Source organism: Ruegeria sp. AB6, from assembly GCF_056542685.1.
Window position 1 is genome coordinate 1 of record NZ_JBQGAD010000006.1, and the last position, 224,165, is coordinate 224,165.

A 224,165-nucleotide genomic window follows, 5' to 3' on the forward strand; every position below is an offset into this window, starting at 1 on the left:
CGAAGCCGAAGCCGAAGCCGAAGCCGAAGCCGAAGCCGAAGCCGAAGCCGAAGCCGAAGCCGAAGCCGAAGCCGAAGCCGAAGCCGAAGCCGAAGCCAACCTTGAACGCTTCAAGGAAAAGATGGCTGGTCGTAAGGCGGAAAAACAGAGCGGCTTTATGCCCGCTGTGATCGGTGGGGCCGTCGCCGCAGCGATTGGTTTTGCGGCGGGAAGCGCGGGTATGTTCGGTAGCGGTGACACCGATGCTGTAGCCACGCTCGAGGCCAAGCTGGCCGATCAGGCCAACCAGATCGAAGCTTTGACCAAATCTCTGGCAGATGCGCCGGATGTATCGGCAAAGATCGACGCGTTGACTGGGCAGATTGCGCCTATCACGGCGGATCTTGATGGGGTGAAATCCAGCCTTGATGGCCTGGCCGGGCAGATCGACCCGTTGACCAAACGGCTGACCGATTTGGAAAGCGGGGCCCTGACCCAAGGCGCTACGCCCGAGGCTACGGCAGCATTTGAGGCCGAGTTGAAAAAGCTGCAAGACTCGCTGGCTGCGCAACGGGCTGAGGTTGAAAAGATGGTTTCGGACGCGCAGGCGCTTGAAATGAAAGCCTCGGCGGAGGCACTGGCAGCGGCCAATGCCGCGATCTTGTCAAAACTGCACGGTCAGTTGAATGCGGGCCAACCCTATGGCGATTTGTTGTCCGAACTGTCGGCCGGAGGGGTTGATATTCCCGATGCTTTGTCGGCGTCGGCAGATAAAGGCGTGCCGGCAGTTGCAACCCTGAATGAAACCTTTGCACCTGCGGCGCGCGCTGCTTTGGCTGATGCGCGTGACGCGGATAAGGGAACGGGGATTGTCGCTTTCCTCCAACGTCAGACTGGAGCGCGCTCTGTGACGCCGCAGGATGGTGACGATCCCGATGCGATCCTGTCGCGCGCGCAGGCGGCGCTTTCAGATGGTGACGTCGCAGGGGCGTTGAGCGAAATTCAATCCCTGCCTGATGCGGCCCGTGCCGCGTTGGCCGAATGGGAACAGGCGGCGCAGGCACGGGTTTCTGCCGTGGATGCCGCAGATGCGCTTTCCTCTGGCGCGAACTCGAACTGAAGGACCTGCCATGCTGTGGTCACTGTTAAAAATCCTAGTTTTTGTTGCCATTGTCGGCCTGCTGGCCGTTGGGGCCGGGTTCCTGATGGAAAGCAGCGGTGGTATTCAGATCACCGCTGGCGGCACGGAATACACGTTGGGGCCGTTGCAATCGGTCATTGCTCTGGGTGTGCTGGTCCTTGCGATCTGGCTTTTCTTCAAATTGCTGACCCTTCTGGTCGCCACGCTGAAATTTCTCAACGGTGATGAAACGGCCCTGTCGCGTTATTTCGACCGCAGCCGCGAGCAGCGTGGCTATCAGGCGTTGGCCGATGGGCTTATGGCGCTGGCCTCGGGCGAGGGGCGGATTGCCATGTCCAAAGCCGCCAAGGCCGAAAAACTGCTGAACAAGCCTGAACTAACCAATCTGCTGGTGGCACAGGCGGCCGAGATGAATGGTGACACCAAGAAAGCCTCGGATACCTATAAGAAACTGGTGACGAACAACGCCACCCGGTTTGTGGGCGTGCGTGGTATCTTGAAGCAGAAACTGGCCGAGGGTGATGACGATACCGCCCGGAAGCTGGCCGAAAAGGCGCTGGCGATCAAACCGCGCCACGCCGAAACGCAAGACATCCTGTTGGGGCTGCAAACCAAGTCGCAGGATTGGGCAGGCGCGCGTTCGACTCTAACGGCCAAGCTCAAGGCTGGTCATCTGCCGCGTGACGTGTTCAAACGCCGTGATGCAGTGCTGGCTCTGTCCGAAGCCAAGGGCATTCTGGACGAAGGCGCCACGGTCGAACAGCAAGAACACGCGATCGAGGCCAACCGCTTGTCGCCTGATCTGGTTCCTGCCGCTGCGATGGCCGCGCGGGCCTATATCGAAAAGGGCAAGCCGCGCGCCGCGACCAAGATCCTGAAAAAAGCGTGGGAGGTGCAGCCGCATCCCGATCTGGCCCATGCCTTTGCGGAAATCGCGCCGGATGAAACGCCGGATGCGCGGATCAAGCGGTTCACCGCCCTGACCCGTATCCACCCGGAAAACCCTGAAACGCGCCTGATCCTGGCCGAGTTGAACATCGTGGCCGAGGATTTCCCCGAAGCTCGCCGTGCGCTGGGCGATGTGGTCGAAAAACAAGCCGATGCTCGTGCCTATACGCTGATGGCGGCGATTGAACGGGGCGAGGGCGCCTCGGACGCGGTGGTGCAGGGATGGCTGGCCAAGGCGCTGAACGCGCCGCGCGGGCCGCAATGGGTCTGCGACAACTGCCATGATATCCAGCCCGAATGGGCGCCGGTCTGTCAGAACTGCCACAGCTTTGACACGCTGAGCTGGCAAACTCCGCAAACGCCCGAGATCGCCTCGGCGACCGGTGTTCACATGCTGCCCCTGATCGTTGGCGCGCTTGAAGACAAGGTCGAGCCGGAGGTTGAAGAGCCGGAAGAAGAAGTTGCGCCCGACGTGATCGAAATGGAGGCCGAACCCGTGCGCCCTGATGTCGAGCCTGCGATCGAAGAAAAGGTCTGAGGACTCGGATCAACGGAAACTTTAGAACCTTGATGCCACTTACGTGTCGCTGGGCAAATACGTCCAGCGATACTTTGGCGGGGTCGGTCCCTTGTTTCGGCCACCTTGCTGAGATTGTTCCCACGCGTGTGCAAGAATGCCGACAGAACGGGACAGGCAAAACAGGCCGCGTGCCAGCGGCGCGTCAAAACCAAGCTCGGCATAGATCACCGCTGTGGCTCCGTCGATATTCATCGGAACGGGTTTGCCTTTGCGCTGCGCCAATTCGCCTTCGATGTCGATCGCGACAGATTTGTAGCGCCCATCACAGGCACCTGCCTCAATCGCTTCGTCCACAAGGCTCATTAAACGCGGTGCGCGTGGATCCGTTGGGGTGTGAAAGCGGTGGCCGAACCCGGGCAGAATTTTCCCTTTCGCGGCAATCCAGTCATCCAGCGCCGGGCCAACGGCGGATGGGTGAGCGTTGACGAACTGATACAGGGTCACCGCTTGCTCGCCAGCACCGCCGTGGATGTCCCCCAGCATGTTCACCGCGCTTGCTATGGCATTGTTGAGAGGCAGTCCGCACGTCACTGCCATGCGTGCCGTAGCGATCGAAGGGGCTTGTGGCCCGTGATCCACGGCAGCAACCAAGGCGGCCTCGAACAATTTCAACTGTGCGGCGGATGGCCTGTCTCCGCGCACCATGAACCAGATCATTTCCGCGAAACCAAGGTTGCCGATAAGGTCCTGAATAGGTGTGCCCCGCAGGTCTATTCGTCCGGGTTCCATGTCGATGATGGATGTTGACCACCAGTCAGCGACATCGCTCATATGATCCCCTCCTTCGTCAACGCATTTATTTCATCGTGGCTCAGACCAAGCTCAGACCAGATCACAGCATTATCTGCCCCCAAGTCCGGCGGGGCGGTCCGGGGCATTCTGCGTTGACCATCCATCACAACAGGGCTGCCGGTCAGTTTCAGCTCCTCGCTGTGGGACGGCAAAGATCCAATCAATCCGCGGCCTGTAAGCTGTTCGTCGGCCAACGCTTCGGGCACGGTCATCACCTGCCCGGTCGGAACGCCAATCGCGTTCAACTCGCGAACCCATTCCCGGGAGGGTCGGGTGCGTAGCGTGGCTTCAAGATCGTCCCTTAGGGTATGGCGGTTCCTCTTGCGATCTTCACGCGAGGCATAGTCAGGGTTGTCCAGCAAATCTTCCCGTCCAAGGTGTCGAGCAAGCGCCTGCCATTGTTCGTCACGATTGGCCGCGATGTTGATCGGGTTATCCGCAGAGGCAAAGGTTCCTGACGGAGCGGATGTGGTGTTTTCGTTGCCATGCGCTGCCGGTGTGACGTCCCCGATCAGGTAGTTCGACACCACCCAGCCCATGGTGGAGATCACCGCCTCGGACATTGCGATATCCAGAAACGTGCCGCGTGGTCTGGCGTTCAGGGCCGCACTGATCGCAAAAGCGGCTGTTAGCCCTCCGACGGTATCGGCCAGCGGGTAGCCGACGCGATAGGGCGCTGTATCGGCTGCTCCGGTGATCGACATGACACCGCTGATACCCTGAACGATTTGGTCGTAGGCCGGGTCTTTTTTGCGAGGACCGTCCTGCCCAAAACCGCTGATTGCGCAATAGACCAGGTTGGCATTTTCAGCGCGCAGAACGTCATAGCCAAGGCCAAGCCGGTCCATTACACCGGGCCGGAAATTTTCGACCAGCACGTCGGCGGTTTGAACCAGCTTCTTCAGCAAGTCTTTGCCCTTTGCGGGCTTCATATCCAGCGTGACGGATTTCTTATCCGCGTTCTGGGCGAGAAAACTGATGCCCATCCCGGCCTTGTTGCGGTCTGGGTCTGCGCCCAACACCCGAGCAAGGTCGCCGCCCTCAGGCCGTTCGACCTTGATCACCTCGGCCCCCATCAGGGCAAGCTGATAGCAACAATACGGGCCCGCTAGAACGTTCGTCAGGTCAAGAACCCGTATTCCTGCCAGAGGCTCAGTCGCCATCGGCGATACCGGCAGCCCGTGCCCGTGCGCGACGCGCGCGATAGCTGGGCAGCAACACCAACAGCGCGGCGATAACCAGCAGGCCCAGCGTCATGGGGCGTTCCCAGATAAACCCGATCCCGTCATAGAGCTGCATGGACCTTGCAAAGTTGTCTTCCATCATTCCGCCAAGGATGAACCCGATCAGAAGCGGGGCCAGCGGATAATCAGCAAATTTCAAAGCCGTGGCACAGACGCCGAACCCAACAAGGATCAACAGCTCCGTTGCATTGTTCTGTCCGATGTAAGCGCCCATCAACGTAAAGAACAGAATGAACGGTATCAGGTAGTTGCGCGGAACGGATAGTACCTTTGCGATGTAGGGGATCAGCGGCAGGTTCAGGATCAACAGGACAAGGTTTCCGATAAACATGGACATGATCACAGCCCAGAAGATCTGAGGCTCATCCAGCATTAGACGCGGACCGGGTGTCACGTTCAGAGCGATTAGCGCGCCCAGCAGGATCGCCGTGGTGCCGGAACCTGGAATGCCCAAAGTCAGCAGTGGAACGAATGATCCGGTGCAGGCCGCGTTGTTAGCTGTTTCCGGGGCTGCCAGACCCTTGATCGAGCCTTTGCCAAATTCTTCTTGTTCCTCTTTCGGAGCGATGTTGCGTTCAACGGCGTAGCCGAGGAAACTGGCGATCGTCGCACCGGCGCCAGGAAGAACGCCGATGAAGAAACCTTGTACGGACTGCCGTCCCACAACTGGTGCAATTGCCTTGGCTTCTTCCTTGGTGATGCGCAGGTCCTTGATCTCGCCATCATCACCTTTCAGATCTTTTGGCTTCAGGACCAGAAACAGCGCTTCGGGCAAGGCAAACATGGCCATGGCCAGTGTGATGAAGCCGAAGCCCGATTGCAGGTCCATGATTCCCATGGTGAACCGAGGCAGGTTGAACAACGCGCCCTCACCAACGGTAGCCATGATCAGCCCTAGTACCGTCATGATGACAGCTTTGGCGACTTGACCGCTTCCGGCGAAGGCAGCGATGGCTGAAAGACCAACGACCATAAGGGCGAAATACTCGGCCGAGTGGAACAGCAGCGCAACAGAAGACAAAGCCGGTGCAAACACCATAAGCAGGACGGCACCCAGCGTACCGCCTGCGAAACTGGCGATTGCGGCGATTGTCAGTGCTTTCCCAGCCTTGCCTTGGCGGGCCATCGGATAGCCATCAAAACTTGAGGCCACCGTACCGGCGACGCCCGGCGCGTTCAGCAAGATGGATGACGTGGAACCGCCAAAGATCGCTCCGTAATACACCCCAGCCAAAAGGATCAGTGCGGCGGATGGGTCGCCCATCGAGATTGCAACCGGGATCATGATGGCGATGATCGACATTGGTCCAAGACCGGGCAACATCCCGATGAATGTGCCGATCAGACACCCAGCGATGACCATCAGTAGGTTTTGGATTGAGAATGCCGTTTGCAGGCCGATCAGAAGTCCTTCAAGCATGTCAGCCTCCGAAAATGCCCGGCAGCGGGCGCATGTAAATGCCAAGAACTTCCTGAACCAGATACCAGACGGCCCCCGTTGCGATGAATGCAACAGGCAGCATGATATGCCACTTGCGCTCACCCAGAATGAAAGAGCCAAGTATCAGGAATGCCGACGTCGAAATCAGAAAGCCCACGGGTCGCAGGCAAAGGGCATAAATGACCATCAAAGCCAGCAGCATCAGCGCCTGATCCAGATGGTAGTCACCCAGCCGGCGATAATCGATGTCGGCTTCCTTGATCTCGGACTTTTCAAAGCCCAGCAGGATAATTGTCGTCGTGATGATACCCAGAATGGACAGCACTTTGGGGAAGGTGCTTGGCCAGATGGGATTTCTTTGCATGAAGGGGGGGAGGCTACCGTCCATCGTGAACCAGGCGGCGTAGCCATATGTTAAACAAACACCCAGCAGAACGAGCGCGATCCAGCGATCCAACGCCATGATACCCCCTCCTTTTTTGTTGTCTTTGGGGAAGGCAGAGCGGCGGTCCGCTCTGCCGATTTTTGGTTAGAGGAAGCCCAGCTTCTTCATCAGATCACCGATCTGCTGTTCCTGCTGCTCAAGGAACGTCTGGAAGTCAGCGCCCGAGTTGTGGATGTTGACCCAACCGTTGCGTGCCCGAACCTCTTCCCATTCAGGAGTGTCGTACATCTTGGCGATCGCGTCTTGATATGCCGCCAGCTTGTCTTCCGGCAGGCCGGGTGCTGCGAAGAAACCGCGCCAGTTGACGAAGGTGGTATCAATACCCTGTTCCTTCATGGTCATCGCATCAGGAGCGGCGTCAACGCGTTCTTCCGATGTGACACCGATGATTTTGACTTCGCCCGCGTTCGACAGGTCAACAGCTTCCGAGAAACCGGTCGACAGGGCCGCGATTTCACCGGACAGAAGCGCCGCCATGGCTTTGCCGCCTGCGTCATACGGAATGTACTTCACGCCCAGAGCGTCTTTGCCAGCGGCTTCCATGACCATGGCTGCAACCAAGTGATCCATACCACCCGGTACCGAACCACCACCAATTGCTGTGGCCGAAGGATCAGCGTCAAAAGCTGCCAACAGATCGTCCATCGAGTTGATCGGGCTGTCTTTGCCTACGACGATCGCCGCATAGTCACCGATAGTGCCTGAAACCAGAGTCAGGTCGCGGAAGTTATGCGGGAAAACACCAGTCAGCGAACGGATAACGATGGGAGTTGAGTTCACCATCAATGTACCATGATTGCTGTCAGCGTTTTCAATCAGAAAGCCGATGGCCTTACCGCCGCCACCACCTGACATGTTCTCATAGGATGCAGTGCCAACAAGACCCGCATTCGTAAGGGCTTCACCCGTGCCGCGGGCAGTTCCGTCCCAACCGCCACCGGCACCACCGGGGATCAGAAAGTGGATGCTGTCCACGACTTGATCTTCGGCCAACGTCGGGCCGGTCAGGCCGATTGCGGCCACAGCTGCGATTAGGGCGCGACGACCCAGTTTAATCGTTGTCATGATTTCCTCCCGTTTGACAACCGGCCGCATGGCGGCTCAGATTGGATGGAACAAAAACACACCAACCTGACATCAACCTGTCACGCGGCAAAATACTGAAAAAGCCTGATGAAATTTCTACTTGTCGAAGACAACCTGGACCTCGCGAACGCGGTCAGTTCGCGCATGCGACTGGACGGTCATGTCATTGATCACGCAGCGAATTTGGAGGACGCAACCGCCTTTGTCGAAACCGAAGAATATGACCTGATCCTGCTGGATATCATGCTTCCTGATGGGGACGGGCGAGACTTTTTGAAACGGCACCGGGCAAGTCGACTGGATACACCCGTGATCGTTTTAACCGCGCGCAGTCAGGTTTCGGATCGAATCGGTTCACTTGATCTGGGGGCGGATGACTACGTGACCAAACCGTTTGATCATGCCGAGCTTGAGGCCCGTTGTCGCGCGGTTCTGCGGCGTAAATCCGGCAGCGCGAAATCCACGATCGAGATCGGTGGTGTCGTGTTTGATCCGGTGGCCGGACATTTGACCGTGGCCGGAGAAACCCTTTCGCTGCGAAATCGGGAACTGCGCATGATGGAGTTATTCATCAGCGCGCCTGGTCATGTATTCTCGAAACAGAAGCTGGCCGACCGGTTGTTCTCTTACGACGACAGCGTTTCGGACAACGCGATCGAGGTCTATGTGGGGCGGCTCCGCAAACATCTTGAAAAGTCGGACTTAAAGATAACGACCTTGCGCGGTCTGGGATACAGGCTGGATCATGACCGCTAATCCAACTGTTTCCGGGTCACTGCGCAACAGGCTAGTGCTGGCCTTGATTGGTGGCGCGGCGGTTCTGGCAGTCTTGTTGTTCCTTGCAGTCAGGAACTATGCGGCTCAGGTAGCGCAGCAGGGACAGGACAACATCCTCGAAGCATCCGTTACATCAATTCTTGATGCCGCCGCGCTGAGGGACGGGGTGCTTGAAGTGGATATTCCCTACGCGGCCTTTTCGATGTTGACCACCCCGTCAGATGACCGGGTGTTTTATGCCATTTATCAGGACGGTGCGTTTTTATCGGGATACGAAGATCTTCTTTTGGCAGGGGCGTCCGGACAAAGTGATTGGTTATTCACGTCGGGCGAACTGCGTGGGGAACGCATTCGCCAGGTCAGCGCAAGTCGAACGCTTGTCGGGTTAGGGAGGCAGACGGAAATTGCAATCGTACTAGGTCAGACGCAGGATGCGCTTTCGCAGACTTTGGACCAGATTTCGCGCAATGCTGCATTTCTGGGTCTTGGCTTCTTTCTTTTGACTGCGGCGCTTTCTTTCTGGATCACATCGACCACTATCGGCCAACTAAACAGACTGACAACCTCAGTCACAAGAAGGGGGCCGCAGGATTTGAGTCCCTTCAAGAAGCCGGTGCCCCGGGAAATGGCGCCGCTGGTCTTGTCCCTGAACTCACTGATGGGGCGCTTGGATCAATCGCTCAGCCAGTCAGAGGATTTTATTGCCGAAGCGGCCCACCGTGTCCGCACGCCGTTGGCGACTGTACGGTCCTATGCCGAGGCAACTCTGCATAGAGTTGAAAAGAAAGAAAACCGAGAGGCGCTCCGTGCGATGGTTCGGGCGATAGATGAAAGTTCGCGCGCTGCGGGACAGTTATTGGATCATGCCATGATCACCTTCCGCGCCGATCATCTCGAGAGGGAAGATGTCGATTTAGTTGAACTGATCCGGGAACTTGTACAGCGTTTGACGCCGATTGCGGAAATGAAGGAACTTTCGCTTTCTCTGAGAGGCGATACTAAGGTTCTCTATTCCGGCGACCCCATTCTGATTCAGAATGCAATCCGCAACATGATCGACAATGCACTAAAATACGCGCCTGCTGACAGCGTGGTCGAGATCGAAGTTACCGCCACACCTGAAGTTGCAGTCAAAGTGAGCGACTCGGGCCCGGGCTTTCCAGCAGAAGAGATTGAACAGCTGACGCGCAGGTTCGAACGCGGCAAGAATGCAGCTGGGACGATTGGATCAGGTTTGGGTTTGACCATCGCCCAGGATGTGGCGACGGCCCATGGCGGAACCTTGGTTTTGAATAATAAGCCTACGGGGGGAGCATGCGTAGTCTTGTCACTTTAGTTTTTCTTGCGTTCCCCTGTTTTCTTTGGGCGCAGGATTGGGAAGACCAGTTGGTTTTCAATGATGGCGCAGAAGGCGCGCACCTACGTATCATCTCGAGCACTGACACAGTTCTCTTCGCGCCATTGATAGAAGGCTTTGTTGCGCGCAATCCCTCAATAAGTGTCGAATACTTCGTTTCGGGCACGGCGGATATCGACCGACGCGTTCGCGCGTCGCCGGACGCTTTCGACATTGTGGTATCCAGCGCAATGGATCTGCAACTGAAGTTGGCGAATGATGGCTTTGCGCTGGCGCTTAAGGATATCGAGGCTCCGCACTGGACGCAGTGGCACCACAGCTTGTTTGCATTCACGACCGAACCTGCTGCTATCGTCATCAATCGCGAAGCGTTTGAAGGTCAGGACATTCCGCACACCCGGCAGAGTTTGATCGAGGCGCTGCGCGAGCGACCGGAGGAATTTCGCGGCAAGGTTGGCACATACGATGTACGTGAATCCGGGTTGGGTTATCTTTTCGCTACGCAAGATGCGCGCGCCTCGGAAACCTATTGGCGGCTAATGGAGGTCATGGGTGGTCTGGATGTGCGACTGTATTGCTGTTCGGGAGAAATGATAAACGATCTGGCAGATGGAAAAATTCTGGTAGCCTATAATGTCCTTGGAAGTTACGCAGCTATCCGCGCCGAGCGCAAGGATGCGCTTGAAGTGATTTTTCCGACAGATTTTCAAACAACGATGATGCGGACAGCGTTAGTGTCTGAAGAAACGCAGGAGCCGGACGCAGCCGAAGCGTTTATCAACTACTTGATTACTGAAAAGCCAGTAGCACAGGACAGCCCGTCTTCGCTTCCTCCACTGGTGTTGCAGAACGGCGCAACAGACCGAGAAACAATAGGATTAAACCCGTCACTGTTGACATTTTTGGATGACCTAAAGCGAAAAAAGTTCCTGTCAGCGTGGGAAAACGCGGTCATTCAATAGCAAAAGGACCACTAGCTTTACGTCGGTAGCGATTGGTTCAGTGTCGGGGCGGTCAGCGAAACCCAACCTATATGGAGATGGCCACAATAGTGGGCCAGTAAACTGATATTCGCCGTCTACAGCCAATTGTCCCAATCAAATCCGTTTGCTAACGTCGCCCTCGCGTCGGGGAGGGCGTGCAGACCAAGATGCTGGACTATTCGCATAACGCCTGGCTTGTGGCGGCCTCACTGGCCGTGGCGCTGATGGCAGGCTTTACCGGCCTTTACCTGACCCATGGCGCGTCCAAGCTGGACGACCAGAAGCGCAAGATCATAGTGGCGCTGGCAGCGGTGGTTCTGGGCGGCGGCATCTGGTCGATGCATTTCGTGGCCATGCTGGGCCTGCAACTGCCAATCCTGTTCTACTATGACGCGCTGATCACGCTGATCTCGGCCCTTGTGGCGATCCTGATGGTCGGGCTGGCGCTGCTGTTGTTGCATTTCCGGCCACGTTCGGTGCAGACGATCATTGGCGCAGGCGTGATCGTCGGGCTGGGCATCGTGGTGATGCACTATATCGGAATGGCTGGGATGGAACTGTGTCGCCCGGTCTACAACGCGTGGGACGTGCTGTTGTCGACGCTGGCCTCGGTCGTGCTGTCGGTCGTGGCGATCTGGGTGGCCTATGACAACCGCACGCAGCGTAACATCTTGCTGGGAACGGCCTGTTTCGGTCTGGCCGTATTTACCATGCATTTTGTGGCCACCGGCCTGACGGATTTCACGGCCAGCGACAGCGCGGGGGGGGCCGGTCCGGCGCTTAACAATCAGGTGCTGGCGATGGGTGTGACGGTGGCCGTGTTCTTGATCTGCGGTGCATTCCTGTTGACCGGCGTTAGCTTTCTTGAACCTGCCGCAGTTGCGGCGCCTGCTCCACTCAGCCCCGAACCCGCGACTTTGCGGGCGGGCATCCCGTTTGAGCGCGAGGGCCAGACCTTTTTCGCCGCCCCGACCGAGATCGCCGCAATCCGGGCCGAGGGGCATTATACCGTTCTTTATATCGGGGCCGAGAAATTGTTTTGCCCCTGGTCCATAACCGAGGCCGAAACCCGCCTGACCCCCGATGGCTTTTTGCGTGCCCATCGCAGCTATCTGGTGAACCCCAAACATGTCTCGGGGTTCGAACGTCACAAGGACAATGGCACGTGTTATTTCGACGGTGTGGATGCGTTGACCAAGGTGCCGGTCAGCCGGTCGCGCCTGTCCGACATTCGCGACGCGCTGGGTCTCTGATCGCAACTCGTGCAGCCTATTCGCGTTTCGTGAAACAAGCTGCGCGCCCCGTTCCCCTTGGCTGGAAGCCCTGATGTGACCGTTCTTTTCTGAGTGGAGGTACCCCAAGGCATATTGCTTCGGACCCAGGGAGGAAAACTATGATACCAGCCGGTTTTGAGTATCACCGGCCAGGCGACATCGCCTCGGCCATCGGCATTCTACAAGAACACGGAGACGAGGCGCGCGTGATCGCGGGCGGGCACAGCCTGATCCCGATGATGAAGCTGCGCATGGCCGAGATGGGCCATCTGGTCGATCTTCAGGCCATTGAAGAACTCAAGGGCATTGAGGTCGGGTCCGATACCGTCACCTTGGGTGCGATGGTCACGCAGCACGAGTTGATCACTCATGACGGCCTGGCCGCTGCCATTCCGCTGATCCGCGAGGCCGCATTGCAGATCGCTGATCCGCAGGTGCGCTATGTGGGCACTGTGGGTGGAAATGTGGCCAATGGTGATCCGGGCAATGACATGCCGGGGTTGATGCAATGTCTGAATGCCACGTTTGATCTGTCTGGCCCTGATGGGTCGCGCAGCGTTGCCGCGCGTGAGTTTTACGAGGCCGCGTATTTCACCGCCCGCGAGGATGAGGAAATCCTGACCCGGATCTCGATCCCGGTTCCGGGCGCCGGTGTCGGTCACGCGTATGAAAAGCAAAAGCGCAAGATTGGCGACTATGCCACGGCTGCTGCTGCTGTGATGGTGGGCAATGGAACGGCCTCGGTCGCGATGACCAATCTGGCTGACACGCCTGTGTGGTCCGAAAGCGCAAGTGCTGCACTGGCCGATGGCGATGTGAATGGCTGCGTTGCCGCGATGCTGGATGCGATCGAGCCCGTGGCCGACAATCGCGGCCCCGTCGAATTCAAGAAACATGTGGCAGGCGTCATGCTGCGCCGCGCCATCGACCGCGCCCAAAACCGCGCGGGTTGAGGGGAGGAGAACCCATGTCAAAAATGCACGTCAAACTCACCGTGAACGGCAAAGAGGTCGAAGGTCTGGCCGAGCCACGCACGCTATTGATCCATTTCCTGCGGGAAGATCTGAAAATCACCGGCCCTCACATCGGGTGCGAAACCAGCCACTGCGGCGCTTGCACCGTTGATATCGATGGCAAGTCTGTCAAGTCCTGCACCACCTTCGTGGCGCAGGTGAACGGCGCCGATATCACCACAGTCGAAGGCCTCACCAATGATGACGGCAGTCTTGGTGTATTGCAGGAGATGTTCCGCGAACATCATGGCCTGCAATGCGGTTTCTGCACGCCGGGCATGATCACCCGCGCCCATCGCCTGCTGCAGGAAAACCCGAACCCGACCGAGGAAGAAATCCGCTTTGGTATGGCTGGGAACCTCTGCCGTTGCACCGGATACCAGAACATCGTGAAGGCGATCTCGGCCTCAGCTGACATGCTAAACGCTCAGAAGGAGGCCGCGGAATGAACGACCAGACACTGACCCCCGAAGAACGCGCCGCCAACCTCAAAGGGATGGGCAGCTCGCGCAAACGCGTCGAGGATGTGCGCTTTACCCAAGGCAAGGGCAATTATGTCGATGACATCAAGCTGGACGGGATGCTGTTCGGCGACTTTGTGCGCTCCCCCTACGCACATGCCCGCGTTGTCAGCGTGAACAAAGAGGCCGCGCTGGCGCTGCCCGGCGTGATCGCTGTTCTGACTGCCGAAGACTTGTCGCCGCTGGGCCTACATTGGATGCCGACACTGGCGGGTGACAAGCAGATGGTGCTGGCCGATGGCAAAGTGCTGTTCCAAGGTCAGGAGGTCGCTTTCGTCGTGGCCGAGGATCGCTATATCGCGGCGGATGCTGCGGAACTGGTTGAGGTCGAATACGAAGAAATGCCCGTTCTGACCGACCCATTCGAGGCGCTGAAGTCCGATGTGGTCCTGCGCGAAGACCTTGAGGGTCAGACCGAAGGTGCGCACGGGCCGCGCAAGCATCACAACCACATCTTCACCTGGGAACAGGGCGACAAAGACGCGACCGAGGCTATTCTGGCCGAGGCCGATGTGGTGGCTGAAGAGATGGTCTATTACCACCGTACCCATCCTTGCCCGCTGGAGACCTGCGGGTCTGTAGCCAGCATGGACAAGGCGACTGGGAAACTGACGCTTTACGGTACGTTTCAGGCTCCGCACGCGATCCGCACGGTTGTCTCGCTGATCTCTGGCATTGCCGAGCACAATATCCGCGTCATCAGCCCCGACATCGGTGGTGGCTTTGGCAACAAGGTTGGAGCCTATGCGGGCTATGTCTGCTCGGTCGTGGCCTCGATTGTCACAGGAAAGCCGGTGAAATGGGTCGAGGACCGGATGGAGAACCTGATGTCCACCGCCTTTGCCCGCGACTACTGGATGCAGGGCAAAATCGCGGCAACGAAGGACGGTAAGATCACCGGTCTGTGGTGTCACACGACGGCGGATCACGGCGGGTTTGACGCCTGTGCCGATCCAACCAAGTTCCCGGCGGGGTTCATGAACATCTGTACCGGGTCCTATGACATACCGACCGCTTATCTGGCCGTGGATGGGGTTTATACCAACAAGGCTCCGGGCGGGGTAGCCTATCGCTGTTCCTTCCGTGTGACCGAGGCGGCCTATTTCATCGAACGGATGATCGAGGTTCTGGCCATCAAGCTGAACATGGACGCGGCCGAGCTGCGCCGGATCAACTTCATCAAGGCCGATCAGTTCCCCTATCAGTCCGCGCTGGGCTGGGAATATGACTCGGGCGACTATCACACCGCTTGGGACAAGGCGCTGAAAGCGGTGGATTACGAAGGTCTGCGGGCCGAACAGGCGCAGCGGGTTGAGGAGTTCAAAGCCGGTAAGACTCGCAAACTGCTGGGCATTGGTCTGACGCATTTCACGGAAATCGTTGGGGCCGGACCGGTGAAGAACTGCGATATCCTCGGGCTTGGCATGTTCGACAGTTGCGAAATCCGCATCCACCCGACCGGGTCCGCTATTGCTCGGCTGGGGACAATCTCTCAGGGTCAGGGTCACGCGACGACCTTTGCGCAGATCATTGCCAGTGAGATCGGGTTGCCTGCCGATGACATCACGCTGGAGGAAGGCGATACCGACACCGCTCCGTATGGTCTGGGAACTTACGGGTCTCGGTCGACGCCTGTTGCGGGTGCGGCAACGGCAATGGCCGCGCGCAAAATCCGTGCCAAGGCGCAGATGATCGCAGCTTATCTGCTGGAGGTCCACGACGACGATGTTGAATGGGATGTGGACCGGTTTGCAGTCAAAGGTGCGCCCGAGCGGTTCAAGACCATGAAGGAAATCGCCTTTGCTGCCTATAATCAGGCGATCCCTGGCTTGGAGCCTGGTCTTGAGGCGGTCAGCTACTATGACCCGCCGAACATGACCTATCCGTTCGGGGCCTATATCTGCGTCATGGAGATCGACGTGGATACCGGCGAGTGGGACGTTCGGAAGTTCTATGCGCTGGACGATTGCGGCACCCGGATCAACCCGATGATCATCGACGGACAGGTCCATGGCGGCGTGACCGAGGCGTTGGCCATCGCGATGGGTCAAGAGATTGCCTATGACGAGATGGGTAACGTTAAGACCGGCACGCTGATGGATTTCTTCCTGCCGACCGCGTGGGAGACGCCGAACTATATCACCGACTATACGGTGACGCCGTCTCCGCACCATCCAATCGGTGCGAAGGGTGTGGGTGAGAGCCCGAATGTTGGGGGCGTGCCTTGTTTCTCAAACGCGGTGCATGATGCGTTCCGGCCTTTTGGGTTGGTGCAGAGCCACATGCCGCATGACCATTGGCGGATCTGGAAGATCGCCAATGGGTTGGGGATGCATGGGTGAATGGGTTCGGACCGGCCTGAGCCGATCCGACTAAGCAAGGGGGCTCTGCCCCCTTGGACCCCCGGGATATTTTTAGCCAGATGAAGAATGGATCCTGGTTTTGACTTTGAGTGATGTGCAGAACGGATTGGCCGCGCAAGGCTATGTTGCTGATGATCGGTTGGCGATGGCACTGCATCTGGCGCAGGCTTTGGGGCGGCCCTTGTTGTTGGAAGGCCCTGCCGGGGTGGGTAAGACCGAGGTGGCCAAAGCGATGGCGGCTTGGCGGGATGCCAAATTGATCCGCTTGCAGTGCTATGAAGGGCTGGATGCCAGTCACGCGATTTATGAGTGGAATTATCAGCGGCAACTGTTGGCGATCCGGGCGTCAGAGGCGCAGGGAGGGGTTGGCGAGGCGCAGTTGTTTTCCGATGCGTATTTGCTGAGACGGCCTTTGTTAGAGGCTATTTCTCAGGATGTTCCTCCGGTTTTGTTGATTGATGAGATTGATCGGGCGGATGAGGAATTCGAAGCATATTTGCTGGAAATACTGTCCGACTTTCAGATCACCATCCCTGAGCTTGGGACGGTCGAGGCAAAGACTCGGCCCATTGTGATCCTGACCGCCAATGGGACGCGTGATTTGTCGGATGCTCTGCGGCGGCGGTGTCTATATAGCTTTCTCGATTACCCCTCGAAAGAGGTTGAAATGGCGATCCTTCGGGCGCGCATGCCCGAGGTCGAAGGCGTGCTGGCGCGGCAGATCATTGAGGTCGTACAGGCGTTGCGCAAGGAAGATTTGGAAAAGACGCCGGGCATTGCAGAGATGTTGGATTGGGCTGCGGCGCTGTCAGGTTTGGGCGTCAACGACATGGCGCAATCGCGCGACGCTGTGCAGGCAACGCTTGTGTGCTTGTTGAAAACCGCCGCCGACTATGACGCCGCCCCGCCCGAGGTGATGGACCGGTTGATCGGGAAGGTGGCGTGATGCAGGTCACGCGGTTTCCTTCTCGGGCCGATGGGTTGGCAGATCGGATGTCTGACTTCATTACGCATTTGCGATCGAACGGATTGCGGGTTGGTCCGGCTGAGACAGGCGATGCATTGGCCGCCTTGACCGCGGTACGCGCGACGGATGCGCGGCAGGCAAGGCAGGCTCTGTGCGTTTTGTTGACGGGGGATGCTGAGGATTGGCGTCGGTTCGACGATCTGTTTGATGCCTATTGGTTCAACACCGGCAAACAGCGGGGCGGTGTGGCGGAAACCAGCCATGTGCGGGTGCAGTCGGCAAAACCGATGATCTGGCAGCAGGAAACGCAAACGGAAACCGAGGCCGGAAATGGCTCGGATCAGGATGGGTCGCCGGATTCGGGTGACGGTGAAGCAGAAGGCAAAGACGGCCAGCTCGTCGCAACGCGCACCACCAATCTGTCGCGCAGGGATTTGCGGGAGCTGATGGATGAACAGGCTCTGATGGAGGCCGAAAAGGCTGCAATGACTTTGGCACGCGCCATTCGGGATCGACGCTCGCGTCGGCGGAAACGGGCATTGCGCGGGCCAGCACTGGACATGCGACGGATCCAGCGCTCCAGTCTGGCGCGCGGGGGTGAGCCGATGGACCTGTACCGGCGGGCGAAACCGCCACGTCCTATGCGGATCGTGGCGCTGTGTGATGTCAGCGGGTCGATGACTGTGTATTCGCGGGTGTTTCTGGCCTTTCTCAAAGGTCTGATCGGCAGTGGGACCGAAGCGGATGCCTATCTGTTCCACACGCGCCTGATGCGGGTGACGGACGCCCTGCGTGATCACGACTCGATCCGTGCGGCTGGGCGGTTGTCCTTGATGGCCGAGGGGTTTGGCGGTGGCACCGACATCTCGGGTAGCTTGGAGAGCTTTCTGAACGGCTATGGCGCGCGTGCTTTGAACGGGCGGACCATCGTGCTGATCCTGTCAGACGGCTATTGCAGTTCTGACCCGCAAGCGCTGGGCGCAGTCCTGGCGCGCATCCGGCGCAAGTCACGGCGCATTGTCTGGTTGAACCCGTTGAAGGGATGGAAAGACTACCAACCCATCGCAGCGGCGATGAAGGCGGCCGAACCCCATCTGGATGCGCATCTGCCTGCCAACACGCTCGAGGCGCTGGCCGCGCTTGAGCCGCAGTTTCGCAAGTTGTGAAAGGAGTCTGATATGGCAAATTTCGACATATTCGACACGATCGAAACCCTGCGCCAAACCGGTGAGCCGTTCTGTGTCGCCACGGTGTTGCGGACAGCGGATGCGACCTCGGCCAAGGCGGGGGGCAAGGCGGCCATCACCCGCGACGGGCGGATATTGGGGCATCTGGGCGGTGCCTGTGTGCAGCGCGCGGTGCGCAGTTCGGCGACACAGGCGCTGACCAGCGGTGCGCCTCAGATGATCCGCGTGAAACCCTCGGACAAGGTGGTCGATATGACGGACCCGGATGGCGTGCAAACCTTCAAAAGCGGCTGCCCCTCGGGTGGGACGGTGGATTTGCTGGTTGAACCCTATCAGCACGCCCCCCGGTTGGTGATCTTTGGCACCTCGTTGATCGCCAAGGCGCTCGCCGAACACGCAACGCTGGCTGGGTTTCGGGTGACGAACAGTACGCCAGAGACGGTCCGAGATCTGGATATCGAGGCGCGCGACTTTGTCGTCGTCGCCTCACAAGGACAGGGGGATGGTGTCGCCCTTGGGGCCGCGCTGAACACGCAAGCTGCGCGGGTGTCGATGGTGGCCAGCCGCCGCAAAGCTGAAACACTCACGGAAAAGCTGATTGGACAGGGTTTGGACCCAGCCCGCGCGGCGCGTCTGAAATCCCCAGCCGGGCTGGACATTCATGCCATTGATCCGCACGAAATTGCCCTGTCGATCCTGGCCGAGATCGTGATGTGGCGGAACACGGATAAATCGACGGAGGTTTCTAAGGATGAAAAACTTGCTTAAGCGCCTATGGCCTGCGCGCCCGAAACAAACACTGGAACAGGCGACGGAAACCGCCCTTCTGGTTTTTCCGAAATGCTGTTGAACAAAGGAAACATGAATGGAACTGAGTGACGAAATCCGCATCGCCGCCCCGCGCGACGTGGTCTACAAGGCGCTGAATACGCACGATATTTTGCAGGAGTGCATTCCTGGTTGTGAAGAGCTGATCCAGAACTCGCCCGAGGATCTTGAGGCCAAGGTGGTTCTGAAAATCGGTCCGGTCAAAGCCAAGTTTGCCGGCCAAGTAACGCTGGATAATTCCAACGCGCCCGGCGGGTTTTCCCTGACCGGTGAAGGCAAAGGTGGTGCAGCCGGGTTCGCCAAGGGCGGTGCCGAGGTCACGCTGACCGAGGATGGGGCCGAGACAATCCTGGCCTACACCGCCAAGGTCGATGTCGGCGGCAAGATCGCTCAGCTGGGCAGCCGTCTGATTGCCGGAACGGCCAAAAAGCTGTCGGGCAAGTTCTTCACCCGCTTTGGTGAGATCGTGGCTGAACAGGCTGTGTCCTGATCATTTTTTCGGGTCGGTTTCCGGACTGGTCCGAATTTTACTGTGCGAATTGATCTCGCGCAAAAAGCTTTGTTCTTTGCGCACATGGTGCAAGTCGCTAAGTTAGCTTGATGTTTTATGTGCAAAGTTAAGCAATTTGGCGGCGAAAATGATTGATGAAAATGACCGTTCGGGGCGGGATTCCCATGTCTGGATTTCTACGACTTGGAACAACAAGTCCGGCGTAACTCCGATGACGCGGAGGGAATATGAGCGGCATTGGCGCGCAGGTCAGCCCAAAGAAATCGGTGAAAAATACAGCGAATTACTCCAGCGAACTTATGCGAAAGTTCCTAAGGGCGAGGTGCTGACGGAAGAAGAAATTGGCGATGTCTGGTACTATGGTTCGCAGGACGGCAATCCTGCACCGAGTTTCATGAACGGAGGCGGTCTGCCGGTGCTGTCGGACTCGGCCAAAGCGGTTCTGGAACAGTTCGATCTGGGCGAGACCTATTTCCACTTGATCAGATTGCAGGCTCCGGCGGGCCATGCAACCACGGACGAGCCGTATTACATACTGAATGTGTGCAATAAACGGTCGATGGGGAACTACGAGGCGTTGGGGCCGTTAGGAGACAGAACAGCTCCTCTAAGTAACCGTTCCGGAGTAGTTTTCCGTCCTCGAATTGGACGGGAACATGAGCTTGTAGTTGCTCCAGAAGCTTTGGGTGGTCCCGACATCTGGATCGATGCGAAAGTTCCCGAATTCCTGTTCCTCTCTGAACGTCTCGTTTCAGCCTTGACGGCAGCCGGAGTTGATGACGGTTGGGGTTTAGTCCGCTGCCCTGTTGGGGTTCTGTGACGCAAACGGTGCGTCGAAACAAAAAAACCCCGCTGCGTCGACAGCGGGGTTTCTCTGTGACTGTAGACTGACCTCAGCCTTTTTTCAAAACCTCACGGCCCAGCAGCTCAGCAATCTGTACTGCGTTCAACGCCGCACCTTTGCGCAGGTTGTCGGACACACACCACAGGTTGATGCCGTTCTCGATGGTCGAATCCTGACGAATGCGGCTGATGAAGGTGGCGAAATCGCCCGCACATTCGATGGGCGAGACGTAGCCACCGGGTTCGCGCTTGTCGATCACCATGATGCCCGGTGCCTCGCGCAGGATGTCGCGGGCTTCGTCTTCGTCCAAGAATTCCTCGAATTCGATATTCACGGCCTCGGAGTGGCCGACGAATACGGGAACGCGGACGCAGGTGGCTGTGACCTTGATCGACGGATCGACGATCTTTTTGGTCTCGACCACCATCTTCCATTCTTCCTTGGTCGAGCCGTCTTCCATGAAGACGTCGATCTGCGGGATGACGTTGAAGGCGATCTGCTTCTGGAACTTCTTGGGTTCAACCTCGGTTGTGGGGTTATAGACCGCTTTGGTCTGATCCCACAGCTCATCCATGCCCTCTTTGCCCGCGCCCGAGACCGACTGATAGGTCGAGACGACAACGCGCTTGATCTTGGCGCGGTCATGCAGCGGCTTCAGAGCGACAACCATTTGCGCGGTCGAGCAGTTGGGGTTGGCGATGATGTTCTTGTTTTTATAGTCGTGAATCGCCTGCGGGTTACATTCCGGCACGATCAGCGGAATGTCGGGGTCGTAGCGATAGAGCGACGAGTTGTCGATCACCACACAACCAGCCGCAGCCGCCTTGGGCGCGTAGACTTTGGTTGCGTCCGAGCCGATGGCGAACAGCGCCATGTCCCAGCCGGTGAAGTCGAAGGTGTCGATGTCCTGGGTGGTTAGTGTCTTGTCGCCAAAGCTAACTTCTGCACCCAACGAACGACGGCTTGCCAACACGGCAAGTTCATCGACCGGGAACTGGCGTTCTGCCAGGATGTTCAGCATTTCGCGGCCCACGTTACCCGTGGCGCCGGCGACAACGACGCGATAGCCCATTTCATGTCTCCAAAGTTAAGGACGCGCGTTCATAGCTGCGTTGCGGCAAAGAAAAAAGGGTTTTCGGGTCAGATTCCGCCCGATGACACCGATTTGACGCGGCGCATCGCCTCAGGTGTCGGTCAAAAGCCGTTCGTAAAGGGCGACAAGGGTCTTTGCTTCGCGATGGATGTCGAAATTCTGCTCGACATGGGTACGGGCGGCGCGGCCGGATTGCGCAAGGGAATCGCGGTTTTCCAGCATCCGGGCGGCGGCATTGGCGAGTGCGGGGATATTGCCGGGCTCCACCACATGGCCCAATGAGGGGTCGGTGACGATCTCAGAGAACGCACCGACATCGGTGGCTACGACGGGTACGCCGCAGGCCATCGCCTCCAACGGGGTCAGGCCGAAGCCTTCCCACCGCTGGGGTGCGATGAAGAGGTCCAGAACCTGATACCATTCGGCGATCTGGTCGACTGTGACCTCGGGCATGAAGAGGATGCGGTCGGACAGGCCCGCCACCGCGACCTTGTCTTTCAATTCGGACAGAAAGGTGGTGTGTTGTTCCGTAGCGCGGCCCATGACGATGCCATGCACATCGTCAAAGCGGCCACACAGATCGATCATTGCATCCACAAAGGCGTCAGTGCCCTTCTGGTGGCGGATGCGGCCATAGCAGCCCAGCAGCAGGCCATCAGGCAGGCCCAGACGGGCGCGCACGGCTGGTTTATCCTCGGGCGGGGTAAAATCCTGTAGATTGATGCCATGCATGATCACCTGTGCATCCCGATCCAGATACCCTGCGGTTTTGCGCGAGGTGGCGACCACGGCGTCCATCTTGTCGATCAGCCATTTGGTATAGCCCGTATGCGCCCGTTGCGACGCGCTGGTGAACAGCAGTTTCAGCCGCAGCCGCAGGATATTGCGCAGAAACAGGCCCAACAGCATCTCGGTATTGCGACGCGCGTGCCAAACGCGCAGCGTTTTACGCGACAGAAAGGGCAGGCGGCCGAGCGGGATATGCGGGATGTCATCCGGTAGGCCCGGACCGGTGGCTGCAATGTCGATCCATTGCACTTGCAACGGCACCAACCGCGCAATCGTCGCCGTCACGCCCGAAAGCCTGCGTTTGAGATTAGGGGCAATGACGCGCGGGTCGGACATGAGGTCTCCTGTCGGGGTCAGCTTCAGTCGACGCTGTCCCGGCTGAATAGATAGATCACGCAGCCAATGGCAAGCGAGATGGCAAAAAAGCCGAATATCGCTGTGTAGGGCGCAGAGGGGCTGATGTCCACCGTGGCCGCATGGACGCGGCCGGTGACAAATTGGGCAAGGCCGACGCCTCCGATCCCGAACAGGTTCAGCAGGGTCACGCCTCGGCCCACTAGGTGTGGAGGAACAAAGGCGCGGCCATGGGCCATGATGACCGGAAAGCTGGCCCCGGTGAACCCGATGACCGAGATCAGTACCACCGATAGCCAGACCGCATTGTCGATCCACAGACACAACAGGGTCAGGGCGACCACGCCCAGCGCGTTGCCGCCAAAGATCACCCATTTCCGCGTCCCCAATATCCGGTCAAGCGGCCCATAAGCGAAGGTGCCCGCAATCATCGACGCGCCCATGATCAGAGTGGCGGTTCCGATCTGTGTGGTGCTGAGGGCGAAGATATCACTCAGATATGGTCCGGCCCAAAGGCCGCGGGTCGCAGCCGACGGTGCATAGGCCACCAACATCAGGGGCAAGATGGCCCAGAGTGCGGGCTGCTTCAGCAGATCCAGAACCGATCCCTTGTGGTCGGTTTCAACGCGTTTGGGATCATGAACTGTGAACAGGATGCCGATGGCGATCACGCCCGAAAACAGGGCCAAAGTGACCATCGTAGCGCGCCAACCCATCAGCTCAACGGCCAGCGCAGTGGGGTAGGAGGCGACCAAATTGCCAACCGACCCAACACCCAGCATCAGGGCGGCCAGCGTGGCAAAACGGGCCGGAGGGTATTCACGGGCGAAGATAAAGTACGAGGCCATCAGGATCGGCGAGCATCCCACTCCGATCAGCCCCATGGCCACGGCAACATGAAAGGGCGTGCTGGCCACGGCAAAGATCAGCGCGCCGCCCGCGCCACCGACCAGCAACAAAACGGTCGAGGTCAGGCGCGGCCCGACCCGATCCAGCGCCCAGCCAACCGGCAGTTGCATGGCGGCAAAGACCAGAAACCAAAGGCCTGAGGCAAAAGCGAGGTCCTCTGGCGTGGCACCGATATCGCGACCCAGATCGACGCTTAGAACAGCCAGAAAAGCACGGAAAAACTGGCTGAGCACGTAGCCCAGACACAACACGACCAAACCTGCCTTCATGAAACGCCCCTTTTGCCATCGGCTGACCGGACATGCTTGGCACGGGACACCGCTGCGCACAAGCACGTGTGTCCTGACGATTTCGCGGGACTTGGGCCGCATTCGGGCTATGTTAAATCATGATTTGAGACCGAGGTATTCATGAAAGACGCCCAGGCCGCCTTCTATGACAGCCTACCCCTTTTGCGCGATTTTTCACGGCTGACCGATCCCGCGCAGTTCTCGGCGCTGCCTGATGATTGGGTTGTGGGGGTTGCGGACATTGTCGACTCGACGGCTGAAATCGCCAAAGGCCGCTATAAGACGGTGAATATGGTTGGCGCGGCTGTGATTTCGGCCATGATCAACGCCATGAAAGGCGCTGAGTTCCCTTATGTGTTTGGCGGCGACGGGGCCGGATTCGCCGTGCCCGCAAGTGCGATGGATGATGCGCGGCAAGCACTGGCAGACCTGCGCCGCTGGGCCGAGGATGAGTTTGGGATCAAGTTGCGCGCCGCATTGACGACGGTCGCCGAAATCCGGCAGGCGGGGAAAGAGTTGCGAGTCGCCCGCTATGCCCCGTCCAGCGGGGTGAATTACGCCATGTTCTCGGGCGGCGGGCTGGCCTGGGCCGAGACGCAGATGAAATCCGGGTCCTCTTCCATCGATCCGTCCGGGCCGGGCGCGCTGCCGGACTTGAACGGCTTGTCCTGCCGATGGTCGAATGTACGGTCGCAGAACGGGCAGATCGTGTCTTTGGTGGTCGAACCCACGGCGCAGGCTACCGAGAGCGATTTTGCCGATCTGGCGCAATCGGTGCTGCGTGCCTCGGAAGAGTTGGAACGGGCGGGCCATCCCGTCCCGGCCGGGGGACCGCCAATGCGCTGGCCACCTCCGGGTTTGGATCTGGACGCGCATGTTTCACGGGCTGGGCGAAATGTAGCTGTGCAAAAGCTGCTTCTGTTGGTCCAAAACCTGCTGATCGCGCTTTTGTTCCGGCGCGGCAAGCCGCTGGGAAATTTCGAGCCTGTCCACTATCGCAACATGGTCAGCAGCAACGCGGATTTCCGCAAGTTTGATGACGGGCTGAAAATGACGCTGGATTGCGACCCGGCCACGCTGGCGCAAATTCGCACGATGCTGGAGCAGGCGCGCGGGCAGGGAAAGATCAAATACGGCCTGCATGCGCAGGATGAGGCGATGATGACCTGTTTTGTACCTTCGGCCACCCGCGACGACCACGTGCATTTCGTGGATGGTGCTTCGGGTGGCTATGCACAGGCGGCGGCTGCGATGCAGGGCTGAAGGGTTACTTCGCTTTCCACTTGGCTGAAAGCGCCCGCGCGGCTTGCGTCAGTAGCATCACGTCTATGCCAACCGCCTGAAACTGTGCACCCATGTCCAGAAACGCCTGAGACGACTCGTCCGTAACTCCCAGAATCCCCGGGGCTTTGCCTGCTGCACGCGTTCGCGCAATCGCATCCGCAATCGCCGCCCGCACCTCGGGCGCGGCACTGTTGCCCTGATAGCCCATGTCGGTGGACAGATCGGCTGGGCCAATAAAGACCCCATCAATACCGTCGACCTTCAGAATATCGTCCAAGGCGGCCAGACCCGCGCGGTTTTCAACCTGAACCAGCAGGCAGATCTGGGCATCTGCGGTGGGAATGTAGTCCGGGATCGTCCCATACATCGTCGCGCGCGAGGCCATGGCACCGACGCCGCGCACGCCCTCGGGTGGATAGCGGCAGGCGCGTACCAGGTCCCGTGCCTGTTCGGCGCTTTCGACCATCGGAACCAGCATTGTTTGCGCCCCCGCATCCAGCACCATTTTGATTAAGGCGGCATCCCCAACCGGAACACGAACCACAGGATGGGTCGGGCTGGCGGACAGGGCCATCAACTGATCCCGGATAGACCGGATATCGTTGGGCGCGTGCTCGCCATCGATGACCAGCCAGTCGAACCCGGCGCTTCCCATGATCTCGGCGGTGACGGCCTCGGCAAAACTGGTCCAGCAGCCGATCAACCTTTCGCCGTTAATGAGAGCCTGTTTGAACGAATTTAACGGTGCGGGCATGATCAATCCTTTAGGTCAGAGAGCGGGCGATTTCGGTGATGACATCGTAAGCCACGCGTACATCATCTTCGGTCGTTTCAAACTGTCCGGCTTGGAACCGGATGGTCAGGTTGCCGTCCACTCGGGTTTGGGTCAGGTAAATACGACCGTCGTCATTGATGGCGTTTACAAGCCGCAGGTTCAGATCGTCCAAATCAACCGCACCGTCCGGGGCATAACGAAAGGTCCATAGCGACCACATCGGTTTCGTGGTGATTTCGAAATCCGGCTCGGTGGCCAGACGGTCATGCAAGTCCACAGACCAGTTTACATGATTGCGCAGTCGGGTGCGCAACCCCTCAAGCCCATAGGCGCGGATCACGAACCAAAGCTTCAGCGCCCGGAATCGCCGCCCCAAAGGCACCGACCATTCCGAATAGTTGATAATCCCGTCCTTGCCGTGGGTTTTCAGAAATTCTGGGCTGATCGCCAAGGTCTGCACCAGATCTTCAGGGTTTTTCAGAAAATGCGCGCAGCAGTCGAATTGGACGCCCAGCCATTTATGCGGGTTGAACACGATGCTATCGGCGCGCTCGACCCCCTGCCAATAGTGGCGGTATTCCGGGCAGATCATCGCCGACCCCGCCCACGCCGCATCTACGTGGGTGTAGAGCCCGTATTTGGCGGCGACCTTCAGGCATTCTTCGACCGGGTCGGTACCGCCGACACTGGTGCCGCCAACCGACAGAATGACCCCCGCCGGATGCAAACCGGAGTCTAAATCAGATTGAATCGCCTGTTCCAACGCCACAGGATCCATGCCGCGCCAGTCACCTTTGGTCAGGACGCGCACCAAATTCTGCTGCCCGATCCCTGCGACCCAGATCGCCCGGTCAATCGAGGTATGCACCTCGGCCGAGCAATAGACGCGCAAGGGTTTCTGTGCAAACAGCCCCTGTTGATTGCCCTGCCACGACAGGGCCTTTTCGCGCATGGTCAGCACCGCAGCCAGCGTCGCGGATGAGGCGGAGTCCTGGATCACGCCGGCGAACCCTGTGGGCAGGTCCAGCGCGTGACGCAGCCATTCCATCATCCGCGTTTCCATCTCGGTCGCCGCGGGTGAAGTCTGCCACAGCATGCATTGCGCTGCGATCGCGCTGGTCAGAAACTCGGCCAGCACCGAGGGCGGAGAAGTGTTTGCGTTGAAATATGCGAAAAACCGGGGATGTTGCCAATGTGTGATGCCCGGCATGACGATCTGTTCGAAGTCCTGAAAGATGTCCTCGATAGGCTGCGCTTGCTCGGGCGGAAGTTCTGGCAAGGCATTCAGGATGTCGCCTGGCTCGGTCTGCGCGCGTACTGGCTTATCTTTGACGGTTTGGTGATAGTCCTGCGCCCATCTGGCGGCTTTCTCGCCCCACTCTGCAAAGGAATCCCAATCCATGTCCTGCCCCATGTGATGTACCATCTTCGGGTTTTCGTCGGAAAACCCGCGATGCCAGTGGTGGCTATCGGGCGAAAAAGGTCAATCCAAATCGCCGAAAAAAGGGTTGCGAACTTTTCGTCTAGAGAGGAGTTTGCAAATAAATTCAATCATCTTAATTATTGAGTTTGGTTGCAGTTTTTGGGAATTTCGTTCAAGATTTCATATGTCCAGAGATTTGCCACTGACTTCCCGCTCTTTGCCGATTGCGCTGCTTCGGGCGCGTGAAAGGGTCATGGGGCCGATCCGTCGCATGTTGGCGGATGTCGGCGTGACCGAGCAACAATGGCGTGTGTTGCGTGTTCTCAAGGAAGATGGCCCGCAAGAACCAACCCATATCGCCGAGCGAGCCTGTCTTCTTCTGCCCAGCCTGACCCGCATCCTGCAGAAGCTTGAGGCCAAAGGGCTGATCCGTCGACACGTGCACCCTGTCGACAAACGCCGCCAGATTGTAGAGATCACGGCAGCTGGGGATAAGATCATCCAGGACAATATCAACCTCATCCTGCAAGAGGCCGAAGGCATTCGCATCCAACTTGGCCCCGAGCGCCATGAGGCTTTGCTGGACTTGTTGAACGACCTGCACGATCTGAAATCCTGACCTCAAAAAACGCAGTCCCGCCAGAGGTATGGGGGGCGCCCTCTGGCGGGGTTGGCCAGACCAAGACTGGACTGCGTGTCTGGCCCACAAGCAGATGCCCCGGGACGATCCGGGCGATCGGCTTGTGTTTCGGATAACCTGCCAACCTAGAATAAGGTGTACGTACGGTCCTGAGACCCTTGGGTGAGTAGCCTCTGACCGAGGCGATCCGAAACTAGTCTACCGCAAATGTGTTAGTGCGGTGATCTTGTGTTGCGCGAGACCCGCCCATCCCATAGCGCGGCGCTCAGGCACATCGTATTGATGTCATGCGTTTATACGCATAATCTAGCCTATCTCGGCGGATTTCCAAGATGTGAAACCGGATTGTGAACCAGGTTGAGTTGACGGCAGTCATCTGCTTGCCCTGCGCGTGGGGTCGCCTAATATGCCCGAAACCAAGCAGACCCGAGACTCATATGGCCGATACTTTGTTTTCCCTGCCCAAGCCGGTTGTTATACCGGTTCAGGGGCTTTCCACCCCCTATCCTGTTGGCCGGATATTCTGCGTTGGACGCAATTATGCCGCCCATGCCGCAGAGATGGGCCATGAAGTGGATCGTGAGGCACCGTTCTATTTCACCAAATCCGCGGCAAACGCGATCCTGACCGGCGCAACCGTGCCATATCCACCGGGAACTGAGAATTTCCATCATGAGATGGAATTGGCGGTCGCCATTGGCGCGCCCGTGTTTCAAGCGTCGAAATCCCAAGCGACCGAGGCGGTCTATGCCTATGGATGCGCGCTGGATATGACGCGGCGTGACCTGCAAATCCGGGAGCGGAACAAGCAGCGCCCTTGGGATTTGGGCAAGGACCTAGAAAACGGCTCGGTGTTTGCCCCTCTGACCCGCGCCACGGACTGGTCGCCCAGCGATGACAAGCGGATCCATCTGAACGTCAACGGCGAAACCCGTCAGGATGCCACACTGCATGAGCTGATCTGGAAGATCGACGAGATCATCAGCCATCTTTCTGGTTACTACCATCTGCGCCCAGGTGACTTGATCATGACCGGAACACCGGCAGGGGTAGGACCAGTTCAGGCAGGCGACGTGCTGGAGGGCGGCATTGACGGGCTGCATCCAATCCGCCTAACGCTAACTGAGGCAGAATAGATCCTAAACAGGGTCTTTCAGCCATTTACCGACAAACTCGATCCGCGTCAGACCGGTAAATCTGCGCACTCTGTCCAACTCGGCCTCAAGGCGTCGGGTGCGCGCATCCGTCCAACGCACGCCACGTTCCGGCCACAGCGCGGTGACGCGCAGGACATCCTGATCCCGATGAGCTTTCATATCGATCCGACCCACCATCCTGTCCCCTTCAAGCAAGGGAAAGACGTAATAGCCATATTTGCGTTTGGGGGCAGGCACGAAAACCTCGATCCGATAGTGAAAATCAAACAGTCGCTCAGCCCTGTTGCGATCCCGCAACATTGGATCAAACGGGCTGAGAACCCGCATCCGACCAGGGGCCGAGGGCAGGTTTGTTGGATCGGGCCATTCTGGCCGTGTTATCACTTTCCGCGCGCGCCCGTCGGCGCAAGTGACTTCGATTTCCTCGGCATGGCCTTTGATTAGAGCGTGTTTGACCCATTCCCGAGCCTCAGACGCGCTGACCGTATCCCAGAATGCAGCCAGTTCCCCGGATGTTGCAAAGCCCAATCGGTCCAGCGCAGCGTTGCACAACCAGTCGACGGTCTGCTCTACGTCACAAGGCAGGTTGCCAGGGCAAAGATGGGTTTCGATCACCCGCTCAGTCAGATCATAGCGCTTCTGAAACCCCTGACGGCCCACAACGGCCAGTGCGCCGGACCGCCACAGGAATTCCAGCGCCGTTTTCGAGGGGTGCCAGTCCCACCATCCGCCCGAGCCTTTTTTCTCGTCCTTGCCGACATCCGAGGACGAAACTGGCCCGTGGTCGCGGATATGGGTCAGCACCGATTCAAACTGTTGCTCGAACCCATCCCGCCGCCAGTTCTTCCAGCGCGATTTCAACAGGGCTGCGTCGCGCTGAAACCGCAGGTGCCAATGGGGGTAGAACGCCATCGGAATTACGGCGGCGTCATGGGTCCAGTGTTCAAATAGGACACGATCTTGTTCATACAGCCGACTGAGGTTGCGCGCCCGATAGCTGGGCCTGCGCGAGAACAGGATCATGTCATGGGCCCGTGCGACGGTGTTGATGCTGTCCAGTTGCACAAAGCCCAGACGCTGGATCAACTCCAATAGGTCCGCACCCTTGGCATTGCCCGAGGGCCGTTCCAGCAACGCGTGCCGATCCATGAACAGCGCCCGCGCTGCGCGGTTGTCCAGCCGTCGCAACGCCATGGTGTTAGCGCCGCTTCAGAGTGTCGCCAAAGCTGATTTTGGGGGTCAGGGTCACGCGGTTTTCGATCTCGGCTTCCGGGTCGGCCAGTTGCGTCGCTATGATTTCGGCAGCCTTGCGCCCGATCTCAAGCCGGCAGGCGTCCATTGTAGCTAGCTTGCGCGGCAGGCCCTGCAACAGCTCGACATTGTTGAACCCAGCCAGCCCGATCTGTCCTGGCACGTCGATGCCCTGATCCAGCAGGTATAGCAACCCGCCCGCGCCGATCATGTCGTTGGAATAGTACAGAAAATCCAGCTCGGGTGAGCGTTCCAGCATCGCTTGTGTCATCTCGCGGCCCTTGGCCAGAGCCGAACCACCTGAATAGAACTCGCGGTCTTCAATCTCGATTCCGTTCTTGCCCAGCACTTCAGTGAAGCCTTCGAACCGTTTGCGGGCGCGGTGGTCCAGCGGCATCTTGGTGCCCATAAAGCCGATATGTTCATACCCCGCCTTCAGGATCGCCTGCGCCATCTCGCGCCCTGCACGCCGATGGGAAATACCCACCATCGCATCTACGGGCTTACCGTCGGTATCCATGATTTCAACAACCGGAATCCCCGCAGAATCCAACATCGCGCGGGCCGCCTCGGTATGTTCCAGCCCTGCAATGATCACGCCCGAAGGTCGCCACGAGAGCATCTCGTACAGTACTTTTTCCTCTTTTTCAGGCAAATAATCCGTGACGCCGACAACAGGCTGCAACTCGGTATCTTCCAGCACCTGGTTGATCCCGGTCAGCACCTCGGGGAAGACCATGTTCGACAGCGAGGGGATGATGACTGCTACCAGATTCACCCGGCTCGACGCCAGCGCGCCCGCGATCTTGTTGGGCACGTACCCCAGCTCTTTCGCCGCAGCCAAAACGCGGGTGCGGGTGGCATCGGACACATCGCCCCGGTTGCGCAGAACCCGGCTGACCGTCATCTCGGACACCCCCGACGCTTCTGAGACATCACGAAGGGTAAGCGGGCGTTTTGTTTCTGTTGTCACGAGGGCACCTGCGTCGTTGTTTTGAGGAATGGTAGCGTGAACAGGGCGCAATTTACAACTGCCCATCAAAGCCCATGACAACCCCGAAAAACCAAGCTAGAGAGAGGCTTGCGCGGCCCCGTGGCTCAACTGGATAGAGCAGCCCCCTCCTAAGGGGCAGGTTGCAGGTTCGAATCCTGCCGGGGTCGCCAAAACCACCTGAAAAATATGGCTTATTTACAGGGCTTTGTGCGGAAGCCTGCGAAAAGTCCCGTTGGCTTTCGCGGCGAAATCGGCTGAAACGGCCGATTTCTCGTACAAAACCTGTACAAAATTCGCACGTTTGTGCGTATTTCGGGGGCCGAACATGAGCCGCCATAGCTTTGATCCCGAAATTGCCGGACGTGTTGGCCTGAACGCGGCGGTGATTTTCCAGAACATCACCTTCTGGATCGAGAAGAACCGAGCCAACCGCCGCAACCTGCGCGACGGGCGGTATTGGACCTACAATTCAATTTCGGCCTTTGGTGAGTTGTTCCCCTATTTGAGCGAAAAGCAGATCCGCACAGCGCTCGAAAAACTGGTCAGCGCAGATCTGATCATCAAGGGCAATTTCAGCGATGATCGCTATGACCGGACCTGTTGGTATGCCTTGGGCAACTCCATTTGCCCAAATGGGCAAATCGATCGGACCGAAAGGGAAAATGATGCATTTGCCTCTGAGGGCAAACCATCTGCCCCAGAGGGCAAATCCTATAAGAACAGATATAAACCATATCAAAAACCAAATCCTTCGCACGCGAAGGCGGCGGTGGAGGATGATGTTTCTGAGAAGATTTTGTCCGCCTATCCGGAGGATCGCATTCGCGGGAAAGCGATTTGCCTCTCACAGATCCGCCAAGCATTGGCCGACGGCGTGGATGCCAAAGACCTCGAGGACGCCGTGCGGGCCTATGCGAGTGAGAGCGAAGGTTTCACACGATCCAAGGTGTGCTTCTCCGACAATTGGTTCTCCTCTGGCCGCTGGCTGAAATACCTTCAGGACGCCGAGGAGGCGCGAGAAGCTGGCAAAGCCAAAGAGGCCGAACTGCTGAAAGGCTTGGCCGACTGGGTCACAGATCGTCACCCGCTGTGCCGCCACATAACGCCCGGCCAAGTGACGGCTTTGCTGGCGGCAAACCTGGTCAGCCCCGCTGAAATCGAGGCGGCGGGGCTCAGAGCATGAGTGCGACCGATCCCCACGAAGAGCAGAGAGCAAGGTTACCCACCGATTACATCGGCGGGACTTGTGAGGGGCGGCAAGCCTCCCCTTCAAACCCCAACCAGACGCGCGCAAGCGGCGTCAAAGAGGGCCTTTCCGAGAGCGTGATCTTTCGATGCACCCCGTCGGAAAAGGCAGCGCTTGTGGCCAAGGCGCACGCCGCCGGCTTGCCCAATGCCACGCTGATGCGCGAGGCCTTGGGGCTTGTCGAGGCACGTCGACGCAAGCCCGTCCCCCGAGTTGACCCGAAACTGACCTTTGCGATTGCCCGCGTCGGCGGCAACCTCAATCAGCTCTCCCGCTGGATCAACGGCGCGGTCAAATCCGGTCGTGCGAGCCAGATCGATGCGCTTCAGGTCACGGCTCAGCTGGTGGTCATCGAACGGCAGATGGCGCAGATCGTAGCGGCGCACACAGGCGGTGGCGCATGATCATTTCGTTTTTCTCCACTGGCACCGGTGGCGGTGCGGCCCCCATTGACTATCTGACAGCGCGTGAAGTTCTGGCCTATGACGAGAACCGCAACCTCATCCGCGACGTCACCGGTGAACCGCAAACCAAGATTCGCGACCTGCTGCCCGAGGTGCTGCACGGCAATCCCGATCAGACCCGCGACCTGATCAATGCGAGCCCCAACAAGTGGAGCTACACGGCAGGTGTGATCAGCTTTGCCGACAGCGACGATCCCAGTCCCGCCGCCCAGCAAGAGGCCATCGAGCTATTTGAGGCTCTGGCCTTTGCTGGGCTGGACAGGGATCAATACGACTGCCTTTGGGTGCGCCACTCGCATGAGGGCAACGTCGAGCTCCACTTCTGCACGCCACGCCTTGAACTCAGCACCGGCAAAGCGCTGAACATCGCGCCGCCAGGCCATGAGACCGCCTTTTCCAGCCTGCGCGATCTGTTGAACAAGACGCACGGTTGGGCAGACCCTTTGGATCCAGTCCGCGCCCGAGAAGTGAGGGCGACGATTGAAGCGCCAACGCGCGCACAGGGGCGTGAGGCGCTGCACGATTGGATCCTCGATCAGATCAGCGTCGGCACCATTACTGACCGTGCCAGTATGATCGATGCTTTGGCCGATGCGGGCTTCGAGATCCCCCGTGCCAGCAAAAATTACATCACCGCCAAAGACCCGGACACCGGCGAGCGCTGGCGCTTGAAAGGAGAGATTTTCCATGACGACTGGCAAGCCGAACCGCCTCGCCGAGAAATTGAACGCGGACCTGGAGACGATCCGCAGCGAACACGCCGCCTTGATGGCATCTCAGCTGGAGAGCTTCAGGAGCGGTTTCAGCAACATTGCGACCAGCGCGCTGCATACAATCGAGACCGATATCAGGTTCTTTCTGAGCGACAGCAAGAGCGAGTTGGAGAGGCGGAGCGAGACGATCAGGCGTTGGCTGACGATCTCACCCTGGGTGATCGTGGGGATGGTCTCAGCCTGGATCGCGGCAGTACTGATCGCGAGTTGGTTTTGGACGGGCTTGATCACGTGCTCGGAGATGACGCGGCTTGGCCTGACACGGATCGAACAGTCCGGGCAGACATGGGTGACGCTGGACCCGAACCGGACCGAACTGAAGACCTGCACGATGGCGGGGACGCCCATCATCTGCATCGAGATCAAGGAGCCTTAGATGACGCAGCCCCTGACAGCATTGGAGCGCGAATTGCTCGCATCCGTCGAACGGTTGGTGACGGCCTGCGAGAGCTCAGCCACGGAATTGCACGCCTTAGAGAAACGCTCGACCAGCAGGATCGAGAAGGAGCTAACTGGTTTGAAAGGCTGCGCGACCTTGCTAATTCGTTCACAAGCCGCATCCATGAGGGCCTTGCAGGGATTGCTGAACGACGAAACGAACTACAAGACGCTGGACGAGAACTTGGCGCAAAGCTTGAACTTAGCGAAAGCCGCCGCCGAGAGATTGAGGGACAGTTAGACAGCCAGAAGCCGCATGGGGAGCGGGGGTTGCGACACTAAGCAATGCCTGAGTTGAGTGACCTCAAAAATCCGACGGAGTTTCCGTCGCAACCTCTGAAAAGGAGTAGCGCAGGCCGTCAACGCGCCTGACATAAGACTGGTCCTCATCAAATTCGAATTTGGCCGCGTCAAAAACACATATATTTCGGCCAGCCCCAACCGAGCTACCAAATGCTATACCGTCAAAGCCTCGACGAATTAAGCAATCAGACAAGAGTTGCGTTACAGCATAACGATGCCGTTCTTCTGGAACGACGGGCGTGCGAAGAAGGGCGTCAACGTGATGGACGATGGAAAAATCGTCAAGTCGCCGATCACATGAGGCAAACCTTGATATCGGTTGATCAAAACTGGCGATCCGCAAACGTTCGGTTGAACGAAAGCCGCCAACAGAGATCAAATGCCCAGGATGTGGTCGGATTTCAGATAGAGCGGTATCGACATCACTCGCCAGATACAGCACCGAAACACCTTGGCGATTTGCCCGTCCTGCGTTTGCAGAAGGGGGTGGGAGAGCTCCAATTTCGTTACGTTTGAATGGCACGGCTATATGCGTAACTTGGCCCAGACCGACGTGATAAGATTCTTCACTGACTCCTGTTCTTGAGCGAAACCAAAGGCTTCCTTCTTCAATCCAATAGTCAAGATCATTCTCGACACGGGACAGCAGAGCGTCCATTTCCGGTTCAATCAAATGAAAATTCTTGTACGTCAGACCCTGCTCTATGTCCCGCAATGGCCTACAGATGGTTTCTTGAAGAGAAAATTGAAGCCCCCGTATCCCATCTTCATCGCTGCCTGCATATAGACAAATTCCTTTATCATAATCGGGATAGACCCCGCCTTCCTCCTCAATTCGTATGGTAAAAGCATCCGCGTATTCATCCGAGGTGGCATTGCTCACCAGTGGATTTTCCTCAGACAACAGAAGGCTTTGGACCGAAGTTCCTCCCCAGTGGTGGTTGTATCGATCTTCATTATAGTGAAACCTGATCAACGCCCTAAAAAGATTCACCATTTGCTGAAAATTCTTAGGATTGAAGACCTTTTCGGAAGCGGACGCGCAAATGCCACAAACGCCTTCCGCCAAGTCACTCTCGATCAGCGCTATGATCTCAGGGTGCTTTGCGCAATTTGCGCAAAGACTAACGCTGTCATCATCCCAAGTGTTTTCTTGTTCAATCATTCAGTAATCCTCCACCTTAGAAAGGTCCGGTGTTGTAAAGTTCATCAAACCAAATGCAGTATTTCACAAATTTGTGCGGCTGATATTCACTAGGCAGCGGCGAATTGCTTGATGCTAGCCAAGTCGACTATATCGTCGCCCGTGCCGTGTCATAGTTCCTCTGCAAGTTTGTCCAACAGGCCAGAGACGTGCTTATCACGCGAGCCAATCGCAGCGCCGTGTTAGGCGTGATGCCGATTACACCTTTGACCAACCGCTCAGTCCGCGTCCGAGGCACGCCGCCCAGATGCTATGGCTCCCATTTCCAGAGGATCGAGGTAAAGCTCTTTAATGACTGCACCCGGGTGTATTGGGCCTTCAAGTAAGCTCATCGGCGTCCCCTCTCAATCTGGCAGACATGGCTCTAGGCAGGGAGCTCTTGACGTGACTTCGCCGACAGTCAAGGACCCAGCAACCTCCAAATCAATTCTATATCGGACTTGGTCCACGTGCATTGGGGCAGAGCGGATAGCCGGAATATCTTCAATATCATACCAGCTTAGTTTTGTGAGCGCATGTGCTTCATCGAATTTCGGTTCGCCCGACCGAGGAAGCCCCATCACTGCAAAAAGGGTGCGTTGGACTTTCATGACAAGTTCTGCGTCTGCTTTTACTAACACTTGAACCCGCTCTGCCAGTTCTCGAACGCTTGTACCGTTCGAGGTTTCATGGACGAGTGTGGAAGCAACAAAGGCCTTCGTACCTGGGTCTGGAACACACTGCTCCATCGAAAAACGATGGCGGCGTTCTCTTGTTCCTGAAGCTTTGATTTCTATGCGCGCCGCACCTAGCGCCAAATCAAACCTGTCTGACGCGCCCACCCTCCATGCCCTTACTGCTACAATTGGGTCGTTGGCCAACGAAAGAACCAGGAGTTCAGCGAACAATCCGATCGCTCCCTCGCGGCTTGGTTCACCAGGCCTCTCGAGAAGTTCAATGAGTTCCTCTAAGATTGAGACAACGTCTGCTTGTGCAGCAGACTTGAGGCGTTGCAGCACGATCTCGCCTACTGACACGAAGGCCTCTTGAAGGGAGGCATCATCTGACTCGCAAGCGACCAACGAAACGTTGAGTTGTTCTTCTTTCCCGTTCCAGTCCACATGGCAAGAAGCTTGATGCTGCAAGCGGAGCCCTCGCCTGACTACTTCTCGTGATCTTGCATCGTTCGCTTCAACCAATAGCGCAGGCCGACCAAGATGATCCAAAGCGGCGTACACGACGGGATTTTTATTCAACAGTGTAATGCTAAATGTTGCAGATTTTGGAGGATTAAGCGTTTTCAAGCTTCTTAGGAGCGTAGCCATATATAGACTCAAACCTTTGATTGAACGAGTGTTCCAACCTTGTACTTCTGGGGAACCCAGAGAGCGAAAGCTGGTATTCGAAGCAAAGTGCCGTCCTTCGACTGCAACATGTGTATTTGTAGTGTTGGTTCGTCGCGAACCATTATTTCACGGTCGCCTGGGTAAATCGGCATTCCTGACCGAGGGTTTCGCCCTTGATACAATTGAGCGATTTTTCCGTTGGCTATCGTCCGGACGCGAGGGCTGCCTTTCCCCATCAAGACCACTCGACCAGTTCGTCCTGGTTCACCGCTGAAAGCGTCGAGCTGTAACATTGCTCCATAAAGTAGGTCGCGTTGATCAAGGTCAGCAACCCTGGCATCTGCCAAGATACCGAGGAGCTCAGAAACGGGCATTGGGGAAGAAATCAAGTGCCGTTGCTCAGGGGTACGCTCACGGTGCCCATGATCCTCGTCCAATTCCAAGGAAGATTTTAGAAACCCTACAAGTCTACGGTTCTCTTCCAAATCGGCCCCAGTCAACGCGGGCCGGTCCAAAGTCAACCAATCGTCCGCAAGTTGTCTCTGCTTAACGCCACGGGCAAGTACATTTCTGCGAGTTGCCTTCAAGCCTGGATCAAGAAGGAACTCCCTTCGCCAGTCTCTCAAAGGGCGTCCAGCCTCTGCAATCGGCTTCAATCGCGAGCGTAGGTCTTGTTCATGTTTGGCGTATTCCTTGAATACATCGCGCGTATCATCATCGATCCAAATTCTTACTCTGCCGAGGTATCCTCTTTTGTAGCCGAAGAAACGCGCGCGCTGCTGAATGGAGTCAGCTAACTTTTGGCCGAGGCTTCTAGCGAGATGAGTCGTGGTCAATCCTTCAACAGTGAAGCCACGTTCAATTGCTTGGCCTCCAATCAGAATGAATGAGAAATGGCGACTCCATGGAACAGGCGGCGCACCCTTGTTGAGCTCAAGGATTTCCGTTCTAACAAGTGCACGGCGCAAGAATGGAACGAGTTTTGAAAGTGCAGGTAGACAAGCGTCTGTTCTTACTAAATCCTTGTGTGCTTTGCCCAGAAGTTCAAACAGAGCATTCCGTTCCTCCGGTGCAGATATCTCGGCGTTTTCATGCAACAGATCGGACCAATCAGACTTCATGCGTTCCATCCATTCGCGAAGCCTGGAGTGGTCTCCGGTGAGTCTGGACGGATGGACCAGCATCGATCGATTTGCTTTGGGTTCTTTCGAGAATCCAGAAAAGTAGTCGGCAGCGATACCAACTAAGAACGAAGCGAGCGCATCCCGCAAACTGTTCGGCGGCCCCTCTTGCATTTCTAGCGCCCTGTCGACTTCGCCGTTAGGAATTCTCTTTATGTGGGCATCCTCTTTTTCCAGAAATAGTTCTCTCCCACCAACATAAGCATTACCCGGCTCGAGAACCTGCACAAAACTGGGCGAAAGAGCATCGCTTATCTCAATCAGGAGGTTCGCTTGGGGCGTGGCAGTGTACTGCAAGAACGTATGATTTGCTCCACCTAGTTTCACTCCATCTCGAAGTTCCGAAATTGCAGCGTAGGTTTTTGTAACCGTAGGTTTCTTTGGTGAACCAGCATTGCCATCCAGGCTTGCTTGATCAGCCTCATCATCGATTATGAGTACTGGTGCTGAAGGTATTCTCAGACGTTCGATCATTTTTGCGAGCGTACTCAGGTTGCCTGCGTGCTTCATAACGGTGACGATCACAGTGCGACACTCATCAGCATCGAAGTCATCATCTTCCCATTCATCAAGGGCCGATTGAATTGTTTGAACATCTGCGTTGCGTTGCGCTTCACTGATGCCGGAGCGCGGACCGCGCACGTGCAACCATGTTCGCTTTTCTTCCAGGGCGAGATCGTTTGTTAGTCGCCCTTCCGTTTGCCCTAGCAGGTACAAGGAGGTGCCACCAATCAGGATAACCATCGCGTAGCCGTTGTCCTTGGCTAGCGCAGCCACTGTTGTGAACGACAACGTCTTGCCGCTTTGGACATATCCTACAGCAAGACCAGCTTCACTTACGTTGCATGCGCTAGAAGCTGGGTCAGCGCAGCGTGCTAGTATGGCTCGTGATGCTTCAGCAAGACTTCGACGAGCGGCAGGATCATCAGGAAATGTTCTGTCAAGCAAGTCTCCTACTTCCGGACCTTCTATAGGACTCCACGAGCAGCCTTTTGGTGGTTGGATGTTAATCGTTGCTGTCCCAGATATCGCGCTCATTCACCCATACCTCTCAACGCCTTGTTTACGCCCCTTACCGTCGCGGATGCGCCGAGCGCAGCTTCTTTACTGCCGAGCTTCGCTAACAATTGGCCAATCGCAATGGACGCTGCAGTCCGAAGCATTACCTGCCAAGCACGTTCATCATCGTCGATAAACCTAACGCTAAAGGGATGATGAGCTGAAACGCGGATGAGGACTTTCCGGGTTCCATCTTCGAGTTGTGAATCTACAATTCTCAGCCAATCTCGCTCGGAGTCGTCAACGGTCGGTTGGACGTGGACCTCCCATTTTTGACCGTCAATGGTCGCCTCGAAGTGTTCGTCTGCCAGCGCTCGCGCATGGTCTTCAGGTTCTTTTTCCGAAACTAGCGTTGCCACATCACGGTCGGTAGACGCGGATACAAGTCCTTTTTCCGCGTCATGAGCCGTTTCTGCGGCAGCCTTTTGCGCGACAACAACAAGATCGTTCTTCGCTTTCCGTGCACGGAAATCATCAGCTTGCTTCAGGAGTGGAACGGGTTCTTCTCCAAGTCTCTCTTTGAGGAGTTCTAAGAATGCTTCTTGTTCGCTTTCGTCCCACTGGAAGCCATCTTTTGTATGTGACACCTCAAAACCTTCGAGCTCCAACTCACCAAACAATCGCTGACGTCTAAAGCTGTTCGCACTTCCAAAAATTGCTGGAGGCTTGAAACCCTCATCGGCACTACCTTGAATGAGCCGCCCTCTCCGAAACAATGCGAAGCCAGCCCGTCTGGTGCTAGCGGTTGCGAATAATGCCGCGAAACCCTTGGCGCTTTTGCCCTGGCCAAAATCGAAGTCGATCTCTTTGTACCAGGTAATAGGTTCAGCCTCCTTGTTCCATTCTGGAGGCTGATTGAGGATTGAAGGCTCTTCGTAGGTCAAAGCCTCCCCTTTAATCTCGAGTTGAAGCCAACCTTCTCGAATAAACTGACGATATATGTCGCTCAAATGTTCGCGGATTTTTCCAAGTGTTTTTGTGCGTGGTAGGCGGGCGACATCGCGTAGTTCAACTACGGTATAGTGGGTTTGCTCCGCCGCTGGTCGCTCGTCTGCGTCCAACTCGTCGATTGACTGGTCGACGATTGAGGAAATGTCGAACTCTACAGTGCGTTCCACAGCCTCGCCTAGAGCCTTCGTACGAACGGACCAACGAGGTGCAAACCAACATGCAGCAGACTTCATGCCCATGCCGAACTCAGACAAGCCACTGGCGTCCGTAGGTGCGTGTGCGGGACGAAAAGCGCGCGGAAATTCTGAGAGTGGTATGCCTGCAGCGTTGTCTTCAATCCGAATGATTCCATCCTCGGAAATCAGGATCTGGACACGCAGGTATTTCGATCCCGCAGCAGCTAGAGCTTTTCTGTTGGCTCGAAAACTCTGAACCGAGTTGTCAACGAACTCTGCAATCGCAAACCACTCTTTGTAGTTCAGGTGCTTCAAAACACCCAGAACGCTTACACCGGGGTTAATCGGAACTTTTCGGATCGTCATAGAAAAAGCCTTAATGTAAAGTGGATGAATGACTATCTTGTCCCAAAAGGCGAGCTGCAACGGACTGGACTACCTCGACATTCACTGCATTGCCTAGTGCTTTGTAAGCTGCTTGTCTGGTTGCCGGCATGTATTCAAAGCTGCCCATACTCTGAAGTCGGGCGCACTCGCGAACAGTCATATACCTTTGCTCCCATCCGATGACGGGCACTTGGCTCGTGGTCAATGCTACAAGCGAAGGGGCAACGGTTGGTCGTTTCACCCGAATTCCTGACGCACGAAATTGGATAATTCCACTTCGGATATCGCGCGGCCCGCCTTTCCAGTTCCACTCAAGTTTTTGAAAGCTAGGGGCAAACGGTCTTATCGACGGCAACCATGCATCAAAGGCTTCTGGAGCAAAACCGTAGAGTTCTCGATTTTGAGAGATAAAGCGTTCTTTCCATGAAGCAAAGCGGGGTTTGGTCTCGCGCGCATATGGCGGTAGCGCAGCAAAGTCAGATGCCCGGTCGCCAGACAGTAGCTCGCCATAGGCTCCTCTCAGCCCTGCTAAAGCCTGTTCAATTAATGAGTGAGGCGTGTGGCCAACATAAGGGTAACTAGCACCGAACTCCATTGCCCATATTGGAAACGAAGGAAGAGGAACGTCTTCGGGGTAGATATCCAAGAACCGCTGCCAAGCGTCGAGATAAGAAATAAAGCTCTTAGGAAGGTATTTCGCGTCATTTGGCCGGTCATCCAAGACATCTCGAATGTCTAGTTCGTCTTTAGCTCTTTTCCTTCCAGGCCAGGTGAAATCGGCGAGAGAGTTTTTACCCTGCTTTGCAACGATAATCGCGCGTTCTCGAACCTGGGGAACTCCGAACATATGAGGAGAAAGAAGAGTAGATTTCACGTCGTACCCTATGCGCTCCAATTGAGCCTCCATGCCAGTCCAAGTTTGCCCGCCATTGTGGCGCAAGAGATTGGGAACGTTCTCCAAAATTACGTGACCGGGGCGGCGTTTGCGTAGAATTCGCAACACATCATCGAAAAGGGTTCCCGACCCAGGGTAATCCCTACCAAGTTGAGCACCCGCTTTTGAAAATGGTTGGCAGGGAAAGCCGGCGCACAAAATATCGTGGGCTGGTACCTCTTCGTCAGGGACTTTTGTTATGTCACCAGAAGGGCGAATACCGTGATTTTTCTCGTATAGAACAGCCAACTGCTCATCGAGTTCCGATGCGAATACGCAATCGTGCCCAAGATTATGGAGAGCTCTGTGAAACCCGCCTAGACCGGCAAAAAGATCAATAAATTTCATGGTCATTTTGTCATCACTCTAACAATAGTCCAGCAATCGAAGCTCATCATAACTCGCAATTTTCACCCTCGTTTCGAGGCCACGAACGAAATTCCAAAAAACTTTCCAATGTGCAGGTTTCTAGAAAGGTACTGTTTTCTTGAAGGGGCCTGCAAATGTTTGCTTCCGAGACTGCCATGACACCTAAAATCATCATGCCAATTGCAATGCTTATCATCGCATATATCGTGAAGACAGACCCTGTGAATACAAAATGCAGCATAGGTGCAACGACAAATGGCATGGAGACGAGGCCCGCACGCCGAAGAGCCTTCAGTTTTTTTTCTGTAGTTTTGGCCATTTCCTCGTGAGCTGCTTGAAGGTCTTCTGCCCATTCTAAGAATTCATCCTCAAGCTGACCGAGCAAGTAATGTCCGCACCGGCAATGGGTTCTCGTTAAATACTCTGCTTGGCCGCAGTCGTTGCACTTAATGGCGTTGATCCCCGGTGTTTTGGGGCGTGTCGGATCGCGACGCGTAGGCGCGTCTCCGGGTGCCAGGCAATTCTTGTCAAGAAACTCGTCAAGGCGATCTGAGAGAGACATCGTGCGTGGTTTCATCACATGAACATTCGATGAAAATGAACCCTTTGCCATTACGCCACCAGTCCTAAAACTCGGTCGATTCGTGGAGTGTCCGGCGCATTTTCTGTCGTGTTCAAAGGGTCATCTTTGAGGAACTCAGCGAAGAGGAAATCAACAGCATCCCACTTCTTCTCAGCCGGAATGGATAATCCCCGCTCGTTGATACGGCTTTCTACAGCCATGCCGATCTTGCGGTAGGCCTGCGTCATTTCGCGTTCGCGCCTACTCATCCCAGGTTCAATTTCGCCTTCCAAAACCCAGAGGGGATCCACTTCGAACTCTTGAAACACTTTTAAGAGCAGCGATCCCGGTAAGTCTCGCTCGCCCCTTTCATAGTATTGATAGGCGCTACGGCTAACTTGTAGGCGTTCAGCCATCTCTTCTTGAGACAATTTCTCGTGGCGTCTCACCGCCGACAAGCGGTGCCCTAGGCCTTCAACTGTCATGTACAACCCTAAAATTAGTTGCAATGACCACGATTATGGTCAATCATGTTGAAGGTGACCATAAATCGAGGCTATGCGCATGTTTCTCTCTTGTGGAGCGTACTTTTGTTTCATCCTGAAGGCAAAACAGAATTTCCTGCTTCGTTTTGTGGTCGAGATAGCTAGAGGTGCCGAATGATGAAACTCCTTGAAACGCCGAAAGAACTTGCTGAGCGCGTCGGCATACCCGTGACCAACGTTCGCTACCTGATCCGCGAAGACATGTTGGATCACATCTACACCGCGCCAGGAAAACGGAACCCCAAAATCCCCAGAGGGGCTTGGGAGAAGTACGTAGCTCAATTCACAGTCAAAGCAGAACCCAAAAGCGCAACTTCGAGCATGGATGGCTAATCATGATGGGTCAGGAAACAGCAAACGGTTCTCAGATCCTGGGGCTTGGGAAGACGCCCGCCCAATGGGTCGAAGTTATGGCCGGGATGGGGATCGACATCTCTGAACGCACTTTGCGCGAACGGGCAAATGAGACGGGCGCTTTTTATCGCCTTGGGCGGACCATGCTCATCACGCCCGCGCAGATTGATACGATTTTTGAAGGAGGCCAGTCATGCCGCTCCAAATTTACAAGAGGGGCCGTGTCTATTGGGCCAAGGGGTGGATCGAATACAACGGCAGGCCAATCGCCGGCCCATACCGGCGAAGCACTAAGGCATCTACAGAAGAGGGCGCACGGGACTGGATAAACTATGAGACCGATCGTCAGATTCGTCGCTATGTCGTGGGCGACGAGCCGAGCAAGACGTTCTCTGATGCAATCATGCTCTACAACGCGTCCCCAAAAGCAGCGAAGCAGTTGATCCCGATTGTCGAAGCAATCGGCGACCTGTCGCTGAGTGCGATTTCTGGCGCGCTATTGAAGAGCCTTGGACCAAAGCTGAAACCCAAGGCGTCGACCGATACCTGGTGGCGTGAAATCGTGACGCCCGCGAGTGCGGTGATCAACAACGCGCACGAGCTGGAAGGCACGCCGCTCATCCGTGTGAAGCCTTACGATAAGTTTGAACGGATCGCGCAGGACAAGCGACGCGGGAAGCTCAGCCGCGTCGAGCGCACGCCAGCTGATAAGGAATGGATCGAGGCATTTTGCCGTGCTGCTGATCCGTACAATGCTGCGTTGGTCCGCTTCATGTTCGAGACGGCTGCACGGATTGATCAGGCTGTATCACTGGAGCCGGATGACCTTCGACCGCACGAAAACAAAGTCCGTGTAAAAGCGCAAAAGGGCCATCCGGAGAGCTGGATCACCGTATCGCCTATGATGATGGACGAATTACTCGCGTTGCCCCCCAAACGCCCCAAGAACCGCAAGACCGGCGAGCTCATGAAGGCGCGTGTTTTTGGCTATGGCAGTTCCACCGGTTACAACACGCGTTGGAAGACAATCTGCAAGTGCGCGGGCATCCCGTACCTTTCTGCCCACCCCGCAGGACGGCACGGCTTCTTCACGGAGCTTGTTGTTCGTCAGGGCGTCGATCCCGTCACGGCGGCTAAAGCTGGCCGCTGGTCAGACCCCAATTTGCCCATGCGGATCTATGCTCACGCAGAGACCGATGAGGCCGACATCAGGGCCCGTTTTCGTACAAACCACGTACAGGATGAGGCTGTACAAACACCCAACAGTAAGAAATCACAAAAGGAATAGCGCTATGAACGCATCCCTCCTAAGGGGCAGGTTGCAGGTTCGAATCCTGCCGGGGTCGCCAGCCAGTCTTATGAACGAACATACCTCTCGCTTTGGATGATTTCGCGTGATGAGCGAGCATTAAAAAACCTTCGGAGACTGCAGTGTAACCGGACTTAGCGGCCGAGATTGTCAGGCATGATTTGGAGGCCAGCTGCTTTTTTGGCGAGCCAATTCATGCGTCTTTCGATCAAGATGGCTCCACACCAGAAATTGTCGCCCAACTAGGCTAAAGGCCGGTCTTTTTGCCAACAATTGAACCGAACTGCCAAATTGGACCTGATCAGAAATCGACAGCACTGAATGGTTACAAAGCGTTTAGACAAAATCGCGATAACTTGTCCGCAAAAGGCACATTTACGCCCCAGGCCACACGTCAAGACGACGATGTCCCTCCTTAGCACTGTTCCCAACTACGAACGGGAATGGAGTGCGGCTAATGCAATTTCTGAGTTTGAGGCTCTGCAAATGGAAGAGACGGTTTGCAGGTTATGTGATGGGGCTTTCTGTCCTGTCATGCGTGCTTGCAGTGCCTGGCGCCGGATACTCGGAACAACCTTTGGTGGTTGGCAGTGATCGAGGCGGTTTCTTGCATGATCGTTTGGTCGAATTGGAGAACCTTCAAAGAAATGGCATACGTGTCGAGCTGCGCGGGCGGATCTGTTATTCGACCTGTACGATGTTTCTTGGCCTGCCAGGGACATGTGTAACACCGGACACAATATTTGGATTTCATGGTCCGTCGCGTCATGGCCGGCCGCTCAGTGCCTCAGATTTTCAGTATTTCAGCGAAGTGATGGCGGAGTTCTACCCCGAGCCCATCAAGACTTGGTTCATGGAAACAGGACGAAACCGAATTCGCGGCGTACACAAAATCAAGGGTGCAGAGCTTATTCGATTGGGTGTTCTTGCTTGCCGCACGGCGTAGCGTCGCGCTTGTCTTCAAACCTCTAGATAGGTATGAGTGTATTGTGTGAGCACAATCATAGCGTGTGCTTTGACGGGTAGCCTTGCATAGGAAATTAGTCTGGTTGATTTCGGGACTCCTTCATCGAATTCATGGGGGCAAAGCGCGCAGAGCTCCTGCGCCGACAAAGCCGATCTGCGTCATAGGGGATGTCCATGGCTGCATCGGGCTTTTGGAAAAGCTCTTGTCCCAAGTACCGCATGACGCCCAGATCATTCTGGTTGGAGATTACATTGACCGAGGCGAACACAGCTCGGAGGTTTTGCGGATGATGCAAGCCTGCCCCGAATTTATGTGTTTGATGGGAAATCATGAGCAAATGCTACTGCGTTTCCTGGCCGATCCGAAGAAACAAGGTCGTCAGTGGCTACGACATGGGGGCTTGCAGACACTGGCGTCGTTTCGCATCCCAGCCGCTCGGCCAGAAATGACCTCCGAGGAACTGACCAAGTGTCGGGATAGTTTGCGGCGCGCTATGGGTGATGAACTTGTTGGCTGGATCGCAGATTTGAAGACCAGTTTCCATAGTGGGAATATCTTTGTCTCGCATGCTGGGGCAGACCCCACATGTCGGCTTGACCAGCAATCTGAGCACGACCTGCTTTGGGGCAACAAACATTTTCAGACCAAAGACAGGAAAGACGGTCAGTGGGTTGTCCATGGCCATACAATCGTGAGTCGCGCTGCGGTTCGGGGCGGCCGAATTGCTGTCGACACGGGCGCGTTCGCGACCGGCGTGCTCAGCGCAGTCTATCTGGACGGTTCTGAGCCAGAGTTTCTGACGGCGCTTGGTTAGTATTGGTTGTTTTTGCAACACTGAAAGAAACAATCTAAGGCAGAATTAGTCGAAATATTGTTTCGCATAAAGAGATTGAATTAAACCTGAGATAACTAGGTATTTCGAGCGATTCATGTGCACCCTTTGGATCCCATTTTACGGCGTTCCGCAAACTGGACGTCGGCTGCACCCTTCAGGAGATGACTTGGGCCTCATGGCATTGCGGGGTGGTGGCAACACGGGCTTACAAATCAGGCCCGCGGTGACAGCGGAGTGTTGGGCAGATTGAAAGTTGCCATCGTACATTATTGGCTAGTGGGAATGCGCGGCGGTGAAAAAGTCTTGGAGGCGCTGCTGGATCTATTTCCGGGCGCAGTGATTGTGACTCATGTCTATGACCGCGAAAAGGTCAGCGCCAAGGTCAGAAAACACGAGGTGCGAGAGACCTTTATCGGGCGCTTGCCCGGTGCGCGAAAGCATTATCAGAAATACCTGCCCCTTATGCCCCTGGCGCTTGAACAGATGGACATGCAGGAATTTGATCTGATTCTGTCCAGCGAATCCGGTCCGGCAAAGGGGATCGTGCCGCGCCCCGATGCGTTGCATGTCTGCTATTGTCATTCACCGATGCGCTATATTTGGGATCACTATCACAGCTATCGGCAACAGGCGGGGGGTGTTGCGCGGATGGCGATGCCCTTCCTAGCGCATAGGCTGCGCGTTTGGGATGTCACGACTGCTGCTCGCGTGGATCGTTTCGTGGCCAATTCGTCCTTCATTCGTGACCGAATCCAAACCTATTATCGGCGCGAAGCAGAGGTTATTTTTCCTCCGGTCGAGACGCAGGCGTTTCAGATATCGAACCATGTTGAAAACCACTACCTGCTTGCAGGTGAGATGGTTTCTTACAAACGGGCCGATCTGGCGATTGATGCGTTCAACGCCTCTGGCCGTAAACTGGTGGTTGTTGGTGATGGTGAGATGCGCGGCGTGTTGGAAAAGAAATCCTGCCCCAATATCACTTTTCTTGGCCGGGTTGATAATGCCGAGCTAAAGCGTCAATTCGCCACCTGTCGCGCGTTGATTTTCCCCGGTGAGGAGGACTTTGGCATAGTTCCGGTCGAAGTGATGGCCAGCGGACGACCGGTGATCGCATATGGGCGCGGTGGGGCATTGGACACCGTCATCGAGGGTGTCAGCGGTGTTTTGTTTCATGAACAGACCGCCGAAGCCCTAAACCTGGCCATCGACCGGTTCGAGAAGAACCCGGATTTGGTGAAGGATCCAGCGACGATCAGGGCGTTGGCGGATACATTCGATGTTGAGGTCTTCAAGCAAAAGATATGGGCACTAATCGCTGACGCGCGGGCAAACGCCTGACGCGGACGCAACGCACGCAGGACTTGTAGGTCATTAAGCGGTTTTTCCTAACGTGCCGCTGATTGACACACAGACAGCGAGTCCTGACCCATGACCACCAATCCTTTCCTAAACCGAGTATCCAGCCTGTCCGGTCCTGCCCGAGATATTGCACCCGTGACGCCTTCGGATACTGCGGACCTGCCCGATGTGGCGATCGGGCTATACGTTGAATCGGGCGGGACGATTGTGTTGACGACTGTTCGCGGGGAAATCCGCACGGTGCAGGTTCTGGACTTTTCGATCCTGCCAGTGGGCGTCGGCCGTGTGCATGCCACGGGCACAACGGCCAGTGGAATCCATGCAATGGTGCTGGCATGAAGCTGACCCGCGACCTTTCTGTTACGTCGCACCCTGCGCGCCGGGTATCTGGCCCAGCCCTGTCACTTGATTTCGAGCGGCAGGAGTACCGGCGGTTCGGGCGCCCCATCGCGTTGAGCGAGGCGATGACCTTCGCGCGTGCCTCTTCGGCCCGGCAGGCCGGGGCCTCGGGCATGATCGAGACGGTGGGCAATGGCGTATTGCGGCGAGATCATGTGGTCGGAACCGGAGCGTTCCGGGGGGCCTTGTTCGAAGGTCAGGCCACCAATCTGCTGCACTATTCAGATGACTTTACCCAATCCTACTGGAACGGATATGCGCGTAAGCCCAGTTTCGTCGGGGGGCAGCTTGCGCCGGACGGGACGGCTTCGGCCCTGACATGGAATTGCGCGGATACCACGGGCGGCCCGGACCTGAACCGAGGTGGGGTACTTATCCCCTACCCTGGGGCGTCGGGCATGGCGACGGTCAGTATCTGGTTGCGTGCCAGCGTACCTTTGACCATGCGGTTCGGGCAGTCGGACAAGACATCAAAAACGATTAACGTCACGACCCAATGGCAACGGTTCAGTCACACGGATCTGTTGCCCAACAATCAGAACCGGATCTTTGTCCTGTATGAGGCCATCAACAGCGATATTGACCTCTTTATCTGGGGCGCGCAGGCAGAAACCGGCAACACACTGACAAGCAATATCGCCACAAACGGGGCCGAGGTCACGCGCGCAGCCGATCAAGCTGGGTTGACCGGTTTGACCGGAGCGTTTGAGGTCACTGTCACATACGAGGATGACAGTCAGGACGTGATGACCAATCAGACCGTCACCGACGGCTGGTGGCCCGTGCTGTCGCAGCCCAGAGTCAAGTCCATCGTGCTGAGCTGATGGGGCCTGCATCCACCTGAAATGCCGTGGATCTGTGTTTGGTCTACGGCATTTCGGCATTCAAAAAACAACTTAAGATTGTTTCTCGCCAAGCGAGCGGATAGGTTTGCATATGGTCTTTCGGGTTCGGCAATAGGGCGGTCCTCCTGCGATGTTCTTTCTGGCTTGGATGCTGATATGCGCTGTGCTGGGGCTGTTCTTTTGGGTGGCCCTGTCGTTGCGGTCAGCTCCGATTGTGCTGAGCCTGATGTTCTTCGCCCTGATCTATTGCATCCGTCCCGCAATGATCATGCTTGGGGCAAATCTGGTGAATCCTGCGCTGTTCAATGACACAGCCGAGCTGGGTGCATTCGCGTTGATCTACGCGGTCTTGTATCTGTCTGCGGCGCTGGTCACGGTTGTGATCTTGAGTGCCGTGCGTCCCGGATTAGGTGCCGGTCTGTTCCCCGAAATGTCGTCACGCGTCGATACCGTTTCGGCGCTTGTGGCCATTCTCCTGACCATCGTTGCAATGGGAATCGGCGTACAGCTTTTTCTGAAATTCGGGTCGCTGCAGGCAATCCTTTTTGCCGCGAAGATCACCAAGGATCTGGCGGGCACTTTTGGGCTCAGGTCCCTTGTAGGGCTGGGAGCATTCTTTTCTTCGGTCGCCTTGTTGATCAGTTTGCGCGACAGGCGTATCGGCAAAACGGTCTTATTCAGCCTCTGTTTTGGTATCAATCTGTTTGTCTTTTCCCTGTGGGGCACCCGGCTGGAAGCGTTCGTACTGCTGTCAGGTGCATTGCTGGTCCTGACTTCGCGCACGGGGCAGATCGACCTGTGGGGTATCGTGAAATTCTCGGTCTGGGGGTTTTGCCTGCTATTGGGTGCGACGGTCTTGTACATCTATCGCCTTGCGCAATTGTCCGGCAGTTGGGAGGTCGCCTTTTCCCGCGATTTGACCACGACGACCGCGGTGTCCATGCATATGACGCGGTTCGATTCCCTGATGCTGGTGGTGCAGGATTTTACTTCGGGGCTTCACACGCGGGTCGGAGAAGACTTCTACAACGGTCTGATCATGGTCATCCCGCGCGCTCTGTGGCCAGACAAGCCTTCGCAACTGTTGATCGGCCAGTGGTTCCGGCAATGGTATGAGCCGAACGCGGTCAACGGTTGGACGGTCGGGGGACCGGGCGAGTATCTGGTGAACTTCGGGTTGGCGGGTGTCATTCTAGGCGGGATCGTGTTTGGCGTGATGCTGACGGTGATCCATTTGGGCTATCGCAAGATGGGTGCGGATCAGCCCTTGTCGGTCATGGTGTCGGTTGTGTTGGTGCTGATCGTGGTGCCCGAAGGCTCGCCCATTCAACTACTGCCAAGGGTTGTACTGTGGTGTATACCGATTTGGCTGGTTGTTTGGGCGGCAAGAATGCGGCTCAGAGCTCCGGTTGCAAGCGTTCCAAAAGTGCCGTTTCCCGGTCGCTGATGGCTTGGGCCAGAGCTGCGAGCAGTTCAACCTCGCGGGCGCTTTGGCCGGGCTTGTGCGAGGTTGTGTTGAGCTTTCGGTACACTCGGCGCGCTGTCTCATACAGAGCGCCTTTGGGCAGTTTGCCCCGGATCGCCGTGTTCAAAGATTGCAGCAACCGGTTACGGACAAAATAGGTTTCGTTCGACCCGTCAAAGAACAGCGGCACATTCGTTTCAAGCCCCAACCGCCCAAACAACACAGCCACAGTATTTGCAGGGTCGGACAACATATTGCGCATCTCAAGATGGATGACGCGTTCCGGCCCCAGATCCCGCCGCCACAAGGCCAACCAATAGCCGAACGCGGCCCAGTCCAGAGCGTTGCGCAGGTGATCCTGAGGAAAATGGCTGGATGCACGCCCGTCCAAAACCATCTCGAAAAATAACTCGATCGAAATTGAGGCGTCGATATAGCTCTTGTTGTTCGAGAAGTAGTGATAGGTCGAGGTGATCTGATCCACCGGGTCACGTGTGATGAAGATGACCGGCGGCCGGTGTGCCATCGCGGCGATGGCTTTACGGGCGGTTTCGTGATGCGCATAGGCAGGTGTTGAATCCAGCCACAACGCATTGTCGGGCGCATCGGGAAACAGCGCAGCATATCCCGCAAGACCCTGGGTCAAAACGCTGTGTTCGGGTCGAAAAAAGTGGCTGTCGCGATCGTAGAGGAACTCCAGCTCTTTGCGCACACCGCCCGAGATTTGCGGATGCTGAACCAACCAGTCATGCAGCGAACTGGTGGCGCATTTGGTGAAGCCGCAGATGAACAGATCGGGCAGGCGGTGGGGGCGCTCAGTCATCGCGGGTCTCCTTCGGCAGACCGGTGGCGCGATACAGCAGGTCCTCGTAGGCGTCGATCATCCGCGTCGTGCGAAACGGGGCAAGATTGGGTTCAGGGTCTTGCATGCGTGTCGCGCGCACCCGGTCGGGATTTTGGGCAAGGTCGTTGAAAATCGCTGAGAGCGTCGGGGCGTCGATTTGTTCGGGGATCAGGCCGCGATGGGGTGGGATCAGTTCCGGTATGCCGCCATTTGGGCTGCCGACCACGAACAAGCCGCGCGCCATGGCCTCGATCACGGTGCGCCCAAAAGGTTCGGCCCAAAGCGCAGGCAGAAAAAGCACGTCGAGCCTGTCGAGAAATGCGATGGCCTCCTGTCGACCGGTCAGACAGATCCCGGCGGCAGCGGGGTCATCCGGCAGGGCGATGCCCTGATTGTCCCCGGCCAGAAGCAATCGGTGCCCGTTCTGCGCGAGGTCAGTGTTTTGCCATGCGGTGATCAGCTCGGCCACGCCTTTGCTGGGGTGAAGGCGGCCCAGATAACCAAAGGTCAGGGGCGTGCCCGCATCCGGCGCAGGTGCGCGCGGTGCTTGCAGAAATCTGTCCGGCACCGCATTGTAGATGACGGTTGGTGCATATCCCAGCATGGTTTCGTAAATCCGCGCCACGTGATTGGAAATCGCCACGACGTGTTTTTGTCGTCGCAGGATCAACCGGCGCAGGCCAGTGGTGTAGAAACACGGGCTGAGGGCGGAATTGCAGGCTGCGCCGCCATGCTCCATCGTGCCAAAGGCGCAAAACCAGCCGTAGTCGCGGATGACCGGGACACAGGCGGTGCGGGTCAGCAGACAAGCCAGCATGAAAGCCGACCCATGTCCGGCAGGGTTATTCATCAGCACCACATCTGGACAGTTGCGCCGCAGCCATTGCAAAGAGCGCAGGAACAGGACGGGGTCTATTTCGCCGCGCAAGATCCAGGCCATGCGGGTGGCAAAGTGGCGCGCGCCATGCAGGGGGCTTTTGCCGATCGGCAGGCCCTGAACGACGTCAATGGGGATGTTATCGACATGATCCGGATATGGGCGCGACCCGTCCGAGACCACAACCCGCACGTCATGCCCGCGTGCCTTTAAGCTGCGCGCGATGTCCCGTGCTGATCGCTCGGACCCGCCCAGCTCGTTGGGGGCATAGTTAAAACACTGAATGGCGATCTTCATGAGAGCTGCCCTTCACGCATGAGACCCAGAACCGAAGGGTCAATGCCCATCTCGCGCCGGGTGTATCTTACGGCCTCAAGGTTCCAGCCAGCGACGGACAGAGCCAGACACAGCGCGGCCCCTACCGGGCCGAAGGCCCAGATCATTGGGATCATCGCCGCCATTGCTATCAAGTTCATCCGCGCCAGCAGCCGAAAGGCCGCTCGGTCGTGGCCCGTAAGCTCAAGCAGGACCGAGGTCGGTCCGGTCAGAGCATTCACCGCATAGGCACCGGCCACGATCAGCAGGACGCCATAAGCGGACTCGAACCCGGTTCCGAATAAAGACAACAGCCAGTCACCAAACAGGATTAGCCCGAGGAATATCAGCAATGCCGATCCCCCAGCGATGGCGGCGACGGTAGCGCATGTGCGTTGCAACGCACGGGATTTGCCGTCGTGATGCAGGCGCGAGATTGTGGGTGAGACGACCATATTGGCGGCCAGCAGTACAAGGTTCATCAACAACGCTATCCGCAGCGCGGCAAAGGTTGGTCCGGTGCCCGCCGCGCTCAGCATCAATCCCAGCAAAACCACGACAAGGTTCGGGGCGGCGATTTGCAGGACAGATACACCCCAAAGACCCCACATACGCGGTCGCCATGTGGCCCGGTCATAGGCAGCTGGGGCCAGAAAAAGAGCCTTGGGTCGGGTCGCCGGATGCAGATGGACCTGAACCAGAATCGTCGCCACAAGCAGCGCGGTCAGCAACCAGGTGATTTGCGCAGCACTGCTCTGCCCCGGCCAGAACAGGATCAGGGGGACCGCCGACAGTATCACCATCCCACGCCAGATCACGTCCCGCGGCGCCAGGGCCAAGCTCATCCGGTCATAGGCACGCAGGACAAAGGCAAAATATTCCGCCCAGGCCATGGCCAGTGCGAGTACCCCCGTGGCCGCAATGAAAGGCCATCCAAGCTCGGGTCGCATCCAAATAAAGGCTGGGGCCGACAGGACCGCCAAAGCCACGGTGCCTAGCGTGATGATCCAGAACCCATCGCGAATCCGACCCGTTGCAAGCCTGTTCTGACCTTGCGTTGCGTAGATCGAGACATAGCGCAGGCTCAGCATCCGTTGTCCGAAACTGCCCGCCACCGCCAGCAATACCGCCAGCGAAAATCCAAAACCGAAGGTGCCATAAGTCGAGGCACTCAACGCCTGTGCCAAGACTAGAAACATGGCAAATTGCAGGCCTGCGGCCCCAACCTTGATGACAAGGGCGGCAAGCCCGCCTTTCATTAGACGCTGTCTTATGGGGTTGGACTTGTTTGGCATCGGCAGATTAATGTGAGCCCCTAGCTTCCCACCGCCACAATCGGCGCGGTGATCAGAGACGGAGTGATCTGGTCGATCGTGCGGCCCCAACGCGTAACCGGGTTTTCGGCGATGAAGATGATATCGTTGCGGCGCAGTTCAAACCGGGCCGCCAGCGTCAGGTGCGCGGCATTGCGGATGTCCAGATGCCAGGCCGTCACCGCGCCGAATTCGCGGATATCTTCGGACGCGCGCAGCACATAAACCTCGGACGCGTCGCCGGTTTTCTTGGCGATCCCGCCGCCCGTGTCAAACAGCGCGTCCGCCAGTGTGGCCGTGCGCTCGAAGGGCAGGGCATAGCGGCCCTGATTGCGGACCTCGCCGCTGAGATAGACATAGTCCCGGTCCACCGCGTCCAACTCCATGGTTTGCAGGAATGTCTCGCGCCGCTCGTTCAACTCGTCCCGGCGTAGGGTAACAGCGGTCGACAGTTCCTGCAGGGCGGTCTGGCGACCCTCCAGCACCGTTTCGCGCAGCTGGATTTGCTGCGCAAAATACCGCTCGGCCCGGTCCAGATCGTAATCTGTATCCACAAAGACCGAGTCATCAGCGATCAGGGTCAGGTTCTGCAAATCCGGGCGCGCATAAAGGTCCTCAAGCGGGATCTGGTACATCTGCCCGTTGCGGTAAACGCGGACCGAGCTGTTGTCGATATCGCTGACCTTGACCGACCCGGCGGCAGAGAGCGCCTCGCCCAGCGTTAGTTGCGTCAGGGTGATGGGCTGCACGCCGGGCTGTCCGACCGCCCCCCCGACCGAGACGCGGCGGGCGTTGAACTCGGCAATTTCCAGGCTGAACGTGGGGTCGATCTGGTTTTCGACAAGGCGCTGGAACAGCACGGCTTCGGCCTCGTCCACGGTCAGACCTTCAAGGCGCACGCGCCCGACATCCGGGATGTTGATCGCTCCGTCATCCTGCACCGTATAGCCGTTGCGGCTGTTTTGGGCGGCCAGCAGGCCAGATAGTTCTCCGGCTGTGCCCTGGGTCGAGGGGGTCGACAGCACCAGCACATCCCCGGTGCCGATCGTATAGGGCCCCGGCGTGACATCGGGCGGTGGGTCCAGCCGCAACCCGCTGCGCGACCCATCTTGAGTTGAGGGGGCATCGGGCAGCGGACCCAGTCCCCGCTGGCTGGTGCCCGCGCCGGACCCCGCCGAAGTTCGAAACACCGATGGCAGGGTTTTGGGCGCATAAGGTGCGCGATTGGCGACCATCACGGTTTCCGGTGTCACCGGCACCACCCGCACCTTGCCGCTGTCGGACACACCCGCCGTAACCGAGGGGCTGCGATAGATCGTCGAACAGCCCGAGATCAGGCCGCCCACGGCCAGCGCAAGGACGAAAAGTGGAATTCGGCGCATGGTTAGCCCCCTGCCATGTATAATTCTACCTCGCATCCGGCACCGCCTTCATGAACAGGTTGCCGAGGAAATCGCCGGTCCATTGCGAGGACTGGACGATGGTTTGGCTGCCATTACGCAGCCAATATGTATTGGAGAAACTCTGCGCGGTGCCAAAGCACTGTTCTTGCCACTTGAGCGTGGCCACAGGATTACCTTGCTGCACGATGGTATCCGGCCCAAGCGCTGTGATCCGGCAGTCATAGGCATGCAGCTCGATCTCATCATTGCCGTTGAGAAAGCTGTGAAACCGCTCGGCGCGCCCTTCCTGACCGCTCAGGATCAACCCGGCGCTGTGCCGGATGTCCGACCCTGCCATGCCAGAGCCGAACCCTTTGGTCGAGGTCAGAAAACCCTGTTCCAGCGTGATGGTCGCCCCATCTGCCGTCAACCAGGTTTGCACGTCGTCCCGTATCACCTCCAACAGCATCACACCGCTCAGGTCGCGCGACGGAAAGGCGACCTCAAGCCGGGGTGGGATCGGGCGTTGTGCGGCCAGCGCATCGGCGCGGGGGTGAAAGCGGGGCGCATCGGGACGCAGCGCGCCGCGCAACAGGTCGAACTCATCCCGCGCCTCGCCACAGGCGGCCAGCGAGAGGGCAAGGCAGAGGAGCGCGAAAACTCTCATCGCCAGAACCTACCCCAGCCGCGCGACAATTCCTGCGCTCGCGCCTCGCGGGTGACGCCATATAGCCGGTTGCGCACATTCAGCCGCGCGCCACCGTCGCGCAGGACGGGGCGGATGGTTTGTCTGATCTTGTTGCGCGACGGGCGACCCGTCAGCCATGAGATCGGGATCTCAAGCCGAATGCCCTTGTCGAATGAGCCTTCGCCGAACTCCTCGAACCCTACGGTGGTCAGGGTAAAGAACGCGCCAACCGTGAACCCGTTGGTAAATTCCCGATCCAACGAGAACGTCGCGCCATAGTCCCCTGCCAGATACCGGCCCGCGTCGATCTGGGCATGATAGTCCCCCGGCAAGTCGTAGTAGGCCGAGACATGGCCTGTGGCGACGGAATAATCCTGAAAGCCGAACAGCACGTCAAAATCGCGCTGCGCCACGTAATTCGCTTCGACCCCCAGAGCGAGGCGGCTGTTGGTCGGGTACCACAGAAGCTCGGCCGACGCCCCGCCAAACATGGTCTCCAGATAACCCAGCGTTGTGCGGGCGTAGAAATCGGTGCGCGGTCGCCACAGGTATTCGGCGGTCATATGCTCAACCCGCAGGTTGGATTCACGGGCATAGATCGCCCAGTCCGACCGAACACGTTGCAGGGTGGAATCCGAGACGCGCGTGCTGTCATCAAGCGTGCTCAGAACAGGTTGGCGCAGCCCGGTGGACAGGGTCAGGCCCGGCCTCAGCGTATAATCCAACCCCAAGGCGGCACCGATTTCATACCGCAATGGGTCGTCGGGATCGAAGAAGGAAAAGTTCAGGTAAGGCCCGAACCGATAGGAAAAATGCGGATAGGCGTCGCGCAGTACGCCGCCTTGTAAGATCGGGATCGTGTCCGAAATCTCGACCCGCGCGAGGCTGCGCCATGCGTTGTCCGGGTCATGCTCCAATTCGTACAGATCGTTGCGGTCCACCTGCACAGCACCCAGTGGAACACCGTTGGACATCAACGCAATGTTGAAGGTCTTCGTCCGCGGCGGCTTGGTATTGGCCAGAACACGAGCGGTGCGGCCCAAGGCCTGCGCCGCTTGTCCATAGGTTTCGTTCTCGACCCCGACCGTGACAGCATCGCGGTCCTGCGACAGGTAGACCAGCCGCAGCCCTTCACGGTCCAACGCGGTTCGAATGTCCCCTTGGCTGTCACGGGGCGCACGCAAGGGCGGGGGCGAAGCCCCCTGACCCCCCGGCGCAGGCGTCTGCCGCGGGTCGATGAAATAGCTATAGGTCAGCCCCAGCGTGGTTCCGTACAGCACCGAGGTGGTCAGTTGCGATCCATTCCGAAACCGGTACTGCGCGCCGATGTTGAACGGAGCGCGGATGTCGAACCCGATCCGGTCGCGCTCCTCATCGTACAGGTCGGGGGAGTATTCGGCCAAAAAGGTCAGCCGGTCGTTATATTGCCAACTGGCCCCGGCGAACAAGGCGGCGTCGCCCTGAAACCAGTTGCCGAAATCCAGACGTCCGGTCTCTGAAATGTCACCCGCGCGGGGGTCGCTGCGCTCGTCAAAGCGGCTGCTGATCAGGCCCAAGGGGTTGGCAAAGCTGCCACGTCCAGCCAGTCGCCCCCAGCCGATGCCTCCGGTCAGCTTGAACCGGTCGCGGATCGTTTTGGTCGCAACGATATATTCCGAGGCATAAAGCCCGGTCCCGCCGAAATCCCGCAATCCCAGCACGATGGCGGGCGTCTGACGGCTTTCTTCGCGCAGGCGGAAATGGATGTCGAAGCTGCGGTCATAGCGATCACCGCGCGCGCCATCAAAGCCTTTCAGGACGGCGTAGCGGAAGCTGCCATGAACCCAGGGCAGCATCTGAAATGTCATGGTTGCACGCGCAGTGTCCCGAAAAGCGGATGCGGTAAAGACCAGCGCACCATCATCGAACATCTCGGCTGTGGGCAACTCGATCAGGCCCGGCGTTCCGTATGTGGACACGGTCTGCGCCTGTACCATGCCTGCCAGAGTTGCGCCGATCACAGCCATCGCAGTTGTCCAGCCTCGTATTCCCGTTTGGTTCGTCACGTCACCATGTCACTTCAAACTTTCCGAGCGATCCCGACACAGGAATGTGGATTGTAGTCAGCACCAAGTAATACTCACCCTATAGGAGAAATACAGTTTTGAATTCCCGGTAGCTGAATTTCCTTTGGGATGAAAGGTCGGTAATTAGGTCGAAAATTCTGGGGCGTATTTTATTTGCCACTGAAAGTCATTCAATTTATTGAAATACAAGTTGATTTTTTTAATACACTGTTCACCATTGACGCTGTAAAGACAGTGTAATTTCTCAGGTGTGGTATCGGCGGCACAGGTTTCGCTTCAGGAGCTTTCGGATGTTCAGAACTTCAGCATTGGTTCTTTTTCTATCAACCACAGGTGTAGTTGCTCAACAGGCAGAAAACACCGACGCCTCGGAAGACGTCGAGGATACAGTCACAGCCGCCGAAGCCGCTGAAGAGGCGGGTGTAACGGGCTTTGTCCCTCTGGTCGCCCCTGCGCTGGGTGCTGCTGCTGCCGCTGTGGGTTTGGCGGCTGCCGGGGGTGGGTCGTCGACCACAACGACCAGCACGGTCAGCACCAACTGATCCTTGACCCCGCCAAAAATGGGGCGCCTAGTTGCTATAGTAGGATGCGCCGTAGCGGCCATAGGCATAGCCATATTGCTTGGCGCTGCGCATATTGATCTGCCCCATGACGATCCCCGTTAGGCGTTGATTGTCCATGTGGAACAGCCGAATGGCCTCGGTCACATCCTGTTCGGCTGTGGCATTCCACTTAATAGTCAGCAAAACGGCGTCGGCATTGCGCGCGATCAGTCGGGCATCTGACACCAGCAGCGTGGGCGGCGTGTCGATCAGGATGACATCATAGAATTTGCGCATATCTTCCAGAAACTGTCGGAAGCGATCCGAGGCGAACAGATCCGCCGCATTGGTCGCTGTTTTCTGACCTGCCAGGATATCGCACCCGATCAGCGGGTCTTGAAAGATTGCATCCGTGGCCGCAACATCTCCGGCCAGAACCGAAACGATCCCGGTATTCGGCACATCGCGCAATTGGTCGGTCATGGTTAGGCGGCGGATATCTCCCTCGACCAACAGGACTTTTTTACCAATCCCGACAAAGTTCTGCGCCAATGCCATGGTGTTGGTGGTTTTGCCTTCGCCAGGCAGCGATGACGTCATGACAATAACCTGCGGCGGGCGATCCACGTTGGACAACATCAGAGAGGTTCGCAGATTGCGCACCGCCTCAGCCGTTGCGGAGGCGGGCTTGGCGGCGAGAAAGTCCAAAACCTTGCGCCGTTCGCGGGCTGGAAAGGTCGGGATTTGACCCAGAACGCTGTAGCCGGTCTTGCGCTCAACCTCGGGCGCTGAACGATACCCTTTTCTCCGCGCCTCCAGCACAAAGACAATGGCGGTACCCAGGATCAGACCAAGGATTGCGGCCAAAACCAGCATCAGCGGTTTTCTCGGGCGCGACGGGTCCGTCGGAATAACGGCGCGCGAGATTTGGCGACTGTCAGCCTTCTGTATCCCCTCCTGCGCCGAGGTCTCCTTAAGACGGGTCAGGAAATACTCGTACAGCAGACGAACAGCCTCGGCCTCTCGGGTGAGTTGCTGTAATGCGATGAGGTCCACATTCTGCTGCGTGATCTGTTCGGACAGGTCTTGCGCAGATTGGGTCAAAGCCTGCGCCTGTTGCGCGGCGCGCCGGGCCTCAAGCGCGGTGCGGGCCAAAAGACTTTCGAAGGCTGTGTCGAACTCAGTCGTTTGGCCACCCGCCAATTGCGCAAACAACCGGTCCAGTTGCGGATCACCCGCCTCCTGCGCCTGTTCCGCGCGGGTGGTCGCGGCGGTCAGGCGATCAAACCTTGCTTGCGCCGCGATTTGCGCAGCCGCAGCGGTTTCGCCCCGGTCACGCAAATCCTTGAGCTGGACTTCCTGAAGCTGCAACGCCTCGGCAGATACCAAAGCGGTTGACGTGTCAAAGGCACTCAACTTGGCCTCTGACGCTTCCAATTCCTGCTGCAACTCAGCCACTCGGTCGGTCAGCCAGGCGGTGGCCAGCTCGGTCGCTGCGAATTTTACTTCGATCTGGTCGCGCACATAAAGGTTAACGATCGTATCCGCGATCAGGGCTGATTTGCGGGCCGATTCAGTCTCGACCGTCACGCGGAACACAAGGCTTTGGGGCAGGTTTCGGATCGAAGTTTTCTGCAACAGCGCGGTGATCACGCTATCGCGGGTGACTTGGGCGCTGATTTCATCCGGCAAAGGCGCGGGCTGCGGTGACAGGCCTAAACCATCCTTGATTTTGTCCCTCAGCGTTTTAGGCAGCAGCGCAGCGTTGAATTCCGGATCGGAAGTCAGGTCCAGCCTGTCGACGACCTTGCCAATCAGTCCACGGGATCTGAGAACCTCAAGCTCGGAATTCACCTCGGTCGACTCGCCGGACAAACCGCCGACAACAGACTGGAGGTCGACAATGCTCTGCTGCTGCGTCTCAAGCATCACAACGGCGCTGGACCGGTACATCGGCACCGCCGCGAAGATCAGGTAGGCGAGCGTTGCCATCACAGTCAGCGCTGTGGCGGCGGCGATCACCCATTTCCCGCACCAAAGGGTTGCGAAAAGGGCCCTCAGGTCAACGATCTCGCCATCAAATGGGTCAGCGCCCGTGGGCCGCGGAGCGGTCAGGGGCGGGTTTGGAACAGTGAATTGCTTCATCAGAGTTTGGTCGTCTGCTCGAAATGCATTCTATGCGCGTTTTAGGAACCATATAGACACGTAAGGGTAGAATAAACCCTGACAGTGCGTTTATCGTCCCGTTCGCATGACCACGGCTGAGACTGTTCGGAAAAGGATGCTGATATCTTTTCGAAAACTGCGCTGAGCCAGATAGGCCACGTCCATCGCGATCCGTGCGTCATAGCTGACATCATTGCGCCCCGAAACTTGCCACAGCCCTGTAATGCCCGGTTTCTGCGCCACATAGGCCGAAGCGGCGGCGCCGTACTTCACCAACTCGACGGTGACGACGGGGCGTGGGCCGACAAAGCTCATCTCGCCTTTCAGGACGTTCCAGATTTGCGGCAACTCATCCAGACTGGTCCGGCGTAGAAGATGACCCAGCCGGTTGATGCGTGGATCATGGGTGAGTTTGCGGTCTCTTTCCCATTCAATCGCAGCCTGCGGGTTGGCCTGAAGATAAGCACGTAGCTGTGCCTCGGCATCGACGCACATGGTTCGGATCTTCCAGCATTTGAACAACGTTCCGTTCTTGCCAACGCGTTTTTGCCCAAAGAAACCTGGACCGCCCTCGCAGCGCATCAAGGCCCAAAGAACCAGAACGACCGGCGTTACAACTGGCAGCAGTAGCAGCGCAAGGCAGATATCAAAAGCGCGTTTGCCCAACCCGGAATAGATCCCCGATGGTGTATCAGGCGGGACAGATGAGGGGGCCGCGGCATCCTCGGCAACTGTTGCTGCGCCAAAATCCAGCATTCAAAAAAAATCCCGGTTCCCAAATGTTGAAATACAACTTTTAGGTGTAGAAAACGAAAATTAGTTAATGAAAGGTTGATAAGAGCTGAGTGCAGCAAATTTTTGTTGACCAACTTGCAGAAAACTCGATGGCGCAGGCGTATACGCAAAGCAGCCTGATCAAACGTGGGTTCTTAGCATGGAGGAAGACACGAGACCGAGATGTCAGGCCTTGGGCAGTGGCAGACAGCCCGGCAGGCCCGCAGGGAGCACCAGGCGAGCGCCCATATTATATAGGGATTTTACAAATCCCTCGCTTTCTGACGCGACGGTCAGGCTGAAGGGCGAGGCCGCAAGGACCGAGACGTCGCCGGGCAGCGCCTCAAGCATCTGCGTTTTGGGCAGGACAACCACATAGGCCGGGGCGTCGTCTGTCAGCAAAGCCACAACAACAAGCGTGGACAGCCACCCCAGAAACATCAGCGGCAGGGCAATCAGAACCGCCCTAATAGTCATGGATATGTTCCAGTGCCAGGCCTGACCCCGGAAGTTGGCGCAGACGTTCGGCCAGATCGGACACTTTGACGACGATCAGATGTCGGTGGTCGCCGAACCCTTGCCGCGGCGCACTGTAGATCGCGTCTGCCCGCGTGAGCTGATCCGAAGTTGCGGTGAACAGGATGTCGTCATTGCCTGCGATCTCGACCACGTTCACACCGTCACTGGCCATCTGCACCAGCAGATTGGTCAGGGCGCGGTAGCGTGGAGTCTCGATCTCAATCCCTTCGGGACGCTGGGCGATGACTTGCACGTCGGGATAGACGGGCAATTCGCCTTCCGGGGCGACGATCATGCGTAGGGTCAACTCATCCTGACCGACCTGCTCAACGGCCTGTTCAATCACCCCGGCATAGCCACCCTTGGCGGTGTATTCCAGACCCAGGGCAATAGCGCGTTCGGTGTCGCGGATCGAGCCGCTGGACTGGTCAATCAAGCTTTGGGCATCGTCGTCGAAGCGCCACTTGTACCATGGCACCTGTTGCAGGAATTCAGCGTAATCTGATGCCTGCTGCGCCGACAGTTCATCCAGCGGAGCCCGTTCCGGGCCGCGCAGGGCGGTAAACAGGCGACCGACTGTCTCTTCATACAGTGCCTTCAACGCCAGTTCCGCCGTGAAACTGGCCCCGATCACATAGATCGTCTGCTTGGTCTCACCGTCAATCTCGCCATGGGCAGCGGCTGCTTCGGTCAGCGCGCAGAGCGAGCTCCAGAACCCCGTGATCCCCTGCCAGAAGCCGTAGTCATGCGGGTCGCCTTGGCGCAGAACCTCGGCATAATCCTCATAAGCGTGGACAATGTGCCACTCAGGATAGGTCATCAGGCTGCGGGTTTCGGGGCGGTGATGCTCGGCCGGTAGCAGGGCGTCGTAGGGTTGCGCCTGCGCGGTACCCTTGCAGCTTGTTTCGACATAGATGATCGGTGCGGCCAAGCCGATCCCGACCAGCACCAACAGCAGAACCAGCCTGCGCAGCCATCTCAGCAGAAATCTCATGTCGTCCTCCGTGCGTCACGCAGACCGGCCCAGGCGGCCACCCCTCCCAGCGCCAGATGCGGCAGGTTTGCCAGCACGCGCCCGAGGGACAGGTCCATCCCGGCAGAGTCGTTCGTGAAGATCCCCAGATCCAGATAGCCATAGCCAGTGAAGAACCCGAAAACTCCGTCGCCCAGATAGGCCAGCCCGAACAGGATCAGAAAGGTGCGCGCCGCGCGATGGGACCAAAGCCCGGCAATCAGCGCCCAGAAGGCCGACGCCACATGCAGCGCGTCGTCATAGATATCCAGGGCAAAGATGCCAAAAGCCAGACCGTTTTCATCCGTCAGACCGGGTATGTAATTCAGCGACGCGGCAATCATCAGTGCCACAAAATACCCCATACAGAGTTTTTGAAGATTGGTCATAGCTGCCCCAAATAGCTGTCCCAAAGGTTGTTTCTTAACACCAGTTGCGGATCTAACGCGCGTTTGGCCTGCGCAAATTCCCGCGCGCGCGGATAGGCGGCGTTCAGTTGATCCAGCCGTGCGTGCGGGCGATACGGCAGGTAATAAGCCCCGCCGATCGCGGTGATCCGGTCGATCAGCTCTTGCGTCATGCGGGCCATGTCGGCCTCGGCGCGGGCGGTCATCTCCTGACTGAAAGACATAACGGCGGCGATGCGTGGTTCCGAGGCGAAGGACAGAACGGCCTGATCGTCCTGCGCCACATAGCGCAGGGTCACGTTCAGAAATTCCTGATACGAGGCCGGGATCACCTCGCGGCAGGCGGTCAGGAAATCGTCAAAGGCGTCGAAGCCCACGAAATATTCGTGCAGGATATCGGTGCGGTCCGGGTTGCGGTCGTCCAGCGTGACAACCGGTTCGTTGATCAGGGAATTCCGCGTTGCTTCGCCCCCGCCCAAGGCCGGACCCAAGGTGGTTTCGTTCCACCAGCGAAAGGACTTGAACGCCTCGTTGCCTAGCTGCGCGCGGTAGAGACGACTGGCGGCATGCGACATCCATCCCGAGCCGGATGCAGGCGGCAGGTCCGATTGATCCTCGGTCTCGCGGTAGGTGATCAGCAAGGCTTGTTCAAAGAAGGACGCCCGTTCGACATTGAGCCTGCCATAGGCCATCGTCACAGCCGGGTCAGCCACGGCCTGGCGGAAAGCGTTGGCAAAGGCGCTGGCTTCCATCACTTTGAAAGTAGGTGATAGCCGTGTATTAGAGACCATTTCGACTTCTAGATCGACGATGATGCCGATCAGCCCATAGCCTCCCATGCCCAGATTGAACAGGTCGGCGTTTTCCGTGGGCGAGCATGTCACAAGCTCTCCGTCCGGCAGGATCATGCGCAGGGATCGCAAGGTTGCGCCCATCGGTCCGAACGGAACCGGCCAGCCATGGGCGTTGACGGAATAGGTCGCGGCGACGCCGAAATCGTGGTTCGATTGCATCACCTTGGGCGACCATCCCGCAGGGTCCAACGCCGCAATGACCTGAGACCAGCGTGCCCCGGCATGGGCGCGGTATGTCTGCGCTGCGCTGTCAATCTCGACCGAGCCGTTGTCAAAGGTGATCGCTGTGCCATCGCGCGGGATGGCTTGCGCCCCCATCGAATGGCGCGCGGCGCCCACATTCACCGGGCGGCCCCCGGACTGCGCCTGCGCCAGTTCCTGACGGATGGCGGTGATCAGGGCGTCATCGGCATTCTCGGTCATCACCAGATGCTTGTGCACCGGCGTCGGTGACAATCCGCTGGCGTCATTCAGGATCGTGGCATCCGACACGGCAGGTGTGTGGCGGGTGCCGTCATAAACGGGCAGGTTGGGCCCCAACCAACGAGACAAGCCCCAGCCCGCCACCCCACCGGCGGTGAAAAGCGCGGCGCGTCTGGTGAAATTCCTCATGCGTCATCCTTTGATAGCGTCGGCCCGGACATGGCGTTCAGCACGTCAATCAATTCAGTTTGAAATTGGTCCGGGTCCTCGATTTGCGGGATGTGACCTACATTGGGCAAAACAATCAGGGGCGCGTCAGGCAACAGCGCCTTGAGAGCTTGGGCTTGCGCGACCGGGGTCACGGTATCTTCCGCGCCCCAGATCAATGCGACCGGCAGGTCGAGCGTACGCCAGCTTTCTGCCCGTGTGCTGCGCGCGTTCTGTGGCGGCGCAAGCAGGTGCGGCAACCAGTCCGCAACGGCCTTGGTATATCCTTCGCGGGCCATCGGTTTGCGCAATATCGAGACGATTTCAGGCGTTGCAGCCAGTTTCACATGCAAAAACGCGCGAAGGAGATGGCGCGTTAGCAGTGGATTAGAGACTGTTGTGGCGGCTATACCCTGTCGCAGCAGCCCATTTCGCAGGTAAATGGGCACAGAAGTTGGAGATTCATGCGCCTCAAGCGCAATCGCCCCACAAACTACGACCAACCCGGACACCAAATCGGGGCGCAGCATAACAGCCTCGGCCACGGGACCTGCGCCGATGGAATGCGCGACGGCGATCGGAGGGCTGTCCAGCTCTTCGAGAAGGGCGACAATGCGTTCGGCCTGACGCGTCCGACTGTAGTCCTCATCCTGTGCTGGTTCCGACCAGCCGAAAGGCGGCATGTCAAAGGCTATCGCGCGAAACCCGGCGTCGGACATGTGGGAAAGCGTGGGTCGCCACAAACCCGACCACGCCGCTGTTCCATGCGCAAACAGAACCGGCGGTGCCGAAGGGTCGCCGACGTCCAAAGCAAAGATCGCACCCACAGAGGTTTCGATCATCCGGCCTGTGTCATCAGGCAAGTGGCCCACCGGAACAGTCTCACGGTTGCTGGCTGTCACCCAAAACCCGGTCAGCACAACAGTGACAAGCAACAGAGCTGAAAAAATGAACCTGAAAAATACCTTCATTGCCCGGATAGTTGTGCGCGCCAGACGGAAATGCAACCGCCGGAAATCCTTACCGGGCAAGGGTGCTGCAATTCGGACGCACAGCAGAATCCGGGTGATGACACTGCATTCAGCGCTCTAAACTTGACCAAGCGGTCAACTAATTTCTATATAAAACAGTCTCTAATCAATGGGAAAACCAAGAGTCGAGATAAACATTTCAGTCGGCTCACAATCTAGTGTTGCAACTGTGAAAATGATCTGGATGATCAGGACCACCAAGGCCGCGACAACGGCCTGCCGTCTGGGATGGCGGCGCTAACAATAAACGGGGAGATTATAATGATCCTAAGAAATCTGATGATTGCCGCCAGTGCGACCGCAATGATGGCGGCAGGTGCATCTGCTGAAACTCTGCGCTGGGCGCGCGCGGGTGACGCGCTGACGTTGGACCCGCATTCGCAAAACGAAGGTCCGTCGCACACCATTCGCCACCAGATGTACGAGCCGCTGATCATCCGCGACGTGACCGGCGCGTTTGAACCCGCGCTAGCGACCGAGTGGGGACCAAAGGCCGATGATCCGAACGTCTGGGTCTTCAAACTGCGCGAAGGTGTGAAATTCCACGATGGCGCGGATTTCAACGCAGAAGACGTTGTATTCAGCTTTGAGCGCGCCAAGCAGCCGAATTCCGACATGAAAGAGCTGATCGGCTCGATCACCGAAGTGCGCGCGGTCGATGACTATACGATCGAGATGGTCACAGATGGTCCGAACCCGATCCTGCCGTCGAACCTGACCAACCTGTTCATTCTGGACAAAGGCTGGGCCGAGGCCAATGACACCGTCAATGTGCAGGATTTTGAGGGTGGCGAGATCACCTATGCCACCACCAACGCCAACGGCACCGGGCCATATAAGCTGCAAAGCCGCGAGCCTGACGTGAAAACCGTGATGGTGCGCAACGATGACTATTGGGGCATCGACCAGTTCCCGATGGAAGTGACCGAGATCATCTATACCCCGATCCAGAACGCTGCAACGCGTGTGGCCGCGATGCTGTCGGGTGAAGTGAACTTCCTTCAGGATATGCCGGTGCAGGATATTGAGCGCGTCAACAGTGCCGATGGCCTGATGGTCAAGCAGGCGCCGCAGAACCGTGTGATCTTCTTTGGTATGAACCAGGGCGCAGATGACATCGAAGCGGATAACGTGGACGGCAAGAACCCATTGGCCGATGTGCGTGTGCGTCAGGCCATGTCGATGGCGATCAACCGCGATGCGATCAAGCAGGTCGTGATGCGCGGCCAGTCGCAGCCTGCGGGCATGATCGCACCGCCCTTTGTCAACGGTTGGACTGCTGATATGGACGGCGAATCCTCGACCGACCTGGAAAAAGCCAAGGCCCTGATGGCCGAGGCAGGCTATGGCGACGGTTTCTCGCTGCGGCTGGACTGCCCGAATGACCGCTACATCAACGATGAGGCGATCTGTCAGGCGGCTGTCGGTATGCTGGGTCAGATCGGCGTGACTGTGAATCTGGACGCCAAGCCCAAGGCACAGCATTTCCCGCTGATCACCGACAGCAAGACCGACTTCTACATGCTGGGTTGGGGTGTGCCGACATATGACTCGGAATACATCTTCAACTTCCTGGTCCATGGTCGCGAGGACGATATCGGAACGTGGAACGGCACCGGCTATCAGGACGATGCGCTGGATGCGAAGATCAAGTCGCTGGCCTCGAACACCGATCTTGATGCACGGAACGCTGACATCGCCGACATCTGGCGCGTGGTGCAGGACGAAGCGCTGTACATCCCGATCCACCACCAGGTTCTGAACTGGGGTATGGCTGATGGCGTGGGCATCGAAGTGGATGCGGAAGACCAGCCGAAAGTCAAATACTTCACCATGAACTAAATCGGTTCGATTGCGAACAAGGCAGGGCGCGGATTTCGCGCCCTGTTTTTTGTTTCGCCCTGAGATTTCCTTGCGTGCAAGCGAAAAACCAAGAAAACTCAGGCGCAGAGAACAGGGAGAGATAAAAATGATCCTTAGAAACAGTGCCATTGGCCTGGCCCTGCTGGCTGCGACCAGTGTTCAGGCGGCCGAGTTCAAATGGGCCTCGACCACCGATCCGCAGACCATGGACCCGCACGCCGTCAACTCGGCCCCGGTTCTGGGTTTTCTCAACAATGTCTACGAAGGGCTGGTGCGCCGCGGCAAAGACATGACGGTCGAACCCGCGCTGGCCGTAAGCTGGGAGCCGATCGGAGAGGGTGAAGGCTGGCGATTCAAGCTGCGTGAGGACGTGACCTTTCACGACGGCAGCACCTTCGATGCGCAAGACGTGCTGTTCAGCTATCAGCGGGCCTCAGGCGAGGCGGCGGATACGCGCAGCTGGTTTGCGCCGGTCAGTGAGGTGATCATAGTCGATGACTATACGGTCGATATCATGACCTCGGCGCCGAACCCGCTGTTCCCGTCCTCGATCGCCAACTGGATGATCATGGATCAAGGCTGGACCGAGGCGAATGACGCCGTGGTGCCTGACAAGGAAACCGGCAACTACGCCACGATCAATGCCAATGGCACCGGTGCATTCAAGGTGACGGCCCGCGAACCGGGGCTAAAGACCGTGTTAGAGCCGCATGGCGGTTGGTGGGGTGAGGTTGAACACAACATTACCCGCGCCGAGTTCAACCCGATCCAGAACTCAGCGACTGCTGTTGCAGCGCTGCTATCGGGTGATGTGGACATGATCAATCCTGTCCCGATCCAAGACGTTGCACGCCTGAAGGAAAACGCCGACGTGGACGTCATTCAGGGGATCGAGGCGCGCGTGATCATGCTGGGTTTCGATCATGAAGCCGAGACGCTGAAATACACAGATGACGCGGGCAAACCGAACCCGTTCCGTGATGTGCGGGTCCGTCAGGCAGTTGCGCAGGCGATCAATGTGGATGCAATTCTGGCCACGATCATGCGCGGCAATGCCGAAGCCGCCTCGCAACTGGTAAGCCCGGCTATGAGCGGCTATTCCGCCGCCAATACAGATCGCCCCGCCTTTGATGTCGAAGGCGCCAAGGCGCTTCTGGCCGAGGCGGGCTACGGCGATGGGTTCTCGTTCGGGCTGAAGTGCCCCAATGACCGCTATCTGAATGACGAACCGGTCTGTCAGGCCGTCGTCACCATGCTGGCGCAGATTGGGATCACGGCGGAACTGGATGCCATGCCCGTCCGCAACTACTGGCCAGAGCTGCGCGAGGATAACTACGACATGTATATGCTGGGCTGGAGCCCCGGCACATTCGACGCCGAACATCCCGTTCGCTTTCTGGTAGCCACGCCCAACGAGGAAAAGAAGCTGGGCAGCTGGAATTTCGGCGGATACTCGAACGAACGGGTGGATGAACTTTTGCCTATGATCCAATCCGAGCTGGACGCGACGAAGCGTCAGGCCATGCTGGATGAGGTGACGGCCATCTATCAGGACGATCATGTCTATGTGCCGATGTATGTTCAGCCCCTGGTTTGGGGGACCGGCAGCAATATCGACCTGACACAACGCCCGGATAACTTCTTCATCCTGCGCTGGGTTACGGTGAACTGACCGCATGGGCGTTATGATTGCGGGGGTCTACCATGTGGACGACCCCGCCCCCGACACATCGCTTGACGGCGCATACCGTCGTCAAGCGTCGACCATCCGCAACGCTCTGCCAAACGGTCCTTATGAGCCGGGGCGGTTCCACCTGTATGCCGCGTGGAATTGCCCTTGGGCGCATCGGGTCCTGCTGACGCGCGCCGTTAAGGGATTGGAGGAGTTGATCACCGTCGCCTATGCCCGCCCGCGCCGCACGCCGGACGGTTGGGTGTACGACACCGATGGTGACTATGCCGATCCTCTGTTCGGTGTCACCGCGTTGCATCAAGCCTATGCAAAGGTTGATCCTGCTTATACTGGGCGCATCACCGTGCCTTTGTTGTGGGATCGCGCCGAAAACCTCGCGGTGTCGAATGAATCCGCGGATCTCGTGCGCATGCTTGGCACGTTGGAAGGCTATGGCCCCAATCTGGCCCCGCCAGAAAAGCTGGATCAGATCAACGTCTGGAACGATAAAATCTATCCGCGCCTGAACAATGGCGTCTATCGCGCCGGGTTTGCCCGCACGCAAGAGGCGTACGAGGCCGGATTCCACGATGTCTTCACCATGCTGGACGAGATCGAGACCCATCTGGCTACCAACCGGTACCTGTGCGGCGACGAGCTGACCGAGGCCGACCTGCGCCTGTTCGCGACACTGGCGCGGTTCGATGTGGCCTATCACTATGCCTTCCGCTGCAATTTGCGGCGTCTGGTGGACTATCCGCATCTGTGGGGCTATGCGCGGGATTTGTATTCTCGACCGGAGATTGCCCGGACAGTGAAGCCCGATATCTACAAGGCCGGGTATTTCTCACCCTCCGAGCTGCGAAACCCGCTGGGGATCGTGCCATTGGGGCCACATATAAACTGGGCTGAGCCACAGGATCGGGTCAGCTTGTCCTCTGCGACATCTTGACCATTTGGACAGGGCGTGCGTAGAGAGGCAGATCAACGGGGAAACTAAATGTTCGCATATATCGTTCGAAGGATGTTCCAATCCGTGATCGTGCTTTTGGTCGTGGGTCTGGTCGCTTTTTCCATGTTCCGATTTGTCGGCGATCCGATCGACAACATGCTGGGGCAAGAGCGCACCCAGGCCGATATCGACCGGCTTAGGGGCGAGCTTGGGTTGGATAAGCCCTTCCCGGTCCAGTATTTCAAGTTCCTGCAAGGGGCCGTTCAGGGCAATTTTGGCGTCTCTTACCGCCAGGGTCGTCCGGTTTCGACCATCATCGCAGAACGTGCACCCGCGACGCTGGAACTGGCCTTTGTGTCAGGTTTCCTGGCCATTACGATGGGCATTGCTCTGGGCGTGTTCACAGCGATCCGACGACAAGGGATCGCGGCGAATGTGATTATGACCGTCAGTTTGATCGGGGTTTCGTTGCCGACCTTCCTGATCGGGATTTTGCTGATCTATATCTTCTCGGTCGAACTTGACCTTCTTCCCAGCTTCGGGAGGGGCGAAACCGTTATGATTGGGAACTGGTCTACGGGCTTTTTGACGTCGTCGGGCCTTAAGGCGTTGATCCTTCCCGCGATTACGCTGGGCCTGTATCAGATGACACTGATCATGCGGCTGGTCCGATCCGAGATGCTGGAAGTTTTGCGCGCCGACTACGTTCGTTTTGCCCGTGCCCGCGGATTGTCGGACCGGGTGATCAACTTCCGTCACGCGCTGAAGAACACACTGGTGCCGGTGATCACCATTACCGGCTTGCAACTAGGCTCGATCATTGCGTTCGCCATCATCACCGAGACGGTGTTCCAATGGCCGGGCGTCGGTCTGCTGTTCATCAACGCGATCCAGTTCGTCGATATCCCCGTCATGGCCGCCTATCTGATGCTGATTTCGGTCATGTTCGTGACGATCAACCTGATTGTCGATCTTCTTTACTATGCTATTGACCCGCGCCTGCGTGTCGACGCGAGGGCCACATGACCGATATTCTCGATACCCCCAAGGCGCCGGAAAAGTCGCGGTTCGCCAAGTTCTGGGACGGCGACTTCGCATGGTCCTTTCGGCATTCACCTGTGGCTATTGTCGCGACTCTGGTTGTCGCCATACTTGTGCTTTCGGCGATCTTTGCGCCGCTGATCGCGCCCTATAATCCGTTCGACCCATCCTCACTGAACCTGATGAACGGGTTTACGCCGCCCGGAACACCCAACGCCTTTACGCAGGAAACCTTTCTGCTGGGCACCGACGATCAGGGGCGCGACGTATTCTCGACCATCCTGTACGGGATGCGCGTTTCCCTGTTCGTGGGCGCATCTGCCGTGCTGTTGGCCTTGATCATCGGTATCGTTCTTGGGCTGGTCGCGGCTTATTTCGGCGGCTGGATTGAAACCCTGATCATGCGGGTCGCCGATGTGCAGCTGACTTTCCCGGCCATTCTGGTTGCCATGTTGATCTTTGGTATCGCCAAAGGCGTCACCCCGCCGGAATACCGCGATGAGATGGCGATCTACGTCCTGATCGTCGCCATTGCGCTGTCTGACTGGGTCCAGTTCGCCCGTGTGGTGCGTGGTGCGGCGTTGGTCGAGAAAAACAAGGAATACGTCCAGGCCGCCCGTCTGATCGGGCGCGGATCCTTTCCGATCATGTTCCGCCATATCCTGCCCAATGTTCTCAGCCCGGTTTTGGTGATTGCCACCATCTCGCTTGCTCTGGCGATCATCGCCGAGGCGACGCTGAGTTTCCTTGGCGTCGGCGCCCCACCGACCCAGCCCTCGTTGGGGACATTGATCCGCATCGGACAGGGCTTCCTGTTCTCGGGTGAGTGGTGGATTCTGTTCTTCCCGGCCTGCACCCTTCTGGCGTTGGCCTTGTCTGTGAACCTGCTGGGCGACTGGCTGCGCGATGCGCTGAACCCCAAGCTGCGGTGATTTCATGAGCCTTCTGACGATCAATGACCTGACGGTCGAATTCCCGACCCGCCGCAAACTGTTCACCGCCGTGGATCACGTGGACCTGTCGGTGGAACCCGGAGAAATCCACGGGCTTGTGGGTGAATCCGGGGCCGGTAAATCCACCATCGGAGCCGCCATCATGGGCCTGCTCGACCGCCCTGGCCGTATCGCCAGCGGTACCATCAAGCTGAGCGGCGACCAGATCAGCGGTATCGATGCCGAGGCGATGCGTGGACTGCGCGGCAAAAAGATCTCGATGATCTTTCAGGACCCGCTGACCTCGCTGAACCCGCTGTTCACCGTGCGCGAGCAACTGGTCGAGACCATTCAGGCGCATCTAGGTGGTTCAGATAATGAGGCCAACAAACGCGCCCGCGATCTGATTGACCGTGTAGGTATCCCTGACCCCGATACACGGCTGGACCAGTACCCGCACCAGTTCTCGGGCGGGATGCGGCAGCGTGTGGTGATTGCTTTGGCGTTGTGTACCGAGCCCGACGTGATCATCGCGGATGAACCGACGACAGCCTTGGATGTATCCGTTCAAGCGCAGATTCTGGACCTGATCAAAGAGCTGGCGACCGAGCGGCAGGTAGGGGTTATCCTAATTACCCACGACATGGGCGTGATTGCCGACACCACCGACAAGGTGACGGTGATGTATGCGGGTAAAGTGGTCGAAAGCGGCCCTACGTCTCAGGTCATGGGCCAGCCGACCCACGAATACACCAAGTCCCTGATCGCCGCCGTACCGCGCCCAACACTCAAACTGCATCGCTTTCCGCAAATCAGCTATGGCGGGCGCGAGACCCGCTTTGCGATCGAAGACATGGCCCGCCACTGGCCCAAAGTGGACAATGACACCAGCAAACCGGTGTTTGAAATCCGCAACCTGACCAAGAAGTTCCTGCAAAAGCGAGGGCTTCTGCCGTGGGACCGCACCTATTTCACCGCTGTGGACGATGTCAGCTTTGACATCCGCGCCGGTGAGGTCTTTGGCGTCGTGGGTGAATCCGGCTCGGGCAAGTCCACCGTCGCGCGGATGATTGCGGGGCTCTACCCTGTTGATGGTGGCACGATCACATTCGAAGGGCAGACAGTCAGCGATCTGACCAACAAGGCTGCGCTGGATGCGTATCGCAAAAATATCCAGATGATCTTTCAGGACCCCTATTCCTCTCTCAACCCCCGGATGCGGGTGGATGAGATCGTGGCAGAGCCCATCCGCCATCACAAACTGATGGACGGGGCCGATATCAAGCGCCGCGTGGATGAGTTGCTGGATCAGGTTGGACTGGGTCATGAGGCCGGGCTGAAATATCCGCATGAATTTTCGGGCGGTCAGCGTCAGCGGATTTCCATTGCCCGCGCGCTTGCTACGCAGCCGCGCTTTTTGATCTGTGACGAACCGACCAGCGCGCTGGACGTGTCTATTCAGGCCCAAATCCTGAACATCCTGAAGGATTTGCAGGAGCATCTGGGTCTGACCTTGCTGTTCATCAGTCACGATTTGCCAGTTGTGCGCCAGATGTGCGACCGGGTGGCCGTGATGAAACAGGGCAAGGTGGTCGAGCTGCAAGAGACCAACGACCTGTTCGCCAATCCACAGACCGAATATGCGAGCGAGCTGTTGCGGTTGATGCCCAAACTGGACGATCTGTCCACGGAAGGGTTGAACGCCGAAACCTAACTCTCGCAATCCGTGCAAATATGCGAAAATAAACATTAAATTCGTTAACCATTGCAGACTCGGGCGGGCCTGCCGTGCTAGTCTCACCTTTGGAGTTGGGGGCTTCAGAGGGGCGACATGTCTCAGGACCTTAGGGACTGGCTGAGCGCGCTTGGATTGTCTGACTATGCGCAAGCCTTTTTGGATAACAAAATTGATTTCGCTATTTTGCCCGATCTGACGGGCGAAGACTTGATCGAAATCGGAGTGACCGCAGTCGGTGATCGCCGGCGGCTTTTGCGTGCGATTTCGGAACTGGACGTGACCGAAATGGTCTCGGCCTACACGCCGCAGACCCCGCTCGAGCCTGCCAAGCGGCAAGTTACCGTCATGTTCGCGGACCTGACCGGATTCACGCGCCTGTCCAGCGAGCTGGATGCAGAAGACATGCACGCGCTGCTGAACGAGTTCTTTCAAAAGGTCGATCACGTGGTCGAGAAATACGGTGGGCGGATCGACAAACACATCGGCGACGCGGTCATGGCCGTATTTGGCGCGCCGATCTCGCACACCAATGACACAGAACGGGCGGCGCGGGCAGCGTTGGAAATTCACGCGGTCCTGCCCAGCCTGACGCGGCCTTTGACTTGCCATATCGGCATCGCCTCGGGGCAGGTGATCGCCAGCACGACCGGCAGCGAAGCGCATACGGAATACACGGTGACGGGAGATGGGGTGAACCTGGCCTCGCGCGTGACAGATATGGCGGGGGTTGGCGAGACGCTGGTGTCCCACGACATTCAGCGCGCGCTGGGGCCCTTGTTCGTGGGCGAGTCGATGGGCGAGAAGGCGATCAAGGGTCTGAATGACCCGGTCGAGCTGTGGCGGCTGGAGCGCCTGGCGCAAAACATCCGGTCGCGCCGTCACCGCTTTGTCGGGCGCGAGCGCGAGATGTCCATCTTCGAGGCCACATTCGACCGGTGCAAGCGCCACGGCAAGGGCGAGGTGCATATCATTCTGGGCGAACCCGGTATCGGCAAAACACATTTGTCGGAACAGGTGGCCGAGCTGGCCAGTGGGCTGTCTTATTCCACGCATACAGGCGTCGTGATGGATTTCGGCGCGCGCGAGGGGCATTCCGCCATTCAATCCGTCGCGCGCAGCATTCTGGGATTAGAGCCTAACGCCGATGCCGCCACCAGCGCCGACGCTGCCAAGCGGGCAGTTGCGAAAGGGTGGGTGTCGCCCTCCAATGCCGCGCATCTGAATGCCTTGCTTGAGCTGGAACAGGACCCCGGTCTGGCGGAAGTTTATGCCGTGATGGACAACGCCACGCGCCTGCGCGGGCGGCGTAGTGTGATCGATGAGTTGATCGCCGGGCGCAGCCAGGACAACCCGCTATTGATCCAGATAGAGGATATCCACTGGGCCGCGCCAGATATCCTGACCGCTTGCGCGCATATGGCGGCGGCGACGCGTGACTTGCCCTGTGTACTATTGATGACAAGCCGCGTTGAAGGCGACCCGATCGACCGGGAATGGCAGATGGGCACGGAGGGTGCCTTGATCTCCAAGCTGGAACTGGCGCCGATGGGAGATGATCAGGCGCGGCAATTGGTCGAGGAATTCACCGGAATAGACCCTGAATTGCTGGAGGCCTGCGTAGAACGGGCCGGTGGCAACCCGCTGTTTCTTGAGCAGCTTCTGCGCAATATCGACGTGCTGAAACGCGAATCCGTACCCGGCAGCATACAGGGCATCGTTCAATCGCGGCTGGATTCACTGGACCGCAAGAACCGGGCGGCAATTCAGGCGGCCTCGGTCCTGGGGCAGCGGTTCTTGCCCGAGGTGCTGAATTTCTTGCTGGGTGAGGGGCATCTGGATGTGTCCACCCTGATCCGATCAGCCCTGATCCGCGAGGCGGGGCAGGATCTGATGTTTGCCCATGCTCTGATCCGCGACGGGTCTTACGCCACGCTGGTGAAATCCGAACGTGCGCGGCTGCATCGGCAGGCAGCAAAATGGTTCGAGGATCGCGACGCCACCCTACGCGCGCAACATCTGGACCGCGCCGGGGCAAATAACGCTGCGCAAGCCTATCTTGAGGCTGCGGACAAGCTGATCCAGGCCTTCCAGTTCGACGATGCCAGCCCGCTGATTGAACGGGCACTGGAACTGCCTGCACCGGCCGGAGTGCGGTTTGATCTGCTTTGCGCGCGGGGGGAGACGCACCGCCTGCAGGGCTTGTCTGACGAGGCCCTGCGCGAGTTCCACGAGGCCGCATCGCTGGCCGATACCGACGAACAGACCTGCCGTGCCCATATCGGGTTGGCGCAGGCCGCGCGTCAGGCCAGCCGGTATACCGAGGCTTTGGAAAGTCTGGCGACAGCTGAGGCCGCCGCCGAGCGCTGTGGCTCGGATCGGGACATCGCCCAGATCAATTATGTGCGCGGCAATGTCTATTTCCCGCTGGGGCAGGTCGACAAGGCGCTGGCCAGCAATGAAACGGCTCTAACACTGGCGCGCAAGCTGGATTCGGTGCGACTTGAGGTTGGTGCGCTCAGCGGTTTTGGCGATGCCAATTTCATGAGCGCCACGATGCAGACGGCGGTCGGGTTCTATACGCAGGCAGTAGAGCGGGCGCGTGAGAAGGGCCTTGTTCGGGATCTTGCGGCGAACCTGCACAACCTCAGCGTTGCGCGCAGCTATTCCGGCGATGTGGCGCAGGGCAAGATGGACGCGCAAGAAGCCATCGAGGTGTCGCAAAAGTATTTTGCCTTTGTGCCGGAATGCGTGGCTCAAACCTGTCTTGGCGTGGCGCATACCTTTCTGGGTGAGCTGGATCAGGCGTCCGAGGCCTTTTCGGTTTCCGCCGAGATTGCCAACCGGGTCGGGGCCAAACGGCTTGAGGCGCAGGCGCTAGAGCATCTGGCCCGCACACAGGTTTATGCCGGGCAACTGGATCAGGCCCGGAAGACGGGCCAGCATGCGGTCGAGATCGCGCTGGAACTCGGTCGAAACTTTGTGGGCCCCAAGGCGCTTTCGGCGCTGGCCATGGCCGAGCCGGACCCCGAGGTGCAGGATCGTCATCTGAAACTGGGGGCCGAGATCATCGCCGAGGGCTGCGTCGGCCACAGCCACCTGCATTTCTACACCGATGCCAGCGCGGTGATGTTGAACCGGCAGGAATGGGACCGGGCCACGGCCTATGCCGATGCCCTGGCCGCCTTTACTGCGAAAGAGCCGCTGCCCATGGTGGACCTGTCCATTCAGCAAACCAAAACGCTGGCGGAATGCGGTGCGTGGGGCATTCCGCTAACCGCACATGAAGGGCTGGAGGCCCTGCGCGCCGGGTTCCGCGACATGGGCATCACGCAGACGCTGGTCGGGCGGCTGGACGATTAGGTAAGGGGTTGAATGAGTATCGAACGCAAAGTCTGGCGCATCTCAGGTGTATTGACGGTTCTGTTGTCCGTTTTGCTGATCGTACTTTGGAACGCGCTGAACCATTTCGAAGGCGATCCGACGCAATTGCCCGATCAGGCTTCGGTCGAGGATTATCTGAAAGACCTTGAGACCGTGCCCGAATATCGCGTTAAAACCGGGATATTCATCAAGTCCTTTGTCTTTATCGGTGCCAGCGACGTTCATGTGACCGGCTATGTTTGGCAGCACTACAAGGATGGCGTGCATGATGCGATCAAACCGGCCAAGGACGATGTCGGGTTTGTTTTGCCCGATGCCTCGGACGCGGCCAGCGGGACGATTGAAGAGGCGTATCGCATTGATCAGGGCGACGAAGAGCTGATCGGCTGGTATTTTGAACAGACCCTAAGACAGCGTTTCGACTACACCAGCTATCCGTTCGACCACAAAACCGTCTGGGTGCGGTTCTGGCCTGCCAGTTTCGACACTGCCGTGGCGCTGATCCCGGATTTCGACGCCTATCCCGCCACAGGGCCCAAGGATATTTTCGGCATCGACAAGCGCATCGTCATGGGCACGTGGGAGCGTGAGAACACCTATTTCGACTATCGCCTGTCCGATCTGGGCACCACGATGGGCCTGAGGGATATCGACTTTCAGACCAACCTGCCCGAGCTGCACTACAACTTTGTCATCAAGCGCAATTTCGGCAACGCGTTCATCGTGCATATGATCCCTCTGATCGTGGTGACGATGCTGCTGTTTGGCGCGGTGATGACCGTGACCCGTCGCCCCGAATTGGTCGAGCGGCATGATTTCAGCACCTCCAGCGTGATCGGTACCTGCTCGGTTCTGTTCTTCGTGATCCTGCTGGCCCATGTGCAACTGCGCGAAGGTTTTGCCGGTTCGCCGGTGATCTACATGGAGTCGTTCTTTTTCCTGATGTATTTCCTGTTGTTGGCCGTGTCGGTGAACACCTATCTGTTTGCGTCCGAGGCCGTGCCATCCCTGCGGTTCATTCACTACAAGGACAACCTGATCCCCAAGGCCGCGTTCTGGCCCTTTGTTCTGCTGTGCATGGTGGCGATCACGGCCTACAACCTCAGCCTCAAGGCGGACCCCGAGGATGAGGCCGTGATCGAGATGCTTAACTAGGGGGCGTAAAACCCGGCTTTGGCGTGCCGGTCGCCATATCCAGCGTGTATTCCGCCACCACCCCGGCAGACCCATCGGCCCATTGGTCCAGATATTTGGTCGGATGCGCGATCACATAGACATAGGCGGGTTTCTTCACCCCATCCAGCAGTACATTGATCCGCTTGCGGACATAGACATTCTCGGGCGAGCCGGGACCGTGATAGCCTTCGAGCTTGTCCAGATCCTTCAACCCCGAGGATGACACGCGATAAACCTCGCCCTGGATCGGCTCGCCTCGTCCTTTCTGGTCAACCAGTGTGGCCATCCGGTGCAGGTAGCCGCAATTGGGATTGTCGCAATGCGGTTCGTGCGGAACGATCAGCGGCATCCGTTGCCGCGTCACCGCCTGCCCGACGAAATCATCCAGCACTTCGGCATGGGCGTCATGGTTGGGGAAGCCTTTTTTCAGCGACCCGTAGGTAAAGTACAGATAGGTCCGTTCGCGGTCGTCGATCAGATCGTCTTCGTCTACCTCTTCGGGCGCGATGACCGTGTGTGCATTGGCCCAATCGTCCAGCATCGCCGCAATCTCGGGCTTTACCTTCCGCACGTCCCTTGCGTTCTTGGGATCGCGCAGGAAATTGATGCAAGAACTGGCGTCGATCCCCGGCGCGCTCAGCAGCACCTTCACCATCTTGGCCGAGTTGTTCATCACCGCCACATGCAGGCTGGTAAAGCCGTGGTCATTGGTGGCGTTGACGTCGATCCCCCGATCAATCAGCTCTTGCGCGGCCTCAAGGTCGGGCTTGCCAAGGTCTTGCCCGTTCTCGTGCAACTCGCCCTCACCACCGGCCGCATAGTGCAGCAGCGTGTCGCCATTGCTGTCATCGACGATGTCTATCCCAGCCATGCCTCGGTCGATGGCATCAAAGACGCGTCCCCATTGGGCGAACTCGTCCGAGGCTGCGGCCTCCTGCGCCCATTTGCAGATATTGTGCTCCTGATCGGCCAGTTCTTCGAAGGCTTCGTCCAGAACCTCCATGATCTGATCCGGGGTGGCCATCATGCCGATCCCCATCATGCCGTTCGACAGCCGTCCCCGGCGCGGGCCGACGATATCGACCCCCAGATCCCGCAGCTTTTCGACATTGTTCTGGGTTGTGACGTTGTTCCACATATTCGTGTTGCATGCAGGGCAAAGGATCACCGGCTTGTTCCGGTACTGCCACGCCACAAAGACCGAGGTCAGCAGATTGTCAGCAATACCATTAGCGATCTTGCCCATCGTGTTGCACGTCACCGGCGCCACGATCACGCAATCTGCCCAGTCGCACAGCGCCAGATGCGAGGCCCGCAGGGGCATTCCGAACTCGGTATAGCGGAAATTCCACTCATCATCGTCGCGGTAGTAATCATGATGCGAGATGTAATCCTCGATCGTTTTGGGGCGCATGGTTCTGGGGCCGTCTGTTTCGTCCTCGACTTCGATATCGCGAAAGAATTTCTCGGCCGAGACGGATGGGATCAGCTTGACGTTATGGCCCGCATCCTTGATCCGTTTGACCAGATCCGGCACCTTATCCGCCGCCGAGGACCCGCAGGCACACAGCAGTACATTGCGCTTTTCGCTGGGCGCATCGGTCAGCCCGCCTTTGGGATAGCCGAAGATATTCTTGTCGAGGCTGGGGGATTCATGGCGCAGCAACACCGGCAGCCCGGCATCTTTGACGCTTTGCTGAAAACTGCCATCCAGAACAACATCGACGATATCCTTGCGCCGCCCCAGACATTCGCCCTGAAAGAACAGGTAGGGCGCGGTTTCCTTGCCGGTCATCATCGTCAATTGTCGCCGCATCTTCATCACGTTGGCTCCGTGGCCTTCAATGTCGATCAGACGGGCAGTGGTGATGCCGATATTGGCCAGCATACTGCGCAGCATATAGGACCACGGGTCCTCATCCGCGTAGAACAGCACGATCGGGTTCTCGCGCACGATCCGTTCCACGTCAGTGGGGTCCTCGGGCGGCTCGTGTTCCTCGATCACCAGCATCGCAGGGTTTGACAGGTCACGTAGGCCGCGGAACAGATGCCCGCGCGGCGCTTGCCAGACTTGCGAGGTCGCGGGGCTCATATCCACCACGGTCACCAGATCGGTTGCCTCATCATAGGCGATGCACAGGCACCAGAATTCTTCCAGCAGCGCGGTCTCGCGATACACATTCGCAGGGGGGCGGATCACTTCGAACCCCAGCACGCGGTTGAAGTCGATATTGATCATCAAATGCCGGTCTTTTTCGATGTTCAGACTATGCAATTGAGCGCGAAACCACTCTTCCGGCGTTGGATTCCCCTTTCCGGGGTGTTCGGTATAGCTGCGGAAAGTGCTGCCCAAATGCACATCGGGGGATTGTCCCAGATAGCGTTGCGCCAGCAAGTGCATTTCCTTGGCCGTGGACACCCGGTTGAGCTTGTCGGTCAGATTGGTCTGCGTGGCGATAAGCAGCTTGTCTTCATCCACCTGTTCATCCCCGAGGATGTTGAGGCTTTCCGCCAGCACACCCAGCGAGTTCATGTTCGGGCTGGCCCGGCGGAACAGGTTGCGGCGTTTCTTGGGGTCTTTCGCCAGATATTCGGTGCTGTCCACATAGTTGCAATCCTGTTGCAGCGTTTGCAGCGTCGTCTTCACAGCCTCGAGCGCCGAGAACCGCAAAATCCCCCGTGACCGCATCGAGGTTCCGTCACGGTCGGACATGCCCGCCCATAGTCGGTCAATCGTCGTGACCCAAAGCTTGCCGTATTTCTCGGGGTGGACATCCATCATATGCACCAGACCGGTGCTGGGGTTGCATTTGGCGATGATCGCAAAATGCCCGCCCGGCATGTTCTGCTTGCCATGGGCCACGCCGACCTGAAAATTGGCCACCAGAATGTCGTTGTCGCCGCCCACCCGGTTGGATTCATCAATCGCCTGCAACAGCAACTCGACCGAGGTTGTGGCCTCATCCATGAAATAGGCCTGAACCTGTATCTTCTCACGCAGGTCCTGCGTGTTGATGAATGTGCAAGCGACGTCGTAAAGCTCGCCCAGCGAAATCCCGTCATTGACCACAAAGGATGTGGGCAAGGCGCATTCGCGGAAGATGTCGTTGACCTCGTAGCTGAACCCCAGCGCCGACATGCTCAGCGCTGCGGCTGTCACGCTGCAACAGTTGATGGGTTGCTGAAAGTTGTGCAGATGCACACTGACCAGATCCCCGAATAGGGTGTCGTAACAGTGTTTGCGGATATCAAGCGGGATTTCCAGCCATTGGCTGCTGGACAGATAGGCCAGCTTGGTCCCCGCCGTGGCCAGCGCCTGAAGGCTGACGGGGATATCGAAAATCTCAAGATGTTCTTCATAGAAATAGTCACCGGCGTCAGCGGTGGCCAAAACCACCTCATCCTGCTGCAACTGGACCAGACCGGACAGGACCACATACATGCCTTCGGGTGGCAGGATGGTGTCGGCTTCAACCTCGAAGCACTCGAAATGCGGTTTGATGGGTTTGTCTTCCGATGCGGAAAGGATCGCATAGATCACTGACCAGTCGGACTCGGATGGATTGAATGTACGGAAATTCTCAATCGGATCTTTAGGCACGCCTGTTCCCCCCTGAACGTTGGCTTCAATGCATTTCAGGACCGATGTCGGGATCAACCAGAACAGGCGCATTGGTCCGGTAATTGGGCGCAATGCGTTTCCCGACAGGGTCAGGGCCACGCGTGACGCGGAATTGGCGCGGACAAAATGGCCCAATAACCTGCACCTTACCTTAGGTTAGGCGGAAAATCACGGAAGTATTTGGATAGTTGCATATCTACTCGATTTTCGTGCGAACCGTCTAAAAGACGAAAAACCCGACAATATGACGGACCAATTGGCTATTTCGTCAAGATTGCCCCTGCGGATCGAACAACCGCGCCTTCATACTTTTCCAAAACGTTTGAGGAGGCGCGTTATGAGCTGGAATATCTGTGTTATCGGAGCAGGCAAGATCGGTCAGATGATCGCCGCCCTGCTGAAATCGTCATCCAACTATTCGGTCACCGTGGCCGACCGCGACCTGTCGGCCCTGTCGGTGCTGAACCGGCAAGGTATCTCGACCCGGCAGATCGACGTCGGTGATGAAACGCAATTGGCGCAGGGGTTGGCGGGGTTTGATGCCGTGATCTCGGCCGCGCCGTTTTTCTTGACTCCGCAGATCGCCAAGGCGGCAAAAGTGGCAGGGGCGCATTACTTTGACTTGACCGAGGATGTGGCGGCCACCAATGCCGTGCGCGAACTGGCCGAGGACAGCGAAACCGCCTTCATGCCGCAATGTGGTTTGGCGCCCGGTTTTGTCGGCGTCGCTGGGGCTGCACTGGCGGCGCAATTCGACACGCTGGACAGCTTGCATATGCGGGTGGGGGCCTTGCCTATGTTCCCTACGAATGCGCTGAAATACAACCTGACATGGTCCACCGACGGGCTGATCAACGAATACTGTAATCCCTGCGATGCCATCGTGAACGGCGTACGGGTCAAGACTGCGCCGCTGGAGGATTACGAGCGCATCGGCCATGACGGCGTGGAATATGAGTGTTTCAACACCTCGGGCGGCTTGGGCACTTTGCCCGAAACGCTGGAGGGCAATGCGCGCGCGGTGTCCTATCGCTCGATCCGGTATCCCGGCCATTGCGATATTCTGAAACTGCTGCTCAAGGATCTGGGGCTGGAACGTCGCCGCGATCTGCTCAAGGATATTTTCGAGACCGCCCTTCCGCGCACGGATCAAGACATAGTGTTGATCTATTGCACAGCCAAAGGCGTGATCGAAGGAAGCTTGCGCGAGAAATCCCTGATCAACAAAAGCTATGCCCGCAAGATCAACGGGCAGGTCTGGAGCGCCATTCAAGTCACCACCGCCGCCGGTGTTCTGGGCGTGGTCGATTTGATGCGCACCGGGACGCTGCCTGCCAAAGGCTTTGTCCGGCAGGAACAGGTGGCCCTGTCCGAATTCCTGAACACCGAATTTGGCCAGCTTTACCGCGCTGGCGATGCAACCCAACAAAACAAGGCGGCCTGAGATATGAAAGACATCGTGATGACTGCGCAAACCACCCTTGCCAATCTGGACCTGACAGCGGCTGAACTGACCGGCGGCTCGCTGACCGTGCGCTCGCCCATCGACGGCAGCCTGCTGGCCGAGGTGCATGAAACCCCGGCGGGCGACATGGAGACTGTGTTTGCCAATGCCAAGACTGCATTCAAAGCCTGGCGCACCGTACCCGCTCCGCGCCGGGGTGAATTGATCCGTCTGCTGGGCGAGGAACTACGCGCCGCCAAGGACGATCTGGGCGCGCTGGTCAGTTGGGAGGCGGGCAAGATCACCTCCGAAGGGCTGGGCGAAGTACAAGAGATGATCGACATCTGCGACTTTGCTGTGGGCCTGTCGCGGCAACTATACGGCCTGACCATCGCATCCGAGCGCCCCGGCCACCGGATGATGGAGACATGGCACCCGGCGGGGCCAGTCGGCGTGATCTCGGCCTTTAACTTCCCGGTTGCGGTTTGGTCGTGGAACGCGGCGATCGCGCTGGTTTGTGGCGATACGGTGATCTGGAAACCATCCGAAAAGACACCTCTGACCGCGATGGCTTGCCAGAAGATTTTCGAACGTGCACTGGCCCGGTTCGGTGATGCGCCGGATCACCTGCTGCAAACCCTGGTCGGCGGTGCCGCGCTGGGCGAGGCGTTGGTGGCCAGCGAAGATGTGCCGGTGATCTCGGCGACCGGTTCCACCCGCATGGGTCGCGCAGTGGCTCCTGTGGTGGCATCCCGCTTTGGCAAGTGTATTCTGGAACTGGGCGGCAACAACGCGATGATCGTTGGCCCCTCGGCCGATCTGGAAATGGCGGTGCGCGCTATTGTCTTCTCAGCCGTGGGAACTGCCGGTCAACGCTGCACCACGCTGCGCCGCCTGATCGTGCATAACTCGATCCGTGAGGAATTGGTGGGTCGCTTGAAAAAGGCCTATGCCGGTCTGCCCATCGGCAACCCGCTGACCGAGGGCACGCTGATTGGCCCGCTGGTCGATGAGGCCTCGGGCGCCGCCATGACCGCAGCGTTGGACGCGGCCAAGGCCGAAGGGGGCACCGTGTTCGGCGGTCAGCGCGTCACCGAGGGCGTGCCGGATGGCGTCTATATGCAGCCCGCCATTGTCGAAATGCCCGGCCAGACGGCCACCGTAAAGACCGAGACCTTTGCGCCGATCCTCTATGTCATGGGCTATGATGAATTCGATGAGGCCATCGAGATCCAGAATGACGTGCCACAAGGTCTGTCGTCCTGCGTATTTACCCTGAACATGCGCGAGGCCGAGCAGTTCCTGACCGCAGCCGGATCAGATTGCGGTATTGCCAACGTCAATATCGGTCCGTCTGGGGCCGAGATTGGCGGAGCCTTTGGCGGAGAAAAAGAAACCGGCGGCGGGCGCGAAAGCGGATCGGACGCGTGGAAGGCCTATATGCGACGCCAGACCAATACGGTGAATTACTCGGCCGAACTGCCGCTGGCGCAGGGTGTGAAATTCGACATCTGATCGTTGTCCCGGCGGCCTTTTTGGAGTGTCGCCGGGATTAATCTGCAAACAGGTAGTCCAGACGCAGAATGCGTTCCGCAATGTCCGTCGGGGCGTTCAAAAACCCTGCAACAGCCACCGCATTCTCGTCCTTTGTATTGGTTTCACGAATGCGAAAATAATCGTCCGAGGCAGCCGCGCGGATCATTTCGGATTCGTAGGCCAGCGAATGGCGCAGAGTGGGGATCAGGGGCGCGACCGTCTGTTCGGGGCTTTGCGCGCCTGCCAAACCGACCCGACGGGCGTGCCCGATCAAGTAATCGTCGGAATATTCACACTCGACCTCGAGCACATTGGTACGCGCTTGATCGGCGCAGAAGTCCTGAACGATGTCCAGATTGGCTGGGTCAACACACAGAACCAGCTTGTCGGTGTTGAAACTGTCGAACAGCATACCCACAATCGCCCGCCTGTGGCGTGAGCGTTTCAGCAAAGTGGTCTCGATCCCGCCCAGATCAGGTAACGCAGTGTCTTGTTCGTTGAACAGATATTCGACGCAGGCCATGTCAGTTTCCGAGACGATCTGATCAATCAACCGCTTGGCCACGTGCCACTTTTTGCACACCACCAGGTACAGGTCACGATCCGGGCCCAGCGTATTGGCGGCCTCCCAGAACCTTTGGCCGTGGCGACGTCCGACCCGGCCACGCCCGGTCAGGAAGCCGTAGAGATTGCGCCCCTCATCCGAGATCTGAAACTCCACCCCCTCAGCCGCGTAGAGCGCGCCAAGCCGGTCCTTCAGCTCATGCGCCTCGGGGCTGATTTTGCGGGCAAACAGGTAATCCTGCCCCAGCAACATGTCATAGTGGTCGTTGTAGAACGTGACCGGCATCCCGTAGTCCGAAAACATCAGGAAAGTAGGCGTTCTATTCTCGATCTCGTCGCGGGGAACCAGGTGGCGGACAAGGGTCTGAAAGAAGGTCTCATCCGGAATCCATGTGGTCGAGAAGAACCGTTTCACGTCCGGCCGCTGGCGCAGGAATTCCAGGATCATCTCAATCGTGCGGCGGCGCAGGCACCACCATTGACTGCCGATCATCACTTGGATGTCTGCCGGAACATCGCGGGTCAGGCCAAAGCGTTTCTGCAATTCGTATGAGGTGTAGAACGGCCAGCTTTGGGTGCGTTCGTTGAAGAAATGGCGATAGATCAGTCGGTCTTCTTTCATCCCGGTCTTGATCCAGTTGCTGTCAAAGAAATCGTGGCTTTCGACAAAGTCGTGGTCGCGTTCGTCCAGAAAGTTGTGCGTGTACTCGGCCGTCTTGATCGCCATGCAATCGCCCGAGACCATGTAGAAATGCGTGGCGCGTGAAAAGGCTGTAACGGCGGCTTCGATCGCATTGAGGGTGGCCTGAACCAACGACCATTCCCCCCAGCCGCATTTGATGCGCTTTTTGGCAAAGGTGACGTTCGGGTTGCCCTTTAACGCGTCTTGAATGCGCTGAAAGGCCTCCTTGCTGGCGCGCGCGTCGAAATGGATCGCCATGCAATCGCCTGCGGCCGTCAGTTGTTCAGCCTGCGCGATGATCGCATCAGGGTCTTTGTGGCACAGCAAAATATAGGCAATCTTTGCCATTTGTTTCACAATTTCCGTTTCTGCCCGTTTGCAACCGTGATACTGAGGATGAGCGATTGAATAAACAGAATATTTTTGGTTCTCTGATTTGAAAATGCGGACAAGATTTCAAGGTTCTGATCCGCGCAGGAGGCATAGCAGATGGGTTTTCCCGGTACATGGATGACCGAGAGTGAAAGCATGGTGTACCGTGTGGTGCCGAAATGCGCGTGCTCGACCATTGGTCAGATCATGTATTACTCGGATCATGGCCGCTTCTTTGAAGGTGATATCCATGATGCCAAAGATGGGATGCACAAATGGGCCTTTGATGGAAGTCAGGGGCCGATCTCGGACAATGTCCAGTCCCATGCATCTTACGCGTTCACATGCGTTCGCAATCCTTATACGCGGATTCTCAGTTCGTTTTTTGACAAGATCTGCGGGATTCAGCGCAACGGCAAGCGCTATCGCGGCAATCTGGTGCCGACGCTGATCTATAATTACGGGATTGAGGTTGGCGGCGATGACGGCAAGGGTGAGTTCGACCAGATCGCCAGCTTCCGCCGGTTCTTGCTTTTTGCGCGTGACACGATCCGCTGGCGCAGGCCGATGGACCCCGATATTCACTGGTCGGCCATGTCAGGCCATGTGTCGACCTTCATCGTCAATGGCGGGCGATATGACCGCATTTTCTGGACCGAAGCGTTCAACGACGGGATGCAGGATGTCCTGAACCATCTGGACACACCGCACGGTGTGGACTTGTCCCAGATCCCGCGCTTCAACGAATCCGAGGGCCACGGCCCCAAGCGCGCCCATCCGGTCGAGGATTACTTCGATGATCTGTCGATGCATCTGGTCTACGAAATCTACAAACAAGATTTCGAGCTGTTCAAATACGATTTCGAGAACCCGGCCAACAAGATGCCAATCGGCGAGATTGATCTGGATGAGGTCCATGCCAAACTGGGCGACTAAGCTGAAGTAGGTGCCTCGCGCAGTAATGCGCCTGCCTAGCGTATGATTTGTATTTGAGTGCCTGCATTGAGCCCAGAGCAGAAGCTGCGAAAGATGTGTTTTTCGACCAGTTGATTGGCTCTGGCGACAAACAAACTGATTGACCCAAGTCAAAGAGACACTTTGCGCGGCTCAATAACTTAATCAGGAAATGTCTGGGTAAGTCTTTCCCTAGAGTCTTAGATTTCAACACTATCTAGGAGCAGATGTATGCGTTTTCTGAGAAGTGGTGCCATCGCGGTCTTTGTCCTGGCATTCGTATGCGCGACGGCCTCTTATACACAAGCAGACACAGTGGTTAGTCACATCAAAACTATGCGGGATTATGACCTGGTGGAAATCGATGGAAAGCCGCCAATACGCCCCCTCAGGTTCTACATTGGCGAGAACTCCGCATTCGCAATTTGTGGTCATTGTCTTTGTGCTACAGGCGTTATGAAAGGTCGCTATCCCAAGTTAAGGATCAAACCAACTTCTGCTTCGCCAGCATGCGCGTGGGGTTCTCCTGGAATTGATGCGGATTCACCCATGGTGCAAAAGTTTCTCAGTATGAAACAGGTTAGTTCGGAAGAAAGCAGCTTGGTATTCGTTGACGGTAAAGGTGGCGAAATGCGCTTTGAACTGGGAGGAGCGAACCTGAGCCCGCCATAACATGCTGAATGGCCGATTTGTCCGCACAACAGAACAAAAACGGCCTACCGGATAAGTAGGCCATTTATGTTGAGCGGCGTCTAACTCAGACCTGACGCACAGCCCCTTTGGCCGCGCTTGTGGTCAGCTTGGCGTAGGCTTTCAGCGCCGTGGAGACTTTGCGTTTGCGCGGGGCGGCAGGTTCCCAGCCTTTTTCATCCTGCTCAGCGCGGCGGGTGGCCAGTTCTTCGTCCGAGACCGCCAGATGGATCGAGCGTTTGGGGATGTCGATCTCGATCTTGTCACCCTGGCGCACCAGACCGATAACGCCGCCCTCGGCCGCTTCGGGCGAGACATGGCCGATCGACAGGCCCGACGTGCCGCCCGAGAACCGCCCGTCGGTCAGCAGCGCGCAGGCTTTGCCCAGACCTTTGGATTTCAGGTATGAGGTCGGGTAGAGCATTTCCTGCATCCCCGGCCCACCGCGCGGACCTTCGTAGCGGATGACGACCACGTCGCCCTCTTTCACCTTGCCGGTCAGGATGTCGTTCACCGCCTGATCCTGGCTTTCGCAAACATAGGCCGAGCCGGTAAAGGTCAGGCTGGCCGGGTCCACACCGGCGGTTTTCACAATACAGCCGTCGCGCGCGATATTGCCGAACAGAACGGCCAGACCGCCATCTTGGCTAAACGCGTGTTCCTTGGACCGGATCACGCCGCCCTCGCGGTCGGTGTCCAGCTCTTTGTACCGGTTCGACTGGCTGAAGGCCTGCGTGGTGCGCACGCCGCCCGGCGCGGCTTTGAACAGGTCTTGCGCCTTGGGGTTGTTGGCGACCTTGATGTCCCAGTTGGCAATCGCCTCGCCCATGGTGCCGGAATGTACGGTGCTGCACCCCTCGTGCAGCAGACCGGCGCGGCTGAGTTCGCCGAGGATTGAGAATATGCCACCGGCGCGGTGGACGTCCTCCATATGCACGTTCTCAGTATTGGGCGCGACCTTGCACAGGCACGGCACTTTACGGCTGAGCCGATCCATGTCGGACATATCGAAATCCACGCCGCCCTCATGCGCGATGGCCAGCAGGTGCAGCACGGTGTTGGTCGAGCCACCCATGGCGATGTCCAGCGACATGGCGTTCTCGAACGCGTCAAACGTGGCGATTTCGCGGGGCAGGAAGCCCTTTTCGTCCAGATCATAGTGGCGCTTGGTGATCTCGACGATGCGGCGGCCTGCTTCAAGGAACAGCTCTTTGCGATCCGAATGGGTGGCTAGCGTCGAGCCATTGCCCGGCAGAGCCAGACCCAGAGCCTCTGCCAGACAGTTCATCGAGTTCGCGGTGAACATGCCCGAGCATGACCCGCAGGTGGGGCAGGCGTTTTCCTCGATATGCTGAACTTGTTCGTCGGTGAACTTGTCATCAGCGGCAGCAACCATTGCATCCACAAGGTCGATCTTTTTGGCGTCCAGATCGGCGATGTCGATCTTGCCCGCCTCCATCGGCCCGCCCGAAACAAAGATCGCAGGGATGTTTAGGCGCATGGCGGCCATCAGCATACCGGGCGTGATCTTGTCACAGTTCGAGATGCAGACCATCGCATCGGCGCAGTGCGCGTTGACCATGTATTCCACCGAATCCGCGATAACCTCGCGCGAGGGCAGCGAATACAGCATCCCGTCATGGCCCATGGCGATGCCGTCATCCACAGCGATCGTGTTGAACTCTTTGGCGACGCCACCGGCCTTTTCAACCTCGCGCGCGACCATCTGGCCAAGGTCTTTCAGGTGAACGTGACCGGGCACAAATTGCGTGAACGAGTTGACGATGGCGATGATCGGTTTGCCGAAATCGTCATCCCCCATACCTGTTGCGCGCCACAGGCCGCGGGCTCCGGCCATGTTACGGCCATGGGTAGAGGTTCTGGATCGGTAGAGTGGCATGACGCTGTTTCCCTATTGCCTCGGGTTGCATGTCTTGGGGTTCGTACGTTATAGCGCACGTATCACATGTGCGCTATAACGCACAAGAGGATTCGAAAGACGAACGACATGGCACCGGATGAAATAACGCTGAAATTGCGGGATGTGCGCGCGGCCTCGGGGCTGAGCCTGTCGAAGGTGGCCGAGATGACAGGCGTCAGCAAAGCCATGCTGGGCCAGATCGAGCGTGGTGAGTCCAGCCCGACCATCGCGACCCTATGGAAGATCGCCAAAGGGTTTCAGCTGCCGCTCAGCGCGTTGATCGGATCGTCCGTTCTGCGTGACCCGGCGGATGCCAGTCTGTTCCGAACCGTGACTTTCCCCGGCAGCATCGAGGTCAAGATTGTCTTTCCTTATGACCCCGCCCTGGGAGCCGAGACCTTTCACGTTGATCTTGCCCCAAACCAAAGCCACGAATCCGCCGCCCACGCCGCAGGGGTGACCGAAGAGGTATTCGTTCTGAATGGATCGCTTGAAATTCTGCGCGATGGCGAATGGGTGCCTTTGCGGGCCGGGCAGGGGCTGCGTTTTGCCGCCGACTTGCCGCATGGCTATCGCGCCGGGCCCGAGGGGGCCGCGTTTTTGAATATGCATCACTACGCGCGGGTCGCATCCGTCTGAAGGTCTTAGAAAAGGGGCTCTAGTGGCAGATTTCATCACCTCACTCACGCTGGCGGATGCCATCGGGTCTTTCGGGGCGCTTGTCGTTGTGGCCGCGTATTTTGCCACTCAGATGCGGATGATGAATTCAGACGATCTGGCCTTCCCAATCCTGAATCTGGCCGGGTCCATCCTGATCGTCTATTCCTTGTTCGAGAATTTCAACCTCGCCTCGATGCTGATCGAGACATTCTGGATCTTGATCAGCCTGATCGGTATTGTGCAGTTTTTCCGCCTGCGCCGCACAAGGTAGCTGTTCTGCCGGCCATCCAGCCTTGAACCCGCATCCGCGCGCGTATAGGGAAAACGCAAGCGCGCGCAGCGGAGGCCCAGATGCAGGACGATCCGAAAACCCTCGTTTCCACCGAATGGCTTGCAGCCCATATGAAAGACCCCGATCTGCGGGTTTTGGACGGGTCGTGGTACCTGCCGCAACAGCAGCGCGACGCTAAGGCTGAATATGATGCGGCCCATATCCCCGGTGCGCGGTTCTTTGATATCGACGAGATTTCGGATGCGCGGTCCGACCTGCCGCACATGGCTCCTCCGGTCGAGAAATTCATGTCGCGGATGCGGGCGATGGGTGTCGGCGACGGGCATCAGGTCGTGGTCTATGACGGCGCAGGCCTGATGTCGGCGGCACGGGTCTGGTGGCTGTTCCGCCTGATGGGGCAAGAGAACGTCGCCGTTCTGGATGGCGGCTTTCCCAAATGGCAGGCTGAGGGCCGCGAGACCGAGGATTTGCCCCCTGTGATCCGCGACCGTCACATGACAGTGCGCGTGCAGAACCATCTGGTGCGGGATGTGACGCAGGTCTCGGCCGCAGCCAAGCTGAACGATCACGAAATCATCGACGCCCGCGCGGCCGCCCGCTTTGCAGGCACCGCGCCCGAGCCGCGCGAAGGGCTGCGTTCGGGCCATATTCCGGGGTCGCGCAACGTGCCTTTTGGCGAATTGCTGAACAAAAACGGCACGATGAAATCGCCCGAGGAGTGCCGCACCGTGTTCGAGGGCGCTGGCCTTGACCTGACCAAACCCGCGATCACCTCATGCGGGTCGGGCGTGACCGCCGCGATCCTGAGCCTTGCGTTGGAACGCATGGGCAAGAAAGACCATTCGCTTTATGACGGATCCTGGGCTGAATGGGGTGCCTTCCCGACCCTGCCCGTCGCAACCGGAGAGAACTGATGTTCGAGAACCTCAAACCGCAGCCTGCCGATAAGATCCTGGCGCTGATGCAGATGTACCGCGACGACCCGCGCGATCATAAGATCGACTTGGGCGTGGGCGTCTACAAGAATGCCGAAGGCGTGACCCCGGTGATGCGTGCCGTCAAGTCCGCCGAAAAGCGCATTCTGGAAGAGCAAGAGAGCAAAGCCTATACCGGTCTGGCTGGTGATCCGGCCTATGCGGATGCGATGATCGGCCTGATCCTTGGCGATGCCGTGCCGCGCGGCAATATCGCTGCTGTGGCGACCCCCGGCGGCACCGGTGCCTGTCGTCAGGCGTTCGAGATGATCCGCATGGCCAACCCTTCGGCGCGCGTCTTTGTGTCGAACCCAACATGGCCCAACCACCTGTCGATCCTGAACTATCTGGGCGTCGAAACCGTCCCGTACCGCTACTTCGACGGCGAGACGCGCGGCGTCGATTTCGACGGCATGATCGCCGATCTGAAAACGGCCAAGGCGGGCGACGTGGTGCTGCTGCATGGCTGCTGCCACAACCCCACCGGTGCAAACCTGAACATGGTGCAGTGGCAAGAGGTCGTGGACTTGATCAATGCGCAAGGCCTCGTGGCGATGATCGACATCGCATATCAAGGCTTTGGCGATGGTCTGGAAGAGGACGCGCAGGCGACTCGTCTAGTGGCCTCGTCGGTCAAGCGTTGCCTGATCGCGGCCTCCTGTTCCAAGAACTTCGGCGTCTACCGCGAACGGACTGGCCTGCTGATGGCAATCAGTGATGACGCAGCGCAAACGTCGCTGAACCAGTCGACGCTGGCCTTCCTGAACCGTCAGAACTATTCCTTCCCGCCCGACCACGGCGCGCGGGTTGTGACCACAATCCTGACCGACGACGCCCTGCGCGCCGACTGGGCGGCAGAACTGGAAGAGGTGCGCCTGTCGATGCTGGGTCTGCGCCAGCAACTGGCGGACGAGCTGCAACGCCTGACCGGTTCTGACCGCTTTGGTTTTGTTGCTCAGCACCGAGGCATGTTTTCGCGCCTGGGCGCCGCGCCGGAACTGGTCGAGCAACTGCGGGTCGACCACGGCATCTATATGGTGGGCGACAGCCGGTTGAACATCGCCGGTCTGAACGCAACGACGGTGCCGATTTTGGCCAAGGCGATTGTTGACGTCGGCGTCTGAGGCCCTTTCAAAATCAAGCAAAGCCGCGCTTTCCTGCGCGGCTTTCTTTTTGGGAAAACAAAAAAACCGGGCGCGAACGCCCGGTTTTGATTTGAATACTCTCGGGTCTTAGCCCTTCGAGAACTCGGGGTAGGCTTCCATACCCAGCTCTGCCATGTCGAGGCCGTTGATCTCATCCTCTTCGCTGACGCGGATGCCAACGGTGGCTTTCAGGATACCCCAGAGAACCAGTGCACCGACAAAGGTGAACACACCGTAGGCCGCGATACCCAGCAGCTGTGTGCCCAGCGAGGCTTCACCATAGAAGATCACGGCGATGGTACCCCAGATGCCTGCGAACAGGTGAACCGGGATGGCACCGACAACGTCGTCGATCTTGAATTTGTCCAGCATCGGAACCGCGAATACTACGATGATGCCGCCAACCGCACCGATCCACAGCGCGCCGAACAGGGTCGGGGCCAGGGGTTCAGCGGTGATCGAGACCAGACCGGCCAGCGCGCCGTTCAGCACCATGGTCAGGTCAGGTTTCTTGTACAGAACCTGCGTCAGGATCAGGGCTGCTACAGCACCCGAGGCTGCGGCCATGTTGGTGTTGGCAAAGATGCGCGACACGTCCGATACGTCACCCACGGTGCCCATCGCCAGTTGCGAACCGCCGTTGAAGCCGAACCAACCCAGCCACAGGATGAACGTCCCCAAAGTGGCCAGCGCCAGGTTCGAACCGGGCATCGGGTGCACTTTGCCGTCCTTGTACTTGCCGATACGCGGGCCGAGGATGATTGCACCGGCCAGTGCCGCCCAGCCACCGACCGAGTGTACTACGGTCGAGCCTGCGAAATCCGAGAAGCCAGCCTCAGACAACCAGCCGCCGCCCCACTGCCACGAGCCCGAGATCGGGTACAGGATACCGGTCAGAACAACGACGAAGATCAGGAAGGGCCACAGCTTGATCCGCTCGGCGACGGCACCTGACACGATCGAGGCGGTTGCCGCGACGAATACAAGCTGGAAGAAGAAATCCGAGCCGATCGAGGCATAGTCAAGCGCCGCTGCATCGGAACCAATGCCCACTGGATCAAGCACGGTCGGACCACCAATGGCAAAGAAACCATTGAAGTCGCCGGGATACATCGTGTTGAAGCCGACCAACCAATACATGATCGCCGCTATGGAAAAGAGCGCGATGTTTTTGATCATCTGCATCGCAACGTTCTTGGAACGCACAAGGCCGCCTTCCAACATGGCAAACCCGGCCGCCATGAAGAAGACCAGGAAACCGGCCATCAGGAACAGCAGAGTGGTGAAGATATAGCCCACGTCCTCCATCGAAGAAGGCGGGTCATTCGCGAATGCAGCCGCCGGAAAGGCGACCAGCACAGCGGCTGTGGCGAGAATTCGGTTTAGTTTCATCTGATATCTGTCCTTTTACGGATGGGCGCGGATTACAGCGCTTCCTCGTTGGTTTCCCCGGTCCGCACGCGCAGGGCCTGCTCGACATCGAGGACGAAAATCTTGCCGTCGCCGATCTTGCCGGTCTTGGCGGTTTTGGTGATGGTTTCGACGATCTGATCGGCCATCGTGGCGGGCACCACGATCTCCAGCTTGATCTTGGGTACGAAGTTCACGGCATATTCTGCGCCGCGATAGATTTCTGTGTGACCCGATTGCGAGCCGAAGCCCTTGATTTCGGTCACCATCATGCCGCGCACGCCTGCTTCGGTCAGTGCCTCGCGCACCTCCTCGAGCTTGAACGGCTTGATTGTCGCAATGATCAGTTTCACGTTGATCCCCTCTGCTTCCCCGGTCTGTCCGGCTTGTTTGCACTTGCAGCAAAAAAGCGTGCTCGGGTGCTGTAGGAAACGTCCCGGGTCTGCGAAGAGGGGGAAAATTGTGGCAAGGTGCACAATTTTTGCACAAATAATGCAAAACGATTAAAAATTATGCATTCAAGAGAGGGAATTTACCAGTAATTCTGACCTCAACTTCATCGGTACGGCAGGGTATGGTGCGTCAAAACGATAATCGGGCAGAGTTCGGAAATGACTGAGTCCAGGCGCCGCAAGACCCCTCTGGTCGCGGAAAAAAGATACCCGTCCAAGGGCCGCAAGCCCAAGACGACCAAGCGCGCGGCCAAGCCAGCGGGCAAGAAATCTGTTGCGCGCAAAACCACCTCGCGCAAGGCCACGCGTAAGAAAACACGAAAGAAATCCGGTGGCGAGGGTGGCGGAATCTTCCGCCGGATTTTCCGCTGGCTGTGGCGTCTGGTCTGGGGCGTGACCTGGCGCGTTGGGGCTGTGTGTGCGTTGCTATTGGCGCTGGCGATCGGCGTTGTCTACTCAACGCTGCCCAATGTCGATTCGCTTTTGGACGGTCGTGCGCGCGGTTCGGTCACGATGCTGGACCGCGATGGTAAGGTTTATGCGTGGCGCGGGGATCAGTTTGGTGGGGTCATCACCGCCGATACCGTGTCGCCACATCTAAAACACGCGGTCATCGCGACCGAGGACAAACGCTTCTATCGCCATTTCGGCGTCAGTCCCCGCGGCGTTGCCAGTGCCGTGCGCATCAACCTCAGCGAAGGGCGAGGGCCGTTGTCGGGCCATGGCGGATCGACCATTACCCAGCAGACGGCCAAGCTGTTGTGCCTTGGCGTGCCCTACGATCCCGCCGAGTGGGAGTCCGAGGCCGCCTATGAGGCGGATTGCCGTCAGGGTTCGCTCTGGCGCAAGGCAAAAGAGGCCGTCTATGCGATGGCGATGGAGGTCAAGTATTCCAAAGACGAGATTCTGACCATCTACCTGAACCGCGCTTTCCTAGGGGCCGGTGCCCGTGGGTTCGAGGCCGCCAGCCAGCGTTATTTCGGGATTTCGGCGGCCGAGGTTTCGCCGTCCGAGGCGGCAATGTTGGCAGGGTTGCTGGTCGCGCCCACACGCTATGCGCCGACGAACAACCTGCAACGCTCGCAGGATCGGGCGCGGCTGGTGGTCGGGCTGATGGAGGACCAAGGATACCTGTCCACCGCGCAGGCTAGCGAAGCCCGAGCGCGCCCGGCGGTTTTGTCGGATGCAGCCGCTGCCCGCGCAGGGGGGTATTTCGCCGATTGGGTCATGGCCAGCGGACCTGAATTCTTTACCCGCAATACGACCGAGGATGTGGTGATCCGCACCACGCTGGATCAGCGCATCCAGACATCAGCGGAAGAGGCGCTGCAATACATCTTTCAGGAAAAGGTGCGCGAAGGGTCCAAGGCGCAGGCCGCCATTGTGGTGATGTCGGCCGATGGGGCGGTGCGCGCCATGGTTGGCGGGCGCAAGACCCGCGTGTCGGGGGCGTTCAACCGCGCCACGCAGGCGCTGCGACAGACCGGGTCATCGTTCAAGCCGTTCGTCTATGCCACGGCGCTGGAACTGGGCTATTCGCCGCTGGATACGGTGATGGACGAGCCTTACTGCATCGATATCCCCGGCTCGGGCCAGTGGTGTCCCAAGAATTACACCAACAAGTTCTATGGTCGGGTGACACTGGCGGATGCCCTGAAGAACTCGCTGAACATCCCGGCGGTGAAAGTGGCCGAGATTTCAGGGCTAGAGAATGTGCGCACCGTTGCCAGCGAATTCGGTATCGCCAGCGATCTGGCCGAAGGTCCGGCACTGGCATTGGGCGCGTCTGAGAGCACGCTGATCGAGATGACGGGCGCCTATGCGGGTATTTTGAACGGAGGCTCTGCGGTTGAACCTTATGGCCTGACCGAGCTGAAGCTGTTGGGTGACGATACCCCTGTCATGGTGACGACAACCGGTATTGGTGAGCGTGTCATAAATGACAAGGCGGCCAAGCAACTGACCTGGATGATGGAGCGTGTGGTGTCCGAGGGCACCGGTGGGCGCGCCAAGCTGCCGGGGTGGCAGGTGGCAGGCAAGACCGGCACCACGCAGGCGGCGCGGGATGCTTGGTTCATTGGCTTCACGGCGGATTATGTGACCGGTGTCTGGATGGGGTATGACGACAACACACCGCTGTCTGGCGTCACAGGCGGCGGCCTGCCCGCCGAGATCTGGAAAGAGACGATGGTGCGCGTGACCGAAGGGATGACACCCACACCGCTGCCCATGCTGGCTCCGGACCCGCCGGTGCGAACCGAACAGCCGCGGCAGCAGCGCCGCAGGCAGAACAACGGGTTTGAGAAGGCCATCAACAACCTGCTGAACAATATATTCGGCAACTAAGTCACAAAAAAAAGGCGGTGCGCTGGGCACCGCCTTTTCTTCACGTGGTGAGGCGAAATCAGACGCTTTCGTTCAGTGCGGCCAGAATGGCGTCGCCCATTTCTGTGGTCGAGACCGGCTCAACGCCCTCTTCGGCCAGCAAGTCGGCGGTGCGGACACCATCGGCCAGAACCTTCTCGATCGCGGCTTCCAGGCGATCGGCCTCATCCCCTTGGTCAAAGCTGTAGCGCAGCGCCATGGCAAAGCTCAGGATACAAGCAATCGGGTTGGCCTTGCCCTGACCCGCGATATCGGGGGCCGAGCCGTGGACGGGTTCGTACATCGCCTTGGGACGACCATTGGCCATCGGCGCACCCAACGAAGCGGATGGCAGCATACCCAGCGAACCGGTCAGCATCGCTGCACAATCCGACAGGATATCGCCGAACAGGTTGTCAGTGACGATCACGTCAAACTGTTTGGGTGCGCGCACCAGCTGCATCGCGCCGTTATCGGCATACATATGGGACAGCTCGACCTCGGGGTAGTCCGCTGCGACACGGTCCACGACCTCGCGCCACAGGATACCCGATTCCATCACGTTGGCTTTCTCCATCGAGCACAGCTTCTTGTTCCGGCGCATCGCCAGTTCAAAGGCCGAGCGCGCGGCGCGTTCGATCTCGGACTCGGTATAGCGCTGGGTGTTGATGCCTACACGCTCATTACCTTCGTTGAAGATGCCGCGCGGCTCGCCGAAATAGACACCCGATGTCAGTTCGCGCACGATCATGATGTCCAGACCGGCGACGATGTCTTTCTTCAGCGACGAGAAATCCGCGAGTGCGTCAAAGCACTGGGCCGGGCGCAGGTTGGAAAACAGGTCCATTTCCTTGCGCAGGCGCAGCAGGCCGCGCTCGGGCTTTACGCTGAAATCCAGATCGTCGTATTTAGGGCCGCCTACGGCACCCAGCAGAACCGCGTCCACCTCTTGCGCCTTGGCCATGGTTTCGTCCGTCAAAGGCGTGCCATGCGCGTCATAGGCGGCACCGCCGACCAGATCCTCGCTCACGTCAAAGTGAAGGCCGCGTTTTTCGCCGAACCAGCCGATGATTCTGCGCACTTCGGCCATAACTTCCGGGCCAATTCCGTCTCCGGGCAGGATGAGGAGCGAGGGGTTGGACATGAAAGGTCTCCTTGCGTTTCGTCGCACAGGCCCTAGCGTCTGCATCGCATCGGGTCAATGAGACGATCCCGCCAAACCACGAGGAAAACACATGCTGACACCCGGAAACCCGGTTCCCGCACTGAAAATTGAAACCGTCGCCGGTGGGGACTTCGATCTTGAGCGCGACAAGGGCGAAAACGGCACGTTGGTGATTCAGTATCGCGGGTTGCATTGCCCGATCTGCATTCGTCAGATGGGCGAGGTCGAAGCGGCGCTGGATGACTTTGCCGAACTGGGGATCGAGGTGGTAATGATCACCACGGACACCGCCGAGCGCGCTGCTGAAACGGTTGAAAAAGCGCGCGTGTCGCGCCTGCGTGTGGGTCACAGTCTGCCTATGGCCGAGGCGCGGGAAGACTGGGGGCTGAACATCTCGGAAGGACGTGAAGGGACTGCAGAGGCCGCGTTCTTCGCCGAGCCGGGACATTTCTACATCTCGCCCGACCGCAACCTGTGTTTCGCCTGGCAGCAGACCATTCCCTTTGCCCGCCCCGCTATTGCCGATATTGCCGGAGGCATCAAATTTGCGCTGAACAACGGCTATCCCCCGCGCGGCACCTATACCGGTGCCCTGTAGGTGGCGGTAGATGGGCCTTCTGGATCAGCCAGAGGGCCCAAATGCGTCCGAAAAGGCGGCGCGCAGCCATTCGACCGTGACCTGAACCCGTTTGTATCCGACTGTGTCGGGGTTGAGATAGAGGTTCAGGCTTCGGTTAAATTCGGGCCGGCCTGTGCCCACACGCACCAGATCGTCGCGCCCTTTGGCCAGACACATCGGCAACAGACCCTTGCCGACCCCTGCGGCGACGGCTGAAACCAGAACGCTGGCATCGGTGGCGGTGACGCGCATGGTTTCGGTACTTTTGCTCAGCCGCTCGACAGCCCGGCTGATGATCGGGCGACTTGCTTCTTCGTCAAAAAAGGCGACCCAATTGGCAGGGGGTGTGTCCAGATGCGCCGCGCGGTATACGGCATATGGCACCTGACCAAGCGTGACGGTGTATTCCGCAGCTTCGGGTGGAACCTCAAACCACATCTGGATCGATGCTTCACCCGAGACACGCGCAGACGGTGCGCGGGTCATCAGTCGCAGATCCAGCCCCGGATTGGTGGCCAGAAAGCGATCCATGCCGGTCATTGCCAGCCGTTGCATCGTCCATGAATTTCCGACCAGCCGCATCACGCCCACTGCACTGGCCTGCGATTGCGAAATCTGGTCGGTCATCTGGTGATAATGTGCCTCGATCTGTTCGGCCTGCCGGATCGCGATGACGCCCGCCTCGGTCGGGACAAAGCCGGATTTAGAGCGCACGAACAGGATAACTCCCAGCTCTTTTTCAAGCGCAGTCAGACGCCGCCCCATCGTCGTCGCGTCGACGTCAAGCGCGTGCGCCGCGCCGGTCAGTGAACCGGCCCGACCTATGGCCAGAAGCACTTTCAGATTGTCCCAATTCATGTCAGTTACCTGCAAAATTGCATGATCTTGATGCAGTTTAGTGCCTTTTTGTCAGCAGAAATCAAATCTAAATTCAGGCAATCCAGAAGAGGCGCTGCACTTTCCAAAGTTCACAGTGGGTTATGAGTTTTCTTTTTGGGGTGTTGGGGTCTGTTCTGGATCCCGTGATAAAGGACAAGTGAATGCAAGTTTTTTCGAAAGTTTGGACTACGGCGGTCTGCCTGACATTTGTGGCGGCGTGCAGTCAAACCGAGGCTCCGCAGCCCATTCAGGCTGAGCCGATTTTCAACAAGTATGGTGACGTTATCGGATGCTCGGACGGTTCATCACCCGCAGGTACGGCAACCGAGCCCTGTGTGCCGCCGCCGCCTCCTCCACCGGAAGGCTGTGATGATTCCTCGGTTGCTGGAACGGCGTCTGTTCCTTGCACCCCTCCGGGGGAAGAGCGTGACCCAAGCGACAGTTCGACATCCGGCGGTGGGCGTGACCCTGACGGAGGGCGCGATCCAAGCGACAGCACCTCGACCGGAGATGGGCGTGACCCAACGGGGGGTTCGTCCGCACCCGGCACGCCGCGCACGTAAGTTTTTCGAATTTTAAGACTGTATAGTAACGAGTCTGTCCGGGTAATTGACAATCCTCGACCTGAAATTGGGCCACCGCTTGGTGGCCCTTTTTTCTTCAGTCCATGTCTATGTCGACCCAGACCAGCCGGTGGCGGCTGGCTTTTTCGGCCGCGTCCCGCTCTGGCGTGCCCGGTTTGGGCCAGTACACGCCCGCGCGCTGTACGGTCCAGTGGGCCGAGGGCAGAACATAGTCGACCCTCAGATCCCCGACCGCTTTCCATGTGACCGTAGTCAATGCACCGGTTGGATCCAACGGACGCGGGTCGGTCAGGCGCGGGTCGGTCAGCAGGCTGCGGATCGCCTGTTTGAGGCCTTCACCCTGCGTCGGATCCTGGTTTGCATCCCCGGCGATGATGAAAGGGCCATTAGGGGCCTGTCCCAGATCGCCATCCAGAACTGCGCGCCACAGCATGATCTCATCATGATTGCGCAGACCATTGCGGTCCTCTGGCCCATCAAACACCGGAGGGGCAGCATGGAAGGTCATCAAAGTTAGCGGCCCTTGTGGGGTTTCTATTGGGACCGCCCAATGGGCCACGGACGAAAGTCGCTGGATGTCCTGCGCGTTGGTGGAGGGGAAGGGTCGCCCATCGACCAGCGGCAACTTGGCATTCGGCAGGTCGCGCCAGCGCAGCGCGGTAAATTCCTGCACCTGATCCGTGGTGATGGGATAGCGCGACAACACTGCCATCCCCGCTTGACCGGTGAACCGGCCCCAGCCCTGGGCATCACCGGGCCCTGATGTGCGGCCATCGCCATCCATATCCAGCCCGGTTTCCAGGCCAGAGTTCGGCTGGGCGGCATAGATATGCGGATAGCTCAGCCCCTGTGATGACACTTGCGTGGTCAGCGCCCGGATCGTCTGACCGTTCAGGTCCCAGTCGATCCCCTGCAACGCGACGATATCGGCCTGAACCGCCAACAGGACCTCTACCACCGCTTGAACCTGTGCATCGCCGCGCTGGATATCGCGCAGCAACAGTCCGGGCCCGTCGCGGCTGAGTTCGGTGTTGAAGGTAGCCACGCGTAAAGGTTCTGCCTGCGCCATGATCGGCAGCAGCAGAAGGATCAGGGCACGGATCATGCGGCCTGAGTGGACTCGGTTGTGGAATAGGCGCGGCGTTTTTCGACGATCAGGTTGGCAATCCGCAAAGTCGCCATCCCGCGCATGATCATGCTAGCGGGCAGGAAGGCCCATGCGCTCATCGTCCAGATCAGGGTTTGCGGGTTATTAAGCGAGATGGGATCGGCGTATTCCGTCAGTATCTTGATCAACGCCGGGATCAGGAAGGGCAACAGCACCCCGATCGAGATGTTCAGCCGTCCGTCCCGTTGCAGCCGGGTGACGACGTCGCCGCCCTTGGTCGGGTCGAATAGCGGTAGATTTGTCCAGACATTGAATGCACCGTTGCCGGTTGGCCAACCACGCAGCTTCACCGCATAAGCAAAAGCCGCGATGGTCGCCAAGGCGGCGACATAGGCGACGCTGGCGGAAATACGCACTAGCTCGGTCAGTGGCGCACTTGCCCCTGACGGCAGGATCAGGACGATCAGGCGGACCGGAGAATAGGGGAAGTCCACGATATTCGCGATACCCAGGCCGACCGAATAGAAAACCTCGGTCAGGCCGGTGGGCATATAGGCGTTCTTGCAGATCAGCGTCAGGAAGGTGACCATTGTAACTAACCCGACAAAGCGCAACCGGTTCACCGGCGGCGCATCGCGGAATTCGATAAAGCTGGGAAAGGCCGAGTTATATTCGGCAAAGGTCAGAAAAAATGCGAGAATGGCGAGAAAGACGACGATCTCGGTCCCATTCGTTGACGATACGGGCAGATACAACGCGGGGGTCAGCACCACAAGTGCAACAAGAATGCCCCGAATTGCCGCCCCTGTTGTGCGCGCAATCACTTTCCGAACCCTTTCAAACTGGACGGGCCGATCTTTGCCGACTTCATTCCAACTTGTGCCCGTCATTGATTATTTTGACGGATGCCTCATTAGCGCCAACATTGACCCCCCAAGGCAATTCGCTCAAGCCAAGGTGCAGAAAACACTCCATTTGGGGCAAAAAGATGGCAAAACTGGTGCTGGTTTGCATCATTCCTGACGCAAAACCGTCGTCTAGTTTAAGGTCACCGCAACATGTTGTGTTTGCTGAATTTCAGACCCCAAGAATGCGAAAGGGACCGCCGAAGCGACCCCTTTAAGTTGCATTTCATACGATGTCTAAAAGAATCACACCCACGGACGCGCCAGAGAGGCGTGCTCTTCGAATTTGTCGATATGATGTTCTTTTTCCATCGACAGGCCGATATCGTCCAAACCGTTCAGCAGGCAGTGCTTGCGGTGAGGGTCGATGTCAAATTCGATCTCGACGCCGTCCGAGGTCGTGATCTTCTGATCTTCCAGATGCACAGTCATGCGGGCGTTCTCGCCCTTGTGCGCGTCGTCCATCAGGATCGCATGATGCTCTTCTTCGACGACGATGGGCAGGATGCCGTTCTTGAAGCAGTTGTTGAAGAAGATGTCCGCGAAGCTGGTCGAGATCACGACCTTGATGCCGAAATCCTTGATCGCCCAGGGCGCGTGTTCCCGCGACGAGCCGCAGCCGAAATTGTCGCCTGCCACCAGAATCTCGGTGTTGCGATAGGCAGGTTTGTTCAGAACGAATTCTTCATTCTCGCCGCCATGGTCGTGATAGCGCATCTCGTCGAACAGCACGACGCCAAGGCCAGACCGTTTGATGGTTTTCAGGTGCACTTTGGGAATGATCATATCGGTGTCGATATTGATCAGTGGCATTGGGGCGGCCACCCCGTGGACTTTGTCAAACTTTTCCATGTTCACACTCCTGCGGGAGAGGGCCGCGCCCGTGCCCCGCGTTTAAGCTTCTTTCGCTTCTGTTGTTTCGTCTTTGGGTGCGTCTTTGACGTAGAACGCCATAAAGACCAGGCCGAGCCCGTTAAAGATCATCTCGATGCCCAGTAGAATGCCCAGCAATTGCAGCATGATCGCAGGCTCGACTGTGGCAAAGCGCCAGATAAGCATCGCCAGGACAATCGACATGATGCCAGAGATCAGCGTGGCCCAGAAATATTGAGTGCCACGCATCTGGAACGACAGGATAACTCGGGCGATACCGCCTGCCAGAAACAGGATCAGACAAACGGTGGCCAGCGTCAGCGTGCCCTGCAACGGGTGACCCAGAAAGGACCAGCCCAGAAACAGCATCACCACACCCATGATGAGTGACAGGATTTTGTTACCCGTGCCTTCGACGGTAAAGCCGCCGACAACCTGCAACACGCCCGAGATCAGCAGCAACACACCCGTCACCACCGTTACGGCAATCGACGCCACCGCCGGCGCGCCCAGCACAAAGATGCCAAACACGATGGACAGAAGTCCAAGCAGCAGCCATTTGATCCAGTCACTCATTTGTTCAATCCCTCAAATATCTAGATATGAGGGTACCTTACATCAAGTCGCGGACGTCTGTCAGCCGTCCTGTTAGGGCCGCTGCGGCAGCCATTGCCGGGCTCAGCAGGTGGGTGCGTCCTCCGCGGCCCTGACGACCCTCAAAGTTACGGTTCGAGGTCGCGGCACAGCGCTCGCCCGGTTGCAACTGGTCGGGGTTCATCGCCAGACACATCGAACATCCTGCCAGACGCCATTCGAAACCGGCCTCTTTGAAGATGTCGGCCAGACCTTCTTCCTCGGCCTGCAATCGGACCAGACCCGAACCGGGCACGACCATTGCGCGCATCCCGTCCTTGATCTTCTTGCCCTTCAGGATTTCGGCCGCAGCGCGCAGGTCCTCGATCCGGCCGTTGGTGCAGGAGCCGATAAAGACGGTGTCGATTTCCACGTCGCTCAGCTTCTGACCGGCTTCCAGTCCCATGTATTCGATCGAGCGGCGGGCCGCGTCAACTTTGCCGCCTTCGAAATCTTCGGGGTTCGGCACGGTTGCAGTGATCGGCAACACGTCTTCGGGGCTGGTGCCCCATGTCACCACGGGCGCGATATCTTCGCCGCGCAGGGTCACGACCTTGTCGAAATGCGCGCCTTCATCGGTGTAAAGCGTTTTCCACCACTCCATTGCGGCTTCCCACTGGGCGCCTTTCGGGGCGTGGGGGCGGCCTTTGACGTATTCGAACGTGGTCTCATCGGGGGCGATCAGACCCGCGCGGGCACCGCCTTCGATCGCCATGTTACAGACGGTCATGCGGCCTTCCATCGACAGATCGCGGATCGCTTCGCCGCAATATTCGATGACATAGCCGGTGCCGCCTGCTGTGCCGGTCTCACCGATCACGGCCAGAGTGATATCCTTGGCGGTCACGCCCGGCTGCAGTTTGCCGGTGATTTCCACCTTCATGTTCTTGGATTTCTTCTGGATCAGAGTCTGCGTGGCCAGAACGTGCTCAACCTCGGACGTGCCGATGCCATGGGCCAGCGCGCCAAACGCGCCGTGGGTGGCCGTGTGGCTGTCACCGCAGACAACGGTCATGCCGGGCAGGGTCCAACCCTGTTCAGGGCCGACGATGTGAACGATGCCCTGACGGACGTCATGCACCGGGTAGTAGTGAATGCCGAAATCCTTGGCATTCTTGTCCAGCGCCTCGACCTGAATGCGTGATTCCGGGTTTTCGATCCCGTTCACGCGGTCCGGCGTGGTGGGCACGTTGTGATCCGGCACGGCGATGGTTTTTTCCGGCGCACGCACCTTGCGGCCCGCCATGCGCAGGCCTTCGAAGGCCTGAGGGCTGGTCACTTCGTGTACCAGATGGCGGTCGATATACAGCAGGCAGGTGCCATCGTCGGCTTCATGCGCGACATGGGCATCCCAGATCTTGTCATAGAGTGTTTTGGGGGACATCGGTCCTCTCCCGTATGTAATGAGAATTGGCTGGCGAGGTGGCTTAGGCCGCCGATAGGCGGGCCAGAACCGTGCGGGCAGCCCCATAGAACCGTTCGCGCAGACGGGCGCGATCTTCAAGGTTCTGAATCTGGGCTACGGTGAGTCTCATGGCGTCCAGATATATTGCCCATAGCCGTCAATCAAGGTTCAAAACCGCGTCAGGCTTGCATCATGGGGCTGTGCTGTCCAAGCTGTAGGTATGAATCAAGACCTGATCCCCAGCTCGCTGTCGGACCTTTATGACAACATGGTCGCGGGCTTTTCTGTGCAATTCGAAAACCTTCTTGAACTGGTGGTCACGCCGGGCTGGCGTCAGCACCAGCTGGTGATCATTCTATTGCTATGGGCTTTGGCATTTGGCCTTAAGCTTTTCACGCAAGGCCGGTGGGATTCTTGGGCGCGGGCGCGCACTGGGTGGCCCAAATGGCGTTTGCGCGTTTTAGTACAGCTGATGCAGCGCTTGACGCTGGTCTATTTCGTAGTGCTGTCCTGGGCACTGTATCTGGTCATGCAGCAGATCACATGGCCGTCCCGCAGCTATATCATTGGCGTTATCGCGACTTTGGCGACGGCGTGGTTGGCCATAGCGCTGGTGGCGCGACTGGTGCGCAACCGGACGCTGCGGCGGATCTTCAAATGGGCCATGTGGGTCTATGCAACGCTTGTCGCCCTGAATCTGACTGATGACGTGGCCGAGTTTTTGGACGGAGTCGCGATTTCTATTGGAGATCTGCATATCTCGGTGCTGGGGATCATCAAAGCGGCGCTGTTGATCGGTGTTCTGCTGACGTTGGCCCGTGTGGGAACGCGCGCAGCCGAACGTGGTTTGAAAAGCAATGATGACATCACGCCTTCCATGCAGGTGCTATTGGCCAAAGGCATTCAGGTGGTTCTGTATGGGGCCGTCTTCATGGCTGCGATCCGGACGCTAGGGTTTGACCTGACCGGAATCGCGCTGCTGTCTGGTGCGATCGGTGTGGGCATCGGGTTTGGGCTGCAAAAGGTGGTGTCTAACCTGATCTCGGGAATCATCATCTTGATGGATCGCTCGATCAAGCCGGGCGACGTGATCTCGCTGGGGGATACGTTTGGGTGGATCAACGCGCTGGGCGCGCGTTATGTCTCGGTCGTGACACGGGACGGGCGGGAATACCTGATCCCGAACGAAGATTTGATTACCAGTCAGGTCGTGAACTGGTCGCATTCCGACAAGTTCGTGCGGCTGGATCTGGAGTTTGGTACCAGCTATGGCGACGATCCCCACAAGGTGCGCGCCACCGCTATCCGTTCAGTGAAGTCCGTGGCCCGCGTGCTGAGTGGCGGTCTACATGAACCGGTCTGCCATATCACTGGATTCGGGGACAGCAGCGTCGACTACGTGCTGCGGTTCTGGATCAGCGACCCAACCAAGGGACTGACCAATATACGCGGCAATGTCTACCTAGCGCTCTGGGATGCGTTTCAGGCCGAGGGTATCTCGCTGCCCTTCCCGCAGCGCGAGGTGCGCCTGCTGCCCGACGCAGACCCGCAACAGATCGTAGAGGATTGACGCTGCGTTGATGGCGCGTTCATTGAAATGTTGCATTCCCCTTGTTACCTTATTAGTACCCCGGCGCCGGGATTTGATGGCGCGCAGCAAAGGAGGACTATGTCCTGTCTCTACATACCCAGGCGGGGTTGCCCGCCGATGACGGGGCCAGCGTGATGGCCCACTCTCAGTCAATCAGCGACAAGCTGCTTGAGCGTATCCTTTCCTCACTTTCCGATGACAAGGCCGAAGACGTCGTGCAGATCAACCTGCAAGGTAAGTCTTCTGTTGCGGATCACATGGTGATCGCCTCGGGTCGGTCGACCCGTCAGGTCTCGGCCATGGCGGAAAAGCTGACGGATCGCATCAAGCAGGAATTCGGTTTCACCTCGAAGGTCGAAGGCAAGGATGCCGGCGACTGGGTGCTGATCGATACGGGCGACGTTATCGTCCATATCTTCCGCCCCGAAGTGCGTGAATTCTATCAGCTGGAAAAGATGTGGCTGCCTCAGGGCGGCAGCGCCTCGGCGAACTGAGGCGCTATCCCGGCCTGTATTGAAAGGCCGGAGGCGAGAGAGATATGCGGATTAGCATAGTTGCGGTCGGGCGATTGCGCGCCGGACCCGAGAAGACCCTGCTTGACGATTACCTGACACGCTTTGACCGGACCGGACGGGCTTTGGGCCTTGGTCCTGCGCGGGTGATCGAGGTTGAAGACAAGAAAAACGCTGGAATGGGCGCCGAGGCGACGCTGCTTCGCAAGGCGCTGCCCAAAGGCGCGGTCATCTGTACTCTGGACGAACGGGGCCGTGTGATGTCCTCGCCGGAATTTGCCAAAAAGCTGGGCGGCTGGCGCGATGCCGGGCGGCAAGATTTGGCGCTGATCATCGGCGGGGCAGACGGAATAGACCCTAATCTGCGTGCCGAGGCGGATTTTTCGATCTCATTTGGTTCGATGGTATGGCCCCATATGCTGGTCCGTGTGATGCTGGCCGAGCAACTCTATCGGGCCGCAACCATTTTGTCGGGCGGCCCCTATCACCGGGTCTGATATGGCGCAGCTTTTGATCATTTACCATTCGCGCACCGGCGGGGCCCGGCAAATGGCCGAAGCTGCAGCCAAGGCTGCAGGGGATGAGGCGGATGTGGTTCTGAAACCCGCCGATCAGGCCGGACCCGAAGATTTGTTGCAAGCCGACGGCTATATCTTCTGCGCGCCCGAGAATCTGGCCGCGATTTCGGGTCTGATGAAAGAGTTTTTCGACCGCAGCTATTATCCGGTGCTGGGTCGGATCGAAGGCCGCCCCTATGCGCAGATGATCTGCGCCGGGTCTGATGGCGAAAACGCCGCGCGACAAACCGCCCGCATCGCAACCGGTTGGCGGTTGAAAGAGGTGCAGCCGCCGCTGATCATCTGCACCCATGCGCAAACACCCGAGGCGATTCTGGCCGAGAAAACCATCCCCGACGACCAGCTTGAAAATTGCCGCGAGCTGGGTCTTGCCATGGCCGCCGGTTTGCAGATGGGCGTGTTCTGACTTCAGTTCAGGTCGACCACAAAGGTATTTTTGGCCCAGCCATCGGTATTGGTGCGGGCCTGTACCTGCACTTGCGACGTGCCCGCCGGGATCGCCACACCGCTTAGTGAGCGCGTAAAGGGCTGTTCATTCTCATGCGGGTGATGCAGCACGCGTAGTCCCAGCTCTTTCCCCTCCATATCCAGCACACGCCAGCCATCTGCATAGTCATCCCATCCGGTTTCAGGATGTGAGACGGTCACATCGAATCGCCATGTGCCACCGTTTGATTTCGCGGTGACGGCTTCGATCACGGGGTCATCTGCAAGGGCCGGAGTGGCCAGAAGGGTGCTCAGAACAAGATATCTCATGATATGAACTTAACCTTTTGTGGTGAGCTGAGGGATCACGATCCGGTGTTGAGGAGAATTGTGCGGGAATGCGATGCGAATTCACGCCGATAGAGCATGGCCAGCGTGATCACCGTGCCCGCAATCAGCGCATAGGGGCCCAAGATCCATGCAACAGAAGCCAGCGCAAAATAGGTCGCCCGCAGACCACGATTGAAACTACGCGCGGCGGTGACGCAAATCTCGGCCGCTTGGGCGGCGCGCGGATAGGCGGCGGGCTCTTCAGGGTCATTTGGCACAGCCGCCATCAATACGGCGCAATAGCCAAACAACCGGTGTGCCCAGACATATTTTAGAAAAGCATTCGCCAAAAACAGCAGGATCACAAGAATTTTGACCTCCCACACCAGCGCGGGCGCGGTTCCCAGTGCCAGATCCTGCGCCAGCCCGGCCAGGCGCTCTGTGTTGCCCAGCAGAGCTAGTCCACCCCCGATGGCAATCATCGTGGTTGAGGCAAAGAACGTGCTGCCCTGCCGCATCGTGCCGACGACCTGCGCGTCAAACATGCGCGGCTGACGGGTCACCATTTCTTTCATCCAGTCTCGGCGGTAGTCGTCCATGATCATTCCGACCGAGGGCTTGTTCGGTGACGGGTTTTCGATCCGCCAGCCGATCCCCAGCCACGCGCCGATCAGCAGGGCGATACCGACGAAATCCAACGGTGCGAAGGGCATTGATTGATAAATCCAGGACATGCATTGGACCCTACGTTTTACGGGAAAAACTTGCCAGATCGGAAAATTGGTAATATTATTTTACCAAACTGGAGGATCAGCCATGGAAATGCCGACGCCTAACCCTGACGTTCTGCGCCGAAAGGATGCGGTGTTGCGCCGTTTGCTGCAAGTGCTGCCTGAAGACGCCGTTATTCACGACCCGGCCGAGACGCGCGCTTATGAATGCGACGCGCTGACAGCTTATCGTTGCCCTCCGATGCTGGCGGTGCTGCCGTCCACGACCGGCGAAGTTTCGGACGTGCTGCGCATCTGCAATGAAGAGGGGGTTCCGGTGGTGCCGCGCGGCTCGGGTACCTCGCTGGCGGGTGGGGCGTTGCCCACGGCTGACAGTGTTATTCTGGGCATTGCCCGGATGAACGATGTGTTGGAGACCGACTATGACAACCGCATCATCCGCGTGCAGACCGGCCGCACCAACCTGAGCGTGACCGGCGCGGTGGAGGCGGAAGACTTCTTCTATGCTCCTGATCCTTCATCGCAGCTGGCTTGTGCGATAGCGGGCAATATTGGAATGAATTCGGGCGGGGCGCATTGTTTGAAATATGGCGTGACCACAAATAATCTGTTGGGCGTCAAAATGGTGATGATGGACGGCAGCGTGGTCGAGATCGGCGGCGCGCATCTGGACGCGGGCGGGTTGGACCTGCTGGGCGTGATCTGTGGTTCGGAAGGGCAGTTAGGCGTTGTGACCGAGGCAACGTTGCGAATTCTGCGAAAGCCCGAGGGTGCCCGGCCCGTGCTGATGGGGTTCGATGATAACGAAGTCGCCGGGCAATGTGTCTCTGACATCATCAAATCGGGCATTCTGCCGGTGGCGATCGAATTCATGGATACACTGTGCATCAAGGCGTGTGAGAATTTTGCGCAGGCGGGCTATCCCGATTGCCATGCTTTGCTGATTGTCGAGGTCGAAGGATCAGAGGCCGAGATCGACTATCAGCTGTCCAAAATCATAGAGATTGCCAAGCGTCACAATCCGGTCGAGCTGCGCGAAAGTCAGTCGGCTGAGGAAAGCGCGAAAATCTGGTTGGGCCGAAAATCCGCCTTTGGCGCGATGGGGCAGATGAACGATTACATGTGCCTCGATGGGACAATCCCAGTTTCTGCCTTGCCGCAGGTACTGCGCCGTATCGGAGAGCTGAGCGAGGAATATGGCCTTCCGGTGGGCAACGTATTCCACGCGGGCGACGGCAATATGCACCCGCTGATTCTGTTTGATGCCAACAAGCCCGGTGATCTTGAGAAATGCGAGGCGTTCGGGGCGGATATCCTGAAGCTGTGCGTGGATGTGGGTGGCTGCCTGACCGGCGAGCATGGTGTGGGCATCGAAAAGCGGGATCTGATGTCGCATCAATACGCGCCAGCGGACCTTGAAGCGCAGATGGCCGTCAAGGATGTGTTTGATCCGAACTGGTTGCTGAACCCGGCCAAGGTGTTCCCGCTGGATGTGTCTGAGGCGCGCCGGATTGCAGCCGAGTAAGGGGGCGCTGCCCCCATCGCGGCAAGCCGCGATTCCCCCGAGGTATTTTTGAACAGAAGAAGTGTCATGAGACCTGAAACAGAGGCCGAACTGGCCGAAATAGTGGCCGGGCTGCAGGGCCCCGTGCGAATTGCCGGTGGTGGATCCCGCGGGATCGGCGGGCCAGAGATGACCATCGAAACCGGCGGACTGAGTGGTATTTCCCTGTATGAGCCGGGTGCGCTGACGATTGTGGCGCAGGCCGGTACTCCGGTGGCCGAGATCGAGGCCGCGTTGGAGGCCGAAGGGCAGCAATTGGCGTTCGAGCCGATGGATCATCGCGGTCTGTTGGGCACGAATGGTGCGCCGACCATTGGCGGTGTCGTGTCCGCTAATATCTCAGGCCCGCGCCGCATTCAGGCCGGGGCTTGCCGTGATTTCCTGTTGGGCGTGCGATATGTCGATGGCAAGGGCCATGTGGTCAAGAATGGCGGGCGGGTGATGAAAAACGTCACCGGCTATGATCTTGTCAAACTGATGGGCGGGTCATGGGGCACGTTGGGTGTTCTGACCGAAGTGTCGCTGAAAGTGCTGCCCAAGCCAGAGGCGGTGGCGACATTGGCCTTGCGCGCTGATGATGTCAGCGCGGCTGTTGCGGTGATGTCAGCGGCGTTGAAATCCCCGTTCGAAGTGTCGGGTGCGGCCTATGACCCGCAAGAGATGCGGGTTCTTCTGAGGGTCGAAGGGTTCACGGACTCTGTCGCCTATCGCGTTGAGCAGTTGAAATCGACATTGGCCGGTTTCGGAGAGATTGCTGAGATCGATGGTTCGGTCGAGCGGTGGCAGGCCATTCGGGACGTATCTGCGTTTCATGGTGTGGATGGGGATGTGTGGCGGATTTCGGTCAAACCTTCGGATGCGACCGGGATTGCGCAGCGGATTGGAGCGGATCGAACCCTCTATGACTGGGGCGGCGGGCTGATCTGGGCGCTGGTGCCCAAAGGCACGGACTTGCGCGCACGTCTCGGCGCTTTTGAAGGTCACGCGACCCTGGTCAGGGCCGATGCCGAAACGGTTGAGGCCCTGGGGCGGTTTCAGCCGGAAAACGCCGGAATTCAGGCTCTGACACAGGGTATTCGACAGCGTTTCGACCCGCGCGGGTTTTTCAACCCGGGTCTGATGGGGTAAACAGATGCAGACAACATTCACTGAAAAACAACTGCAAGACCCGGCGATTCAGCGCTCGAACGAGATCCTGCGCAACTGCGTCCATTGCGGGTTTTGCACCGCCACATGCCCCACCTATCAGGTGCTGGGCGATGAGCTGGACAGCCCGCGCGGGCGGATTTACCTGATCAAGGACATGCTGGAAAACGAGCGTGTGCCGGATGAGAAAACGGTCAAACATATCGACCGCTGCCTGTCCTGTCTGGCCTGCATGACCACGTGCCCGTCCGGTGTGCATTACATGCATCTGGTCGATCACGCGCGTGAATATATCGAACAGAATTACAAACGGCCCTTCACCGACCGCGCCCTGCGCTGGGTGCTGGCGCAGATCCTGCCTTATCCGATGCGGTTCCGATGGGCTTTGATCGGGGCTAAGCTGGGCCGTCCGTTCAAATTCCTGATGCCAGATGCGCGGTTGCGGGCGATGCTGGATATGGCGCCAAAACATATCCCTCCGGTCAGTCGCAACGACGACCCGCAAAGCTTTGCCCCCAAGGGTGCGCACAAAAAGCGTGTGGCGCTTATGACGGGGTGCGCGCAAAAGGCGCTGAACACTGATATCAACGATGCCACTATCCGTTTGCTGACCCGGCTGGGGTGTGAGGTTGTCGTGGCCGAAGGTGCGGGCTGTTGTGGAGCGCTGACGCATCACATGGGCAAGTCCGATGACAGCCACAAAGCGGCCGCTGCCAATATCCGCGCTTGGGTGGCCGAGATGGACGGGGACGGGTTGGATGCCATCGTCATCAACACTTCGGGCTGTGGAACGACCGTGAAGGACTACGGGCATATGTTCCGCAATGACGCGTTGGCCAAAGATGCGGCGCGGGTGTCGGAGATTGCCATGGATATCAGCGAGCTACTGATGCAGCTGGATATGCCCGAAGGTGGCGAAAAGGGTCTGACTGTGGCCTATCACGCAGCCTGTTCGTTGCAGCATGGTCAGAAAATCAAAACCTATCCCAAGGACCTTTTGAAACGTGCAGGGTTTACTGTGATCGAACCTGCTGACAGCCATCTGTGCTGTGGCAGCGCCGGAACCTACAACCTGATGCAGCCCGAGATTTCCGGGAAACTCAAACAACGCAAGGTCAGGACGCTGGAGGCTGGTAACCCTGATGTGATTGCCGCAGGCAACATCGGATGTATGATGCAGATCGGATCGGCTACCGAGGTTCCGATTCTGCACACGGTCGAGTTGTTGGACTGGACGACCGGAGGGCCCCTGCCAAGGGCCATGCAGCAGGACCACAGGCCGGACCGCGAGGTGCCGATCTTAAGGTAGGTATCTGTTCCGGCGACGCACTGGTCGCGTTCAGAACCCGGCTGTCAAGCGAGCGCCCTAATTTCGCCTTACGCACTGCGTAGGAGGATAAGTCGAAGCTACGCCGGAGAACCGCTTGCGAAACTGGATCAAGGTCTTAGCACTGGCGCTGATGCCCATGGCCGCAATGGCTCAGGATTCAAGGTTGAAAAGCCTGGAAACCACCGATGCCGGGCGCGAGTGGATGGCTGTTGGGCGGCTGGATATCGGCGGTGCCGGGTTTTGCACAGGCACCCTGATTTCGCCGACTATTGTACTGACCGCCGCGCATTGTTTGTTTGACAAGGTTACTGGCCAACGCGTGGACTTGTCAGATGTCGAGTTTCTAGCCGCATGGCGCTTGGGTCGAGCGTCGGCCTATCGGGCGGCGCGGCGAGCTGTCATTCATCCCGAATACCAGTTTGGCGAGGACTCCACTGCCCGGATTGGCAGCGATATCGCGCTGGTCGAGCTGTGGCAACCGATCCGCAACACCACCGTCATCCCGTTTGAAACCGGCGCACGCCCGGCGCGAGGGGAAGAGGTTGGCGTGGTCTCATACGCGCAGGACAGGGCTGAAGCGCCATCGTTGCAAGAGGTCTGCTCGGTCATGACCCGACGTTCGGACGTTTTGGTGATGTCCTGTGATGTGGAATTCGGCGCGTCCGGGGCGCCTGTGTTTTCGTTCGAAGGCGACCGCCCGCGCATCGTCTCGGTCGTGGCTGCCAAGGCCGAATTCAATGGCCAACGTGTGGCCGTGGGCACAACGGTCGAGGATTCACTGGATGTTCTGCACCGTGAATTATCCGCCGGGCGCGGGTTCATCGCCGACACGCCGCCAGGAGCGGCCCGCAACAATGTGGGTGCGAGGTTTGTCAAACCGTGACGCGTATTCTTGCGACCCTATTGTGTCTGCTGGTGATGGCGACAACCGCAAGCGCCCAAAGTGCCAAGCGCAAGCTGACCGACCGGGAAGACCTCTATGGTTGGGAAGCGGTCGGGCGTCTGGATATCGGAACCCAAGGCTTTTGCACTGGCACCCTGATCGCGCAGGACATTGTACTGACCGCCGCGCATTGTGCGCTGGATAGGGCAACGGGCCGACCCTATGCGCCGGGGCAGGTGACGTTCCGCGCGGGTCTAAGTCAGGGGCAATCGCTGGCAGACCGAAAGGTTGTACAGATCGCAGTTCATCCCGATTATGCCAAGCATCCATCGCTTTCGAATGCTGGCGTTCGGGCCGACGTTGCCCTGATGAAGCTGGAACAACCGATCCCTCTTTCCATTGCGGACCCTTTTGCCTTGCACAGCGGGCGTGTGACGGGGGGTGAGGTCAGCCTGGCCTCGTACGGGCGGGGTCGATCCGAGGCGATTACCCGCGAACGGTCCTGCGATATTCTGCAAAGAGTGCAGGGGCTAATCCTGTTTAACTGCGATATCACCTTTGGGTCTTCGGGCTCGGCCCTGTTGGCGCGCAAAGGGTCGCGCTGGCAGATTCTGTCGGTGGTTTCGGCGGTTGGCGCAGTTAATGGCCGCAAGGTTGGGTTTGGCATGGAACTGGCCGGAATTGTCTCGGATCTGAAGGCCGATCTGCGCCGCGACGCACCGCAGCCCAAAGCCTCGATCAATCGTCTACAGGTCGGGTCGGGCAAGTCCAATTCCGGTGCGAAATTCATCAGCCCCGGCGGGGGTTGAACTCGGCCAAATCGTTACCCATGTGAACTGTATCGGGTCGCCACGAACGGGGCCTGATACAGCAAACCGCCCGTCCGAACCGGAGGGCATATCGTAGATCGCTCAGACTTGAGGATATGACACATGCGTACTTTTGATTTTGCTCCGCTGCACCGCGCAACCATTGGCTTTGACCAGATCGCCGACATGATGGATCGCGTTCTGACCAATGACGTGGCTCAGCCCAGCTATCCGCCTTATAACATCGAAAAAACCGACGCTGACGCCTATCGGATTTCCGTCGCTGTCGCCGGTTTCGCCGAGGCCGATCTGTCGGTCGAGGTGAAGGAAAACGCCCTGATCGTGGCCGGCAAGAAAGCCGCCGAGGACAAGGACCGTTCCTACCTGCACCGTGGCATCGCCACCCGCGCGTTCGAGCGCCGCTTTGCACTGGCTGACCACGTCCGCGTGACCGGTGCGAGCCATGAGAACGGCATGCTGAACATCGACCTCAAGCGCGAGGTGCCCGAAGCGCTCAAACCGCGCCGGATTCAGATTTCGTCTGGTCAGGCCATCGAAAAGGACGTGGTTGACGCCAAAGCCGTGAACTAAGGCCGTCCGACCACCGCGATAGTCCTGCCTCTCGGGGCTATCGCAGACTGCACGCCCCGCGTACCTCCAGACGCGGGGCGTTGTTCCCCAAACCAATATCGATCCTGCGCGATAGTGCAGAGGTTGAATGTTCAACGAGCTACTTGAACCCAGCCGTCTTGATCTGGGTCAGTTCCGTGGTGGGTAGGGGTTCGTTGGGTCTTACATGACCAAAAGTAAGGACAATTGAGTGCGAGTGAATGGAAGGAATCTGAAATGAAGAAAGTAACTGTATCTTGCTTGCTTGTGGGCACGCTTGCGTTAGCGGCGTGCGGGGCGCCAACGACACCAACACAGGCCCAGGTCCAGCACGATGCGCGTTGCGCAGCAGGTATTTTGGGTGGCGCGGCTCTTGGTGGCGTTGTCGGCAATCGCTTTGGCGGCGGGTCAGGTCAAACACTGGCGACTGCGGCAGGTGCCGGACTTGGAATGTATGCAGGTCAGTCGGCTTGCAACTGACGAAAAGTTACATGCTTAACAGTTTAGCGCCGCACAGGTTATGCGCGGCGCTTTTAATTTAGGAATATGTGCTTCAGTTCCCAGCCGTCACCTGTCCGATCGACCAGAACATCGTCTCGCCTGAGGCATCGTCGACGCCGTCATTGTCGGTCATCACAAACGCCTCGCCCGAGGGCAGGATGGCCAGACCTTCGATCTTGTCCAGAACGTACCCGCCGGTTGAGGTCAGGTCAGGTAGCAGGTCGCGAACCTCTTCTTTGCTGACCACGGGCAGGGGGTCGCCCAGCGGGGCCGGGGTCATTTCCGACAGTGGGATGCGATAGACCTTTTTGGTCACGGCACGGTGGTCATGCTGGTTGTCGCGCTCGATCACATAGACATGGTCGCCGAAGGCCACGATTTCCGACAGACCGACCCATCCAGTGTCCGGGTCTGCCTTGGGATAGTGGACTGCGCCCCATTCCTGTGTCTCAAGGTTGTAAGCCACCAGTTTTACGTGGTTTTCCGGATCGTCCTTCCATTCACGCTGAACAGCCATCCACAGAGTGTCACCGACGCGGGTGATGCCTTCGAAGCCGAAACGTTTCTCGACTGCCATCAGTTCGGCAGGCAGGCCGATCTCACCCTTGCGGTCCTTGATCAGACCATCTGCGCTGACGTGATAGATCGCGTGCGGGATAACACGGTCGGTGCGGCCTTCGGAGGCCACGTAGAACCCCCCGTTGCCGTCCAGCGTGATACCTTCAAGGTCCAGTTTCTGTGCCGGATTGCCGTCCTGACGGTGGATGCGGATGACGTCAACGATGCGGGCGGGCTGCTGGCTGGGGTCGATCTTGAAGATCGAGGGCTGGAAGCCGTAAAAGCTGTCATTGACCGCATAGATCATGCCGTCCTCGTCTGCGACCAGACCGGACAGAGCACCCCATCCGATCAACTCATCCGCGCCTGCGGAGGTCAGATGCGGGTAGGCGGCGGGGGCCTCTTGATATTCGAAGATCGACACATGCGCACGCGGCCCGCCATCTTCGATCAGGTCTTTTTCATTGGCCGAGACCAGCAGATTCCGCTCGGGGATCGCCACATAGCCTTCCGGTCCAACGCCTGATGGCAACAGTTGTTTCAGAACCGGGTTCGCGGGGTCAGTGGCGTCATAGACACCCACGACGGAGGCGCGCTCCGCCCCGACAAAGATCATCGACGTGCCGCCAAAGGTGGCTGCGGTCACGCTTTCAGGCTCAACGCCTTTGCTGTCCGAGCGCTTGTCGGGGTAGTGGCCGATCTGGATGATCGCTTTCTCAAACTCGGTGCCGTTCTCGTAAACAACGGTGCCGTCCTTGTGGAAGATCGTCCAGCCACGCGAGCCGCCCTCATAGTCGCCTTCATTGGCGGTGGCGAAGTGGTTGTCGTTGATCCATTTCACCGCGTCGGGTTCACGCAGGCGGCCCGGCTGGCTTTCGGTGAAGATCAGCGCGCCACGTTCATCAGTGGCATCGATGCCTTCCAGATCCACGCTGCCGGCTGAGAAATGGCTGATCACGGTGCCATCTTTGGCAATAACCGCGATGTGGTTGTTTTCTTGCAGAGTGACGACGGTTTCACCCAGGCCGTTTATGTCCACGAACTCGGGCTCGGGGTCGGTGGGCGCAACCTCAGCCAGACCGGTCAACGAGGCCATTTTCATACCCGCGCAATCCAGCACGCCATCTTTGAGCGGCACCAGCGCCAGCTCACCAGCGGGTAGCTGCGGGATGATGCCATCGTTGAGGTCTTCGTCGCGTTCATTCTCGATCGCCACAGCGACAAAGCTGGCATCGGGGGCGATGGCGACGCTGTCGGGCTGACCGCCCAGATCACAGGCACCGGACTGCGCTTGGCCCGCGATATCGACCGAGATCAGCTTGCCCGAGGGTGCGGTGTAGCTGTCCGACGTGTTCACGCCGACAAAAGCCGTCGCGCCAACGATCCCAACCGAGGTCGGCTCACCACCCACCTCCATCGCACCCAAAGGCGCGGGGTTCGCGGGGTCGGTGATGTCGACCATGCCGATCACGCCCAGCGGGCTGTCGGTATAGACCAGCGTCATGCCATCTGAAGTCGCCGCGATAATCTCAGGCGAGGTTTCGCGGTTCATATCCGCACCCTCAGCCATGTTCTTCACAACTGGAAATGACGCAATTCGGTTGAAATTCATCTCTGCCACGGCCTGACCGGCGGTCAGGGCCAAGGCAGATGTCAGACAGACACAGCGCAATGACATCGATTGGTATCCTCTCTTGCTTAGTTGCAAGGGGGGATGGACGTGGTTCATTACGCTGGCGTGACGGTTTTGTTTCAAATTGGTGACAAGATGGGCTGCCTTCTTGCTGCGGCGATGCGTTTGTTCGTTTCAGGTCGCGCCCAGATTGCAGGGTCTATCTTTTGCCATGTATTTTTGCCAGTCTTTGCAGGAATTTTCCGCCCAAGGGGATGTAAATAGGCGTAACATTGCCTATCTTATTGGGGATTTTAACAAAAAAAGGGATAGCAGATGTCGAACCATCAATTTGACGCCTTGATCGAAGAAACGCAGACGAAAGTGCGTGAAAGCCAGTCGCAGATCGAAAGCCTGACCTCGCGGATTGACGCGGCGCGGGCCAAGATTGGCACGGCCGAGGCAGATATCGACATCGAAAACGCCACGCTTGAAGACGTACATGCCCATACCGAGGTGATGAACGCCAATATTGCTGAGCTGATTATGGGGCTGGATGACGTCACCAACGCGTTCTCCAAGGATTTCGACGAGATGCGCTCGAAAACTGGATGGGAGAGCTTTGTGGGCATTTTCGCCAAAGCCAAGTCCGAGTCGATGCGGCAGGAACGGATGCGCACCGCCAATATCGACGACAAGCTGCAGGACCTGATCGCCAAATCCGACGTGATCGTGAAACTGCTGGAAGGGCAACTATCTGTGCTGGAAGACCAGCGCGTCAAGGTTGAAGACAACCTGACCGGCACGCTGGACGACCGTGAGGCCACCGTGGCCGAACTGGAGGCGTTGCGCGCAGAAATTCAGGGCATGGACCCGACCATTATTACTCTGGAAAACAAGATCAGCGTCGAACAGGACGCCGCCGCGCGGACCCAGTTAGAGACTGAATTGGCCGAGCTGAACAAGCAATACAACGCCAAGGTTCAGGAGGAACAGGTCAAGCTGGCCAAATCCCAAACGCTGGAGCGTTATATCGAAAAGGGCAAGACCTGGGTCGATTCACTGCAGAACCAGGCGGCGACGCAGATGGTGCTGATCAACAAGCTGCAGACAGACACGCAACAGCGCGTGGTGCTGTATGACGCGCTGACCAAATCGCTGAAAACCGCGCAGCAGCAGGACGTGGCCCACCGCATCAACGAGATCGGCGTGCAGACCGACCAAGAGGCGCAAACCGCCATGGCCGCCATCGGCACCGCGACCAACCAGAAAATGGCCGACATGTTAGAGGCGCATGAGGACCACATGGTCTTTGCCCGCGACGTGCTGGAGAAGAAGGCCAAGGCGGATGAACGCTTTGCCCGCCGGTTCGCCTCGATTGTCGAGAAGCATGATAAGAACTTGTATGGCGGATGACTGATTTCGAGAAGAGAACCCTAAAGCTGTTTGTCATTGCTTCAGCTTTTGTCGCGGCCATCGCCTTGGCATTTGGCATTTCTTTCGAGAATGGAACTGCAATCGCGATTGGGTCACTGGTGGCAGCCGTGGGTGTGCTAGTTGCGTTCCTCTGGCTTGCAAAATTCTGTTCCGAAAAACTCAGAGATTATGGTTTGGGTGAAGGCACCGAACAACTGTTCGGCAAAGCCCATGCAAAGCGCGTGTTTGGCCAGAACTACAAAAAGCCACAGAATGACTAACCCCACCCAAGACCATGTCGGCCTGACCGACGCCTTCGCCTCGCGTCGGTATTTCCGCAAATTCGAGGTGATCACCGTCCACCTTCTGCGCGTGGCCGCGACGATGGAGGCGGAGGGCGCGATCAGCAAGCAAGAGGTGCGGATCGTCTCGCGCTACCTCTCGGGGCTGCTCTACACCTTTCGGGCGCTGAGTATGAAATACCTGCTGGTCGGGCGCGATACCGGGCGGTTCTTTGGCAGCCTGGCCATGGACAAACGCGACAGCGGGTTTCCGGTGGCGGCGGAATTGCTGACCATGGCCAATGACGCGCAACAGGCGCAGGTGCATCTGGCGAATATGCCGTCAGAAGATGACCTGAAAACCGACATGGTGCGGACTATCATTGGCGACCGCGAAATTCCGACCAAGCTGCAATTTGCGCTGTCTCAAAGGCTCTATTACGAGGAATTGCTGAAAGGTCAGTTGTTCTGGTCCCGCAACGATCCCGAGTGCCACTGGATTGGAAATGAGGGTGAGCGGCGCAAGTTCCTGATCCATTGGGCGGTCTATGACAGCCAGATCAACCTGCCGGTCATCTACATGATGCAGGTGGAGGACAGTGGCAGGACCGCCCTGCCTAAAGACCAACGCCGCTGGCCTGAAGTGCAGGCGCATCTGATGGCGCAATCCTTGGGCGGGTTGAAGCTGGTGACGATTGCCAAAGGGTTCGATCAGGATTTTGACGATCTGCACCCCAAGCACCTGCGCCGCATCCATGTGGGGCCGATGTATTCCTCGGCCTATACCGAGCAATCCGGCCCCTTGCGGCAAGTGCTGGAGGACGCTCAGGCCCCCGAGGGTCAGGATTGGGCGCTGGCCTGGACCACCGAGGAACTGGAGAGCGAGGACGTTTTCGAGGAACGCGCCGGGTGGTTCTCGACCGTTGAGCGCGAAATTTTTGCTTTGGATCCGTTTGGCGCGCAAGGGGCCGAGACTGGGGCCACGCGCACGCAGCGGTCGATCATCCTGCCTCAGCGCCCGTTTCAGGTTCTGGCAGAGCGCGACCCGCCGGGCTTTGGTGACGTGCGCAAATTCGTTGTCAGCAAGACGGGGCAAGTGTTGCGCTATTAGATTTTTTGCCTCCGGCGGAGGTATTTTTGAACAGAAGAAGCAAGGGCAGTTTTTGAGATGAGTTTGACGTCAGATCAGATGGAATTGCGCGAAGACGATATTCGTAAGCATTACCCGGCAGCGACCGCCTTGCTGAGCGGGTTCAAGCACGCTCCACGTATTGCCAAACCGGTTGAGGCGGCGGTCGAGCGGTCCTCGGGCGTGTCGACGGGGCGGCGGTTTCGATCCACCACACCGGGGTTGGTGACACGGCGCACGGTGCGCGCGGATGGGGTGCATCTGGTCGAGCGGATCGAGGCGGCGGATGATGGCGATGCGTTGGTTTCTCCGCAACAGGCCACGACGCAGCAGGCTGTGCGCCGCGCGATTGCCATCGCCCTGGCCGTGGCCGAGGCTTATGCGGAGCAAACCGCTCTGGCCGATCTGAAGCGCGCCAATCTGGCGGGGGATTTGCCCGCTGCGCGCAAGAGCGAGTTTTCGGAATTGCTGACGGCTGAGGCTTTGATCACGTCCCATACCTTCGGGAATGCGTTGGCCTATCTGATGTCTTCGCATCTGGGCGAGACCTCCGTCGACCTCGGCGAGATCGAGGAGGTCCTGACCGACAATGGTCAGCTTGCGCTGCATGGTGCCCTGTGGGAGCTGGATCAGGTGTTGGCAAAACACGCACCCGATGATGCGCATCTGATCGCGGCCACGAGCGCCTATGCCGAACAACTGATGGACAAGGCCGCCTTGCGCGCGCAGTCCGCGGGCCATATGGCCCCGTTTCAGAACGCCGCCTGGCATATCGAGGTGGATGACTTGACGATCCGGGGGTTCGAACCCGCGTCCAAAGCCAAATCCACCACCCTGACAATGACGTTCAAGAAACCGAACGAGGTGGTGGGCAACCATATCGCCAAGTATCAGGCGATGAAACTGGCCAAGATGCTGATGGCCTACGACTTCGACCGCCGCCTGAACCCGTTTGCGGAACTCGGTGGGTTCATCTTTACCTTCATGGGCGACGGCAAACCGGGCACCGGCAAGACCACCCTGATCCAGATGATGGCCGGGTTGATCAACGACTATTGCCAGAACGCGGGCTATCCGTTCCGCTATCAAAACCTGAGCACCGACAATATAGACAGCTATCAGGGCAAATCCGGTCAGAACGCCAAGGCGTTTATCAACACGATCATCGACCCCTCGGTTATCGGCTTTGGCACCATCGATGATATCGACCAACTGGCAGGCAAACGCGGCGACCGGCAGTCCAGCGCGGGCCAACTGGAAATCACCGCCGTGCTGATGGAAAGCTTTGCGGGCGCCAACACTGTTGTGCGCGGCAACTGCACTTTTGGCATGTTCTCGAACTACCCCGAGAACGTGGACGACGCCCTGCGTCAGCGGGCGGGCGCGCGATTCCTGGTGGACGGGCCGCAAACGCGCGAGGATTACATCGACATCCTGCACCTGCTGATGGGCCGCAACCACGACATCCCGCTGGGGGAACACGACGCCTATGCCGCGCAGGAGATCAAGAAGGCCGTCGCTGCCAGTTTCGAAAGCCACGCACGCCCGCAAGAGGACGCGTTGATGCAGGTCTACGACCGGGTGTCGGGTGAGATCGGCCAGATGGACACAATCGCCAAGCTGGGCACCTACCTCAAGGCGATCCAGCAGGCGGATGAGCGGTTCACCGGCCGCGCCATCAAGAACATCACCGACGCGGTCAAAGTCCGAGCGATGGATTTCGAACTGCCGGATGAGTGGATGGAGAACCCCGACCTATTCCTGTTCCGCGACTACGACACCAAGAAGGGCATGATCGAGGAGCTGCGCCAGCCGATCACGGTCGAGATGGTGATGCAGGAAATCAACCGCTACGCCGACAGCGAGTTCCGCTATGCCGACAAGAGCGATGAGATCGCGATTGAGGACGCCGTGCGAGAGATGGGCCGAATGGAAGAGGCCAAGCGGCGATATCTGGAGGGGAAAGGGTGACGGCTACTTTGATCAAGCAATCAAACTGTCCAGATCAGTTGGCTGAAATGCCTTCACGTTTTCTTGGTCGGCCGTTGTTACCTCATGTGATCGCGCAGACTTTGAGCGTCAGAGCGCGCACTGATGCGCTCTGTCAGTCAAAGGAGAAAGAGACATGACGTTGACAGTCGCAATCACCGGTTTGGCCCTTGTTCTGGGCCTGATTTTGCCTTTGCGCTGGGGTGTGATCGGTTTTTTGGCTGCCGTAGCGGTACTGTTCCTGACCCAATTCGGCGTGAACGCGGGTGGCGGGTTCGAGGGCACCTCATGGGAAGAGACGCTGATCCTGTTTGAGGGCAGCGTGGTGTCTTACATCGGGTTCAACCTGCAAATCACCGCGCGGGCGTTTGCGTTGCCGTTGTTGGTGTTGGCGGTTGTTTTGGTACGCCGTGCGACAGCGAGTGCAGATTAGTCGATATTCATTCAACAAAAAGGAAAGGATAGGGCCATTTGAAATCCAAAGGACTGAAAAGGATCATCTACATTCTAGCGCTGCCTTTGTCGGGCGCGTGGCTTATAGTCTTCGCCGAGTTCGGAGAGTTAGGGCCGTTTTCCAACATTCCAGTCGAGTTGGACGGTCAAACGCCTTGGAGCGCATTTAGGAAGAGCTTTTTTGGGTTGGCCGTCGTCGTTTTCGTGATTGTAGACTTACCTAACATTCTGGGATGGAACGACCGTGCGAAGCGACTGGGCTCCCATTCAAACGAAGATACGACCAATGCTTGATGTACGAAACGTTGTCTGTGAACTCCCAGCGCGAATTCTACTCTTGGAGGCCTTCCAATGATCCGCCTCATCGAAAAAGGCCTGATGTTCGGCAATCTCGTCCACATCTCCAGCCCGGCTTTGGTCGAGCGGTATAACCGCGCGTTGCAGCATCTGGCGGGCAAGGCCACTCAGCTGACGGATTTCCACGTGGATATCTCGGGCAATTCCCCAGAGATCGGGCAGGAATTGGACGACCCGCTCTACCTCAATCCAAACGGGGTGAACCGGCAGTTCATCCTGCTGACGACCGAGCAGAAACGCGCGCCCCTGCTGAACGTCAAATTCTCGACCTCGCGTGATATCCTGCGCGAATTCATCGAGATGAACGAGGCGCAGCTGTTTGCTCTGACCGCCACCGATGCAGTCGCCGGAGAGCTGGTGAACTCGGTCTTCAAACTCAGCACGCCCAATGATCTGCTGAACCTGCGCAAGATCGAGATCGAGGCCGACACGGTCGGCGGCACCTTGCGCAAGGCTGAACAGCTTGCGGGTATGGTCGAACGGTTCAAGACCGAACAGGACGCCTGGTTCGATGATGTTCTGATTGCCGAGATGATCGATACCGCCAAGGACACCGGTGACGTCACCCGCAACCCGGTTCGGCTGCGCCACACAGCCTTTGAGCAGCCGAATTTCTGGACCGCGCATTATGGCGGGCTTTACCTTTTTCCGGACCTCGACCATCCGGCGGCGATCTGTATGGGTGATACGCCTGACGATCTGTCGATGAAGTATGTGTTCCACAAATCGCAGCGCAATCAGATCGCCAAGTTTCTGGGCTACAACAATCTTGTCGAAACGGTCATCGAGGCGCGCGGCGTGGATTCCGCCGCCATTCTGCAACAAAAGATGGATTTTCTGACCGTGGCGGCGGCTGCGGGTTCAGGGGTTGATCTGACAGGGTTGGAGCGCCGCGACATGCGTCGTCTGGCCCGAAACCACGCCGACCACCTGCCCGAGGCCTATCACGGGTTGGCGCAATTGCTGCGCTGGGCGACCGATGGCGGGCCGTGGCCGCGAATCACTTCGGACCATCCGGCCTATTTCTACACCCTACGCGCAAAGGACACCCCGCATCGGGATCTGGTGAATATGCTGCTGGCCGAATTGGCCCCGTTGGACCCGCGCCAGTTGTTCATCTGCCACAAGGAATTGTTCTACAGCACCTACAAAACCTGGCCTGAGAACAAGAAAACCTATGTTGCCGACTTTCTCGCGCGCGAGTATCAGGTGGACAAGGCTGGGGCTCGCGCCGCCTTGTTTGGGCATGAGCCCGACATGAGCGGCCAGGACCGGGTCAGTGAGGCGGTGATTGCGCGGGTCGGCCCCTGGGGCGCATTGGAGAGAGGGTGAATGTTCGTCGCGTTACGATTTCTGATCCCCCTGTTGATTGTCCTGACCGTGATCTATGTTGGGCTGTCGATCTATTCCCGTCTGGTGCGTCGCCGCAAGCTGATTGCCCATTGGGAAAAGAAAGGGTTGCGCGGTGATCGTGACGCATTTCTTGAACGTGGGATGCGGCAGTATGACAACTCGTTTCGCAAGAAACTGTTGTTGGGTGTCTATGTCATCCCGCTTGGGGCGATTGCCCTGTTGATCTATATAACAAATTTCATGTGAGGACCGGATAGATGGTCTATGTCAAATGGGCGTTCATCATTGTGTTCTGGGGGCTGATTGCCTCGGTTTTGGAATACACTCTGCCACAACAGGATGTGGTGCGTATCGTGAAGACCGAGGTGCGGCGCGTCGATTTCGGTGAGAATTCGATCTTTTGGGCGCAGCAGGACACCGGGCAAGAAGGTGCGCAGACCGTCAACCGCGACGTGCGCTTTGTCGAAACTTTCCGCCCAAACGGTAAGCCGCGCGTCTATCGCAACGAAGATACTGGTTGGGGCTGGCCACCATATTTCAAGTTGGATAGTTCCAACTTGCAGGCTGAGTTGACCAATCTGGTGTCGACAGCTGACAATCCGCAATGGGTGGTCTTGCGCCACTATGGCTGGCGCAATCAGCTGATGTCGATCTTTCCCAACGCTGTTTCCGTACGCCCCGTCGACAGCCCGGATGTGCGCCTGATCCCCTGGTTCAACATCATTTTTCTGACGGTGCTCGCAGCGCTGATCTGGGCCATTTGGGTGCGTTGGCGACGCTTCCGCGCGGCGCGGGTCGATCCGGTGATCGAGAATGTTGAGGATGGGCTCTACGCTGCCGGCGACGCGATCGGCGAACAAAGCAGCCGTTTCAAAAAGTGGCTGAATACCTGGAAATCGAAGTAACGTATTCCAGATACCGGGTCTGCTGCCATTCTTTGCCGAAGCAGACCCTTGTACATCTAGCGAACGACAAATTCCGCATGGAGCGCCCCAGCGGCTTTGATTGTCTTGAGGATGTCGATCATGTCACGCGGCGACACACCAAGCGCGTTCAGGCCGGCGACAACCTCGGACAAGGTTGTCGCCTCGGGAATTTCGGCCAATCCCGTGCCTTCTTCCTCTTCGATCCCGGCGATCGTGCGGGGCACCACAACAGTTTCGCCCCGCGCGAATGGGTTGGGTTGTATCGCAATTGGGGCTTCCTCGACCGTCAGGGTCAGGTTTCCTTGCGAGACTGCAACGCGCGAAATGCGCACCTCTTGCCCCATGACGATCGTGCCTGACCGTTGATCGACAACCACGCGGGCCTTTGTTTCGGGCTCGACCAGGATGTTCTCGATCCGACCGATCGCGTGCGCTGTTGATATGGCCTGAGTGGCGGCGATGTTCAGCTCAACTGTGCCCGAATCCCGCATGATGGCAACAGGTCGGTTGAATTCGGTATTGATCGCGGTTTCGATCCGACCTGCTGTTGTGAAGTCCGGTTCGCGCAGTGCCAGCCGCATCTGAGTCAGCGTGGAGAGATCAAAGTCGATTTCCCGCTCAACCCGAGCGCCCGACGGGATCACGCCCGAGGTCGGCACGCCTTGCACCACGGTTGCGGCCTGACCTTCAGCCGAGGCGCCGCCCGCAAGAACTGTACCCTGCGCGACCGCATAGATCTGCCCATCGGCGGCGTTCAGAGGGGTCATGATCAACGTCCCACCCAACAGGCTGCTGGAATCCCCTATGGCAGAGACTGTCACGTCAATCTGCCCGCCAACCCGCGCAAATGGCGGCAGGCTTGCCGTCACCAGCACAGCCGCTACGTTTTTGGGACGAAAATCTTCGCCGGTGACGTTCACGCCCAGCCGTTCCAGAATGTTCGACATGATCTCTTCGGTGAACGGCGAGTTGCGCAACCCATCCCCGGTTCCGTTCAGCCCGACCACAAGACCATAACCGACCAGATCGTTGCCGCGCACTCCGTCGAAATCCACCAGGTCTTTCAGGCGGATTGCCCCGGCAGATGCCAGGCTGGGCAGCAACATTAAAAGGAAAACAAGAACTCTCATCTCAGGAAATTTACCAGTGACAGATTTGCATTGCGGACGGTGACGGAATACAGGCTTTCCAACTGGAACTGGACTGTTTGCAGCTGTGCCGCCGTTTCATAGGGGTCTGCGGCGATCAGTTTGTTGCGGCTGTATTCCAGACTGGTCCGGGCGGCATTGTTGCGCGTGGCGGCTTGTTCAATCCGCGCCTCGGCCACACCGACCCTGGCCCGTAGATTGACGGTTTCGTTCTGGGTATTGGCCAGATCAACCCCGAGTTGCTTGAAGAGATCTGTTCGTTGATCCCGTGGAATTACCAAGGCAGGGTCGGCGACAGCCGCCGCAACAGCGATATCGCGCAAGGCCGCCTTGAGCGCAGGATCGGTTGCCGTCACCGGGACTCTGACGCTTTCTGATTCCGATATTTGCATTGGGGACAGCGTCGTTGCAGAGCCCTGATAGATCACCGCATCAAAACCTGCCGGATCGTTGAACCAATCCTCGGCGCGTTGACGGATATCGGCCACTGTAACCGCCCCGGTTAGCTTGGTCTTGAGCGCGGCCAGCAGGGTTTGCGCCGGCGGCAAAGGAGAGACATCGGTCGCCGTTCCGGAAAACAGGCTGCGCCCGCCCGCCCGCGTGTTCAGCGCAGAAATAACCGTGTCCAACTCATTCTGCGCCTGAACCGAGGCGTTTTCGTGGGTTACGGCCTGGTTGGATGTTCCGAAAGACAGCAGAGATGCAGTGATTTCCGAGACGGAATCGTCAACGGTTGTCAGGCTCAGCTGCATGGCATCGGTGAACAACCCGGCCTCGGACGTGGCGACCTGAAAGGCATCAAGTCGGGCAAGGCTGCGATCCAGATCCAAGAGATGCGAATAATCTCCGTCCAAACGGCCCGATACATCCTGCACTTTGCCGGTGGCCATTTCGTAGGACAGTGTTTCGATCTGGTTTTTGATGTCGGTCGCGCGAGTTTTCAACGTCAAACCCCGCGCCAGATCTCCGATAGACGTCAGACTCATTCTTACAACCTCAACAGGGTTTCCATCAGTTCATCCACTACCGAGATCAGCCGCGCATTGGCGGCGTAGGTCTGCTCGATCTGGATGAGGCGCTGTAATTCCTGATCCGTGTCGACGCCCTGCTCGGCTTCGATCCGGGTCATCTCTTCTTGCGTGCTGTTGGCGAAAACCAGACGCTGATTGGCCGTATGCGCGTCGGCCCCGGTTTTGGACATCAGCGCTTCGGTCAAGTCCGAGGCGCGCATATCTCCGGTGCCGAAAACCGGGTTTGCAACCGGCCGGGCCGCACCGAGGATGGCGCTGAACGCATGCAATTGCGAGGCATCCCCCGGATCACCCGGAGCCGCCGCCCCAAGCCCCGCGCGCAGCCGCCAGCTTTGGCCACCCGCATCAGGATCGACGATTTGGTTCAGACTGATCCGCGACGCAAGTCCAGCCGCAGCAGCCGGGTCAAACCGATTGCTTGCATCCGTAAACACCCCTGCGTCAGTGGGGAGGGCGGTCGGGTCCAGCCCCGGTGTTTCGAACCGTTCGATCAGGTCTTGGGCCACCGTGTCCAGATTGGACTGAACCTCAACTGCAAGCGCGTCGCGGATATGGAACTGCGCGGCCAGTGCGCCGCCTCGGATCTGCGCGTTGTCGCCTAATGTTCGAACCGAGTTACCGTTTAGTGTCAGACCCGAAAGCAGCCCGTTGTCGACGGTCATATGGGGCTTGGTGTCACCGGTCGTGGTGTAAGAGAACTCGGCCGCGCTGCCCTCTAAGAGGATCAAGCCGCCGTCAGAATAGATCGATACCTGATCATTCGCGCGCGGCACGACGTTGACGGGTAAGATCTGGTTCACCTGATCAATCAGTACTTGGCGCTGATCCAGAAGCGCGCCGATGTCGCCCCCCGCATATTTCACGGCGGGGATTTTGGCGTTGATCTCTTCCAGATCTTTGAGTGTCTGGTTCAGGCTGCCCACCTGTTTGCCGATTGCGCGATCGGCGTCCGATCGCATCTGACGCAACCCTTCCGAGGTCGCGTTCAATTTGTCTGCAAGATCGCGCCCCGTACGCGCCACCTGATCCAACCGTTCGGACGAATCGGGTAGGCTGGCGGCGGTAATCAGACTGCCGTCGAAATCGGCAAGCCTAGCCGCAAGCGAGGTCGAATCGTCGGGTCCGCCCACCAGACGTTCGAGTTGAGTGTGAAACCCCGAAACAGCCGTTTGAAGGGAAAGATCCGCGTCCGCGCTTCGCCTATTGGCCGTCAGGACCGGGTCCTGGTGCCGAACCACGCCGACACTCCGAACGCCGTGGCTGGAAATCGTGTTGGTCGTCAGCTCCAGCGACCTGCGCGCGTATCCCGGTGTCAGCGCATTGGCGATGTTGCCGGAGACAACTGCGGCGCCGCGGCTGGCGGCAGTCAGGCCGCCGATGGCGTTGTTCAAGGCTGTCGACATGTTCATGAGACAGATCCCCCTGGGTTATCGTTTGATATTGGTGGTTTCCTGAAGCATCTCATCCACCGTCTGGATCACCTTGGCACTTGAGGAATAAGCCCTTTGCGTCTGGATCATCGAGGTTAGTTCGGTCGCCACATCGGTCGTGGATTCCTCGCGCGCGAATGAGACCAGATCGCCGGTGGGACCCTCGCCCGCGTTCCACAGGAAAAAGGTCCCGCTTTCGCGTGAGGGCGCGTAGGTCTGGCTGTCTAGTGCCGTCAGCCCGTTCGGGTTGGGCACATCCGCCAGCGGGATCTGGAACATGCGGCGACTGACGCCCGTGTCATAAAACGCGTAGACATATCCGTTCTCGTCGACCTGAACGCTGGTCATCGTTCCAACCGCCGAACCATCTCGGGTGATCGAGACCGGAGCAAACGTATCCGACAACTGCGTGATGCCATCGGCGTCGCCAATCTGACCGATATTGATCTCCATCGGGCCGCCCGCCACGTTCACCATCAGGCTTCCCGTTGCCGGGTCATAAGCACCACCGGAAACCGCTGTCACGCTGGCCAGTGTTCCGCCCGCGGTGCGACTGTCGGAGAAAGTCAGGGTATATTCCCCGACGATTGCCCCACCCGACGCGGAGTCGCGCAGGATCATAGTCCACTCATTACTACTGCCTGTGGCGGGAACCGTTGGGACCAGTTCAATATCCACGCTTTCCGATTTGCCCAAATTGTCGAAGTATTCAACCGACAGGGGCTGTGTGTCGCCCGGTGCCCCGGCATCGGTGGCCGTGGCGGGCAGGTTCATACGCAGGTTCATCTGTGTGGTTGGCGCACCGGACAGTTGGTTGACGCTCAGCTGGATTGGTTCCAGCGCGGCAGGTGTGTCGCGCGGTACAGCCGGGATTGTCCCGTCCGGATTGGCGCGCCAGCCCAGCAGCACCAGCCCGGATTCTGTAACCAGATACCCTTCTTCATTTGTGCGAAACGAGCCAGTAGTGGTCAGCAGCATCTCATTCGAACCACCTGCTATCTGAGAGCTGGACCGCACCGGCAACATCCCACGCCCGCGCACGGCCAGATCGGTCGAGTTGTTGGTGGTCACAAGCGAGCCGCGTTGGTCGATAAGGCGCTGGCTGGTGGTGCGAACCCCGCCTGCCGAATAGCTGCCGCCTTGACCGGACGTGACCATGGAATGAAAATCCGTCTCGACCCGTTTGTATCCGAAAGTCGATGAGTTCGCGATGTTGTCGGAAATGGTCGCCAGCCGGTTGGCATTGGCTTTCAATGCGGCCACACCGGCATTCAGCGAAGAAGAAATAGTCATTGGCACGCCCTTCTGTTGCGTCAATTCTTGATGCAACAGCTAACGCGCTGGGCCTTAACAGCGCGCTAACAGGTAAAATGCGTCCTACCTTTTGCGGTCAAGGATTGCGTAGAAAGATGACCTCAACCCTGTTATTGCGCACGGCCATCGGGTTTTTGGCCGTCAATTCTCGGTCAGCATGTCCCGTGACGCGATCCAGTCGAGACGGCGTAACCCCTTTATCTTGAAGCATTTGCCGCACTTTCTGAGCGCGCGCGGTTGATACGTCCCAGGCCGGGTTCTGCGCCAGAACCACGGGCGAGGCGCGCACATGCCCTTCGACGGCCACCGCATTTGTCACCAAGTCCGAGGACCGCGCCACCAAAAGTGCCAGCGCCCGCATCATCGCCGTTGGTGTGTCACTATCCGATTCGAACAGGGGCTGGTCTTCGGTATCGAACAGCTCGACCACAAGACCTTCGTCGGTGACGCGCGTGACGATGTGCTGCAAGACCTTGTTCGAGACCATGCTTTCGCCTGTCCGCCCCATCAGTTCGGCCTCAAGCGTGGTGAAATCCTGAACCTCGCGCTCGCCGCCATCTGCACTGACCCCGATGGAACCCTGCGCCTGCCTTGCTTCGGTCGGTCTGCGTTGACTGGCGCCAGAACCGCTCATGACCAGGGTCTTCTCCGAGAACATATTGTCGCCACCAAAGGCCCCGTCGCCCCCACCCGAAACCGGGTTCACCGGAATCGTTGGCGAAAAATAGTCCGCCAGCCCTTTGCGTTGTTTTTCCGTCGTTGCATTCAGCAGCCACATCAACATGAAGAACGCCATCATGGCCGTGACAAAGTCGGCATATGCGACCTTCCACGCGCCACCGTGGTGACCATCGCCACCTGACACACGTTTCTTCTTGATGATGATTGGCGCCGCATTGGATTGCGCACCCATCTCCACCACCTTTTCTATCACCCGACTACAGGGGTAACGGGGCAGGTCTTAAGGTGGGCTTAACACTTAAAACTGTCTTGATTTCCCTATCGCGGCAGGTTGGACCCGACCCGCCGCAAGATCAGGTTCAACCGGTTGAAACTGCCTTCGATCCCATCCGGTTCAGCCTTGGCAAAGAAGGCATCCAGTTCCTCATGTACCCGCACGGCCTGATCCAGCAGCGGGTCCGCGCCCTCGGAATACAGCCCCGCCTTGATCATCACCTCGGATTGCTCATAGCTGCCGACCAGCTTGCGGGCCTCGGCGATCACGCGGTTTTCGTCTTCGGTCGCCGCGCCGGGCAGGCTGCGCGAGACTGAGCGGCTGAGGTCGATGGCCGGGAAACGCCCGCGCTCGGCAATTTCGCGACTCAGGACAATGTGGCCGTCCAGAACGCCGCGCAGAATGTCGGCCACGGGTTCATCCATATCCGATCCGGCCACCAGAACACTGAACACGGCGGTGATATCGCCCTGATCCGCCGTCCCAGGTCCGGCGCGTTCGCACAGACCGGCGATCAGCGGCGTGACCGACGGAGGGAAACCGCGAAGGGATGGGGATTCGCCCATGGCGACGGCGATTTCGCGATGCGCCTCGGCAAAGCGAGTGACCGAATCGGCCAGAAACAGCACGTTCAGCCCCTGATCGCGCAGATATTCAGCCACCGACATCGCCGACCAGGCGCAGCGTCGGCGGGCCAGCGCGGACTGATCCGAGGTCGCGGCCACCACAACCGACCGTTTCATCCCCTCGGCCCCCAGCGCGTGTTCGACGAATTCATTCACCTCGCGCCCGCGTTCACCAACCAATGCGACGACAACGGCATCCGCCTGCATCGACTTGGCCAGCCTGGCCAACAGCGTCGACTTGCCCACGCCCGAACCCGCGAACAACCCCACGCGCTGCCCCTGTACCACCGGCAGCATGGTGTTGAGCATGGCCAGCCCGGTCTCCATCCGCGTGCCCAGCGGTTTGCGGGCGACGGCAGCGGGCGGGGCCTGCATGATGTCGCGATCCTGTGTGCCGGGCAGCAGAGGCTTGCCATCCAGTGGTTTCCCGAACGGATCAACCACCCGTCCAAGCCAATGCATCCCCGGCGCAAACTCAGGCGTCTGCTCTAGAATCACCCGGTCGCCCAGACAAACACCATCGGGCGCGGCCGCGGGCATCACATGAATCAAATCTGATTCGACATGCAGCACCTCCCCGCCCAGATCCGGACCGCTGCGTCGCCGAAGGGTCAGGTGGTCGCCGATCCGTGCCTGCCCTTCAAGCCCTTGAATTTCAACAACTCCACGCGCCACGCTGGACACGCGCCCCATATGACGAACGGCGGAAAGACGGTCGAATTCGCATTTCAGCGAGCTTGGGTCGAGATCGGACATCGGGGGTTCTCCAACGGGTTTCTGAAAACGGTTTCTAAAGGAATCGGGGTTAAGCCTTGATTGAAATTGATCGAGGGAGAAGCCCCGATGTTCTATGACCTGAACGTCTTTAAGACAGCGCACGCAATGGCAACCCATGCCGGGCAACGGCAGGCGGTAATTGCGCGCAACATGGCCAATGCGGATACGCCGGGCTACCGGCCCCGCGATCTTGAGGCTTTTCAAAAAGCATTTGAAATGATCGGGCGCGAGGGGGCGATGACCGCCACGCGCGCCGGGCATCTGAACGGCAACAACGCGTCGCCGCCTTGGGCCGAATATGACGTCGCGCCCTCGGGCGATCCCAACGGCAACGGTGTCTCCGTCGAGGAAGAGATGTTCAAGGCGGTCGAGGTCAAGCGCCAGCATGACCGCGCGCTGACCATCTACAAATCCTCGATGAACATCCTGCGCACTAGCCTCGGTCGGTCATAAGGAGGCAACCAGATGAGTGATTTTTCCCATTCCCTTGCCGCCTCGACCAGCGCCCTGCGCGCGCAATCGGCGCGTCTGCGACATGTGTCTGAGAATATTTCGAACGCTGATACGCCGGGCTATCGCCGCAAGACCGTGCCGTTTGAAAACGTGCAGAAAGACGGGCGCGAGGTGGTACAGGCCGGGCGGGTCAAGCTGGACCGCCGCGACGCGTCGCGCGTTTACGACCCCGGTCATCCGATGGCGGATGAGACCGGCCATTATCGCGGCTCGAATGTCGATCTGATGATCGAGATCGCCGACGCCCGCGAGGCACAGCGCAGTTACGAAGCCAATCTCAAGATGTTCGACCAGACACGTCAGATGTCGTCGAGCCTGATGGAACTCCTCAGAAAATAAAGGACACCAGAATGGATATCCGAGCCCTCAATGCTGCCCAGAACTATATTGGCGCGCGCCCTGCAACGCAGGCCGATCCCGATCACGCCGGAATGGCGCAAGGATTGCGCAGTACGTTTCAGGATTTCGCCGCGACGCTGAAACAGTCCGAGGCCATCTCGCGGACCGCGATGACCGGCCAGGCTGATCCGCACGCGCTGGTGCAGGCGCTGGCGCAGACCGAACTGGCGGTCGAGACGGCCGTGGTCGTGCGCAACAAAGTGGTCGAGGCCTATCAGGAAATCCTGCGGATGCCGGTCTGACGCGATGCTCAGCGAAGGTCTGTTCTATGACATCGTGCGTCAGGCGCTGTGGGTCGCGGTGATCACCTCGGTCCCGATCCTGGCTGTGGCGCTGGTTTCGGGCCTGATCGTGGGCCTGTTCCAGGCGCTGACCTCGGTGCAGGAGATGACGCTGACCTTCGTGCCCAAGCTGATCGCCATCGTCATCGTGTTCTGGATTTCCATGGGGTTCATGACCCAGACGCTGGTGACGTTCTTCACCACAACCCTTGTACCGCTGATCGCCGGAGGTCGCTGATGGATACCGCCTATACCACCTTGTCCCGCCAGTCGGGGCTGATGAACGAAATGCGGCTGGTGGCGAACAATATCGCCAATGCCAACACCACCGGATACCGCGCGCAAGGCTTGGTGTTTTCCGAATTCGTGCGCGACATGCCCGGCAATCCGTCCTTGTCAATGGCGCGGGCCGAGGTGCGCAACACGTCATTGCAGCAAGGGGTTCTGACTGAGACTGGGGGCGATTTTGATTTCGCCATCGAAGGCGATGGATTCTTCATGGTCGAAACTCCGGCCGGCAATCGATTGACACGGGCAGGGGCGTTCTCGCCAAGCGCCGAGGGAGATTTGGTCACGATGGATGGCCACCGTGTGCTGGATAGCAACGGCGCGCCGGTTTTTGTACCCCCCGACGCGGCCTCGATCGACGTCGGCAGCGACGGCACACTCAGTATTGAGGGGCAGTTGCTGGGACAGCTTGGTGTCTACCGGGTCGAAGATCCCAAGTCCCTGGTGCGCGAAGGCAGCACTCAGTTCCGTAGCGAAGGCGACGTAGTGCCGATCGAAAAGCCGGTGATCGTTCATCGCTTTCTCGAAGGGTCCAACGTCAACGCGATCGAACAAGTGACACGGCTGGTCGAAATCCAGCGCGCCTATGAGCTGGGCCAGAGCTTTCTTGAAACCGAAGACGAACGGGTGCGGGGCGCGCTCAAAGCGCTGATGCGCTGACTTTAGAACGGAGGATCTGACATGCGAGCATTGAAAATCGCAGCGACGGGCATGACCGCGCAGCAAATGCGGGTCGAGACGATCTCGAACAACCTCGCGAATATGAACACCACCGGCTACAACGCGCGGCGGGCTGAATTTGCCGATCTGCACTATCAGCAGATGGCACGGGCCGGGTCGGTGAACGCCAATGATGGCACGGTTTTGCCGACAGGTATTCAGTTGGGGCTTGGCGTCCGCCCCGCTGCGGTGACGGTGCAGCTTGCGCAAGGTGCGTTGTCGGCAACCGGCAGCGATCTGGATGTGGCGATCGAAGGGCGTGGGTATCTGGAGGTGACGTTGCCCAACGGTCAGTCCGCCTTTACCCGCGACGGTAGCCTTAAGCGGTCAGCCGAAGGTCTGATTGTCACCTCGGACGGGTTCGCCGTTGCGCCCGAGATTACAATCCCCGACGACGCGCGCTCAATCTCGATCAACGCAGCGGGCGAGGTCTACGCCTATTTCGACGATGCCGCCGAAGGGCAGCTGCTGGGTGAATTCACCTTGGCAAGTTTTCCAAATGCCAAAGGCTTAGAGGCCATCGGCAGTAACCTGTTCAAAGAGACCGAAGCTTCGGGCGCACCAATTGTCGGATCTCCGGGCGAGGATGGCCTGGGCACGCTGCGACAGGGCTATCTTGAGGACAGTTCCGTCGACGCCGTGCGCGAGGTCACCGAACTGATCGAAGCCCAGCGGGGATACGAGATGAACGCCAAGGTGATCTCGGCCGTCGATCAGATGATGGGCGCAACCACACAGGTGCGCTGATGCGGGTACTGCTTTTTATTCTTGTGATGGCCGGACCCTACGCGGCGATGGCCGATATTGTTGTCCCGACCCGTACGATCCGCGCGAAAGAGATCATCGCGGCCGCCGATCTGGCCACCAAGGAACAGGACATACCCGGGGCGATTTCCAGCCAGGACGTGTTGATCGGGCAGGAGGCGCGCGTGGCGCTCTATCCCGGCCGTCCCATTCGCGCGGGCGATTTCGGACCGCCCGCAATCGTCGACCGCAATGATCTGGTGGTTCTGATTTTTGATCGCCAACCGCTGTCGATAACTGCAGAAGGGCGCGCGTTGGGTCGCGGGGCAGTCGGCGATCGCATTCGGGTGATGAACCTGTCGTCGCGAACCACTGTGACCGGCTTTATCCGAACCGACGGACAAATCGAGGTAAAATGATGTCAGTATATACCAAATCACTCCTACTGGGCGCGTTGGTTCTGACCGCCTGTGGCCGCGTCGATCACCTGGGTAAACCCCCCAGCTTCACACCCAATGAGGATTCGCCCGAACATGTCGCCATGCTTTGGCCCGGCCTGCCACTGCATACGCAGCCCCAACGCGCGGTCGATCAATCGTCGCTGTGGACGGGCGGGCAGCAATCGCTGCTGGGCGATCAGCGGGCGATCAAGAAAGGCGATATCCTGACGGTCGTGATCGAGTTGGATGAAAAAGCCGAGATTTCCAACGACACCAACCGGTCCCGCGCGGGATCCGAAAGCCTTTCGGTGCCCGGTCTGTTCGGGCTGCCGCAAAGAGCGGCAGAGCAACTGCCCGAAGGCGCCTCTTTGGATGAGGCGGTGTCGATTGATTCAGCCTCCAACAGTCGCGGCAAAGGGTCGGTAAAGCGCAAAGAGAAACTGACGCTGCGCGTTGCAGCAACCGTGATTGATGTGCTGCCCAATGGCGTATTGGCGATCTCGGGTTCGCAGGAATTACGGGTGAATTTCGAACTGCGCGAGCTGCTGGTAACCGGCTATGTGCGCCCGCAGGATATCTCGCGCCAGAACGAAATCACGTATGACAAGATTGCCTCTGCGCGGGTGTCCTATGGGGGGCGCGGTCAGATTACCGATGTGCAGCAGCCGCGCTATGGGCAGCAGGTTCTAGACACTCTTCTACCGTTTTGAGGGTTGATTGATGAAAAAACTGATCCCCGTTTTGTTTCTGTTGGCAGGCCTTGGCGTAGGTGTCGGGGCCGGGCTTTTCCTGGCCCCATCCGACGCGCCCGCACAAGAGGGCAAGGAATATGCGTCCGCGGAAAAGGAGCCCAAGGACAAAAAGGCCAAAGATGAGAAACAAAAACCGAAGTTCAAAACGTCGGAGAAAGACGACAAGAGCAGCGATGTGGAATATCTGAAACTGACCAAACAGTTTGTGATACCAGTTGTTGAAGCCGAGCGCATTTCGGCCATGGTAACGATGTCCGTTAGCCTTGAGGCTAAACCGGGCATGACCGACACTTTCTATGCCATAGAGCCGAAATTGCGCGACCGCTTCCTGCAAGTTCTGTTCGATCACGCGAACACAGGTGGGTTTGACGGCAATTTCACCACTTCGGAAAATTTGGACACGCTGCGTAAGTCCTTGTTGGAAGTGGCGCAGAAAGACCTGGGCAAGGAAATCTCGAACGTGATGATCCTGAGCGTGAACCGGCAGGATGCCTGAGCGCATTAAGGTATCTGTTTCTTCTGCAAAGCGCGGCGTCGGTTTTCCGTTTCGATATCGGACAGCCGGGTAACCGCCTGCTGGCGCCCAAACGCGGATCGCAACGCGTCCAGAGCTGCAAGCTTTTGCGATCTCACCCGCGCCAGTTCCATGTTCAACTGACGACGGGTATTGGATTCCCACCCATGCCACAGGATATCTGTTCCGGTGACACGATATCCTTCGGTGTCGTTGGTATCCCGGCGCGTTTGCCGAACTTGACCGTCCAATCGTGCCAGCTGGTTTTGGATGCGGATCTCGGCCTGCAAGATTGGTGCCAGGGCTTGATGCTCTTTCTGGAAAAGTGCGTCTGTGGCTATTTGCAAGTTTGAAAGCTTTTGGCGTTTCATCAAATCTGCCATTTTGCTTTTTTGCGCATTGCCTCGGCAAACCGAATAGCCGCAGCGACGGGTTTATAATGTTCCTCTGCAATCTCCTGCCCGATCTCGACGGTCGCGTGCAGCGCGCGCGCGGTTGGCGGGTCCGAGTGTATTGGAACGCCCGCTGTTCCAGCCGCCGATCGAATGGCGGCTGCGATCTCGTCCACGCCCTTGGCAACACAGACCGGGGCCGAGCCGGCGGCCCGCGACCACTTTAGCGCGACTGCAAAATGGGTTGGGTTGACAACAACCACATCTGCCTTGGGCACGTCCGCCATCATCTGATTTGTCGCGATCTCTTGCGCGCGCTGGCGGCGCTGCTGTTTGACATGCGGATCGCCCTCGGCGTCCTTGGTTTCGTCCTGAATTTCTTTGCGCGACATCCGGTTTTTGCGGATATGCTCGGCATATTGCCAAAGGTAATCCACCGCTCCGATCGCGAGTGCCACGGCGACGACGATAAACAGGAACCGAAACAGCAAATTCATCATCAAAAGCAAAGATGCCTTGGCCGGTGCCGCGCTGGCTGACAAGATCTGGTCCAGATTGGCGCGCAGAAACAGGGCAAGGCAGGTGCCGTAGATCACCAGTTTCACAAAGCTCTTGGCAAATTCGAACAGACCGCCACGCCCGAACTTGTTCTTGGCGTTGGATGGGATCGAAATACGCGAGAGTTTGGGCTTCAGCTTGCTAGGCGCAAAAATCAGGGCCCGCTGGGCAATCAGGCAGAGCAATACGGCCGCGGCGGGCAGGGCGAACAGGATGGACATCGCCACCAGAGCGGTTTTTAGTAGCCCGGCGACCGGATTGACGGCTGGACCCTCGATCAACAATTCTGACAAGTCGCTGGCTTGATCGACCAGAACGACGAACAGTGTCCCCATTTGCTGGACGCCATAACTGCCTGCGACCAGCAGAGCCACCAGGAGCCCCGAATAGGCCGCGACAACCGACAGGTCGTTAGACTTGGCAACTTCGCCCTTCTCGCGTACTTTCTGAAGCTTCTGTGGCGTTGGCTCGAATGACTTGTCACTGTCGTCATCACTGCTCATCTGCTGGCTCCGACCGGGTTGACGATGAAGGAAAACAGCGCGTCGGCCCAGACCGACAAGATCAAAGGCGTGCCGGCAAACAACAGGAACAGACCGGCAAAGGTAATCGCGGGGGCGCCGACAAAAGCCACCATAAGCTGTGGCATGGCGCGGTTGATCACGCCCAGCGCGAGGTTATAGATCAATGATGCGATGACGAACGGCATGGCGAGGCTGAAGGCAAGGCTGAAACTGCGCGCGATCCGCTGCACGCCCCATTCCGACAGGTCCGAGGCTGCTGGGGCCACGCCCATCGGAAACAGAATGTAGCTGTGGATCAGGAATTGCGCGACGTGAACATGTAGCCCCAGCAAGACAGCCAGCGTCAGGCCGGCCAGGGTGAGCACGTAGCCCATAGCCGGAACCGGGTCAGCGGCCGCGCCACCCAGGATCTGGGATAGAGAGGTCGCTTGCGCGGCGATAGAGCCGGCGGTTTGCAGGGCCAGCACGAATAGTCGCAGCCCCAGCCCCAGTGCCACGCCGACCAATATCTCGGTCACGATAAGCCGCACCATCGGCAGCAGGCCGGGGGCCGGGATTGGTGCGGGGGTGGCAGGCAGGATGATCAGTGTGAACGCTACCGAGATGCCCAGTTTCACGCGGGTCGGAATGCTGCGCTCGCCAAATGCGGGCAGCAGAGAAACCAGTGCAGAGACACGCAGGAACACGGCAAAGAGGTGCCACAGCCCATCCCCCAATTGAGGTAGAAGCTCGGGTGGCAGGGCGATCACGCGGGCACCGTTCCGACCAGGGCAGGACGTGCTTCCAGCCCGATTTCCTCGAACGAGAGGACCGGGTTCGCGACGCCGCGCGCGTGCATGATCGTGCGCAGCAATCGCCGTCGCCGGGTCGAGGTCACAACCGCTGGATAAAGCCCATGATCGGCCGATTGTGACACCGTGTTGACGACCCCATCGGCCAGTTTGTTGAACAGGTTGGGCGGCAGCGCCACGTCCAGCCCCGCATTTGGCGCGTCGATCTGGTAGGTCGAGAACGTCTCCTCCCATTCCGGGGCCAGCTGGATCAGCGGGATCGAGCCATCCTCGCGCTTCATCTCGGCCACCAGTTGAAAGCCCAAGCGCTGACGGACCAGTTCGCAGATACCTTCGGGCTGTGTTGTGGTCAGGCGCGCCTCGGCCACGCTTTCCAAGATCAGGGCCATGTTGCGGATCGAAACACGCTCATCCAGCAGCAGCCGCAACACCGCATGTAGCGTGTCGATCGGCACTTTGTCGGGGATCAGTTCATCCAGCAGCTTGCGATTGGCCTCGGCCCGGATCGGATCGCTGAGCTTGGTCATCTCGGCCAGCAGCCGGCGCAGAGATTTCAATGTCAGCAGGCGCGAGAAATTTTGTTTGATGATCTCAAGCAGATGCGTGGCCAGAATCTCGGGGGGAGAGACGATCGTGGCCCCGCTCATCGCCGCGGCCTCTTGATCTTTGGGCAGAATCCAGCGGGCAGGGGCGCCATAGACGGGTTCGGTCACGTCGGTGCCGTCGGGCAGCAAATCTCGGTCGTCCTGTACCAGCGCCAGCACCAGATCTGGGTTCAATTCGCCACGCGCCTGTTCAACCCCGTGGACCTTGACCACATATGTGCCCATGGGCAGATCGGCGCGGTCGGTCAGGCGGATGTCTGGCAGGATCAGACCAAAGGTCGAGGCCACATAGGTCCGCATATTGGCGATCCGGGCATCCAACCCGGTGCCGGGGTTCAGCACCATGCTGACCAGATCCGGCGCAAATTCCAGATGCACGTCGTCCAGATCCAGAATGTCTCCAATCGCCTGAGAAACCGGCGTGTCGTCGGTGGTCGCTGGGCTGATGGCGGCGTCGGCCTCGGCCTTTTGTTTGCGGTGCACGCCGTAGGCCGCATAGCCTAGTACACCTGCCCCAAGGATGAAGGGCAGGAAGGGCAGACCCGGCACCAAAGCAAACAGCACCATCAGCATTGCCACCGTCCCCAACGCCGCCGGGTGCTTGCCCAGTTGTGAGAAAATAGCGTTGTCCGTGGCCCCCTGCGTACCGCCACGCGCCAGCAGCAGCGCCGAGGCGATCGAGATGATCACGGCTGGGATTTGCGACACCAACCCGTCGCCCACGGTCAGGATGGCATAGGTTTCAAACGCCGAGGATATCGGCATCCCATGCACGATCACCCCCATGATCAGGCCCATCACAAGGTTCAGCAGGGTGATCAGCAGACCAGCAACCGCATCGCCTTTGACGAATTTCGAAGCACCGTCGAGCGAGCCGAAGAATGTCGTCTCTTGCTGTTCGCGCTCGCGCCGTTCCTTGGCTTGCTGGTGGTCGATGGCTCCGGCGGACATGTCGCTGTCAATGGCCAGCTGTTTGCCCGGCATTCCGTCCAGGGCAAAGCGCGCACCAACCTCGGCCATGCGGGCAGCGCCCTTGGTGATGACCATGAAGTTCACGATCAGCAGTACGCCGAACACCACCAGCCCCAGGAAGATGCTGCCGCCCATGACGAAATTGGCGAATCCCTCGATCACGTCCCCGGCGGCGCTGGGGCCGGTGTGCCCCTGACCGATGATCAGCTTGGTTGACGACACGTTCAGCGACAGCCGCAGCATCAGTGAGGCCAGCAGGATCGTGGGGAAGGATGAGAAATCCAATGGCCGTTCGATGAACAGGGTCAGAGTGAAGATCAGGATCGCAAGCGCGAAAGACGCCGCCAGACCTACATCCAGCACCCAGGCGGGCATCGGCAGGATCATCATCACGATGACCGTCATCAGCGCCAGCGCCAGCAGGACGGTGGGCGAGAACAGGGAACGAGGGTCGATCTTGGGCACGCGACCCTCCTAGTTGAATGGGATGAAGGCGGTGGTGGTTCCGGTCGCAGGAACCAGCGAGCCAAGTGCAGTGCCGCGCGTTTGGTCGGTGTCCTGCGGGATCAGCGGCGCAGCCGCCCCGGTGAACGGGTCTCGCGCCGCCAGAGGCGTGTCGATAACCTGCTCTAACCCGGTCAGAACGCGCCGGAACCGGCCGGAATAGGCCTGTGCCAGATCCGGCGTGCGCGAGTGATAGGCCCCGGCGGCAGCGGTCCATGACCCAAGCTCAGCATGCAGTTTTTTCAGGAACCGGGCGGCGTATTGTGCGTTTTCGAGTGGGTCGAACATCGCGTCGATCGACCGAAAAGCCTTACCGTGCCACCGGTAGTTGATCTGAAAGCAGCCGACATCAAAGCTGCGTTTGCCTGCTTTGAAGATGTTGAAAAGATAGGTTTTCGCCTCGTATTCCGAAGTAAACCAGAACCCCTTGCCCTCAACATTGATGGTCCAAGGCCATGGGGCAAGCTGGCCGTCCACCGCACGGCCTGTTTCGACCCGCGATATGGCGCGCAGCACGTCCAGCGGCACGTCATGCGCCTGTGCCGCGCGTCGGGCGGCATGGTCGCAGATCCCGGCAGTGCGGGCATCTGGCGCGGCGGCTAGCGATTGCGCGACGAAAAGCGCGACAACCAGTCCTGAGATGAAACGATGGGGCATTCTGCCGGTCCGGGATTCTGATCAGTCCCGGCCAAGCTAGTCCCGCTTAGGTTTACAGAGGGTTATCGGCCAATCAGATTCGATCAATCCGCCGCCCGAACACGACGCTGGTATTGGTGCGCAGAACGCCGGGGATTTTGGCCAGCTCATCCACCAGAATGTCCAAATCTTCCAATCTTGGGGCTTCGGCGGATAGCAACAGGTCGAACTCTCCGTTAATGGACAGGCACAGTTTGACCTCGGGGTAGGCCTCGAGCCGCTTGATGATGCGCGTGGTTTCCTTTTGCTGCACCTCCAGCAGGACAACGACCTGTACGCGGGGGCTGTCTTCGGGTGTAGTCAGTACGACGGAGTAACCTGCGATCACGCCGCGCTCTTCCATGCGGTTGATCCGCTCGTGCACGGTGGTGCGGGCTACGCCCAGCTTGGCCGCGATCTTGGTGGTCGACTCGCGGGCATTGTGTTGCAGGGCGGCGATGATGCGGCGGTCCAGTTGATCCATGACGCCAGATGTAGTGCAAGGGCGGGCAGAGGCTCAAGGCTTGTTATGGGGCGCACGGGTCAGGGACCGGGGCCACAGAAAGCCCATAAACCCGATCCCCCAGGCCGCCGCAAAGGTCATCCAGGCAAAGGTTTGGGTTGTGCCCTTGTCTGTCATCAGCCAGCCCGCAAGGGGATAGAGCACCAACCAGCATAGATGCGACAGTGTGAATTGCGCGGCGAAAAGCGCAGGGCGATCCTCAGGCGGGGCCGAGCGGGTCAGCAAGCGGCCTGCCGGGGTCAGCGTTGCCGAATAGCCAAACCCGACGCAGGCCCAGATCAGCGCGAGGCCGGGCAGCGAGATCAGTGACAGCGCCGACATCGCGGCGGCCACGGCCATCGACAACGTGCCAAAGCTCGCGCCGGTCAGCATGACGTCGCGGTCCCGCAGTTTCTCTAACAGGGCGGGCAGGGCAAAAGCGGCCAGCATTGAACCGCCTCCGAACCCGGCCAGAGCCGTTGCCACTGCGCTTTCCGACAGTCCCAGATCGCCGCGCACAATAACCACCGTGTTGACAATAACCGTCGCGCTGAGGGCTGCAGCCGTCCAGTTCAGCGCCAGCAGCCCCCTGAGGCGTGGTGTGGCCAAATAGATGCGCAGGCCGCGGGTGGTGCGGTCAAAGATACCGCGGGGTTGTTTGGGTTTGGGCGAGGGCAGGACGACCGAAACCACCAGCAGGGCCGAGGCGACAAAACCAACCCCAGTGCCCCAGAACAGGCTGTCAAAGCTGACAATCGTCAGCAAAGCAGCGGCAAGCAGTGGGCTTACGACGCTCTCCAGATCATAGGCCAGCCGGGACAGCGATAGAGCCTTTGTATAGTCGTGCTCATCCGTAAGCACATCCGGGATCGTGGCCTGAAACGCGGGCGTGAACCCGGCCGAGGCCGATTGCAGGACGAAAATCAGCACAAAAACCTGCCAGATCTCGGTTACGAAGGGCAAGCAGACAGCCACAGCCGCACGGACCAGATCCAACACCACCAGCATTTTGCGGCGATCCAGCCGCTCGGCCACGGCGGCGGCAATGGGCGCGACCAGCACATAGGCGACCATCTTGATCGTCAGCGCCGTGCCCAGCACCATGCCAGCGGCATTGCCCGCAAGATCAAATGCCAGAAGCCCTAGCGCAACCGTCGCCAAACCGGTGCCTGTCAACGCCACGATCTGGGCGGCCAACAGGTGGCGGTAAACGCGGTTTCGCAAGATGCTCAGCATGGGCCGGGCGGTCCTTTCCAGTGGAAACGGATACTTGGTTGGTTTTCCCAGCCCAGTCTCAGATGGTCAAGAATCGCGTATCTTGATTGCATTCTATGGATGGCGTTGAGTTCACGGGCCAAACCGCCTATCTCGGGGGCGATACCGCACAAAGGAAGACCCCGTGGCGAACCATCTTTATCAAAACGACCTGCCGGACGGGTTGGACCTTGGCCCTGTCGTGGCCATCGACTGCGAAACCATGGGGCTTAACCCGCATCGCGACCGTCTGTGTGTGATCCAGATGTCGGGCGGCGATGGCAACAGCCATATTGTGCAGGTCGCCAAAGGTCAGACCGAGGCCCCAAACCTGTGCGCGATGCTGGAAAACCCCGACGTACTGAAGCTGTTCCATTTCGGTCGCTTCGATATCGCCGCGATGTATCACGCCTTTGGTGCGCTGGCCGCACCTGTCTATTGCACCAAGATCGCCAGCCGTTTGGTGCGCACCTATACCGACCGCCACGGGCTGAAAAACCTGTGCCAGGAACTGATCGGGGTCGATATCTCGAAACAGCAACAGATGAGCGACTGGGGTGCCGAAACGCTGACAGAGGCGCAGCTGGACTATGCGGCCTCGGACGTTTTGTATCTGCACCGTCTGCGCGAGGCGCTGGACGGTCGGCTGGCCCGCGAAGGCCGGACGGAAATGGCCCAGGCCTGTTTTGACTTCTTGCCGATGCGAGCGAAGCTTGACCTCGCCGGTTGGCCCGAAACGGATATTTTTGCGCACTCATGACCGATACAGACGCCTTCCTGAAAACCGCCCGACAGGTGATCACCGACGAAGCCCGCGCGCTGGACGTGCTGGCCGACAGCCTGAACGAAGACTTTGCCGAGGCCGTGCAGCTGATCCTGCAAGCCACAGGCCGCATTATCATCAGCGGCATCGGCAAATCAGGTCATATCGGCCACAAAATCGCGGCAACTTTGGCCAGCACCGGCACGCCCGCCTATTTCGTTCACCCTGCCGAGGCCAGCCATGGCGATCTGGGCATGGTGTCCAAGGGCGACGTTGTTCTGGCTATTTCGAATTCTGGCGAAGCGCCGGAACTGGCAAACTTGCTGGCCTTTACCCGCCGGTTTGGGATTCCGCTGATCGGCCTGTCCAGCAAGCCTGAAAGCACGCTGATGAAACAGGCGGATGTGCACTTGCTGATACCGTCGATGGGCGAGGCATGTGGGTTTGGCATGGTGCCCTCGATCTCGACCACGCTGACATTGGCGATGGGCGACGCGCTGGCGATCGCGCTGATGAAACATCGCGATTTCAAGCCCGAGGATTTCCGTGCTTTCCACCCCGGAGGCAAGCTGGGCGCGCGGCTCAGCACGGTGCGTGACCTGATGCATACGGGCGAGGCCCTGCCCCTGCTGGCATCCGATGTCGCCATGAGCGATGCGCTGATAGAGATCAGCCAGAAAGGGTTCGGCGTCGCGGGCGTGACAGAAAGCGGTGGCCAGCTTTCGGGGATTATCACCGATGGGGACCTGCGCCGTCACATGGATGGTTTGCTGTCCAAAACAGCCGCGCAGGTGATGACCGAGAACCCGACGACAATCGGACCCGATGCATTGGCTGAAGAAGCCGTGGCGATCATGAATGACCGCAAGATCACCTCGTTGTTTGTGGTCGAACCGGATACGGACGGCCCCGCGCTGGGTCTGCTGCACATTCACGATTGCCTGCGCGTCGGGCTGGGATAAGAGGGCGGGGCCGTGGACAGCCACTCTCGGATGGTGCAGTTCTTGAAGGTGGTCCTGCCGCTGGCGGCCATTGTGCTGTTGTCCACCGTGTTCCTGCTGTCGCGCAGCATCGAAACCGACGTGACGGTCCCCTTCACCCAACACGATATCGAGGAACGTCTGGCCGATCAGGTGGTCACCAATCCGAGCTACCGTGGCACCACGCGCAAGGGCGAAGAGGTACTGATCGAAGCCACGCAAGCCACGCAAGGAACCGAGAACTCTGTGCCCACGGCATCCGAGTTTCAGGGCAGGCTGGGGCTTTTGAATGGCGGTATCATCACGCTGGATTCCAATTCGGGCACGATCCGCCCTGACAAGAACACGGCAACCTTCGTGGGAGATGTCGTGATTACCACGACCGACGGTATTCGGGTGACAACCGATCACCTGAACACGGCCTTGGACGAAATTCGGGGTGATACGCCGGGTCAGATTGACGGAACCGGCGCGATCGGCGATTTCTCGGCCGGTCGTATGACATTCGGGGCGGAAAAAAAGGACGGTCCGGTCCATATTCTTTTTACAGATGGCGTGAAGCTGATATACCAGCCGCAACAAGCAGAAAGATAAGCTGTGTTCGATTTTTGTACTGTCCTTCTTACCGTCTCTTTGCTGGCCGGTGCCAACCTGGCTGCGGCGCAGGGAACCCAGGTCGCGTTTGGTGCCGTCAAGGCAGACCCCAGCCTGCCGGTCGAGGTGACATCGGAATCGCTGAACGTGAACCAGGAGGACGGCTCGGCCGAGTTCGTGGGCAACGTGATCGTCATCCAGGGCGAAATGCGGCTGACTGCGGGTCGGGTACTGGTGATCTACAATGAGGACCGCTCGGGTATCGAGCGGATGGAGGCCACGGAAGACGTTGTTCTGGTCAGCCCGCCCGATGCGGCGGAAGGGGATTGGGCGGAATATACCATCGACTCGGGCCAGATCGTCATGCGCGGTAACGTTCTGCTGACCCAGGGCCCCAGCACGATCAGCGGCGATCAGATGAATGCAAACCTGACCTCTGGGTCGGCAACGGTGACGGGCAACGTCAAGACGATCCTTCAGCAGGGGGCCAACTGATGGCGCGACCCAGTCTGAGCGTGACCGAGGGCACATCGGGGCTCAGGATCGAAAAGCTGCGCAAATCCTACCGGAAGAAAACGGTTATCCGCGATGTCTCGATGACATTGGGCCGGTCCGAGGTTGTGGCGCTGTTGGGCCCCAACGGGTCGGGCAAGACCACGACCTTTTATTCCGTGGCTGGGCTGGTTTTTCCCGAGGCTGGAACCGTGACCATCGACGGTCAGGTGGTGACGACCCTGCCCATGTACCGCCGCGCACGGCTTGGTATCGGGTATCTGCCGCAGGAGATGTCGATTTTCCGGGGTATGAGCGTTGAAGACAACATATTAGCCGTGCTGGATATCACCGTAAACCACGCGCATCGCCGCAAAGAACGGCTGGAAGAGCTGTTGTCCGATTTCTCGATCGAACATCTGCGTCGCGCGCCTGCGCTGGCCCTGTCTGGTGGCGAACGGCGCCGGGTCGAGATCGCGCGTTGTCTGGCGGCTGACCCCAAGTATTTGCTGCTGGACGAACCTTTTGCCGGTGTGGACCCGATCAGCGTGGGCGATATCCGTCACCTTGTGGCCGATCTGAAAAAGCGCGGGATCGGTGTTCTGATCACCGATCACAACGTGCGCGAGACGCTCGAGATCGTGGATCGCGCCTATATTCTGCATGATGGTCAGGTACTTATGTCCGGAACGCCGGACGAAGTAGTCGAAAACGAAAACGTGCGCCGCGTCTATCTGGGCGAAAACTTCCGTATTTCATAGGTTTGCGTGGTATTGCGCCGGATGCATGGCGGAAATCTCGTATATACACGCCTGTTTTGATTGACTCTTCCTCCGTCTCTTGCCTCAATTGGGGCATGGCATTTCCTCGGTTCCAGTCTGGATCACGATGCCCCTTCTTCGAAGGGATCAAGTTCCGGCTACCGCGGAACATGTCGATACCCCCCACCCGATAAAAAAAAGCGCGTTGTATTTCACAGCGTCTAAATGGGTGTGAATTGTGAAGGAGATCACATGCGTTACCAAATCAGCGGAAAACAGATCGACATCGGCGAAGCACTTCAGACCCATGTGCAGACCGAACTTGGCGAGGTGGTGGGCAAATACGCCCAGCGACCGACCGACGCCAATGTCGTCTTTTCCCGTTCTGCGCATGAATATGTGTGCGAGACCACCGTACATCTTTCCACCGGCCTGACGGCGCAGGCCAAAGCCCACGCAACCGAGATTTATGCAGCATTCGAGGGGTGCTGTGACAAGATGGAAACACAATTGCGCCGATACAAACGCCGTCTCAAGGACCATCACAAGGATCGGTCCGAGCCGGTTGAACTCTTTGGAGCTTCCTCTTATATCCTCGCCTCTGACGAATCTGAGTCGGCGGATGAGCCTGAAACTTTGCAGCCGATGATCGTGGCTGAGATGGAAACCAAGATCCCATCGCTGAGTGTTGGTGAAGCCGTTATGCAGATGGAACTGGCTGGTGCCCCGGTGCTGGTGTTCCGGAATGAGAACAAGGATGGATTGAATGTCGTGTATCGTCGGGAAGACGGAAACATCGGCTGGATTGATCCGTAACAGGCAAGATTAGAAAGACGTGCCCCTGCGCCAGTGGGGGCATCGTCATGGAGCGTTATCATGGAGCTTTCGAGCATTCTGAAGCCCGAAGCAGTGCGTGTGTTATCCGCCGCATCCAGCAAGAAGCGGTTGTTTCAGGAAATCGGCGATGTTGCGGCTGCGACACTGGGTCTGGACGCGCAGGTCGTTGTGGATGCGCTTCTGGAGCGTGAAAGCCTTGGGCCCACAGGCGTGGGCCATGGCGTTGCTCTGCCTCATGCGCGGCTGACCGAGCTACAGGATGTCTCGGGCGTGTTTGTCATGCTGGAAAAGCCGATTGATTTCGGGTCGGTAGACCGGCAGCCTGTTGACATCGCTTTTGCATTGTTCGCCCCCGAAGAGGCGGGAGTGGATCACCTGAAGGCACTGGCGCTGGTATCTCGGACGCTGCGCGATACCTCGGTTTGCGCCAAGCTGCGGGCCAATCCCGATCCAGTCAAGCTCTATGCGATTTTGACCGAAGCGCAATCCATGCAGGCGGCTTAATCGTTTGATTGAAAAAGAAAAGCCCCCGAATATCGGGGGCTTCTTATGTAAGTGGCTGTGGTCAGCCGCCGGTTCCCATTTCCAGAGTCCACCAGATTTTCCCGCCATTCTCCTGATGCCAGGCAAAGCCCATTTGTGTGGCCTTTGGGTCCAGAATAACCGAGCGTGGCCCCGGTTCCTGCATCCAGGCGGCCAGCGTTTCGGTTTCGGTTTCGAATGTCTCGGAAATTGCCTCGCCCAGAAATGTGCCGAAATATCCCACACGCGCCGCCCGGTCGATTGGCGAAGAGCCGTCGGACCCGAAATGCCATGGCCGGTTCTGACGCGCCATGTCCTTGGAGTGGGTCGCGGCAGCGGCGTTCAGCTGCGCATTCAGTTGAACCGGTTGTAGTCCCGACGCCTGACGCAGCGCGTTGACCGAATCAAGCATGCGGAATTGCAGTTTTTCGGGATTGCCTCGAATCTTGTAGACAGTCGGCAAAGGACGCCCGTCGGCACCGTAAGTCGGCGTGCTGCTAGGGGTACATGCTGCCAGAGCAACGAGGCAAGCAAACAATAAAGAAATAATACGCGTCATGGTGGGCCTGATGTTTCTGTTGTCCTAGGGCATAGCGCGCTCGACGGTGTTGGGCAAACCTGCAATAGCCGATTCTCGCGTGATTTTGCCGGTTTGGTTTGCGAAAGACGCATTCTGGCAATAAAATACGTCAGTTTTTCAGATTTGGTATAGAGAGGGACCGCTCGATATGGTCAAGAAACCTATTCCGGCGACAAGTCGCCGCGTATTTCTGACGACCGCCACAGCGGCGCTGGCGTCACCTGCGATTGCGCAATACATCCCCGGTGATCCGCTCAGGCCGGCCCCAGAGCCCGAACCTCAGGTGCGCCGCAATATTTCTGGCTTCCGCGCTTTGGATTGGAAACCCTATTTCGACAACACTCGAAACGGCGCAATTTTGGTCGATACCATCTCACGGGCGCTACATTATTGGTCAGAAGATCAAAGTGTGTACAAACTGTATCCGTCTTCAGTGCCCTTGACCGAGGAATTGACCCGCCGGGGACGCACCAGCGTGATCCGAAAAGTCGAAGGTCCAAGCTGGGCGCCGACGCCGTCGATGAAGAAACGCAACCCGGAATGGCCGGACTATATTCCACCGGGTCCGGATAACCCGTTGGGAACGCACGCTTTATATCTAAGCTGGAAATACTATCGCATTCATGGAACCCACGATACGCGCAAAATCGGGCGTAGATCATCCAATGGCTGCATCGGTCTTTTCAACGAAGATATTGCCGAGTTGTTTTCGATGGCCAATGTTGGCACGCAAGTGTTGCTAATTTGACGACAAAATCGCGCGTGAACCCGCTTGCGACGCAAGTTCCATTTGCATTCCAGTCGGATAGCTGGTTAGAAAAATATACGAGGTAAGTCTTGGGTGTGCGGTTTCGCTAGTTGGAGCCGTACTTATTCTGGAGGTTAATATGAAGAAACTCGTTCTCGCCGCTGCACTGACCGCTGCTGCATCGACCGCTTTTGCTGGCAACCTGGAAGAGCCGGTTGTTGAAGCACCTGTTGTAGTCGAAGAAACTCAGGGTTCGTCGCAGGGCATCATCCTGCCGCTGGTCCTGCTGGTTGTGGTTGCCGCAGCTGTTGCAGCAAGCTAATTCGACGAGCATAATACACAGAAAAGGCGGTGGAGCATTCCACCGCCTTTTTTTATGCGCTCATGCAGGCGCCGGATCAGGTCGGGTTTAGTCGAGCCAGCCCTTCAGATTGTCTTCGATGACCTTGCCAAGAGCTGCGATATGCGCGTCGTCGTCATTGAGGCAGGGGATGTAGGTAAAGCTCTCGCCGCCGGCTTCTTCAAAGCTTTCCTTGATCTCTTCGTTGATCTCTTCCAGCGTTTCGATGCAATCGGCGGAAAAGGCCGGAGCGATCACGGCGATGTTTTTCTTCCCCTGACGTGCCAGGTCCGCCACGTGATCGACCGTATAGGGTTTCAACCATTCCTCGGGCCCGAATCGCGACTGGAAGGTTGATACAAGCTGATCATCCGCCCAGCCCAACCGTTCTTTCAGCAGGCGAGAGGTTTTTGCACATTGGCAGTGATAGGGATCGCCCTGCTGCAAATAGCGGTCCGGCATCCCGTGATATGAGCAGACCAGAATATCAGGCTTGGTCTCCATCGCGGCGTAAGCCTGTTCCACAGATCCGGCCAGCGCGTCGATATAAGCGGGTTCGTCGAAATAGGCAGGCACGGTGCGTGACGCAGGTTGCCAGGCTTCTTCCATCAACGCGCGGAAGAACTGGTCATTGGCGGTGGCGGTCGTGGCGCCCGCATATTGCGGATAGAGCGGGAAGAACAGGATTCGGTCACAGCCCGCTGCCACCATTTCGCGCACTTTGGATTTGGTCGAGGGATTGCCGTAGCGCATACAGAAATCGACCATCACCCGATCGCCATAGCGCGCTTGCATCGCATCGCGCATCTTGGCGGTTTGATCCTTGGTGATCGTCATCAGCGGGCTTTCGCCTTTTTCGTGATTCCAGATCGATTTGTAGGCCTCGCCCGAACTGAAGGGCCGCTTGCTGAGGATGATCCCCTGCAAGATCGGCTGCCATTTCCATTTCGGATAGTCGATGACGCGCTGGTCCGAAAGAAACTCGTTCAGATATCGGCGCATTGGCCAATAGGTGTAATCGTCCGGAGTGCCCAGATTGGCCAGCAGGATGCCGACGCGGCCCATTTTGACCTTGGGGTGGTCTTCGGGGGCATGAGCGGGTCGAGTGGCGTCAAACATGGGATTGTTTCCTGAATTCGTCGTGTTCCGGGCTGAGATAAACGGAAATGGTCCGCCGTCAATCGGACAGTTTGCCTTCTTTTGTCCCCAATGCATCGGCAAGGCGGGTTTGGGCCGATCCCGGGCGAAGGGGCTTTTGCTGACTGTCATCTGGGGACCAGCCGGTCAGGCAAATCAGTTCATAGGTGGTTTTCAACCGCCCTTGGGGGGTTGCGAAGTGTTCGGCGTATATCTGCTGGGCGCGGTCAAAGACCTGTCGCCGAGTGGGGCGTCTGATGCGGTCGGTTAGGCTGTTGGTCTCGCCCATTACGCGCAGATCCTGCATCAGATGTCGCAGGTCGCGGTATTCGGCCGTCAGTCGCGCCGTGTCGGCCACCGGCAGGGCCAGCCCGGCCCGTTGCAGCAAGCCGCCCATATCACGCAGCTCTCCCATCGGCGCGATGCGTGGGCTGAGCCCGCCCGAGACCTCGATCTCGGCCTGACCCAATGCTGCGCGCAGCTCGTGCAGGGTTTCTCCGCCCAGACAGACCACCAGCAGCAGCCCGTCAGGCTTTAGCGCCCGATGGCATTGGATCAACTGGCCTACGGGGTCGTTGGCCCAGTGCAGCGCCATAGCGTGAATCACCAGATCATGCGCACCGGGGGTCAGGGCCAGCACCTCATCATCGGCCACGATCTGTGCCTCTGGGAACACATCCCGCCAGATATGGGCAAACGGCGTCACCACAGCCGGGGCCGTAAAGGTTTTGTTAACCATGCTGAGTCGATCCTGAACCTCGTCCACGGCGGCGCGGTGCAGGAACAGGGCCTCGTCCCGGGTGCGGGCGCGATGCAGGGTCAGGGCCTTGCGGTCGAACAGAGAGGGTGCGTTGGAAGCAGGCAGTTTCATAGGGCGCAAGTATCGCATCTGGCCGCGGATTCAAACCGCCCTTCAGATGATCTATCCACCGCGTTGCATGGGCTGCGGCGAGTTGACCGAGTCTGACTTTGGCCTTTGCGGCGCGTGCTGGCGTGACACGCCGTTCATCGGCGGGGTCGTCTGCGAAAGCTGCGGGTTACCTCTGCCGGGTGAGGCGGATGGGTACCGGATCGAATGCGATGACTGCATGAAGACGCCCCGGCCATGGCAGGCCGGGCGGTCGGCGCTGTTATATGACCGCAAGGCGCGAGGACTGATTTTGGCGTTCAAACACGGGGACCGGCCCGAACTGGCGCGCCCCGCTGCGCGCTGGATGACCGAGGCAGGTCGGGATTTGTTCCGCAAAGACATGCTTGTGGTGCCGGTGCCCTTGCATTGGTCCCGATTGCTGAAGCGACGCTACAATCAATCCGCACTGTTGGCGCAGCACTTGGGCCAGCAAACCGGGCTGGAGGTCTGCCCCGATCTTCTGACCCGCCGGGTCAAAACGCCGGTTCTGGACGGGAAAACCGCCGCGCAAAGGGCCGAGACGCTGGAAAACGCCATCGCGCCCCATCCCAGGCGCATCAGCCGGATACAGGGTCAGGATGTCCTGCTTGTCGATGACGTGATGACCTCGGGTGCGACGCTGGCGGCCTGTGCCCGTGTCTGCATGGATGCAGGGGCAAATCATATTTTCGTGTTGACCCTAGCGCGCGTTGCCAAGGATGCCTAATTCGCGCAGGATTACGCGAAACCCGAAGGGATGATTTATGAAACCGGTTGAGATCTACACATCGCCTCTGTGCGGCTTCTGCCATGCGGCCAAGCGTCTGCTGAAGCAGAAAGGCGTCGAGTTCAAAGAGGTTGACGTCTTCATGCACCCCAAACGCAAGCCCGAGATGATCAAGCGCGCCGGCGGCAAACGCACCGTGCCGCAAATCTTCATCGGCACCCAGCACGTAGGCGGCTGTGATGATCTGTACGAGCTGGACCGTCAGGGCAAGTTGGATCGCCTGCTGGCGGCATGAAGACTGCGCTGCTGCAGATCACCTCGTCGGATGATCCGTCTGACAATCTGAACATGGTGCGCGCCCTGATGGCCGAGGCGGCCACGCAGGGCGCGCTGTTCATTCTGACGCCCGAGGTGACGAACTGCGTCTCGACCTCGACCACGCGGCAACGCGAGGTGTTGCAGCACGAAGAAGATGACCAGACGCTGGCGGGCTTGCGCGAACAGGCTGCTGCGCTGGGCGTGTGGTTGTTGATCGGCTCGCTTGGGATCAAGACGCACGACGCCGATGGGCGCTTTGCCAACCGGTCGTTTATGATCGATCCGCGAGGGCAGATCGTGGCGCGCTATGACAAGATCCATATGTTCGACGTGCAGGTCTCGGAAACCGAAACCTTCCGCGAGTCGAAGAACTATCGCCCCGGCGACCGGGCCGTGATTGCACAGACCGATTTCGGTAAGGTCGGTATGGCCATTTGCTATGACATCCGTTTTCCGCACCTCTTTGCTGCCTTGGCGCAGGCGGGTGCGCGAATTCTGACCGTTCCGGCGGCGTTTTCTCCGGTCACGGGCAAGGCGCATTGGGAATCGCTGCTGCGCGCGCGGGCGATTGAGACCGGCTGTTGGGTGCTGGCCCCGGCGCAAACGGGTGCGCACCCGAAAACGCGCGGAAAAACACGACATACGCATGGCCACACCATGGCCATTGCCCCGTGGGGAGAGGTCGTCATCGACGCAGGCACCGATCCGGGCATTCACATTTTCGATTTGGATGATAGTTCTGTGTCAGAGGCGCGCCGCCGCGTGCCCTCATTGACGCACCTGCGGCCCTTCGAAGGGCCCTGACCCAAGATCGGACCATGGCAGACGACACCAATGCCCTTGCGGTCACGCTGTTCAGCGAGATCCTGACCGCAGACCAACTATTGCGCAACCGGCTCAGCCGGGTGCTGCCCAAGGGCATGGAGATCTCGCATTTCTCGGTGCTGAACCATCTGGTGTTCGTGGGCGATGAGCGAACGCCCGCGCAACTGGCCAGCACATTCCACGTCACGCGCGGGGCGATGACCAATACCTTGGCTAAGCTGGAATGGGCCGGATACATCCACATCCGCCCCGACTGGGACGATGCCCGCCGCAAGATGGTCGCCATCAGCCCCGCCGGTCGTCGCGCGCGCGATCAGGCGATTTCGTCGATTGCCCCGCTGATCAACCGTGTGGTCGGAGAGCTTGGGCCGGAACGCGTCCGCAGCACGTTGCCGGTTCTGCGGGATTTACGATTGCAGTTGGAGGGGGAGTAGCCTCAGGCAGGCTTCACACTCGCCGTCACATAGTTCACGCTCAAATCCCGGTCCGAGATCGACCAGCTCCACAGGATCGGGTTGAAGACGAACCCCTTGCGGTCCACCGGGTCCAACCCGGCTTGGCGCAGCAGGTCGAACAGCTCATCGGGGGTGATGAACTTGTTCCATTCATGGGTGCCGCGCGGCAGCCAGCGCATGACGACTTCAGCCCCGAAGATGGCCATCGCATAGGATTTCGGGTTGCGGTTGATGGTGGAACATACCTGCAACCCGCCGGGTTTCAGCAATTGCTGCGTGGCGGTGAGATAACCCAGAGGGTCGGCCACATGTTCGACCACCTCCATATTCAACACCACGTCGAATTGCTCGCCCGCGGCGGCCATGTCCTCGGCGGTGGTGTGGCGATAATCGATCTCAAGCCCCGACTGCTCGGCATGAATGCGGGCGACGGGTAGATTGCGCTCGGCGGCGTCTGCGCCCACGACCGTCGCGCCCAGACGCGCCATCGGTTCGCTCAGCAGCCCGCCGCCGCAACCGATATCCAGCAGGCGCAGGCCCTCGAAAGGTTTCGTAGCCGTCAGATCGCGGTCAAATTCACCCGCAATCTGCTGTGTGATATAGTCCAGACGGCACGGATTGAGCATGTGCAAGGGTTTGAATTTCCCATGCGGGTCCCACCATTCTGCGGCCATTGCCTCGAATTTTGCGATCTCGGACGGGTCAACCGTGTTCGGATGCGCTTGCATTCCTGTCTCCGTGTGCTCTTTTACGATTAAAGACTATATAGGGCCCTAATGGATAAGTACCCGGACCAAAAGCGCGCAGTTCAATATCTGTACCCGCCGATCGACCCGTTCGATCAGCGGATGGTCGATGTGGGCGATGGGCACCGTATTTATATGGAGCAATGCGGCAATCCCGAAGGGCTGCCGGTTGTGATCCTGCATGGCGGCCCCGGTGGCGGGTGCAGCCCGGCGATGCGGCGCTATTTCGATCCGCGTGTGTTCCGGGTGATTCTGTTTGATCAACGCGGGTGTGGCCGGTCGCGGCCCCATGCGTCGGTGGTGGATAACACGACGTGGGATCTGGTGGAGGACATCGAGCGGTTGCGGACGCTGCTGGATATCGACGACTGGACGGTGTTTGGCGGCAGCTGGGGGGCGACCTTGGCGCTGATCTATGCGCAGGCGCATCCGGACCGGGTGAACCGGCTGGTGCTGCGCGGTGTGTTTCTGGCCACGCAGGCCGAGCTGGATTGGTTCTATGGCGGTGGTGCGGGCAAGTTCTGGCCCGAGCAATGGGCGAAATTCACCGCTCTGCTGACCGAGGATGAGCTGTCGGACACCATAGGCGCCTATCACAAACGCCTGTTCTCGGGCGATCGGGCGACGGAAATCCTGTATGCGCGGGCCTGGTCGGCGTGGGAGAACGCGCTAGCTTCGATCCACTCGCACGGGTCCACGGGGGAAAGCCCCGGAGAATACGCGCGTGCCTTTGCGCGGCTTGAGAATCATTACTTCACCCATGGCGCGTTTCTTGAGAAGGACGGTCAGATTTTGGATCAGGTGGATCGGATCGCCCATATCCCCTGCCATATCGTGCAGGGGCGCTATGACATGATCTGCCCGCCGCAGGCCGCGTGGTCTTTGGCCGAACGTTGGCCCAATGCTGAGCTGAAGATGGTGCGACAAGCAGGCCATGCCCTGTCCGAACCCGGCATCAGCGCCGAGCTGGTGCGGATCATGGACCGCGTGGCGGAGGGCATCGCATGACCCAGATGGACCGTCGTGCCTTATTTGCCTCGGGTGCTGCGGCGGCTTTGCTGGCGGCCACAGGGACCTCGCTGGCGGATACGCCCAAAAAGGGCGGAACGCTGCGGCTGGCCGTGCCACGTGATGACAGTTTGGAGCAGATTGCGCGTGGGGCTGTCTTTGACACTCTGACCGAGATCGCGCCCGATGGCACCTTGCGCGGCGAATTGGCGACCGGGTGGCACACCGATGCGGATGCGCGAGTCTGGAGCTTTGACCTGCGCGGCGATGTGACCTTCCATGACGGCGGGGCGCTGGATGTGGCGGATGTGGTGTCGGTGCTGCAACAGGTCGGACGGGCTGAGGCGCTGTCGGCAGATTCACTGCGGCTGGAACTGACCGAGGCCAATCCCGGCCTGCCTTTCCTGTTGGCCGATACCCGGTTCGCCATCACGAGGGACGGGCAGGGCGTGACGCCTTTGTGCACCGCCAATGGCACCGGGTGCTACAAGGTCGAACGGGCCGAGGATGATCGGCATTTTCTGGGCCGCCGGGTGGCGGATCACTACAAGGACGGGCAGGCCGGATGGGCCGATGCGCTTGAGGTTATCGTGATCCCTGACGCCCGCGTCCGGGCCGAGGCGTTGCGCGACGGGTACGTGGATGTCGCGGCGCTGCCAGATCGTGATGGGCTGATGGATCAGCGCGGCCTGCGCTATCACCCCAGCCAAGATGACATGGCGCTGGCCGTGGCCGGACAGGTGGGTATGCCACGCCAGATCGGGGGCCGCGCGCTGGACGACGGACGCATCGCTGAACGGTGGTGGCTGGCCTGACCTGATCACGTTTCACGCCGGGGGTTGCAGACTCGGGAAAGCCTGCGTATATGCAGTTGCAACAGCGGCGCGTTGGACTTCTGGTTCAAGGCTCCACCGGAAAATACGACGGGCCGCGCGCCCGTTTTTTTGTGCCCGATTGAAGGGTAGAGATCTGAATGACAAACGACCTGATTGCCAAAGCTGCCATCGACCGGCGACTGGCCGAGATCATCACCCCCGTGATCGAGGATCTGGGGTATGAGCTTGTGCGCATCCGCCTGATGAGCGGCAAGACCACCACGTTGCAGATCATGGCTGACAAGCCCGATGGTGGCATCGAAGTGGATGACTGCGCTGAGATTTCTAACGCCGTCAGCGCCACGTTGGATGTCGAGGATCCGATTTTGGACGCCTATACGCTAGAGGTGTCCAGCCCTGGTATCGACCGCCCTCTGACCCGTCTCAAGGATTTTGAGAATTTCGAAGGGTATGAAGCGAAGATTGAAACCGCGGAACTGATCGACGGCCGCCGCCGCTTTAAGGGTGAGCTGGCCGGGATCGAAGGGGATGAAGTTCTGATCAATATCCCCGAGGGAGATGAGACGATCACCATCGGTCTGCAATTCGACTGGCTGAGCGATGCCAAGCTGGTTTTGACCGATGACCTGATCAAGGAAATGCTGCGCCAGCGCAAAGACGCTGGATCCTTAAACGAAAACGCTTTCGACGAGATTGAGACCGAAGGGTCCGAAGAGGAGACGAACTGATGGCAATCACCTCAGCCAACCAGCTGGAGCTGCTGCAGACCGCCGAGGCCGTGGCCCGCGAAAAGATGATCGACCCCGGTCTGGTTGTCGAAGCGATGGAAGAATCGCTCGCCCGTGCCGCCAAGAGCCGCTACGGCGCCGAGATGGACATCCGTGTCAGCATCGACCGCAAGACAGGTAAGGCGACCTTTACCCGCGTCCGCACCGTGGTTGAGGATGAGGAGCTGGAAAACTATCAGGCCGAGTTCACCGTCGAACAAGCCAAGCAGTACATGGAAAACCCTGAGGTCGGTGACGTCTTCGTCGAAGAAGTTCCTCCGGTTGAAATGGGCCGTATCGCGGCACAATCCGCTAAGCAGGTGATCCTGCAGAAGGTCCGCGAAGCGGAACGTGACCGTCAGTACGAAGAGTTCAAGGATCGCGCAGGCACCATCATCAACGGTGCGGTCAAGCGCGAGGAATTCGGCAATGTCATCGTCGATCTGGGCGGTGCCGAGGCCGTTCTGCGCCGCAATGACAAGATCGGCCGTGAAAGCTATCGCCCGAATGACCGCGTACGCGCCTATATCAAAGAGGTTCGCCGCGAGGTTCGTGGCCACCAGATCTTCCTGTCGCGCACCGCGCCGGAATTCATGGCCGAGCTGTTCAAAATGGAAGTGCCGGAAATCTATGACGGCATCATCGAGGTCAAGGCCGTGGCTCGTGACCCCGGTTCGCGCGCCAAGATCGCCGTGATCTCGTATGACGGCTCGATCGATCCTGTCGGCGCCTGCGTTGGTATGCGCGGCAGCCGCGTGCAGGCCGTTGTGAACGAGCTGCAGGGCGAAAAGATCGACATCATCCCGTGGAACGAAGATCAGCCGACCTTCCTTGTGAACGCTCTGCAACCCGCCGAAGTGTCCAAGGTGGTTCTGGATGAAGAAGCCGGCAAAATCGAAGTTGTGGTGCCTGAGGAGCAGCTCTCGCTGGCAATCGGTCGCCGCGGTCAGAACGTGCGTCTGGCCAGCCAGCTGACCAACCTGGACATCGACATCATGACCGAAGCCGAAGAATCGGCACGTCGTCAGAAGGAATTCGAAGCCCGCACGCAGCTGTTCATGGAGACGCTGGATCTGGACGAATTCTTCGCGCAATTGCTGGTTTCCGAAGGCTTCACCAACCTTGAAGAGGTCGCTTATGTCGAGATCGACGAGCTGCTGGTGATCGACGGCGTCGATGAAGGCACCGCGCAGGAATTGCAGACCCGCGCGCGTGAATTCCTGGAAGCACAGGCCAAGGCGGCTCTGGATGCAGCCCGCGCGCTTGGAGTCGAGGATAGCCTTATTGAATTCGAAGGCCTCACACCCCAGATGGTAGAGGCGCTGGCCAAGGATGACGTGAAGACTCTGGAAGACTTCGCCACCTGCGCCGACTGGGAACTGGCCGGTGGCTGGACCACGGTCGACGGCGAGCGCATCAAGGATGATGGTGTTCTGGAACCTTTCGGCGTGACGCTGGAAGAGGCACAGGACTTGGTCATGACGGCACGCATCATGCTGGGCTGGGTTGATCCGGCCGAGTTGGAGCAAGCCGACGAAGAAGGCGAGATCGAAGAGGAGGCCGAGGCCTGATCTCAGGGCCTCGGGGTGGCGTGAATGGGTCGCGGTGGCGTCCATAAGGATCGGTCGGACGGACCCGAACGCAAGTGCATCGCCACGGGTGAGGTTCAGCCCAAATACGGGCTGATCCGCTTTGTGATGGGGCCGGATGGTCAGGTCTTTCCCGATGTCGCGGCGAAATTGCCGGGGCGCGGGGTCTATGTGGCGGCGGATCGTACCGCGCTGGACAAGGCCGTTGGCAAAAAGCTGTTCTCGCGCGGGTTCAAGACGCAGGCGACTGCGCAAACGGACCTGGCGGATGAGGTCGAAAAGCAAGTCGCGCGGCGGGTGATCGAGCTGATCAGTCTGGCGCGCAAATCCGGTGACGCGGTTGCCGGGTATGAAAAGGTCAAGACGTGGCTGGACCGGGAAGAGGCCCAGGTACTGATTCAGGCCAGCGATGGATCGGGGCGCGGCAAGTCGAAACTCAGCACGCCGCACTTCGGAAAATACATCGGATGGCTGACTGCGGATGAATTAGGGGCGGCATTTGGGCGCCAAACCGTGATTCATGCGGCGCTGGCCTCTGGCGGACTCGCCAAACGTGTTGTAGAGGAAGCGCAGCGCCTGCGTGGCTTGCGCGAAACGGATGACGGCGGCAAGGGCCGCACGGAAGGGTAAGAAGCTTTATGAGCGATAGTGACGGCAAAAAGACATTGGGTCTTCGTGGCGGGGCACGCCCCGGAAATGTGAAACAGAGTTTCAGCCACGGACGCACCAAGAATGTCGTGGTGGAAACCAAACGCAAACGCGTGGTGGTCCCCAAGCCGGGTGCCGGAAAGCCGAGCGGCGGTGCAACGCCTTCGGGTGATCCGTCGCGCCGTCCTGCCGGGATTTCCGACGCCGAAATGGCCCGCCGGATGAAGGCGCTGCAGGCCGCTAAAGCGCGCGAGGTCGAAGAGGCCGCCGCCCGTGAGGCTGCTGAAAAGGCGCGTGAAGAAGAACGCGCCCGTCGCCGCGCGGAACAGGAAGCCAAGGAACGCGAACAGCGTGAGGCTGAAGAAAAGGCACGTGCCAAGGCCGAGGAAGAAGAGCGAAAGCGTCAGGAGGCAGAAGAAGCCGCCAAACGCGCCGCCGCTGCCCCCGCGCCCGAAGAGCCCAAAGCCGCGCGCAGCCCAGCCAGCAAGCCCGCACCTGCGGCTGCTCCGCGCAAGCAGGATCGCGAGCGTGAACAGCGCGGTCGTGGCAAGGGCCGTGATGACAACCGCCGCTCGGGTAAACTGACTCTGGGTCAGGCCACCGGTGGCGAAGGCAACCGCCAACGCTCGATGGCTGCGATGAAGCGCAAGCAGGAACGTGCGCGCCAGAAAGCCATGGGTGGTTCGGTTGAACGCGAAAAGGTGATCCGCGACGTTCAGCTACCCGAGGCGATCATGGTTTCGGAACTGGCCAACCGTATGGCCGAGCGTGTCGCTGATGTTGTCAAATCGCTGATGCAGATGGGCATGATGGTCACGCAAAACCAGACCATCGACGCCGATACCGCGGAACTGATCATCGAAGAGTTTGGCCACAAGGTCACTCGTGTCTCCGATTCGGATGTGGAAGACGTCATCAAAGAGGTCGAGGACAAGGACGAGGACCTGCAGCCGCGTCCGCCGGTCATCACCATCATGGGTCACGTTGACCACGGTAAAACCTCGCTGCTGGATGCGATCCGCGACGCGCGCGTTGTGGCCGGTGAAGCCGGAGGCATCACCCAGCATATCGGCGCCTATCAGGTGAAAACCGATGGCGGCACCACGCTGACCTTCCTGGATACTCCGGGCCACGCGGCCTTTACCTCGATGCGCTCGCGCGGGGCTCAGGTCACGGATATCGTGGTTCTGGTGGTTGCCGCCGACGACGCGGTGATGCCGCAGACCATCGAGGCGATCAACCACGCTAAAGCGGCCGAAGTGCCGATGATCGTGGCGATCAACAAGGTCGACAAGCCGGATGCAAATCCGGACAAGGTGCGCACCGATCTGCTTCAGCATGAAGTGATCGTCGAGAAAATGTCAGGTGAGGTTCAGGACGTCGAAGTCTCCGCCATCACCGGTCAGGGTCTGGACGAATTGCTGGAAGCCATCGCGCTGCAGGCTGAAATTCTGGAACTGAAAGCCAACCCCGACCGCGCCGCCCAAGGTGCTGTGATCGAGGCGCAGCTAGATGTGGGTCGTGGCCCCGTGGCCACCGTTCTGGTTCAGAACGGTACGCTGCGTCAGGGCGATATCTTTGTTGTGGGTGAGCAATACGGTAAGGTCCGTGCGCTGATCAACGACAAGGGCGACCGCGTCAAAGAGGCAGGCCCCTCGGTTCCGGTTGAGGTTCTGGGTCTCAACGGCACGCCCGAAGCCGGTGACGTACTGAACGTGACCGAGACCGAAGCGCAAGCCCGCGAGATTGCTGCCTATCGTGAGCAAGCCGCCAAGGACAAACGCGCCGCCGCCGGTGCCGCGACCACCCTTGAGCAACTGATGCAGAAGGCCAAGGAAGACGAAAATGTCACCGAGCTGCCGATTCTGATGAAGGCGGACGTACAAGGTTCGGCCGAAGCCATCGTTCAAGCGATGGAGAAGATCGGCAACGAAGAAGTGCGCGTGCGCGTTCTGCATTCGGGTGTCGGTGCAATCACCGAGACGGATGTCGGTCTGGCCGAAGCCTCCGGCGCACCGATCTTTGGCTTCAACGTCCGTGCGAACGCCTCGGCGCGGAACACTGCGAACCAGAAGGGTGTGGAAATCCGCTATTACTCGGTGATCTATGACCTCGTGGATGACGTGAAAGCAGCTGCTTCGGGCCTGCTGAGTGCCGAGATCCGCGAGAAGTTCATCGGTTACGCCGAGATCCGCGAAGTCTTCAAGGTCACCGGCGTCGGCAAGGTTGCTGGTTGTCTGGTTACAGAAGGTGTCGCACGTCGTTCCGCAGGTGTCCGCTTGCTGCGCGACAACGTGGTGATCCACGAAGGCACGCTGAAAACGCTGAAGCGATTCAAGGACGAAGTGACCGAGGTTCAGTCGGGTCAGGAATGCGGTATGGCGTTCGAAAATTACGACGACATCCGCGCCGGCGACGTGATCGAGATCTTCGAGCGCGAAGAGGTCACGCGGACGCTGGACTGATCCGATTGCTACAGAAGAAATTGGCAAAAGCGGTCCCATTGGGCCGCTTTTTTTGCTTTTGTTAAGCTCCAACGACTGAACTGCGGGACAAAGCGGAAATCGCAATGCGTATCGACTGGCCTTTGCGGCCACTTACTTGGCAAAGCCGCTGCCGCGGCGCGGCCGTAAAAGCAGCCGTTTGCTGTAGATGCCAGAACCTAATTCAACAAAACACTCGGCCTGCGGGACAGGTGTTACGTCACCGTTCTGTTCAAATGGCGCTGAGCGGTCGGCAGAAATTTGTTCGCACTACATTCTTCGGGAAAACAAACCCTTGGGAGACTGTTTCAAGTAATCTTGTCACTTCATCCGTAGATTGGTGAAAACCTCGTTTGGTATATGGTCGGAAAAAGCTCTAGCTTTTTGATCATTAAACACAGACCAAAGTCATCGCTTTAAGCCGTTAGGCAGCTTCTCGCTCCACTTTCGCAATTCGTCGAGAAACCCAAGTGCCGTGCGGCCAAGGTCAGTGATAGAATACTGCACGGAAACCGGCGCGGTATCCATCACGTGTCGGCTCACCAGCCCCTGATCCTCTAGCTGGCGCAGCCGCTCGGCAATCATCTTTTTGCTGGCCCCGCCCAGCAACCGAGCAAGATCGTTGAAACGCACCGGACGATCCTTCAGGTGCCATAGGATGGACCCGGTCCATTTGCCCCCGATGATACGCATGCCCTGCTCAATTGCGCATGGCTCCTGGCAGGCCTCTGTCACAATTTTGCGCCCTTTTACATCTTCGTCTACCCGCGCCCTCATCGCTATCCATTTCCTTATGCACAAGGTTACAAAAAGTATACTAGTTGATTTTCTTCACCTCAATACTCAAATGCTCTCAACCCCCTCATTCGTCAAGGGGTTCATACAGTGCACATATAGGACATGGACATGAGCAAAATCCTGATCGTGAACGGCACTCAGCCGTATGAGTTCGCCCCCGGACAATTGAACGCTAGCCTGGTCGAACGCGCAGGCAACACGTTGGCCGCAATGGGCCACGAAGTACGTATGACCACCGTTGCGGATGGCTATGACGCAAATTCAGAGGTTGAGGCGCATGTTTGGGCCGATACGGTCATCATGCAGTTCCCGGTAAACTGGATGGGCGTCCCATGGATCTTCAAGAAATATATGGATGAGGTCTACACAGCCGGGATGGATGGCCGCCTATGCGATGGTGACGGTCGCACCACCAACGCACCAAAGGCCAATTACGGCATGGGTGGGTCACTGCACGGCAAGACATACATGCTTTCGGTGACATTTAATGCGCCGAAGGAAGCATTCGACAACCCCACCGAGCCGTTCTTTGCCGGGGCAAGCGTTGACGATCTGCTGCGCCCTATGCATCTGAACGCCAAGTTCTTTGGTATGCAGGCCCTACCGACATTCGCTGCCTTCGATGTTATGAAGAACCCCGAAATCGAGGCTGATTTCGCTCGATTTGACGCGCATCTGAAAACCACTTTTTCCGAGGTCGAACATGCCCCAGCCTGATATTCACCTTTATACTGCAGGCACGATGAACGGCTACAAACCGGTCATTTTTTTGGAGGAGGCAGGTGTTCCCTACGACCTGACTCATATCAATTTTTCCAAACAGGAACAAAAGGCGCCGAACTATCTGGCGCTGAACCCAAATGGAAAGATCCCGACAATCGAGGATCGTTCGGAAGGCCGCGCGATCTTCGAATCCGGTGGGATCCTGTGGCATCTGGCTGAGAAATACGGAAAATTCCTGCCGTCGGACCCGGTCAAGCGGTCCGAGGTTATGCAGTGGATGCTGTTTCAGGTCGGCCACGTGGGACCAATGATGGGACAGGCAATGTATTTCCAGCATATCGCCGCCCCCAATGGCCATGAAGAGCCATTCTCGATCCGTCGCTACGTGGACGAAAGCCGCCGGTTGATGGAGGTGATGAATACACGTTTGGAGGGGCGTGAATGGATCGCAGCGGACGAATACACCATTGCTGACATGATGCTTTACCCGTGGGCGCGTGCCTATGTCTGGGCCCGAGTGGATGTGTCAGACCTTCCGCATTTGAACGCCTGGTTCGACCGGATTGATGCCCGACCCGCTGTGCAGCGAGCGCTGACCATCCCCAAGGCCAACCCACAGTTCTGGGATGCTGACGCAGATGCCAGCGCCTTTGCCAAGGAAAACGCAGCGCGTTTTTCCGGCGACGTGAAAGGAACCTAAGCCATGCCAGTTGCGCCCTCTATCCGTGTCGATGTCGTGTCAGACGTTGTTTGTCCATAGTGTGTGATTGGCTACCACCAGCTCGCCAAGGCCGCCCGCGACACAGGCGTCGAACTTGATATCCACTGGCACCCATTCGAGCTGAACCCTCAGATTACAGAAGGCGGAGAGAACCTGCGCGACCATCTGGTATCGAAATACGGGACCACGTTGGAAGGCTCGAACCAGGCGAGAGCCCGCCTGACCGAGACGGGCGTGGCACTGGGACTCACGTTCAATTGCGCCGATGACACGCGGATGTATAACACCTTCCGCGCGCATCAATTGATTGACTGTGCAGCCGAGCAAGGCAAAGGCCACGAAATGAAGCAGGCCCTCTTTTCGACGTTCTTTACACGTCGCGAAAACGTCTCTGATGTACAGGTTCTGGCCGACGTGGCTGCAGGCATAGGGCTGAACCGAGCGGATGCGCTGGACATGTTGCAAAGCCAAGATCGAGCCAATCTCGTGCGCCAGAAAGAGCAATTCTGGATCAGCCAAGGTGTTCGGGACGTGCCCGCAATGGTGTTCGACCAACGTCACCTTGTGACCGGCGCACAGGGCGCGCAAAACTACGCCCGCATCTTGCTGGATCTACAAGACGACAGGGCCGCGTAAAACCCGTGAATACCGGGCGCTTCCAGCGCAAAAACCCACGATCGGACGGGTGTTGCCCGGCATGCCACCGCTGAGCAACCATAGCGGGGGTTGCATGACGTAAGTCTCCGCGACAACCTTCCTCTTGTAGAAAAAACCTAGTCGGAGTGGCCGCATGTCGGCCACTATAGCCTTTCAATCTTGAAGAGTTCCCAATTTATGGCACTGCATGACCACCCCATGTGGCGAAAGCCCCAACATCACCAGGACCTCGACCACGCACATGATCATGTCCACTGGGCCGAGTTGTTCTACGACCTGATCCATGTCGTGACGATCTTTCTGCTGGGCAACTACTTGTCGCATCATCTTGATCTGCATGGTTTTCTTGTCTTCGCTGGGGTCTTCATCACGCTCTGGTACGCGTGGGGCGAACTCAGCATATTCAACTCGATCTACGTCAGCACTGACTTCTGGCACCGGCTGATTATGGCCGTGATGATCTGCACGGTGATGTTCATGGCAGCAGCGATCCCGGCTATTGAAGGAAAGGGTTGGGTTTTCTTCGCGTTAGGATTTGCAGCGAACCGGGCCATGATCGCGGCGCTGTACTACCGCGCTCGGCGGGCCAATTCATCAGGCGAGTCAATGTCCTCGGCGCAAATCCGCAATTTCTCGGTCTTTGCGGTAATCTTTGCGACTACAGCCTTTTTGCCCACACCTCTTGCTTACTGGGCGTTTGCCGCCGCAATGGTGGCTACACAGGCAATGTACATGATCCCCGGTGTTACAGTCCTGCGTTTCGAGAGGTTTGTCCCGCGCCTTGGTCATATGGCTGAGCGGTTTGCTCTGTTGACATTGATCATATTGGGGGAAGGGTTCTTCAAACTGGTCGTTACCCTGTCCGAAAAAGGAATTTACAAAGTATCGCCGGACGTATTGGTCAACTTCGTCATCGGCGGCGTCTCGATGTTCGTGATGTGTTGGGTCTATTTCGACTTTGTCGGCAATGCCAAACCAAAGGACAAAAAGGTGTCGACGTTGGTCATCTGGTGGCTTGCGCACCTGATCTTGATGCTTTGCGGCGTCATGGTCGGCGTGGCTCTTGCTGCCGAGGTGAAAGTCGGATTTTGGGAACCATACCCAACAGAGTATGCTGCCATTGGCTGTTTCGGACTTGCCGGTTACATCGCCATGCTGTGGGTGCTGCAAAACGTCATAGAACATCGTTTGGCAACGGATTTCGGGCGATGGGATGTGCGTGTATTCGGGATAGTGCTGGCAATCATCTGTTTCTTTATCGTCCCACATGTCCCCTCCTTGGTTGGCAATCTGATCTGGGGGACAGCTTTGCTATCGCAAATCGCGATCCCCCTCACGCGCGCCTGGACGCAGTTTCGACATGAGTGAGGCAGTCACAAGTTCGGGCTATCTAAGAAGGAAAGTATATTGGTGGCTCGAGCGCCCGGACCGGGCGGCCATCGGTCCCTGGTTGCTTGAGATAGCACTGATTGCCCTAATCACGCTGAATGTGGCCGCCGTTATCCTAGAGACGGTCGATTCCATATACACCCGCTGGGGCCTGGCGCTGAACCTCTTTGAGGGTCTTTCTCTGTTCGTATTCGTGGTCGAATACTCGGCAAGGCTGTGGGTCGCCACCGAAAATCCAAAGTACAAATCGCGCGCTGCTTGGGCCGTTTCCCCGATCGCCATCATCGATTTACTAGCGATTTTACCTGCGCTGCTCTACTTGATATTCCCGGTTGATCTGCGTCTACTCCGGACCTTCCGCATGCTGCGACTACTCAAACTTACTCGGTACTCGCCTGCACTCGGCATGCTGCTTGCTGTGTTTGAGGAAGAGGCCGGCGCATTCTTTGCAGGTTTCTTCATCCTGATGGTGATGCTGATCTTTGCGGCCAGTGGTGCTTGGCTGGCAGAGCACGAGGCGCAACCGGAGGCATTCGGCTCGATCCCAGCGGCGATGTGGTGGGCGATGGCAACGCTGACGACCGTTGGTTATGGCGACGTGACGCCCGTGACAGTTGCCGGTAAGGTCTTCGGCGCTGCGATCACGGTGATTGGCATTGGTATGGCTGCGTTGCCTGCAGGGATCATTGCCAGCGGCCTAAACGACCAGTTGCACCGCCGACGGGCCAGTCTGGAACGTGAATTTCGAAGGGCCTTGGAAGATGGCGATATCTGCGAAGCCGATGAGAAGGAAATCGACGCAGTTCGCAAGCAATTGGGTCTCTCGCGCCGCGCTGCAGATCATATCCGAAACCGCGTGCATGCCGAAACGATGCCACAGGTTGATCACTGTCCCACCTGCGGTCAGCCAACGAAGCAAAGTGACAAGCCCTGAACGGTCACTTCCGTTCGGCACGCGTCAGCTTGACCGCCCGAACAAGCTGTCAACCGTGTCTGAGATTTGTTTTGAAAACCGAGCCGTCAATTCACTGGCCTGCGTTTTGCCGTACATCCCACCAATCGCATTCATTGAAATGGCAAAATACTGCACTGCTCCGATCAATTGAAATACCCGGGCGCGCAGTTCGGTTTCACTTGCTTCTTGCCCGACCGGGGTATGACTGGCGATCTCAATCAAACTGTCCAGATAGACCTTCATCGGCCAAACTTTGGCATTCGTCTGAACGTCTAGTAACGCTCGAACAGTCAGCCGCGCGTCATCGGGCAGCGATAAGTTGGACGCCAGAAATCGATCAAAATAGGTCTTTAGGTGCATCACTGGATCGGGCTGTTTCGCCGCTTCGATTTCAGCAAATTGCCTGTTGGCGAGACCGGATAGAACCTCGGAATACAGCTTTTGCTTCGTTCCGAAGAAATGCAACAAGGCCTGTTTTGATACACCTGCTTCGCCGGCCAAAGCGGCAAGGCTTGCGCCATGATATCCGTGGGTTGCAAACTGTTTTGAGGCGACCGTCAAATAGCCTGCCCTGGGATCGTTTTGCCTATTCATGGAACGCTCTCCTTTTGTGACGCTAGGTATCAGATGAATTTTGGCTTACCAAGTGGTAAGAAGCTTACCGATTGGTAAGTGAGGACGGATTGATGGACAGACAAACAGAAATCGAACTGATAAAAGAGATCATCGGACTGGCCGATCAGAAATCGGCTTTCCTGGATGATGCGATCGCGCATTCCCCGATTTCACGCTACTCCAGCTCGGAACGATTCGAGCGTGAGCGGGCTATGATCTTCACGCGGCGCCCTGTTATCGTCGCGCAAAGCTCGGAGCTTGAAGTGCCTCGTGCTTTTCTGACCAAACGGTTTTTAGACTTGCCTGTTTTGCTGACACGCGACGAAAATGGGAATGTTCGTGCTTTCCTTAACGTTTGCCGTCACCGCGGCGCGAAATTGGAACGCGAAGCAAAGGGCTGCAAGCGAGTCTTTACTTGCCCCTACCACGCCTGGAGCTGGACCAACGAAGGTGAATTGCGTGCAGTGCCGCAAGAAGCGCAGGGTTTTCCCGACCTTCCACGTGCTGAGCGCGGCCTGCGTCGATTGCCCTGCGCCGAGAAAAATGGGTTCATTTGGATCGTTGCAGACCCAGATATCGCTGAGATGCCGGATATTGATGGCTGGCTAGCGGGGATCGGTGCGGAGCTGGATTGGATCGGGCTGGATCAGCACCGTATCGCCGCGATCGAAGAGATTGACATTAAGGCAAACTGGAAGTTGTTGATGGAAGGTGGAATGGAAGCTTATCACTTCCGGGTCGCCCACAAGAACACGATAGGTCCCTATTTCCCCGACAATCTGCTGACCTACCAGATGTTCGGTCCGCATATGCGCGCAATTCTGCCTCGGATTTCAATGCCAGATATGCGCGATACGCCCGAAGACAAGTGGGAAATACGACGGGATGCCAATATGGTGTATACCTTGATGTCAAACTCTCAGCTTTTAGTGCAACAGGACCATGTTATGTGGTTCCATTTCGAACCCATTGCCCATGACTTGACCCATGTCCGAATGGCAACGCTGGTTCCACGTGCCTTGCCAGATACGGAGGAGATGCAAGCACATTGGGACAAGAACCAAAAAATCACAGTGACAGCATTGATGGAGGATTTCGAATTGGGCGAAGAAATCCAATCCGGCTTTGCCTCGCGCGGCAACCCAAGCCATCTATTCGGACGTTTCGAAGGCGCGCTACACCGATTTAACGCGAGCGTCGAAGAAATGCTTGCAGGCTAAAAACCATTGACCTTCTTGTTAGCGGCCTGGAAGCTCACAGCTACACGGGCTTTGTGCAGTCGTTCGCTGCGGAATGGCGCAGTTTTGTCAATTGAAGGTCCGCTAAGGGCTCGCACCGGACGCTCCTGGCGTCGCAGAAAATGCCCTTGCCTATTTCGTCGCCGCCCAAAACGTCCCCGGATGCATGATGATATCGAAATGCTGCAAGCCCTTTTGCAGATCGAAATTGACTGAATGCCCACCCTTGCGCAGCAGTTCAGCATAGTCCCGGCTTTGGCGAATGAATTCGGGTGTGTCTCGTTCGCCGACGGTTACTCGATAGCGCGGGCCGGGTGCTGGGAGGTGCAGGATGGGGGACAGGTCGTGCACTTCAACAGGGGTTAGTTGCAGAGGATCGTTGACGGGCGTCAGGCTGATCGGCTCCAGATCGTACACCCCGCTGATCAGGATCACGTCGCGCACGCGCAGCCCCGCGCGGGCCAGTGCGTCGGCTGAGGTGGCCATGACCATCGCTGCCAGATGCGCCCCGGCGCTGTGACCAGACAGAGTGATGCGCGCAGGGTCAAACCCCAGATTACCGGCGTTTGCGGCCAGCCATAGCAGGGCGGTGCGGCATTCTTCGATCATGTCGCCGATCCGCGCATCGGGGGCCAGAGTGTAGTTGAGGGTGGCAAAGGATTGCTCGGCCTCGATCATCGCCGGGGCCACCATGGCGGATTCACGCTGGCTGAGCGCCTGCCAATAGCCGCCGTGGATGAACACATGCAACGGTGCGCCTGTGCCTTTTGCGGGGAAGAAATCCAGCACCTGCGTGGGGCTATCACCGTACGCGAGGTTCTCATGACAGTCCAATTGCGCCCGGTGCTGCGCGCTGAGCGCGGCCCAGCTTTCGACATAGGGCGTTAGGTCGCCGCCAATCATCGAGCGGGGGGAATATTCCTGATCCAGTTCGGCCTGTGTGAAACCTCGGTACAGCATGGGCTACTCCTGATCCGCATACATCAATTCGGTGCGTACATCGTAGAGATCATGAAAGAACCGCAAGTCCAAGGCTTTGCGCAGGAATGAAACGCCGCTGGAACCTCCGGTACCCGGTTGGTTGCCGATTACGCGCTCGACCGCGGTGACGTGGTCAAAGCGCCAGCGCTGGAACAGGGATTCAACGTCCATCAGTTTTTCGGCCAGCGCATAGAGGTCCCAATACTGCGCGGTGTTGCGGAAGACCTGTACCCACAGTTTCACAACGCGCGGATCGCCTGAATAGGGCTGCGCATAGTCTCGGTCCAGCAGGTCCTGGGGCACATCAAATCCCTGCCGGGCCAGCATAAACAGAACCTCATCATAGAGGGAAGGTTTGGTCAGCGCGGCGGTCAGCATCTCCATCACTTCGGGGTCATGGGCGTGCACTTTCAGGGTCGCGGCGTCCTTGTTGCCCAGAATGAACTCGATCTGACGGTAGCCATGGCTTTGGAATCCCGATGAGCTGCCAAGGGCCTGCCGGAAGGTCATGTAATCGGCCGGGGTCATGGTCAGCAGGGTTTCCCACGCGGCGATCAACTGACGCTGGATTGCCTTCACCCGGTCCAGATTCTTCATCGCCGGGCCGAATTCGTCCTGTTGCAGAAAGTGGCGCACCTCGACCAGTTGGTGGTGCATCAATTTCAGCCACAGTTCGCTGACCTGATGGATGATGATGAACAACATCTCATCGGGTTGGGCCGGGTCCTGAAAGGTCTTTTGCAGGTTCAGAAGCGTCTTGAGCTGAAGGAAGTCGCCATAGCTCTTGCGGTGGGTCTGGGTGAAATCGGTTACAAGGGATGGTTCGATCCCACGTTCCAGATATCTGTCGGTCTTGTCGCTCATGACGCCCCCTTGATGCGGTATTTCGCACCTGTCTAAGGCGCCATTTTGCAACTATCCAGTGTGTCAGGTCCAGTCCAGCACCACCTTGCCCGATTGGCCGGACTTCATCGCGGCGAAGCCGTCGGCAAAGTCGTCGACTTTCATCTGGTGCGTGATCACTCGGCTGACATCCAGACCGTTCTGCAACATTGCGATCATCTTGTACCAGGTTTCAAACATCTCACGGCCATAGACGCCCTTGATGGTGATCGCTTTGAACACGATGCGCGACCAGTCGACGGGCGATTTGCCGGGCGGAATCCCCAGCAGGGCGATCTTGCCGCCCATCACCAGCGCCTCGACCATCTGGTCCAGCGCGGCTTGCGAGCCCGACATTTCCAGCCCCACATCGAACCCCTGCGTCATACCAAGATCCGCGATAACATCTTGCAGGTCTTCATTCGAGACATCGACGCTGCGCACGGTTGGCACCACATGTTCGGCCAGTTTCAGGCGGTCGGGGTTGATATCGGTGATCACCACATGGCGCGCACCGGCATGGCGGGCCACGGCTGCCGCCATTATGCCGATGGGGCCAGCGCCGGTGATCAGAACATCCTCGCCCAGCAGATCAAAGCTGAGCGCGGTGTGAACGGCATTGCCCAGCGGATCGAGGATTGCCCCGATCTCATCCGTGATATCGTCTGGCAGCGGCACCACGTTAAAGGCGGGCAGTTTCAGGTATTGGGCAAAGGCACCCTGTTCGTTCACGCCAATTCCGCGCGTGCCTGGGTCCAGATGGAACTTGCCAGCGCGACTTTGGCGACTGTCATTGGTGATCAGATGCCCCTCGCCCGAGCATCTTTGACCGACTGCCAGACCGGTCACGTTGCGCCCCAATTCCACGATCTCACCGGCGAATTCATGGCCAGTGATCATCGGAACCGGCACCGTGGCCGAGGCCCATTCATCCCAGTTCCAGATATGAATGTCGGTGCCGCAGATGCCAGTCTTGTTGATGCGGATCAGAACTTCATCCGGGCCGATCTCAGGCACCGGGGCCTGTACCATCCGCAGACCTTCCTCGGGTTTGGATTTCTCAAGCGCTTTCATGGTGTTGGGTCGCATTGGATTACTCCCACAAATCGGTCGACAGGTATTTCAACCCGCTGTCACACATCACAATCGCAACGCAGCCGCCCTTTTCCGGGCCACGCAGCAGCTGGATCGCGCCGGCAAGGTTGGCACCCGCCGAGTAGCCTGCGAAAATGCCTTCGGTTCGGGCCAGCAACCGCGCCCCATCCCGCGCTGCGTCGCCTGACACGGACAGATGCCCGGCCAATGAGATGCCGTTCAGGTGAACCAGATCATCCATTGCGTATCCGCCACCTTGGATTGGGTGATCGGGGTTTGTGATGGCTTCGCCAGCGATGGCCCGCGCGCCTTCGGGTTCCACGGCATAGCAGCGCACGCCATGCGGCGTCAGATAGGCGGCGGCCCCGGCCAGAGTACCGCCAGAGCCCGCAAAATCACAAAAGGCTGTGACGGTGCCGCCGGATTGCTCCCAGATTTCGGGTCCAGTGCCGGTTGCATGGGATTTGGGATTGCCGGAATGGCCGAATTGATCAGCCCGAAAAGCGTCGCGCTCGGCCGTGATGCGTTGTGCGGTCTCATCCACCAGTGCCAGATCCGCGCCCGATACCTCGCCGGGTTTGCTGCCCTCGGCTTGCGGCACGATCACGACTTCGGCCCCCAAAGCGCGCATCATCCGCGCGCGCTCGACCGAGTTTCCTGCGCTCATCACCGCTACAAAAGGATGCCCCAGAATGCCGCAGACAATCGCCAGCCCGGTGCCCATATTGCCCGAGGTCAGCTCAACGACCGTCTGCCCCGGTGACAGGGTGCCATCTGCGCGGGCCAGTTCGATGATCGACCTCGCGGCGCGGTCTTTTTTCGAGAACCCCGGCAACAGGTAATCCAGTTTGGCCAGAATGCGCCCGTCCAGATCCAAGTGCTGACAAATCCGCGACAGGTCTACAAGCGGGGTATTCCCAATCGCGTCGATTACAGAGGGTAGGATCACGAAATCACTCCTAGTTCTTTGCCGACCTTGCCAAACGCGGCCAAGGCGCGGTCCAACTCGTCGCGGGTCAGCGCCGCGTTCATTTGTGTTCTGATCCGCGCCTGTCCGCGCGGGACGACCGGGAAGAAAAAGCCCGAGACATATACGCCCTCGTCAAACAGCCTGTTGGCCATGTCTTGCGCCAGCGTCGCCTCGCCCAGCATCACCGGGATGATCGGGTGTTCGCCGGGCAGCAGGTCAAAGCCCAGTTTTTCCAGACCTTCCCGCCAGTATTTGGCGTTGCCGAACAGTTGGGCGCGCAGCATGTCGCCTTGTTCGACCAGACGGATCGCTTCAAGCCCGGCGGCGACGATCGAAGGCGGCAGCGAGTTCGAGAACAGATAGGGCCGCGCCCGCTGCCGCAGCAGGTCGATCACTGGCTGCGGCCCGGCGATATAACCGCCGATTGCCCCCCCAAGTGCCTTGCCCAAAGTTCCCGTCAGAATGTCCACATCGACGCCGAAATGATCCGGCGTGCCGGCACCGTTCGGCCCCATGAAGCCGGTGGCGTGGCAGTCATCGACCATGACGATTGCGTCATACATATCGGCCAGTTCACGGATTTTTGGCAAGTTGGCCAGATAACCATCCATGGAAAACACGCCGTCGGTGGCGATCATGATATGCCGCGCCCCATCCGCGCGCGCCTGTTTCAGCCACGCCTCCAGATCGTTCATATCGTTGTTCATGTAGCGATAGCGCTTGGCCTTGCACAGCCGTACCCCGTCGATGATCGAAGCGTGGTTCAGACTATCCGAGATGATGGCGTCCTCAGGACCCAGTAGCGGCTCGAACAGCCCGCCATTCGCATCGAAACAAGCTGCAAACAAGATCGCATCATCCTTGTTCAGGAACTGCGCCAGCTTCTGTTCCAGCTCGCGGTGGATGTCTTGTGTACCGCAGATGAACCGGACCGAGGCCATGCCGAACCCCTTGGGGCCCATCGCACCAACGGCGGCGTCGATCAGCGCAGGGTGATCGGCAAGACCCAGATAGTTATTGGCGCACAAGTTTATGACCTGCTTGTCGCCCACCGTAATCTCACCGCCCTGAGGCGAGGTGATCATGCGTTCGCGTTTATACAGACCCTCGGATTCGATCTGCGAAAGCGTGTCCGTGATGTGTGATAGGAATGCATTTGCCATCTGGGCCTCCATAGCTCCCCGGTGTCTAGCATAGCGGATGCATTTCCGAAATAGAAGAATTGCAATATTACGGAAAATTTTCTTACATTGCGGATTGAAGGAAGCTTTAAGTGATAACTTTTTGCTGAACTCAATGTGATCCACTTTTTTCCACGCCGCGTATTCATCTGCATATCAACTGGGAGGGAAACGATATGACTAAGATCTCAACAGTCGCGGCATTGGCTCTGATGTTCGGTGCAACAGCGGCTTTCGCAGGGCCTGGCAAAGGCAATACCGGTGGTGGTAACAGTGGGCTTGCTCAGTCGATGGCCGGGGCTGTTTCAGGTGGCGCGGCCACGCTCGGTCGGGACTTTGGAAGCAAAGGCAAAGGCACTGCTTCGGCGGTGAGCGGCGGCGGAAATGGCGGCTGGGGCAATATTGGAAGCAGTCTCAGCAGCATTACCGGTACAGACGGTCAGGTGTCCAACCGTGGAGGAACCCGCGGCGCAAACGACCTACCCGACGAGTAATAATTTATCAATCCGGACTGGCCGCCTGTTCAGGCGGCCGGTCGATCCTATAGACCGGTTTTCACAATTAGAAAAACGCGTGCCGGTCCATTATGTGCAATGATCGAGTGCGCAACATCCGCTGCATAACGCCCTGTGTCGCCTTGATGCAGAACCTCAGTTGCGGTGCCTGATTCAATCTCGACCGATCCCATCAAAACAGTCAAATGTTCGCGAGAGCCTTTTGCATGCGGTTGGCTGATCAGTTTTCCGTCCGGCTCGAACCAGATATCGTACACTTCGTGCCCACCGGCATCTTCTGGCGGGGAGAGGATGCCGATCCGACAGCCATACCCCATATTGTCGATACTGGGCACATCCGACTGTTTCAGTACTTCAATTGTGTCGCCCTGAACCTCTTCATCCAAAAGCCCGGCAAAGTCTACATTCAGCGCACGTGTCAGGTTCCACAATGTCGCAATGGTGGGGCTGCTTTCCCCGCGTTCGATCTGGCTGACCATGGAGCGGGACACGCCACTGAGGTTGGCGACGGCCTCAAGCGACAGGCCTTTGGCGCGGCGCGCTTCTTTCAGGCGGGCAGGCAGGCGTGTCAGGATATCGTCTGTGGTTTCCGTCATTACGGAAACTCATGCGCCTTTGGAGGAGCGATGTCAATTCTGCTTGTGACGGTACGTCGTATAGGACAGCTACGCTGCAGGACGTAATAGTGCCGCCAGACCCAAGAGGAGATGAGATATGAAAGACATCGTTATTCTGGATGGTGCCCGCACCGCGGTTGGCACGTTTGGCGGGGCACTGGCCTCGACCGCGCCGATTGATCTGGCGACCGTTGTGACTGAGGCCGCGATGGAGAAGTCGGGCGTCGAAGGTGGTCAGATCGGCAATGTTGTGTTCGGCCATGTGATCAACACAGAACCGCGTGATATGTATCTGTCTCGGGCCGCTGCCAAACAGGCGGGAATTCCGGTCGAAACGCCTGCGATGAACGTGAACCGACTATGCGGTTCGGGTGCGCAGGCGATTGTGTCGGCAGTGCAGTCGCTGATGTTGGGTGATGCAGATTTTGCTGTGGCCGGTGGTGCCGAAAGCATGTCGCGCAGCCCCTATATCCTACAGCAGGCGCGCTGGGGTGCAAAAATGGGCGATATCAAGTCGCTGGACATGATGCTGGGTGCGCTGAATTGTCCGTTTGGCACTGGTCATATGGGTGTCACGGCTGAGAACGTCGCGGATGAGCACCAGGTCACGCGCGAGCAGATGGATGAGTTCGCCTTGACCAGCCAGACCCGTGCTGCTGCCGCGATTGAGGCTGGGTACTTCCAGAGCCAGATCACGCCGGTTCAGGTCAAAGTCAAGCGCGACATGGTCGATTTCGTGGTCGACGAGCATCCCAAGACGACCTCAATCGAGGCGCTGGCGGGTCTGCGCCCGGCGTTCAAGAAGGATGGTCGGGTGACGGCGGGCAATGCGTCGGGCATCAACGACGGTGCGGCGGCGATGGTTCTGGCCACGGCTGACGCGGCTGAGAAGGCGGGTCTGAAGCCGAAAGCGCGTATTCTGGGTTACGGTCACGCTGGTGTGCGCCCTGAGGTGATGGGTATTGGTCCTGTGCCAGCGGTGCAAAACCTGTTGACCCGCACCGGCCTGTCGGTCGAGGATTTCGATGTGATCGAAAGCAACGAGGCCTTTGCCTCGCAGGCGCTGGCGGTGAACAAGGAGCTTGGGCTGGACGCGACCAAGGTGAACCCGAACGGCGGCGCGATTGCGCTGGGCCACCCGGTGGGGGCAACCGGGGCGATCATCACGCTGAAAGCGCTGTATGAGCTGGAACGGATTGGCGGGTCCAAAGGTCTGGTAACCATGTGTATTGGCGGCGGTCAGGGTATCGCCATTGCCTTCGAACTGCTCTGATCTGAGACCGTGTCGGGGGGCTGTCTGCCCCCCTTCGCGCCTTTGGGCGCGAATCCCCCCGAGGATATTTTCAGCCAGATGAAGGGCGGATCGGTTTTAGCTGAGCGCCGAAAGGATCAGCACTATGGCTGCGCCTGCGGCGGCTCCGATCGTTGCAGGAAGTGCCGCGGACCAGAAGCGAGCAGACTTGGGGTCGTCTTTTTGGGTTTGGGCGATCAGCGCGTTTTCGACCAGCGCAGGCAGGCGGGGGCCGAAACGGGCAAGGACCAGTGCCGTTTTGCCGAAATCACGCAGGGCCGCCCGGGGACCGATGGATTTCTTGATGTAGTCCTCGACCACGGGGCGGGCGACTTCCCAGATGTTAACCTGCGGGTCGAGCGAACGGGCCACGCCTTCGACTACAACCATTGTACGTTGAAGCAGGATAAGTTCGGTGCGGGTTTCCATACCGAAACGTTCGGTCACTTCGAACAGGTAATTCAGCAGACGGCCCATCGAGATATGGGTGGCGTCCATGCCGAAGATGGGCTCTCCGACTGCGCGCAGGGCACGGGCAAATTCGTCTACATCTTGATTGGCGGGGACATAGCCCGCTTCGAAATGCACCTCGGCAACCCGTTTATAGTCGCGGCGGATGAAGCCAAAGAGGATTTCCGCGTAAACCCGGCGGGTATATTCGTCGATATGACCCATGATGCCGTAGTCATAGGCGATGATATCGCCATTTGCCGCGACCTTGAGATTGCCTTGATGCATGTCGGCGTGGAAATAGCCGTCACGAAGCGCGTGCAACAGGAAAAGCCGCAGGACGCGTTCGCCCAGATCGCGACGGTTATGATTGGCGGCGTCCAAGGCGTCATTGTCGCCCAACGGGATGCCGTCCGCCCAGCTAAGGGTCATGACCCGGCGGGCAGAGAGCGACCAAACCACCGGAGGCAGCCAGAACCCGGAATCATCCTTGGTGTTGGCCGCGTATTCCGAGGCTGCGGCGCTTTCCAGACGCAGGTCCAGTTCGCCCCGCACGACACCGTCGAAATGTTCGATCACCTCCATTGGGCGCAAGCGGCGTGCACCGGGGGCGAAGAGCTGCACGATGCGGGCGGCGAAATAGAAGGCGTCCACATCCTTGCGGAAGGCGCGTTCGATGCCGGGGCGCAGGACTTTGACGGCGACATTCTCACCGTTACTAGTCAGCTTGGCCTTGTGAACCTGCGCGATGGAAGCCGCGGCGATGGGTTCGCTGAATTCCGAAAACACCTCATCCACGGGTTGGCCCAGTTCTTTGGCGACTTCGGCCATGGCTTCATCGCGGGAAAATGGGGGCAGTTTGTCTTGCAGCACGCGCAAATGGGCGGCCAGTTCATTGCCAACCACGTCGGGGCGGGTCGAAAGCACTTGACCGAATTTGATATAAGCCGGACCCAGCGCCGTCAGGGCGCGGGTGGCGGGGGGCATGTCGGGGTCGCCCTTGTAGCCCAGCCATTGAAAAGGTTTGCCCAGAGCGTGGGCCACAAAGCGAAGCGCAGGCGGAGCCTCGAACGCGTCCAGCACCACGCTCATGGCGCCCGTGCGCTCCAGCGTGGCGCCTGTGCGGATCAGGCGGATGATGTTGTGAGGGCCGCGCATTTAGATCTTCCAGCCGGAATGCAGCGCGGCGATACCCATGCTGAGATTGCGGTATTTGGCGTTTTCGAACCCGGCCGCGCGAACCATGCCCAGAAACGTTTCCTGATCGGGGAATTTGCGGATCGACTCGACCAGATATTGATAGCTGTCGTAGTCATTGGCGATCAGCTTGCCCATGCGCGGGATGACGTTGAAGCTGTAGAGGTCATAGAGCTTTTGCAGCCCGTCATTCGGCAACTGGCTGAACTCCAGTACCATCAGGCGGCCGCCGGGTTTCAGCACACGGTAGGCTTCGTTCAGTGCCTCTTGCGGGCGGGTCACGTTTCTGATGCCGAAGGAAATCGTGTAGACGTCGAAGGTGTTGTCCTCGAAGGGCAGGGACATGGCGTCGCCCACCACCCAGTTCAGGCTGTCGGCCATCTGATCTGCTTCGGCGCGTTGGCGGCCTTCGACCAGCATCGGCTCGGTCAGGTCCAGAACGGTGGCGTGGCCGTGCCCCGCGCGCTTGAGGAAACGAAAGGAAATGTCTCCGGTACCACCCGCGACATCCAGAAGGCGCTGACCGGGGCGCGGAGCCAGCCAGTCCATCATCGCGTCTTTCCAGACCCGATGGATCCCCATCGACATGACATCGTTCATCACGTCATATTTCGAGGCGACCGAGTTGAACACGCCTTGCACACGCCCGGCCTTTTCAGCCTCGCGTACGGTTTCGAACCCGAAATGAGTGGTCTTGTCGCTGTTGTCGGACATAAGCCTTGCCGTTCGTCGAATTTCGCCTCTGTTATAGGGCCATAAGAGGCGGGCACAATGCGGCCCTTTGGAATAGGAGCCATCTAATGCCCGAATTGCCCGAGGTCGAGACAGTAAGACGCGGTTTGACCCCGGCGATGGAGGGGGTGGTGATCGAACGCGCCGATGTGAACCGTCCCGATCTGCGCTGGCCCTTCCCCGACCGTATGGCCGAGCGGCTGACGGGGCAGCGGATAGATCGGTTGCGGCGGCGGTCAAAATACATTCTGGCCGATCTTTCCAGCGGCGAGACCTTGCTGATTCATCTGGGCATGTCGGGGCGGATGACGGTCTCGGGCGATCCGTTGGGTCAGTTCGTGCATGATCATCCTGCGGCGCAAAAACATGACCATGTGGTCTTTCACATGGCTAATGGTGCGCGCGTCACCTTTAACGACCCGCGCCGGTTCGGGGCGATGGACCTGTTGCCCACCGCGAATGCCGAGGCGCATAAGCTGCTCTCGGTTCTGGGGCCGGAACCCTTGGGCAATGACTTTCACGAGCAGCACCTGATTGATGCGTTCATGGGCAAGAACACCCCTGTCAAATCCGCACTGCTGGATCAGGGAATCGTTGCCGGATTGGGGAATATCTATGTCTGCGAGGCGCTTTATCGCGGCAGAGTGTCGCCACGTCGCAAGGCCGGGAAAATTTCGGCGCCGCGTGTTGCAGCGCTGGTCCCTATTATCCGGCAGGTCCTGCAAGATGCCATTCAGGCCGGCGGGTCGTCCCTGCGTGATTTCCGCCAAGCCGATGGAGAACTTGGATATTTTCAGCACAACTTTGATGTCTACGGGCGTGAAGGCGAACCCTGCCGTACCGAAGGCTGCGGTGCGCCGATCAAGAGAATCACCCAGTCCGGTCGCTCATCCTTCTATTGCGCGCAATGCCAAAGATAACTTGATCCAGCTTTTGCGCGTGATAATGAATCGTATCTGAACGGAACAACCGGAAGCTTACACCTCATGGCTTTTGAGACGATCATCGTCGAAATCGAAGACCACGTCGCTCTTATCAAGCTGGACAGACCCGATGCGCTGAACGCGCTGAATTCGCAGCTTATCGGCGAATTGTGCGCGGCATTGGAAGATGCCGATAGCAATGACAAGGTGCGCTGCATCGTCATCACCGGCTCGGACAAGGCATTTGCTGCAGGCGCGGATATCAAGGAAATGTCCACGATGAGCTTTGTCGACGTCTACACTACGAATCTGTTTGCGGATCTGAACGACCGCATGACGGCCATCCGCAAGCCGATCATTGCAGCCGTGGCAGGCTATGCGTTGGGCGGTGGGTGTGAACTGGCGATGCTATGCGATTTCATCATCGCCGCGGACAGCGCCAAGTTCGGCCAGCCCGAGATCAATCTGGGCGTGATCGCAGGTTTGGGCGGCAGCCAGCGACTGACCCGCTTCGTGGGCAAGTCCAAGTCGATGGACATGAACCTGACCGGTCGGTTCATGGACGCGGACGAAGCAGAACGCGCCGGTCTTGTCAGCCGCGTGGTGCCGGCCAAGAAACTTCTAGAAGAGGCGATGGCCGCCGCACAGAAGATCGCAGAGAAATCTCAGCTAAGTGCAATGGCCGCGAAAGAGGCGGTCAACCGCAGCTACGAACTGACGCTGAGCGAGGGGATGCTGTTCGAACGCCGCGTCTTCCATTCGATGTTTGCGACTGAAGATCAAAAAGAGGGCATGGCTGCATTCCTTGAAAAACGGGCCGCGCAATTCCGCGACAAGTAAGCGGGCGGCATATCGGATCAGGCGGGCAGGGCCCGCCTTTTTTCATGTCTGATACGCGGCTACAAGAATCTGCTTGGCAAACCCCGGCAGTTTGGATAGTAACCGCCGCTATACATGCGCGTGCGGCCCGCTTGGCCCGACTCACACTCGTGATTTCTGATCCGGTGCGGATAATTCCGTGGCGCGCAACCCTAGATAACCGTACCGAACAAAGGTCAGAGACACATGGCTAACTCGCCCCAGGCAAAGAAACGCGCACGTCAGAACGAAAAGCGTTTTGCAATCAACAAAGCGCGCCGTTCGCGCATCCGCACCTACCTGCGCAAAGTTGAAGAAGCGATCGCTTCCGGAGACAAAGACGCAGCAACTGCTGCCCTGCGCGCAGCACAACCCGAACTGATGCGCGGCGTCACCAAAGGCGTTTTCCACAAAAACACCGCATCGCGTAAAATGTCGCGGCTGTCGGCCCGCGTCAAAGCGCTGGGCTGAGTCGCACAGTGACCGCTGGTGACCTTAGGTCACGTAAGCAAGACTGATCTATTTAAAGGGCGTCGCACAGTGCGGCGCCCTTTCTGCTGTTGCCAGAATACCGCGTCCGCACGAAACCGAGAGATTCTTTCGCCCCCAGACCCGAGTCAATATCAGAGTTTCGTTGCCCCGAGCGTCACCCTCTTGCTACCACTGTTTTAGCGATTCACTCGCTTGGGGGGACAGGCTGTTTCACCGACCGGACTGACGGGCATCAGGATGGTCAGGGAACGATTGTCGGCAACCGGTTGCACCGGATTGCCGGTCTGCTGTGGGACTTGGCGCACCAAGAACCTAGGCCCTGTCGAAAATTGAGATTGCGAGCCACGACCCGGTTTTCGGGGCGATCCGGTTATGGAACGTCTGCGAAATTGGTCTGTGCAGGCTTTCTGGGACGAAGGCGCCGAACTTTGCGGGTTCGGCGGGTGGGTATCCTTTTTGCGAGTGAGCGTCAGAACCGGGTAACCGGACACATTAATAAGGCCGACAGGCCAATAAAGAATGGGATGCGTGAGGCGCTGAATGACACAAGAGAAATGGGGACTACTGCAAAACAATTTGCTCAAGGCAATCGGCAAGAACAATTACACGACCTGGATTGAACCTCTGCAATTCCAAGAAGTTCAGGATGGCGTTGCGGTGTTCTCGGTGCCGACGAACTTTATGGGCAATTACGTCAGCCAGAATTTTGCCGACCTGATTCTGTATGAGATGAATACATCCGGGGAATCCGTTCAGCGTCTGGCCTTTCGGGTCGCGGCCAATTCGCCTGCGCGCCCTTCGGTCGAAGCAACACCTGCGGTCGAAGTCCCGCAGGATGAGCCTCTGTCGCAGCAGGCCGCCGTCGGAAATGAGGCGCTTGAGTCCCTGCAAGCTGCTCCGCTGGATACCCGTTTTACCTTTGATACGTTTGTTGTCGGCAAACCCAACGAATTGGCCCATGCCGCCGCGCGCCGCGTGTCCGAAGGCGGTCCGGTGACCTTCAACCCGCTGGTTCTGTATGGTGGTGTTGGTCTGGGTAAAACCCACTTGATGCACGCCATTGCGTGGGAGTTGAAGACCAAGCGCCCTGATCTGAACGTGCTGTACCTGTCAGCAGAACAGTTCATGTATCGTTTCGTTCAGGCCCTGCGCGAACGCCGGATGATGGATTTCAAACACCTGTTCCGCTCGGTCGACGTGCTGATGGTTGATGACGTGCAGTTCATCGCAGGCAAGGATTCCACGCAGGAAGAGTTCTTTCACACCTTCAACGCGCTGGTGGATCAGAACAAACAGATCATCATCTCGGCCGACCGTGCGCCGGGTGAGATCAAGGATCTGGAAGACCGTGTCAAATCGCGCCTGCAATGTGGTCTGGTTGTGGATCTGCATCCCACTGACTATGAGCTGCGTCTGGGCATTTTGCAGAACAAGGTACAGCACTATAGCGCCACCTATCCCGACCTGCAGATCGCTGATGGCGTGCTGGAATTTCTGGCCCACCGCATCTCGACCAATGTGCGGGTGCTGGAAGGTGCGCTGACCCGTCTGTTTGCTTTTGCCTCGCTGGTAGGTCGTGAGATCGATATGGAACTGACGCAGGATTGTCTGGCTGACGTGCTGCGTGCCTCAGAGCGCAAGATCACCGTCGAGGAGATTCAGCGCAAAGTGTCCGAATACTACAACATCCGTCTGTCGGATATCATCGGCCCCAAGCGCTTGCGGTCTTATGCTCGCCCGCGTCAGGTGGCGATGTACCTGTGCAAGCAGTTGACCAGCCGCTCGCTGCCCGAGATCGGGCGTCGGTTTGGCGGGCGCGACCACACCACCGTTATGCATGGTGTGAAGCGCATCGAAGAGCTGAAGACCACCGACGGTCAAATCGCCGAAGACGTGGAAATGCTGCGCCGCGCTCTGGAGGCGTAGGACGTATCTTCAGAAAACAGGAAAACGCCCCGGAGCCTCACATCCGGGGCGTTTTCTTGTGCGATAAACTCCACGGTTGATTGGGAACTGTGCCCAAGCGGCCACGTGGCCCTTGACCCTTTGGGCAATCCGACTCAGAAATCCATAAAAAATCCTTGTGCCTCAGGGTGGAACCGCTAACGTGCCAGTCCCGCCCCTATCGGCACGCAAGTCAGAGGAATTGAGGGTATGAAGATCAGCATCGAACGCGGCACCCTTCTCAAGGCCGTTTCGCAGGCCCAATCCGTTGTGGAGCGTCGCAACACCATTCCGATACTGGCCAATGTGCTGATCGAGGCCGAAGGTGACCAGGCAATGTTCCGTGCCACCGATCTGGATATCGAGGTGGTCGATAAGGCCCCAGCGCAGGTAGAACGCGCGGGCGCGACCACAGTGGCCGCCACCACCTTGCATGAAATTGTGCGGAAACTGCCCGATGGCGCGCTGGTTACGCTGACAGCTGACAGCGCCGCAGGGCGTCTGACGGTCGAGGCCGGGCGGTCGAACTTCTCGCTGGCGACGCTGCCGAAAGAGGATTTCCCGGTGATGGCGTCCTCGGAATATCAATCGAACTTTACTGCGTCAGCAGCCTTGCTGCGTCGGCTGTTTGACAAGTCGAAATTTGCAATTTCGACGGAAGAGACGCGCTATTATCTGAACGGCGTTTATATGCATGTGGCCGATGGGTCCGATAGCGGTAAGGTGCTGCGCTGTGTGGCCACCGATGGGCATCGTCTGGCGCGCATCGATGCGGACTTGCCTGATGGGGCGGCAGACATGCCGGGCGTGATCGTACCGCGTAAAACCGTAGGTGAGCTGCGCAAGCTGCTGGACGATGACGAGATGGACATCGCTGTCTCGGTCAGCGAGACGAAAGTGCGTTTTGCTACTCCCGATATCACGCTGACCTCCAAGGTGATCGACGGCACCTTCCCCGACTACACTCGTGTTATTCCGCAAGGCAACACGCGCCAGTTGGAAGTGGATGCCGCCGAGTTCGCTCAGGCTGTGGACCGGGTGGCGACTGTTTCGTCCGAACGCTCGCGCGCGGTGAAGTTGCAGTTGGATGCGGATAAACTGGTTTTGTCGGTCAATGCGCCCGATAGCGGTGCGGCTGAGGAAGAACTGGCCGTGGCATATGGCGATGAGCGGCTGGAGATCGGGTTCAACGCGAAATACCTGCTGGAGATTGCGTCTCAGGTGGATCGTGAAAATGCGGTGTTCCTGTTCAATTCGGCCGGTGATCCAACCCTGATGCGCGAAGGCAATGACCAAAGCGCGGTTTATGTTGTCATGCCGATGCGCGTCTGATCGCGCTGGCGCGCGATGCCTCCGGCGGAGGTATTTTTGAACAGAAGAAGGGAGGGGTCATGGGATTGGCCCTGACCGAGCTTACGGTCTCGCATTTTAGGTCTCATAAGCTGGCGCGTTTGTCTCTGGATGGGCGGCCGGTGGCGATCCATGGGCCGAACGGGGCCGGTAAGACCAATATTCTGGAAGCGGTGTCGTTGTTTTCGCCCGGTCGCGGCATGCGGAGGGCGAGTGCCGCTGAGATGACGCGACGACCCGAAGCGCTGGGGTGGAAGCTGTCAGGCCTGCTGAACGCACAGGGGCAAGGCTATGAGATCGAGACATGGTCCGAAGGGGGCGCTGCGCGGCAGGTTCGGATTGATGACAAGGCGGCCAGTCAGATTGATCTGGGCAAGCTGGCGCGCGTGGTCTGGCTGATCCCGTCGATGGATCGGCTGTGGATCGAAGGGGCTGAGGGGCGACGGCGGTTTCTGGATCGTATCGCGCTGAGTTTCGATCCCACTCATGCCGAGGCCTCGCTGGCCTATGAGAAATCCATGCGCGAACGCAACCGCCTGCTGAAAGAGCAGGTGCGGGATGCCCATTGGTATGCCGCGCTGGAAGGGCAGATGGCCGAGACCGGGCATCGCATCCATACGACGCGTTTGGCGGCCTTGGAGCATTTGCGCGGGGCGCAGGAGCAAGCTGAAACCGCGTTTCCTTCGGCTGATCTGGAATTGGTGCAGTCTGAGGGCGCGATGCCGGGTACGGTTGAGGATCTGCGTGAGGCGCTGAATGAAAGCCGGTTTCGCGATCTGGCGGCGGGGCGGACCTTGGTGGGGCCGCATCGATCGGACCTGTACGGTGTGTTCGCGGCCAAGGGCGTTCCGGCCAAGGATTGCTCGACCGGAGAGCAAAAGGCCCTGCTGGTCTCGCTGATCCTGTCGAATGCGCGGGCGCTGGCGGGGATGGTGGGTGCACCGCCGATTGTGCTGCTGGATGAGGTGGCCGCCCATCTGGATGCCGGACGGCGGGCCGCGCTCTATGACGAGATTTGCGCCTTGGGTGCGCAGGCCTGGATGACGGGCACCGGGCCTGAGCTGTTTGTGGAATTGGGCGACCGGGCCCAGACGCTGGTTGTGACCGAAAGCGACGGGTCCTCGGTTGTCGCTTAGGCAGGTTCGCTGACCTTGCGTTCCCACAGGAAGCCGTGCATCACCTGATCGACCGGGGTTTGCGCCATGTGATTCATGTAGTTCGACATGGTTTTCTGAGCCAGACCCAGCACCACGTCCAGCACCGCGCGGTGCGAGTAACCTGCGTCAAAGAAGGCTTGCAGCTGTTCCTCGCTCGGGTTGCCGCGGCTTTGCATCACCTGCAGGGTGAAGGTGCGCAGTGCCTCAAGCTTGGCGGACGGCAGTGGGGTTTCGTTGCGCAGCGCCTCGGTGATTTCGTCCGAGACCTTCATCATCTTGGCGATGCCGGTATGGGCGGGCACGCAGTAGTGGCATTCGTTTTCCACGTTGATGGTCTGCCATACGACGGTTTTCTCGTCATTGTCGAAATCGGTTTGCAGAAACAGGTGGTGCAGCATCTGGTAAGCTTCCAGGTGCTGGGGGCTTTCGGCCATCACCTTGTGCAGGCCGGGCAGGCGCCCAAATGCGGCCTGCGACTTTTCCAGCAGCGGTTTGGACCCTTCGGGCGCTGTTTCGAGGTCATGAGAGGGGAAGTTTGCCATGTCAAAGCTCCTGTTTCCGGCGAAGTGAATCACATTTAAGCTTTCTTGAGTGATCGCTCAAGTATATATTTGAGCAAACGTTCAAGAATTGGTGACGGCGATGCCAAGAAAACCATCATACGACCGGGATGCGCTGATTGCGCAGGCGCGGGATATATTCTGGCGGCAGGGGTGGGCCGGCACGTCGCTGAAAGATCTAGAACACGCGCTGAACCTGAAACCTGGCAGCTTTTATGCCGCATTCGGGTCGAAGGATGCGCTTTATGCACTGACATTAGAGCGATACGCGCAGGACGGCGTAGCGCGTCTGATGGCGATGGCTGATGAGATGGGTCCGTTGCGGGCACTGAAAGCGCAACCGCATGTGGTGATCGACGCGGGTGCTGTGCCGACGCATGCCTGTATGCTGGCCAAGACCTATGCGGAATTGCAGGCCAAAGGTCATGAGTTGGCGGACAAGGCGAGTGGCCACATGGTCGAGATGAAAGAGTGTTTCGCCACGCTCTTCCGTCGTGCCCAGCAAGCCGGAGAGATCGGGCCGGATCACGACCCGGATCGGCTGGCTGCACGGTATCAGTCGGACATTCTGGGCCTGCGATTGTCCGCCGAACGCAACGATGTGAATGCCGCAGAAATCGCCGCAGATATCGCGTCGGATTTGGACCGGCTTTGATCGGCCGAAAACGGCAGAGAAAACCACAAAATCTTGGGGGAGCGCGTGACATTCCCCACCAGAAAACGTATAAGTTACCAAAATAATATAGGTACTAACGGCATGTCCGACGACGCACAGGCACCACAGGAATACGGCGCTGATTCCATTAAAGTTCTCAAAGGCTTAGAAGCTGTTCGGAAACGTCCAGGTATGTATATCGGGGATACGGATGATGGCTCGGGTCTGCACCATATGGTGTATGAGGTCGTAGACAACGGAATTGATGAGGCGCTGGCCGGTCACGCCGACCATGTAACCGTAAAAATCCACGCCGATTCCAGTGTTTCAGTCAGCGACAATGGGCGCGGGATTCCGGTGGATATTCACCCCGAAGAGGGTGTGTCCGCCGCTGAGGTCATCATGACCCAACTGCACGCGGGCGGTAAGTTCGACAGCAACTCGTACAAGGTGTCGGGCGGTCTGCACGGCGTGGGTGTCTCGGTGGTGAACGCCCTTTCCGATTGGCTAGAGCTGCGCGTCTGGCGCAACGGCAAGGAACATGTGGCGCGCTTTGAAGGTGGCGAGACAGCAGAGCATCTGAAAGTGGTTCAGGAGTGTGGTGAACGGACCGGGACCGAAGTGCGGTTTCTGGCCTCGACCGATACATTCTCGAACCTCGAATATTCGTTCGATACGCTAGAAAAGCGCTTGCGTGAGCTGGCCTTCCTGAACTCGGGCGTGCGGATCATCCTGATCGACGAGCGCCCCGCCGAACGGCTGGAAACCGAGCTGTTCTATGAGGGCGGTGTTAAAGAATTCGTCAAATACCTCGACCGGTCCAAGACACCAGCGATGCCTGAGCCGATCTATATCAAGGGTGAACGCGACGACATCGGCGTGGAAATCGCCATGTGGTGGAATGACAGCTATCACGAGACGGTCCTGCCTTTTACCAACAACATCCCTCAGCGGGACGGCGGCACGCATGTGGCCGGGTTCCGGGGTGCTTTGACCCGGACGATCAACAATTACGCGCAGTCCAGCGGGATCGCGAAGAAGGAAAAGGTCAGCTTCACCGGCGATGACGCGCGCGAAGGTCTGACCTGCGTGTTGTCGGTTAAAGTACCTGATCCGAAATTCTCATCCCAGACCAAGGACAAGCTGGTGTCGTCCGAGGTGCGCCCCGCGGTCGAAGGCTTGATGAACGAAAAGCTGGCCGAGTGGTTCGAAGAGAACCCGAATGAGGCCAAGGGGATCGTCGGCAAGATCATCGAGGCCGCTTTAGCCCGTGAAGCCGCCCGCAAAGCCCGCGAACTGACCCGCCGCAAGACGGCGATGGATGTGAACTATTTGGCCGGTAAGCTGAAGGACTGTTCCGAGAAAGATCCGTCTAAGACTGAAGTTTTCCTCGTCGAGGGTGACTCGGCCGGTGGTTCCGCCCAGACGGGTCGGGACCGTCTCACTCAGGCCGTACTGCCGTTGCGTGGTAAGATCCTGAACGTCGAACGCGCGCGGTTTGACCGGATGTTGTCATCTCAGGAAATTGGCAACCTCGTGATGGCGCTGGGCACCGGCATTGGTCGGGACGAGTTCAACATCGAAAAGCTGCGCTACCACAAGATCGTCATCATGACGGATGCCGATGTGGACGGCGCGCATATTCGGACTCTGCTGTTGACCTTCTTCTACCGGCAAATGCCAGAGCTTATCGAAGGTGGATACCTTTATATCGCACAGCCACCGCTCTATAAGGTTTCGCGTGGTAAATCAGAGGTTTACCTGAAAGATCAGGCGGCTCTGGACGACTACCTGATCAATCAGGGGGTCGAGGGCGCGGTCCTGAAACTGGGCTCGGGCGAGGAAATCATCGGGCAGGATCTGACCCGAGTGGTCGATGAAGCGCGTCAGTTGAAACGTGTTTTGGACGCCTTCCCAACCCACTACCCGCGTCACATTCTGGAACAGGCTGCGGTAGCCGGTGCCTTTGTACCCGGTGCGGTCGATGCCGACCTGCAAGGCGTCGCGGACAAGGTGGCCGCTCGTCTGGACCTGATCGCGCTGGAATATGAACGCGGCTGGCAGGGCCGGATCACACAGGATCACGGCATTCGTCTGGCCCGCATCCTGCGCGGCGTCGAGGAGGTCCGTACACTGGACGGCCCCATGCTGCGGTCTGGTGAGGCACGCAAAACCGGCAGCTTCACGCAAAGCCTGCAAGAGGTCTACAACACCCCCGCCACCCTGATCCGCCGCGACCGGACGCAGGCCATCCACGGCCCGCTGGACCTGTTGCGCGCCATTCTGGAAGAAGGCGAAAAGGGCCTGTCTCTGCAGCGCTACAAGGGTCTGGGCGAAATGAACCCTGATCAGCTGTGGGAAACCACGCTGGACCCGGATGCACGTACACTGTTGCAGGTCCGCGTGGATGACATGGTCGAGGCGGATGACCTGTTCACCAAACTGATGGGCGATGTAGTCGAACCGCGCCGAGAATTCATCCAGCAAAATGCGCTAAGCGTGGAAAATCTGGATTTCTAGGGATGTAGGTTTGCGCATAACACTTCGCGCACCCCAAAAGTTTGCGTAGTTTGCCCATAGTTTTGCGCTGCGCGATTGTCTGCCCTCTCGATGAATTCAATCAGTTTTTGGCGTGGTTGTTACGGTTTTTGTCCTTTGCGGTGCCCAACCCCGCATGGGGCCTCCCAAGGCCCCTTGGGTTCCATGCGGCCTTTTTGCTTGGATTCTCGAGAAGGTCTGTGATGCGCAGTAAGCGGACTTTGCAAAGTTCAAGTCGTTTCACGAGAGCAGACCATCATTCACTTAACGGCATTGGCAAAACTCGTCCCGATCTACAGTTGCCTTGAGAGCTGGATGGAGCGAGTGCATTCGGAATCTCCGAGGTCATACTTCCGAATGCAGCGCCTTCGCCAATTCAAAATGTCAGTCGCGCTCGTAACCCAAGAACTGTCACTGCACCGTCGCTTGAGTTGAATGCAGGATTATCCAAGTACTGTATACTTGGCGTAATTGCGAAGTTCTGAGCGACCTGCCAGCGATAGAATGCTTCGATTGCAACTTGGTCTTCATCTGATTTTGGCGGTCGACCCCAACTAGCTCCAAGTCCCACTTCACTTGCTCGGAAAACGCCCTTCGTAATACCAGCGGCTGCGTATCTTTGGTACGGTGTGCTGGCATCTTCGTTTGCCCATGCAAGTCGTGCAAAAGTTCCAATGCGCGAATTTTCGAAGGTATAGCTGCCTGTTAGGCCGACACCGTAATTGTCATCGTCGGTGTGCCAAAGAGCCACGTGAACGTTGTTGAACAAAAACGAAGCATCGGACACGCTTTGATCGGTCCAACCAAACTCAAGAGCTTTGAAGTAGTCGCCATCACCCAGAGTATCAAAGCTCAAGCTATCGTATTGCCCATTGGCATCCATAACCATGCCCAAAACATAGAAGTTGGTGCGAGGAATGCCGATGTACCCTGAGATTCCAAACGAACCGGCTGACGGATACCCAATAGTAGGGTTTAAGATAATGCTGTTGTTCTGAAACGACGTAAGGTTGTCGGAGTATGGCGTAATGTCGAACTGCGAGAACGCACTCATGTAGCCGACATTGACCTCAATTGGGGCATCGCCAACGTCTAATCGCTGACGCCATTTCAAGACTGTGATCCCCCATTGTTGATTAGACCAATCCGGTGCGCTCGTTCCGACCCAACCAAAGTTGGCTGCCAGCGCTTCTGGCGGCAAAGCCGTACCAATCCGGTGGCGGTTTTCAACTCTGAAGTCCAAAGTACCTTTTCTGGAGGGATCGTGTCGATTTATCAGGTCCCACGAAAGGAAGGCCCGGAAAATCCCACCGGTTGCGTGAGTGTCACCTACAGAATTGTCGGACCACTGAGTGTTGAAGCTGTAGTCAAAACCCAGATTGAAGCCATAACGTTCGGCCAGGCGAGCTTTCCAATCCAACCACGGTTTCAGCGCATTATCGATTGCAGGAAAATCGAATTCAGCCTCTCTGGTTGCTTCAAGTTCCTCCAGCGTTCCCTCTACCGAGGTGGGAGCAGTTGGAATAACCGGTACTGAATCAGTGGTATTTCCGGGGTCCTGCGCTCTCAATTCAACAGGTGAAGCTAACAGAGTAAGTATGAACAGAGTTCGAAGTGTGAAAATGCGCGAGGAAGCCACACTTGCACTTTTCGAAATTGGCGCTGTTGTACGCAATTGTTCGGTCACGATCAGAATCCTGCTTTTGTACCCGACGACCAAATTGATCGCCGGGGTAATTTTTGGATCAGATGACTCCGAGGAAAGGCTTGCGCAACGTACCCTCGTAAACCCACTTAGTAAGTGTCGTATAGTCCCATACGGGCATACGTACTGCGTCTTGAACTTTGTAAGCGGCAGGCGGCAGTTCAGTGCATTCCAAGAGGATACATTTTACTTCCGGGTTACTTGCAACCAGGGCCTTAGCGCCTTCCACAATCTCGTTTTCAAGCGCTAGCATGTTGTAACTACCGGTGAGTTGCAGCACGTTTTGCATTTCAGGACCATTTTCCAGCCCTTGGATAACGAGCCGCTCCGCTTTCTGCTGCGGGGTCACGCCACAGTTTTCAATCGCCGGTGAAGCAGCAAGAGCCTCACCATTGGCAGTCACGATGCCAACTTTCGAACGTGGCGGTAAACTCGCAATCATGGCAGGCAGTTGGAGTAGGCTGGAGGAGAAAAGAGGCGTATCGATTTGCTCGGCGATTGCTTGTTGGTAAGTTCCGTAGAACCCACAGTTTGCCATGATCGCACGAACGCCTTGAAGCTCCAGCCACTTCGCGGCTTTAACCATTTCAGCAGTAAAAGACTCGGTCGGAACGGGGGCAAGAATGTCATAGACATTTGGGGGAACTGCTTCCCGGTACAACATCGGAAAATCGAATGTTGTTGCATTGCCCATGTTGCCCGGCGCCATCGGCAAATACGCTCGTGCCTGAATAAGGCCAATTGTTACACCCCCTACATTCCTGCCGAACCACCAGTCAATATTGGCGTCTTTGCCAGCGGTGAACTCTGGAACATAGTAGTCACTCGTCCGTTCTGCCGGTGGCGACAATTGTTCGGATGGAGTGGTGTACCAGTCGGGTGCTTCCGCCGGGGGGTCATTTGTGTAGAGCGCTTGTGCTTGGGCGTCACGTGTAGCGGCAACAAAACCAGCAGCTAGCGCAGCGGCGCTCCCTGCCTTAAGAATGTCGCGCCGGACCAGCGAACTTGGCGCCCCATCGTCTGGTCGAATATCCGCGTCGGGGGTCTCATTGATTTCTTGGAAGCGCACCTTTTGGTCGCTCGCATTGTTGGGGTTGTCGGTCACAGTGAGTCCTCCATTTTGCGAATAGCACGGTGTCGGAATGGGTTGCTGGCGTTAGCCGCAACGAGACATTTTATGGGGTTCACTCTGACAGTTCTGACCGTGTTCAGTCTGACGATTCCGATCAAGGCGATGCGATTATTGACGGAAATCGTCAGGGCGGCGACAATACATCACATTCCGATGTCATAATGGCTATGTGGATCATGGACCTCGCATATTTCGAGGATCAGGCATGAGCGGCCCAACGCAACCCCTGATCCGGCTCTCAACGGGTAAGCCAGCGCTTTCCGCGCTGGATGCCGTTTATGATCGCTCTGACGAATTACTCACACGGATTGGATTGGCCCGAGAGTCCTTCGATGATCCTGAAATTTTCGTTCATGCAATCGTCATGTACCAGTTCTTTGAGGAGGCAGCTTCCGCAGCTGACGACCCATTCTTTTTGGCAAAGATTGGTAAAATGATAGCGGGATCGAAATGGCCCCCTTTAGTCGAGGCCGCAGACTGCGCTGTTACGTTGGGATCTTTCCTCACCAAACTGGTTGTGGTGGCAACTGATCATTCGAGTTCCACCGAGCATCACTTGGATGTGAGCGGAAAATCAGGCTTCCTGTTTGGTTGCAGATACTACGACACACCGTTCGTACCAGCTCAGATTGATGGGTTCTTTGCAGCGATGTTCGGAGAAATTATTAAGCGATCCATCGGCGAAAAATGGAACCCCGATGACGTGATGGTCACTATAAGCGACCCAAACGCACTTCCGTCCGAATTTCTTGGATGTTCGGTTTTGGCTGGAGATCGACGTGGTCATCGCGTTGCTTTCCCAGCAATCTGGCTAACGGAGCCATTTTCTTCCGACGACTTTTTCAAAGGACCAAGTGAACGATCTGGAACATCGCTACCTCCGAGGCGAGTAATTGTCAGTGTTAGAGAAGCTCTCAAACCACACATTGGTGTACAGCCTCTGAACAATGAAATTGCCGCAGGTATCTGTGGTCTTTCAGAGCAGCAACTGTCACGTAAACTTCGCAAGGAAGGCACAAGCTTGGGCAAGTTGATTGCAGAATTGAAATGTGAACATGCAGAAATGCTTCTTTCTCAGCAGAAGGCCAGCGTAGCAGAAGTCGCAGAGGTGCTAGGGTATTCCGACGCAACCAGTTTCGCTCATGCCTTTCGTGGCTGGACAGGTAAGGCACCGAGTGACCTAAAAAAGCAGCGTGAAAATTAGGTGCCTTCAATCTTAGCAAATTACCGCATAACTCAACTGGAAGAGGCCATTAAGTCTGAAAGGCGAATAGTCGGCTCGGGATATTGAAGGCCTGTACTAAGCTTATTAGTCGTTCAGAACTGTGACGGTTAACAGTTACCTTGCTTTCATTGACGCGAAGCCGTTGAACGGCAGGTTGGTTGCACTATACGAACTGCACTGTCTAGTGCGAATGTCCAGTTTGGGCTGTGAACGGTCTTAGAAGCGAAGAAGGCGAACGGTTACCAAGAGCTGAGAAGGCAAAGTGCCGCGTTGTGACACGCGGCACTTAACTTTGGGTCGTCGCAGATCTTATGCTGCTGAGAACGCGCGGACACTGCCTCGCGGTTCGAAGACGTGTAGGAACGTATCGGGATGAGGGCGAATGCGGTAGTTGTCTGTCTCATCGCCGAAGATCACTATGCCGTCTTTATCCAGTGCAATGACGGTCGCTTTGACGGTATCGACGGGGTAGCCCGGCATACCGGACGGAGCGCCACCGATATCTTCAATACCCAGAGCCTTGGCTGCGGCCAAATCGTTGTCCTGGAAAATCTCGAAATGCGCGGGCAGATTGAGATTTCTGGCCAGTTTCTCCGAGTGCTTGGTGCCTTGGTTGGAGATGAACTTCACTTTTGCGCCTGTCTTCGCCAGTTGATCCGCCTTTGCTTTCACTTCTTTAAGTTGGTTCATGCAGAACGGGCACCAGTTGGCGCGGAAAAATACCAGCAGTGTCTTTTCGCCTGCGAACGACGCGGAAGTCGTGCTGGTCCCGTCCAGACGTTGCAGGGACAATTCAGGCAGAACTTTGCCCTTTACGATGGCTGCGCTTGGCTTGCGGCCATAGTTCGAAAATATGTGAATATACCATTGCATAGTGATCGCGCCAAACAAGGCTAGGCCTATGGCGACGTATTCGCTGGCAGCTGTGAAACCACCGCGAGCGCTGATTTGGTAGACCACCCACGCCACCGCAGCCAGGTTTATGAGTTGGATGATTGGCAGGTTCTTGGAGGTGCGGGAAATGCCCAAAGCATCGGTCAGCACCATCAGAAAGAATGGCAAGGTGAATGTGGCAAAGAATGTCCCGATCCAGATCGGATCGAAGTCCGACAGGTAGAACATGACGACCGAACCGATGCCTGAAAGCATGTTCAGCATGATATAGGGAAGAATAAGTTTGCCTTTCATTTCGAAAATCCTTTCGAGTTCTTGCCGAGATGCCTGAGGTGGCTCATCGGTCACGTAAGTGCAGGGGGGTGAGAGGTTGGATGGTCCGAGCCCCGTCTTGCGAAGCGCGCAACCAGGTTACACAGTGGCTGTTGCCGACAGACTATCGAGAACAGGGAACAGATCCGCTGGTTCAGGACGGCGCGTATAGTCGGGGTTCACTTCGGCATAGGCGATTGTGCCGTCGGTATCGACGACGTAGCGCGCGGGCATCGGCAGGTTCCACTGGCCGTCGCCATGAATGCGCGGCAAGTGGACGCCAAACCCGTCGTGAATCGGAATGACGTAATCTTGCAGCGTCCAGCGGATACCAAGCTTTTCAGCCAGTTCGCCGTTCTTGTCAGTCAAGATCGGAAAGCTCAGTTCATTGTCTTTCTGGGACTTCCGGCTGTCCGCCGCGCCTTGCATCGAGATTGCAACAAGCGTCGCACCACGTGAGCGAATGTCCTCGGCAACGGCTTCAAGCGCTTTCAGCTCGATGTTGCAGTAGGGGCACCAAACACCGCGGTAGAACGTCATAACCACCGGGCCGCTGGCTAACAAGTCTTTCAGCGCGACCGGATTGCGATCCGAATCCGTCAGTTTGAAGTCAGCCACAACGTCACCCGCTTTCAACGCATGCTCGGCCTGACCGCTGTCAATCAGCTCTTGTGTCGAACGGGCAAAGGCTTCGAATGCCCCTTCGGGGGCCATGGTCTTGAATTGGGCCTTGAAGTCATCGAGTTGGTCTTGGAGGGTCATGTCTTTTCCACTTCTCAAATTGCGTTCTCTGGTCGGCTCAGGGATTTTTCGTGCCGCCTGTTCTGATATTTGGCCCGTTGAGAAAATGGTGGTAGCTGACCAATTCGAGTAAGGGTTATTCAAAAAACGAATGATCCAATTTGCGGATCCCAATTGGAACAAACTCAGCCTGAAAAACAAAACAGCGCCGCGCTTTAAGCGCGACGCTCGTTGCCGGACGTCCGTATTTCTGGCGATCCAATGCGGATTTAGTCCCCCGTGGCGAAAAGAACTCGGACTATTCTTCCGATGCAGGGGGTTCCGGATCCCAAGCCATAGGCTCAAATGCCTTGTCGAGCGGCGGGTTCACGATGTGGGTTGTGTAGTTCGACAAAACCTTGAGTGCTGTCCCGGCGATGACCTCAAGAACGGTCTGCTTTGAATATCCGGCCTCGATCAGAGCATCGACCTGCTCAATACTGGCCCATCCCCGCGTTTCGTTGATGGTTTCAGCAAAACTGCGAAGAGCTTCGAGTTTGGCGTCCGCGATTGGTGTACCTGCGCGCAATGCCGTGATCACACTATTATCCACTCCTGCCATCTTCGACACGGCCGTGTGCGCTGCCATGCAGTAGGTGCAGCCGTTCAGACGGTTATTCGTCATCAGTATGATTTCGCGTTCGGTGGGCGTCAGATCCGTTTTCTCGAAAATGCCCATCATGGTCATGTAGCTTTCGACCAGAACAGGGGATTCCGCCATTGTTGCCACCAGGTTCGGCACAAAGCCCATTTTGCCTTTGATCTCTGAGAGGATTGGCTTGGACCCTTCAGGAGCAGTGTCTACCGTGTGCTGTGCGTAGGTTGCCATTTGATGTTCCTTACTAGAATGCGTTTGCGTCGGAGTTTTCAGAGTTCAGCCGGCCAGATGTGTTTGTAGCCTGCCGTTGCGTTCAAATGTTGCTCATAAGTAAATTGGTAGGTAGGTTGCTAAAAAGCCTAACAGTTATTCATAATGTGAATGTCCGACAATTTCTCCACGTTACGCTTGTTCTCGCGGGTCGCACGTACCGGCAGCTTTACCGCTGCGGGAAGAGAAACCGGCAAATCTCAGCCATCGGTGTCCCGGATCATTTCCAACCTTGAGCAAGAGCTGGGTGTTCAACTGTTTGTGCGTTCGACGCATGCCGTTCGGCTGACTGAAGCTGGGGAAGAATATCTGACGCGTATTGAGCCGATCCTCTCCGACATCGAGGAGGCAAACCACTTCGTCAGGGGCACGGGCGAACTGCGCGGTCGTTTGCGGATCGGAGCAGCAGCGAGCTTTGCACAACGAGAGATCATACCCGCCCTGCCGCCGTTTCTGGAACAACACCCAAAATTGAAGGTGGATCTTGTCCTGACGGATTCGATGCAGGACTTGATTGATGAGGCTATCGACGTTGCCATCCGATTTGGACCATTGGAAGATTCAACGATGGTCGCGCGCAAGCTGGGCACGACACCCAGGGTCGTTGTTGCCGCCCCTTCTTATCTGGAAAAAGCTGGCAACCCGAAGCAGCCCTCTGATTTGGTGGATCATCAGGTCATCCTCGGCCCGTCAAGCGTTGGAAAAGCGGGTTGGAGCTTTGAGAAAGACGGAAAGGTCCAGTCCATTCGTGTCGAAAGCCAACTGATGATTTCCGTCAATGAAAGCACAACCACGGCGGCGGTCGCCGGTTTGGGCATTGTCAGCACGTCGTACTGGAGTTGTAGGAACGAGCTGGGCGCAGGTACTCTCGTGCAACTACTGCCTGATTGGACAATCGGAAACGTTGAAGTGAACGCGTTACTGGCGGGTGGTCGTCATACAAAGCCTTCAGCCCGCGCTTTCACAAAGCACTTGCAAGAGGTTTTGGCTAAGTGAGCTAGCTCTGGAATAGCGGCCTATAGCGCACATTTTAGAAAACAGCCGGCACTAGCCCTTCTTAGACCTGCTTTGGGGCGAGTTCTCCCCACTCATCCGCGCTCATGCTTTTCCGCGTTAACCCATCCTCTGAGGCGAATTGAGCTGCTTTGAGTAGGAGAAAGGCCATCGTGATGGCGTCTACCTCGCAGCGTTTCTCGAATTCTTCGGTAGTCTCATAGGGGCCTTCTTCCGACATTCCAATTCCCCTCTGTATCTGACGCTTTCGGGCAATTGGCTAACTTTGCATAATACTTCATCGCTCTAGGAAAGCCAGTTCTCGGGCGTGCGAGCGCTTCTTCAGGAGTGGCTCTAATTCTGCAAACAAGCTCGTCTTCCAGCGCGAGTAGTTTGCGATGGTGCAGAAGGACGGCAGACCGGCCCTGGTACTCTTCATTGTTCGTTTTGTTGGGTGTCATCTGGCGACACATCGTGCTCATTGTCAGACGTTGCTTCAATCTCTCGAACAGCCAACTCTGCGATTTTTCGCACCAGATACCAAACGCTGCTCGAGGCTCTCGGTATCGAAAGTGTGGATTTCGTCTATTCAACAAACCATTCCCAGCTTTATGCGTCTCAAGCTGGAGAGGTGATGACACCTCAAGGTCGCTTTGGGTTGATTGATGATCCTGAAACCTTCGACATCGCGACGTTCAAACCCAAATCGATCTCATTGCATTGGGAGTTCATGTACACTCGGTCGTTTTTTTTGGGACTGGAGATATGAACCGTCAAAGCGAAATCCTGAATCTGGTCGCCGGGATGATAGATGACGGAAAGATCAGATCCACAGCGACCGATACACTTGGTAGGATCAATGCTACAAACTTAAAGAAAGCGCATGCTATCCTTGAAAGCGGGAAGGCCAAAGGAAAGCTCGTGCTTGAGGGTTTTTAGATGAGAATTGAACGGCTGGATCATGTGAACATCGTGACGACTAGGTTGCCTGACATGGTTGCTTGGTATGAAGAGGTCCTGGGTTTGAAACTCGGGACCCGCCCTGATTTTCCGTTCCCCGGAGCTTGGTTGTATGCGGGTGATCACGCAGTGGTTCATCTTGTGGGTCACGAGGGAACGCCAAATGTCGGCTCCGAAGTGAAGCTCAAGCTCGAGCGCACTCGAAGAAAAACTGAGCTCGAATCAGATCAAGTACCGCAAAACTGACGTCCCGGGCGCCCGAATGGTCCAAATCCATGTGGCCGATCCTGATGGAAATCACATTCACATAGACTTTGAAGAAATCGAGTAAGGGACAAACACTCGAAATAGTCGGAACGCAAAACTAAACTCGTAAATTCTTGCCGATTAGTGATCGAGATCATTACTGGGTTGCTTCCAAGAATTACCCGGACCAACATTTTTGGGCGGTACAAGCGTCGAATTGGAGATCAGCATGCTGGAACTCGAAACCAACAAGAAGAATGTCATTGCTTTCTACGAAATGATGTTCAATGAGTGTCGGCCTGCGGAAGCCATAGATATCTTTGTTGGTGATACCTATACGCAGCACAACCCGCATGTTGGCGACGGCAAGCAAGCGTTTATCGAATATTTCGAGCGCATGGCCGCCGAATATCCGGGAAAGCGTGTGGACATCAAACGTGCGTTTGCTGAAGACGACCACGTTGTTCTGCATTGCCACCAAATCTGGCCTGATGGTCTCGAGTACGCAGGTATCGATATTTTTCGCCTGGATGCTGAAGGTAAGGTTGTCGAACACTGGGACGTTCTTCAGGAGGTTCCGGCAAACAGCGAGAATGACAATGGCATGTTTTGACTTAACCGTTCTGACAGCGGTGCATGGAGCTTTGAAAGCTCCTGTCGGCTAAACCACGATAGTCAGAGGGCATAAGTCTGATCCAAGAAACCCGCCGAAGCGTATCTATCAAGAACCCTTTAGCAAGGAGATAAATATGCTCCCGAAGAGTATTCTCGCGGCGACCCTTGGATTATTTGCAGCTACTTCGCTTCAAGCCGGTGTACAAATTCGCTTTATAGAAGGAGCACCCAAGGACCGTTTTGTTCTGACAAACGTTGGAGCTTGCGAAGTAGAAGCCTCGATCCTCAAAATTGACTTGTCGAAATCTGCGGGACGTCTGATTTTCGACGTTACTGAAAAGGGTGCGGGCGTCGAGGTCTTCCAGCCTCTCGAATTCGTTGAGGGTGCGGATGCTCTGCGGCAAATTCCAGCGGTCGTGGACGGGCAAGATACAATAGAACTTGAAATCGCCTCCCTCGCAGCCGGGGACACACTCGCCTTTACCATCGATGTCGATGATACTATCGGGCAACGCGAAATCACTGTTACAGGCTCGGAGATCGAAGGCGCCACGGTGTCCTATACCGTTGCGGAAGAGACCAGTACTGCGACCTTCTCTTCGGACGCGCTTGTAAACGTGACGACCAGGGACTGCTGAAAGCCATCCTACAATGTCGAATTGGTTGATCCGCATAGCATTCCTCGCGCTTATGTTGGGAGGCGGCATTCTGATCGGAACACTGACCGCACCTGGCGAATGGTATGCGCAGCTCTCTAAACCGGCTTTCAATCCACCAAATTGGATTTTTGGGCCGGTTTGGACGGTGCTTTATGTGTTGATCGCCATGGCGGGTTGGCGTCAGTTTGAAGCAGATCGAAGCTCGACCGCCATGAAGCTGTGGTGGGCGCAGATGAGTTTGAACTTTTTGTGGTCGCCAGCCTTTTTCGTAATGCAACTGCCGTGGTTTGCCCTTGTGATCATTGTCGCGTTGTTGGCTGTGATCGTCATGTTCATTGCTCGGGTCAGGAATTCAGATCGGGTTTCCGCACTGGCTTTCCTGCCGTACTTTGCATGGGTCGCATTTGCCACGGCGCTGAACCTCTCCATTGCGATACTGAACTGACAAGGAACAATATGCGTGCAAACTTCATCGGGCTTGTTTCAGGTTTTGTTATCATCGGATGCACAATGGCTCAGGCTGATGAAAAACTGACTGAAGACTTTTCCAAGTCTCCGGAGACGCGTTGGGACTACGTTGCCGACACCGTCATGGGAGGAGTTTCCTCAGGACAGGTGCAGTTTCGTTCGGAAGGTGATGTTGCATTCGCGCGGCTGACCGGAACCGTGAGTACAGAAAACAACGGGGGCTTCATCCAGTTCCGACGCAAGTTGTCTGAGCGACTAGATGAGGCTGTATCAGGCGTCAGGCTATTGGTACGGGGGAACGGCGAGCAATACTTCGTTCACCTCAGAACACGTGGCACGGTGCTTCCGTGGCAATACTACCAGGCCGCGTTCGCAACTTCTGAAGACTGGACCGAAGTCTATTTGCCTCTGTCAGGCTTCAAGGCTTCAGGTGCCATGTTGCGCGCTACTCCTGTTGCAGACGCAATCACCTCAGTCGGGGTTGTAGCTTTCGGGCGCGATCACGAGGCCAGCGTTGATGTCAGCGAGATTGGTTTCCACTGAAGGTCAGGTTCCTAAATTCACCTCTGTTGCCGACCAATGTGAAACTTGAGGTTGTCTTGTCTGAGGGTGATGATTTCGCAAAAAACCTCGACCGTCCAAATAGGGGCTGGCGGTTTTGACGCAACATCATTTCAAACGTACTCTTGCAGCGGCCAAGCGCAAACGAGGACCATGTCTGATCCCGAGAACAGAAGTGACTCCGCCGCGGAACATTCGTCGCGTGCTGTAGCCGATGGTATCGGCGTGGCAACGGAGGAATTCAGAATTTCGATGCCAATAGGGATCGGAGCAGTTTTGGCTGCACTTGCCTCTTTGGCCACATGCTATTCTGGTATTCTGTTGACTTATTTGGTTGGCTATGAAGCGCTTTCAATAAATCCACATGCGCAAGCCGTGCTCATGTGGGTGTTTGCTTTGTTGGCGGTCAGTTTCTTGTGGAGAGACCGGAAACGGCATGCCAAAGAGCTTCCACTCGTCCTTGGTGGAATTGCTGCCACTATACTGATTATCACACTGTATTTTGGCTATGACGAACGCGTAGAAGCGCTCGCCTATGTGCTTTTGGTGATTGCGGCTTTGCTAAACCAAAACTTCATTCTCGACGCGTTAAACCACACGGTTCGTAACCAGACGCGTGAAATAGAGGCTTTGAACGAAAGGCTGACAGAGAAGGTGAAGCGCCAGGAAGGCGAGATTGACAGGCTAGGGCGACTTAAACAATTCCTTGCTCCTCAGGTGGCGGAGCTTGTCGTAGAAGAAAACTCTGACGAGCTTCTTAAGACCCATCGTCAATACATCTCTTGCCTATTCTGCGACATCCGGAATTTCACCGCCGTTTCTGAGGCGATTGAGCCGGAAGAAGCCATTACTCTTCTCCAGCAATTCCACGACGAGGTTGGTCAACTAGTTGCACTACACAAGGGAACAATCGGATACCGAGCCGGAGACGGATTAATGGTCTTTTTCAATGATCCAGTTCCCTGCGATCAACCCGTCCTGCAAGCTGTACGTTTGGCTAAAGCAATAAGCGCAGCTTTTGAAGAAATTCGAGCACCTTGGCAGAAGCTTGGGCATGCAATGGGTCTGGGTATCGGAATCAGCAGCGGTTACGCGACCCTAGGGCTAATCGGGTTTCATGGTCGTGCCGACTACACCGCTATCGGCGGTGTGGTGATCACTGCATCGAGGCTTTGCGATTTTGCCATCGACGGGCAGATCCTTTTGAACCAACGTGCGCTTTTAGACATAGAAGAGTATGTAGAGACAGAAGAACTGGGGGAAAGAAAGATGAAGGGCATCGGTAATCCCGTGCAGATTTTTCGTGTCCTCAGTCTCTCTGATCAGGCTAAGTGATGCGGTTTGCTTTTAGGAGTTCATGCGTTTGTTGGATTGACTCTTCGCGACACCGATCCACCTTTCTGATGCAGGTTTAGGAGCATTCTGAGTGTTTGCAAGGACCATCGCCTTGTTGCTTTGCGCCGCTTCCAATCCCGTCGCGGCATTGCAGTTGCGCGAAACGGGCCGTTACGAGCTGAACCAACCCGCAAGTCTTGACTACGATCCGACTTTTTGTGGCTTGTGGATTGCGAACGAGGGGCCTGAAGCAGTTCTTGTTACACTGCAAGGTGATGAGTTGCGCCGCATATCCAGCGATCTCTTCCGTATTAAAGCAATTGCTATCGAAGGGGATCACTTGTTGCTAGGCGACGGTCTCGGCAGCCTCCAACGTCTAACTAAGGAAGGTGTCACTTTAGCAGCACCCTTTGAGCTTGAAGGTGGTTTTGCGGATACCGAAGGGATCGCAATCAATGCCCAGGGGCAGATCGTGACCGTCGAAGACGATCCCGAACGGTTGTCCTGGTTCACTTCAGAAGGCGTCCTTACGGCAAGGTTGAATACCATGAAGCTCTCTCCTCCCTTGAGTGAGCCGCAGGGCATCGCGATTGACCCGCGCACCGGTCACATGTTGATTGTTGATGACTGGGAAGGGTCAAACAGCTTGTATGAGTTTACGGCAGACGGCAGACTGCTCGCCCAGCAAAGTCTGTTGGAATTCGGCGTTGATCCGGAAGGCATCGCCATTAGGCCGGGATCTAACCAACTGTTCGTGGCATTCGACGGCGGCGCGAAGATTGTGACATTTGACTACACGCCCACCTTGCCAGCAGGATCACCGCCGCTTCCCCCGGGCGGAGACTGCATGATGTTCTAAGAATTTAGCTTTGTATTCTGGCTGAAACTGATTTTTGCCTAGTCTCGTTCGCTGTCTAAAGCTTCCCGAATGAGCGCAAGATAGGGTAGCGAATTGTGAAATGGGCCTGACCCGAGTTCCGATAATACCGGAGCCAGGGACTCGGACATCCGCTCCGTACAAACTCTCATAAACTCCGCGCCTTGCGGCGTTGACCGGGCAATTTTGGAGCGGTTGTCGTTGGGGTTGGTTTCAAGGGTGATCAGCGCATTGTTTTCAAGGCTCGCGAGCATGTGCGTCATCGACGTTTTGGGCACTTGAAACGCGTTCGATAGCTGCAGCGGAGTTTCTCCCTCGGGACGCCGGACCAGATGTCCTAATACTCCAAATTGAGTCGCTGTCATTCTTCCGGGCAAGAACGCTTCGAGCTTGGTCGAGATCAACTGATTGATGATCCCGACCTCGGTGAAGAACCGGTAGACTTCGTTGGTCTCATCTTCAGGCTTCATTCAGAATTCGGTTCTCCAGTGGCCAGCGGGGTGTGGCAATTGGCTCGGGTCCATATCCCAAACGCAGCAACATTTGCACCGTGTGGCCCGGTGACGCAAGAAGCTCATGCGCCAGAGCGTATTCATTGGCCATCTCAGTATACTCCTGAAGGGCCTGACTGACCGGATGAACGCCCAGGCCCATTTCGGTTGTCTTCAGATAAAAACGCATCAACTTACGTCCTGTGTCAAGTTGGTCCCTTCGAGTGTTGGTGGCAGTCGTGAGGGCTGCGTATTGCGGCGTCGCATCTAGCATGGCGAAGTAGCCTCGCATGTGGGACTGAGTGCCTGGGTGGTCAACATTCATAAGGGTCTCATTGTCTAACAGGCCGGAAAGACGCAGCGCTTCCAGCATGGGATCGCGTAATTCAATCCCGTCGGGATTGGCGTTTATTTCTGCTTTCCCGATCCGCATGAGGTCTACGGATTCTTTCAGGGTCTGCGGTGTTCGCATTTCAATTTCGAAAGCGCGTTTCGTGAGGTCTCGAACACTCGCCACCAAATCTTCATCGGTAATCAAAGTTGCATAGTTGCCAAGCGTAGTCACTTGATCGGCAGAGAGGCGCTTTTCAGTGTACGGTTCTTTGTTGGAATGCCGTTTGAGGATTTGATCTGAGAGTGGATCGGGCGCTCCGCCGGGAACAAACACTGCTTCTGCGATAGGTCCGTCATCTCCATTTGGCAGTATCTTGACCTCGGTATCAAATCCCTGTGCACCTGCCGCCAGGACCATCGTCTCAACAAATGCGCCGAGGCCAATATAGAGCTGGCGGTGGAAAGGATCGGTTTCCGGAAGCTCGCGATCTGTATCGCGGTTGATGCGAACCTTGTCTTGCCCAACCAACTCGACGAGCCAAGGTTGCAAGTTGTGTGGGTTGGGGGCGAGAATCGCGTAGGACAAAGCGGCTTTGCGTGGGTCTTCGTACGGTTTTGGCGTCCACGGAGCCAGCGCGTCATGCGGCGTGCGTGTAGCGAGGAACGCAACCGCACCCGTTGCCGCCAGAATTGTGCCTCCGCCTAGAATCTTAAGAAAACGTCTTCGATTTGGCATCTTGACTCTCCAATAGTACGATATCGAACTAAAGTAATACGAAATCGTACTATTGCAACCCCAATCGATGCAGTGGTTGGTTGAGCGACTAGAAAGAAGAAATCAGAGCAGCCGGAGGCAACTGCGGGTTGCCGTGGTAGACAAGCACTCGGAGCGCCTTCAATGCCAAAAACAGGCAGTTACTTTAGCTGACTAAAGACCGGATACGAGTCGGTCAGAGGCTGTTGAGCCGATGTTTTTCGAGTATCCCGCAAAGCATAGCCTGTGCTTGCAGCCTGTGTTCACGGTGACGTTCACGGGCGGCATCTGGACGACCTTCACTGATCGCTTGAAAAACAACCCGGTGATCTTCATTGGATTTGACGGGCAGGGGCCTGATGAACAACGTCGTTGCGCGCGCGCGACGCACCTGATCGCTCATCATGGCGACAATCGCTTCGACACGTTTGTTGCCGCCCAATCGAACAAGCTCCTGATGAAACAACTCGTCGGCCTCGGCCCAGGCTTCAAGGTCTTCGGCTTCGATGGCTTGGTCCATCTTTGCAATTGATCCGGCAAGTACCGCCAGTTCATCTTCCGAATAACCCGCTTCGGCAGCGCGCTGCGCTGCGAGACTCTCGAGTTCCGTTAGGATGTCGTAAATTTCACGCATATCATTTAATGAAACAGGCAATATCCGCACGCCCTTGCGGGGCCGCATCTCAAGCAAGCCCTTACTTTCCAACATCAGCGCAGCTTCCCGTATCGGGGTGCGGGACATGCCAAGTGTCTCTGCGAGTTCCGATTCCAGATGGTCAGTTCCGGCAGCTAGTTCGCCAGACAGGATCATCTGTCGCAAATCCCTAACAGCGCGTTGGGTATTGGAAAGAGTTTTTGCGTCCTGATCCTTCACGGTGTCTCCAGGTTGATTTTTCGTCCTTCCGCAGCTGAGAGATAGATATTCTCTTCAATGCGGATCACATCCAAATAGTCTCGGGCCGTGTTTTCCAAAGGCGTGCCCAGTAGAAGGCCCGAAATGACGTGACTTTGCAAGGCGTGAACGCAGTCTCCTCCAAATCCATCATGATCGCTGGGAGGGAGAATCTGCTGTTTCTCCCGTTTCCCAAAGGCGCGAAGGTCAACTGAACCGTCACCGTTAAGAAACAGTGATCCTTCGCTTCCTTCGATGAGAGCCTCACCCATGGTTTGACGCAGGTTTTCGGCACTGTGGTCAAGGCACCTGTTCCCATCGAACAGGGCTTTCAAGCCGTTAGGGTGATCAAACAGGATGAAACCTGCATCCTCGCCCGAGATAATGGGATTAACTCGGCGCAAGTCCGCATAAACTGCACTGGGCGCATCGAACAAAAATCGGAATGTATCTACCCAGTGAACCGCTGTTTCATGCACCAGAAAACGTGGCATGTCCTGAAAGTACGGCTGCCGGTCAAGGTATGCATGCGGTCCCTGTCCGTCGCCAGGTCGAAGCCGGAAAGTCGCTTGTAGAGGTGTTCCAATTCGACCCTCGGTCATCGCTACCTTGATCGCACGATACCAGGGCTGGAAGCGAAAATTCTCATGCACGACAATGGTTGCGCCTACTGCTTCAGCCTCGGAGACGATCTTCTTAGCTTCTTCTAATGACATGCAGAAAGGTTTTTGGCAGATCAGCCACTTTATTCCAGAGCGCAGTGCCGTTCGGATGGCATCGGCCTGCGCCACAGGTGGAAGGATGATGTCCAAGAGATCTGGTTTTTCCACTTCCAGCATTTTTGACAGATCATCGTAAGCGGCCAGTCCTGTTTCCTTCGCCTTGTTGATATCACGGTTGCAGGATGCAATCGGAGCCGCTCTGGGCATTCGGGACCAACTTTCGTAGTGGAACCTACTGAAATATCCCGCACCCACACACGCGACCCTGATGGCTTGTTGAGTATTCATGCCCGCAATGCTTCCAATACCGATGAGGCTGCGTCCTGCGTTCCGGCGGTGCCACCTAGGTCACGCGTTAGGTTCTGTCCGTTCGCGGTCACCTTTTCCACGGCTTCACGCAATCGTTCGCCGTCGTTGGACAGGCCTGGGTGATCATGGGTCAAACCCAACCATTCAAGCATCATTGCTGCGGACAGGATCATCGCAAAGGGGTTGGCAATACCCTGTCCTGCAATGTCTGGAGCGGAACCATGGCAGGGTTGGAATACAGCGTGATTCAACCCGACATCCGCTGACGGAGCCAGTCCAAGACCGCCCATAAGACCTGCACCAAGGTCGGAGAGGATGTCTCCGAACATGTTCTCAGTGACCAAAACATCGAATTCCCAAGGTTTTTGAACCATCCACAGAGCCGTTGCATCAACATAAGCGTGGTCTGCCTGCAATTCGGGATAATGGTCGGCTTCCGCATCAAACATCGATCTGAAGAACGCAAAGGCGCGGAATACATTGGCTTTGTCGACACATGTAACTCGACCCCGGCCGCGCCCGGTTCTTTTGCGGTTCTTGGCGAGTTCAAACGCGAAACGGAACAGTTTTTCGGACACCTCACGCGTGATCAGCAGAGTTTCACGTGCTTCGTGTTCAGTAACTTCACCAGTGCCTTGGGTAAAGAACAGTCCTTCTGTGCTTTCGCGTATCAAGACAAAGTCGATCTCTTTTCCGGGAGGCAGCGCCAAGGGGGTCATTTGTCCGCTTCTTACTTTCACTGGTCGCACACCAGCGAAAAGTCCCAGTTGCTTTCGCAGATCAATCTGCGGTGAGATCTCGGTTCCGTCTGGGTATCGAACATCCGGCAAGCCCATTGCAGACAGCAGAATCGCGTCAGCATTGCGCGCGGTTTCGAGTGATCCAGCCGGAAACGACTCTCCAGTTTTAGCATAGTGGCCTGCGCCCGCCGAAGCATCTGTAAATACCAGCTCGTAGGTGGAACTGCTGCGTGAAAGCTCACGCAGGATTTCAAGCGTAGGGGCCATAATTTCCGGGCCGATCCCGTCCCCGTGGAACACCGCAACATCGTACGTTTTTTTCATCTTAGCCCGTATCCTTCCCGTTTCGCATTCATAGCGCGATAGCAGCATTTACTACAGCACGTTGACAATGCATTCTTTAATGTATACGCAAATAAATGCAATAATAAACGCAAAGCTGTTTGGGAGGACTTGGAAATGAAACTAAAGCTAGGGCGGTTCGCGGCCGCAGCCGTGATGGCGACCGGTGTTGCAGGCGCAGCTGTTGCGCAGGATTACCCCTATCGTGATATCACCACAGCTGTGGTCTGGGGGGCCGGTGGCGGGACCGATACGATCAACCGTATGATCATGGCCGAGATGGAAAAACACCTTCCGGTCTCGATCAATGTGATCAATCAAACAGGTGGTGTCGCAGGCTCCAACGGGATGGTCTATGTCATGAACCAACCAGACGATGGTTATACATTGGTTGGTCTGTCAGAGTCGAACGTCACCGCTGCTGTGCAAGGTGGTTGGGATAAGAAGTTTGATTTTTGGTATCCGTTCATTGTTGGCGGATCACCTGATCTGATCTCGGTTCCGGCGGACAGCCCTTACAATACTCTGGAAGAACTGGTCGACGCCGCGAAAGCTGCTCCTGGCACTATTCCAGCGGCGGCTTCCGGCGCAGGTTCGATCCACCACTTGAACCTTCTGGCCATCGAAAAAGGGTCCGGTGCAGAATTCAAGTTTGTTCCATACAAAGGCTCAGCGCCAGGGCAGGAAGCAGCGATAGCGGGGGAAGTTGCGTTGGTTGTGACTTCACTGGCTGAACAGGCTCCGTTGATCGAAGGCGGTCAACTTAAACCGCTTGCTATGTTGACGCCCGAGGACGCGCAGATCGCAGGGGCAACAGTACCATCTGCCTTTGGCATTTATGATGGTCTCGATCGGTATTTGCCGCTCAAGCAGGCCATCGGGTTTGCAGTTCACAGTTCAGCCGGGGACGACGTAAAGGCCGCGCTTGGTGATGCCTTCGAGCAAGCGATTGCCTCCGACACTGTCGCTGAATGGGCCTCTGCCAACAATTATGATGTCGGTGGTCAACACGGCGAAGAAGCTCAAGAGCTGTTTGCCAACCTCGAAGCTACCTTTGCCTATACCTTGCAAGATCTGGGCGCTGCTACGGTCGATCCGGCCTCGCTAGGTATCGAGAAGCCATAATCCGATCACTTTTGAAAGGGCGCGCTTGATCGCGCCCTTTCCCTCGGGAGGCAGGCAATGGACAATCCTGGCGAAACACTGGTCATGCGGACGCGCGACTTTTGGGCAGCAATTGTCCTCATAACAGTGTCCGTCTTTTTCCTTTGGAAGACGTTGGACATTCCACTTTGGGGTGAAAACCGCGCGGGTGTAAGTGGATCGGATTGGTACAACTCGGCTGCAATTGTACCGCTGTTCATTTTCGGAGGGTTGCTTGTGTTGTCCTTCGTCTTGCTAGCCATTTCGATCCGTTCAGGTGGAGCTCAAAACGCGCTTAGCGCTATGCGTATCGGATGGGATAAGTCGGAAGCCTATCGAGCTTCAACAATAGGCCTGATCCTTCTTGCATATGTCGCCGGGCTCGTTCCCAGAGTGGACTTCATTCTGTGTTCTGGGTTGCTGATTACAGCTTTGACTTACGGCTACTACGGAGGTCATGCGCGGCGTGCTTTAGTGGCGTGCTTTGCAGTAATTGCTGCAGGACTGTTTGCCTTCATCGGCTTTCCGGCACAGATGGATTGGAATGCGCACGGCGATGATTGGTTCACGCTGATCCTGTGGATCGTATTGACGCTGTTGGTGCTGGCCAAAGCGACTACCGAACGCGTTTTGCGCTACGTTCCATTGGTGGCAATACTTGCCCCGCTCATCCTTGTTTGCGCGATGGCCTTTGTTTTCCGGCAGAACGTGCCCGCGCGCGGAGGGCTGATCTTCAAGCAAATCGAATACCACTACTACGTGACGCTTCGTCCGCTATGGAAAGAATGACCGGATGGACTTTATCCTCTCGCAACTGGCTGGGTTTGGGACCGCATTCTTGGGCTTGGCAGTAGACCCGCTGACCTATCTGTATCTGATCGTTTCCGTGTTCCTGGGCATCACGTTCGGCGCATTGCCCGGCCTTACGGCAACCCTGGCTGTGACGATCCTGACGGGTTTCTTCGGCAACAAAATCCCGCTCGACTATTCGCTCATCGCTTTGCTCGGGGTCTATGTCGGTGCGATTTACGGCGGCTCTTACCCGTCTATTTTGCTGAACATTCCAGGCACAGCAGCCAGCGCGGCGACTGCCATGGATGGCTACCCTCTGGCCAAAGCGGGTCGAGGGGGCGAAGCACTAGGGCTGACCACGACGGCCAGCTTCATTGGCACAGTTATCGGGACCATCACTCTTTTGATTTTCGTGTGGGCTCTGCTTTTGGTTTCAAAGAACATCGCAAGCCCGGAGAAAGCACTGCTGGCCCTGTTCGGCATTTTGCTTTCTGGCACTTTGATGAGCGAAGACCTGGTGATTAAGGGATGGATCGCCGGTCTGATTGGGCTTGCGATGTCCATGGTGGGCCTCGACCCTCTGTTGTCTGAGCCGCGCTATACTTTCGGTTGGTCTTACCTGATGAGCGGGTTTCAGGTTGTGCCAGTTTTGATGGGGGCCTTTGCCATTCCCCAAATCATTGACGGTTTGAGGCACGTTGAGGCCGGGAAAGTTCTGGCCCTGAAAGGCCGCATTCTTCCGAACCTACGCTCCATCCGACGCTACCTGCCCACCATTGGCCGGTCAGGAGTGATTGGAACTGGGGTAGGAGCGCTTCCTGGCGTCGGCGAAGACGTCGCCGGTTGGGTCAGCTACGGTGTTGGCAAGACCGTTTCTGCCGAGGGCGACAAGTTTGGAAAAGGGTCATTGGAAGGTCTGCTGTGCTCTGAAACAGCAAACAACGCCTGCATTGGGGGCGCGCTGATCCCGCTTTTGGTTTTGGGCATTCCCGGTTCACCACCCGCCGCGGCTTTGATGGGGGCTTTCAAGATCAACAACGTGATCCCAGGTCCGACAATAGACCCCGAGATCATTCTGCGCGTGGTTGCAATTTTAGTGCTGGCCTCCCTGACAATGTTCTTAATGGGCCTGTTCACTGCTCGCGTCTTTATTAAAATACTCGCCATCCCGCAGACCATCTTCTTGCCCGTCGTTATGGTTCTGACAACCATTGGGTCTTTCAGCGTTGGTGGTGGCATCAATGATCTCTATCTGATGCTTGGAGTAGGCGCCGTTGCCTATTTCATGAACTTGATGAAATACCCAATCGCACCGTTGGTGATAGGCGTTATTCTGGGCAGCCTGTTTGACGAAACCTTCCGTCGGTCGCTGTTCCTGTCGGATGGGGATCTTTCGGTCTTCTTTTCTCGGCCTGGTGCGGCCATTCTACTGGTGCTCAACATTGGTCTGATCCTCAGCCAACTGCCCTTCGCAAAGCGCGCTTTCTCACGTTTGAAAGGATTTTCTGTCTGATGTTTGTAGTCACTGTCACTTTCACTCTCAAACCCGGTAAGAGAAGCGCTTTCTTGCCGCTGATGGTAGAAAACGCTTCAACTTCTTTGCGTAAAGAACCCGGATGCCAGCAATTTGACGTTTGCCTCGGCGATGATCCCGAGACGGTTTTTCTCTATGAGGTTTATGATGACAGCGCGGCGTTCTCTGCCCACCTAGAAAGCGCGCATTTTCAGTCCTTTGATACGGCAGTGGCTGATATGATCGCCACCAAGGTAGTTCACCAGTATTCCGAGGTCATCCGATGAACGATTGGGAAATCCATGCCGTGAAATACGCGGATCGCAACGCCCGGACGCGAGCTGATAGTTTCATCATCGATGATAATCATGACGCGCCTCATGCGATGGATTACTTCGTTTGGGTGCTCAAACGCGGCGACAAAGTCATACTGGTCGATACTGGCTACGACTCCGATGAGGCCGCTGCTCGTGGTCGTCCCATCGCGATGGACCCTCGCGAAGCTCTGCTGCCTCTAGGCATCGCGCCAGAAGCGGTGACCGAGGTCATCGTGACCCACCTTCATTATGACCACGCAGGGGGGCTGCACATGTTCCCAAACGCGAAGTTGCACATGCAATCGGCTGAAATGGCCTTCGCCACCGGCCCTTGCATGTGCCACGACCACTTACGTGAGCCCTTCACGGCCGTCCATGTTTGCGAGGTCGTAAAGCGTCTCTATTCAGGCAAGGTCGTGTTCTACGACGGAGAAGCTGAGATTGCAGATGGGGTCACGGTGCACTGCATTGGTGGGCATTCGCGCGGGTTGCAATGCGTTCGCGTAAGAACGGCGGCCGGGTGGATGGTACTCGCCTCTGATGCCTCGCATTATTATGAGAATTTCATGGCGCGCAAAGCTTTTCCTATCGTCGTCGATTTGCAGGACATGATGGATGGCTTCAAGACACTCGAGAGGTTGGCCTCGCACCCTCGACTTATCGTGCCCGGCCATGATCCCCTTGTGCGTGAGGTTTTTCCTGTCGGTGCGGCACCGCATATCCATAGGCTGGATCCTGGTCCAACCAGGGACATCAAATTATGAAGATCGGCGTCATAGCGGACGACTTCACCGGTGCGAGCGACATTGCGAACACCTTGGCGAAGGGCGTTGAGCCGGAAGGTGGGTTACGAACAGCTCAATTTCCAGGTATTCCGACGACCCCAGCCAACGAAGAGATCGAAGCGGGCGTCATCTCGCTCAAGAGCCGCACTGCACCGGTCAAGGAAGCCGTTGCAGACAGTTTGAGTGCCTTGAGGTGGCTCGTGGACCAAGGATGCCAGCAGTTCATCTTCAAATATTGCTCGACATTCGATTCCACGATGGAAGGAAATATCGGCCCCGTTGCGGAAGCGTTGGCCAACGAACTGGACGCGCAAAAAGTGATTTTCTGCCCGGCCTTTCCGACTACGGGACGCACGGTCTATCACGGTCATCTTTTTGTGCTTGGCAGGCTGTTGAACGAGTCCGGGATGGAAAATCACCCTCTTACTCCGATGACGGATGCGAACATCAGGCGTTGGTTGCAGCATCAGACCGAAGAAGCGGTTGGGTCGGTGCCAGTTGACACCGTGAAGCAAGGGCCAGAGGCGATTGCTGATGCATTGCGGAACGCGGAAGAACGATTTTTGATTGGCGATGCGATTTCGGACAAAGATCTGTTGGCTTGGGGCGAAGCTCTAAAGGATGCCGAACTCATCTCTGGGGGATCGGGCATAGCATTGGGCTTAGCACGAAACTTCCTGGGAGAGACTTCATCCAAAAGTACTGGCAGCGAGTTCACCGGTTTCGCTGGGCCTGCCGCGATCCTTGCCGGGTCGTGCTCGGGTGCGACCCGAGAGCAGATCAATGTGCATGCGGAATCCAATCCGACGTTCGCCATCGATATTCCGGGTGTTATGTCCGGGGATGTGACCAAACAAACACTTCTGGATTTCTTCGCAGCGCATTCGGGGCAGGCTCCGCTCGCGTACTCGTCGGGAAGTCCTGATGATGTGCGTGCGATCCAAAGTCAATTCGGTCAGGAAGCTGTAGCGGACAGGCTGGACAATCTCTTTGCAGATACCGCGCGAGAGCTTGTTCAGAAGAGCTACAAGCGATTGGTGGTGGCAGGAGGGGAAACCTCGGGAGCTGTTGCCAAGGCCATTTCTGAAGAACTCGGGTCACCTGCCATGTCAATTGGGCCAGAGATCGACCCGGGTGTGCCAGTCCTAAGCGTTGGAAAAATTGAACCTATTGCGCTGGCTTTAAAGTCTGGAAACTTTGGCGCTTCAGACTTCTTTGCAAAAGCGCTCAGAATGATGGAAGCAGGCGAATGAGTTCGGATGAAACGGCGCTGCGGCAGCAGATGTCAGAGCTATGCGCCTCGCTGTTTGCGCGTGGCTTTTCCGTTGGCACAGCGGGCAATGTCTCCGCGCGCCTTGATGACGGAATCCTCATGACACCAACCAATTCGACCTTGGGCGATATCGACCCCGAGCGCATCGCCAAGATTGATTTGGATGGGAACCATGTCTCCGGAGACAAGCCGACCAAGGAGGTATTTCTGCACCAAGCCTTCTATGAGACGCGGCCAGAAGCTGGAGCAGTGGTGCATCTGCACTCGACCTGGGCAACTGCACTGTCGTGTCTGGAAGACACCGATCCCAATGACTGTATTCCACCGCTTACACCATACGTGGTAATGCGAGTAGGCACGGTCAAACTAGTTCCATACATCAAGCCGGGTGATCCGAAGTCCGGTGATCTGATCCGCGAACTGGGTGGCAACTATAGTGCGGTTCTGTTGGCCAATCACGGACCTGTCGTATCGGGAAAGGACCTCTTCTCGGCGGTCTGTGCAGCAGAAGAATTAGAAGAAACAGCCAAGCTGCTCGTGGCTTTGCGGGGCCTGCCAACCCGGATGTTGGATGCAGCACAAGTCGCAGAACTCAAAGAGACTTTCGGAAGGATGTAGTCGAACACCGAGAGGGAGTGTGCAATCTTTTGGTCAAATCGAGCAAACTAATGCGCAAGTACCACGCAAGTTATGGGCGAGAAGACCTAAATTTAATGAATAAAATTAATATTATGAGCGCAGTGTTATGCGCGCCTACAGAAAATGTGGGTTTGCGCACAACACTTCTCGCATCCAATATGTCTGCGTAGTTTGCCCAAGATTTTGCGCTGCGCGATTGTCTGCCTTGGCGATGAATGCAATCAATTTTTGGCGAAATCGTTGCGGCTATGGCCCTTTGCGTTGCTCAATCCCGCAACGGGGCTTCCTAGGGAAACTTAAACTATCACGCAGGGTCTGCGATGCGCACAACCCGGACTTTTCTAAGTATGACGAACGGCTCACAGCCGTCGTTCAGAAGTATCCTGATGAATGACGAATTTGGAGATTTGAGAGCTGCGCCTTCAGGATCGCCTCATCAGAAGCGAACTTCTCAACACCGACGGTCCGGCCAAACTCCAGCCAACCAGCTGCGTGCAGGATCAGGTCGGCCCTTCCCATCAAAGATGCTCCGAAGGCGCTGGCACCTTAATATCCAGCCTGAGCGTCATTGATCTTGGACGACGTGACCAATCCGTCGCCACGGCAGGGAACCCCAAGTCGGCGCACCAGCTGGCAACCGGCCAATTGGGCCAGGTGAGATTCTGGCGTTCCAAAGATCGGGCCCATGAACTGCATCGAAAACGGGGTTGCGAAGATCCCGCCGACCACTGGCGCCCCAGGGCGATAGATTTGCGTCAAAGCCAGCCCAACCATGATTTCCGCAAGCCCCTGCGCCAGCGCCCCGGCAACGGTCACCGGTGCCGGGGCCCCCATCATCATGTAAGAGGCAACAAGGCTGGCCTGACCCAATTCAGCCGAAGCACGCAGGCAGCGCAGGGGATTGGTCTGAAAGACCAACGGGGGCGTCAGATTGATCAAATGAAGCAACCGACAGTCTTCGTCCGTATCCTTGACCCCAGCCGCGCTAGCCACCTCGCGCAGGGCGTCTTCGGACAGGACGGTGCCCATCATCGGCTTATCCGAAAGCTCCAAATGGGCGCGGGCGAGCTCCATGTAGGGCACCAGTGCGTCCCCGTCGTGTGCGATGCAAAGCTGAAAGCCAGTGCTGTCGATTGCCGGCGAAGCATCGCACAGGCGCACGAGTTCGCGGTAGTCCTCGAGGGTGCCCTGGCGAATGGTGTCGTTCGCGTGCCGGACATTCGGAGGGCCATAGAAGGGGACAACCACCGGGCGGTCGCCTCCGACTGTGACCGAAGCCGCTTCGGTCTTTCCTTGCCAGATAAAGGAGGCGGGCGCACGCGCAATCAGACCGCGCAGACGGTCAGCGTCGATACGAACACGCTCGCCTTCGATCCGTGCCCCGACCGACGCCATGGCGTTGAGGCTGCCGGGATCCCCCTGCAACTCAACCCCGATTTCATCGAGAATTTGGGCTGCCTGTGCTTCGATAGAGGCCAGGGCTGGTTCGTCAAGCAACGCGTAGGGGAATTGCATTTCTGACCTCACGGGAGATTTCCTGGATGAGCGCCTTGACTGCATCATTCCGGTTCTTGGGGCGAGTTCGCGCGATATAGGCGATGGAAGGCGGCTCGGGGAACACATCTCCGACAACCTCCAGGTCAGGCGACAGGTGCAGCCCGTTCATCAGCGCGACCCCTAACCCCGAGCGCACGGACGATAGGATGCCCGCCGCACTGGGGCATTCGAAGACCGTTTCAAACCGTTGCCCACCCCGCGCCCCTTCGGCACTGGCCCAATGTTTGTAGAAACAGTTGCTATCAAAGGCGAGAAACGGCACCGGAACCGACAGGTCCAATGGAAGGTCATGCGATTTGATCCAATGCAACTGGTCTTCATAGAGAACCAGATCGTCAGGGTGCACATCACGGTTGAAGACCTGCATGACCGCAACGTCGATTTCACCGGCTTCCAGCCAGTCTGCGAGGGTCAGGCTCTGGCTGATCCGGGTGCGCACCTGGGTTTCCGGGTGCAGCCGGGTGAAGCGGCCCAAAATGCGGGCCACGTCGCCACCCGTTGTGTCTTCGGTCATGCCCAGTTGGATCGTGCCCTTGAGTGGTTTCTTGCCCAACGCCGCCAGCGCCTCGTCATGCAGATCCATCATGCGCTGTGCATATCCCAGCAACCGCTCACCCGCTTCAGTAAACAGCGGTCCGCCTGCACGGCGCGCCAGAAGATCGCAATCCAGGACCTTTTCCAACCGCCTGACCTTGTGGCTGACCGCCGGTTGCGACAGCGCAAGGTGTTCGGCCGCGCGGGTAACGCCCCCATGAGACGAGATTGCCAGAAGCGCCCGCAGGCCATCTATTTCCAGCCGTTCAGCCATGGCACAACTCCATTCGCATTTCTTATCGATTCATGACAATCATTCATTTGATAGATTGATTGCTCTGAAACTACAATCGGGGAAAGTCAGAAAACGGATTGAAACATGACAACCGATGCAAACAAATCGCTTGAGTGGGGTGGAGCCTTTTTGTCTATCGCCTATTCCCTGCTCATCGCCTCCAACACTGGATACGAGGTGCTTTCCTTCGTGTTTTTCCTGTTGTCGGCGCTGCTGCTTTTTACCCTTGCGGTGCGCAAGCGGATGTGGGGCTGGACGACGATGCAGGGCTTCTACATCGCCGCCGGCGCCTACGGCATCTTTGCCTGGAGCGTCTGACCGTTCCTGCGCTCCCTTTCCTTGAAATCATCCCGAATAGCTGCCCGACCAGCCTACCAACGCAGGAGAAAAATCGTGATCCAACTTGTGGACCAACACCTTGTGATAAACGGAAACCGCATCGCTCACGGCGTGCATGGTGAAGGCGAACCCGTGGTCCTTATCCACGGCACTCCGTCCTCATCCTGGATCTGGCGTAACATCCTGCCTTCGCTGGTAGAGGCTGGGTACAAGGTGCATGTATACGACTTGCTCGGGTATGGTCTGTCGGAACGTCCGCGCGACCCGAACATCGACACCTCGGTCACCGGGCAGGTTCCGATCCTTGAAGGGCTGCTCGACATCTGGGGGTTGGATGGCCTGCATGTCATAGCTCATGACATCGGTGGTGGTATCGCCCAGCGGTTCGGCATCCAATCCCCTGAGCGTGTCCGCACGCTGACCATGATCGACGTGGTAAGCTATGACAGCTGGCCCTCGAAGCGTACCCATGAACAGATGCAAGCGGGCCTTGAGAAGCTGATCAAGGCGCCGGATGCAGAACACCGTGAGCATTTCCGGGAATGGCTCTATTCGACAGTGCAGAACAAGAAACGTCTCGCTGAGACCTCGATGGAAACCTACCTCGATTTCATCTGTGGTCCCGTAGGACAGGGCAGTTTCTTTCAGCATCAGGTTATGCACTACGACCCCAAGCATACCGATGAGGTTGCACCGCGCTACGCCGAACTCGGTGAGCGTCCGGTCCAATTGATCTGGGGCGCGGATGACGCCTGGCAGGTGGTCGCGTGGGCCTGCAAGCTGAGCGACGCCATTCCCGGCTCGGAACTGCATGTGCTCGAGGACTGCGGCCACTTTTCGATGGAAGACCAGCCGGAGAAGATCTCGGCCCTGCTGGTCGACTTCCTCAAACGCAACAGCTGATCAGACTGGGTTGGGTCGACTGTATGTTGGCCCGCCCAAATGCCTAACACGAAGAGGCCCAACTAAGTGTTTTATGCACCCCGTGACCCCGGCATCAAAGATATCCGCGCGCGTCAGAACCATGTGGGCTATGGGATGGGCCTTGGCGTCATGCTTCTGGACGATGCCTATCCGGGCTTCCCCGGTGACGTGCGAAACCCAAGCGCGTTTCCCTTTCCGATCCAGTATGACATCGCCACGGAAGTCAGCAACAAGACCTTGGTTTGGGACCAGGACAAAACACCAGTTCGCGCGCCCATCATTGCATCCGCAAAGCGGTTGGAAAAATACGGGTGCCGCGCCATTGCCGCGGAATGTGGGTACTTTGACTATTTCCAGCAGGAGGTGGCCAACGCCGTTAGCGTGCCGGTGTTCACGTCCAGCCTGCTGCAGGTGCCATTTGCCCAGACCCTCATAGGCAGCAGTAAGAAGGTGGCAATCCTGTGTGCTCAACGCCGCTTCCTGACGGATCGCCACCTTGAGGCTGTCGGAATTGATCCGAATTCCAATCTAATCATTGGCGGCGCCCAGGACGAGCTGGGGGTGACCGAGTTCGACAAACTCTGGGATCCGGAAAAACGCCCGCAAGAGCCGTACGCACGTTACGAAGCCTGCGAAATACAGATGGTCGAAGCGACAAAGGCACTTGTGGCACGTGATCCGAACATTGGCGCCATCATCTATGAGTGCACAGGAATGCAACCGTTTAGCCGTGCCGCACAGCGCGAGGTGGGTCTACCTATCTTCGACTGGGGAACCTTACTACACTATGCCTACTCGGCCGTCGTTTCTCGCGACTACTACGGTCACGTTTGATAGTGCTCGTTAAGGTGCATGGTCGGTCAATTCCATAGCTGACAAACTTTGGTGCTCAGCCTGTTGCTCCAACCTAAACTCTTGAAAAACTATCTGTCGATAGGCCAATCTCAGCTGCAAGAACAATCCGAAGTGCCACCTATGGATCCCCGAATGCGGCTGATCAGAACATGTTTGATTTTGGTAGCGGTGATCGCAGTGACCATAATGGGGTTACGATTGACGTTTTCGCTTCCTGAAGAAAACTTTTCTGAGCCAACGCTTAAGGAAGATGCCGATTGGGTCGGACCACTGGGTGCAACAATAAAAAATGCACTTGAACGCAATCCCGGGCTCGACGGTGTAAGGCCGCTAGGAAATGGACGCGCAGCCTTTGCGGCCCGGGCGATCCTTGCAAGAGAAGCGACATCCTCAATCGATGCTCAGTACTACATCTGGCAAGATGACGTGACCGGCCTGATGCTTTTGGAAGAGCTCAGAGCAGCAGCAGAGCGCGGCGTGCGCGTCAGATTGTTGGTCGACGATAACGGTATCTCTGGATTGGATGGTTTGCTCGCCGAACTGGACGCCCTGCCACATGCAAATGTACGCATTTTCAATCCGTTCACTTTGAGGAACCCAAAACTTCTGTCTTATGCATTTGACTTTGGTCGCCTGAACCGGCGGATGCACAATAAATCAATGACTGTGGACGGAGTCGCCACGATTGTTGGCGGGCGCAACATTGGTGACATCTATTTCGACTACGGTGCAGGAACGCATTATCTTGATGTGGACGCGATAGCTATCGGCCCGATTGTGAATGAGGTATCGCAATCCTTCGACGCATATTGGAATAGTGCCTCCGCGTACGACGCGGAGTTATTTTTCGAGCCTCCGTCGGAAAAAAGTCTGAAAGCAAAGGCGGATGCAGCACGCCAGACTGCGGTTGGCGCAGGTTATCAAAGGGCAATTCAGGAAAATGAACTGGCCGGCCGGATATCGGCACGCGATCTGAAATTCGAATGGAGCGAAGTCACTCTTTTCGTCGACGATCCGTCAAAAGGGCTGGGGGAAGTCGAGAGTGAAGATCTGATTGTCGAGCAACTTATCGAATTCGCCAAAACCTCTGAGACCTCGCTCGACCTTGTCTCAGCGTATTTCATTCCGGGCGAAAGAGGCGCGGAGGTTTTGGAGGGGTTGGCAGAGTCCGGAGTGAAGGTCCGCGTTCTGACCAACTCATTGGATGCCACGGATGTGATGCCGGTTCACGCAGCGTATATGCGATACAGAGAAGGCTTGCTGAACAGCGGTGTAGAGTTGCTAGAGCTTCGAGCCTTGCGGCGTGAACATCGCGAGCGCAGCCTGCCCGAGATGCTGGCCGGGTCGGCCTCCGGTTTACACGCAAAAGTCTTTGGATCGGATGGAGAACGGATCTTCATAGGCTCTTACAACCTCGATCCAAGGTCTGCGCGGCTGAATACAGAAATGGGCCTTATGATCGAAAGCCCAACTATAACTCAGGCACTTGCAGAACAATTGAACCGGCCTGAGTTTTCTTATCGCGTCGAACTCAACGACAGGGGCGAGATGATATGGCTGCAAGAAGAGCAGGATGGGACTGTCACCATTCACTCCGTGGACCCTGAAACCAATGGTTTACAGCGTGCCCTGACGGCCGTGGTCAGGTGGCTGCCGGTCGAATGGATGCTCTAGTCACCAAACGACCAACAATACATTGGGTCACAGCCAAAGACACCAGTGCGTGATCCGACTTACAGAGAATTCACAATGGCCCTGGCGTAAGCTTCCATGTCGATACTCGCGCCTCCGGTTGCGTACCAAACGACGACTGCGTCTTTTCTTGGCGAGACATAGATGCCTTGGCCATTCATCCCACTTTTGTAGAAATCGCCATCGGCAAAAACGGCATCCCATTGGTATGCGTTTGCCATCGGTTGTTCACGGAATGCTTCAGAAAGGTGCGGACCAAGTGTTCCCTTCATGTAGTTTTCGGCGATACCCGCTGTTTGGATCGTGTTGATCATCTTTTCAGATACAACGCGATCTGATGCTGTCTTGTCCCAGCTTGGCGTGTAGAGCAGGCCAATCTTTGCCATGTCGATCAAGCGGCTGCTGATCAGACCGTGTATGATGCCGTTTCCTTGAGGTGACAGCGCTAGGGTGGCATCTCCAGTCATTCCGGCTTTGCCCCAGACCCGTTCCGTGATCGCTTCGCCAAGTCGCTGGTTCGTGACGGATTCAATGACAAGACCAAGCATTTGTGTGTTTGCAGAGGAGTATTCGAAGGCCTCAGCCGGTTCCCGCAGCTTGGGTATAGCAAAGAGGGCTTCGTTATGCGTTTGCAGGACCCCTGCTTCGTTCGGAACACCAACCTCAGCCCTGACAAAACGCCCATACGGTGTGTCGCCCTTGCGTGAAAGGGGGTTCTCTTCCAGATCCAAACCAGACTGCATGTTCAGGACGTCGATGACTTTTATGCTCTCCCAAGCTGTTCCTTTGGTGCCATCTACATAATCGCCAACCGTTTTCTGAACGTCGATCTTACCCTCATCTTCCAATTG

General features: G+C 57.7%; 220 protein-coding genes, 1 tRNA gene and 1 pseudogene (1 of these 222 running past the window's edge). 133 read left to right on the forward strand and 89 right to left on the reverse strand.

Translation table 11 applies throughout. From position 1 onward, the window contains the following. Together ACR0DB_RS13285 and ACR0DB_RS13290 are read left to right on the forward strand one after the other, a co-directional pair. On the forward strand, positions 1-1,099 hold a 1,099-nt coding region (locus tag ACR0DB_RS13285), incomplete at its 5' end, for a COG4223 family protein (protein WP_480551478.1). Between the two features lie 10 nt (positions 1,100-1,109). Continuing rightward, entirely contained in the window at positions 1,110-2,606 is a 1,497-nt protein-coding gene (locus ACR0DB_RS13290; protein ID WP_480551480.1) for a heme biosynthesis HemY N-terminal domain-containing protein, read from the forward strand. A 39-nt stretch (positions 2,607-2,645) separates the two neighbouring features. On the opposite strand, the gene ACR0DB_RS13295 is transcribed toward ACR0DB_RS13290, so the two are convergent. From ACR0DB_RS13295 to ACR0DB_RS13315, 5 genes are all read right to left on the reverse strand, one after another. Further along, the gene (locus ACR0DB_RS13295; protein ID WP_480551482.1) at positions 2,646-3,419 is read right to left on the reverse strand and encodes a citryl-CoA lyase; all 774 of its coding nucleotides are present in this window, start codon (positions 3,417-3,419) and stop codon (positions 2,646-2,648) included. Next, positions 3,416-4,603 (reverse strand): CaiB/BaiF CoA transferase family protein, encoded by a 1,188-nt coding sequence (locus ACR0DB_RS13300; protein WP_480551484.1) that lies wholly within the window; start codon positions 4,601-4,603, stop codon positions 3,416-3,418. Before ACR0DB_RS13300 ends, ACR0DB_RS13295 begins: the two co-directional genes overlap by 4 nt. Continuing rightward, positions 4,593-6,104 carry a tripartite tricarboxylate transporter permease gene (locus tag ACR0DB_RS13305; RefSeq protein WP_170355570.1) on the reverse strand — a complete coding sequence of 504 codons (1,512 nt, stop codon included), beginning with the start codon at positions 6,102-6,104 and terminating at the stop codon, positions 4,593-4,595. The genes ACR0DB_RS13300 and ACR0DB_RS13305 overlap by 11 nt, the downstream gene beginning before the upstream one ends. A 1-nt stretch (position 6,105) precedes the next feature. Next, complete coding sequence (locus ACR0DB_RS13310) at positions 6,106-6,588, reverse strand: tripartite tricarboxylate transporter TctB family protein (RefSeq protein ID WP_170771248.1); 483 nt, start codon at positions 6,586-6,588, stop codon at positions 6,106-6,108. Positions 6,589-6,654: 66 nt separating this feature from the next. Continuing rightward, the gene (locus ACR0DB_RS13315) at positions 6,655-7,635 is read right to left on the reverse strand and encodes a Bug family tripartite tricarboxylate transporter substrate binding protein (RefSeq protein WP_170355568.1); all 981 of its coding nucleotides are present in this window, start codon (positions 7,633-7,635) and stop codon (positions 6,655-6,657) included. Positions 7,636-7,743: 108 nt separating this feature from the next. Between ACR0DB_RS13315 and ACR0DB_RS13320 the strand changes: the two genes are divergently transcribed. The 12 genes from ACR0DB_RS13320 to ACR0DB_RS13375 all read left to right on the forward strand — a co-directional run bounded on the left by ACR0DB_RS13320 (position 7,744) and on the right by ACR0DB_RS13375 (position 20,257). Further along, a complete protein-coding gene (locus ACR0DB_RS13320; RefSeq protein WP_170771245.1) occupies positions 7,744-8,412 on the forward strand; it encodes a response regulator transcription factor in 669 nt (222 codons plus the stop codon). Continuing rightward, positions 8,402-9,769: a sensor histidine kinase gene (locus tag ACR0DB_RS13325; RefSeq protein ID WP_480551486.1), complete on the forward strand. Its 1,368-nt coding sequence runs from the start codon at positions 8,402-8,404 to the stop codon at positions 9,767-9,769. Before ACR0DB_RS13320 ends, ACR0DB_RS13325 begins: the two co-directional genes overlap by 11 nt. Beyond that, complete coding sequence (locus ACR0DB_RS13330; RefSeq protein WP_480551488.1) at positions 9,748-10,752, forward strand: ABC transporter substrate-binding protein; 1,005 nt, start codon at positions 9,748-9,750, stop codon at positions 10,750-10,752. The genes ACR0DB_RS13325 and ACR0DB_RS13330 overlap by 22 nt, the downstream gene beginning before the upstream one ends. A 188-nt stretch (positions 10,753-10,940) precedes the next feature. Continuing rightward, the gene (locus ACR0DB_RS13335) at positions 10,941-12,026 is read left to right on the forward strand and encodes an MHYT domain-containing protein (protein ID WP_170786549.1); all 1,086 of its coding nucleotides are present in this window, start codon (positions 10,941-10,943) and stop codon (positions 12,024-12,026) included. Positions 12,027-12,166: 140 nt separating this feature from the next. Beyond that, entirely contained in the window at positions 12,167-13,000 is an 834-nt protein-coding gene (locus ACR0DB_RS13340) for an FAD binding domain-containing protein (RefSeq protein WP_480551490.1), read from the forward strand. 14 nt (positions 13,001-13,014) lie between these two features. Then, positions 13,015-13,509 (forward strand): (2Fe-2S)-binding protein, encoded by a 495-nt coding sequence (locus tag ACR0DB_RS13345; protein ID WP_170355562.1) that lies wholly within the window; start codon positions 13,015-13,017, stop codon positions 13,507-13,509. Next, positions 13,506-15,923 carry an aerobic carbon-monoxide dehydrogenase large subunit gene (locus ACR0DB_RS13350; protein WP_480551492.1) on the forward strand — a complete coding sequence of 806 codons (2,418 nt, stop codon included), beginning with the start codon at positions 13,506-13,508 and terminating at the stop codon, positions 15,921-15,923. The genes ACR0DB_RS13345 and ACR0DB_RS13350 overlap by 4 nt, the downstream gene beginning before the upstream one ends. Before the next feature lie 100 nt (positions 15,924-16,023). Next, on the forward strand, positions 16,024-16,890 hold the full coding sequence (locus tag ACR0DB_RS13355) for an AAA family ATPase (RefSeq protein ID WP_480551494.1): 867 nt from the start codon (positions 16,024-16,026) through the stop codon (positions 16,888-16,890). Continuing rightward, positions 16,890-18,077 (forward strand): vWA domain-containing protein, encoded by a 1,188-nt coding sequence (locus ACR0DB_RS13360; protein WP_480551496.1) that lies wholly within the window; start codon positions 16,890-16,892, stop codon positions 18,075-18,077. The genes ACR0DB_RS13355 and ACR0DB_RS13360 overlap by 1 nt, the downstream gene beginning before the upstream one ends. A gap of 12 nt (positions 18,078-18,089) precedes the next feature. After that, entirely contained in the window at positions 18,090-18,866 is a 777-nt protein-coding gene (locus tag ACR0DB_RS13365) for an XdhC family protein (protein ID WP_480551498.1), read from the forward strand. 97 nt (positions 18,867-18,963) lie between these two features. After that, positions 18,964-19,416 carry an SRPBCC family protein gene (locus ACR0DB_RS13370; RefSeq protein ID WP_480551500.1) on the forward strand — a complete coding sequence of 151 codons (453 nt, stop codon included), beginning with the start codon at positions 18,964-18,966 and terminating at the stop codon, positions 19,414-19,416. 148 nt (positions 19,417-19,564) lie between these two features. Then, complete coding sequence (locus ACR0DB_RS13375; protein ID WP_480551502.1) at positions 19,565-20,257, forward strand: imm11 family protein; 693 nt, start codon at positions 19,565-19,567, stop codon at positions 20,255-20,257. A gap of 73 nt (positions 20,258-20,330) precedes the next feature. Here the strand turns inward: ACR0DB_RS13375 and ACR0DB_RS13380 are convergent, their stop codons facing one another. The 3 genes from ACR0DB_RS13380 to ACR0DB_RS13390 form a co-directional block, all read right to left on the reverse strand. After that, positions 20,331-21,353 (reverse strand): aspartate-semialdehyde dehydrogenase, encoded by a 1,023-nt coding sequence (locus ACR0DB_RS13380; RefSeq protein WP_480551504.1) that lies wholly within the window; start codon positions 21,351-21,353, stop codon positions 20,331-20,333. A 111-nt stretch (positions 21,354-21,464) separates the two neighbouring features. After that, complete coding sequence (locus ACR0DB_RS13385) at positions 21,465-22,499, reverse strand: glycosyltransferase family 4 protein (protein WP_480551506.1); 1,035 nt, start codon at positions 22,497-22,499, stop codon at positions 21,465-21,467. A 23-nt stretch (positions 22,500-22,522) separates the two neighbouring features. Beyond that, on the reverse strand, positions 22,523-23,695 hold the full coding sequence (locus tag ACR0DB_RS13390) for an MFS transporter (RefSeq protein ID WP_170790163.1): 1,173 nt from the start codon (positions 23,693-23,695) through the stop codon (positions 22,523-22,525). A 141-nt stretch (positions 23,696-23,836) separates the two neighbouring features. Here ACR0DB_RS13390 and ACR0DB_RS13395 point away from each other — a divergent pair, with 141 nt between their 5' ends. After that, positions 23,837-24,979 (forward strand): DUF3095 domain-containing protein, encoded by a 1,143-nt coding sequence (locus ACR0DB_RS13395; protein ID WP_480551508.1) that lies wholly within the window; start codon positions 23,837-23,839, stop codon positions 24,977-24,979. Positions 24,980-24,983: 4 nt separating this feature from the next. Here the strand turns inward: ACR0DB_RS13395 and ACR0DB_RS13400 are convergent, their stop codons facing one another. Both ACR0DB_RS13400 and ACR0DB_RS13405 read right to left on the reverse strand, forming a co-directional pair. Further along, the gene (locus ACR0DB_RS13400; protein ID WP_480551510.1) at positions 24,984-25,754 is read right to left on the reverse strand and encodes an HpcH/HpaI aldolase family protein; all 771 of its coding nucleotides are present in this window, start codon (positions 25,752-25,754) and stop codon (positions 24,984-24,986) included. 10 nt (positions 25,755-25,764) lie between these two features. Further along, positions 25,765-27,177 carry a pyridoxal phosphate-dependent decarboxylase family protein gene (locus tag ACR0DB_RS13405; protein ID WP_480551832.1) on the reverse strand — a complete coding sequence of 471 codons (1,413 nt, stop codon included), beginning with the start codon at positions 27,175-27,177 and terminating at the stop codon, positions 25,765-25,767. Between the two features lie 205 nt (positions 27,178-27,382). On the opposite strand from ACR0DB_RS13405, the gene hpaR reads away from it, so the two are divergent. Together hpaR and ACR0DB_RS13415 are read left to right on the forward strand one after the other, a co-directional pair. Next, a complete protein-coding gene (hpaR, locus tag ACR0DB_RS13410; RefSeq protein ID WP_170771204.1) occupies positions 27,383-27,817 on the forward strand; it encodes a homoprotocatechuate degradation operon regulator HpaR in 435 nt (144 codons plus the stop codon). 458 nt (positions 27,818-28,275) lie between these two features. Further along, on the forward strand, positions 28,276-28,974 hold the full coding sequence (locus tag ACR0DB_RS13415) for a fumarylacetoacetate hydrolase family protein (protein ID WP_480551512.1): 699 nt from the start codon (positions 28,276-28,278) through the stop codon (positions 28,972-28,974). 3 nt (positions 28,975-28,977) lie between these two features. On the opposite strand, the gene ACR0DB_RS13420 is transcribed toward ACR0DB_RS13415, so the two are convergent. Both ACR0DB_RS13420 and ACR0DB_RS13425 read right to left on the reverse strand, forming a co-directional pair. Then, entirely contained in the window at positions 28,978-30,189 is a 1,212-nt protein-coding gene (locus ACR0DB_RS13420; protein ID WP_480551514.1) for a winged helix-turn-helix domain-containing protein, read from the reverse strand. A gap of 4 nt (positions 30,190-30,193) precedes the next feature. Beyond that, complete coding sequence (locus ACR0DB_RS13425) at positions 30,194-31,219, reverse strand: LacI family DNA-binding transcriptional regulator (protein WP_480551516.1); 1,026 nt, start codon at positions 31,217-31,219, stop codon at positions 30,194-30,196. A 114-nt stretch (positions 31,220-31,333) separates the two neighbouring features. Between ACR0DB_RS13425 and ACR0DB_RS13430 the strand changes: the two genes are divergently transcribed. From ACR0DB_RS13430 to ACR0DB_RS13445, 4 genes are all read left to right on the forward strand, one after another. After that, positions 31,334-31,410, forward strand: a tRNA-Arg gene (locus ACR0DB_RS13430). A gap of 155 nt (positions 31,411-31,565) precedes the next feature. Beyond that, on the forward strand, positions 31,566-32,423 hold the full coding sequence (locus ACR0DB_RS13435; RefSeq protein WP_480551518.1) for a hypothetical protein: 858 nt from the start codon (positions 31,566-31,568) through the stop codon (positions 32,421-32,423). Beyond that, entirely contained in the window at positions 32,420-32,890 is a 471-nt protein-coding gene (locus ACR0DB_RS13440) for a plasmid mobilization protein (RefSeq protein ID WP_480551520.1), read from the forward strand. The genes ACR0DB_RS13435 and ACR0DB_RS13440 overlap by 4 nt, the downstream gene beginning before the upstream one ends. Then, the gene (locus tag ACR0DB_RS13445; RefSeq protein WP_480551522.1) at positions 32,887-34,443 is read left to right on the forward strand and encodes a relaxase family protein; all 1,557 of its coding nucleotides are present in this window, start codon (positions 32,887-32,889) and stop codon (positions 34,441-34,443) included. The genes ACR0DB_RS13440 and ACR0DB_RS13445 overlap by 4 nt, the downstream gene beginning before the upstream one ends. Positions 34,444-34,465: 22 nt before the next feature. Here ACR0DB_RS13445 and ACR0DB_RS13450 read toward each other — a convergent pair whose 3' ends face one another. From ACR0DB_RS13450 to ACR0DB_RS13480, 7 genes are all read right to left on the reverse strand, one after another. Then, the gene (locus ACR0DB_RS13450) at positions 34,466-35,629 is read right to left on the reverse strand and encodes an RES family NAD+ phosphorylase (RefSeq protein WP_480551524.1); all 1,164 of its coding nucleotides are present in this window, start codon (positions 35,627-35,629) and stop codon (positions 34,466-34,468) included. Positions 35,630-36,012: 383 nt separating this feature from the next. Next, positions 36,013-36,972: a PD-(D/E)XK motif protein gene (locus tag ACR0DB_RS13455; protein WP_480551526.1), complete on the reverse strand. Its 960-nt coding sequence runs from the start codon at positions 36,970-36,972 to the stop codon at positions 36,013-36,015. A gap of 8 nt (positions 36,973-36,980) precedes the next feature. Further along, positions 36,981-39,212 (reverse strand): Z1 domain-containing protein, encoded by a 2,232-nt coding sequence (locus tag ACR0DB_RS13460; RefSeq protein WP_480551528.1) that lies wholly within the window; start codon positions 39,210-39,212, stop codon positions 36,981-36,983. Next, complete coding sequence (locus ACR0DB_RS13465; protein WP_480551530.1) at positions 39,209-40,726, reverse strand: ATP-binding protein; 1,518 nt, start codon at positions 40,724-40,726, stop codon at positions 39,209-39,211. Before ACR0DB_RS13465 ends, ACR0DB_RS13460 begins: the two co-directional genes overlap by 4 nt. A 10-nt stretch (positions 40,727-40,736) precedes the next feature. Next, positions 40,737-42,035 carry a DNA cytosine methyltransferase gene (locus ACR0DB_RS13470; RefSeq protein ID WP_480551532.1) on the reverse strand — a complete coding sequence of 433 codons (1,299 nt, stop codon included), beginning with the start codon at positions 42,033-42,035 and terminating at the stop codon, positions 40,737-40,739. A 40-nt stretch (positions 42,036-42,075) separates the two neighbouring features. Next, entirely contained in the window at positions 42,076-42,663 is a 588-nt protein-coding gene (locus tag ACR0DB_RS13475; protein WP_480551534.1) for a hypothetical protein, read from the reverse strand. Beyond that, positions 42,663-43,097, reverse strand: coding sequence for a helix-turn-helix domain-containing protein (locus ACR0DB_RS13480; protein ID WP_480551536.1), 435 nt, complete (start codon positions 43,095-43,097; stop codon positions 42,663-42,665). The genes ACR0DB_RS13475 and ACR0DB_RS13480 overlap by 1 nt, the downstream gene beginning before the upstream one ends. Positions 43,098-43,271: 174 nt before the next feature. Here ACR0DB_RS13480 and ACR0DB_RS13485 point away from each other — a divergent pair, with 174 nt between their 5' ends. From ACR0DB_RS13485 to ACR0DB_RS13520, 8 genes are all read left to right on the forward strand, one after another. Next, the gene (locus ACR0DB_RS13485; protein ID WP_480551538.1) at positions 43,272-43,490 is read left to right on the forward strand and encodes a hypothetical protein; all 219 of its coding nucleotides are present in this window, start codon (positions 43,272-43,274) and stop codon (positions 43,488-43,490) included. Positions 43,491-43,704: 214 nt separating this feature from the next. Beyond that, positions 43,705-44,799 carry a tyrosine-type recombinase/integrase gene (locus ACR0DB_RS13490; RefSeq protein WP_480551540.1) on the forward strand — a complete coding sequence of 365 codons (1,095 nt, stop codon included), beginning with the start codon at positions 43,705-43,707 and terminating at the stop codon, positions 44,797-44,799. Between the two features lie 478 nt (positions 44,800-45,277). Beyond that, positions 45,278-45,766 (forward strand): hypothetical protein, encoded by a 489-nt coding sequence (locus ACR0DB_RS13495; RefSeq protein WP_170786280.1) that lies wholly within the window; start codon positions 45,278-45,280, stop codon positions 45,764-45,766. Between the two features lie 103 nt (positions 45,767-45,869). Beyond that, a complete protein-coding gene (locus ACR0DB_RS13500) occupies positions 45,870-46,601 on the forward strand; it encodes a metallophosphoesterase (RefSeq protein WP_480551542.1) in 732 nt (243 codons plus the stop codon). Positions 46,602-46,868: 267 nt separating this feature from the next. Next, on the forward strand, positions 46,869-47,963 hold the full coding sequence (locus ACR0DB_RS13505; protein ID WP_480504250.1) for a glycosyltransferase: 1,095 nt from the start codon (positions 46,869-46,871) through the stop codon (positions 47,961-47,963). Positions 47,964-48,053: 90 nt separating this feature from the next. Further along, the gene (locus ACR0DB_RS13510) at positions 48,054-48,323 is read left to right on the forward strand and encodes a spike base protein, RCAP_Rcc01079 family (RefSeq protein ID WP_480551544.1); all 270 of its coding nucleotides are present in this window, start codon (positions 48,054-48,056) and stop codon (positions 48,321-48,323) included. Further along, positions 48,320-49,207, forward strand: coding sequence for a phage head spike fiber domain-containing protein (locus tag ACR0DB_RS13515; RefSeq protein ID WP_480551546.1), 888 nt, complete (start codon positions 48,320-48,322; stop codon positions 49,205-49,207). Before ACR0DB_RS13510 ends, ACR0DB_RS13515 begins: the two co-directional genes overlap by 4 nt. Positions 49,208-49,358: 151 nt before the next feature. Continuing rightward, on the forward strand, positions 49,359-50,675 hold the full coding sequence (locus ACR0DB_RS13520) for a hypothetical protein (RefSeq protein ID WP_480551548.1): 1,317 nt from the start codon (positions 49,359-49,361) through the stop codon (positions 50,673-50,675). On the opposite strand, the gene ACR0DB_RS13525 is transcribed toward ACR0DB_RS13520, so the two are convergent. Genes ACR0DB_RS13525 through ACR0DB_RS13550 form a run of 6 tightly spaced genes read right to left on the reverse strand, consistent with a single transcriptional unit; the run spans position 50,626 to position 58,118 of the window. Then, positions 50,626-51,516: a sulfotransferase gene (locus tag ACR0DB_RS13525; RefSeq protein ID WP_480551550.1), complete on the reverse strand. Its 891-nt coding sequence runs from the start codon at positions 51,514-51,516 to the stop codon at positions 50,626-50,628. The genes ACR0DB_RS13520 and ACR0DB_RS13525 overlap by 50 nt on opposite strands. After that, complete coding sequence (locus tag ACR0DB_RS13530; protein ID WP_480551552.1) at positions 51,509-52,711, reverse strand: glycosyltransferase; 1,203 nt, start codon at positions 52,709-52,711, stop codon at positions 51,509-51,511. Before ACR0DB_RS13530 ends, ACR0DB_RS13525 begins: the two co-directional genes overlap by 8 nt. Then, a complete protein-coding gene (locus ACR0DB_RS13535; protein WP_480551554.1) occupies positions 52,708-53,988 on the reverse strand; it encodes a lipopolysaccharide biosynthesis protein in 1,281 nt (426 codons plus the stop codon). The genes ACR0DB_RS13530 and ACR0DB_RS13535 overlap by 4 nt, the downstream gene beginning before the upstream one ends. A gap of 56 nt (positions 53,989-54,044) precedes the next feature. Beyond that, on the reverse strand, positions 54,045-55,424 hold the full coding sequence (locus ACR0DB_RS13540; protein WP_480551556.1) for a polysaccharide biosynthesis/export family protein: 1,380 nt from the start codon (positions 55,422-55,424) through the stop codon (positions 54,045-54,047). 25 nt (positions 55,425-55,449) lie between these two features. Beyond that, the gene (locus ACR0DB_RS13545; RefSeq protein ID WP_480551558.1) at positions 55,450-56,091 is read right to left on the reverse strand and encodes a YjbF family lipoprotein; all 642 of its coding nucleotides are present in this window, start codon (positions 56,089-56,091) and stop codon (positions 55,450-55,452) included. Further along, entirely contained in the window at positions 56,088-58,118 is a 2,031-nt protein-coding gene (locus tag ACR0DB_RS13550; RefSeq protein ID WP_480551560.1) for a YjbH domain-containing protein, read from the reverse strand. The genes ACR0DB_RS13545 and ACR0DB_RS13550 overlap by 4 nt, the downstream gene beginning before the upstream one ends. 350 nt (positions 58,119-58,468) lie before the next feature. Here ACR0DB_RS13550 and ACR0DB_RS13555 point away from each other — a divergent pair, with 350 nt between their 5' ends. Beyond that, on the forward strand, positions 58,469-58,720 hold the full coding sequence (locus ACR0DB_RS13555; protein WP_480551562.1) for a hypothetical protein: 252 nt from the start codon (positions 58,469-58,471) through the stop codon (positions 58,718-58,720). Positions 58,721-58,747: 27 nt separating this feature from the next. Here ACR0DB_RS13555 and ACR0DB_RS13560 read toward each other — a convergent pair whose 3' ends face one another. From ACR0DB_RS13560 to ACR0DB_RS13590, 7 genes are all read right to left on the reverse strand, one after another. Continuing rightward, positions 58,748-60,865, reverse strand: coding sequence for a polysaccharide biosynthesis tyrosine autokinase (locus tag ACR0DB_RS13560; RefSeq protein WP_480551564.1), 2,118 nt, complete (start codon positions 60,863-60,865; stop codon positions 58,748-58,750). A gap of 90 nt (positions 60,866-60,955) precedes the next feature. After that, positions 60,956-61,642: a sugar transferase gene (locus ACR0DB_RS13565; RefSeq protein WP_170771160.1), complete on the reverse strand. Its 687-nt coding sequence runs from the start codon at positions 61,640-61,642 to the stop codon at positions 60,956-60,958. A 204-nt stretch (positions 61,643-61,846) separates the two neighbouring features. Continuing rightward, positions 61,847-62,137, reverse strand: a complete 291-nt coding sequence (locus tag ACR0DB_RS13570; RefSeq protein ID WP_170771156.1) for a hypothetical protein — start codon at positions 62,135-62,137, stop codon at positions 61,847-61,849. Next, positions 62,127-63,173, reverse strand: a complete 1,047-nt coding sequence (locus ACR0DB_RS13575) for a hypothetical protein (RefSeq protein ID WP_480551566.1) — start codon at positions 63,171-63,173, stop codon at positions 62,127-62,129. Before ACR0DB_RS13575 ends, ACR0DB_RS13570 begins: the two co-directional genes overlap by 11 nt. After that, positions 63,170-63,580: a hypothetical protein gene (locus ACR0DB_RS13580; protein WP_170771151.1), complete on the reverse strand. Its 411-nt coding sequence runs from the start codon at positions 63,578-63,580 to the stop codon at positions 63,170-63,172. The genes ACR0DB_RS13575 and ACR0DB_RS13580 overlap by 4 nt, the downstream gene beginning before the upstream one ends. Then, complete coding sequence (locus tag ACR0DB_RS13585; RefSeq protein WP_480551568.1) at positions 63,577-65,064, reverse strand: FAD-binding oxidoreductase; 1,488 nt, start codon at positions 65,062-65,064, stop codon at positions 63,577-63,579. Before ACR0DB_RS13585 ends, ACR0DB_RS13580 begins: the two co-directional genes overlap by 4 nt. Then, on the reverse strand, positions 65,061-65,945 hold the full coding sequence (locus ACR0DB_RS13590) for an alpha/beta fold hydrolase (RefSeq protein WP_480551570.1): 885 nt from the start codon (positions 65,943-65,945) through the stop codon (positions 65,061-65,063). Before ACR0DB_RS13590 ends, ACR0DB_RS13585 begins: the two co-directional genes overlap by 4 nt. Positions 65,946-66,374: 429 nt before the next feature. Between ACR0DB_RS13590 and ACR0DB_RS13595 the strand changes: the two genes are divergently transcribed. From ACR0DB_RS13595 to ACR0DB_RS13630, 8 genes are all read left to right on the forward strand, one after another. After that, complete coding sequence (locus ACR0DB_RS13595; protein ID WP_480551573.1) at positions 66,375-67,955, forward strand: ABC transporter substrate-binding protein; 1,581 nt, start codon at positions 66,375-66,377, stop codon at positions 67,953-67,955. A 127-nt stretch (positions 67,956-68,082) separates the two neighbouring features. After that, the gene (locus ACR0DB_RS13600) at positions 68,083-69,648 is read left to right on the forward strand and encodes an ABC transporter substrate-binding protein (protein ID WP_480551575.1); all 1,566 of its coding nucleotides are present in this window, start codon (positions 68,083-68,085) and stop codon (positions 69,646-69,648) included. 4 nt (positions 69,649-69,652) lie between these two features. Next, the gene (locus ACR0DB_RS13605) at positions 69,653-70,600 is read left to right on the forward strand and encodes a glutathione S-transferase family protein (protein WP_480551577.1); all 948 of its coding nucleotides are present in this window, start codon (positions 69,653-69,655) and stop codon (positions 70,598-70,600) included. Positions 70,601-70,648: 48 nt separating this feature from the next. After that, positions 70,649-71,626 carry an ABC transporter permease gene (locus tag ACR0DB_RS13610; protein ID WP_170353866.1) on the forward strand — a complete coding sequence of 326 codons (978 nt, stop codon included), beginning with the start codon at positions 70,649-70,651 and terminating at the stop codon, positions 71,624-71,626. Continuing rightward, a complete protein-coding gene (locus ACR0DB_RS13615; protein WP_170353864.1) occupies positions 71,623-72,573 on the forward strand; it encodes an ABC transporter permease in 951 nt (316 codons plus the stop codon). Before ACR0DB_RS13610 ends, ACR0DB_RS13615 begins: the two co-directional genes overlap by 4 nt. A 4-nt stretch (positions 72,574-72,577) precedes the next feature. Next, positions 72,578-74,287, forward strand: coding sequence for an ABC transporter ATP-binding protein (locus ACR0DB_RS13620; RefSeq protein ID WP_480551580.1), 1,710 nt, complete (start codon positions 72,578-72,580; stop codon positions 74,285-74,287). Between the two features lie 117 nt (positions 74,288-74,404). Next, complete coding sequence (locus ACR0DB_RS13625) at positions 74,405-77,671, forward strand: adenylate/guanylate cyclase domain-containing protein (RefSeq protein ID WP_480551582.1); 3,267 nt, start codon at positions 74,405-74,407, stop codon at positions 77,669-77,671. 12 nt (positions 77,672-77,683) lie between these two features. After that, entirely contained in the window at positions 77,684-78,847 is a 1,164-nt protein-coding gene (locus ACR0DB_RS13630; protein WP_480551584.1) for a hypothetical protein, read from the forward strand. On the opposite strand, the gene ACR0DB_RS13635 is transcribed toward ACR0DB_RS13630, so the two are convergent. Further along, positions 78,840-82,625, reverse strand: a complete 3,786-nt coding sequence (locus ACR0DB_RS13635; protein ID WP_480551586.1) for a flavoprotein — start codon at positions 82,623-82,625, stop codon at positions 78,840-78,842. The two genes, ACR0DB_RS13630 and ACR0DB_RS13635, sit on opposite strands and share 8 nt — an antisense overlap. A 202-nt stretch (positions 82,626-82,827) precedes the next feature. On the opposite strand from ACR0DB_RS13635, the gene ACR0DB_RS13640 reads away from it, so the two are divergent. Both ACR0DB_RS13640 and amaB read left to right on the forward strand, forming a co-directional pair. Continuing rightward, on the forward strand, positions 82,828-83,934 hold the full coding sequence (locus ACR0DB_RS13640; protein ID WP_480551589.1) for a saccharopine dehydrogenase family protein: 1,107 nt from the start codon (positions 82,828-82,830) through the stop codon (positions 83,932-83,934). 18 nt (positions 83,935-83,952) lie between these two features. Then, positions 83,953-85,449 (forward strand): L-piperidine-6-carboxylate dehydrogenase, encoded by a 1,497-nt coding sequence (amaB, locus tag ACR0DB_RS13645; protein ID WP_480551834.1) that lies wholly within the window; start codon positions 83,953-83,955, stop codon positions 85,447-85,449. Between the two features lie 37 nt (positions 85,450-85,486). Here amaB and ACR0DB_RS13650 read toward each other — a convergent pair whose 3' ends face one another. After that, the gene (locus tag ACR0DB_RS13650) at positions 85,487-87,064 is read right to left on the reverse strand and encodes a DUF5928 domain-containing protein (protein WP_480551591.1); all 1,578 of its coding nucleotides are present in this window, start codon (positions 87,062-87,064) and stop codon (positions 85,487-85,489) included. Between the two features lie 141 nt (positions 87,065-87,205). Here ACR0DB_RS13650 and ACR0DB_RS13655 point away from each other — a divergent pair, with 141 nt between their 5' ends. Both ACR0DB_RS13655 and ACR0DB_RS13660 read left to right on the forward strand, forming a co-directional pair. Next, positions 87,206-88,024, forward strand: a complete 819-nt coding sequence (locus ACR0DB_RS13655; RefSeq protein WP_480551593.1) for a sulfotransferase family protein — start codon at positions 87,206-87,208, stop codon at positions 88,022-88,024. A gap of 249 nt (positions 88,025-88,273) precedes the next feature. After that, complete coding sequence (locus ACR0DB_RS13660) at positions 88,274-88,714, forward strand: hypothetical protein (RefSeq protein ID WP_480504223.1); 441 nt, start codon at positions 88,274-88,276, stop codon at positions 88,712-88,714. A gap of 85 nt (positions 88,715-88,799) precedes the next feature. Here ACR0DB_RS13660 and ilvD read toward each other — a convergent pair whose 3' ends face one another. Beyond that, entirely contained in the window at positions 88,800-90,632 is a 1,833-nt protein-coding gene (gene ilvD / locus ACR0DB_RS13665; protein WP_209195598.1) for a dihydroxy-acid dehydratase, read from the reverse strand. Between the two features lie 108 nt (positions 90,633-90,740). On the opposite strand from ilvD, the gene ACR0DB_RS13670 reads away from it, so the two are divergent. From ACR0DB_RS13670 to ACR0DB_RS13685, 4 genes are all read left to right on the forward strand, one after another. Further along, positions 90,741-91,292 carry a helix-turn-helix domain-containing protein gene (locus ACR0DB_RS13670; protein WP_170771112.1) on the forward strand — a complete coding sequence of 184 codons (552 nt, stop codon included), beginning with the start codon at positions 90,741-90,743 and terminating at the stop codon, positions 91,290-91,292. A gap of 22 nt (positions 91,293-91,314) precedes the next feature. After that, positions 91,315-91,584: a CBU_0592 family membrane protein gene (locus tag ACR0DB_RS13675; protein ID WP_480551595.1), complete on the forward strand. Its 270-nt coding sequence runs from the start codon at positions 91,315-91,317 to the stop codon at positions 91,582-91,584. 80 nt (positions 91,585-91,664) lie between these two features. Further along, positions 91,665-92,519: a 3-mercaptopyruvate sulfurtransferase gene (gene sseA, locus ACR0DB_RS13680; protein WP_480551597.1), complete on the forward strand. Its 855-nt coding sequence runs from the start codon at positions 91,665-91,667 to the stop codon at positions 92,517-92,519. Next, complete coding sequence (locus tag ACR0DB_RS13685; RefSeq protein ID WP_480551600.1) at positions 92,519-93,703, forward strand: amino acid aminotransferase; 1,185 nt, start codon at positions 92,519-92,521, stop codon at positions 93,701-93,703. Before sseA ends, ACR0DB_RS13685 begins: the two co-directional genes overlap by 1 nt. 108 nt (positions 93,704-93,811) lie before the next feature. On the opposite strand, the gene ACR0DB_RS13690 is transcribed toward ACR0DB_RS13685, so the two are convergent. After that, on the reverse strand, positions 93,812-95,116 hold the full coding sequence (locus tag ACR0DB_RS13690) for an ammonium transporter (protein ID WP_170771102.1): 1,305 nt from the start codon (positions 95,114-95,116) through the stop codon (positions 93,812-93,814). A gap of 32 nt (positions 95,117-95,148) precedes the next feature. Then, positions 95,149-95,487, reverse strand: a complete 339-nt coding sequence (locus ACR0DB_RS13695) for a P-II family nitrogen regulator (RefSeq protein ID WP_058273036.1) — start codon at positions 95,485-95,487, stop codon at positions 95,149-95,151. 258 nt (positions 95,488-95,745) lie between these two features. On the opposite strand from ACR0DB_RS13695, the gene ACR0DB_RS13700 reads away from it, so the two are divergent. Beyond that, positions 95,746-97,932: a transglycosylase domain-containing protein gene (locus ACR0DB_RS13700; protein WP_480551602.1), complete on the forward strand. Its 2,187-nt coding sequence runs from the start codon at positions 95,746-95,748 to the stop codon at positions 97,930-97,932. A 58-nt stretch (positions 97,933-97,990) separates the two neighbouring features. On the opposite strand, the gene leuB is transcribed toward ACR0DB_RS13700, so the two are convergent. Next, positions 97,991-99,094, reverse strand: coding sequence for a 3-isopropylmalate dehydrogenase (gene leuB / locus ACR0DB_RS13705; RefSeq protein WP_170786345.1), 1,104 nt, complete (start codon positions 99,092-99,094; stop codon positions 97,991-97,993). A 91-nt stretch (positions 99,095-99,185) separates the two neighbouring features. Here leuB and ACR0DB_RS13710 point away from each other — a divergent pair, with 91 nt between their 5' ends. Next, a complete protein-coding gene (locus tag ACR0DB_RS13710) occupies positions 99,186-99,713 on the forward strand; it encodes a redoxin domain-containing protein (RefSeq protein ID WP_480551604.1) in 528 nt (175 codons plus the stop codon). A 24-nt stretch (positions 99,714-99,737) separates the two neighbouring features. Here the strand turns inward: ACR0DB_RS13710 and ACR0DB_RS13715 are convergent, their stop codons facing one another. Further along, positions 99,738-100,592, reverse strand: coding sequence for a LysR family transcriptional regulator (locus ACR0DB_RS13715; protein ID WP_480551606.1), 855 nt, complete (start codon positions 100,590-100,592; stop codon positions 99,738-99,740). Positions 100,593-100,774: 182 nt separating this feature from the next. Here ACR0DB_RS13715 and ACR0DB_RS13720 point away from each other — a divergent pair, with 182 nt between their 5' ends. Beyond that, complete coding sequence (locus ACR0DB_RS13720) at positions 100,775-101,176, forward strand: hypothetical protein (RefSeq protein WP_170786351.1); 402 nt, start codon at positions 100,775-100,777, stop codon at positions 101,174-101,176. A 97-nt stretch (positions 101,177-101,273) separates the two neighbouring features. Here ACR0DB_RS13720 and ACR0DB_RS13725 read toward each other — a convergent pair whose 3' ends face one another. The 6 genes from ACR0DB_RS13725 to ACR0DB_RS13750 all read right to left on the reverse strand — a co-directional run bounded on the left by ACR0DB_RS13725 (position 101,274) and on the right by ACR0DB_RS13750 (position 106,251). Next, positions 101,274-102,302: an endonuclease/exonuclease/phosphatase family protein gene (locus ACR0DB_RS13725; protein WP_480551608.1), complete on the reverse strand. Its 1,029-nt coding sequence runs from the start codon at positions 102,300-102,302 to the stop codon at positions 101,274-101,276. Continuing rightward, the gene (locus ACR0DB_RS13730; protein WP_480504213.1) at positions 102,299-103,129 is read right to left on the reverse strand and encodes a hypothetical protein; all 831 of its coding nucleotides are present in this window, start codon (positions 103,127-103,129) and stop codon (positions 102,299-102,301) included. The genes ACR0DB_RS13725 and ACR0DB_RS13730 overlap by 4 nt, the downstream gene beginning before the upstream one ends. Positions 103,130-103,456: 327 nt before the next feature. Next, entirely contained in the window at positions 103,457-104,062 is a 606-nt protein-coding gene (leuD, locus tag ACR0DB_RS13735) for a 3-isopropylmalate dehydratase small subunit (protein ID WP_480551610.1), read from the reverse strand. Positions 104,063-104,104: 42 nt separating this feature from the next. Continuing rightward, a complete protein-coding gene (locus ACR0DB_RS13740) occupies positions 104,105-104,659 on the reverse strand; it encodes an HdeD family acid-resistance protein (RefSeq protein ID WP_480551612.1) in 555 nt (184 codons plus the stop codon). Positions 104,660-104,696: 37 nt separating this feature from the next. Beyond that, complete coding sequence (leuC, locus tag ACR0DB_RS13745; RefSeq protein ID WP_170786357.1) at positions 104,697-106,100, reverse strand: 3-isopropylmalate dehydratase large subunit; 1,404 nt, start codon at positions 106,098-106,100, stop codon at positions 104,697-104,699. Positions 106,101-106,143: 43 nt separating this feature from the next. Beyond that, a complete protein-coding gene (locus ACR0DB_RS13750) occupies positions 106,144-106,251 on the reverse strand; it encodes an isopropylmalate isomerase (protein WP_174819376.1) in 108 nt (35 codons plus the stop codon). Positions 106,252-106,341: 90 nt separating this feature from the next. Between ACR0DB_RS13750 and ACR0DB_RS13755 the strand changes: the two genes are divergently transcribed. The 4 genes from ACR0DB_RS13755 to ACR0DB_RS13770 all read left to right on the forward strand — a co-directional run bounded on the left by ACR0DB_RS13755 (position 106,342) and on the right by ACR0DB_RS13770 (position 109,208). Then, positions 106,342-107,691, forward strand: coding sequence for a mechanosensitive ion channel family protein (locus tag ACR0DB_RS13755; protein ID WP_480551614.1), 1,350 nt, complete (start codon positions 106,342-106,344; stop codon positions 107,689-107,691). A gap of 155 nt (positions 107,692-107,846) precedes the next feature. Then, the gene (gene rsfS, locus ACR0DB_RS13760) at positions 107,847-108,206 is read left to right on the forward strand and encodes a ribosome silencing factor (RefSeq protein WP_058276550.1); all 360 of its coding nucleotides are present in this window, start codon (positions 107,847-107,849) and stop codon (positions 108,204-108,206) included. A 44-nt stretch (positions 108,207-108,250) separates the two neighbouring features. Further along, entirely contained in the window at positions 108,251-108,721 is a 471-nt protein-coding gene (gene rlmH, locus ACR0DB_RS13765; protein WP_170771073.1) for a 23S rRNA (pseudouridine(1915)-N(3))-methyltransferase RlmH, read from the forward strand. 1 nt (position 108,722) lies between these two features. Continuing rightward, entirely contained in the window at positions 108,723-109,208 is a 486-nt protein-coding gene (locus tag ACR0DB_RS13770; protein WP_170771071.1) for a flavodoxin family protein, read from the forward strand. A 2-nt stretch (positions 109,209-109,210) separates the two neighbouring features. Here the strand turns inward: ACR0DB_RS13770 and ACR0DB_RS13775 are convergent, their stop codons facing one another. Further along, positions 109,211-109,558, reverse strand: a complete 348-nt coding sequence (locus tag ACR0DB_RS13775) for a hypothetical protein (protein ID WP_480551616.1) — start codon at positions 109,556-109,558, stop codon at positions 109,211-109,213. Between the two features lie 35 nt (positions 109,559-109,593). Continuing rightward, positions 109,594-110,292 carry a DUF599 domain-containing protein gene (locus tag ACR0DB_RS13780; RefSeq protein ID WP_170786365.1) on the reverse strand — a complete coding sequence of 233 codons (699 nt, stop codon included), beginning with the start codon at positions 110,290-110,292 and terminating at the stop codon, positions 109,594-109,596. Between the two features lie 82 nt (positions 110,293-110,374). Between ACR0DB_RS13780 and ACR0DB_RS13785 the strand changes: the two genes are divergently transcribed. From ACR0DB_RS13785 to ACR0DB_RS13815, 7 genes are all read left to right on the forward strand, one after another. After that, positions 110,375-111,814, forward strand: a complete 1,440-nt coding sequence (locus tag ACR0DB_RS13785) for an FAD-linked oxidase C-terminal domain-containing protein (RefSeq protein WP_480551618.1) — start codon at positions 110,375-110,377, stop codon at positions 111,812-111,814. 66 nt (positions 111,815-111,880) lie between these two features. After that, on the forward strand, positions 111,881-112,981 hold the full coding sequence (locus ACR0DB_RS13790; RefSeq protein ID WP_480551620.1) for an FAD-binding protein: 1,101 nt from the start codon (positions 111,881-111,883) through the stop codon (positions 112,979-112,981). Positions 112,982-112,985: 4 nt separating this feature from the next. Continuing rightward, positions 112,986-114,308 carry a glycolate oxidase subunit GlcF gene (gene glcF / locus ACR0DB_RS13795; protein ID WP_480551622.1) on the forward strand — a complete coding sequence of 441 codons (1,323 nt, stop codon included), beginning with the start codon at positions 112,986-112,988 and terminating at the stop codon, positions 114,306-114,308. Positions 114,309-114,423: 115 nt separating this feature from the next. Then, positions 114,424-115,212: a trypsin-like serine peptidase gene (locus tag ACR0DB_RS13800; protein ID WP_237215887.1), complete on the forward strand. Its 789-nt coding sequence runs from the start codon at positions 114,424-114,426 to the stop codon at positions 115,210-115,212. Then, positions 115,209-116,021: a trypsin-like serine protease gene (locus ACR0DB_RS13805; protein WP_170786374.1), complete on the forward strand. Its 813-nt coding sequence runs from the start codon at positions 115,209-115,211 to the stop codon at positions 116,019-116,021. Before ACR0DB_RS13800 ends, ACR0DB_RS13805 begins: the two co-directional genes overlap by 4 nt. A 123-nt stretch (positions 116,022-116,144) precedes the next feature. Then, positions 116,145-116,612: an Hsp20 family protein gene (locus ACR0DB_RS13810; RefSeq protein WP_170771055.1), complete on the forward strand. Its 468-nt coding sequence runs from the start codon at positions 116,145-116,147 to the stop codon at positions 116,610-116,612. 255 nt (positions 116,613-116,867) lie between these two features. Beyond that, positions 116,868-117,110, forward strand: coding sequence for a glycine zipper 2TM domain-containing protein (locus ACR0DB_RS13815; RefSeq protein ID WP_170771051.1), 243 nt, complete (start codon positions 116,868-116,870; stop codon positions 117,108-117,110). Between the two features lie 73 nt (positions 117,111-117,183). Here the strand turns inward: ACR0DB_RS13815 and ACR0DB_RS13820 are convergent, their stop codons facing one another. Further along, complete coding sequence (locus tag ACR0DB_RS13820) at positions 117,184-119,367, reverse strand: esterase-like activity of phytase family protein (protein ID WP_480551624.1); 2,184 nt, start codon at positions 119,365-119,367, stop codon at positions 117,184-117,186. A gap of 270 nt (positions 119,368-119,637) precedes the next feature. On the opposite strand from ACR0DB_RS13820, the gene ACR0DB_RS13825 reads away from it, so the two are divergent. The 8 genes from ACR0DB_RS13825 (at position 119,638) to ACR0DB_RS13860 (ending at position 127,184) form a co-directional block, all read left to right on the forward strand. Beyond that, positions 119,638-120,717, forward strand: coding sequence for a hypothetical protein (locus ACR0DB_RS13825; protein WP_480551626.1), 1,080 nt, complete (start codon positions 119,638-119,640; stop codon positions 120,715-120,717). Beyond that, entirely contained in the window at positions 120,714-120,998 is a 285-nt protein-coding gene (locus ACR0DB_RS13830; protein WP_480551628.1) for a hypothetical protein, read from the forward strand. The genes ACR0DB_RS13825 and ACR0DB_RS13830 overlap by 4 nt, the downstream gene beginning before the upstream one ends. Next, entirely contained in the window at positions 120,991-122,109 is a 1,119-nt protein-coding gene (locus ACR0DB_RS13835; RefSeq protein ID WP_480551630.1) for a hypothetical protein, read from the forward strand. The genes ACR0DB_RS13830 and ACR0DB_RS13835 overlap by 8 nt, the downstream gene beginning before the upstream one ends. Positions 122,110-122,166: 57 nt before the next feature. Further along, a complete protein-coding gene (locus ACR0DB_RS13840; RefSeq protein ID WP_480551632.1) occupies positions 122,167-124,098 on the forward strand; it encodes an AAA family ATPase in 1,932 nt (643 codons plus the stop codon). Positions 124,099-124,252: 154 nt separating this feature from the next. Further along, positions 124,253-124,549 carry a hypothetical protein gene (locus tag ACR0DB_RS13845; protein WP_480551634.1) on the forward strand — a complete coding sequence of 99 codons (297 nt, stop codon included), beginning with the start codon at positions 124,253-124,255 and terminating at the stop codon, positions 124,547-124,549. A 371-nt stretch (positions 124,550-124,920) separates the two neighbouring features. Continuing rightward, positions 124,921-126,258: a DUF6638 family protein gene (locus ACR0DB_RS13850; RefSeq protein ID WP_480551636.1), complete on the forward strand. Its 1,338-nt coding sequence runs from the start codon at positions 124,921-124,923 to the stop codon at positions 126,256-126,258. After that, on the forward strand, positions 126,259-126,525 hold the full coding sequence (locus ACR0DB_RS13855; RefSeq protein ID WP_170771035.1) for a hypothetical protein: 267 nt from the start codon (positions 126,259-126,261) through the stop codon (positions 126,523-126,525). 11 nt (positions 126,526-126,536) lie between these two features. Beyond that, entirely contained in the window at positions 126,537-127,184 is a 648-nt protein-coding gene (locus ACR0DB_RS13860) for a DUF1523 family protein (protein WP_480504199.1), read from the forward strand. A 56-nt stretch (positions 127,185-127,240) separates the two neighbouring features. Here the strand turns inward: ACR0DB_RS13860 and ACR0DB_RS13865 are convergent, their stop codons facing one another. The 6 genes from ACR0DB_RS13865 to ACR0DB_RS13890 form a co-directional block, all read right to left on the reverse strand. Further along, positions 127,241-128,335, reverse strand: coding sequence for a flagellar basal body P-ring protein FlgI (locus ACR0DB_RS13865; protein WP_480551638.1), 1,095 nt, complete (start codon positions 128,333-128,335; stop codon positions 127,241-127,243). After that, positions 128,332-129,339, reverse strand: coding sequence for a flagellin (locus tag ACR0DB_RS13870; RefSeq protein WP_480551640.1), 1,008 nt, complete (start codon positions 129,337-129,339; stop codon positions 128,332-128,334). Before ACR0DB_RS13870 ends, ACR0DB_RS13865 begins: the two co-directional genes overlap by 4 nt. Before the next feature lie 2 nt (positions 129,340-129,341). Continuing rightward, positions 129,342-130,793, reverse strand: a complete 1,452-nt coding sequence (flgK, locus tag ACR0DB_RS13875) for a flagellar hook-associated protein FlgK (RefSeq protein ID WP_480551642.1) — start codon at positions 130,791-130,793, stop codon at positions 129,342-129,344. Between the two features lie 18 nt (positions 130,794-130,811). After that, positions 130,812-132,107, reverse strand: a complete 1,296-nt coding sequence (locus ACR0DB_RS13880) for a flagellar hook protein FlgE (RefSeq protein ID WP_480551644.1) — start codon at positions 132,105-132,107, stop codon at positions 130,812-130,814. Positions 132,108-132,204: 97 nt separating this feature from the next. Further along, complete coding sequence (locus ACR0DB_RS13885; protein WP_480551646.1) at positions 132,205-133,041, reverse strand: flagellar motor protein MotB; 837 nt, start codon at positions 133,039-133,041, stop codon at positions 132,205-132,207. A gap of 86 nt (positions 133,042-133,127) precedes the next feature. Beyond that, positions 133,128-134,465, reverse strand: a complete 1,338-nt coding sequence (locus ACR0DB_RS13890) for a FliI/YscN family ATPase (RefSeq protein ID WP_480551648.1) — start codon at positions 134,463-134,465, stop codon at positions 133,128-133,130. Between the two features lie 87 nt (positions 134,466-134,552). Here ACR0DB_RS13890 and ACR0DB_RS13895 point away from each other — a divergent pair, with 87 nt between their 5' ends. From ACR0DB_RS13895 to ACR0DB_RS13935, 9 genes are read left to right on the forward strand one after another with little or no spacing between them, the layout of a single operon-like run. Further along, a complete protein-coding gene (locus tag ACR0DB_RS13895; RefSeq protein WP_480551836.1) occupies positions 134,553-134,939 on the forward strand; it encodes a FlgB family protein in 387 nt (128 codons plus the stop codon). Positions 134,940-134,951: 12 nt separating this feature from the next. After that, positions 134,952-135,338, forward strand: coding sequence for a flagellar basal body rod protein FlgC (gene flgC, locus ACR0DB_RS13900; protein ID WP_480551650.1), 387 nt, complete (start codon positions 134,952-134,954; stop codon positions 135,336-135,338). Positions 135,339-135,349: 11 nt separating this feature from the next. Then, positions 135,350-135,640, forward strand: coding sequence for a flagellar hook-basal body complex protein FliE (gene fliE, locus ACR0DB_RS13905; protein WP_480551652.1), 291 nt, complete (start codon positions 135,350-135,352; stop codon positions 135,638-135,640). Between the two features lie 4 nt (positions 135,641-135,644). After that, a complete protein-coding gene (locus ACR0DB_RS13910) occupies positions 135,645-135,917 on the forward strand; it encodes a flagellar biosynthetic protein FliQ (protein WP_170353788.1) in 273 nt (90 codons plus the stop codon). Next, on the forward strand, positions 135,917-136,627 hold the full coding sequence (locus tag ACR0DB_RS13915) for a flagellar hook-basal body complex protein (RefSeq protein WP_480551654.1): 711 nt from the start codon (positions 135,917-135,919) through the stop codon (positions 136,625-136,627). The genes ACR0DB_RS13910 and ACR0DB_RS13915 overlap by 1 nt, the downstream gene beginning before the upstream one ends. A gap of 21 nt (positions 136,628-136,648) precedes the next feature. Next, the gene (flgG, locus tag ACR0DB_RS13920; protein WP_480551656.1) at positions 136,649-137,434 is read left to right on the forward strand and encodes a flagellar basal-body rod protein FlgG; all 786 of its coding nucleotides are present in this window, start codon (positions 136,649-136,651) and stop codon (positions 137,432-137,434) included. After that, the gene (gene flgA / locus ACR0DB_RS13925) at positions 137,434-137,850 is read left to right on the forward strand and encodes a flagellar basal body P-ring formation chaperone FlgA (RefSeq protein ID WP_480551658.1); all 417 of its coding nucleotides are present in this window, start codon (positions 137,434-137,436) and stop codon (positions 137,848-137,850) included. The genes flgG and flgA overlap by 1 nt, the downstream gene beginning before the upstream one ends. After that, a complete protein-coding gene (gene flgH, locus ACR0DB_RS13930) occupies positions 137,850-138,581 on the forward strand; it encodes a flagellar basal body L-ring protein FlgH (RefSeq protein WP_170771010.1) in 732 nt (243 codons plus the stop codon). The genes flgA and flgH overlap by 1 nt, the downstream gene beginning before the upstream one ends. A gap of 10 nt (positions 138,582-138,591) precedes the next feature. Next, complete coding sequence (locus ACR0DB_RS13935; RefSeq protein WP_480551660.1) at positions 138,592-139,119, forward strand: flagellar basal body-associated FliL family protein; 528 nt, start codon at positions 138,592-138,594, stop codon at positions 139,117-139,119. Between the two features lie 5 nt (positions 139,120-139,124). Here ACR0DB_RS13935 and ACR0DB_RS13940 read toward each other — a convergent pair whose 3' ends face one another. The 7 genes from ACR0DB_RS13940 to ACR0DB_RS13970 form a co-directional block, all read right to left on the reverse strand. After that, entirely contained in the window at positions 139,125-139,508 is a 384-nt protein-coding gene (locus ACR0DB_RS13940; RefSeq protein WP_170790095.1) for a hypothetical protein, read from the reverse strand. Beyond that, entirely contained in the window at positions 139,508-140,590 is a 1,083-nt protein-coding gene (gene flhB / locus ACR0DB_RS13945; protein WP_480551662.1) for a flagellar type III secretion system protein FlhB, read from the reverse strand. Before flhB ends, ACR0DB_RS13940 begins: the two co-directional genes overlap by 1 nt. After that, positions 140,587-141,360, reverse strand: coding sequence for a flagellar biosynthetic protein FliR (locus ACR0DB_RS13950; RefSeq protein ID WP_480551664.1), 774 nt, complete (start codon positions 141,358-141,360; stop codon positions 140,587-140,589). The genes flhB and ACR0DB_RS13950 overlap by 4 nt, the downstream gene beginning before the upstream one ends. Continuing rightward, complete coding sequence (flhA, locus tag ACR0DB_RS13955; RefSeq protein WP_480551666.1) at positions 141,357-143,444, reverse strand: flagellar biosynthesis protein FlhA; 2,088 nt, start codon at positions 143,442-143,444, stop codon at positions 141,357-141,359. Before flhA ends, ACR0DB_RS13950 begins: the two co-directional genes overlap by 4 nt. A gap of 9 nt (positions 143,445-143,453) precedes the next feature. Beyond that, a complete protein-coding gene (locus tag ACR0DB_RS13960) occupies positions 143,454-144,140 on the reverse strand; it encodes a lytic transglycosylase domain-containing protein (RefSeq protein WP_480551668.1) in 687 nt (228 codons plus the stop codon). A 73-nt stretch (positions 144,141-144,213) separates the two neighbouring features. Continuing rightward, entirely contained in the window at positions 144,214-144,642 is a 429-nt protein-coding gene (locus ACR0DB_RS13965) for an Lrp/AsnC family transcriptional regulator (RefSeq protein ID WP_170770997.1), read from the reverse strand. Between the two features lie 33 nt (positions 144,643-144,675). After that, complete coding sequence (locus ACR0DB_RS13970; protein ID WP_480551670.1) at positions 144,676-145,896, reverse strand: MFS transporter; 1,221 nt, start codon at positions 145,894-145,896, stop codon at positions 144,676-144,678. 163 nt (positions 145,897-146,059) lie between these two features. Here ACR0DB_RS13970 and ACR0DB_RS13975 point away from each other — a divergent pair, with 163 nt between their 5' ends. From ACR0DB_RS13975 to ACR0DB_RS14005, 7 genes are all read left to right on the forward strand, one after another. Next, entirely contained in the window at positions 146,060-146,674 is a 615-nt protein-coding gene (locus ACR0DB_RS13975) for a ribonuclease H-like domain-containing protein (protein WP_170786424.1), read from the forward strand. Beyond that, positions 146,671-147,639, forward strand: a complete 969-nt coding sequence (locus ACR0DB_RS13980; protein WP_170770991.1) for a KpsF/GutQ family sugar-phosphate isomerase — start codon at positions 146,671-146,673, stop codon at positions 147,637-147,639. The genes ACR0DB_RS13975 and ACR0DB_RS13980 overlap by 4 nt, the downstream gene beginning before the upstream one ends. Before the next feature lie 12 nt (positions 147,640-147,651). Next, positions 147,652-148,251 (forward strand): LPS export ABC transporter periplasmic protein LptC, encoded by a 600-nt coding sequence (gene lptC, locus ACR0DB_RS13985; RefSeq protein WP_480551672.1) that lies wholly within the window; start codon positions 147,652-147,654, stop codon positions 148,249-148,251. Positions 148,252-148,254: 3 nt separating this feature from the next. Continuing rightward, positions 148,255-148,746: an LptA/OstA family protein gene (locus tag ACR0DB_RS13990; RefSeq protein WP_480551674.1), complete on the forward strand. Its 492-nt coding sequence runs from the start codon at positions 148,255-148,257 to the stop codon at positions 148,744-148,746. After that, positions 148,746-149,504, forward strand: a complete 759-nt coding sequence (lptB, locus tag ACR0DB_RS13995; RefSeq protein WP_480551676.1) for an LPS export ABC transporter ATP-binding protein — start codon at positions 148,746-148,748, stop codon at positions 149,502-149,504. The genes ACR0DB_RS13990 and lptB overlap by 1 nt, the downstream gene beginning before the upstream one ends. 252 nt (positions 149,505-149,756) lie before the next feature. After that, a complete protein-coding gene (gene hpf / locus ACR0DB_RS14000; protein ID WP_170770983.1) occupies positions 149,757-150,320 on the forward strand; it encodes a ribosome hibernation-promoting factor, HPF/YfiA family in 564 nt (187 codons plus the stop codon). Positions 150,321-150,380: 60 nt separating this feature from the next. Then, complete coding sequence (locus ACR0DB_RS14005) at positions 150,381-150,845, forward strand: PTS sugar transporter subunit IIA (RefSeq protein ID WP_170770981.1); 465 nt, start codon at positions 150,381-150,383, stop codon at positions 150,843-150,845. Positions 150,846-150,906: 61 nt separating this feature from the next. Here the strand turns inward: ACR0DB_RS14005 and dalA are convergent, their stop codons facing one another. Next, positions 150,907-151,422, reverse strand: coding sequence for a divisome-associated lipoprotein DalA (gene dalA, locus ACR0DB_RS14010; protein WP_170770978.1), 516 nt, complete (start codon positions 151,420-151,422; stop codon positions 150,907-150,909). A 169-nt stretch (positions 151,423-151,591) separates the two neighbouring features. Here dalA and ACR0DB_RS14015 point away from each other — a divergent pair, with 169 nt between their 5' ends. Beyond that, a complete protein-coding gene (locus ACR0DB_RS14015) occupies positions 151,592-152,191 on the forward strand; it encodes a L,D-transpeptidase (RefSeq protein WP_170770976.1) in 600 nt (199 codons plus the stop codon). 139 nt (positions 152,192-152,330) lie between these two features. Further along, a complete protein-coding gene (locus tag ACR0DB_RS14020) occupies positions 152,331-152,513 on the forward strand; it encodes a hypothetical protein (RefSeq protein ID WP_170770974.1) in 183 nt (60 codons plus the stop codon). Positions 152,514-152,600: 87 nt separating this feature from the next. Here ACR0DB_RS14020 and hemH read toward each other — a convergent pair whose 3' ends face one another. Then, positions 152,601-153,650 (reverse strand): ferrochelatase, encoded by a 1,050-nt coding sequence (hemH, locus tag ACR0DB_RS14025; RefSeq protein ID WP_170786430.1) that lies wholly within the window; start codon positions 153,648-153,650, stop codon positions 152,601-152,603. Between the two features lie 58 nt (positions 153,651-153,708). Further along, positions 153,709-154,539, reverse strand: coding sequence for a methyltransferase domain-containing protein (locus tag ACR0DB_RS14030; RefSeq protein WP_480551678.1), 831 nt, complete (start codon positions 154,537-154,539; stop codon positions 153,709-153,711). Positions 154,540-154,585: 46 nt separating this feature from the next. Here ACR0DB_RS14030 and ACR0DB_RS14035 point away from each other — a divergent pair, with 46 nt between their 5' ends. Genes ACR0DB_RS14035 through ACR0DB_RS14050 form a run of 4 tightly spaced genes read left to right on the forward strand, consistent with a single transcriptional unit; the run spans position 154,586 to position 156,861 of the window. Further along, the gene (locus ACR0DB_RS14035; RefSeq protein ID WP_480551680.1) at positions 154,586-155,284 is read left to right on the forward strand and encodes a ComF family protein; all 699 of its coding nucleotides are present in this window, start codon (positions 154,586-154,588) and stop codon (positions 155,282-155,284) included. A gap of 37 nt (positions 155,285-155,321) precedes the next feature. Further along, positions 155,322-155,579: a glutaredoxin 3 gene (gene grxC, locus ACR0DB_RS14040; RefSeq protein ID WP_170790085.1), complete on the forward strand. Its 258-nt coding sequence runs from the start codon at positions 155,322-155,324 to the stop codon at positions 155,577-155,579. Further along, positions 155,576-156,406 carry a carbon-nitrogen hydrolase family protein gene (locus ACR0DB_RS14045; RefSeq protein WP_480551682.1) on the forward strand — a complete coding sequence of 277 codons (831 nt, stop codon included), beginning with the start codon at positions 155,576-155,578 and terminating at the stop codon, positions 156,404-156,406. The genes grxC and ACR0DB_RS14045 overlap by 4 nt, the downstream gene beginning before the upstream one ends. 14 nt (positions 156,407-156,420) lie before the next feature. Next, complete coding sequence (locus tag ACR0DB_RS14050) at positions 156,421-156,861, forward strand: MarR family winged helix-turn-helix transcriptional regulator (protein ID WP_170770965.1); 441 nt, start codon at positions 156,421-156,423, stop codon at positions 156,859-156,861. Between the two features lie 2 nt (positions 156,862-156,863). On the opposite strand, the gene ubiG is transcribed toward ACR0DB_RS14050, so the two are convergent. Beyond that, entirely contained in the window at positions 156,864-157,610 is a 747-nt protein-coding gene (gene ubiG, locus ACR0DB_RS14055; protein WP_480551684.1) for a bifunctional 2-polyprenyl-6-hydroxyphenol methylase/3-demethylubiquinol 3-O-methyltransferase UbiG, read from the reverse strand. A gap of 48 nt (positions 157,611-157,658) precedes the next feature. Between ubiG and pip the strand changes: the two genes are divergently transcribed. From pip to infB, 6 genes are all read left to right on the forward strand, one after another. Then, positions 157,659-158,636 carry a prolyl aminopeptidase gene (gene pip / locus ACR0DB_RS14060; protein ID WP_170770961.1) on the forward strand — a complete coding sequence of 326 codons (978 nt, stop codon included), beginning with the start codon at positions 157,659-157,661 and terminating at the stop codon, positions 158,634-158,636. Continuing rightward, positions 158,633-159,451, forward strand: coding sequence for an ABC transporter substrate-binding protein (locus ACR0DB_RS14065; RefSeq protein WP_480551686.1), 819 nt, complete (start codon positions 158,633-158,635; stop codon positions 159,449-159,451). The genes pip and ACR0DB_RS14065 overlap by 4 nt, the downstream gene beginning before the upstream one ends. A gap of 158 nt (positions 159,452-159,609) precedes the next feature. Continuing rightward, positions 159,610-160,200: a ribosome maturation factor RimP gene (gene rimP / locus ACR0DB_RS14070; RefSeq protein WP_170770957.1), complete on the forward strand. Its 591-nt coding sequence runs from the start codon at positions 159,610-159,612 to the stop codon at positions 160,198-160,200. Then, complete coding sequence (gene nusA, locus ACR0DB_RS14075) at positions 160,200-161,810, forward strand: transcription termination factor NusA (RefSeq protein WP_480551688.1); 1,611 nt, start codon at positions 160,200-160,202, stop codon at positions 161,808-161,810. The genes rimP and nusA overlap by 1 nt, the downstream gene beginning before the upstream one ends. Before the next feature lie 24 nt (positions 161,811-161,834). Then, entirely contained in the window at positions 161,835-162,458 is a 624-nt protein-coding gene (locus ACR0DB_RS14080) for an RNA-binding protein (protein WP_170786438.1), read from the forward strand. Positions 162,459-162,466: 8 nt separating this feature from the next. After that, a complete protein-coding gene (gene infB, locus ACR0DB_RS14085) occupies positions 162,467-164,941 on the forward strand; it encodes a translation initiation factor IF-2 (protein ID WP_170770950.1) in 2,475 nt (824 codons plus the stop codon). 426 nt (positions 164,942-165,367) lie between these two features. Here infB and ACR0DB_RS14090 read toward each other — a convergent pair whose 3' ends face one another. Next, positions 165,368-165,652: a winged helix-turn-helix transcriptional regulator gene (locus tag ACR0DB_RS14090; RefSeq protein ID WP_237215888.1), complete on the reverse strand. Its 285-nt coding sequence runs from the start codon at positions 165,650-165,652 to the stop codon at positions 165,368-165,370. 213 nt (positions 165,653-165,865) lie between these two features. Here ACR0DB_RS14090 and ACR0DB_RS14095 point away from each other — a divergent pair, with 213 nt between their 5' ends. The 5 genes from ACR0DB_RS14095 to ACR0DB_RS14115 all read left to right on the forward strand — a co-directional run bounded on the left by ACR0DB_RS14095 (position 165,866) and on the right by ACR0DB_RS14115 (position 170,181). Then, on the forward strand, positions 165,866-166,474 hold the full coding sequence (locus ACR0DB_RS14095; RefSeq protein WP_480551690.1) for an NAD(P)H-dependent oxidoreductase: 609 nt from the start codon (positions 165,866-165,868) through the stop codon (positions 166,472-166,474). Continuing rightward, positions 166,461-167,180 carry a glutathione S-transferase family protein gene (locus tag ACR0DB_RS14100; RefSeq protein WP_480551692.1) on the forward strand — a complete coding sequence of 240 codons (720 nt, stop codon included), beginning with the start codon at positions 166,461-166,463 and terminating at the stop codon, positions 167,178-167,180. The genes ACR0DB_RS14095 and ACR0DB_RS14100 overlap by 14 nt, the downstream gene beginning before the upstream one ends. 63 nt (positions 167,181-167,243) lie before the next feature. Then, positions 167,244-167,837 (forward strand): DsbA family oxidoreductase, encoded by a 594-nt coding sequence (locus ACR0DB_RS14105; protein ID WP_480551694.1) that lies wholly within the window; start codon positions 167,244-167,246, stop codon positions 167,835-167,837. A 198-nt stretch (positions 167,838-168,035) separates the two neighbouring features. Beyond that, positions 168,036-169,226 (forward strand): low temperature requirement protein A, encoded by a 1,191-nt coding sequence (locus ACR0DB_RS14110; protein ID WP_170770942.1) that lies wholly within the window; start codon positions 168,036-168,038, stop codon positions 169,224-169,226. Further along, complete coding sequence (locus ACR0DB_RS14115) at positions 169,219-170,181, forward strand: ion transporter (RefSeq protein WP_170786446.1); 963 nt, start codon at positions 169,219-169,221, stop codon at positions 170,179-170,181. The genes ACR0DB_RS14110 and ACR0DB_RS14115 overlap by 8 nt, the downstream gene beginning before the upstream one ends. Before the next feature lie 24 nt (positions 170,182-170,205). On the opposite strand, the gene ACR0DB_RS14120 is transcribed toward ACR0DB_RS14115, so the two are convergent. Continuing rightward, a complete protein-coding gene (locus ACR0DB_RS14120; RefSeq protein ID WP_170770938.1) occupies positions 170,206-170,796 on the reverse strand; it encodes a TetR/AcrR family transcriptional regulator in 591 nt (196 codons plus the stop codon). A 92-nt stretch (positions 170,797-170,888) separates the two neighbouring features. Between ACR0DB_RS14120 and ACR0DB_RS14125 the strand changes: the two genes are divergently transcribed. Continuing rightward, positions 170,889-172,037 (forward strand): aromatic ring-hydroxylating oxygenase subunit alpha, encoded by a 1,149-nt coding sequence (locus ACR0DB_RS14125; RefSeq protein ID WP_480551696.1) that lies wholly within the window; start codon positions 170,889-170,891, stop codon positions 172,035-172,037. A 150-nt stretch (positions 172,038-172,187) separates the two neighbouring features. Here the strand turns inward: ACR0DB_RS14125 and ACR0DB_RS14130 are convergent, their stop codons facing one another. From ACR0DB_RS14130 to ACR0DB_RS14150, 5 genes are all read right to left on the reverse strand, one after another. Further along, positions 172,188-173,015, reverse strand: coding sequence for an alpha/beta hydrolase (locus ACR0DB_RS14130; RefSeq protein ID WP_170770934.1), 828 nt, complete (start codon positions 173,013-173,015; stop codon positions 172,188-172,190). 3 nt (positions 173,016-173,018) lie between these two features. Then, positions 173,019-173,900, reverse strand: a complete 882-nt coding sequence (locus ACR0DB_RS14135) for a tryptophan 2,3-dioxygenase (protein ID WP_480551698.1) — start codon at positions 173,898-173,900, stop codon at positions 173,019-173,021. Positions 173,901-173,963: 63 nt separating this feature from the next. Beyond that, the gene (tdh, locus tag ACR0DB_RS14140) at positions 173,964-174,992 is read right to left on the reverse strand and encodes an L-threonine 3-dehydrogenase (RefSeq protein WP_170771564.1); all 1,029 of its coding nucleotides are present in this window, start codon (positions 174,990-174,992) and stop codon (positions 173,964-173,966) included. Positions 174,993-175,011: 19 nt separating this feature from the next. Then, on the reverse strand, positions 175,012-175,962 hold the full coding sequence (locus tag ACR0DB_RS14145; RefSeq protein ID WP_480551700.1) for a PLP-dependent cysteine synthase family protein: 951 nt from the start codon (positions 175,960-175,962) through the stop codon (positions 175,012-175,014). Continuing rightward, the gene (locus tag ACR0DB_RS14150; RefSeq protein WP_480551702.1) at positions 175,959-177,146 is read right to left on the reverse strand and encodes a glycine C-acetyltransferase; all 1,188 of its coding nucleotides are present in this window, start codon (positions 177,144-177,146) and stop codon (positions 175,959-175,961) included. Before ACR0DB_RS14150 ends, ACR0DB_RS14145 begins: the two co-directional genes overlap by 4 nt. A 194-nt stretch (positions 177,147-177,340) precedes the next feature. On the opposite strand from ACR0DB_RS14150, the gene ACR0DB_RS14155 reads away from it, so the two are divergent. Continuing rightward, positions 177,341-177,658: a hypothetical protein gene (locus tag ACR0DB_RS14155; protein ID WP_170786457.1), complete on the forward strand. Its 318-nt coding sequence runs from the start codon at positions 177,341-177,343 to the stop codon at positions 177,656-177,658. A gap of 47 nt (positions 177,659-177,705) precedes the next feature. On the opposite strand, the gene ACR0DB_RS14160 is transcribed toward ACR0DB_RS14155, so the two are convergent. Then, a complete protein-coding gene (locus tag ACR0DB_RS14160) occupies positions 177,706-178,275 on the reverse strand; it encodes an XRE family transcriptional regulator (protein ID WP_170770923.1) in 570 nt (189 codons plus the stop codon). A gap of 118 nt (positions 178,276-178,393) precedes the next feature. On the opposite strand from ACR0DB_RS14160, the gene ACR0DB_RS14165 reads away from it, so the two are divergent. Beyond that, positions 178,394-179,569 (forward strand): acetyl-CoA C-acyltransferase family protein, encoded by a 1,176-nt coding sequence (locus ACR0DB_RS14165; RefSeq protein WP_480551705.1) that lies wholly within the window; start codon positions 178,394-178,396, stop codon positions 179,567-179,569. Between the two features lie 96 nt (positions 179,570-179,665). On the opposite strand, the gene ubiB is transcribed toward ACR0DB_RS14165, so the two are convergent. Further along, a complete protein-coding gene (gene ubiB, locus ACR0DB_RS14170) occupies positions 179,666-181,195 on the reverse strand; it encodes a 2-polyprenylphenol 6-hydroxylase (RefSeq protein ID WP_480551707.1) in 1,530 nt (509 codons plus the stop codon). Then, positions 181,196-181,948: a bifunctional demethylmenaquinone methyltransferase/2-methoxy-6-polyprenyl-1,4-benzoquinol methylase UbiE gene (gene ubiE, locus ACR0DB_RS14175; protein WP_480551709.1), complete on the reverse strand. Its 753-nt coding sequence runs from the start codon at positions 181,946-181,948 to the stop codon at positions 181,196-181,198. An 86-nt stretch (positions 181,949-182,034) separates the two neighbouring features. Between ubiE and mutM the strand changes: the two genes are divergently transcribed. The 6 genes from mutM to recF all read left to right on the forward strand — a co-directional run bounded on the left by mutM (position 182,035) and on the right by recF (position 188,669). After that, positions 182,035-182,886, forward strand: a complete 852-nt coding sequence (mutM, locus tag ACR0DB_RS14180) for a bifunctional DNA-formamidopyrimidine glycosylase/DNA-(apurinic or apyrimidinic site) lyase (RefSeq protein ID WP_480551711.1) — start codon at positions 182,035-182,037, stop codon at positions 182,884-182,886. Between the two features lie 66 nt (positions 182,887-182,952). Continuing rightward, a complete protein-coding gene (locus tag ACR0DB_RS14185; RefSeq protein ID WP_170790064.1) occupies positions 182,953-183,729 on the forward strand; it encodes an enoyl-CoA hydratase in 777 nt (258 codons plus the stop codon). A 225-nt stretch (positions 183,730-183,954) separates the two neighbouring features. Next, on the forward strand, positions 183,955-184,218 hold the full coding sequence (rpsT, locus tag ACR0DB_RS14190; protein WP_170351928.1) for a 30S ribosomal protein S20: 264 nt from the start codon (positions 183,955-183,957) through the stop codon (positions 184,216-184,218). A 561-nt stretch (positions 184,219-184,779) separates the two neighbouring features. Then, entirely contained in the window at positions 184,780-186,165 is a 1,386-nt protein-coding gene (gene dnaA / locus ACR0DB_RS14195; RefSeq protein WP_480504139.1) for a chromosomal replication initiator protein DnaA, read from the forward strand. 228 nt (positions 186,166-186,393) lie between these two features. Then, a complete protein-coding gene (gene dnaN / locus ACR0DB_RS14200; RefSeq protein WP_480551713.1) occupies positions 186,394-187,515 on the forward strand; it encodes a DNA polymerase III subunit beta in 1,122 nt (373 codons plus the stop codon). A 59-nt stretch (positions 187,516-187,574) separates the two neighbouring features. Beyond that, a complete protein-coding gene (gene recF, locus ACR0DB_RS14205) occupies positions 187,575-188,669 on the forward strand; it encodes a DNA replication/repair protein RecF (RefSeq protein ID WP_480551715.1) in 1,095 nt (364 codons plus the stop codon). Here the strand turns inward: recF and ACR0DB_RS14210 are convergent. Further along, on the reverse strand, positions 188,666-189,232 hold the full coding sequence (locus ACR0DB_RS14210) for a carboxymuconolactone decarboxylase family protein (RefSeq protein ID WP_480551717.1): 567 nt from the start codon (positions 189,230-189,232) through the stop codon (positions 188,666-188,668). The two genes, recF and ACR0DB_RS14210, sit on opposite strands and share 4 nt — an antisense overlap. A gap of 100 nt (positions 189,233-189,332) precedes the next feature. Here ACR0DB_RS14210 and ACR0DB_RS14215 point away from each other — a divergent pair, with 100 nt between their 5' ends. Together ACR0DB_RS14215 and gyrB are read left to right on the forward strand one after the other, a co-directional pair. Beyond that, positions 189,333-189,905 (forward strand): TetR/AcrR family transcriptional regulator, encoded by a 573-nt coding sequence (locus ACR0DB_RS14215; protein WP_170770904.1) that lies wholly within the window; start codon positions 189,333-189,335, stop codon positions 189,903-189,905. A 102-nt stretch (positions 189,906-190,007) separates the two neighbouring features. Further along, on the forward strand, positions 190,008-192,425 hold the full coding sequence (gene gyrB / locus ACR0DB_RS14220) for a DNA topoisomerase (ATP-hydrolyzing) subunit B (RefSeq protein WP_170770902.1): 2,418 nt from the start codon (positions 190,008-190,010) through the stop codon (positions 192,423-192,425). A 394-nt stretch (positions 192,426-192,819) separates the two neighbouring features. On the opposite strand, the gene ACR0DB_RS14225 is transcribed toward gyrB, so the two are convergent. Together ACR0DB_RS14225 and ACR0DB_RS14230 are read right to left on the reverse strand one after the other, a co-directional pair. After that, the gene (locus ACR0DB_RS14225) at positions 192,820-194,130 is read right to left on the reverse strand and encodes a carbohydrate porin (protein ID WP_480551720.1); all 1,311 of its coding nucleotides are present in this window, start codon (positions 194,128-194,130) and stop codon (positions 192,820-192,822) included. A gap of 58 nt (positions 194,131-194,188) precedes the next feature. Then, positions 194,189-195,253: an aspartate/glutamate racemase family protein gene (locus ACR0DB_RS14230; protein ID WP_480551722.1), complete on the reverse strand. Its 1,065-nt coding sequence runs from the start codon at positions 195,251-195,253 to the stop codon at positions 194,189-194,191. A 232-nt stretch (positions 195,254-195,485) separates the two neighbouring features. On the opposite strand from ACR0DB_RS14230, the gene ACR0DB_RS14235 reads away from it, so the two are divergent. Next, entirely contained in the window at positions 195,486-196,484 is a 999-nt protein-coding gene (locus ACR0DB_RS14235) for an AraC family transcriptional regulator (RefSeq protein ID WP_480551724.1), read from the forward strand. Positions 196,485-196,814: 330 nt separating this feature from the next. On the opposite strand, the gene ACR0DB_RS14240 is transcribed toward ACR0DB_RS14235, so the two are convergent. The 3 genes from ACR0DB_RS14240 to ACR0DB_RS14250 all read right to left on the reverse strand — a co-directional run bounded on the left by ACR0DB_RS14240 (position 196,815) and on the right by ACR0DB_RS14250 (position 199,320). Continuing rightward, complete coding sequence (locus tag ACR0DB_RS14240; RefSeq protein ID WP_480551726.1) at positions 196,815-197,693, reverse strand: peroxiredoxin family protein; 879 nt, start codon at positions 197,691-197,693, stop codon at positions 196,815-196,817. A gap of 117 nt (positions 197,694-197,810) precedes the next feature. Then, the gene (locus ACR0DB_RS14245) at positions 197,811-198,473 is read right to left on the reverse strand and encodes a peroxiredoxin-like family protein (RefSeq protein ID WP_480551728.1); all 663 of its coding nucleotides are present in this window, start codon (positions 198,471-198,473) and stop codon (positions 197,811-197,813) included. A 277-nt stretch (positions 198,474-198,750) separates the two neighbouring features. Then, positions 198,751-199,320: a carboxymuconolactone decarboxylase family protein gene (locus tag ACR0DB_RS14250; protein ID WP_480551730.1), complete on the reverse strand. Its 570-nt coding sequence runs from the start codon at positions 199,318-199,320 to the stop codon at positions 198,751-198,753. Positions 199,321-199,470: 150 nt separating this feature from the next. Between ACR0DB_RS14250 and ACR0DB_RS14255 the strand changes: the two genes are divergently transcribed. From ACR0DB_RS14255 to ACR0DB_RS14295, 9 genes are all read left to right on the forward strand, one after another. Next, entirely contained in the window at positions 199,471-200,355 is an 885-nt protein-coding gene (locus ACR0DB_RS14255) for a LysR family transcriptional regulator (protein WP_480551732.1), read from the forward strand. Positions 200,356-201,156: 801 nt separating this feature from the next. Continuing rightward, on the forward strand, positions 201,157-201,291 hold the full coding sequence (locus tag ACR0DB_RS14260; RefSeq protein ID WP_480551839.1) for a hypothetical protein: 135 nt from the start codon (positions 201,157-201,159) through the stop codon (positions 201,289-201,291). Then, positions 201,292-201,558 (forward strand): VOC family protein, encoded by a 267-nt coding sequence (locus ACR0DB_RS14265; RefSeq protein ID WP_480551734.1) that lies wholly within the window; start codon positions 201,292-201,294, stop codon positions 201,556-201,558. It abuts the gene before it with no gap. A gap of 229 nt (positions 201,559-201,787) precedes the next feature. Continuing rightward, the gene (locus tag ACR0DB_RS14270) at positions 201,788-202,171 is read left to right on the forward strand and encodes a nuclear transport factor 2 family protein (RefSeq protein WP_480551736.1); all 384 of its coding nucleotides are present in this window, start codon (positions 201,788-201,790) and stop codon (positions 202,169-202,171) included. Between the two features lie 136 nt (positions 202,172-202,307). Continuing rightward, on the forward strand, positions 202,308-202,811 hold the full coding sequence (locus ACR0DB_RS14275; RefSeq protein WP_171212948.1) for an aggregation factor core: 504 nt from the start codon (positions 202,308-202,310) through the stop codon (positions 202,809-202,811). Positions 202,812-202,824: 13 nt separating this feature from the next. Further along, a complete protein-coding gene (locus ACR0DB_RS14280; protein ID WP_171123463.1) occupies positions 202,825-203,277 on the forward strand; it encodes a TspO/MBR family protein in 453 nt (150 codons plus the stop codon). A gap of 11 nt (positions 203,278-203,288) precedes the next feature. Next, positions 203,289-203,843, forward strand: a complete 555-nt coding sequence (locus ACR0DB_RS14285; protein WP_480551739.1) for a CIA30 family protein — start codon at positions 203,289-203,291, stop codon at positions 203,841-203,843. A 171-nt stretch (positions 203,844-204,014) separates the two neighbouring features. Continuing rightward, complete coding sequence (locus ACR0DB_RS14290; RefSeq protein ID WP_480551741.1) at positions 204,015-205,196, forward strand: adenylate/guanylate cyclase domain-containing protein; 1,182 nt, start codon at positions 204,015-204,017, stop codon at positions 205,194-205,196. A gap of 91 nt (positions 205,197-205,287) precedes the next feature. Next, positions 205,288-206,055 (forward strand): hypothetical protein, encoded by a 768-nt coding sequence (locus tag ACR0DB_RS14295; RefSeq protein ID WP_480551743.1) that lies wholly within the window; start codon positions 205,288-205,290, stop codon positions 206,053-206,055. A gap of 38 nt (positions 206,056-206,093) precedes the next feature. Here ACR0DB_RS14295 and ACR0DB_RS14300 read toward each other — a convergent pair whose 3' ends face one another. From ACR0DB_RS14300 to ACR0DB_RS14320, 5 genes are all read right to left on the reverse strand, one after another. Then, entirely contained in the window at positions 206,094-206,543 is a 450-nt protein-coding gene (locus ACR0DB_RS14300; protein ID WP_480551745.1) for a MarR family winged helix-turn-helix transcriptional regulator, read from the reverse strand. Continuing rightward, complete coding sequence (locus ACR0DB_RS14305; RefSeq protein ID WP_480551747.1) at positions 206,533-207,633, reverse strand: Acg family FMN-binding oxidoreductase; 1,101 nt, start codon at positions 207,631-207,633, stop codon at positions 206,533-206,535. Before ACR0DB_RS14305 ends, ACR0DB_RS14300 begins: the two co-directional genes overlap by 11 nt. A 214-nt stretch (positions 207,634-207,847) precedes the next feature. After that, a complete protein-coding gene (locus ACR0DB_RS14310; RefSeq protein WP_480551749.1) occupies positions 207,848-208,525 on the reverse strand; it encodes a GntR family transcriptional regulator in 678 nt (225 codons plus the stop codon). Then, on the reverse strand, positions 208,522-209,553 hold the full coding sequence (locus ACR0DB_RS14315; protein ID WP_480551751.1) for a Gfo/Idh/MocA family protein: 1,032 nt from the start codon (positions 209,551-209,553) through the stop codon (positions 208,522-208,524). Before ACR0DB_RS14315 ends, ACR0DB_RS14310 begins: the two co-directional genes overlap by 4 nt. After that, positions 209,550-210,686, reverse strand: a complete 1,137-nt coding sequence (locus tag ACR0DB_RS14320; RefSeq protein ID WP_480551753.1) for an isocitrate/isopropylmalate dehydrogenase family protein — start codon at positions 210,684-210,686, stop codon at positions 209,550-209,552. Before ACR0DB_RS14320 ends, ACR0DB_RS14315 begins: the two co-directional genes overlap by 4 nt. Before the next feature lie 87 nt (positions 210,687-210,773). On the opposite strand from ACR0DB_RS14320, the gene ACR0DB_RS14325 reads away from it, so the two are divergent. From ACR0DB_RS14325 to otnC, 7 genes are read left to right on the forward strand one after another with little or no spacing between them, the layout of a single operon-like run. Further along, positions 210,774-211,781: a Bug family tripartite tricarboxylate transporter substrate binding protein gene (locus tag ACR0DB_RS14325; protein WP_170775443.1), complete on the forward strand. Its 1,008-nt coding sequence runs from the start codon at positions 210,774-210,776 to the stop codon at positions 211,779-211,781. A gap of 57 nt (positions 211,782-211,838) precedes the next feature. Then, entirely contained in the window at positions 211,839-212,588 is a 750-nt protein-coding gene (locus tag ACR0DB_RS14330; RefSeq protein WP_480551755.1) for a hypothetical protein, read from the forward strand. 4 nt (positions 212,589-212,592) lie between these two features. Further along, entirely contained in the window at positions 212,593-214,104 is a 1,512-nt protein-coding gene (locus ACR0DB_RS14335; RefSeq protein ID WP_480551757.1) for a tripartite tricarboxylate transporter permease, read from the forward strand. Then, the gene (locus ACR0DB_RS14340; protein WP_480551759.1) at positions 214,104-214,391 is read left to right on the forward strand and encodes a putative quinol monooxygenase; all 288 of its coding nucleotides are present in this window, start codon (positions 214,104-214,106) and stop codon (positions 214,389-214,391) included. The genes ACR0DB_RS14335 and ACR0DB_RS14340 overlap by 1 nt, the downstream gene beginning before the upstream one ends. Beyond that, entirely contained in the window at positions 214,388-215,185 is a 798-nt protein-coding gene (locus ACR0DB_RS14345; protein WP_480551761.1) for an N-acyl homoserine lactonase family protein, read from the forward strand. The genes ACR0DB_RS14340 and ACR0DB_RS14345 overlap by 4 nt, the downstream gene beginning before the upstream one ends. Further along, entirely contained in the window at positions 215,182-216,459 is a 1,278-nt protein-coding gene (gene otnK / locus ACR0DB_RS14350) for a 3-oxo-tetronate kinase (RefSeq protein ID WP_480551763.1), read from the forward strand. The genes ACR0DB_RS14345 and otnK overlap by 4 nt, the downstream gene beginning before the upstream one ends. Continuing rightward, positions 216,456-217,097, forward strand: coding sequence for a 3-oxo-tetronate 4-phosphate decarboxylase (otnC, locus tag ACR0DB_RS14355; RefSeq protein WP_480551765.1), 642 nt, complete (start codon positions 216,456-216,458; stop codon positions 217,095-217,097). Before otnK ends, otnC begins: the two co-directional genes overlap by 4 nt. Before the next feature lie 393 nt (positions 217,098-217,490). On the opposite strand, the pseudogene ACR0DB_RS14360 reads toward otnC, so the two are convergent. Continuing rightward, positions 217,491-218,681: pseudogene (locus ACR0DB_RS14360) on the reverse strand (trimethylamine methyltransferase family protein). Continuing rightward, a complete protein-coding gene (locus tag ACR0DB_RS14365; RefSeq protein WP_480551767.1) occupies positions 218,608-219,483 on the reverse strand; it encodes a LysR family transcriptional regulator in 876 nt (291 codons plus the stop codon). The pseudogene ACR0DB_RS14360 and the gene ACR0DB_RS14365 overlap by 74 nt, the downstream one beginning before the upstream one ends. 105 nt (positions 219,484-219,588) lie before the next feature. Here ACR0DB_RS14365 and ACR0DB_RS14370 point away from each other — a divergent pair, with 105 nt between their 5' ends. The 4 genes from ACR0DB_RS14370 (at position 219,589) to ACR0DB_RS14385 (ending at position 223,296) form a co-directional block, all read left to right on the forward strand. Then, entirely contained in the window at positions 219,589-219,822 is a 234-nt protein-coding gene (locus ACR0DB_RS14370) for a hypothetical protein (protein ID WP_170380068.1), read from the forward strand. Between the two features lie 75 nt (positions 219,823-219,897). Further along, positions 219,898-220,746, forward strand: coding sequence for an alpha/beta fold hydrolase (locus ACR0DB_RS14375; protein ID WP_480551770.1), 849 nt, complete (start codon positions 219,898-219,900; stop codon positions 220,744-220,746). A 66-nt stretch (positions 220,747-220,812) separates the two neighbouring features. Further along, entirely contained in the window at positions 220,813-221,601 is a 789-nt protein-coding gene (locus ACR0DB_RS14380) for an aspartate/glutamate racemase family protein (protein WP_480551772.1), read from the forward strand. A gap of 153 nt (positions 221,602-221,754) precedes the next feature. After that, positions 221,755-223,296 (forward strand): phospholipase D family protein, encoded by a 1,542-nt coding sequence (locus tag ACR0DB_RS14385; RefSeq protein ID WP_480551774.1) that lies wholly within the window; start codon positions 221,755-221,757, stop codon positions 223,294-223,296. Positions 223,297-223,355: 59 nt separating this feature from the next. On the opposite strand, the gene ACR0DB_RS14390 is transcribed toward ACR0DB_RS14385, so the two are convergent. Further along, positions 223,356-224,165, reverse strand: partial view of a serine hydrolase domain-containing protein gene (locus tag ACR0DB_RS14390; RefSeq protein ID WP_480551776.1) — the 3' portion only. The gene runs 531 nt beyond the window's last position; only the last 810 of its 1,341 coding nucleotides appear in the window; the start codon falls outside the window, past its right edge; its stop codon occupies positions 223,356-223,358.

What these genes read in the sequence shown, in the direction of transcription:
- ACR0DB_RS13290 (WP_480551480.1), top strand. Translation starts at nt 1,110, where the DNA reads ATGCTGTGGTCACTGTTAAAAATCCTAGTTTTTGTTGCCATTGTCGGC.
- ACR0DB_RS13295 (WP_480551482.1), bottom strand. Translation starts at nt 3,419, where the DNA reads ATGAGCGATGTCGCTGACTGGTGGTCAACATCCATCATCGACATGGAA.
- ACR0DB_RS13300 (WP_480551484.1), bottom strand. Translation starts at nt 4,603, where the DNA reads ATGGCGACTGAGCCTCTGGCAGGAATACGGGTTCTTGACCTGACGAAC.
- ACR0DB_RS13305 (WP_170355570.1), bottom strand. Translation starts at nt 6,104, where the DNA reads ATGCTTGAAGGACTTCTGATCGGCCTGCAAACGGCATTCTCAATCCAA.
- ACR0DB_RS13310 (WP_170771248.1), bottom strand. Translation starts at nt 6,588, where the DNA reads ATGGCGTTGGATCGCTGGATCGCGCTCGTTCTGCTGGGTGTTTGTTTA.
- ACR0DB_RS13315 (WP_170355568.1), bottom strand. Translation starts at nt 7,635, where the DNA reads ATGACAACGATTAAACTGGGTCGTCGCGCCCTAATCGCAGCTGTGGCC.
- ACR0DB_RS13320 (WP_170771245.1), top strand. Translation starts at nt 7,744, where the DNA reads ATGAAATTTCTACTTGTCGAAGACAACCTGGACCTCGCGAACGCGGTC.
- ACR0DB_RS13325 (WP_480551486.1), top strand. Translation starts at nt 8,402, where the DNA reads ATGACCGCTAATCCAACTGTTTCCGGGTCACTGCGCAACAGGCTAGTG.
- ACR0DB_RS13330 (WP_480551488.1), top strand. Translation starts at nt 9,748, where the DNA reads ATGCGTAGTCTTGTCACTTTAGTTTTTCTTGCGTTCCCCTGTTTTCTT.
- ACR0DB_RS13335 (WP_170786549.1), top strand. Translation starts at nt 10,941, where the DNA reads ATGCTGGACTATTCGCATAACGCCTGGCTTGTGGCGGCCTCACTGGCC.
- ACR0DB_RS13340 (WP_480551490.1), top strand. Translation starts at nt 12,167, where the DNA reads ATGATACCAGCCGGTTTTGAGTATCACCGGCCAGGCGACATCGCCTCG.
- ACR0DB_RS13345 (WP_170355562.1), top strand. Translation starts at nt 13,015, where the DNA reads ATGTCAAAAATGCACGTCAAACTCACCGTGAACGGCAAAGAGGTCGAA.
- ACR0DB_RS13350 (WP_480551492.1), top strand. Translation starts at nt 13,506, where the DNA reads ATGAACGACCAGACACTGACCCCCGAAGAACGCGCCGCCAACCTCAAA.
- ACR0DB_RS13360 (WP_480551496.1), top strand. Translation starts at nt 16,890, where the DNA reads ATGCAGGTCACGCGGTTTCCTTCTCGGGCCGATGGGTTGGCAGATCGG.
- ACR0DB_RS13365 (WP_480551498.1), top strand. Translation starts at nt 18,090, where the DNA reads ATGGCAAATTTCGACATATTCGACACGATCGAAACCCTGCGCCAAACC.
- ACR0DB_RS13370 (WP_480551500.1), top strand. Translation starts at nt 18,964, where the DNA reads ATGGAACTGAGTGACGAAATCCGCATCGCCGCCCCGCGCGACGTGGTC.
- ACR0DB_RS13375 (WP_480551502.1), top strand. Translation starts at nt 19,565, where the DNA reads ATGATTGATGAAAATGACCGTTCGGGGCGGGATTCCCATGTCTGGATT.
- ACR0DB_RS13380 (WP_480551504.1), bottom strand. Translation starts at nt 21,353, where the DNA reads ATGGGCTATCGCGTCGTTGTCGCCGGCGCCACGGGTAACGTGGGCCGC.
- ACR0DB_RS13385 (WP_480551506.1), bottom strand. Translation starts at nt 22,499, where the DNA reads ATGTCCGACCCGCGCGTCATTGCCCCTAATCTCAAACGCAGGCTTTCG.
- ACR0DB_RS13390 (WP_170790163.1), bottom strand. Translation starts at nt 23,695, where the DNA reads ATGAAGGCAGGTTTGGTCGTGTTGTGTCTGGGCTACGTGCTCAGCCAG.
- ACR0DB_RS13395 (WP_480551508.1), top strand. Translation starts at nt 23,837, where the DNA reads ATGAAAGACGCCCAGGCCGCCTTCTATGACAGCCTACCCCTTTTGCGC.
- ACR0DB_RS13400 (WP_480551510.1), bottom strand. Translation starts at nt 25,754, where the DNA reads ATGCCCGCACCGTTAAATTCGTTCAAACAGGCTCTCATTAACGGCGAA.
- ACR0DB_RS13405 (WP_480551832.1), bottom strand. Translation starts at nt 27,177, where the DNA reads ATGGATTGGGATTCCTTTGCAGAGTGGGGCGAGAAAGCCGCCAGATGG.
- hpaR (WP_170771204.1), top strand. Translation starts at nt 27,383, where the DNA reads ATGTCCAGAGATTTGCCACTGACTTCCCGCTCTTTGCCGATTGCGCTG.
- ACR0DB_RS13415 (WP_480551512.1), top strand. Translation starts at nt 28,276, where the DNA reads ATGGCCGATACTTTGTTTTCCCTGCCCAAGCCGGTTGTTATACCGGTT.
- ACR0DB_RS13420 (WP_480551514.1), bottom strand. Translation starts at nt 30,189, where the DNA reads ATGGCGTTGCGACGGCTGGACAACCGCGCAGCGCGGGCGCTGTTCATG.
- ACR0DB_RS13435 (WP_480551518.1), top strand. Translation starts at nt 31,566, where the DNA reads ATGAGCCGCCATAGCTTTGATCCCGAAATTGCCGGACGTGTTGGCCTG.
- ACR0DB_RS13440 (WP_480551520.1), top strand. Translation starts at nt 32,420, where the DNA reads ATGAGTGCGACCGATCCCCACGAAGAGCAGAGAGCAAGGTTACCCACC.
- ACR0DB_RS13445 (WP_480551522.1), top strand. Translation starts at nt 32,887, where the DNA reads ATGATCATTTCGTTTTTCTCCACTGGCACCGGTGGCGGTGCGGCCCCC.
- ACR0DB_RS13450 (WP_480551524.1), bottom strand. Translation starts at nt 35,629, where the DNA reads ATGATTGAACAAGAAAACACTTGGGATGATGACAGCGTTAGTCTTTGC.
- ACR0DB_RS13455 (WP_480551526.1), bottom strand. Translation starts at nt 36,972, where the DNA reads ATGGCTACGCTCCTAAGAAGCTTGAAAACGCTTAATCCTCCAAAATCT.
- ACR0DB_RS13460 (WP_480551528.1), bottom strand. Translation starts at nt 39,212, where the DNA reads ATGAGCGCGATATCTGGGACAGCAACGATTAACATCCAACCACCAAAA.
- ACR0DB_RS13465 (WP_480551530.1), bottom strand. Translation starts at nt 40,726, where the DNA reads ATGACGATCCGAAAAGTTCCGATTAACCCCGGTGTAAGCGTTCTGGGT.
- ACR0DB_RS13470 (WP_480551532.1), bottom strand. Translation starts at nt 42,035, where the DNA reads ATGACCATGAAATTTATTGATCTTTTTGCCGGTCTAGGCGGGTTTCAC.
- ACR0DB_RS13475 (WP_480551534.1), bottom strand. Translation starts at nt 42,663, where the DNA reads ATGGCAAAGGGTTCATTTTCATCGAATGTTCATGTGATGAAACCACGC.
- ACR0DB_RS13480 (WP_480551536.1), bottom strand. Translation starts at nt 43,097, where the DNA reads ATGACAGTTGAAGGCCTAGGGCACCGCTTGTCGGCGGTGAGACGCCAC.
- ACR0DB_RS13485 (WP_480551538.1), top strand. Translation starts at nt 43,272, where the DNA reads ATGATGAAACTCCTTGAAACGCCGAAAGAACTTGCTGAGCGCGTCGGC.
- ACR0DB_RS13490 (WP_480551540.1), top strand. Translation starts at nt 43,705, where the DNA reads ATGCCGCTCCAAATTTACAAGAGGGGCCGTGTCTATTGGGCCAAGGGG.
- ACR0DB_RS13495 (WP_170786280.1), top strand. Translation starts at nt 45,278, where the DNA reads ATGCAATTTCTGAGTTTGAGGCTCTGCAAATGGAAGAGACGGTTTGCA.
- ACR0DB_RS13510 (WP_480551544.1), top strand. Translation starts at nt 48,054, where the DNA reads ATGACCACCAATCCTTTCCTAAACCGAGTATCCAGCCTGTCCGGTCCT.
- ACR0DB_RS13515 (WP_480551546.1), top strand. Translation starts at nt 48,320, where the DNA reads ATGAAGCTGACCCGCGACCTTTCTGTTACGTCGCACCCTGCGCGCCGG.
- ACR0DB_RS13520 (WP_480551548.1), top strand. Translation starts at nt 49,359, where the DNA reads ATGTTCTTTCTGGCTTGGATGCTGATATGCGCTGTGCTGGGGCTGTTC.
- ACR0DB_RS13525 (WP_480551550.1), bottom strand. Translation starts at nt 51,516, where the DNA reads ATGACTGAGCGCCCCCACCGCCTGCCCGATCTGTTCATCTGCGGCTTC.
- ACR0DB_RS13530 (WP_480551552.1), bottom strand. Translation starts at nt 52,711, where the DNA reads ATGAAGATCGCCATTCAGTGTTTTAACTATGCCCCCAACGAGCTGGGC.
- ACR0DB_RS13535 (WP_480551554.1), bottom strand. Translation starts at nt 53,988, where the DNA reads ATGAAAGGCGGGCTTGCCGCCCTTGTCATCAAGGTTGGGGCCGCAGGC.
- ACR0DB_RS13540 (WP_480551556.1), bottom strand. Translation starts at nt 55,424, where the DNA reads ATGCGCCGAATTCCACTTTTCGTCCTTGCGCTGGCCGTGGGCGGCCTG.
- ACR0DB_RS13545 (WP_480551558.1), bottom strand. Translation starts at nt 56,091, where the DNA reads ATGAGAGTTTTCGCGCTCCTCTGCCTTGCCCTCTCGCTGGCCGCCTGT.
- ACR0DB_RS13550 (WP_480551560.1), bottom strand. Translation starts at nt 58,118, where the DNA reads ATGGCTGTGATCGGCGCAACTCTGGCAGGCATGGTACAGGCGCAGACC.
- ACR0DB_RS13555 (WP_480551562.1), top strand. Translation starts at nt 58,469, where the DNA reads ATGTTCAGAACTTCAGCATTGGTTCTTTTTCTATCAACCACAGGTGTA.
- ACR0DB_RS13560 (WP_480551564.1), bottom strand. Translation starts at nt 60,865, where the DNA reads ATGAAGCAATTCACTGTTCCAAACCCGCCCCTGACCGCTCCGCGGCCC.
- ACR0DB_RS13565 (WP_170771160.1), bottom strand. Translation starts at nt 61,642, where the DNA reads ATGCTGGATTTTGGCGCAGCAACAGTTGCCGAGGATGCCGCGGCCCCC.
- ACR0DB_RS13570 (WP_170771156.1), bottom strand. Translation starts at nt 62,137, where the DNA reads ATGACTATTAGGGCGGTTCTGATTGCCCTGCCGCTGATGTTTCTGGGG.
- ACR0DB_RS13575 (WP_480551566.1), bottom strand. Translation starts at nt 63,173, where the DNA reads ATGAGATTTCTGCTGAGATGGCTGCGCAGGCTGGTTCTGCTGTTGGTG.
- ACR0DB_RS13580 (WP_170771151.1), bottom strand. Translation starts at nt 63,580, where the DNA reads ATGACCAATCTTCAAAAACTCTGTATGGGGTATTTTGTGGCACTGATG.
- ACR0DB_RS13585 (WP_480551568.1), bottom strand. Translation starts at nt 65,064, where the DNA reads ATGAGGAATTTCACCAGACGCGCCGCGCTTTTCACCGCCGGTGGGGTG.
- ACR0DB_RS13595 (WP_480551573.1), top strand. Translation starts at nt 66,375, where the DNA reads ATGATCCTAAGAAATCTGATGATTGCCGCCAGTGCGACCGCAATGATG.
- ACR0DB_RS13600 (WP_480551575.1), top strand. Translation starts at nt 68,083, where the DNA reads ATGATCCTTAGAAACAGTGCCATTGGCCTGGCCCTGCTGGCTGCGACC.
- ACR0DB_RS13605 (WP_480551577.1), top strand. Translation starts at nt 69,653, where the DNA reads ATGGGCGTTATGATTGCGGGGGTCTACCATGTGGACGACCCCGCCCCC.
- ACR0DB_RS13610 (WP_170353866.1), top strand. Translation starts at nt 70,649, where the DNA reads ATGTTCGCATATATCGTTCGAAGGATGTTCCAATCCGTGATCGTGCTT.
- ACR0DB_RS13615 (WP_170353864.1), top strand. Translation starts at nt 71,623, where the DNA reads ATGACCGATATTCTCGATACCCCCAAGGCGCCGGAAAAGTCGCGGTTC.
- ACR0DB_RS13620 (WP_480551580.1), top strand. Translation starts at nt 72,578, where the DNA reads ATGAGCCTTCTGACGATCAATGACCTGACGGTCGAATTCCCGACCCGC.
- ACR0DB_RS13625 (WP_480551582.1), top strand. Translation starts at nt 74,405, where the DNA reads ATGTCTCAGGACCTTAGGGACTGGCTGAGCGCGCTTGGATTGTCTGAC.
- ACR0DB_RS13630 (WP_480551584.1), top strand. Translation starts at nt 77,684, where the DNA reads ATGAGTATCGAACGCAAAGTCTGGCGCATCTCAGGTGTATTGACGGTT.
- ACR0DB_RS13640 (WP_480551589.1), top strand. Translation starts at nt 82,828, where the DNA reads ATGAGCTGGAATATCTGTGTTATCGGAGCAGGCAAGATCGGTCAGATG.
- amaB (WP_480551834.1), top strand. Translation starts at nt 83,953, where the DNA reads ATGACTGCGCAAACCACCCTTGCCAATCTGGACCTGACAGCGGCTGAA.
- ACR0DB_RS13650 (WP_480551591.1), bottom strand. Translation starts at nt 87,064, where the DNA reads ATGGCAAAGATTGCCTATATTTTGCTGTGCCACAAAGACCCTGATGCG.
- ACR0DB_RS13655 (WP_480551593.1), top strand. Translation starts at nt 87,206, where the DNA reads ATGGGTTTTCCCGGTACATGGATGACCGAGAGTGAAAGCATGGTGTAC.
- ACR0DB_RS13660 (WP_480504223.1), top strand. Translation starts at nt 88,274, where the DNA reads ATGCGTTTTCTGAGAAGTGGTGCCATCGCGGTCTTTGTCCTGGCATTC.
- ilvD (WP_209195598.1), bottom strand. Translation starts at nt 90,632, where the DNA reads ATGCCACTCTACCGATCCAGAACCTCTACCCATGGCCGTAACATGGCC.
- ACR0DB_RS13670 (WP_170771112.1), top strand. Translation starts at nt 90,741, where the DNA reads ATGGCACCGGATGAAATAACGCTGAAATTGCGGGATGTGCGCGCGGCC.
- sseA (WP_480551597.1), top strand. Translation starts at nt 91,665, where the DNA reads ATGCAGGACGATCCGAAAACCCTCGTTTCCACCGAATGGCTTGCAGCC.
- ACR0DB_RS13685 (WP_480551600.1), top strand. Translation starts at nt 92,519, where the DNA reads ATGTTCGAGAACCTCAAACCGCAGCCTGCCGATAAGATCCTGGCGCTG.
- ACR0DB_RS13690 (WP_170771102.1), bottom strand. Translation starts at nt 95,116, where the DNA reads ATGAAACTAAACCGAATTCTCGCCACAGCCGCTGTGCTGGTCGCCTTT.
- ACR0DB_RS13700 (WP_480551602.1), top strand. Translation starts at nt 95,746, where the DNA reads ATGACTGAGTCCAGGCGCCGCAAGACCCCTCTGGTCGCGGAAAAAAGA.
- leuB (WP_170786345.1), bottom strand. Translation starts at nt 99,094, where the DNA reads ATGTCCAACCCCTCGCTCCTCATCCTGCCCGGAGACGGAATTGGCCCG.
- ACR0DB_RS13710 (WP_480551604.1), top strand. Translation starts at nt 99,186, where the DNA reads ATGCTGACACCCGGAAACCCGGTTCCCGCACTGAAAATTGAAACCGTC.
- ACR0DB_RS13715 (WP_480551606.1), bottom strand. Translation starts at nt 100,592, where the DNA reads ATGAATTGGGACAATCTGAAAGTGCTTCTGGCCATAGGTCGGGCCGGT.
- ACR0DB_RS13720 (WP_170786351.1), top strand. Translation starts at nt 100,775, where the DNA reads ATGCAAGTTTTTTCGAAAGTTTGGACTACGGCGGTCTGCCTGACATTT.
- ACR0DB_RS13725 (WP_480551608.1), bottom strand. Translation starts at nt 102,302, where the DNA reads ATGATCCGTGCCCTGATCCTTCTGCTGCTGCCGATCATGGCGCAGGCA.
- leuD (WP_480551610.1), bottom strand. Translation starts at nt 104,062, where the DNA reads ATGGAAAAGTTTGACAAAGTCCACGGGGTGGCCGCCCCAATGCCACTG.
- ACR0DB_RS13740 (WP_480551612.1), bottom strand. Translation starts at nt 104,659, where the DNA reads ATGAGTGACTGGATCAAATGGCTGCTGCTTGGACTTCTGTCCATCGTG.
- leuC (WP_170786357.1), bottom strand. Translation starts at nt 106,100, where the DNA reads ATGTCCCCCAAAACACTCTATGACAAGATCTGGGATGCCCATGTCGCG.
- ACR0DB_RS13750 (WP_174819376.1), bottom strand. Translation starts at nt 106,251, where the DNA reads ATGAGACTCACCGTAGCCCAGATTCAGAACCTTGAAGATCGCGCCCGT.
- ACR0DB_RS13755 (WP_480551614.1), top strand. Translation starts at nt 106,342, where the DNA reads ATGAATCAAGACCTGATCCCCAGCTCGCTGTCGGACCTTTATGACAAC.
- rsfS (WP_058276550.1), top strand. Translation starts at nt 107,847, where the DNA reads ATGGCCCACTCTCAGTCAATCAGCGACAAGCTGCTTGAGCGTATCCTT.
- rlmH (WP_170771073.1), top strand. Translation starts at nt 108,251, where the DNA reads ATGCGGATTAGCATAGTTGCGGTCGGGCGATTGCGCGCCGGACCCGAG.
- ACR0DB_RS13770 (WP_170771071.1), top strand. Translation starts at nt 108,723, where the DNA reads ATGGCGCAGCTTTTGATCATTTACCATTCGCGCACCGGCGGGGCCCGG.
- ACR0DB_RS13775 (WP_480551616.1), bottom strand. Translation starts at nt 109,558, where the DNA reads ATGAGATATCTTGTTCTGAGCACCCTTCTGGCCACTCCGGCCCTTGCA.
- ACR0DB_RS13780 (WP_170786365.1), bottom strand. Translation starts at nt 110,292, where the DNA reads ATGTCCTGGATTTATCAATCAATGCCCTTCGCACCGTTGGATTTCGTC.
- ACR0DB_RS13785 (WP_480551618.1), top strand. Translation starts at nt 110,375, where the DNA reads ATGGAAATGCCGACGCCTAACCCTGACGTTCTGCGCCGAAAGGATGCG.
- ACR0DB_RS13790 (WP_480551620.1), top strand. Translation starts at nt 111,881, where the DNA reads ATGAGACCTGAAACAGAGGCCGAACTGGCCGAAATAGTGGCCGGGCTG.
- glcF (WP_480551622.1), top strand. Translation starts at nt 112,986, where the DNA reads ATGCAGACAACATTCACTGAAAAACAACTGCAAGACCCGGCGATTCAG.
- ACR0DB_RS13810 (WP_170771055.1), top strand. Translation starts at nt 116,145, where the DNA reads ATGCGTACTTTTGATTTTGCTCCGCTGCACCGCGCAACCATTGGCTTT.
- ACR0DB_RS13815 (WP_170771051.1), top strand. Translation starts at nt 116,868, where the DNA reads ATGAAGAAAGTAACTGTATCTTGCTTGCTTGTGGGCACGCTTGCGTTA.
- ACR0DB_RS13820 (WP_480551624.1), bottom strand. Translation starts at nt 119,367, where the DNA reads ATGTCATTGCGCTGTGTCTGTCTGACATCTGCCTTGGCCCTGACCGCC.
- ACR0DB_RS13825 (WP_480551626.1), top strand. Translation starts at nt 119,638, where the DNA reads ATGTCGAACCATCAATTTGACGCCTTGATCGAAGAAACGCAGACGAAA.
- ACR0DB_RS13830 (WP_480551628.1), top strand. Translation starts at nt 120,714, where the DNA reads ATGACTGATTTCGAGAAGAGAACCCTAAAGCTGTTTGTCATTGCTTCA.
- ACR0DB_RS13835 (WP_480551630.1), top strand. Translation starts at nt 120,991, where the DNA reads ATGACTAACCCCACCCAAGACCATGTCGGCCTGACCGACGCCTTCGCC.
- ACR0DB_RS13840 (WP_480551632.1), top strand. Translation starts at nt 122,167, where the DNA reads ATGAGTTTGACGTCAGATCAGATGGAATTGCGCGAAGACGATATTCGT.
- ACR0DB_RS13845 (WP_480551634.1), top strand. Translation starts at nt 124,253, where the DNA reads ATGACGTTGACAGTCGCAATCACCGGTTTGGCCCTTGTTCTGGGCCTG.
- ACR0DB_RS13850 (WP_480551636.1), top strand. Translation starts at nt 124,921, where the DNA reads ATGATCCGCCTCATCGAAAAAGGCCTGATGTTCGGCAATCTCGTCCAC.
- ACR0DB_RS13855 (WP_170771035.1), top strand. Translation starts at nt 126,259, where the DNA reads ATGTTCGTCGCGTTACGATTTCTGATCCCCCTGTTGATTGTCCTGACC.
- ACR0DB_RS13860 (WP_480504199.1), top strand. Translation starts at nt 126,537, where the DNA reads ATGGTCTATGTCAAATGGGCGTTCATCATTGTGTTCTGGGGGCTGATT.
- ACR0DB_RS13865 (WP_480551638.1), bottom strand. Translation starts at nt 128,335, where the DNA reads ATGAGAGTTCTTGTTTTCCTTTTAATGTTGCTGCCCAGCCTGGCATCT.
- ACR0DB_RS13870 (WP_480551640.1), bottom strand. Translation starts at nt 129,339, where the DNA reads ATGAGTCTGACGTCTATCGGAGATCTGGCGCGGGGTTTGACGTTGAAA.
- flgK (WP_480551642.1), bottom strand. Translation starts at nt 130,793, where the DNA reads ATGAACATGTCGACAGCCTTGAACAACGCCATCGGCGGCCTGACTGCC.
- ACR0DB_RS13880 (WP_480551644.1), bottom strand. Translation starts at nt 132,107, where the DNA reads ATGACTATTTCTTCTTCGCTGAATGCCGGTGTGGCCGCATTGAAAGCC.
- ACR0DB_RS13885 (WP_480551646.1), bottom strand. Translation starts at nt 133,041, where the DNA reads ATGGGTGCGCAATCCAATGCGGCGCCAATCATCATCAAGAAGAAACGT.
- ACR0DB_RS13890 (WP_480551648.1), bottom strand. Translation starts at nt 134,465, where the DNA reads ATGTCCGATCTCGACCCAAGCTCGCTGAAATGCGAATTCGACCGTCTT.
- ACR0DB_RS13895 (WP_480551836.1), top strand. Translation starts at nt 134,553, where the DNA reads ATGTTCTATGACCTGAACGTCTTTAAGACAGCGCACGCAATGGCAACC.
- flgC (WP_480551650.1), top strand. Translation starts at nt 134,952, where the DNA reads ATGAGTGATTTTTCCCATTCCCTTGCCGCCTCGACCAGCGCCCTGCGC.
- fliE (WP_480551652.1), top strand. Translation starts at nt 135,350, where the DNA reads ATGGATATCCGAGCCCTCAATGCTGCCCAGAACTATATTGGCGCGCGC.
- ACR0DB_RS13910 (WP_170353788.1), top strand. Translation starts at nt 135,645, where the DNA reads ATGCTCAGCGAAGGTCTGTTCTATGACATCGTGCGTCAGGCGCTGTGG.
- ACR0DB_RS13915 (WP_480551654.1), top strand. Translation starts at nt 135,917, where the DNA reads ATGGATACCGCCTATACCACCTTGTCCCGCCAGTCGGGGCTGATGAAC.
- flgG (WP_480551656.1), top strand. Translation starts at nt 136,649, where the DNA reads ATGCGAGCATTGAAAATCGCAGCGACGGGCATGACCGCGCAGCAAATG.
- flgA (WP_480551658.1), top strand. Translation starts at nt 137,434, where the DNA reads ATGCGGGTACTGCTTTTTATTCTTGTGATGGCCGGACCCTACGCGGCG.
- flgH (WP_170771010.1), top strand. Translation starts at nt 137,850, where the DNA reads ATGTCAGTATATACCAAATCACTCCTACTGGGCGCGTTGGTTCTGACC.
- ACR0DB_RS13935 (WP_480551660.1), top strand. Translation starts at nt 138,592, where the DNA reads ATGAAAAAACTGATCCCCGTTTTGTTTCTGTTGGCAGGCCTTGGCGTA.
- ACR0DB_RS13940 (WP_170790095.1), bottom strand. Translation starts at nt 139,508, where the DNA reads ATGAAACGCCAAAAGCTTTCAAACTTGCAAATAGCCACAGACGCACTT.
- flhB (WP_480551662.1), bottom strand. Translation starts at nt 140,590, where the DNA reads ATGAGCAGTGATGACGACAGTGACAAGTCATTCGAGCCAACGCCACAG.
- ACR0DB_RS13960 (WP_480551668.1), bottom strand. Translation starts at nt 144,140, where the DNA reads ATGCCCCATCGTTTCATCTCAGGACTGGTTGTCGCGCTTTTCGTCGCG.
- ACR0DB_RS13965 (WP_170770997.1), bottom strand. Translation starts at nt 144,642, where the DNA reads ATGGATCAACTGGACCGCCGCATCATCGCCGCCCTGCAACACAATGCC.
- ACR0DB_RS13970 (WP_480551670.1), bottom strand. Translation starts at nt 145,896, where the DNA reads ATGCTGAGCATCTTGCGAAACCGCGTTTACCGCCACCTGTTGGCCGCC.
- ACR0DB_RS13980 (WP_170770991.1), top strand. Translation starts at nt 146,671, where the DNA reads ATGACCGATACAGACGCCTTCCTGAAAACCGCCCGACAGGTGATCACC.
- lptB (WP_480551676.1), top strand. Translation starts at nt 148,746, where the DNA reads ATGGCGCGACCCAGTCTGAGCGTGACCGAGGGCACATCGGGGCTCAGG.
- hpf (WP_170770983.1), top strand. Translation starts at nt 149,757, where the DNA reads ATGCGTTACCAAATCAGCGGAAAACAGATCGACATCGGCGAAGCACTT.
- ACR0DB_RS14005 (WP_170770981.1), top strand. Translation starts at nt 150,381, where the DNA reads ATGGAGCTTTCGAGCATTCTGAAGCCCGAAGCAGTGCGTGTGTTATCC.
- dalA (WP_170770978.1), bottom strand. Translation starts at nt 151,422, where the DNA reads ATGACGCGTATTATTTCTTTATTGTTTGCTTGCCTCGTTGCTCTGGCA.
- ACR0DB_RS14015 (WP_170770976.1), top strand. Translation starts at nt 151,592, where the DNA reads ATGGTCAAGAAACCTATTCCGGCGACAAGTCGCCGCGTATTTCTGACG.
- ACR0DB_RS14020 (WP_170770974.1), top strand. Translation starts at nt 152,331, where the DNA reads ATGAAGAAACTCGTTCTCGCCGCTGCACTGACCGCTGCTGCATCGACC.
- hemH (WP_170786430.1), bottom strand. Translation starts at nt 153,650, where the DNA reads ATGTTTGACGCCACTCGACCCGCTCATGCCCCCGAAGACCACCCCAAG.
- ACR0DB_RS14030 (WP_480551678.1), bottom strand. Translation starts at nt 154,539, where the DNA reads ATGAAACTGCCTGCTTCCAACGCACCCTCTCTGTTCGACCGCAAGGCC.
- ACR0DB_RS14035 (WP_480551680.1), top strand. Translation starts at nt 154,586, where the DNA reads ATGATCTATCCACCGCGTTGCATGGGCTGCGGCGAGTTGACCGAGTCT.
- grxC (WP_170790085.1), top strand. Translation starts at nt 155,322, where the DNA reads ATGAAACCGGTTGAGATCTACACATCGCCTCTGTGCGGCTTCTGCCAT.
- ACR0DB_RS14045 (WP_480551682.1), top strand. Translation starts at nt 155,576, where the DNA reads ATGAAGACTGCGCTGCTGCAGATCACCTCGTCGGATGATCCGTCTGAC.
- ACR0DB_RS14050 (WP_170770965.1), top strand. Translation starts at nt 156,421, where the DNA reads ATGGCAGACGACACCAATGCCCTTGCGGTCACGCTGTTCAGCGAGATC.
- ubiG (WP_480551684.1), bottom strand. Translation starts at nt 157,610, where the DNA reads ATGCAAGCGCATCCGAACACGGTTGACCCGTCCGAGATCGCAAAATTC.
- pip (WP_170770961.1), top strand. Translation starts at nt 157,659, where the DNA reads ATGGATAAGTACCCGGACCAAAAGCGCGCAGTTCAATATCTGTACCCG.
- ACR0DB_RS14065 (WP_480551686.1), top strand. Translation starts at nt 158,633, where the DNA reads ATGACCCAGATGGACCGTCGTGCCTTATTTGCCTCGGGTGCTGCGGCG.
- rimP (WP_170770957.1), top strand. Translation starts at nt 159,610, where the DNA reads ATGACAAACGACCTGATTGCCAAAGCTGCCATCGACCGGCGACTGGCC.
- nusA (WP_480551688.1), top strand. Translation starts at nt 160,200, where the DNA reads ATGGCAATCACCTCAGCCAACCAGCTGGAGCTGCTGCAGACCGCCGAG.
- ACR0DB_RS14080 (WP_170786438.1), top strand. Translation starts at nt 161,835, where the DNA reads ATGGGTCGCGGTGGCGTCCATAAGGATCGGTCGGACGGACCCGAACGC.
- infB (WP_170770950.1), top strand. Translation starts at nt 162,467, where the DNA reads ATGAGCGATAGTGACGGCAAAAAGACATTGGGTCTTCGTGGCGGGGCA.
- ACR0DB_RS14090 (WP_237215888.1), bottom strand. Translation starts at nt 165,652, where the DNA reads ATGCGTATCATCGGGGGCAAATGGACCGGGTCCATCCTATGGCACCTG.
- ACR0DB_RS14095 (WP_480551690.1), top strand. Translation starts at nt 165,866, where the DNA reads ATGAGCAAAATCCTGATCGTGAACGGCACTCAGCCGTATGAGTTCGCC.
- ACR0DB_RS14100 (WP_480551692.1), top strand. Translation starts at nt 166,461, where the DNA reads ATGCCCCAGCCTGATATTCACCTTTATACTGCAGGCACGATGAACGGC.
- ACR0DB_RS14110 (WP_170770942.1), top strand. Translation starts at nt 168,036, where the DNA reads ATGGCACTGCATGACCACCCCATGTGGCGAAAGCCCCAACATCACCAG.
- ACR0DB_RS14115 (WP_170786446.1), top strand. Translation starts at nt 169,219, where the DNA reads ATGAGTGAGGCAGTCACAAGTTCGGGCTATCTAAGAAGGAAAGTATAT.
- ACR0DB_RS14120 (WP_170770938.1), bottom strand. Translation starts at nt 170,796, where the DNA reads ATGAATAGGCAAAACGATCCCAGGGCAGGCTATTTGACGGTCGCCTCA.
- ACR0DB_RS14125 (WP_480551696.1), top strand. Translation starts at nt 170,889, where the DNA reads ATGGACAGACAAACAGAAATCGAACTGATAAAAGAGATCATCGGACTG.
- ACR0DB_RS14130 (WP_170770934.1), bottom strand. Translation starts at nt 173,015, where the DNA reads ATGCTGTACCGAGGTTTCACACAGGCCGAACTGGATCAGGAATATTCC.
- ACR0DB_RS14135 (WP_480551698.1), bottom strand. Translation starts at nt 173,900, where the DNA reads ATGAGCGACAAGACCGACAGATATCTGGAACGTGGGATCGAACCATCC.
- tdh (WP_170771564.1), bottom strand. Translation starts at nt 174,992, where the DNA reads ATGAAAGCGCTTGAGAAATCCAAACCCGAGGAAGGTCTGCGGATGGTA.
- ACR0DB_RS14150 (WP_480551702.1), bottom strand. Translation starts at nt 177,146, where the DNA reads ATGGCAAATGCATTCCTATCACACATCACGGACACGCTTTCGCAGATC.
- ACR0DB_RS14155 (WP_170786457.1), top strand. Translation starts at nt 177,341, where the DNA reads ATGACTAAGATCTCAACAGTCGCGGCATTGGCTCTGATGTTCGGTGCA.
- ACR0DB_RS14160 (WP_170770923.1), bottom strand. Translation starts at nt 178,275, where the DNA reads ATGACGGAAACCACAGACGATATCCTGACACGCCTGCCTGCCCGCCTG.
- ACR0DB_RS14165 (WP_480551705.1), top strand. Translation starts at nt 178,394, where the DNA reads ATGAAAGACATCGTTATTCTGGATGGTGCCCGCACCGCGGTTGGCACG.
- ubiB (WP_480551707.1), bottom strand. Translation starts at nt 181,195, where the DNA reads ATGCGCGGCCCTCACAACATCATCCGCCTGATCCGCACAGGCGCCACG.
- ubiE (WP_480551709.1), bottom strand. Translation starts at nt 181,948, where the DNA reads ATGTCCGACAACAGCGACAAGACCACTCATTTCGGGTTCGAAACCGTA.
- mutM (WP_480551711.1), top strand. Translation starts at nt 182,035, where the DNA reads ATGCCCGAATTGCCCGAGGTCGAGACAGTAAGACGCGGTTTGACCCCG.
- ACR0DB_RS14185 (WP_170790064.1), top strand. Translation starts at nt 182,953, where the DNA reads ATGGCTTTTGAGACGATCATCGTCGAAATCGAAGACCACGTCGCTCTT.
- rpsT (WP_170351928.1), top strand. Translation starts at nt 183,955, where the DNA reads ATGGCTAACTCGCCCCAGGCAAAGAAACGCGCACGTCAGAACGAAAAG.
- dnaA (WP_480504139.1), top strand. Translation starts at nt 184,780, where the DNA reads ATGACACAAGAGAAATGGGGACTACTGCAAAACAATTTGCTCAAGGCA.
- dnaN (WP_480551713.1), top strand. Translation starts at nt 186,394, where the DNA reads ATGAAGATCAGCATCGAACGCGGCACCCTTCTCAAGGCCGTTTCGCAG.
- recF (WP_480551715.1), top strand. Translation starts at nt 187,575, where the DNA reads ATGGGATTGGCCCTGACCGAGCTTACGGTCTCGCATTTTAGGTCTCAT.
- ACR0DB_RS14210 (WP_480551717.1), bottom strand. Translation starts at nt 189,232, where the DNA reads ATGGCAAACTTCCCCTCTCATGACCTCGAAACAGCGCCCGAAGGGTCC.
- ACR0DB_RS14215 (WP_170770904.1), top strand. Translation starts at nt 189,333, where the DNA reads ATGCCAAGAAAACCATCATACGACCGGGATGCGCTGATTGCGCAGGCG.
- gyrB (WP_170770902.1), top strand. Translation starts at nt 190,008, where the DNA reads ATGTCCGACGACGCACAGGCACCACAGGAATACGGCGCTGATTCCATT.
- ACR0DB_RS14235 (WP_480551724.1), top strand. Translation starts at nt 195,486, where the DNA reads ATGAGCGGCCCAACGCAACCCCTGATCCGGCTCTCAACGGGTAAGCCA.
- ACR0DB_RS14240 (WP_480551726.1), bottom strand. Translation starts at nt 197,693, where the DNA reads ATGAAAGGCAAACTTATTCTTCCCTATATCATGCTGAACATGCTTTCA.
- ACR0DB_RS14245 (WP_480551728.1), bottom strand. Translation starts at nt 198,473, where the DNA reads ATGACCCTCCAAGACCAACTCGATGACTTCAAGGCCCAATTCAAGACC.
- ACR0DB_RS14250 (WP_480551730.1), bottom strand. Translation starts at nt 199,320, where the DNA reads ATGGCAACCTACGCACAGCACACGGTAGACACTGCTCCTGAAGGGTCC.
- ACR0DB_RS14255 (WP_480551732.1), top strand. Translation starts at nt 199,471, where the DNA reads ATGTCCGACAATTTCTCCACGTTACGCTTGTTCTCGCGGGTCGCACGT.
- ACR0DB_RS14260 (WP_480551839.1), top strand. Translation starts at nt 201,157, where the DNA reads ATGATAGATGACGGAAAGATCAGATCCACAGCGACCGATACACTTGGT.
- ACR0DB_RS14265 (WP_480551734.1), top strand. Translation starts at nt 201,292, where the DNA reads ATGAGAATTGAACGGCTGGATCATGTGAACATCGTGACGACTAGGTTG.
- ACR0DB_RS14270 (WP_480551736.1), top strand. Translation starts at nt 201,788, where the DNA reads ATGCTGGAACTCGAAACCAACAAGAAGAATGTCATTGCTTTCTACGAA.
- ACR0DB_RS14275 (WP_171212948.1), top strand. Translation starts at nt 202,308, where the DNA reads ATGCTCCCGAAGAGTATTCTCGCGGCGACCCTTGGATTATTTGCAGCT.
- ACR0DB_RS14280 (WP_171123463.1), top strand. Translation starts at nt 202,825, where the DNA reads ATGTCGAATTGGTTGATCCGCATAGCATTCCTCGCGCTTATGTTGGGA.
- ACR0DB_RS14285 (WP_480551739.1), top strand. Translation starts at nt 203,289, where the DNA reads ATGCGTGCAAACTTCATCGGGCTTGTTTCAGGTTTTGTTATCATCGGA.
- ACR0DB_RS14290 (WP_480551741.1), top strand. Translation starts at nt 204,015, where the DNA reads ATGTCTGATCCCGAGAACAGAAGTGACTCCGCCGCGGAACATTCGTCG.
- ACR0DB_RS14300 (WP_480551745.1), bottom strand. Translation starts at nt 206,543, where the DNA reads ATGAAGCCTGAAGATGAGACCAACGAAGTCTACCGGTTCTTCACCGAG.
- ACR0DB_RS14305 (WP_480551747.1), bottom strand. Translation starts at nt 207,633, where the DNA reads ATGCCAAATCGAAGACGTTTTCTTAAGATTCTAGGCGGAGGCACAATT.
- ACR0DB_RS14315 (WP_480551751.1), bottom strand. Translation starts at nt 209,553, where the DNA reads ATGAATACTCAACAAGCCATCAGGGTCGCGTGTGTGGGTGCGGGATAT.
- ACR0DB_RS14320 (WP_480551753.1), bottom strand. Translation starts at nt 210,686, where the DNA reads ATGCTGCTATCGCGCTATGAATGCGAAACGGGAAGGATACGGGCTAAG.
- ACR0DB_RS14325 (WP_170775443.1), top strand. Translation starts at nt 210,774, where the DNA reads ATGAAACTAAAGCTAGGGCGGTTCGCGGCCGCAGCCGTGATGGCGACC.
- ACR0DB_RS14330 (WP_480551755.1), top strand. Translation starts at nt 211,839, where the DNA reads ATGGACAATCCTGGCGAAACACTGGTCATGCGGACGCGCGACTTTTGG.
- ACR0DB_RS14335 (WP_480551757.1), top strand. Translation starts at nt 212,593, where the DNA reads ATGGACTTTATCCTCTCGCAACTGGCTGGGTTTGGGACCGCATTCTTG.
- ACR0DB_RS14340 (WP_480551759.1), top strand. Translation starts at nt 214,104, where the DNA reads ATGTTTGTAGTCACTGTCACTTTCACTCTCAAACCCGGTAAGAGAAGC.
- ACR0DB_RS14345 (WP_480551761.1), top strand. Translation starts at nt 214,388, where the DNA reads ATGAACGATTGGGAAATCCATGCCGTGAAATACGCGGATCGCAACGCC.
- otnK (WP_480551763.1), top strand. Translation starts at nt 215,182, where the DNA reads ATGAAGATCGGCGTCATAGCGGACGACTTCACCGGTGCGAGCGACATT.
- otnC (WP_480551765.1), top strand. Translation starts at nt 216,456, where the DNA reads ATGAGTTCGGATGAAACGGCGCTGCGGCAGCAGATGTCAGAGCTATGC.
- ACR0DB_RS14365 (WP_480551767.1), bottom strand. Translation starts at nt 219,483, where the DNA reads ATGGCTGAACGGCTGGAAATAGATGGCCTGCGGGCGCTTCTGGCAATC.
- ACR0DB_RS14370 (WP_170380068.1), top strand. Translation starts at nt 219,589, where the DNA reads ATGACAACCGATGCAAACAAATCGCTTGAGTGGGGTGGAGCCTTTTTG.
- ACR0DB_RS14385 (WP_480551774.1), top strand. Translation starts at nt 221,755, where the DNA reads ATGCGGCTGATCAGAACATGTTTGATTTTGGTAGCGGTGATCGCAGTG.